The organism is Nonomuraea sp. NPDC048882, assembly GCF_040649755.1.
GTDB lineage: Bacteria > Actinomycetota > Actinomycetes > Streptosporangiales > Streptosporangiaceae > Nonomuraea > Nonomuraea maheshkhaliensis.
On record NZ_JBEZGB010000007.1, the window covers coordinates 295,832 to 523,582 of the forward strand.

Annotated in this window: 203 protein-coding genes, 3 tRNA genes and 1 riboswitch (2 of these 207 only partly in view); of the genes, 81 read left to right on the forward strand and 125 right to left on the reverse strand. The window is 71.0% G+C overall.

Features of this window, described 5'->3' with window-relative positions:
* On the forward strand, window positions 1-570 hold the 3' portion of the coding sequence (locus tag AB0C27_RS26205; protein ID WP_357848396.1) for an iron chelate uptake ABC transporter family permease subunit. 474 nt of this gene lie to the left of the window's left edge; 570 of the gene's 1,044 nt are visible here — the last part of the coding sequence; the start codon falls outside the window, past its left edge; it ends in the stop codon at window positions 568-570.
* Window positions 567-1,361, forward strand: a complete 795-nt coding sequence (locus tag AB0C27_RS26210) for an ABC transporter ATP-binding protein (RefSeq protein ID WP_357848399.1) — start codon at window positions 567-569, stop codon at window positions 1,359-1,361. Before AB0C27_RS26205 ends, AB0C27_RS26210 begins: the two co-directional genes overlap by 4 nt.
* Before the next feature lie 69 nt (window positions 1,362-1,430).
* Here the strand turns inward: AB0C27_RS26210 and AB0C27_RS26215 are convergent, their stop codons facing one another.
* Together AB0C27_RS26215 and ftsY are read right to left on the reverse strand one after the other, a co-directional pair.
* Window positions 1,431-3,107 (reverse strand): tetratricopeptide repeat protein, encoded by a 1,677-nt coding sequence (locus tag AB0C27_RS26215; RefSeq protein ID WP_357848401.1) that lies wholly within the window; start codon window positions 3,105-3,107, stop codon window positions 1,431-1,433.
* 268 nt (window positions 3,108-3,375) lie between these two features.
* Window positions 3,376-4,545, reverse strand: a complete 1,170-nt coding sequence (ftsY, locus tag AB0C27_RS26220) for a signal recognition particle-docking protein FtsY (RefSeq protein ID WP_357848403.1) — start codon at window positions 4,543-4,545, stop codon at window positions 3,376-3,378.
* A 3-nt stretch (window positions 4,546-4,548) separates the two neighbouring features.
* Between ftsY and AB0C27_RS26225 the strand changes: the two genes are divergently transcribed.
* Entirely contained in the window at window positions 4,549-4,692 is a 144-nt protein-coding gene (locus tag AB0C27_RS26225; RefSeq protein WP_357848405.1) for a hypothetical protein, read from the forward strand.
* On the opposite strand, the gene smc is transcribed toward AB0C27_RS26225, so the two are convergent.
* From smc to AB0C27_RS26245, 4 genes are all read right to left on the reverse strand, one after another.
* The gene (gene smc / locus AB0C27_RS26230) at window positions 4,670-8,359 is read right to left on the reverse strand and encodes a chromosome segregation protein SMC (protein ID WP_357848407.1); all 3,690 of its coding nucleotides are present in this window, start codon (window positions 8,357-8,359) and stop codon (window positions 4,670-4,672) included. The genes AB0C27_RS26225 and smc overlap by 23 nt on opposite strands.
* Window positions 8,360-8,523: 164 nt before the next feature.
* Window positions 8,524-8,718, reverse strand: coding sequence for a hypothetical protein (locus AB0C27_RS26235; RefSeq protein WP_106249247.1), 195 nt, complete (start codon window positions 8,716-8,718; stop codon window positions 8,524-8,526).
* A 190-nt stretch (window positions 8,719-8,908) separates the two neighbouring features.
* Window positions 8,909-9,196 (reverse strand): acylphosphatase, encoded by a 288-nt coding sequence (locus AB0C27_RS26240; protein WP_357848409.1) that lies wholly within the window; start codon window positions 9,194-9,196, stop codon window positions 8,909-8,911.
* 11 nt (window positions 9,197-9,207) lie between these two features.
* Window positions 9,208-10,134: a LysR family transcriptional regulator gene (locus tag AB0C27_RS26245; protein WP_357848411.1), complete on the reverse strand. Its 927-nt coding sequence runs from the start codon at window positions 10,132-10,134 to the stop codon at window positions 9,208-9,210.
* 94 nt (window positions 10,135-10,228) lie between these two features.
* Between AB0C27_RS26245 and AB0C27_RS26250 the strand changes: the two genes are divergently transcribed.
* The gene (locus AB0C27_RS26250; RefSeq protein ID WP_357848413.1) at window positions 10,229-11,404 is read left to right on the forward strand and encodes an MFS transporter; all 1,176 of its coding nucleotides are present in this window, start codon (window positions 10,229-10,231) and stop codon (window positions 11,402-11,404) included.
* Here the strand turns inward: AB0C27_RS26250 and mutM are convergent.
* The 8 genes from mutM to AB0C27_RS26290 form a co-directional block, all read right to left on the reverse strand.
* Window positions 11,352-12,197, reverse strand: coding sequence for a bifunctional DNA-formamidopyrimidine glycosylase/DNA-(apurinic or apyrimidinic site) lyase (mutM, locus tag AB0C27_RS26255; protein ID WP_357848415.1), 846 nt, complete (start codon window positions 12,195-12,197; stop codon window positions 11,352-11,354). The two genes, AB0C27_RS26250 and mutM, sit on opposite strands and share 53 nt — an antisense overlap.
* 118 nt (window positions 12,198-12,315) lie before the next feature.
* Window positions 12,316-13,035 carry a ribonuclease III gene (gene rnc / locus AB0C27_RS26260; protein ID WP_357848896.1) on the reverse strand — a complete coding sequence of 240 codons (720 nt, stop codon included), beginning with the start codon at window positions 13,033-13,035 and terminating at the stop codon, window positions 12,316-12,318.
* Window positions 13,036-13,325: 290 nt separating this feature from the next.
* A complete protein-coding gene (gene rpmF / locus AB0C27_RS26265; RefSeq protein ID WP_033409409.1) occupies window positions 13,326-13,505 on the reverse strand; it encodes a 50S ribosomal protein L32 in 180 nt (59 codons plus the stop codon).
* Window position 13,506: 1 nt separating this feature from the next.
* The gene (locus tag AB0C27_RS26270; RefSeq protein ID WP_357848417.1) at window positions 13,507-14,058 is read right to left on the reverse strand and encodes a YceD family protein; all 552 of its coding nucleotides are present in this window, start codon (window positions 14,056-14,058) and stop codon (window positions 13,507-13,509) included.
* A gap of 72 nt (window positions 14,059-14,130) precedes the next feature.
* Complete coding sequence (gene coaD / locus AB0C27_RS26275; RefSeq protein ID WP_346111340.1) at window positions 14,131-14,607, reverse strand: pantetheine-phosphate adenylyltransferase; 477 nt, start codon at window positions 14,605-14,607, stop codon at window positions 14,131-14,133.
* A gap of 14 nt (window positions 14,608-14,621) precedes the next feature.
* Window positions 14,622-15,188, reverse strand: a complete 567-nt coding sequence (rsmD, locus tag AB0C27_RS26280; protein WP_357848419.1) for a 16S rRNA (guanine(966)-N(2))-methyltransferase RsmD — start codon at window positions 15,186-15,188, stop codon at window positions 14,622-14,624.
* Window positions 15,189-15,815: 627 nt separating this feature from the next.
* Window positions 15,816-17,996: an ATP-dependent DNA helicase RecG gene (gene recG / locus AB0C27_RS26285; protein WP_357848421.1), complete on the reverse strand. Its 2,181-nt coding sequence runs from the start codon at window positions 17,994-17,996 to the stop codon at window positions 15,816-15,818.
* Between the two features lie 79 nt (window positions 17,997-18,075).
* On the reverse strand, window positions 18,076-19,620 hold the full coding sequence (locus AB0C27_RS26290; protein WP_357848423.1) for a DAK2 domain-containing protein: 1,545 nt from the start codon (window positions 19,618-19,620) through the stop codon (window positions 18,076-18,078).
* A gap of 198 nt (window positions 19,621-19,818) precedes the next feature.
* On the opposite strand from AB0C27_RS26290, the gene rpmB reads away from it, so the two are divergent.
* On the forward strand, window positions 19,819-20,004 hold the full coding sequence (gene rpmB, locus AB0C27_RS26295) for a 50S ribosomal protein L28 (RefSeq protein WP_049556934.1): 186 nt from the start codon (window positions 19,819-19,821) through the stop codon (window positions 20,002-20,004).
* Between the two features lie 200 nt (window positions 20,005-20,204).
* Here rpmB and thiD read toward each other — a convergent pair whose 3' ends face one another.
* From thiD to AB0C27_RS26310, 3 genes are all read right to left on the reverse strand, one after another.
* Window positions 20,205-21,011 carry a bifunctional hydroxymethylpyrimidine kinase/phosphomethylpyrimidine kinase gene (thiD, locus tag AB0C27_RS26300; protein ID WP_357848425.1) on the reverse strand — a complete coding sequence of 269 codons (807 nt, stop codon included), beginning with the start codon at window positions 21,009-21,011 and terminating at the stop codon, window positions 20,205-20,207.
* Between the two features lie 8 nt (window positions 21,012-21,019).
* A complete protein-coding gene (locus AB0C27_RS26305; RefSeq protein ID WP_357848427.1) occupies window positions 21,020-22,873 on the reverse strand; it encodes a hypothetical protein in 1,854 nt (617 codons plus the stop codon).
* Window positions 22,874-23,142: 269 nt separating this feature from the next.
* Complete coding sequence (locus AB0C27_RS26310) at window positions 23,143-24,111, reverse strand: thiamine-phosphate kinase (RefSeq protein ID WP_357848429.1); 969 nt, start codon at window positions 24,109-24,111, stop codon at window positions 23,143-23,145.
* 47 nt (window positions 24,112-24,158) lie between these two features.
* Between AB0C27_RS26310 and AB0C27_RS26315 the strand changes: the two genes are divergently transcribed.
* Together AB0C27_RS26315 and AB0C27_RS26320 are read left to right on the forward strand one after the other, a co-directional pair.
* Window positions 24,159-24,392: an Lrp/AsnC ligand binding domain-containing protein gene (locus AB0C27_RS26315; RefSeq protein ID WP_106249262.1), complete on the forward strand. Its 234-nt coding sequence runs from the start codon at window positions 24,159-24,161 to the stop codon at window positions 24,390-24,392.
* A 13-nt stretch (window positions 24,393-24,405) separates the two neighbouring features.
* Window positions 24,406-24,834, forward strand: coding sequence for a DUF3515 family protein (locus AB0C27_RS26320; protein WP_357848431.1), 429 nt, complete (start codon window positions 24,406-24,408; stop codon window positions 24,832-24,834).
* Between the two features lie 91 nt (window positions 24,835-24,925).
* On the opposite strand, the gene AB0C27_RS26325 is transcribed toward AB0C27_RS26320, so the two are convergent.
* The 3 genes from AB0C27_RS26325 to AB0C27_RS26335 form a co-directional block, all read right to left on the reverse strand.
* Complete coding sequence (locus AB0C27_RS26325; RefSeq protein ID WP_346111348.1) at window positions 24,926-26,020, reverse strand: D-alanine--D-alanine ligase family protein; 1,095 nt, start codon at window positions 26,018-26,020, stop codon at window positions 24,926-24,928.
* Between the two features lie 65 nt (window positions 26,021-26,085).
* Window positions 26,086-27,096, reverse strand: a complete 1,011-nt coding sequence (locus tag AB0C27_RS26330) for an NAD(P)H-dependent glycerol-3-phosphate dehydrogenase (RefSeq protein ID WP_357848433.1) — start codon at window positions 27,094-27,096, stop codon at window positions 26,086-26,088.
* 4 nt (window positions 27,097-27,100) lie between these two features.
* Entirely contained in the window at window positions 27,101-27,811 is a 711-nt protein-coding gene (locus AB0C27_RS26335) for a lysophospholipid acyltransferase family protein (RefSeq protein ID WP_357848435.1), read from the reverse strand.
* Between the two features lie 79 nt (window positions 27,812-27,890).
* Between AB0C27_RS26335 and cofC the strand changes: the two genes are divergently transcribed.
* Window positions 27,891-28,562, forward strand: a complete 672-nt coding sequence (gene cofC / locus AB0C27_RS26340; protein WP_357848437.1) for a 2-phospho-L-lactate guanylyltransferase — start codon at window positions 27,891-27,893, stop codon at window positions 28,560-28,562.
* A 41-nt stretch (window positions 28,563-28,603) separates the two neighbouring features.
* Window positions 28,604-28,810 carry a hypothetical protein gene (locus AB0C27_RS26345; protein ID WP_357848439.1) on the forward strand — a complete coding sequence of 69 codons (207 nt, stop codon included), beginning with the start codon at window positions 28,604-28,606 and terminating at the stop codon, window positions 28,808-28,810.
* A 51-nt stretch (window positions 28,811-28,861) separates the two neighbouring features.
* On the opposite strand, the gene AB0C27_RS26350 is transcribed toward AB0C27_RS26345, so the two are convergent.
* The 4 genes from AB0C27_RS26350 to leuC all read right to left on the reverse strand — a co-directional run bounded on the left by AB0C27_RS26350 (window position 28,862) and on the right by leuC (window position 31,476).
* On the reverse strand, window positions 28,862-29,161 hold the full coding sequence (locus AB0C27_RS26350; RefSeq protein WP_346111352.1) for an HU family DNA-binding protein: 300 nt from the start codon (window positions 29,159-29,161) through the stop codon (window positions 28,862-28,864).
* 99 nt (window positions 29,162-29,260) lie between these two features.
* Window positions 29,261-29,512: a hypothetical protein gene (locus tag AB0C27_RS26355; RefSeq protein ID WP_357848441.1), complete on the reverse strand. Its 252-nt coding sequence runs from the start codon at window positions 29,510-29,512 to the stop codon at window positions 29,261-29,263.
* On the reverse strand, window positions 29,491-30,078 hold the full coding sequence (gene leuD / locus AB0C27_RS26360) for a 3-isopropylmalate dehydratase small subunit (RefSeq protein WP_357848443.1): 588 nt from the start codon (window positions 30,076-30,078) through the stop codon (window positions 29,491-29,493). Before leuD ends, AB0C27_RS26355 begins: the two co-directional genes overlap by 22 nt.
* Before the next feature lie 12 nt (window positions 30,079-30,090).
* A complete protein-coding gene (gene leuC, locus AB0C27_RS26365; RefSeq protein ID WP_357848445.1) occupies window positions 30,091-31,476 on the reverse strand; it encodes a 3-isopropylmalate dehydratase large subunit in 1,386 nt (461 codons plus the stop codon).
* 62 nt (window positions 31,477-31,538) lie between these two features.
* Between leuC and AB0C27_RS26370 the strand changes: the two genes are divergently transcribed.
* Window positions 31,539-32,255 (forward strand): IclR family transcriptional regulator, encoded by a 717-nt coding sequence (locus tag AB0C27_RS26370; protein WP_043618626.1) that lies wholly within the window; start codon window positions 31,539-31,541, stop codon window positions 32,253-32,255.
* A gap of 58 nt (window positions 32,256-32,313) precedes the next feature.
* Complete coding sequence (locus AB0C27_RS26375; RefSeq protein WP_357848447.1) at window positions 32,314-34,032, forward strand: hypothetical protein; 1,719 nt, start codon at window positions 32,314-32,316, stop codon at window positions 34,030-34,032.
* Window positions 34,033-34,160: 128 nt separating this feature from the next.
* Here AB0C27_RS26375 and AB0C27_RS26380 read toward each other — a convergent pair.
* The 5 genes from AB0C27_RS26380 to AB0C27_RS26400 all read right to left on the reverse strand — a co-directional run bounded on the left by AB0C27_RS26380 (window position 34,161) and on the right by AB0C27_RS26400 (window position 37,044).
* Window positions 34,161-34,233, reverse strand: a tRNA-Glu gene (locus AB0C27_RS26380).
* A gap of 18 nt (window positions 34,234-34,251) precedes the next feature.
* A tRNA-Glu gene (locus AB0C27_RS26385) sits at window positions 34,252-34,327 on the reverse strand.
* Between the two features lie 78 nt (window positions 34,328-34,405).
* Window positions 34,406-34,987 (reverse strand): hypothetical protein, encoded by a 582-nt coding sequence (locus AB0C27_RS26390; RefSeq protein ID WP_357848449.1) that lies wholly within the window; start codon window positions 34,985-34,987, stop codon window positions 34,406-34,408.
* 37 nt (window positions 34,988-35,024) lie between these two features.
* Window positions 35,025-35,639: a response regulator transcription factor gene (locus AB0C27_RS26395; protein WP_346111359.1), complete on the reverse strand. Its 615-nt coding sequence runs from the start codon at window positions 35,637-35,639 to the stop codon at window positions 35,025-35,027.
* A 100-nt stretch (window positions 35,640-35,739) separates the two neighbouring features.
* Window positions 35,740-37,044: a sensor histidine kinase gene (locus tag AB0C27_RS26400; protein WP_357848451.1), complete on the reverse strand. Its 1,305-nt coding sequence runs from the start codon at window positions 37,042-37,044 to the stop codon at window positions 35,740-35,742.
* Window positions 37,045-37,154: 110 nt separating this feature from the next.
* On the opposite strand from AB0C27_RS26400, the gene AB0C27_RS26405 reads away from it, so the two are divergent.
* Window positions 37,155-38,105, forward strand: a complete 951-nt coding sequence (locus AB0C27_RS26405) for an alpha/beta hydrolase (RefSeq protein WP_357848453.1) — start codon at window positions 37,155-37,157, stop codon at window positions 38,103-38,105.
* 41 nt (window positions 38,106-38,146) lie between these two features.
* Here AB0C27_RS26405 and AB0C27_RS26410 read toward each other — a convergent pair.
* A tRNA-Gln gene (locus AB0C27_RS26410) sits at window positions 38,147-38,218 on the reverse strand.
* Between the two features lie 166 nt (window positions 38,219-38,384).
* Between AB0C27_RS26410 and AB0C27_RS26415 the strand changes: the two genes are divergently transcribed.
* On the forward strand, window positions 38,385-40,355 hold the full coding sequence (locus AB0C27_RS26415; protein WP_357848455.1) for a M3 family metallopeptidase: 1,971 nt from the start codon (window positions 38,385-38,387) through the stop codon (window positions 40,353-40,355).
* 140 nt (window positions 40,356-40,495) lie between these two features.
* On the opposite strand, the gene AB0C27_RS26420 is transcribed toward AB0C27_RS26415, so the two are convergent.
* A complete protein-coding gene (locus tag AB0C27_RS26420) occupies window positions 40,496-41,044 on the reverse strand; it encodes a PadR family transcriptional regulator (RefSeq protein WP_357848457.1) in 549 nt (182 codons plus the stop codon).
* Window positions 41,045-41,098: 54 nt separating this feature from the next.
* On the opposite strand from AB0C27_RS26420, the gene AB0C27_RS26425 reads away from it, so the two are divergent.
* On the forward strand, window positions 41,099-42,352 hold the full coding sequence (locus AB0C27_RS26425; RefSeq protein WP_357848459.1) for an MATE family efflux transporter: 1,254 nt from the start codon (window positions 41,099-41,101) through the stop codon (window positions 42,350-42,352).
* On the opposite strand, the gene gltX is transcribed toward AB0C27_RS26425, so the two are convergent.
* Window positions 42,246-43,619 (reverse strand): glutamate--tRNA ligase, encoded by a 1,374-nt coding sequence (gene gltX, locus AB0C27_RS26430; RefSeq protein ID WP_357848461.1) that lies wholly within the window; start codon window positions 43,617-43,619, stop codon window positions 42,246-42,248. The genes AB0C27_RS26425 and gltX overlap by 107 nt on opposite strands.
* Window positions 43,612-44,388, reverse strand: coding sequence for a fumarylacetoacetate hydrolase family protein (locus AB0C27_RS26435; RefSeq protein ID WP_346111366.1), 777 nt, complete (start codon window positions 44,386-44,388; stop codon window positions 43,612-43,614). Before AB0C27_RS26435 ends, gltX begins: the two co-directional genes overlap by 8 nt.
* Window positions 44,389-44,548: 160 nt before the next feature.
* Between AB0C27_RS26435 and AB0C27_RS26440 the strand changes: the two genes are divergently transcribed.
* The 7 genes from AB0C27_RS26440 (at window position 44,549) to AB0C27_RS26470 (ending at window position 48,362) form a co-directional block, all read left to right on the forward strand.
* Window positions 44,549-45,100: an Asp23/Gls24 family envelope stress response protein gene (locus AB0C27_RS26440; RefSeq protein WP_357848463.1), complete on the forward strand. Its 552-nt coding sequence runs from the start codon at window positions 44,549-44,551 to the stop codon at window positions 45,098-45,100.
* Between the two features lie 269 nt (window positions 45,101-45,369).
* The gene (locus AB0C27_RS26445) at window positions 45,370-45,630 is read left to right on the forward strand and encodes an Asp23/Gls24 family envelope stress response protein (RefSeq protein ID WP_106249293.1); all 261 of its coding nucleotides are present in this window, start codon (window positions 45,370-45,372) and stop codon (window positions 45,628-45,630) included.
* Window positions 45,627-45,815 carry a hypothetical protein gene (locus AB0C27_RS26450; protein WP_357848466.1) on the forward strand — a complete coding sequence of 63 codons (189 nt, stop codon included), beginning with the start codon at window positions 45,627-45,629 and terminating at the stop codon, window positions 45,813-45,815. The genes AB0C27_RS26445 and AB0C27_RS26450 overlap by 4 nt, the downstream gene beginning before the upstream one ends.
* A gap of 170 nt (window positions 45,816-45,985) precedes the next feature.
* Window positions 45,986-46,330 carry an Asp23/Gls24 family envelope stress response protein gene (locus AB0C27_RS26455; protein WP_357848468.1) on the forward strand — a complete coding sequence of 115 codons (345 nt, stop codon included), beginning with the start codon at window positions 45,986-45,988 and terminating at the stop codon, window positions 46,328-46,330.
* Window positions 46,327-47,262, forward strand: coding sequence for a DUF6286 domain-containing protein (locus AB0C27_RS26460; protein WP_357848470.1), 936 nt, complete (start codon window positions 46,327-46,329; stop codon window positions 47,260-47,262). The genes AB0C27_RS26455 and AB0C27_RS26460 overlap by 4 nt, the downstream gene beginning before the upstream one ends.
* Before the next feature lie 109 nt (window positions 47,263-47,371).
* A complete protein-coding gene (locus AB0C27_RS26465) occupies window positions 47,372-47,959 on the forward strand; it encodes a hypothetical protein (RefSeq protein WP_357848472.1) in 588 nt (195 codons plus the stop codon).
* A 16-nt stretch (window positions 47,960-47,975) separates the two neighbouring features.
* The gene (locus tag AB0C27_RS26470) at window positions 47,976-48,362 is read left to right on the forward strand and encodes an antibiotic biosynthesis monooxygenase (RefSeq protein ID WP_357848474.1); all 387 of its coding nucleotides are present in this window, start codon (window positions 47,976-47,978) and stop codon (window positions 48,360-48,362) included.
* Window positions 48,363-48,434: 72 nt separating this feature from the next.
* Here AB0C27_RS26470 and AB0C27_RS26475 read toward each other — a convergent pair whose 3' ends face one another.
* Window positions 48,435-49,031 (reverse strand): HD domain-containing protein, encoded by a 597-nt coding sequence (locus AB0C27_RS26475; RefSeq protein WP_357848476.1) that lies wholly within the window; start codon window positions 49,029-49,031, stop codon window positions 48,435-48,437.
* Window positions 49,032-49,141: 110 nt separating this feature from the next.
* On the opposite strand from AB0C27_RS26475, the gene AB0C27_RS26480 reads away from it, so the two are divergent.
* Window positions 49,142-50,776: a heparinase II/III family protein gene (locus AB0C27_RS26480; RefSeq protein ID WP_357848478.1), complete on the forward strand. Its 1,635-nt coding sequence runs from the start codon at window positions 49,142-49,144 to the stop codon at window positions 50,774-50,776.
* 36 nt (window positions 50,777-50,812) lie between these two features.
* Here AB0C27_RS26480 and cimA read toward each other — a convergent pair whose 3' ends face one another.
* Both cimA and AB0C27_RS26490 read right to left on the reverse strand, forming a co-directional pair.
* Entirely contained in the window at window positions 50,813-52,390 is a 1,578-nt protein-coding gene (cimA, locus tag AB0C27_RS26485; RefSeq protein ID WP_357848480.1) for a citramalate synthase, read from the reverse strand.
* Between the two features lie 256 nt (window positions 52,391-52,646).
* Window positions 52,647-53,291 carry a thioredoxin domain-containing protein gene (locus tag AB0C27_RS26490; protein WP_357848482.1) on the reverse strand — a complete coding sequence of 215 codons (645 nt, stop codon included), beginning with the start codon at window positions 53,289-53,291 and terminating at the stop codon, window positions 52,647-52,649.
* 207 nt (window positions 53,292-53,498) lie between these two features.
* Between AB0C27_RS26490 and AB0C27_RS26495 the strand changes: the two genes are divergently transcribed.
* The gene (locus AB0C27_RS26495; protein ID WP_357848484.1) at window positions 53,499-54,038 is read left to right on the forward strand and encodes a Uma2 family endonuclease; all 540 of its coding nucleotides are present in this window, start codon (window positions 53,499-53,501) and stop codon (window positions 54,036-54,038) included.
* A 64-nt stretch (window positions 54,039-54,102) separates the two neighbouring features.
* Here AB0C27_RS26495 and AB0C27_RS26500 read toward each other — a convergent pair whose 3' ends face one another.
* Both AB0C27_RS26500 and AB0C27_RS26505 read right to left on the reverse strand, forming a co-directional pair.
* On the reverse strand, window positions 54,103-55,200 hold the full coding sequence (locus AB0C27_RS26500) for a branched-chain amino acid aminotransferase (protein ID WP_357848486.1): 1,098 nt from the start codon (window positions 55,198-55,200) through the stop codon (window positions 54,103-54,105).
* 290 nt (window positions 55,201-55,490) lie between these two features.
* The gene (locus tag AB0C27_RS26505) at window positions 55,491-56,537 is read right to left on the reverse strand and encodes a 3-isopropylmalate dehydrogenase (RefSeq protein WP_357848488.1); all 1,047 of its coding nucleotides are present in this window, start codon (window positions 56,535-56,537) and stop codon (window positions 55,491-55,493) included.
* Window positions 56,538-56,635: 98 nt separating this feature from the next.
* Window positions 56,636-56,782: riboswitch (cyclic di-AMP (ydaO/yuaA leader) on the forward strand.
* A gap of 53 nt (window positions 56,783-56,835) precedes the next feature.
* On the opposite strand from AB0C27_RS26505, the gene AB0C27_RS26510 reads away from it, so the two are divergent.
* Both AB0C27_RS26510 and AB0C27_RS26515 read left to right on the forward strand, forming a co-directional pair.
* Entirely contained in the window at window positions 56,836-57,372 is a 537-nt protein-coding gene (locus AB0C27_RS26510; protein ID WP_357848491.1) for a C40 family peptidase, read from the forward strand.
* 144 nt (window positions 57,373-57,516) lie between these two features.
* Window positions 57,517-58,332: a class I SAM-dependent methyltransferase gene (locus tag AB0C27_RS26515; protein WP_357848493.1), complete on the forward strand. Its 816-nt coding sequence runs from the start codon at window positions 57,517-57,519 to the stop codon at window positions 58,330-58,332.
* A gap of 532 nt (window positions 58,333-58,864) precedes the next feature.
* Here the strand turns inward: AB0C27_RS26515 and serA are convergent.
* Window positions 58,865-60,454 carry a phosphoglycerate dehydrogenase gene (gene serA, locus AB0C27_RS26520; protein WP_357848495.1) on the reverse strand — a complete coding sequence of 530 codons (1,590 nt, stop codon included), beginning with the start codon at window positions 60,452-60,454 and terminating at the stop codon, window positions 58,865-58,867.
* A 335-nt stretch (window positions 60,455-60,789) separates the two neighbouring features.
* Here serA and AB0C27_RS26525 point away from each other — a divergent pair, with 335 nt between their 5' ends.
* Together AB0C27_RS26525 and AB0C27_RS26530 are read left to right on the forward strand one after the other, a co-directional pair.
* Window positions 60,790-61,551, forward strand: coding sequence for a hypothetical protein (locus tag AB0C27_RS26525; protein ID WP_346114031.1), 762 nt, complete (start codon window positions 60,790-60,792; stop codon window positions 61,549-61,551).
* Window positions 61,552-61,627: 76 nt separating this feature from the next.
* On the forward strand, window positions 61,628-62,989 hold the full coding sequence (locus AB0C27_RS26530; RefSeq protein ID WP_357848497.1) for an MFS transporter: 1,362 nt from the start codon (window positions 61,628-61,630) through the stop codon (window positions 62,987-62,989).
* Here AB0C27_RS26530 and AB0C27_RS26535 read toward each other — a convergent pair.
* From AB0C27_RS26535 to AB0C27_RS26545, 3 genes are read right to left on the reverse strand one after another with little or no spacing between them, the layout of a single operon-like run.
* Window positions 62,949-65,480 (reverse strand): FtsX-like permease family protein, encoded by a 2,532-nt coding sequence (locus AB0C27_RS26535; RefSeq protein ID WP_357848499.1) that lies wholly within the window; start codon window positions 65,478-65,480, stop codon window positions 62,949-62,951. The genes AB0C27_RS26530 and AB0C27_RS26535 overlap by 41 nt on opposite strands.
* Window positions 65,477-66,157, reverse strand: a complete 681-nt coding sequence (locus AB0C27_RS26540; protein ID WP_357848501.1) for an ABC transporter ATP-binding protein — start codon at window positions 66,155-66,157, stop codon at window positions 65,477-65,479. The genes AB0C27_RS26535 and AB0C27_RS26540 overlap by 4 nt, the downstream gene beginning before the upstream one ends.
* Window positions 66,154-66,660 (reverse strand): helix-turn-helix transcriptional regulator, encoded by a 507-nt coding sequence (locus AB0C27_RS26545; RefSeq protein ID WP_357848503.1) that lies wholly within the window; start codon window positions 66,658-66,660, stop codon window positions 66,154-66,156. The genes AB0C27_RS26540 and AB0C27_RS26545 overlap by 4 nt, the downstream gene beginning before the upstream one ends.
* Before the next feature lie 88 nt (window positions 66,661-66,748).
* On the opposite strand from AB0C27_RS26545, the gene AB0C27_RS26550 reads away from it, so the two are divergent.
* Complete coding sequence (locus AB0C27_RS26550; RefSeq protein ID WP_346114026.1) at window positions 66,749-67,297, forward strand: DUF1707 and FHA domain-containing protein; 549 nt, start codon at window positions 66,749-66,751, stop codon at window positions 67,295-67,297.
* 181 nt (window positions 67,298-67,478) lie between these two features.
* The gene (gene dacB / locus AB0C27_RS26555; protein ID WP_357848506.1) at window positions 67,479-69,023 is read left to right on the forward strand and encodes a D-alanyl-D-alanine carboxypeptidase/D-alanyl-D-alanine-endopeptidase; all 1,545 of its coding nucleotides are present in this window, start codon (window positions 67,479-67,481) and stop codon (window positions 69,021-69,023) included.
* An 82-nt stretch (window positions 69,024-69,105) separates the two neighbouring features.
* On the opposite strand, the gene AB0C27_RS26560 is transcribed toward dacB, so the two are convergent.
* Window positions 69,106-69,873 carry a class I SAM-dependent methyltransferase gene (locus tag AB0C27_RS26560; protein ID WP_357848508.1) on the reverse strand — a complete coding sequence of 256 codons (768 nt, stop codon included), beginning with the start codon at window positions 69,871-69,873 and terminating at the stop codon, window positions 69,106-69,108.
* A 220-nt stretch (window positions 69,874-70,093) separates the two neighbouring features.
* Between AB0C27_RS26560 and AB0C27_RS26565 the strand changes: the two genes are divergently transcribed.
* On the forward strand, window positions 70,094-70,963 hold the full coding sequence (locus AB0C27_RS26565) for a CAP domain-containing protein (RefSeq protein ID WP_357848510.1): 870 nt from the start codon (window positions 70,094-70,096) through the stop codon (window positions 70,961-70,963).
* 239 nt (window positions 70,964-71,202) lie between these two features.
* Here AB0C27_RS26565 and AB0C27_RS26570 read toward each other — a convergent pair whose 3' ends face one another.
* From AB0C27_RS26570 to AB0C27_RS26585, 4 genes are read right to left on the reverse strand one after another with little or no spacing between them, the layout of a single operon-like run.
* Window positions 71,203-71,982 (reverse strand): ABC transporter permease subunit, encoded by a 780-nt coding sequence (locus AB0C27_RS26570; RefSeq protein ID WP_357848512.1) that lies wholly within the window; start codon window positions 71,980-71,982, stop codon window positions 71,203-71,205.
* Complete coding sequence (locus AB0C27_RS26575; RefSeq protein ID WP_357848514.1) at window positions 71,979-72,728, reverse strand: ABC transporter permease subunit; 750 nt, start codon at window positions 72,726-72,728, stop codon at window positions 71,979-71,981. The genes AB0C27_RS26570 and AB0C27_RS26575 overlap by 4 nt, the downstream gene beginning before the upstream one ends.
* A complete protein-coding gene (locus tag AB0C27_RS26580) occupies window positions 72,725-73,477 on the reverse strand; it encodes an ABC transporter ATP-binding protein (protein WP_357848516.1) in 753 nt (250 codons plus the stop codon). The genes AB0C27_RS26575 and AB0C27_RS26580 overlap by 4 nt, the downstream gene beginning before the upstream one ends.
* Window positions 73,474-74,541, reverse strand: a complete 1,068-nt coding sequence (locus AB0C27_RS26585) for an ABC transporter substrate-binding protein (protein WP_357848518.1) — start codon at window positions 74,539-74,541, stop codon at window positions 73,474-73,476. Before AB0C27_RS26585 ends, AB0C27_RS26580 begins: the two co-directional genes overlap by 4 nt.
* Window positions 74,542-74,758: 217 nt before the next feature.
* Between AB0C27_RS26585 and AB0C27_RS26590 the strand changes: the two genes are divergently transcribed.
* Window positions 74,759-75,940: an amidohydrolase family protein gene (locus AB0C27_RS26590; RefSeq protein ID WP_357848520.1), complete on the forward strand. Its 1,182-nt coding sequence runs from the start codon at window positions 74,759-74,761 to the stop codon at window positions 75,938-75,940.
* Here the strand turns inward: AB0C27_RS26590 and AB0C27_RS26595 are convergent.
* Window positions 75,905-77,047 (reverse strand): helix-turn-helix domain-containing protein, encoded by a 1,143-nt coding sequence (locus AB0C27_RS26595; protein ID WP_357848522.1) that lies wholly within the window; start codon window positions 77,045-77,047, stop codon window positions 75,905-75,907. The two genes, AB0C27_RS26590 and AB0C27_RS26595, sit on opposite strands and share 36 nt — an antisense overlap.
* An 88-nt stretch (window positions 77,048-77,135) precedes the next feature.
* Between AB0C27_RS26595 and AB0C27_RS26600 the strand changes: the two genes are divergently transcribed.
* Window positions 77,136-78,062, forward strand: a complete 927-nt coding sequence (locus AB0C27_RS26600; RefSeq protein ID WP_357848524.1) for an adenosine deaminase — start codon at window positions 77,136-77,138, stop codon at window positions 78,060-78,062.
* An 82-nt stretch (window positions 78,063-78,144) separates the two neighbouring features.
* Here AB0C27_RS26600 and AB0C27_RS26605 read toward each other — a convergent pair whose 3' ends face one another.
* From AB0C27_RS26605 to AB0C27_RS26625, 5 genes are all read right to left on the reverse strand, one after another.
* Window positions 78,145-78,405, reverse strand: a complete 261-nt coding sequence (locus AB0C27_RS26605; RefSeq protein ID WP_346114012.1) for a hypothetical protein — start codon at window positions 78,403-78,405, stop codon at window positions 78,145-78,147.
* A 326-nt stretch (window positions 78,406-78,731) separates the two neighbouring features.
* Window positions 78,732-79,499, reverse strand: a complete 768-nt coding sequence (gene map / locus AB0C27_RS26610; RefSeq protein ID WP_357848526.1) for a type I methionyl aminopeptidase — start codon at window positions 79,497-79,499, stop codon at window positions 78,732-78,734.
* Between the two features lie 63 nt (window positions 79,500-79,562).
* A complete protein-coding gene (locus AB0C27_RS26615) occupies window positions 79,563-80,285 on the reverse strand; it encodes a siderophore-interacting protein (RefSeq protein ID WP_357848528.1) in 723 nt (240 codons plus the stop codon).
* Complete coding sequence (locus tag AB0C27_RS26620; protein WP_357848530.1) at window positions 80,282-80,812, reverse strand: PadR family transcriptional regulator; 531 nt, start codon at window positions 80,810-80,812, stop codon at window positions 80,282-80,284. The genes AB0C27_RS26615 and AB0C27_RS26620 overlap by 4 nt, the downstream gene beginning before the upstream one ends.
* A 61-nt stretch (window positions 80,813-80,873) precedes the next feature.
* Window positions 80,874-81,233, reverse strand: coding sequence for a nuclear transport factor 2 family protein (locus AB0C27_RS26625; protein WP_346114007.1), 360 nt, complete (start codon window positions 81,231-81,233; stop codon window positions 80,874-80,876).
* A 140-nt stretch (window positions 81,234-81,373) separates the two neighbouring features.
* Here AB0C27_RS26625 and AB0C27_RS26630 point away from each other — a divergent pair, with 140 nt between their 5' ends.
* A complete protein-coding gene (locus AB0C27_RS26630) occupies window positions 81,374-81,976 on the forward strand; it encodes a TetR family transcriptional regulator (RefSeq protein WP_357848533.1) in 603 nt (200 codons plus the stop codon).
* Between the two features lie 65 nt (window positions 81,977-82,041).
* Here AB0C27_RS26630 and AB0C27_RS26635 read toward each other — a convergent pair whose 3' ends face one another.
* The 6 genes from AB0C27_RS26635 to AB0C27_RS26660 all read right to left on the reverse strand — a co-directional run bounded on the left by AB0C27_RS26635 (window position 82,042) and on the right by AB0C27_RS26660 (window position 90,493).
* Window positions 82,042-83,013 carry an NAD(P)-dependent alcohol dehydrogenase gene (locus AB0C27_RS26635; RefSeq protein WP_357848535.1) on the reverse strand — a complete coding sequence of 324 codons (972 nt, stop codon included), beginning with the start codon at window positions 83,011-83,013 and terminating at the stop codon, window positions 82,042-82,044.
* A 246-nt stretch (window positions 83,014-83,259) separates the two neighbouring features.
* A complete protein-coding gene (gene ilvC, locus AB0C27_RS26640; protein ID WP_357848899.1) occupies window positions 83,260-84,243 on the reverse strand; it encodes a ketol-acid reductoisomerase in 984 nt (327 codons plus the stop codon).
* 22 nt (window positions 84,244-84,265) lie between these two features.
* Window positions 84,266-84,790: an acetolactate synthase small subunit gene (gene ilvN, locus AB0C27_RS26645; RefSeq protein WP_346112063.1), complete on the reverse strand. Its 525-nt coding sequence runs from the start codon at window positions 84,788-84,790 to the stop codon at window positions 84,266-84,268.
* Window positions 84,783-86,522, reverse strand: coding sequence for an acetolactate synthase large subunit (locus AB0C27_RS26650; RefSeq protein ID WP_357848537.1), 1,740 nt, complete (start codon window positions 86,520-86,522; stop codon window positions 84,783-84,785). The genes ilvN and AB0C27_RS26650 overlap by 8 nt, the downstream gene beginning before the upstream one ends.
* 204 nt (window positions 86,523-86,726) lie before the next feature.
* Complete coding sequence (locus AB0C27_RS26655) at window positions 86,727-89,288, reverse strand: sensor domain-containing phosphodiesterase (protein ID WP_357848539.1); 2,562 nt, start codon at window positions 89,286-89,288, stop codon at window positions 86,727-86,729.
* Between the two features lie 296 nt (window positions 89,289-89,584).
* The gene (locus AB0C27_RS26660) at window positions 89,585-90,493 is read right to left on the reverse strand and encodes a 2-hydroxyacid dehydrogenase (RefSeq protein WP_357848541.1); all 909 of its coding nucleotides are present in this window, start codon (window positions 90,491-90,493) and stop codon (window positions 89,585-89,587) included.
* Window positions 90,494-90,531: 38 nt separating this feature from the next.
* Here AB0C27_RS26660 and AB0C27_RS26665 point away from each other — a divergent pair, with 38 nt between their 5' ends.
* The gene (locus tag AB0C27_RS26665; RefSeq protein WP_357848543.1) at window positions 90,532-91,590 is read left to right on the forward strand and encodes a PQQ-dependent sugar dehydrogenase; all 1,059 of its coding nucleotides are present in this window, start codon (window positions 90,532-90,534) and stop codon (window positions 91,588-91,590) included.
* A gap of 68 nt (window positions 91,591-91,658) precedes the next feature.
* Here the strand turns inward: AB0C27_RS26665 and AB0C27_RS26670 are convergent, their stop codons facing one another.
* From AB0C27_RS26670 to AB0C27_RS26680, 3 genes are all read right to left on the reverse strand, one after another.
* The gene (locus AB0C27_RS26670; RefSeq protein WP_357848545.1) at window positions 91,659-93,650 is read right to left on the reverse strand and encodes a VanW family protein; all 1,992 of its coding nucleotides are present in this window, start codon (window positions 93,648-93,650) and stop codon (window positions 91,659-91,661) included.
* A gap of 92 nt (window positions 93,651-93,742) precedes the next feature.
* Window positions 93,743-94,411 (reverse strand): response regulator, encoded by a 669-nt coding sequence (locus AB0C27_RS26675; RefSeq protein ID WP_357848547.1) that lies wholly within the window; start codon window positions 94,409-94,411, stop codon window positions 93,743-93,745.
* Window positions 94,408-96,063, reverse strand: coding sequence for a sensor histidine kinase (locus AB0C27_RS26680; RefSeq protein WP_357848549.1), 1,656 nt, complete (start codon window positions 96,061-96,063; stop codon window positions 94,408-94,410). Before AB0C27_RS26680 ends, AB0C27_RS26675 begins: the two co-directional genes overlap by 4 nt.
* 220 nt (window positions 96,064-96,283) lie before the next feature.
* Here AB0C27_RS26680 and AB0C27_RS26685 point away from each other — a divergent pair, with 220 nt between their 5' ends.
* The 3 genes from AB0C27_RS26685 to AB0C27_RS26695 are packed head-to-tail and all read left to right on the forward strand — an operon-like array spanning window position 96,284 to window position 99,256.
* Window positions 96,284-97,255, forward strand: a complete 972-nt coding sequence (locus AB0C27_RS26685) for a tripartite tricarboxylate transporter substrate binding protein (RefSeq protein ID WP_357848551.1) — start codon at window positions 96,284-96,286, stop codon at window positions 97,253-97,255.
* Window positions 97,255-97,740, forward strand: a complete 486-nt coding sequence (locus tag AB0C27_RS26690; protein ID WP_357848553.1) for a tripartite tricarboxylate transporter TctB family protein — start codon at window positions 97,255-97,257, stop codon at window positions 97,738-97,740. Before AB0C27_RS26685 ends, AB0C27_RS26690 begins: the two co-directional genes overlap by 1 nt.
* A 1-nt stretch (window position 97,741) precedes the next feature.
* Window positions 97,742-99,256 (forward strand): tripartite tricarboxylate transporter permease, encoded by a 1,515-nt coding sequence (locus AB0C27_RS26695; RefSeq protein ID WP_357848555.1) that lies wholly within the window; start codon window positions 97,742-97,744, stop codon window positions 99,254-99,256.
* A 133-nt stretch (window positions 99,257-99,389) separates the two neighbouring features.
* On the opposite strand, the gene gatB is transcribed toward AB0C27_RS26695, so the two are convergent.
* From gatB to AB0C27_RS26730, 7 genes are all read right to left on the reverse strand, one after another.
* A complete protein-coding gene (gene gatB, locus AB0C27_RS26700; protein WP_357848557.1) occupies window positions 99,390-100,895 on the reverse strand; it encodes an Asp-tRNA(Asn)/Glu-tRNA(Gln) amidotransferase subunit GatB in 1,506 nt (501 codons plus the stop codon).
* 30 nt (window positions 100,896-100,925) lie between these two features.
* Window positions 100,926-102,032, reverse strand: a complete 1,107-nt coding sequence (locus AB0C27_RS26705) for an AAA family ATPase (protein WP_357848559.1) — start codon at window positions 102,030-102,032, stop codon at window positions 100,926-100,928.
* A 20-nt stretch (window positions 102,033-102,052) separates the two neighbouring features.
* On the reverse strand, window positions 102,053-103,543 hold the full coding sequence (gene gatA / locus AB0C27_RS26710; RefSeq protein WP_357848561.1) for an Asp-tRNA(Asn)/Glu-tRNA(Gln) amidotransferase subunit GatA: 1,491 nt from the start codon (window positions 103,541-103,543) through the stop codon (window positions 102,053-102,055).
* Window positions 103,540-103,839, reverse strand: a complete 300-nt coding sequence (gene gatC, locus AB0C27_RS26715) for an Asp-tRNA(Asn)/Glu-tRNA(Gln) amidotransferase subunit GatC (protein ID WP_106249377.1) — start codon at window positions 103,837-103,839, stop codon at window positions 103,540-103,542. The genes gatA and gatC overlap by 4 nt, the downstream gene beginning before the upstream one ends.
* Window positions 103,840-104,056: 217 nt before the next feature.
* On the reverse strand, window positions 104,057-106,123 hold the full coding sequence (locus AB0C27_RS26720) for an EAL domain-containing protein (protein WP_357848564.1): 2,067 nt from the start codon (window positions 106,121-106,123) through the stop codon (window positions 104,057-104,059).
* 239 nt (window positions 106,124-106,362) lie between these two features.
* Window positions 106,363-108,552 (reverse strand): NAD-dependent DNA ligase LigA, encoded by a 2,190-nt coding sequence (ligA, locus tag AB0C27_RS26725; protein WP_357848566.1) that lies wholly within the window; start codon window positions 108,550-108,552, stop codon window positions 106,363-106,365.
* Between the two features lie 95 nt (window positions 108,553-108,647).
* Entirely contained in the window at window positions 108,648-109,640 is a 993-nt protein-coding gene (locus AB0C27_RS26730) for a methionine synthase (RefSeq protein WP_357848568.1), read from the reverse strand.
* Window positions 109,641-109,664: 24 nt separating this feature from the next.
* Here AB0C27_RS26730 and AB0C27_RS26735 point away from each other — a divergent pair, with 24 nt between their 5' ends.
* Complete coding sequence (locus AB0C27_RS26735) at window positions 109,665-110,297, forward strand: MBL fold metallo-hydrolase (RefSeq protein ID WP_357848570.1); 633 nt, start codon at window positions 109,665-109,667, stop codon at window positions 110,295-110,297.
* Window positions 110,298-110,381: 84 nt separating this feature from the next.
* On the opposite strand, the gene mnmA is transcribed toward AB0C27_RS26735, so the two are convergent.
* Complete coding sequence (gene mnmA / locus AB0C27_RS26740) at window positions 110,382-111,446, reverse strand: tRNA 2-thiouridine(34) synthase MnmA (protein WP_357848572.1); 1,065 nt, start codon at window positions 111,444-111,446, stop codon at window positions 110,382-110,384.
* A gap of 66 nt (window positions 111,447-111,512) precedes the next feature.
* Here mnmA and AB0C27_RS26745 point away from each other — a divergent pair, with 66 nt between their 5' ends.
* Window positions 111,513-112,565: a DUF695 domain-containing protein gene (locus tag AB0C27_RS26745; protein WP_357848574.1), complete on the forward strand. Its 1,053-nt coding sequence runs from the start codon at window positions 111,513-111,515 to the stop codon at window positions 112,563-112,565.
* Window positions 112,566-112,725: 160 nt separating this feature from the next.
* Here the strand turns inward: AB0C27_RS26745 and AB0C27_RS26750 are convergent, their stop codons facing one another.
* Window positions 112,726-113,889, reverse strand: coding sequence for a cysteine desulfurase family protein (locus AB0C27_RS26750; RefSeq protein ID WP_357848576.1), 1,164 nt, complete (start codon window positions 113,887-113,889; stop codon window positions 112,726-112,728).
* A gap of 53 nt (window positions 113,890-113,942) precedes the next feature.
* On the opposite strand from AB0C27_RS26750, the gene AB0C27_RS26755 reads away from it, so the two are divergent.
* From AB0C27_RS26755 to AB0C27_RS26780, 6 genes are all read left to right on the forward strand, one after another.
* Entirely contained in the window at window positions 113,943-114,452 is a 510-nt protein-coding gene (locus AB0C27_RS26755) for a TetR/AcrR family transcriptional regulator (RefSeq protein WP_357848578.1), read from the forward strand.
* 290 nt (window positions 114,453-114,742) lie between these two features.
* Window positions 114,743-115,945, forward strand: a complete 1,203-nt coding sequence (locus tag AB0C27_RS26760; protein ID WP_357848580.1) for an MFS transporter — start codon at window positions 114,743-114,745, stop codon at window positions 115,943-115,945.
* A gap of 132 nt (window positions 115,946-116,077) precedes the next feature.
* Window positions 116,078-116,977: an ATP-binding cassette domain-containing protein gene (locus tag AB0C27_RS26765; RefSeq protein ID WP_357848582.1), complete on the forward strand. Its 900-nt coding sequence runs from the start codon at window positions 116,078-116,080 to the stop codon at window positions 116,975-116,977.
* Window positions 116,974-117,738, forward strand: a complete 765-nt coding sequence (locus AB0C27_RS26770; protein WP_357848584.1) for a hypothetical protein — start codon at window positions 116,974-116,976, stop codon at window positions 117,736-117,738. The genes AB0C27_RS26765 and AB0C27_RS26770 overlap by 4 nt, the downstream gene beginning before the upstream one ends.
* A 28-nt stretch (window positions 117,739-117,766) precedes the next feature.
* Entirely contained in the window at window positions 117,767-118,468 is a 702-nt protein-coding gene (locus AB0C27_RS26775; protein WP_357848586.1) for a response regulator transcription factor, read from the forward strand.
* A complete protein-coding gene (locus AB0C27_RS26780; RefSeq protein ID WP_357848588.1) occupies window positions 118,465-119,949 on the forward strand; it encodes a HAMP domain-containing sensor histidine kinase in 1,485 nt (494 codons plus the stop codon). The genes AB0C27_RS26775 and AB0C27_RS26780 overlap by 4 nt, the downstream gene beginning before the upstream one ends.
* A gap of 31 nt (window positions 119,950-119,980) precedes the next feature.
* Here the strand turns inward: AB0C27_RS26780 and AB0C27_RS26785 are convergent, their stop codons facing one another.
* Complete coding sequence (locus AB0C27_RS26785; RefSeq protein ID WP_357848590.1) at window positions 119,981-120,136, reverse strand: hypothetical protein; 156 nt, start codon at window positions 120,134-120,136, stop codon at window positions 119,981-119,983.
* A gap of 105 nt (window positions 120,137-120,241) precedes the next feature.
* On the opposite strand from AB0C27_RS26785, the gene AB0C27_RS26790 reads away from it, so the two are divergent.
* A complete protein-coding gene (locus AB0C27_RS26790; protein ID WP_357848592.1) occupies window positions 120,242-121,099 on the forward strand; it encodes a TrmH family RNA methyltransferase in 858 nt (285 codons plus the stop codon).
* 4 nt (window positions 121,100-121,103) lie between these two features.
* Window positions 121,104-121,844 (forward strand): rRNA methyltransferase, encoded by a 741-nt coding sequence (locus tag AB0C27_RS26795; protein ID WP_357848594.1) that lies wholly within the window; start codon window positions 121,104-121,106, stop codon window positions 121,842-121,844.
* Between the two features lie 122 nt (window positions 121,845-121,966).
* Here AB0C27_RS26795 and AB0C27_RS26800 read toward each other — a convergent pair whose 3' ends face one another.
* The 12 genes from AB0C27_RS26800 to AB0C27_RS26855 form a co-directional block, all read right to left on the reverse strand.
* A complete protein-coding gene (locus AB0C27_RS26800) occupies window positions 121,967-122,920 on the reverse strand; it encodes an electron transfer flavoprotein subunit alpha/FixB family protein (RefSeq protein ID WP_357848596.1) in 954 nt (317 codons plus the stop codon).
* 19 nt (window positions 122,921-122,939) lie between these two features.
* Window positions 122,940-123,719, reverse strand: a complete 780-nt coding sequence (locus AB0C27_RS26805) for an electron transfer flavoprotein subunit beta/FixA family protein (protein WP_346112094.1) — start codon at window positions 123,717-123,719, stop codon at window positions 122,940-122,942.
* Between the two features lie 219 nt (window positions 123,720-123,938).
* A complete protein-coding gene (locus AB0C27_RS26810; protein WP_357848598.1) occupies window positions 123,939-125,186 on the reverse strand; it encodes a serine/threonine-protein kinase in 1,248 nt (415 codons plus the stop codon).
* Between the two features lie 84 nt (window positions 125,187-125,270).
* Window positions 125,271-127,088, reverse strand: coding sequence for a serine/threonine-protein kinase (locus AB0C27_RS26815; protein ID WP_357848600.1), 1,818 nt, complete (start codon window positions 127,086-127,088; stop codon window positions 125,271-125,273).
* 16 nt (window positions 127,089-127,104) lie between these two features.
* Window positions 127,105-129,363 carry a protein kinase gene (locus tag AB0C27_RS26820; RefSeq protein ID WP_357848602.1) on the reverse strand — a complete coding sequence of 753 codons (2,259 nt, stop codon included), beginning with the start codon at window positions 129,361-129,363 and terminating at the stop codon, window positions 127,105-127,107.
* Between the two features lie 117 nt (window positions 129,364-129,480).
* Window positions 129,481-129,996, reverse strand: coding sequence for a YbaK/EbsC family protein (locus AB0C27_RS26825; protein ID WP_357848604.1), 516 nt, complete (start codon window positions 129,994-129,996; stop codon window positions 129,481-129,483).
* A 61-nt stretch (window positions 129,997-130,057) separates the two neighbouring features.
* Complete coding sequence (locus tag AB0C27_RS26830; RefSeq protein WP_357848606.1) at window positions 130,058-131,620, reverse strand: FAD-dependent oxidoreductase; 1,563 nt, start codon at window positions 131,618-131,620, stop codon at window positions 130,058-130,060.
* A complete protein-coding gene (locus AB0C27_RS26835) occupies window positions 131,613-132,455 on the reverse strand; it encodes a M55 family metallopeptidase (RefSeq protein WP_346110518.1) in 843 nt (280 codons plus the stop codon). The genes AB0C27_RS26830 and AB0C27_RS26835 overlap by 8 nt, the downstream gene beginning before the upstream one ends.
* 31 nt (window positions 132,456-132,486) lie before the next feature.
* Window positions 132,487-133,695, reverse strand: coding sequence for a DUF6395 domain-containing protein (locus AB0C27_RS26840; protein ID WP_357848609.1), 1,209 nt, complete (start codon window positions 133,693-133,695; stop codon window positions 132,487-132,489).
* On the reverse strand, window positions 133,686-134,144 hold the full coding sequence (locus tag AB0C27_RS26845; RefSeq protein ID WP_357848611.1) for a hypothetical protein: 459 nt from the start codon (window positions 134,142-134,144) through the stop codon (window positions 133,686-133,688). The genes AB0C27_RS26840 and AB0C27_RS26845 overlap by 10 nt, the downstream gene beginning before the upstream one ends.
* 204 nt (window positions 134,145-134,348) lie before the next feature.
* Window positions 134,349-135,122, reverse strand: a complete 774-nt coding sequence (locus AB0C27_RS26850; protein ID WP_357848613.1) for an enoyl-CoA hydratase-related protein — start codon at window positions 135,120-135,122, stop codon at window positions 134,349-134,351.
* Window positions 135,123-135,203: 81 nt separating this feature from the next.
* Window positions 135,204-136,046, reverse strand: a complete 843-nt coding sequence (locus AB0C27_RS26855) for an alpha/beta hydrolase (RefSeq protein WP_357848615.1) — start codon at window positions 136,044-136,046, stop codon at window positions 135,204-135,206.
* Window positions 136,047-136,225: 179 nt separating this feature from the next.
* Between AB0C27_RS26855 and AB0C27_RS26860 the strand changes: the two genes are divergently transcribed.
* On the forward strand, window positions 136,226-136,552 hold the full coding sequence (locus AB0C27_RS26860; RefSeq protein WP_357848617.1) for a Fe-S cluster assembly protein HesB: 327 nt from the start codon (window positions 136,226-136,228) through the stop codon (window positions 136,550-136,552).
* A 174-nt stretch (window positions 136,553-136,726) separates the two neighbouring features.
* A complete protein-coding gene (locus tag AB0C27_RS26865; protein ID WP_357848618.1) occupies window positions 136,727-137,293 on the forward strand; it encodes a hypothetical protein in 567 nt (188 codons plus the stop codon).
* Between the two features lie 122 nt (window positions 137,294-137,415).
* Here the strand turns inward: AB0C27_RS26865 and AB0C27_RS26870 are convergent, their stop codons facing one another.
* From AB0C27_RS26870 to AB0C27_RS26920, 11 genes are all read right to left on the reverse strand, one after another.
* The gene (locus tag AB0C27_RS26870; protein ID WP_357848620.1) at window positions 137,416-137,712 is read right to left on the reverse strand and encodes a hypothetical protein; all 297 of its coding nucleotides are present in this window, start codon (window positions 137,710-137,712) and stop codon (window positions 137,416-137,418) included.
* Complete coding sequence (locus tag AB0C27_RS26875) at window positions 137,713-138,372, reverse strand: HNH endonuclease family protein (RefSeq protein ID WP_357848622.1); 660 nt, start codon at window positions 138,370-138,372, stop codon at window positions 137,713-137,715. It lies immediately after the preceding gene.
* 100 nt (window positions 138,373-138,472) lie between these two features.
* A complete protein-coding gene (locus AB0C27_RS26880; RefSeq protein WP_357848624.1) occupies window positions 138,473-139,351 on the reverse strand; it encodes a 2-hydroxy-3-oxopropionate reductase in 879 nt (292 codons plus the stop codon).
* A 55-nt stretch (window positions 139,352-139,406) separates the two neighbouring features.
* On the reverse strand, window positions 139,407-140,210 hold the full coding sequence (locus AB0C27_RS26885; RefSeq protein WP_357848626.1) for a TIM barrel protein: 804 nt from the start codon (window positions 140,208-140,210) through the stop codon (window positions 139,407-139,409).
* Entirely contained in the window at window positions 140,207-140,929 is a 723-nt protein-coding gene (locus tag AB0C27_RS26890; RefSeq protein ID WP_357848628.1) for a GntR family transcriptional regulator, read from the reverse strand. The genes AB0C27_RS26885 and AB0C27_RS26890 overlap by 4 nt, the downstream gene beginning before the upstream one ends.
* A gap of 50 nt (window positions 140,930-140,979) precedes the next feature.
* On the reverse strand, window positions 140,980-141,906 hold the full coding sequence (locus tag AB0C27_RS26895; protein WP_357848630.1) for a D-2-hydroxyacid dehydrogenase: 927 nt from the start codon (window positions 141,904-141,906) through the stop codon (window positions 140,980-140,982).
* Window positions 141,903-142,790, reverse strand: coding sequence for a carbohydrate ABC transporter permease (locus tag AB0C27_RS26900; protein ID WP_346110531.1), 888 nt, complete (start codon window positions 142,788-142,790; stop codon window positions 141,903-141,905). Before AB0C27_RS26900 ends, AB0C27_RS26895 begins: the two co-directional genes overlap by 4 nt.
* A complete protein-coding gene (locus tag AB0C27_RS26905) occupies window positions 142,790-143,674 on the reverse strand; it encodes a sugar ABC transporter permease (protein WP_357848632.1) in 885 nt (294 codons plus the stop codon). The genes AB0C27_RS26900 and AB0C27_RS26905 overlap by 1 nt, the downstream gene beginning before the upstream one ends.
* An 8-nt stretch (window positions 143,675-143,682) precedes the next feature.
* A complete protein-coding gene (locus AB0C27_RS26910; RefSeq protein ID WP_357848634.1) occupies window positions 143,683-144,972 on the reverse strand; it encodes an ABC transporter substrate-binding protein in 1,290 nt (429 codons plus the stop codon).
* A gap of 86 nt (window positions 144,973-145,058) precedes the next feature.
* A complete protein-coding gene (locus AB0C27_RS26915; protein ID WP_357848636.1) occupies window positions 145,059-146,942 on the reverse strand; it encodes an alpha-amylase family protein in 1,884 nt (627 codons plus the stop codon).
* Window positions 146,939-149,017 (reverse strand): alpha-amylase family protein, encoded by a 2,079-nt coding sequence (locus tag AB0C27_RS26920; protein WP_357848638.1) that lies wholly within the window; start codon window positions 149,015-149,017, stop codon window positions 146,939-146,941. The genes AB0C27_RS26915 and AB0C27_RS26920 overlap by 4 nt, the downstream gene beginning before the upstream one ends.
* A gap of 152 nt (window positions 149,018-149,169) precedes the next feature.
* Here AB0C27_RS26920 and AB0C27_RS26925 point away from each other — a divergent pair, with 152 nt between their 5' ends.
* On the forward strand, window positions 149,170-149,928 hold the full coding sequence (locus tag AB0C27_RS26925; RefSeq protein ID WP_357848640.1) for a hypothetical protein: 759 nt from the start codon (window positions 149,170-149,172) through the stop codon (window positions 149,926-149,928).
* Window positions 149,921-151,063 carry an XRE family transcriptional regulator gene (locus AB0C27_RS26930; protein ID WP_357848642.1) on the forward strand — a complete coding sequence of 381 codons (1,143 nt, stop codon included), beginning with the start codon at window positions 149,921-149,923 and terminating at the stop codon, window positions 151,061-151,063. Before AB0C27_RS26925 ends, AB0C27_RS26930 begins: the two co-directional genes overlap by 8 nt.
* Window positions 151,064-151,069: 6 nt before the next feature.
* Here the strand turns inward: AB0C27_RS26930 and AB0C27_RS26935 are convergent, their stop codons facing one another.
* The gene (locus tag AB0C27_RS26935) at window positions 151,070-152,149 is read right to left on the reverse strand and encodes a serine hydrolase domain-containing protein (protein ID WP_357848644.1); all 1,080 of its coding nucleotides are present in this window, start codon (window positions 152,147-152,149) and stop codon (window positions 151,070-151,072) included.
* A 218-nt stretch (window positions 152,150-152,367) separates the two neighbouring features.
* Between AB0C27_RS26935 and AB0C27_RS26940 the strand changes: the two genes are divergently transcribed.
* From AB0C27_RS26940 to AB0C27_RS26960, 5 genes are all read left to right on the forward strand, one after another.
* The gene (locus tag AB0C27_RS26940) at window positions 152,368-153,105 is read left to right on the forward strand and encodes a MarR family transcriptional regulator (protein WP_357848646.1); all 738 of its coding nucleotides are present in this window, start codon (window positions 152,368-152,370) and stop codon (window positions 153,103-153,105) included.
* Window positions 153,106-153,192: 87 nt separating this feature from the next.
* Window positions 153,193-154,179, forward strand: a complete 987-nt coding sequence (locus AB0C27_RS26945; RefSeq protein WP_357848648.1) for a zinc-binding dehydrogenase — start codon at window positions 153,193-153,195, stop codon at window positions 154,177-154,179.
* A gap of 43 nt (window positions 154,180-154,222) precedes the next feature.
* Window positions 154,223-156,490, forward strand: coding sequence for an ABC transporter transmembrane domain-containing protein (locus AB0C27_RS26950; RefSeq protein ID WP_357848650.1), 2,268 nt, complete (start codon window positions 154,223-154,225; stop codon window positions 156,488-156,490).
* A gap of 188 nt (window positions 156,491-156,678) precedes the next feature.
* A complete protein-coding gene (locus AB0C27_RS26955) occupies window positions 156,679-158,490 on the forward strand; it encodes an ABC transporter ATP-binding protein (protein ID WP_357848652.1) in 1,812 nt (603 codons plus the stop codon).
* A gap of 141 nt (window positions 158,491-158,631) precedes the next feature.
* On the forward strand, window positions 158,632-160,551 hold the full coding sequence (locus tag AB0C27_RS26960; protein WP_357848654.1) for an N-acetylmuramoyl-L-alanine amidase: 1,920 nt from the start codon (window positions 158,632-158,634) through the stop codon (window positions 160,549-160,551).
* On the opposite strand, the gene AB0C27_RS26965 is transcribed toward AB0C27_RS26960, so the two are convergent.
* On the reverse strand, window positions 160,514-161,410 hold the full coding sequence (locus tag AB0C27_RS26965; protein ID WP_106249441.1) for a MurR/RpiR family transcriptional regulator: 897 nt from the start codon (window positions 161,408-161,410) through the stop codon (window positions 160,514-160,516). The two genes, AB0C27_RS26960 and AB0C27_RS26965, sit on opposite strands and share 38 nt — an antisense overlap.
* Before the next feature lie 19 nt (window positions 161,411-161,429).
* Window positions 161,430-164,012, reverse strand: a complete 2,583-nt coding sequence (gene glgP / locus AB0C27_RS26970; protein WP_357848657.1) for an alpha-glucan family phosphorylase — start codon at window positions 164,010-164,012, stop codon at window positions 161,430-161,432.
* 244 nt (window positions 164,013-164,256) lie between these two features.
* Here glgP and AB0C27_RS26975 point away from each other — a divergent pair, with 244 nt between their 5' ends.
* The 3 genes from AB0C27_RS26975 to AB0C27_RS26985 all read left to right on the forward strand — a co-directional run bounded on the left by AB0C27_RS26975 (window position 164,257) and on the right by AB0C27_RS26985 (window position 169,455).
* The gene (locus AB0C27_RS26975) at window positions 164,257-166,347 is read left to right on the forward strand and encodes an alpha-1,4-glucan--maltose-1-phosphate maltosyltransferase (protein WP_357848659.1); all 2,091 of its coding nucleotides are present in this window, start codon (window positions 164,257-164,259) and stop codon (window positions 166,345-166,347) included.
* A gap of 72 nt (window positions 166,348-166,419) precedes the next feature.
* A complete protein-coding gene (gene treS / locus AB0C27_RS26980) occupies window positions 166,420-168,120 on the forward strand; it encodes a maltose alpha-D-glucosyltransferase (RefSeq protein ID WP_106249444.1) in 1,701 nt (566 codons plus the stop codon).
* 3 nt (window positions 168,121-168,123) lie between these two features.
* A complete protein-coding gene (locus AB0C27_RS26985; protein WP_357848661.1) occupies window positions 168,124-169,455 on the forward strand; it encodes a phosphotransferase in 1,332 nt (443 codons plus the stop codon).
* A 99-nt stretch (window positions 169,456-169,554) separates the two neighbouring features.
* On the opposite strand, the gene AB0C27_RS26990 is transcribed toward AB0C27_RS26985, so the two are convergent.
* The gene (locus AB0C27_RS26990; RefSeq protein ID WP_357848664.1) at window positions 169,555-170,406 is read right to left on the reverse strand and encodes an NAD(P)-binding domain-containing protein; all 852 of its coding nucleotides are present in this window, start codon (window positions 170,404-170,406) and stop codon (window positions 169,555-169,557) included.
* Between the two features lie 125 nt (window positions 170,407-170,531).
* Between AB0C27_RS26990 and AB0C27_RS26995 the strand changes: the two genes are divergently transcribed.
* From AB0C27_RS26995 to AB0C27_RS27025, 7 genes are all read left to right on the forward strand, one after another.
* Window positions 170,532-173,846, forward strand: coding sequence for a BTAD domain-containing putative transcriptional regulator (locus tag AB0C27_RS26995; protein ID WP_357848667.1), 3,315 nt, complete (start codon window positions 170,532-170,534; stop codon window positions 173,844-173,846).
* Between the two features lie 119 nt (window positions 173,847-173,965).
* A complete protein-coding gene (gene glgB, locus AB0C27_RS27000; protein ID WP_357848670.1) occupies window positions 173,966-176,119 on the forward strand; it encodes a 1,4-alpha-glucan branching protein GlgB in 2,154 nt (717 codons plus the stop codon).
* Between the two features lie 172 nt (window positions 176,120-176,291).
* Entirely contained in the window at window positions 176,292-178,271 is a 1,980-nt protein-coding gene (locus AB0C27_RS27005) for a S8 family serine peptidase (RefSeq protein ID WP_357848673.1), read from the forward strand.
* A 195-nt stretch (window positions 178,272-178,466) separates the two neighbouring features.
* Entirely contained in the window at window positions 178,467-179,858 is a 1,392-nt protein-coding gene (locus AB0C27_RS27010; protein WP_357848676.1) for a S8 family serine peptidase, read from the forward strand.
* A 133-nt stretch (window positions 179,859-179,991) separates the two neighbouring features.
* Window positions 179,992-181,347, forward strand: coding sequence for a S8 family serine peptidase (locus AB0C27_RS27015; RefSeq protein WP_357848679.1), 1,356 nt, complete (start codon window positions 179,992-179,994; stop codon window positions 181,345-181,347).
* Window positions 181,348-181,413: 66 nt separating this feature from the next.
* A complete protein-coding gene (locus tag AB0C27_RS27020; RefSeq protein ID WP_357848682.1) occupies window positions 181,414-182,610 on the forward strand; it encodes a histidine kinase in 1,197 nt (398 codons plus the stop codon).
* A gap of 2 nt (window positions 182,611-182,612) precedes the next feature.
* Window positions 182,613-183,296, forward strand: coding sequence for a response regulator transcription factor (locus AB0C27_RS27025; protein ID WP_357848685.1), 684 nt, complete (start codon window positions 182,613-182,615; stop codon window positions 183,294-183,296).
* Here the strand turns inward: AB0C27_RS27025 and AB0C27_RS27030 are convergent.
* Window positions 183,286-183,942 (reverse strand): DUF2306 domain-containing protein, encoded by a 657-nt coding sequence (locus AB0C27_RS27030; RefSeq protein ID WP_357848688.1) that lies wholly within the window; start codon window positions 183,940-183,942, stop codon window positions 183,286-183,288. The two genes, AB0C27_RS27025 and AB0C27_RS27030, sit on opposite strands and share 11 nt — an antisense overlap.
* A gap of 155 nt (window positions 183,943-184,097) precedes the next feature.
* Here AB0C27_RS27030 and AB0C27_RS27035 point away from each other — a divergent pair, with 155 nt between their 5' ends.
* Window positions 184,098-185,081, forward strand: a complete 984-nt coding sequence (locus tag AB0C27_RS27035; RefSeq protein WP_357848691.1) for an NAD(P)-dependent alcohol dehydrogenase — start codon at window positions 184,098-184,100, stop codon at window positions 185,079-185,081.
* Window positions 185,082-185,170: 89 nt separating this feature from the next.
* Window positions 185,171-186,871, forward strand: a complete 1,701-nt coding sequence (sppA, locus tag AB0C27_RS27040) for a signal peptide peptidase SppA (protein ID WP_357848694.1) — start codon at window positions 185,171-185,173, stop codon at window positions 186,869-186,871.
* 22 nt (window positions 186,872-186,893) lie between these two features.
* On the opposite strand, the gene AB0C27_RS27045 is transcribed toward sppA, so the two are convergent.
* From AB0C27_RS27045 to AB0C27_RS27065, 5 genes are all read right to left on the reverse strand, one after another.
* Window positions 186,894-187,394 carry a flavin reductase family protein gene (locus AB0C27_RS27045; protein WP_357848697.1) on the reverse strand — a complete coding sequence of 167 codons (501 nt, stop codon included), beginning with the start codon at window positions 187,392-187,394 and terminating at the stop codon, window positions 186,894-186,896.
* A gap of 61 nt (window positions 187,395-187,455) precedes the next feature.
* Complete coding sequence (locus tag AB0C27_RS27050) at window positions 187,456-188,388, reverse strand: ABC transporter substrate-binding protein (RefSeq protein WP_357848699.1); 933 nt, start codon at window positions 188,386-188,388, stop codon at window positions 187,456-187,458.
* A 38-nt stretch (window positions 188,389-188,426) separates the two neighbouring features.
* Window positions 188,427-189,119, reverse strand: coding sequence for an ABC transporter permease (locus AB0C27_RS27055; RefSeq protein ID WP_357848702.1), 693 nt, complete (start codon window positions 189,117-189,119; stop codon window positions 188,427-188,429).
* Window positions 189,116-189,796 carry an ABC transporter permease subunit gene (locus AB0C27_RS27060; protein WP_357848705.1) on the reverse strand — a complete coding sequence of 227 codons (681 nt, stop codon included), beginning with the start codon at window positions 189,794-189,796 and terminating at the stop codon, window positions 189,116-189,118. The genes AB0C27_RS27055 and AB0C27_RS27060 overlap by 4 nt, the downstream gene beginning before the upstream one ends.
* On the reverse strand, window positions 189,789-190,847 hold the full coding sequence (locus AB0C27_RS27065) for an ATP-binding cassette domain-containing protein (protein ID WP_357848708.1): 1,059 nt from the start codon (window positions 190,845-190,847) through the stop codon (window positions 189,789-189,791). The genes AB0C27_RS27060 and AB0C27_RS27065 overlap by 8 nt, the downstream gene beginning before the upstream one ends.
* A 300-nt stretch (window positions 190,848-191,147) precedes the next feature.
* On the opposite strand from AB0C27_RS27065, the gene AB0C27_RS27070 reads away from it, so the two are divergent.
* Entirely contained in the window at window positions 191,148-192,881 is a 1,734-nt protein-coding gene (locus AB0C27_RS27070) for a hypothetical protein (protein ID WP_357848711.1), read from the forward strand.
* A gap of 46 nt (window positions 192,882-192,927) precedes the next feature.
* On the opposite strand, the gene AB0C27_RS27075 is transcribed toward AB0C27_RS27070, so the two are convergent.
* The 7 genes from AB0C27_RS27075 to AB0C27_RS27105 all read right to left on the reverse strand — a co-directional run bounded on the left by AB0C27_RS27075 (window position 192,928) and on the right by AB0C27_RS27105 (window position 200,468).
* The gene (locus AB0C27_RS27075) at window positions 192,928-193,812 is read right to left on the reverse strand and encodes a sigma-70 family RNA polymerase sigma factor (RefSeq protein WP_357848714.1); all 885 of its coding nucleotides are present in this window, start codon (window positions 193,810-193,812) and stop codon (window positions 192,928-192,930) included.
* 94 nt (window positions 193,813-193,906) lie between these two features.
* Window positions 193,907-195,070, reverse strand: a complete 1,164-nt coding sequence (locus AB0C27_RS27080) for a lipid-transfer protein (RefSeq protein ID WP_357848717.1) — start codon at window positions 195,068-195,070, stop codon at window positions 193,907-193,909.
* Window positions 195,070-195,453 (reverse strand): MaoC family dehydratase, encoded by a 384-nt coding sequence (locus AB0C27_RS27085; RefSeq protein WP_357848720.1) that lies wholly within the window; start codon window positions 195,451-195,453, stop codon window positions 195,070-195,072. The genes AB0C27_RS27080 and AB0C27_RS27085 overlap by 1 nt, the downstream gene beginning before the upstream one ends.
* Window positions 195,450-196,478: a bifunctional MaoC family dehydratase N-terminal/OB-fold nucleic acid binding domain-containing protein gene (locus AB0C27_RS27090; RefSeq protein ID WP_357848723.1), complete on the reverse strand. Its 1,029-nt coding sequence runs from the start codon at window positions 196,476-196,478 to the stop codon at window positions 195,450-195,452. The genes AB0C27_RS27085 and AB0C27_RS27090 overlap by 4 nt, the downstream gene beginning before the upstream one ends.
* Window positions 196,475-197,629, reverse strand: a complete 1,155-nt coding sequence (locus AB0C27_RS27095) for an acyl-CoA dehydrogenase family protein (protein WP_357848727.1) — start codon at window positions 197,627-197,629, stop codon at window positions 196,475-196,477. The genes AB0C27_RS27090 and AB0C27_RS27095 overlap by 4 nt, the downstream gene beginning before the upstream one ends.
* Window positions 197,629-198,744: an acyl-CoA dehydrogenase family protein gene (locus AB0C27_RS27100; RefSeq protein ID WP_357848730.1), complete on the reverse strand. Its 1,116-nt coding sequence runs from the start codon at window positions 198,742-198,744 to the stop codon at window positions 197,629-197,631. Before AB0C27_RS27100 ends, AB0C27_RS27095 begins: the two co-directional genes overlap by 1 nt.
* Window positions 198,744-200,468, reverse strand: a complete 1,725-nt coding sequence (locus AB0C27_RS27105) for an AMP-binding protein (protein WP_357848733.1) — start codon at window positions 200,466-200,468, stop codon at window positions 198,744-198,746. Before AB0C27_RS27105 ends, AB0C27_RS27100 begins: the two co-directional genes overlap by 1 nt.
* Before the next feature lie 241 nt (window positions 200,469-200,709).
* Between AB0C27_RS27105 and AB0C27_RS27110 the strand changes: the two genes are divergently transcribed.
* From AB0C27_RS27110 to AB0C27_RS27135, 6 genes are all read left to right on the forward strand, one after another.
* Window positions 200,710-201,306: a TetR family transcriptional regulator gene (locus tag AB0C27_RS27110; RefSeq protein ID WP_346111739.1), complete on the forward strand. Its 597-nt coding sequence runs from the start codon at window positions 200,710-200,712 to the stop codon at window positions 201,304-201,306.
* A gap of 196 nt (window positions 201,307-201,502) precedes the next feature.
* Window positions 201,503-202,492, forward strand: coding sequence for a sigma-70 family RNA polymerase sigma factor (locus tag AB0C27_RS27115; protein WP_357848736.1), 990 nt, complete (start codon window positions 201,503-201,505; stop codon window positions 202,490-202,492).
* Between the two features lie 41 nt (window positions 202,493-202,533).
* The gene (locus tag AB0C27_RS27120; protein WP_357848739.1) at window positions 202,534-203,649 is read left to right on the forward strand and encodes a steroid 3-ketoacyl-CoA thiolase; all 1,116 of its coding nucleotides are present in this window, start codon (window positions 202,534-202,536) and stop codon (window positions 203,647-203,649) included.
* Between the two features lie 763 nt (window positions 203,650-204,412).
* Window positions 204,413-205,435, forward strand: a complete 1,023-nt coding sequence (locus tag AB0C27_RS27125; protein ID WP_357848902.1) for an MBL fold metallo-hydrolase — start codon at window positions 204,413-204,415, stop codon at window positions 205,433-205,435.
* A gap of 7 nt (window positions 205,436-205,442) precedes the next feature.
* The gene (locus AB0C27_RS27130; protein ID WP_357848742.1) at window positions 205,443-206,141 is read left to right on the forward strand and encodes a FadR/GntR family transcriptional regulator; all 699 of its coding nucleotides are present in this window, start codon (window positions 205,443-205,445) and stop codon (window positions 206,139-206,141) included.
* 700 nt (window positions 206,142-206,841) lie between these two features.
* Window positions 206,842-207,789 carry a DNA polymerase ligase N-terminal domain-containing protein gene (locus AB0C27_RS27135; protein WP_357848745.1) on the forward strand — a complete coding sequence of 316 codons (948 nt, stop codon included), beginning with the start codon at window positions 206,842-206,844 and terminating at the stop codon, window positions 207,787-207,789.
* A 244-nt stretch (window positions 207,790-208,033) separates the two neighbouring features.
* On the opposite strand, the gene AB0C27_RS27140 is transcribed toward AB0C27_RS27135, so the two are convergent.
* The 7 genes from AB0C27_RS27140 to AB0C27_RS27170 are packed head-to-tail and all read right to left on the reverse strand — an operon-like array spanning window position 208,034 to window position 215,407.
* The gene (locus tag AB0C27_RS27140; RefSeq protein ID WP_357848748.1) at window positions 208,034-208,984 is read right to left on the reverse strand and encodes an aldo/keto reductase; all 951 of its coding nucleotides are present in this window, start codon (window positions 208,982-208,984) and stop codon (window positions 208,034-208,036) included.
* On the reverse strand, window positions 208,984-209,964 hold the full coding sequence (locus AB0C27_RS27145; protein ID WP_346111707.1) for an ABC transporter permease: 981 nt from the start codon (window positions 209,962-209,964) through the stop codon (window positions 208,984-208,986). Before AB0C27_RS27145 ends, AB0C27_RS27140 begins: the two co-directional genes overlap by 1 nt.
* Window positions 209,965-209,969: 5 nt before the next feature.
* Window positions 209,970-211,448, reverse strand: coding sequence for a sugar ABC transporter ATP-binding protein (locus AB0C27_RS27150; RefSeq protein ID WP_357848751.1), 1,479 nt, complete (start codon window positions 211,446-211,448; stop codon window positions 209,970-209,972).
* A complete protein-coding gene (locus AB0C27_RS27155) occupies window positions 211,448-212,470 on the reverse strand; it encodes a sugar ABC transporter substrate-binding protein (RefSeq protein ID WP_346111709.1) in 1,023 nt (340 codons plus the stop codon). Before AB0C27_RS27155 ends, AB0C27_RS27150 begins: the two co-directional genes overlap by 1 nt.
* Window positions 212,471-212,505: 35 nt before the next feature.
* Entirely contained in the window at window positions 212,506-213,258 is a 753-nt protein-coding gene (locus tag AB0C27_RS27160) for an SDR family oxidoreductase (RefSeq protein WP_357848754.1), read from the reverse strand.
* The gene (locus AB0C27_RS27165; protein WP_357848757.1) at window positions 213,255-214,565 is read right to left on the reverse strand and encodes an L-fuconate dehydratase; all 1,311 of its coding nucleotides are present in this window, start codon (window positions 214,563-214,565) and stop codon (window positions 213,255-213,257) included. The genes AB0C27_RS27160 and AB0C27_RS27165 overlap by 4 nt, the downstream gene beginning before the upstream one ends.
* Window positions 214,562-215,407 carry a fumarylacetoacetate hydrolase family protein gene (locus tag AB0C27_RS27170; protein WP_357848760.1) on the reverse strand — a complete coding sequence of 282 codons (846 nt, stop codon included), beginning with the start codon at window positions 215,405-215,407 and terminating at the stop codon, window positions 214,562-214,564. Before AB0C27_RS27170 ends, AB0C27_RS27165 begins: the two co-directional genes overlap by 4 nt.
* A gap of 621 nt (window positions 215,408-216,028) precedes the next feature.
* On the opposite strand from AB0C27_RS27170, the gene AB0C27_RS27175 reads away from it, so the two are divergent.
* Window positions 216,029-217,213 carry a cytochrome P450 gene (locus AB0C27_RS27175; protein WP_357848763.1) on the forward strand — a complete coding sequence of 395 codons (1,185 nt, stop codon included), beginning with the start codon at window positions 216,029-216,031 and terminating at the stop codon, window positions 217,211-217,213.
* Here the strand turns inward: AB0C27_RS27175 and AB0C27_RS27180 are convergent.
* From AB0C27_RS27180 to AB0C27_RS27195, 4 genes are all read right to left on the reverse strand, one after another.
* Window positions 217,206-218,633: a DUF559 domain-containing protein gene (locus AB0C27_RS27180; RefSeq protein WP_357848766.1), complete on the reverse strand. Its 1,428-nt coding sequence runs from the start codon at window positions 218,631-218,633 to the stop codon at window positions 217,206-217,208. The two genes, AB0C27_RS27175 and AB0C27_RS27180, sit on opposite strands and share 8 nt — an antisense overlap.
* 186 nt (window positions 218,634-218,819) lie before the next feature.
* Window positions 218,820-219,230, reverse strand: coding sequence for a DUF2000 domain-containing protein (locus AB0C27_RS27185; RefSeq protein WP_357848768.1), 411 nt, complete (start codon window positions 219,228-219,230; stop codon window positions 218,820-218,822).
* A gap of 51 nt (window positions 219,231-219,281) precedes the next feature.
* Window positions 219,282-220,124 (reverse strand): SRPBCC domain-containing protein, encoded by an 843-nt coding sequence (locus AB0C27_RS27190; RefSeq protein WP_357848771.1) that lies wholly within the window; start codon window positions 220,122-220,124, stop codon window positions 219,282-219,284.
* A complete protein-coding gene (locus AB0C27_RS27195; protein ID WP_357848774.1) occupies window positions 220,117-220,692 on the reverse strand; it encodes a helix-turn-helix domain-containing protein in 576 nt (191 codons plus the stop codon). Before AB0C27_RS27195 ends, AB0C27_RS27190 begins: the two co-directional genes overlap by 8 nt.
* A 53-nt stretch (window positions 220,693-220,745) precedes the next feature.
* Between AB0C27_RS27195 and AB0C27_RS27200 the strand changes: the two genes are divergently transcribed.
* Entirely contained in the window at window positions 220,746-221,588 is an 843-nt protein-coding gene (locus tag AB0C27_RS27200; protein ID WP_357848777.1) for an AraC family transcriptional regulator, read from the forward strand.
* A gap of 102 nt (window positions 221,589-221,690) precedes the next feature.
* On the opposite strand, the gene AB0C27_RS27205 is transcribed toward AB0C27_RS27200, so the two are convergent.
* Window positions 221,691-222,713, reverse strand: coding sequence for a GDP-mannose 4,6-dehydratase (locus AB0C27_RS27205; protein ID WP_357848780.1), 1,023 nt, complete (start codon window positions 222,711-222,713; stop codon window positions 221,691-221,693).
* A 251-nt stretch (window positions 222,714-222,964) separates the two neighbouring features.
* Here AB0C27_RS27205 and AB0C27_RS27210 point away from each other — a divergent pair, with 251 nt between their 5' ends.
* From AB0C27_RS27210 to AB0C27_RS27225, 4 genes are all read left to right on the forward strand, one after another.
* A complete protein-coding gene (locus tag AB0C27_RS27210; RefSeq protein WP_357848783.1) occupies window positions 222,965-224,212 on the forward strand; it encodes a glycosyltransferase family 4 protein in 1,248 nt (415 codons plus the stop codon).
* A gap of 3 nt (window positions 224,213-224,215) precedes the next feature.
* Window positions 224,216-224,926, forward strand: coding sequence for a methyltransferase domain-containing protein (locus AB0C27_RS27215; RefSeq protein WP_357848786.1), 711 nt, complete (start codon window positions 224,216-224,218; stop codon window positions 224,924-224,926).
* Entirely contained in the window at window positions 224,923-225,984 is a 1,062-nt protein-coding gene (locus AB0C27_RS27220) for a prenyltransferase (protein WP_357848789.1), read from the forward strand. Before AB0C27_RS27215 ends, AB0C27_RS27220 begins: the two co-directional genes overlap by 4 nt.
* 145 nt (window positions 225,985-226,129) lie before the next feature.
* A complete protein-coding gene (locus tag AB0C27_RS27225) occupies window positions 226,130-227,110 on the forward strand; it encodes a DUF1702 family protein (RefSeq protein WP_357848792.1) in 981 nt (326 codons plus the stop codon).
* A gap of 15 nt (window positions 227,111-227,125) precedes the next feature.
* On the opposite strand, the gene AB0C27_RS27230 is transcribed toward AB0C27_RS27225, so the two are convergent.
* Window positions 227,126-227,751, reverse strand: partial view of a class I SAM-dependent methyltransferase gene (locus tag AB0C27_RS27230; protein WP_357848905.1) — the 3' portion only. It continues 4 nt past the right edge of the window; the window shows 626 of its 630 coding nt (coding positions 5-630); the start codon falls outside the window, past its right edge; its stop codon occupies window positions 227,126-227,128.

Here is a 227,751-nt window from a genome sequence, read left to right on the forward strand (position 1 = left end):
CGCGGCCTGGACGGCTACCGCCTGGTGCTGGTCGGCATCGGCGTCGCCGCCGTCTTCACCAACGTCAAGTTCTGGCTGCTGACCGTCGGCGACGTCAACGACACCAGCCGCGCCATGGTCTGGATCAGCGGCTCGCTGAACGGCAGGGGCTGGGAGCACGTGACGCCGACGGCGCTGGCCCTGGTCGTCCTGGTGCCGCTGACCCTGCTCGGCACCCGTTCGCTCGACGCGCTGCGCTTCGGCGACGACACGGTCACCGCGCTCGGCGTCCGGATGAACCCGGCCCGCGCCCTGATGATCCTGGCCGCCGTGCTGCTGGCGGCCGTGGCCACGGCGTCGGCGGGGCCGATCGCGTTCGTGGCCCTGGCCTCGCCGCAGATCGCGCTGCGGCTCACCCGCTCGGGCCGGCCGCCGCTGCTCTGCTCGGCGGTGGTCGGCGGCGTGCTCACCACCGCCGCCGACCTGATCGCCAGGACCGTCTTCTCCCCCATCGAGCTGCCCGTCGGCATCGTCACGGCCGTACTGGGCGCGCCGTACCTGATCCACCTGATCTGGAGGTCGCGAAAGTGAGACTGCAGGCCGCCGGGGTCAAGCTCGGGTACGGCGACCGCCTCATCGTGGACGGCCTCGACCTCGGCATCGAGGCGGGCACGGTGACCACCATCATCGGCCCGAACGGCTGCGGCAAGTCCACGCTGCTGCGCGCCCTCGGCCGGCTGCTCAAGCCGCAGGGCGGCGAGGTGCTGCTGGACGGCAAGCGCATCGACAGGATCCCCACCCGCGAAGTGGCCAAGATCCTCGGCGTGCTGCCCCAGGCCCCCACCGCGCCGGAAGGGCTCACGGTCGCCGACCTGGTGGCCAGGGGCCGGCATCCGCACCAGACGTGGTACCGGCAGTGGTCCTCCGACGACGAGGGCGCGGTCGCGGCGGCCCTGGACATGACGGGCCTGGCCGACCTGGCCGAACGGCCGCTGGAGGAGCTGTCGGGCGGGCAGCGGCAGCGGGCGTGGATCTCCATGGCCCTGGCGCAGGGCACGGACCTGCTGCTGCTCGACGAGCCCACCACATTCCTCGACCTGGCGCACCAGGTGGAGGTGCTGGAGCTGGTCCGGCACCTGCACGAGGAGGCGGGCCGCACCGTCGTCATGGTGCTGCACGATCTCAACCTGGCCGCCCGCTACGCCGACCGCCTGGTGGCCATGCGGGCCGGCCGGGTGATCGCCTCGGGCACGCCGCACGAGGTGCTGACCGAGGACCTGCTGCGGGAGGTGTTCGAGCTGGACGCCAAGATCATCGCTGATCCGGTGGCGGGCACGCCCCTGGTGGTCCCCATCCGCCCGCTCTCCCACCCCGCTCCCTGACGTCCGCTCTCCCGCCCTGCCCCCTGACGCCCCCTGCCGCCCTCCTGACGCCAGCCCTGACGCCGGGGCTCACGTCTCGTGCAGCGCCCGGGTGACGTCCGCGTCGTCGGGGGCCAGTTCGGCGGCCCTGAGCAGGTCCTGCCTGGCCTGACCGGCCTGCCCGGCCGCCCGGTGCACCAGCGACCTGTTGAACAGCAGCTCCGCCGTCTCCTCCAGCTTCAGCGCCCGCGTCAGGTCGGCCAGCGCCGCCTCGTGGTCGCCGCGCTCGAAGGCCAGCTCCGCCCGGCCCGCCCAGGCCGGCAGCAGCTCGGGATCGGCCTCAAGGGCCAGATCGAAGGCCATGCGTGACTCCGGGTAGTGGTTTTCGGCCAGCTCCACCTGCCCGAGCACACACAGCAAGTGCGGATCGCCCGGCGTGAGCGCCAGGCCGCGTTCCACGTCCCCGCGCGCCCGCGCGTAGTCGCCGGCGGCCACGTGCAGCCCGCAGCGGTTGACGTAGGCGGGGGCGAACTCCGGATCCAGCTCCAGCGTGTGGTCCAGGTCGGCGCGGGCGCCCGCCAGGTCGCCGCGGGCGTAGCGCACCTCGGAGCGGTTGTAGTAAGCCTCGGGGAAGGGCGGGCTCAGCCGTGTCACCGCCTCGTAGTCGGCCAGCGCCTCCTCCTCCCGGGCCAGCTCGTGCAGCAGGTTGCCGCGGTCGAGGTAGTAGTCGGGATAGCCGGGGTCGAGCGCGATGGCGCGGTCGTAGTCGGCCAGCGCCGCCTCCGGCCGCCCGGCCATGGCCAGCAGCTGGGCCCTGTTGCCGTACAGCACGAGCCGGTGGATCGGGTGCTCGTCCGGCAGGTCGGTCTCGGCCAGCTCGATGGCCTGGCGCACCAGCTCCATGGCGGCGCCTGGGCGGCCCCTGCGCACCTCGACCAGGGCCTTGCCGTTGAGGTCGAACCCGAGGTGGAAGGCCCGTTCGCGGGCGTCGGGCAGCAGGGAGGTGATGGTGACGGCCTCGTTGATCCAGGCCAGGGCCTGCTCGGGGTCGCGGCGGGCGTGGTCGTGGTGGCGGACGAGGATCATGGCGGTGCCGTACGCGATCGTGGCGCGGTGCCTGGGGTCGGTGCTCACCCGCCTGGCCCGGTCGTAGAGCTCGCGGGCCTCCTCCTCGCGCTCGATCGCCTCCAGGGACGCGGCCACCCGCTGCAGGAGGTGCTGCCAGCGTTCGGGATCGTCCTCGTACGCCAGCCCGCGCAGCACCGCCAGCCCCGCCTCCGCCATGGCGTGGTGGAAGCCCTCGTCGCGGTAGCGGTCGAAGTCGGCCCGCAGCGGCCCGGCACCGGGCGCCGACGGCCCCTCCTCGATGGTCAGCAGGCCGGGCTCGACCCGCCGCCGCAGCACGGTCACCAGCTCACGGTCGGTGTGGTCGGCCTCGCCGAGGTTGACGGCCGTCACGGTCAGGGGCCCGGCGCCGGCCAGGTGGTCGCGGACGAACTCGGCCAGCCCGTTGGCGATCCGCAGGCTGCGCCGGGCGCCGGGCACGAGCACCCGCTGCCCTCGTGGCAGGTCGCCGGCCAGCGAGCGCCTGCGGGCCGGTACGAGCTCGCGCAGCGCGGGCGCGGCGGCCCTGATCTCGATGTCGTGCGCGGCGACCAGATCGGGACGTCGTTCGAGGGCGGGCGGGACCAGGTGGGCCAGGAGCGCCGCGCCGAGCGTGTAGGGGCCGCCGATCCGGCGGTCCGCGTCGAGGAAGATCGTGTCCACGCCGTCCCTCTTCCGTCGTCCGGCGTGGCCGACGCCCCTGTCGGGGACGCCGGCCGGGTGGGTCAGGAGCTGTGCCGCGGCGCGGCCGAGGCGGCCGGCTTCACGGTTCCTGGCCGATGAACGACGATCTTCTTCATGGTGGGCCTTTCACCAACAATGGGACCGAACGATCTTTTGATGACCGATACATGTCAACACATCAAAAAGTGGTCGATCAACACTTATCTGGTAAGGCCGGATCCGTGACCGATTACGGGAGGGCCGTTAGTCACTCACCGAGAATGGCGTCCACGAACACCCCGGGATCGAACGGCGCCAGGTCGTCGGGCCCCTCGCCCAGACCCGCGAGCTTGACCGGCACGCCCAGCTCCCGCTGCACCGAGATCACGATGCCGCCCTTGGCGGTGCCGTCGAGCTTGGTCAGCGCGATGCCGGTGATGTTGACCACCTCGGCGAACACCTGGGCCTGGCGCATGCCGTTCTGGCCCGTGGTGGCGTCGAGGACCAGCAGCACCTCGTCGACCGTGGCCTTCTTCTCGATGACCCGCTTGACCTTGCCCAGCTCGTCCATCAGGCCGGTCTTGGTGTGCAGGCGGCCCGCGGTGTCGACGATGACCACGTCGACCTTCTCCTCCATGCCCTTGGCCACCGCGTCGAACGCCACGGAGGCGGGGTCGCCGCCCTCGGGGCCGCGCACGGTGTCGGCGCCGACCCGCTCGCCCCAGGTCTGAAGCTGGTCGGCGGCGGCGGCGCGGAAGGTGTCGGCCGCGCCGAGCACGACCTTCTTGCCGTCGCCGACCAGTGAGCGGGCCAGCTTGCCCGTGGTCGTGGTCTTGCCGGTGCCGTTGACCCCCACGACGAGGACGACCGCGGGCCGCTCGCCGTGCTTCTGGATGTGCAGGGTGCGGTCGAGGTCGGGGTCGATCTGGGCGAGCAGCTGCTCACGCAGCAGGCCGCGGACCTCCTCGGGGGTGCGGCTGCCCAGCACCTTGACCTTGGTGCGCAGCTCCTCCACGATGGCGCGGGTCGGCGCGACGCCCACGTCGGCCGTGATCAGCCGCTCCTCGATCTCGTCCCACACGTCGTCGTCGAGACGGTCGCGGGACAGCAGCTCCAGCAGCCCGCGCCCGAGCGCGCTCTGCGAGCGGGCGAGCCGCTCGCGCAGCCGCACCATCCGGCCGGCGGACGGCGGCGGAACCTCGACCTCCGGCTCGACGACGACCGGCTCGGCGGGCTTGACCGGCGGCGGAAGCGTGGTGGTCGCGCCCTCGGCCTCGTCCGCCGCCGCGGGCCGCTTCTCCTCGGGAAGCGTCGGAGCCTCGGGCGGAACGACCGGCGGAGGCGTCTTACGCCCTGGCCTGAAGAGCAGGAGGAGACCGCCGACCGCCAGCAGGGCGACGACGGCCACGATCACGATGACGCCCAGGTAACCATCCACAAGATGTCAGTTTTCCAGATCGACCGCCCGGAATGGACCAGCAGGGTCACGACCCGCCTCATGTCGGCCGACCTGTCCGGTCAGGCGGACTCGCGTTCCCTGAGCCGCCGGCTGCCCACCGGCGTCACGCCGACTCGCGTTCCCTGAGCCGCTGGCTGACCACCTGGGTCACGCCGTCGCCGCGCATCGACACGCCGTAGAGCGCGTCGGCGATCTCCATCGTGCGCTTGTTGTGGGTGATCACGATGAGCTGCGAGCTCTGCCGCAACTCCTCGAACAACATCAGCAGGCGCTGCGTGTTGGTGTCGTCGAGGGCCGCCTCGACCTCGTCCATCACGTAGAACGGCGACGGCCGCGCCTTGAAGATCGAGATCAGGAACGCCACCGCCGTCAGCGACCGCTCGCCGCCCGACAGCAGCGACAGCCGCTTGACCTTCTTGCCCGGCGGCCTGGCCTCGACCTCGATGCCCGTGGTCAGCATGTCGCCGGGCTCGGTGAGCACCAGCCTGCCGTCACCGCCGGGGAAGACCCGGCCGAAGATCTGCTCGAACTCGCGCGCCACGTCCTCGTACGCCGAGGAGAACATCTGCTCCACCCGGTCGTCGACCTCCTTGACCACGGTCATCAGGTCGCGCCGGGTCTTCTTGAGGTCTTCGAGCTGGGAGTTGAGGAACGCGTGCCGCTCCTCCAGGGCCGCGAACTCCTCCAGGGCGAGCGGATTGACCTTGCCGAGCTGGTTCATCTGCCGCTCGGCCGCCCTGGCCCGCTTCTCCTGCTCCTCGCGCACGAAGGGGACGGGCGGCTCGCCCGGCACCATGGCCTCGGGGCCGTACTCGGAGATCAGGGCCTCGCCCTCGACCCCGAACTCCTCCAGCGCCCGCTGCTCCATCTGCTCCAGCCGCAGCCGTTGCTCGGTGCGGGCCATCTCGTTGCCGTGGACCCGGTTGACCAGTTTGTCGAGCTCCTGACCCAGCTCGCGCACCCGCAGGCGCACCTGCTTGAGCTCGGCGTCCACGGCCACCCTGGCCAGGTCGGCCTCGTCGCGTTCTCTGGAGGCGAGCTGGACGGACGTCGCGAGGGCCGTGAGCACCCTCTTGGCGCCCTTGCTGACGGCCTCGGCCACCGCGGCCTGGCGCCTGCGCCTGGCGCGCTGAGCAGCCGCCTGGGCGCGTTCCTCGCGCTCGCGCCTGGCCGCCCTGAGCAGGCCGTCCGCGCGGCCCTCGATGCCCTTGACCCGCTCTTCCGCGGTGCGCACCTGGAGGCGGGTGTCCATCTCGCGCTGCCTGGCGGCCTCGCAGGCGCTCGACAGGTCGTCGCGCAGGTCGGTGGTCGGCTCGGACTCCAGCTCCTGGGCGTATTCGGCCTCGGCCAGCCGGATCTCCAGCTCGGCCAGCTCTTCCAGGCCCTCCGCGCGGGCCTCCTCCGCCTTCGTCACGCTCACGGCCAGGCGCTCGGCCTCGTCGCGGGCCGCGTTGGCCGCCGCCTCAAGCTGGGCCAGCCGCCTGGCCGCCGCCGCGTTGCGCTGGTCGGCCTCCCGCTGGCGGCCCCTGACCTGGTCGAGCAGGCCCTGGGCGGCGCTCACGCCGGCCTGGGCGGTGGTGAGCGCGGTCTGGGCCTCGCTGACGTGGGCCTGGGCGGCCTCCAGGGCGGCCTGCGCGGCCTGCTCGCCGGCGACCGCCTCGTCCAGCGCGAGCGCGCCCTGCTCGGCCCTGGTCTCGGCCTCCTCCAGGTCCCTGACGGCCTCGTCGAGCGCCGCCCGCACCTGGAGGACGGAGGTGCCGCCCTCTGAGCCGCCGGCGACCACGTGAGCGCCGACGAGATCGCCGCCCGTCGTGACAGCACGCAGCCGCGGATGACGGTCGACGACCGCGCGCGCGGTCTCCAGGTCGTCCACCACCACGACGTCGGCCAGCACGTGCTCCAGGGCCGAGCGCAGATGATCGGGCACCGTCACCAGGTCGGCCGCCCACCGGCCGCCTCCTGGAGCCGCCGCCCGCGCGGGCGCGCTCCGATCGTGCCTGTCCGCGCCCAGCGCGACGAGGAGGGTGGCCTGTCCGGCGCTCCGCGAACGCAGCAGCTCCAGGGCCTCCACGGCGGTGTCGAGCGACTTGACCGTGATCGCCTCGGCGACGGAGCCCAGGACGGCCGCCACGGCCGGCTCGGCGCCGGGTGTCACCTGCATCGAGGCGGCGAGCGGCCCGAGCACCCCGCCGAGGTCGGCCTCCAGCAGCGCCGCCCCGCCGTCGCCCTTGGCCAGCCCCATCTCCAGCGCATCGCGCCGGGCGGTCAGCGCGGCCACGGCGCGCTGCGCCTGCTGGTCGGTGGCGCGGGCGGTGCTCACGGCCGACTTGGCGGCCTGGAGCGCGGCACGCGGCGCGTCGAGTGCCGACTTCGCCTCCTCCGCCGCCGCCCTGGCCGCGTCGGCCACCGCCTTGGCCTCCTCGACGGCGGCCTGCGCGGCGGCCAGCTCTTCGGCCAGCGCGGGATCGGTGGCCGGCTCGTCGATCCGCTGGGCCTCCAGGTCTTCTCTGGCCTGCTGCTCGCGCCGGGTCGCGTCGGCCACGGCCTGCCGCAGGCGCCCGATCTCCTCCTCGGCGGCGCGGCCTCTGCTGCGTACGGAATCGACCTGGCCGCGCAGCTTGGCCAGGCCCTCGCGGCGGTCGGCGGCGGCCCTGGCGGCCAGTGCGAGCCGCCGCTCCTCCTCGCCCAGCTCCGCCTCGGCCTCGGCCCGCCGTTGCACGGCGTCGTCCAGCAGCTCCTGGGCCTGCTCCAGCTCGGCCCGCAGGATCAGCTCCCGCTCGCGCATCTCGGCGGCCTCGCGCTCCAGGTCTTCAGGGTCGCGGCCGCGGCGCTCGATGGCGGCGGCGTCGAGCGCGTGGCGGTGGCGTTCTGAGGCGAGTTGTTCCAGGCCGGTGATGCGCTCGCGCAGGGAGGCGAGCCTGAAGTAGGTCTCCTGAGCGGCGGCCAGCCGGGGCTGGGTCTCGGCCTCGGCGGCCTCAAGGGCGGCCTCGCGCTGCTGCCCCTCGGTCAGCTCGGCCTCGACCTGCTGCCGCCTGGTCGTGATCGCGGCCTCGTCGGCGGCCTCGCGCTCCAGCGTGGCGCGCAGGATGCACACGTCGTCGGCCAGCAGCCGCAGCCGGGCGTCACGCAGGTCGGCCTGGATGACGGCGGCCTTGCGGGCGATCTCCGCCTGGCGGCCCAGCGGCTTGAGCTGGCGGCGCAGCTCGGTGGCGAGGTCTTGAACGCGGGTCAGGTTGGCCTGCATCGCATCCAGCTTCCGCAGCGCCTTCTCCTTGCGCTTGCGGTGCTTGAGCACGCCGGCGGCCTCTTCGATGAATGCGCGCCGGTCTTCAGGGCCCGCGTGCAGCACGGCGTCGAGCTGGCCTTGCCCCACGATCACGTGCATCTCGCGGCCGATGCCGGAGTCGGACAGCAGCTCCTGGATGTCGAGCAGGCGGCAGGTGTCGCCGTTGATCGCGTATTCGCTCTGCCCCGACCTGAACATCAGCCGGCTGATCGTGACCTCGGTGTAGTCGATCGGCAGCGCGCCGTCGGTGTTGTCGATGGTCAGCGTCACCTCGGCGCGGCCGAGCGGCGGCCGGGACGAGGTGCCGGCGAAGATCACGTCTTCCATCTTGCCGCCGCGCAGCGACTTGGCGCTGTGTTCGCCCATGACCCAGGCCAGGGCGTCGACCACGTTGGACTTGCCCGAGCCGTTGGGGCCCACGACGCACGTGATGCCGGGCTCGAAGCGCAGGGCGGTCGCGGAGGCGAAGGACTTGAAGCCGCGCAGGGTGAGGGTCTTGAGATACAAGCGCGACCCCCTTCCCCGGAAACGGACTGCGGAAAAGCCTACTGGTCCGCGCCGCCCGGCGGCGGCAACTGCTTATGTACCGCGTTTGACCAGGGCTTTGGCATTCGGGGAAAATAACAAGGGACGCCTCTGTGAGACGTCCCTGGGTTGCGCTCCGATCACTCTCAGGTGAGTGCCGGCTCGCGCTCCTGCATACGGCTTATCGCCTCGTCGCGGGTTTGCGCCGCAAGAGCGTCATTGGTGGCCTGAAGTCGGATGAGTTCTGCCTCCAGATCCCGGATACGCTGCTGCAGGCGGCGCATTTCCGAGACCATCCGAGGGTCAGGACCGCCGACGTGGCCGAGTAGAGCCTTCGCCATGGTAAAGGGTCCTCCACGCTGAGTGACCAGACTGGTTCGCGCACTTCTATTCCGCGGGAGGGGTGCGCGTGGTACCTAACAAGAGTCGCACCGGCAGTGTGGGCGGTCAAGTCGAACCAACCGCTGAGCCCTACTGATGGGCACTCCCGACATACAACTATACCCTATTTGGGGCGTTTGACAAAAGCGGCTACCGCTCGACAAAACCGCCCAAACTACCTCGGGGTTCGCTCCATCGTTCCACTACTCCATCCACTCTTCCCGGCGTGTCGCAACTTCTCAGCAGCTCCAGCAGCTTGACGCACGCCTCGCGTGATCCCTCCGCGACCACCTCCACGCGGCCGTCGTCGGTGTTGCGGGCCCACCCCACGAGATCGAGCTCCAGCGCCCGCGCCCGCGTCCACCAGCGGAAGCCCACGCCCTGGACGCGGCCACGCACCCAGGCGGTCAGCCGGACGTCTCCCTCGTCCTGCGTCATCTCGTCCCCCTTCACGCCACCAGGACGCGGTCACCGGTCCCCTGCCCCGGGGCCCGCTCCGCAGCCAACTGCGCCGCCGCCTCGCCGAAGGCCCTGACGGCCGCGCTTTCCGCGTTCTTCACCCAGGCCAGACCGAAGATCGACGCGGGCAGCCCCGTGACGGGCACGAAACTGACGTCGGGGCGCTGGTGCTGCATGGCCGTGGGCGCGCAGAACAGCATGCCGCCCCGGCCGAGCGCCACCTGTGTCAGGCCCTCCTGGGTGGTGGTCACCCTACCGGCGCGGGGAATCGGACGTCCGGAAGGGGTCACGGAGGGTGCCACCCGCTCGTGCCACGAGCGCGGGGCCGGGCCGTCCAGCCCGATCAGCGGCACGGACGCCAGTTCCTCCGCCGCGATGCCGGCCCGCCCGGCGAGCGGATGGCGGGTGGACAGGCCGAGCGTGTAACCGACCCGGTTCAGCTCGCCGCCGCCGGCCAGGTCGGGCTCGTCCAGGGGCAGCAGCGTGAACGTGACGTCCACCTGCCCGGCCCGCAGCCGGCCGAAGGGGTCGGACAGCGGGACCTCGACCAGCTCGACCGCGCAGCCCGGGTTGCGCCGCTCGAAGGCACGCACGCTGCCCGTCACCACGTCGGTCGGCGTGGCCAGGAACCCGACCCTGAGCACGCCCGTCACCTCCCTGGCGGCCGTCCTGGCCCGGCTCACGGCGCCGGCCAGGCCGTCGTAGGCGGGGCGCAGGTCGGCCAGGAAACGTTCGCCGAGCGGGGTCAGCCGCACTCTCCTGCTCGTCCGGTCGAACAGCCTTCCGCCGATCCTGCTCTCCAGGGAGCGCATGAGCTGGCTCACCCTTCCCGGCGACAGGTAGAGGCGCTCGGCCGTACGCGCGAAGTGCAGCTCCTCGCTGAGCACGAGAAAGCACTCCAGCTCCCTGAACTCCATCCCCACACCTCCGGCGGATCGTTGAGCCTGGTTAAAGGAAGCCTTCGGCATTCGTCATTGTTCCCGCCGGCGGCCCGGCCGGAGGCTGGGCGGCATGACGACGACTGACGTTTCCGGCGCCGTACGCGCGCGCTGGCTCGCCGTGACCTCCGTCGCGATGGGCACCTTCACCATCGTGAGCAGCGAGATGCTGCCCGTCGGCCTGCTCACCTCGATCGCCTCCGACCTCGGGGTGTCCACGGGCACGGCCGGGCTGACGATGTCGCTCACCGGCCTCGTCGCCGCGGTCGCCGCTCCCGTGCTGGCGCTGGCCGCGCGCGCGATCGACCGCAGGACGATCCTGCTCGGGCTGATGGCGGTGCTGGCGGTGGCCGACCTGGCCGGCGCGCTGGCCCAGAACCACCTGGTCATGCTGGCCGCCAGGGTGCTGACCGGAGTGAGCATCGGCGGGTTCTGGGCCTTCGCGGCCGGGCTCGGGACGCGGCTGGTCCCCGAGCGGTCCGTCGGGCGCGCGACGTCGATCATCCTGTCCGGCGTGTCGGTGGCCTCGGTGCTCGGGGTGCCCGCGGCGACGTTCGTCTCGTCGTTCGCGGGGTGGCGCACCGCGTTCGCCGCCGCCGGGGTGCTGGCGCTCGGCCTTCTCGTGCTGCTGGCGGTGACGCTGCCGCCCTTGCGGCCCCCGGCCGGGTCCTCGGACGCGGCGGCGCGGGAGAAGCGCCTCTCGTGGCTCTCAGGGCCGCTGAACGTCGTGCTGCTGCTGACCGCGCTGACCGTCTCCGGCCACTTCGCCGCCTACACCTACGTCCGCCCGTTCCTCGAACAGGTCTCGCTCGCCGGCGCCGCCTTCATCGGCGCCGCGCTCCTCCTGTACGGCGCCGCCGGCGTGGCGGGCAACTTCGCCGCCGGGGCCCGCGCGGCCAGGAACCCCAGGGCCACGCTGATCGTGCTGACCGGCCTGATGACGCTGTCGATGGCGGCGCTGGCGCTGACCGCCCTGCCGCCCCTGGTGGCACTCGTGGCGTGGGGCCTCGGCTACGGCGGCGTCGGCGTCACCTTGCAACTGTGGATCATGCGGGAGGGCGGGGGCGAGCTCGGCACGGCGCTCTTCGTCGGCTCCTTCAACGTCTCCATCGCGCTCGGCTCGTTCGCCGGCGGCAGGATCGCGGACGGGCTGCCGATCTCCGCCGTCATGTGGGCCGGAGCCGGGCTCACGCTGGTCAGTGCGATCGTCGCTGGCATCTGGGGCAGGAGTAGGACGAGCGGTTCATGAACGCCTCGCGCCTGATGGCGCTGCCGCAGCGGGAGCAGGGCTGGTCGCGGCGGCCGTACACCTCCAGCGAGCGCTCGAAGTATCCGCTCTCGCCGTTGACGTTGACGTACAGGCTGTCGAACGACGTGCCGCCCTGCAGCAGCGCCGCGCCCATGACCGTGCGCACGGCGGTGAGCAGCTCGGCCACCTTGGGGCGGGTGAGCGTGTTCGCCGGGCGGGCCCAGTGAAGTTTCGCGATCCAGAGAGCCTCGTCGGCGTAGATGTTGCCGACGCCGCTGATCAGCGACTGGTCGAGCAGGGCCCGCTTGATCTCGGTCTTCTTCGTCCTGAGCCTGCGGGTGAACTCGGCCTCGTCGAACACGGCCTCGAACGGGTCGGGCGCGATGTGGGAGATCGGCTCGGGCACGTCGCCGGCCATCGGGGTGAGCATGACGTGGCCGAACGTGCGCTGGTCGACGAAGCGCAGGTCGGGGCCGCCGTCCTCGAAGCGCAGGCGTACCCGCAGATGCTTCTCCTGGGCCGTGTCGCCGTCCACCACGAGCAGCTGGCCGCTCATCCCCAGGTGGGCCATGAGCGCCTCGTCCGCGCCCGACAGCGGGAGCCACAGGTATTTGCCGCGGCGCTCGGCGGACAGGAGCACGCGGCCCTTGAGGCGGGCGGCGAACTCGTCGGCGCCGGGCACGTGACGGCGGATCGCGCGGGGGTGGAGCACCTCGGCGCCGGCGATCTCACGCCCGGTCACCCATTGCGCGAGGCCGCGCCTGACGACCTCGACCTCCGGCAGCTCAGGCACTTCCGACCTCGCCCTCTGGACGCTGGGGCAACCTAGCTCTCACCTTCTGGACAACATCCGGGAGCTCCAGAACCATCCTCCAGAGCTCCCTCCGCCCGTTGGCGGCCGTCGGTCGGGGTCAGCCGGCGGGCTGGCTTTCGCGCTGCTCGCGGCGGGCCCTGATGCGGGTCCAGGCCGCCTCGGCCGCCTGCTGCTCGGCCTCCTTCTTGCTGCGCCCGTTGCCCGAGCCGTAGGACTCGCCACCGACCCGCACCATCGCCGTGAACGACTTGGCGTGGTCGGGGCCGCTCTCCTCGACGTGGTATTCGGGCACGCCGAGTGCCTCGGAGGCGGTCAGCTCCTGCAGCGAGGTCTTCCAGTCGAGCCCGGCGCCGAGCGAGGCCGAGCGCACGATCAGCGGGTCGAACAGCACGTGGACCACCCGGAACGCCTCGTCGAGCCCCTTGTCGACGTAGATCGCGCCGATCAGGGCCTCAAGGGTGTCGGCCAGGATGGACGACTTGTCGCGCCCGCCCGTGCCCTCCTCGCCCCTGCCGAGCCGCAGGAACCGCCCCAGGCCGAGCCCTCTGGCCACGTCGGCCAGCGCGCGCATGTTGACCACCGCGGCGCGTAGTTTGGCCAGCTGCCCCTCGGGCAGGTCGGGGTGGTTGCGGTAGAGGGTGTCGGTGACCACCAGGCCCAGCACCGAGTCGCCCAGGAACTCCAGGCGCTCGTTGGTGGGCAGGCCACCGTTCTCGTACGCGTAGGAGCGGTGCGTCAGCGCCCGCTCCAGAATGTCGTGGCCGAGACCGACGGAAAGGACCCGCTCCAGCTCTTCTCTGGCGACCTCGACGGCCACCGGCTTAGGACCTGCGCCCACGTGTTTCCTCCTCGGACATCTTCACACGGCGCGTCGGCTGCGCATGATGCCCGAAAACGTGGTGGGCGTCGGGGTACCGGGCGTAGCCCCGGCGTCCACCACGGCCGCGGGCGAACCGCCGCCGCACACATCTAAGAGACGGTAACGCCGACCGAGGCACTTTGGCACCCGGTCGGCATCACGTCAACTGCTGGAGCGGAACCTCCGGCGCCGGCCACCGTCACGCCCTGTGCGGAACGGCGGCCCGGCGATCGGGCCGCGCCAGCGGATCAGGCGGACGGCTCGATGACCTGACGACGGTTGTAGGTGCCGCAGGTGGGGCACGCGATGTGCGGCTGCTTGGGCGAACGGCACTGCGGGCAGCTCACCAGGGCGACAGCAGTCGTCTTCCACTGGGAGCGACGGGCGCGGGTGTTGCTCCGCGACATCTTTCGCTTCGGGACGGCCACGTCACTTCTCCTGATCGTTATCTTTGTCGGAAATCAGACCTTGCAACGACGCCCAGCGGGCGTCGATCTTCTCGTGCCGGTGATCGTCGCCGGCCTCGGCCAGCTTGATCCCACACTCCGGGCAGAGCCCCTGGCAGTCGTCACCGCAGACGGGGCTCAGCGGCAGTGCGAGCACCACCGCGTCGCGGAACGTCGGCTCGAGGTCGAACAGCTCACCGTCGAGCAGTGAGTCATCCTCCGAGGCGTCCTCGTCGGAGTAGAAGAACAGCTCCTGCAAGCCGACCTCGATCTCCGAGGAGACGGGGTCGAGGCACCGCGCGCACTCCCCGGCGAGCGGGGAATGCGCCGTGCCCGAGACGAGCACGCCTTCCATCACTGCTTCGAGCCGGAGATCCAGCTCGACATCGGCGTCTTTGGGGACACCGATCATGTCGACGCCGAGATTCGCCGGTGCCGGGAGAGTCAGAGTCATCTGCCTCATCGTGCCCGGCCGCTTTCCCAGGTCATGAGTGGATATCACCCACGGGGAGCGGGGGTCGAGGTGCTGAGTCATCCTGCTCTCGCTAGGCATGGCGACAAGGATCGCCGTCGTACAAGGCCGAAATGAAAGGATAGCAGCTCGCGCTCAGCCCCTGAGCCGCTCGATGAGCAGGGTGTGCACCAGGTCCGGCACGAGACCGGAGACGTCGCCGCCGTATCGGGCGATCTCCTTCACCCGCGAGGACGACAGGAACGAGTATTCGGGGTTGGTGGGCATGAACAGCGTCTCCACTCCCGACAGGCGGTAGTTGAGCTGCGCCATCTGCAGCTCGTAGTCGAAGTCGCTGACCACTCTGATGCCCTTGACGATGGCGGGGATGTCGTTCTGTCTGCAGAAATCGACCAGCAGGCCATGGAATTTCCGCACTTTGACGTTGGGGTACTCCTTGGTCACGGTCTGCAGGATCTCGATGCGTTCGTCAACCGTGAACAGGCTGCTCTTCTCGACGTTGATGAGGACTGCCACGGTCACCTCGTCGTACAGCCGCGCCGAGCGGCCGATGATGTCGAGATGACCATTGGTGATGGGGTCGAACGACCCCGGGCAGACTACGCGGCGCAAGACGCCTCCCAGGTCTACGGGTTCCCGGCGGCGCGACCGTACCAAACGGATGCTTCGCCATAACGACGGACCCTCTCCTCAACGTACCCTTCAGGCCACATGAGGGGCTTTCCCCTGGTTTCCCTCTCGAACGCCACCAAAGCCTCATCTGCCAACCAATCGTTGTCGCGCAGCAGCTCCAGCACCTTCTGGACGTCGTCACCGGAGACCGCGTACGGCGGATCGGCGAAGACGATGTCGTACGGCCCGTCGGCCGGCTTCGCCAGCAGCCGCTCCACCTTGTCCGCCACCACCCGGGCGCCCGCGAGCCCCAGCGTCCCGACATTGGCCCTGATCGTCCGGACCGCCTTCGGATCCGACTCCACCAGCACCGCCTCCGCCGCGCCCCGCGACAGCGTCTCCAGCCCGACCGCGCCAGAACCGGCGTACAGGTCGAGCACACGGGCGCCACGCAGCCCGTACAGGGAATCGAGCGTCAAGAGGATCCCTTCTCGCGCCCTGTCACTGGTAGGCCTCGTGCCGCGCCCCGGCGGCACGGCCAGACGCCGCCCACCCGCCGTGCCTGCGATGATCCGCGTCATGTGACCCATTGTTCCGCATGTTCGCGCAGGTCAAGAGTGGACAAGTGTCTGCCTCGGATACGCAAGGATGATTCACATCGGCCGGACGGGCACGCATGATGAGTTCTGCGGCCTTCAAGGTGACCCACATGAAGGCCGACCGGCGTGATCGTGAGCCCTTCCGCACGCCGGTTCCCTCGGCACCTGACCCGAGGGTGGGCCCAGCCGGGGACGGCATTCGGGGGGAGGCCGTCCCCGCGGCTGGGCATCCAATCATCATCATTTTCGGCCTCGTCGGGCCTCTTTCCCTCCGTCTTCTTCTGCGGCAGTGCCGCAGTGACAGCCTCATCTTTTACGGCGGTGCCGTGGCTTTCCACCCGCCGCACTTCGGCTGAGGGCCCTCCAGGAAACGGCCTCTGAACCCTTCACCGGCTGACCGCCGTAACGCGAGCCCAACTTGACCGGCCAGGTGGCCAAAAAGCGCGACCGGCGACGTCGTCGAAAGCGTGATCGGCCGCGCGGTCAAGAAGGCGGCCCGGCACATCGTCGTCGTGCGACCCGGCACATCGGCGAAAGTGCGACCGGTCGCGTGATCGAAAGTTCGACCGATTGCCCGATTGCCCGATCGGCCCGGCGTGCGCCAGACCGTCAGGTTTTTTCCAGGTATTCCGCTCGTTCGTCTGCCAGGAGTCGGTCGATCTCCGCGCGCAGGCCCGTGTGTCGTTCGAGTTGCGGGTCGTCCACGAGCAGGGCGGCGGCCTCGTCTCTGGCGGTGGCGATCACGTCCTCGTCCCTGAGCAGTTGGAGCAGTTTCAGCGACGAGCGCTTGCCCGACTGCGCCGCGCCCAGCACGTCGCCCTCGCGTCGCTGCTCCAGGTCGACCCGCGACAGCTCGAACCCGTCGAGTGTGGCCGCCACCGCGTCCAGCCGGGCCCTGGCGGGGGTGCCCTCGGGGAAGTCGGAGACCAGGAGGCAGAGGCCAGGTAGGCCGCCCCGGCCGACTCGGCCTCTGAGCTGGTGGAGCTGGGAGACGCCGAAGCGGTCGGCGTCCATGATGATCATGACGGAGGAGTTGGGGACGTCGACCCCGACCTCGATGACCGTCGTCGCCACCAGGACATCGAGCTCGCCCCGCGTGAACGAGCGCATGACGGCGTCCTTCTCCTCCGGCGGCAGCTTGCCGTGCAGGGTGCCGACCCGCAGGTCGTGGAAGGGACCCTCGGTCAGCAGCTCGGCCACGTCGAGGACCGCGAGCGGCGGCCGGCGGTCGTCGCCGCCGTTCGACGCCGCGGCCAGGTCACCCTCGTCGCCCTCCAGGTCGCCGATGCGCGGGCAGACGATGTAGGCCTGCCTGCCGAGCCCCACCTCCTCCCTGACCCGCTGCCAAGTCCGTTCCAGGTAGTGGGGCTTCTCGGCGGCGGGAACCACGTGGGTGGTGATGGGGGCGCGGCCCGACGGCAGCTGCGACAGCGTCGAGACCTCCAGGTCGCCGAAGACCGTCATGGCGACCGTGCGCGGGATCGGCGTGGCGGTCATCACCAGGACGTGCGGCCGGCCGCCGCCCGCCTTCTCACGCAGCGCGTCGCGCTGCTCGACCCCGAACCGGTGCTGCTCGTCCACCACGACCAGCCCCAGATCAGCGAACTGCACGTGCTCCTGCAGCAGCGCGTGGGTGCCCACGACGATGCCGGCCGTGCCCGAGGCCGCGTCGAGCAGCGCCGAGCGGCGGGCGGCGGCGCCCATCGAGCCGGTCAGCAGCGTGACCGCCGTGCCCCCGAACATGCCTCCCTGCGCGAGGTCGCCGAGCATGGCGGTGATCGACCGGTGGTGCTGCTGGGCCAGCACCTCGGTGGGCGCGAGCAGCGCGGCCTGGCCGCCGGCGTCGACCACCTGGAGCATCGCCCGCAGCGCGACCACCGTCTTGCCCGCGCCGACCTCGCCCTGCAGCAGCCGGTGCATGGGGTGTTCGAGGGCCAGGTCGGCGGCGATCTCCGCGCCGACCCGTTCCTGCCCCTCGGTCAGCGCGAACGGCAGCCGCGCGTCGAAGTCGGCGAGCAGCCCGTCGGTACGCCCTGGACGCGGCTTCGCGGGCCAAGCGGTGGCGGCCTGGCGCCGCTGGAGCAGCACGGCCTGCAGCACGAACGCCTCGTCGAACTTCAGCCGCTTGCGCGCCCGCCCCACGTCGGCCATGGTCTTCGGCCGGTGCACGGCCACCAGCGCCTCCGCGAGGTCCTGGAGCCCGTGGCGGGCCCGCAGCGCGGCGGGCAGCGGATCGTCGAGGGGGCCGAGCGTGTCGAGCACGATGCCGATCGCGCGCCTGATCGCCCACGGCGTCAGGTCCTTGCCCGCCGGATAGATCGGCACCGGCGCCGACGCGAACTCCTCGGCGCTCGCCTCGCTCTCCTCGAACAGCTCGAACTCCGGGTGGGCGAGCTGCCAGCGCGGGCTCGTCCGCGACCCGAACAGCCCCACCTTGCCGGCGAACATCCCGCGCCGCCCCGGCTTGAGCCGCGACTCGGCCACGTGGGAGCCCTTGCCGAAGAACGACAGGTAGATCTTGTTGCGGTTGCCGTCGACGACCTCGACCTCCAGCCAGGTGCCGCCGCGGTTGCGCATGGGCTTGCGCATCAGCCGGCTCACCTCGCCGACCACGGTGACGTGCTCGTCCACCTCCAGCGCGTCGAGCGAGGTCAGCTCGCCGCGCTCGGCATAGCGCCGGGGGTAGTGGCGCAGCAGGTCGCCGACCGTCTCAAGGTCGAGCACGCTGTGCAGCAGCTTGGCGGTCTTCGGGTCGAGCGCCTTCGTCAGAGGCTCGTCGAAACGGCTCACGGCAATAAGTTCTACCGCCTGCGGCCGACAGGAACCCCGGCGACGCTCACTCCACCCCGATACAGGAGCGGGCAGACCCTCACTCCACGCCGATCAGCACGGGGTAGCCGCCCTGCTCTCCGTCGTACACGACCAGATCCACACCGGGCCGCGTACGTCCGAGATGCTCCTCCACCAGGCCCGCCAGGCCCTGCGGCGCCCGCTCTCCCGTGACGAGCGTGACCAGTTCGCCCCCGCCCGCGACCATCCGGTCCACCACCGTCACGGCCACGTCCGCGACCGAGTCGCCGATCACCGCCACGTCCCCGTCGATCATGCCGAGCACGTCGCCTGGACGGCACACCCCGGCGCTGGTGAACGCCTCCCTGTCCGCCACCGTCACATGTCCGTACCTCGTGTGCCCGGCCGCGTCCGTCATCGCCACCACGTCGTCGTCGAAGCGGCGCAGCGGGTCGTGCACGGCCAGCGCCGCCAGGCCCTGCACGGTCGCCTTCGTGGGCAGCACGCTGACCATCACGCCGTCCTCGCGGGCGATCTCCGCCGCCGCGGCGGCGACCGCGCGTACACCCTCGTCGTTCGGCAGCACCGCGACCTCGGCGCCCGCCTGCCTGATCGCGGCCAGCAGGGCGGGCAGCGTGGGACGGGTGCCGGGCGTGCGGCGCACCACGATCGCGCCGCACTCCTCGAACAGCGCCGCGATCCCGTCGCCCGCGGCGACCGCCACGACACCCCTGCCCGCGCCGGCGGTGTGCGTGCTCTCGGCCAGGTACGTGATCCTGATCCGGTGCGGCCGGCCCGCGCGGATGCCCGCCTCGACCGCGGGCCCGGCCTCGGCCACGTGGACGTGCACGTTCCACAGCCCTTCGCCGCCGACCACGACCAGCGAGTCGCCCATGGCGTCGAGCTCCGCCCGCAGCCCGGCCACCGCGCGGTCGTCGGCGTCCAGCAGGTACATCACCTCGTAGCCCGCCCCGACCTCGGTCATCGGCGACACGCGCAGGGTGGGGGCGGGCACCTCGTAGTGGTCGGCGTGGGAGCCGGTGATCACGGCGGCCAGCGTCTCCAGGACGATCGCCGCCCCCGCGCCGCCCGCGTCCACGACGCCGCTGCGGGCCAGCACGTCGAGCTGTCCAGGGGTACGGCGCAGCGCGGCCCGCGCCTCCCCCGCCGCCTGCCGCGCCACCTCCGGCAGGTCGCCGTCCACCCCCTGCACGGCCAGCGCCGCCGACTCCAGCACGCTCAGCACCGTGCCCTCGACCGGCCTGGCGACCGCCTCCCTGGCCAGCACGGCGGCCCTGAGCAGCCCGGCGCGCAGATCCTCGCCGTCCTTCAGCACCTCGGCGAGGCCGCGTAACGCCTGGCTGACGATCACGCCTGAGTTGCCGCGCGCCCCCACCAGGGCGCCGTACGAGAGCGTCTGCCACACGACGGCCGCGTCCACGTCCTCGGGCAGCGACTCGACGGCCTCGGCCGCGGACAGCAGGGTCAGGTGCAGATTGGTGCCGGTGTCGCCGTCTGCGACCGGGAACACGTTGAGCGCGTCGATCTCCGACCTGGCGTGGCCGAGCGCGTCGGCGGCCAGGCGGGCCCAGCGGCGCACCGCGGGCGGGTCGAGGATCTTCATGTGCGTCCTGCGACCTCCGCCCATGCGCTACCGTTGTGCGAGGAGGATATCGCCGCCCTGACCCGATCCAGATGCTCTGGTTCGCGCTCATAGTGCGCATCAGATATTCTCAACTGGCTGGCCGGTTGTCCCGGCATGCCCTCCGCCCGGAAAGCATCAGCGGACAGGGCTATATCGACTGTTTTAAGGAGCGATACCGTGGCTTCCGTCTGCGATGTCTGCCGCAAGGGGCCGACCTTCGGCAACAACGTGTCCCACTCTCACCGCCGCACCCGCCGTCGTTGGAACCCCAACATCCAGACAGTCCGCGCGGTCATCGGCGGCACGCCGAAGAAGCTGAACGTGTGCACCTCGTGCATCAAGGCGGGCAAGGTCACCCGCTAGTTCTCACTTCCACGAAGGCCCGCCTCCCCTGGGGAGCAGCGGGCCTTCGTCATACCCACCCCTCGCCGCATGATCGCACGGGCGGCCCTGTCCCATGGACCGCCACGCCCTGTGGCGGCCCCACAGCGTGCGCAGCCGTGCCGCACGGATGACCGTGCCCCCGTGGGCCGCCGTGCCCCGCAGACGGCCCTACGGCGCGGTCAGGGGCGCCACTGCCAGGCGTGGTCCACTGGGCCGATGCCCTCCCCCAGCGGGAAGCCGCGGGCGATCGCGCCCGTCACGTACTCCTTGGCCCGGCCCACCGCGGCCGGTACGTCGTCGCCCAGGGCGAGGCGGGAGGCGATGGCGGAGGCCAAAGTGCAGCCGGTGCCGTGGGTGTGGCGGTTGTCGAGGCGGTCGGCGGTGAAGCGGTACTCGGAGGTGCCGTCCGTGAGCAGGTCCACCGGGGGCCCGGGCAGGTGGCCGCCCTTGATCAGCGCCCACGTGGGCCCCAGTTCCAGCACGGCGTCCGCGGCCCGCCGAAGCCCGTCCTCGTCCTCCACCTTCACGGAGGTGAGCTGCTCCACCTCCCACAGGTTGGGCGTCACCACGGTGGCGACGGGCAGCAGCCGGGTGCGCAGCGTCTCGACGGCCTCGGGCACGAGCAGCGTGTCGCCGTGCTTGGACACCCCGACGGGATCGACGATCACGGGCGCGGAGTAGGAGGCGAGCACGCCGGCGACCGTCTCGACGAGCGCGGGCGAGGCCAGCATGCCGGTCTTCACCGCCTGGGCGCCGATGTCACCCAGCACGGAGTCGAGCTGCGCGCGTACGGCCTCGGGCGGCAGCTCCCAGTAGCCCTGGACGCCCAGGGAGTTCTGGGCCGTGACCGCGGCGATGACGCTCATGCCGTGGACGCCCATGGCCAGCATGGTCTTCAGGTCGGCCTGGATGCCCGCGCCGCCGCCGGAGTCGGAGCCGGCGACGGTCAGCACACGAGGAGGGATCGAAACCGTCATGTCCCCCATCCAACCATTCAGCTGACGGCGCACTCCCCTTCGACCATGCCGCAGTTCTGCGCCTTGGCGCCCCTGCCGGTGGCCGTGAACGACACCTCGACCGAGTCACCGGCGGCCAGCGAGCCCGACACGTCCAGGATCAGCAGGTCGCCGTCCTGGGACCACTCGGCGCCGTCCACGTCCACGACCCGGCCGTCCACGGGCACGGAGACCGTGGGGTTCTGCAGCGTACGCGCGGAGTCGTTGGACACCGTCATCCTGGCCTTGTAGGTGGTCAGGCGCTGCTGGATGGTCTGCTTGACGTTGACGGAGCCGGCGTTCGACGACTGCTCGAACGTCCCGGGGTCGCCCGTGCCGGGCGATTCCGGCGTGCCGACGCCGGTCCCGGCGTCGGTGTCCTCCACGGGCGTGGGGTCCTCGGTGGGCGCCTCCGACACGGTCTCCTCGACCGGCGGCTCGTCGTCCAGCGGCTCCTCCGTGGGCTCCGCCGTCTTCTTCACCTTGGACTTGGTGGGCGTCGGCGTGGGGGTCGCGGTCCTGCGCGGCGCCCTGGCGCTGTAGGTGGCCGTCGGCTTGGGGGTGTCGGCGGGCTCGGTCTCCTCGCCCTCCTCCGTCGGCTCCTCCTCCGGCGCCGGCTCGGCGTCCTCCTCATCGGCGGGCTCGGAGACGGCGGGCCCAGGCTGTCCTGTCGTCTGTACGGCGGCGCAGGTCACACCCTCGCACTTGGCCGGATCACCCGAGCTCATGAACTTCACGCCCGCCACGGTGCCACCGAGCACCACGGCCACGGCGGCGACGGAGAGCAGCGCCACGCGGCCCTTGCCGGCGCCTCCCGGCGCGGCGGCCAGCATGTCGTCATCACCGCCACCACCGCCACGGCCCGACCTGCGCCGGCCACGGCGGCCTCTGGGCTCCTCGTCCGGCGTGTCGGAGTCGTTCGACCAGCCGGAGCCCAGGAAGCCGGTCTCGGCGTCGGCCCAGGCGGGGGCGTTGTGCACGGCGGTCGGCTCACCGGCCACCTTGATGTCGCCCGGCTCGGGCGGAGCGGCGAAGCCGGCGCCGGGCGGGCCGTCGAACCTGGCGGTGCGGTTCGCGTCGTCCCCGTCATAGGAGTCGAAGGGGTCACGGGAGTCGCGGGGGTCGCGGTCGCCGGGGCCGCCGAACGGCCCTCCGCGCTCGTCACGCCCGTCGAACGGGCCCTGCTGGTCGAACGGCCCCTGCTGATCGAAGGGACCGGGCTGGCCGGGAGCGCCGGGCCGGTCGAACGGTCCCGGCTGGCCGAAGACGTCCGGCTGGTCGAAGGGACCGGGCTGCCCGGAAGGACCCTGCTGACCGGGCTGACCGGAGGGGCCGGGCCGGCTGAAGACGTCCGGCTGGTCGAAAGGTCCGGGTCCGCCCTGGGGCCCGCCCTGCTGGGGGCCGCCGAAGAAGGCCGTCTGCCCGGGGTCCTGCGCGTCGCGGCCGGGCATCCCGCCCTGGCCGCCGCCGAAGACCGAGGTCTGGTCAGGACCGTTGAACGGCCCCTGCCGGTCGAACCCGCCTGGTCCGCCGGGGTCGCCCCGCCGGCCGAAGGGCCCGTCACCGGGCTCGTCGAAGGGGCCTCTGCCCGGCCCCGCCTGATCGGCGGCGCCGTCGAAGAAGCCGCCTGGACGATCCACGGGCGGGCTCCAGTCGGACGGACGGGTGAACGCGCCCGTCGTCTCGAACGGCCCTGAGTCGTCCCTGGAGGACGGCGGTGGGAAGGCGCCCGCGGGGTCGTTGGCCGGTGGAAGGCCGCTGGCGGAGTCGGTGGGCACCGCGAAGGCTCCGGTGGTCTCGAACGGCTCCGACTGCGGAGCGCGCGGAGCCGGCCCGTCGGTGCGCTGGGGCATGGGTGCCCACTGGCCCGTCACCTCGGGCTGGTCCGGCAGGGACGGCCAGCCCGGCGCGTCACCTTGCTCGTCAGGACCCCAGAATGCGCTGCCGTTCCCCCGTTCTTCCCCGTCGTCGGATCCACCTGTGCCGTGGCGGCCCATGGCTGCCCTTTCTGCCGGTTACAGTGGCCGCCAATCTTCATAACACCTTTGATACGCCGTTGTCACAGCAATCCCGCTAGTCGTACCCCAAAACAGGAAAACTTCACGTAAATCGGGACAAGTCATCACCGAAAGTGATCCCACCCGCGACGGCCGATTTCCCGCCCATACACCATGACGCCCTCACCTTCGACCACCCGCCCCACCACCTGAAACTCGGGCGGCAGCTGTACGTCAGCGGGAAAGACCGCAGCCAGAGCGTGATCTTCGCCACCCGTGAGCACCCATTCGAGCGGATCGGCCCTCAGCTCCTTGGCCGCCGCCAGCACCGGCTCCGCCACCGTGAACTCACGCGGATCGAGCTCGATCCGCACCCCGCCCGCCTCGGCCACGTGCCCGAGGTCCTGCAGCAGCCCGTCGCTCACGTCCAGCATCGCGCTCGCGCCCAGCTCGGCCGCCATGGGCCCCATCGCGTACGGAGGAAGCGGCCGCCGATGCCCCGCCACGACCTCCGCGAGCAGCGGCGTCTCCGCCGGCACGCCCGCCTCCAGCAGCGCCCAGCCCGCGGCGGCGTAGCCGAGCCGGCCCGCCACCGCCACCACGTGCCCCGGCCTCGCCCCTGAACGCAGCACGGGGGCCCGCCCGGCCAGGTCGCCCAGCGCGGTCACCCCGATGACGACCAGGTCGCACCGGGTCACGTCACCGCCGGCCACGCTCGCCCCGACCGTCGCGCACTCGTCGCCGAACCCGTCGGTCAGCTCGTCCAGCCAGCTCAGCGGCAGGTCGGCGGGCACGCCCAGGCCGACCACGATGGCCGTCGGCGTGGCGCCCATGGCGGCCACGTCGGCCAGGTTCTGGGCGGCGGCCTTGCGGCCCACGTCGTAACCGCTGGACCAGTCGCGGCGGAAGTGCCTGCCCTCCAGCAGCAGGTCCGTGGAGACCACGACCCGCCCGTCGGGCGCGCCGACGAGAGCGGCGTCGTCACCCGGCCCGAGCATTACCGCCGCGCTTTGGGGCAGACGTCCGGTAATACGATTTACCACACCGAATTCGCCGAGATCTCCGACTGTGATGACGCACCTCCTGACGCACACAGGGTACGGTGGCCCTTCGGCGTGATCGAATCGCCCGGGAGGACGTGATGGTGCAGGCCTACATCCTTATCCAGACCGAGGTCGGCAAAGCCGCCGCCGTGGCCCGCGAGATCTCCGGCATTCCGGGGGTCACCCAAGCGGAGGACGTCACGGGGCCTTATGACGTGATCGTGCGCGCGGAGGCCAACAATGTCGACGAACTGGGCAAGCTCGTCGTCGCCCAGATTCAGGCGGTGGAGGGCATCACGCGTACTCTTACGTGCCCGATCGTCCATATCTGAAGGTAGTCCTCGCATGCGTGCCGCCGCCGTCCTGTTCGTTCTCCTGGCCCTCGCCGGTTGCGGCGGCACCGTACGGGTCGAGCCGCCCGCCCCGCAGGGCGAGGCGGCGGCGGCCTGCGCCAAGCTGGCCCCCCTGCTGCCCGCGACACTCGACGGCGAGCAGCGTGGATCCTCCACGCCCGAGTCTCCGTACGTGGCCGTCTGGGGTGCCGGCGTCATCGCGCTGCGCTGCGGCGTGCCCAGGCCCGCCAGGATGGCGCCCACCGACCGGCTCCAGGAGGTCGGCGGCGTGGGCTGGTTCGCCGATCCCGACAAGCCCGCGCTGTTCACGGCGGTGACCGACCTCGCCTACGTGGAGGTCACGGTCGGCGGCGAGCACGTCGCCGCCGAGGTGCTGGCCGACCTGTCGAAGCCGATCGCCCAGATCGCGTCAGAGGCCTGACGAACGCGCGGGCCGAGGCCCGACCGGCCCGCCTCAGACCGAGACCGGCCCACCGCACGCCGAGACCACCTCTCGGCAAGCCGAGACCGGCTCATCTCAGGCCGGGCGAGCGCGAGAGCGCCAGCTGGATCAGCCGGTCGACCAGGGCCGGGTACGACAGCCCCGAGGCCGCCCAGAGCTGCGGCGCCACCGACAGCGACGTGAACCCGGGCATCGTGTTGATCTCGTTGAAGATCACCTGGCCCTCGGGCGTGTAGAAGAAGTCGACCCGCGCCAGTCCCTCGCAGTCGAGCGCCTCGAACGCGCGCACCGCCATCGCCCGCAGCTCCTCGGCCGTCTCCTGCGGGATGTCGGCGGGCACCGTGAGCGACATCTGGTCGGGGTAGTACTTCGCCTCGAAGTCGAAGAAGTCCTGGCCGCCCTCGACCCGCACCTCGCCGGGCATCGACGCGGTGGCCGGCTCGTCGCCCAGCGACTGCAGCACCGCGCACTCGATCTCGCGGCCGACGATCGCGGCCTCGATGATCACCTTGGGGTCGTGCCGCCTGGCCTCCTCCACGGCCGCCTCCAGCTCGGCCCGGTCGGAGGCCTTGGAGATGCCCTGGGACGAGCCCGCCCTGGCCGGCTTGACGAAGACCGGGTAACCCAGCTCCTCGGCCTCCTTGAGCACGCACTCACGCCCGAGCCGCCAGTCGCGGTCGCGTACGACGACGTAACGGCCGGTCGGCAGGCCCGCCGCGGCCATCACGGTCTTCATGTGGGCCTTGTCCATGCCCACCGCGCTGGCCAGCACGCCGGAGCCGACGTAACGGACGCCGGCCATCTCCAGCAGCCCCTGGATCGTGCCGTCCTCGGCGAACGGGCCGTGCATCACGGGGAACACCACGTCGACCGTGCCGAGCTCCACCGGGATGCTGCCGGGGTCGTAGGCCACCAGCGAGTTGTCGCCCGAGGGCAGCGCCAGCGCCGCGCCCGAGGTGTCGACGACCGGCAGCTCGCCCGACTCGATGGCGAACCGCTGGTCGGAGGCTGCCAGCACCCACCTGCCGTCCTGGGCGATCCCGATGGGGATCACTTCGTACTTGGTCCTGTCGATCGCATCCAGCACGCTGCCCGCTCCCATCAGGGAAACAGCGTGCTCGGAATTGCGGCCTCCGAAAACGACGGCGACGCGTGGCTTGCTCATGGTGTCCGAATCTACCGGGGGTGTCCCTGTCACAGCGAGTCGAGCACGCCGTAATCAGGTGTTTCTCACAAGCCGTACCGCTCGGGCTTGGGGGAACGGGACATCAGCAGCGTGCCCGCCTCGGCGGGCGACATGCCGTCGTGGACGACCCCGACGACGACCTCGGTGATCGGCATCTCGACATCGTGCTTCCTGGCCAGTTCGAGCACCGACTCGCAGGACTTCACGCCCTCGGCGGTCTGCTTGGTCGAGGCGACGACCTCGGCCAGCGTCATGCCCCGGCCCAGGTTCTCCCCGAACGTACGGTTGCGCGACAGCGGGGACGTGCACGTGGCCACCAGGTCGCCCATGCCCGCGAGCCCCGCGAAGGTGTGGGCGTCGGCCCCGAGCGCCGCGCCCAGGCGGGAGATCTCGGCCAGCCCCCGGGTGATGAGCATGGCGCTGACGTTGTCGCCCATGCCCATGCCGGCGGAGACGCCCACGGCCAGCGCGATGACGTTCTTCACCGCGCCGCCGAGCTCGACCCCGACCACGTCGGGGTTGGTGTAGGGGCGGAACCACGGCGGCAGGTGGCAGATTGCCTGGAGCCGCGCGGCGACCTGCTCGTCGGTGCAGGCCACCACGGTGGCGGCGGGCTGGCGCTGGGCGATCTCCCTGGCCAGGTTGGGCCCCGAGACGACCGCGACGCGTTCCTGCGGCCATTCGGCGACCTCGTGGATCACCTCGCTCATGCGCTTGGTCGTGCCGAGCTCGATGCCCTTCATCAGGCTCACCAGCACCGCGCCGGACGGGATGTGGGCGCGCCAGGCGGCCAGGTTGGGCCGCAGGCTCTGAGCCGGCACGGTGAGCACCACGAAGTCGGCCCCCGCCAGCGCCCGCTCGGGGTCGGTCGTGGCCCGCAGCGCGGCGGGGAGCGGGATGCCGGGCAGGTAGTCGGGGTTGACGTGGTCGCGGTCGATGGCCTCGGTCACCTCGGCCCTGCGCCCCCACATCGTGACCTCGTTGCCGGCCTCCGTGAGGATCATCGCGAACGTGGTGCCCCACGAGCCCGTCCCGAAAACGGCCACCTTCGTCATGCCATCACCGTCCGGCGGGATCGTAGGGAGTCTCCGGCGCCTTCTCGCCGCGCAGCTCGGCGAGCTGCGCGGTGACCGCCGCCATGATGTCGGCCGTCGCCTCGCGCAGCACGTCGGCGTGCGGCGGTCGGCCGGCGTACTTCGACAGGTCCACCGGCGGCCCCACCGACACGCCGAACGTCTTGCGCGGGAACAGCCTGGGCCTCTTCTCCCCGTACGGCAGCAGCTCCTGCGCCCCCCAGTGGGCCACGGGGATGACCGCGGCGCCGCTCTCCAGCGCCAGCCGGGCGGCGCCCGTCTTGCCCACCATGGGCCACAGGTCGGGATCGCGAGTGCACGTGCCCTCCGGGTAGAACAGGATCGCGCACCCGTCGGCCAGCCGCTCGGCCGAGATGCGCAGCGACTCGGCCGCCTCGCTGCTGCCCCTGGCCACCGGGATGGCGAGCAGGCTGCGCACCGCCCACCCCAGGAAGAAGATCTTGAACAGGCCCGACTTGGCCAGGATCACCGGCCAGCGGCCGTTGTTGTAGAGGAAGTGCGACAGCAGAACGGGGTCGGCCCAGGACAGGTGATTGGTCGCGATGATCACGCCGCCGGTCTTCGGGATACGCTCGCCTCCGCGCCAGTCACGCTTGACCAGGAGCGTGGACAGCGGTTTCACCACGACTACTGCGAAGGTCTCCCAGAAACGCGATGGTCGCGTGGGGCGGCTCATGGTCTCCTCCAACACCTGCGGGATGCGCCCCAAGTCTCCCGGTTGGCCGGGCGGGATGTCGAGGCGCGATGCTTAGCCTATGAGCATCCGCTGGTCCCTGGTCATTCCGGTGAAGACGCTGGTCGCGGCGAAGACCCGGCTGGCCGCCGCGACGGGCCCGCACAGGACGCGGCTGGCGGTGGCCGTCGCGAGCGACACCGTCTCCGCGGCGCTCGCCTGCCCGCTGGTCGCACGCGTGATCGTGGTCACGGCCGATCCGGCCGCCGCGGGGCCGCTGGACGCGCTCGGCGCCGACGTGGTGTCCGACCCCGACCGGGGGCTGAACACGGCGCTGCGCACGGGGGCCGCCCATGCCGTACGCCTGGCGCCGGGCGACGCCGTGGGGGCGTTGCAGGCCGACCTGCCCGCGCTGCGCCCTGCCGAGCTGGCGCTGGCGCTGGAGGCGGCGGCCGAGTTCGACCAGTCGTTCGTGCCCGACGCGCTCGACGTCGGGACGACGTTCTACGGGGTACGGCCGGGCCGGCCGTTCACGCCCAGGTTCGGCGGGGAGTCGCGGGCCAAGCACCTGGCCGGCGGGGCCAAGGAGCTGTGCGTGCCGGGGATCGACTCGGTCAGGCGTGACGTGGACACCCCCGACGACCTGCGCGCGGCCGTGCGGCTGGGGCTGGGGCGGCACACGGCGGCGGTCGTGGCCGACCTGTGGCCGGACCCGGGCCTCATCCCGTCCTCGGACCCGGCCCCACCCGCCTGAGCGTGCTCGTCGGACGGACGGGAAGCGATTAATCTGAACGGATGCAAGGGACCGTACGCACCTTCGACGAGACCACCCGCTCCGGCACGGTCTTCCTCGACGACGGCACCGTCCTTCCGTTCGGCGCCCCCGCCTTCGACGCTGGCCCGCTGCGCCTGCTCCGCTCCGGCCAGCGGGTCAATCTCGCGATGTCCGGCGGCGAGATCGGCTACATCACGCTGTCGACTTTCCCGGTGGCGGACGCCTAGAAAAAGCGGACGCCCGGGCCGGCCGGCCCGGGCGTGCTGGTCCGCTCGCGTTTACTTCCTCTTGCCGATTTTCTTGCCGCCCGTGTTCACCAGCTCTTTGAAATCCGAGCCGGGACGGAACTTGGGCGCCCAGCTCTCGGCGACGTTGATTTCCGCGCCGGTCGACGGGTTACGCGCCGTGCGGGCGGGCTTGTTCACCATCTCGAACGCGCCGAAGCCCGTGATCGAGACCTTGTCGCCACTGGCCACAGCCTTCTGGATGGCGTCGATGACCGCGTTGACGGCCTCGGTGGCCGTCTTCCTGTCGCCCACCCGATCCGCGATGGCCTCGACGAGTTCTCGCTTGTTCATGAAAGTCCTGCTCCCCCAGTTACGGCTCGGGGTTCCAGCTCACGAGTTCGACGTAGAAACCCCTTACGGGCTCGAAAGTAGGCGGGATCGCGAGGGAACTCAATCACCCGGCGTGTTTTCTTCGTCTCGTGGCGTGTCGTACGCGTCGTCAAGGGAGGCCAGAAACGCTTCGAGGCGTACCGCGGCCCTTTCCGGATCTCGCTTCGCGACGTCGCATATCGCGAGATAACGGCGCGCGATCCGGTCCTTTTCCGCGGCGGGCAGCATGCGGACGCGGCGGTGCGCCTCGCGCAACCGCCGCGCCAGTTCGTCGTCTTCCAGGTCGTCTTCTAGACGGTCGTCGGCAGCCATGGCTGCCGACCATTCTCGTACGCCGCCACGTCCTCGGCGTGACGCAGGGTCAGCCCGATGTCGTCGAGCCCCTCCGTCAGCCGCCAGCGGGTGTAGTCGTCGATCTCGAACGCGACGACCTCGCCGGCCCAGCGCACCTGACGTTCGCCCAGGTCGACGGTCACTTCCAGCTTCGGGTCCGCCTCGACGGCCGCCTGCAGCGCCTCGACCCGCTCGGCCGGCAGGATGACCGGCAGCAGGCCCATCTTGGTGGAGTTGTTGCGGAAGATGTCGCCGAAGCGGGCGGCGATCACGACGCGGAACCCGTACTGCTGCAGCGCCCACACCGCGTGCTCGCGGGAGGAGCCGGTACCGAAGTCGGGGCCGGAGACCAGGATCGAGGCACCCTCGTAGGAGGGGTCGTTGAGGACGAACGTCGGGTCCTCGCGCCAGGCGGCGAACAGGCCCTTCTCGAAACCGGTGCGGCTGACCTGCTTGAGCCAGACGGCCGGGATGATCTGGTCGGTGTCGACGTTGCTGCGACGCAGCGGCACCGCCGTACCGGTGTGGGTGGTGAAGGCTTCCATCTGTCTGTCTCCTTACAGGTCGGCGGGGGCGGTGAGGCGGCCGGTGACGGCGGTCGCGGCGGCGACCTGCGGCGACACCAGGTGGGTGCGGCCTCCCTTGCCCTGCCGGCCCTCGAAGTTGCGGTTGGAGGTGGAGGCGCTGCGCTCGCCCGGCTTGAGCGTGTCGGGGTTCATGCCCAGGCACATCGAGCAGCCGGCCTCGCGCCACTCGGCGCCCGCGGCCTTGAAGACCTCGTCCAGGCCCTCCTCCTCGGCCTGCCGCTTGACCATCATCGAGCCGGGCACGATGAGCGTGCGGGTGGTGACCTGGCGACCGCGAAGGATCTCGGCGGCCGAGCGCAGGTCCTCGATGCGGCCGTTGGTGCAGGAGCCGACGAACACCGTGTCGACCTCGATCTCGCGCAGCGGCGTGCCGGCGCGCAGGCCCATGTATTCCAGCGCCCGCTCGGCGGCCGAGCGCGCGACCGGGTCGGCGAACGACTCGGGGTCGGGAACGGACTCGCCCAGCGGCAGGCCCTGGCCCGGGTTGGTGCCCCACGTGACGTAGGGGGTCAGCGTCGAGGCGTCGATCTCGACGACCTTGTCGAACACGGCGTCGTCGTCGGTGCGCAGCGACGTCCAGTATTCGACGGCCTGGTCCCACGCCTCGCCCTCCGGCGCGTGCGGGCGGCCTTTCAGGTACGCGAACGTGGTCTCGTCGGGGGCGATCATGCCCGCCCGCGCGCCCGCCTCGATCGACATGTTGCAGACGGTCATGCGGCCCTCCATGGAGAGCTTGCGCACGGCCTCGCCGCGGTATTCGACGATGTAGCCCTGGCCGCCGCCGGTGCCGATCTTGGCGATGATGGCCAGGATCAGGTCTTTCGCCGTGACGCCGGCGGGCAGCTCGCCCGAGACCTCGATGGCCATCGTCTTGGGCCGGTAGGCGGGCAACGTCTGCGTGGCCAGCACGTGCTCGACCTCGGAGGTGCCGATGCCGAACGCGATGCCGCCGAACGCGCCGTGGGTGGAGGTGTGGGAGTCGCCGCACACGATCGTCATGCCCGGCTGGGTCAGGCCGAACTGCGGCCCGATGATGTGCACCACACCCTGACCGGCGTCGCCCATCGGATGGAGCCGGATGCCGAACTCGGCGGCGTTCTTGCGCAGGGTCTCGACCTGGGTCTTGGACACGGGGTCGGAGATCGGGCCGAGCAGGGTCGGGACGTTGTGGTCCTCGGTGGCGATGGTGAGATCGGGCCGTCGCACCTTCCGGCCGGCGAGACGGAGTCCGTCGAACGCCTGCGGGCTGGTCACCTCATGGATGAGGTGCAGGTCGATATAGAGCAGGTCCGGTTCGCCCTCCGCGCGACGGACTACGTGCTGCTCCCAGACCTTCTCGGCCAGTGTGCGGCCCATGATCTCCTCCTTGAGAATCATCCGACTTGCCTTCTCATATGTCGAGACGGCAGTATCGGTGTATGGACAACTCTAGCGGAGTCGGAGTACTCGACAAGGCGGTTCTTGTACTCAATGCCCTCGAAGCGGGACCCGCTTCGCTGGCTCAGCTGGTCCAGGCGACCGGCCTGGCCCGCCCCACCGCCCACCGGCTGGCGGTCGCACTTGAGCACCACAGGATTGTGAGTCGCGACACACAGGGAAGATTCGTGCTCGGCCCCCGGCTGTCTGAGTTGTCCACGGCGGCCGGCGAGGACCGGCTGCTCGCGGTGGCCGCGCCCGTGTTGATGCAGTTGCGCGACCTCACGGGGGAGAGCGCGCAGCTCTACCGCCGCCAGGGTGACGAACGCGTGTGCGTGGCCGCGGCAGAGCGCGCCAGCGGCCTGCGTGACACGGTTCCCGTCGGCTCCGCGCTGCCCATGACGGCCGGCTCGGCGGCGCAGATCCTGCTGGCCTGGGAGGAGCCCGACCGGCTGCACCGCGGGTTGCGCGGCGCCAAGTTCACCGCCGCCACGCTGGCCTCCGTACGGCGCAGGGGCTGGGCGCACAGCGTGGGAGAGCGCGAGCAGGGGGTGGCCAGCGTCTCGGCCCCGATAAGGGGCAGCGGCGGGAAGGTGATCGCGGCCGTGTCGGTCTCCGGGCCCATCGAAAGGCTGACCAGAGCGCCCGGACGGCTGCACGCGGTGCCCGTCATGGCGGCGGCCGAACGGATCACCGAGGCGATGCGCCGCACGTCATGATCAGCAAAAGGATGTATTTCGGGAGCCGACTGCCTCGCGGGCGCACTAGCCTGAGTGCGTGACAGATCGCATCGAGGTAGCCGCCACTGAGCTGCGACCCCTGCTCGAAGAGTTCATCATGTGGGCGCGTGCGAACGCGCCCGGGAGCGACCCCGAGCTTGTGGGACCCGCCGCCCTGTGGCACCGTCTCGCCTTCTCGCAGGATCTCGGCACGTGGAAGCGTGCCGACCTGCGTAACCTGCTGCTCGACCGCATGCCCAAGGTCGTGGAGGATCCCGACGCCGCCGCCGACGGCATGCTTCCGGCCGTGGACGCCTACCTGACGTTCCTGTCCCAGACCGGCCGGCTGGCCAAGGGCTCCGACAGCCTCGCCGATCTGCAGGCCGAGCTCGACGACGTCGAGGACGAGTTCGTCGACCTCATGGAGGAGATGCTGGACGACTCCGAGGGCGACGACGAGGCCGGGGCCGCCGAGACAGGCGACCTCGGCGACTTCGAGCCGTTCGCCGACGAGCTGGCCGAGCTCGACACGATCAGGCTGCGGCCCGACTCCGAGCTCGCCGCCGCGGCCCGCGAGGTGCCGCTGGTCGCCAAGGCCCGCGATCTGGCCGTGTGGGTCGGCTCGGGCCGGCGTGTCGGCGAGGACACCCTGCTCACCGACGCCGAGGTGGAGGAGGCGTTGCAGGTCACCGGCCTGCCCAGGCCCGAGACCGACGGCTCCGTCGCCGAGGCCGTGCCCCAGCTGTGGAACATCTGGAACCTCGCGGTCGACCTGGAGTTCCTTGAGCCGGGCGAGGCCGGCACGGTCGCGGTGCAGGACGACACCGCCGAGTGGCCGTTCGACGACGACGAGGACGTCCTCGACGCCTGGATGCTCGGGCTCCACTCGGTCGACTACGGCGACCCCGAGCTGGAGGACGACGACCTCACGATGGCCCTGGCGGGCCTGACCAGGGGGGTGCTGGTCCGGCTGCTGCTGGCGGGCGGCTCGCGCGATCTCGGCGAGCTGTCGCGGGATCTGGCCGAGGCCGCCGCCGAGCTCGACGAGCTGGGCGCCGACGCATGGGAGGCGGCCGGCGACCCGGTGGCCTCCGCCGTCGACTGGCTGACCGGCTACGGCATGGTCGAGCTCGACGACGACGGCACGCTGCGCCTCACGCCGCTCGGCACCGAGGGCGTCATCCACCTGGTGGACGACGCCGACATCGAGGTCGACGCGCGGCCGGCGATCGAGTCCATGAGCGCCCACGAGCTGCTCGCGCTGAGCGCCGAGCTGCCGGAGGAGGAGGCCGACGCCGAGTTCGCCGCCTGGATGCGGCTGCGCGAGCCCGCCAAGGCGGCGGAGGAGCTGCTGGACGCGGCGGCCGAGGACGAGAGCGACGCGCTGATCAGGGTGCAGGCCGCGAGCGTGGTCGGCACGCTGGGCGAGGCCGCCGTGCCCGCCTGGCAGGCCGCGCTCAAGCAGTCGTCGCTGCGTCCCTACGCGGCCACGCAGCTGAGCCAGCTCGGGGTCGAGGGCGCGCCCGAGCCGACGCAGGACGACACCCACTGGCTCATCCTCGACATGTGGACGATCTCGGCGGGTCTCGGGCGCTCGGAGTTCGTGAGCAGCCTGCGCGACATCGGGCCCGACATGGTCAACAGCCTGCTGGAGGTGATCTGGAAGATCCCGCACGCGCACGTGGAGGAGCTGCTGGATCTGATCTCGCAGGTGCATCCGGACAAGCAGGTGGCCAAGGCCGCCAGGCGGGCGCTGTTCAAGGCCCGCTCCGCCTGATCCGGCCCCTGATCCGGTTCTGCCGACGATTCCCCCCGCCGCCGTTCGCGGCGGGGGGATCTCGCGTTCTGTGGCCGGGCAACAAAAAACGCTCCGGGCTGAGTGCACCGGAGCGGTTGTTGCAGACGTAGTCCCGACCGGATTCGAACCGGCGCTACCGCCTTGAGAGGGCGGCGTCCTGGGCCACTAGACGACGGGACCTTCGTGAGCTTGTGACAGTGGTAGTCCCGACCGGATTCGAACCGGCGCTACCGCCTTGAGAGGGCGGCGTCCTGGGCCACTAGACGACGGGACCCTGTCCACAAGCTGGTGTGCCGGGTCTCCCCGGCGACGCAGGTAACTCTACCGCACCCGGAAGACCACACCAAACCGCTTATCCGCCTACCAGATCGGCTCTGTGGCGCCGGACCCAGTCGCCCATCGGGCCTCGTTCCCACTGCGGATCGAACTCTCCCAGCGGGATCGCCACCTCCGGCCTGCCGGTTGCGGGGTCCACCGGGACGGCGGCCAGGCGGGCGCGCATCCAGCGGGGCACGCGGGGCGGGACCGTGCGCTCGCCCCATCCGATCAGGCCGGTCGAACGCAGCGGCCGTACCCGCGCCCTGGCGGCGCCTGGACGCCCGATCGCGCGGGGGTCGGCGAGCTGCGTGTCCACGACGCCGACCCTGGTGATGTCGGGCCAGCGCAGGCGGACGCGGAAGCCCTGGGAGTCGGCCAGCTCGACGCCGTCGGCGGAGAAGCGGACGACGGTGCCCGCGGCGAGGCGGCGGTGCTTGCCGGCCAGGACGGCGACCAGCACACCGGTGGCGAGCGCGCCGATGCCGGCGCCGAGCGGGGTGCTGTTGGTGAGGATGGCGCCGAGGAGGAGACAGACGGCGAAGAAGAGGACGAGCGGGGCGATGAACGGAGCGAGGAAGCGCGGGAAGCCGCCCGCGCGAAGACGAAATTCAGCCATGAGTGGGGCGCGACTCTACCCGATACGTCCTCGGGGATCAGCGGGTGAGCAGGCCGCGGCGGTAGGCCTCGCCGACGGCGGCGGCGCGGTCGCGGACGTCGAGTTTGGCGTAGATGTGCAGCAGGTGCGTCTTCACGCTGGCCTCGCTGATGAGCAGGCCGGCCGCCGCCTCCTTGTTCGTCGCTCCCCCGGCCACCAGGCTCAGCACCTCCAGCTCCCGCTTGCTCAGCTGCCCCCTGGCGGGCCTGCGCAGGTGGTCGGCCAGCCGGCCGGCCACGGCGGGGGCGAGCACGGTCTCGCCCCGGTGGGTGGCGTGCACGGCCCGGACCAGCTCCTCCTTCGGGGCGTCCTTGAGCAGGTAGCCGCCGGCGCCCGCTTCGAGCGCGGGCAGGACGTCGCCGTCGAACGTGGTGAGGACCAGGATGCGCGGCCCGGTGCCGCTGAGCCGGCGGATGGCGCTCAGCCCGTCGAGGCCGGGCATGCGCAGGTCCATGAGCACGACGTCGGGGGCGAGCTCGGCGGCCAGCCGGACGGCCTCGTCGCCGTCGGCCGCCTCGCCGACCACCTCAAGGCCGGGCTCGCCGTCGAAGGCGGCGCGCAGTCCGTCGCGCACGATCGGATGGTCGTCGGCTATCAGCAGCCGCAGGGCCATCGGTCCTCCCTGTCCGGGTGTCGGCTCGGCAGGCATCGGTCCACACCAGGATCTCACCGCTCGCCACGATCCCGCCGCTCGCCGGGGCCCCCTTGAGGTCTCAGCGCTCGTCGCGATCCTGCCGCTCGCCGTGCTCGGGAAGCGCGGGGACGGCCGCCGCGACGGTCGTGCCCTGGCCCGGCTCCGACTCGATCTCCAGGGTGCCGCCCACGCCGCGGACGCGCTGGCGCATGCCGTCCAGCCCGAAGCCGTCAGTGCGCTCCTGCGGGGCGAAACCGGTTCCGTCGTCGCGGATGTCCAGCAGGACGATTTCGTCCGCGTACGAGAGGGTCAGGGCCGTCCTGGTGGCTCCGGCGTGCTTCGCCACGTTGGACAGGGCCTCCTGGGTGATGCGGAAGAGTGCCTGCTCCACGTCGGCGGAGAGCGGCACGGGCTGCCCGGTGACCTCGTACCGGAGCTCCACCCCGGCGGTGTCGGCCCACGACCTGGCCAGATGGCCGATCGCGTCCGGCAGCCTGGCCTCCTCCAGCGGCTCGGGCCGCAGGGCGCTCACGGATCTGCGGGTCTCCGTCAGGCCGCGGCGGGCCAGCTCGGAGGCGCGGTCGAGGTGGCGGCGGCGGACCTCGTCCTGCCCGGTACGGGAGGCCGCGTCTAGCTGGCCGATCAGGGCCACGAGGTCCTGGGCCAGCGTGTCGTGGATCTCGCCGGCGACCCGGTGCCGCTCGTCGAGCACGCCGGCCCGCCGGGCCTGGTCGAGCAGCCTGGCGTTGAGGTCGGCGTTCTCGTCCATGGCGGCGCGCAGGCGGGTGACCAGGCGGCGGCGTTTGTCGTGCTCGGCGGAGACGTACCAGCCGGCCACGACCAGCGGCAGCGCCACGCCGGCGATCACCGTGAGCAGCGTCGCCCGCGAGCCGGGCGCCGCCTGGGTGGTGACGTTGACCAGGGCGGTCAGCGTGACGCCCGCCATGATCAGCCGGGCCGGGAGCATGGCGATGGCCAGCGGGTAGCCGATCGAGGCGAAGACGACGAAGGCCGTACTGCGGAAGGACAGCGCGGCGGCGAGCGCGAGCAGCACGAGGTAGTGCCCCACGACGAGCACCCGATGCCGGTCGCGGCGCGGGTAGAGCCAGGGAACGGCGGCCAGCCAGGCGGCGGCGAGCAGGACGAGCACGGGCCAGGGCACGAGCTGCCAGGGCGCGAGCGACCACTCCAGCGGCTCCGGTGACGGCTGCACAGGCCCTGGGGACGGCCACTCCGACGGCCCCAGTGACGGAACCTGTGACGGCACCGGCGAGGGTGGCAGGGCGGGGACGCCGGTGAGGGCGGCCGCGGTCGCGGAGATCGCGAGCAGTGCGTAGGCGAGCGCCGGATAGACCCAGCGTTCGCGGCCGTCGAGCCAGCTCATGGGGTCAAGCCTGGCACGGGGGTCCACCGATCGGTTGATGGCCGCCGTCCGCCGCTCGTCCGTCCCGGTGGGCGATGTGCGCCTCCGGCCGTACGGGCGAGCATCGAGGCATGAACGAACCGACCCGCAGAACAGCGTTCCGGCTCGCCGCCGCCACCGGCGCGGGCGCAGCCGTCACCGCGGCCACCACCGGCGCCACCGCGTCCGTCCAGGAGAAGAGGAGAGAAGTGACCACGTACGTCTTCGTGACCGGCTCCAACGGCATGGCCTCAGGCGACTCCGAGCTCGTGCTGCGCGGCCATCGCACCGTGGGTGTGAGTCTGCCTGGGCATGGCGCCGAGGAGCAGTTCCACGTCGCCTACCAGGCGCCACAGGACCTGAAGGCGCTGGCCGCGATCCCCTCCCCCATGGCCGGGGTGACGCTGGACGACTACGTGGAGGCCACCGTGAACGTGGTGCGCCGGGTCTCCCGGTACGGCCCGGTCATCCTGGTGGGCGGCAGCCTGGGCGGCTCGACGATCACGAAGACGGCCGACGAGGTGCCCGGCCTGATCGACCGGCTGGTCTACGTCGGGGCGTACTGCTGCACGAAGCTGCGTTCGCCGGCCGAGTATCTGGAGACGCCGGAGAGCAGCACGAGCCTCGGAGCGGCCATCCTGCCGGCCGTCGTCGGCGATCCGGCCGCGCTCAAGGCGATCAGGCTCAACTGGCGCACGAACGACAGGAAGTTCCTGGCCGCGGCGAAGGCGGCGTTCATGGCGGAGGGGACGGAAGGGGAGTTTCTCGCCATGCTGAACTCGTCGCTGCCGGACGAGAGCCTCCAGGTGTCCAGCGCCGACGCCAGGGGCCGCAAGGACGCGTGGGGGCGGGTGCGGCGGGTCTACGTCAGGCAGACGCTGGACCGGGTGATCCCGCCGGCGCTGCAGGACCGCATGATCAGGGAGGCCGACGAGGCGACGCCGGGCAACCGGTTCGAGGTCTTCTCGGTGAAGGGGCCGCACGCGCCGACGCGGAAGTCTTATCGGCGGATCACCGAAATTCTGGCCGGGCTCGCCCGGTAAAACAAAAACGGACATCTCGCTGGGAGACGTCCGTGTAAATGCTGGGGTACCAGGACTCGAACCTAGACTAACTGAACCAGAATCAGTCGTGCTGCCAATTACACCATACCCCACCGCTGCGATCTCCTCGCGGAGCGCGCTTGGCGACGTCCGAAAGAATAGCCCAGCTCTGGGGCTAAGACCAAAACGATTCCGCGACCCGCCGTCCGCCGCTCCCGTCACGTGCCCGGCCGTGCCAAGCTGAAGGGGACAAAACACGCACGTGGAGGAGCCCAAGCGTTGGCTGAGAATCCGTTGTTCGCCCCCAGCGACCTGCCGTACGAGCTGCCGCCCTTCGCCGACATCCGCGAGGAGCACTACCTGCCGGCCTTCGAGCGCGGCATGGCCGAGCAGCTGGCCGAGGTCGACGCGATAGCGAGCGGCACCGAGCCGCCGACGTTCGCGAACACGATCGCCGCGCTCGAGCGGTCGGGGCGGATCCTCGACCGCACGGCCACGGCCTTCTACACCGTCTCCGCGTCCAACACGACCGACGGCATCATGGAGATCGAGAAGCGGATCTCGCCGGAGCTGACCCGCCACAGCGACGCGATCCGGCTCAACCGGGCCCTGTGGGCCAGGATCAAGCAGGTCACCACGGAGGACGCCGAGGAGTCCTGGCTGCTGGAGAAGTACCGCGACGACTTCATCAGGGCCGGGGCCGACCTGTCGGAGCAGGAGCAGGACCGGCTGCGCGCGATCAACGAGGAGCTGTCGAAGCTCTCGACGACGTTCGCGCAGAGCCTGCTCAAGGCGTCCACCGAGTCGGCGCTGCGGGTGACGGACCCGAAGGAGCTCGACGGGTTCGACGAGGCCGAGATCGAGGCGCTGCGCCAGGACGACGGCACGTACGTGCTGCCGCTGCTCAACTACACCCTCCAGCCGGGCCTGGCCCGGCTGACCGACCGCGATGTGCGCCGCCGCCTCTACGAGCTGAGCGTCAACCGGGCGCCCGGCAACTTCGAGCTGGCCGTCACCATGGCGACGCTGCGGGCGGAGCGGGCGGCGCTGCTCGGCTTCCCCAGCCACGCCGCCTACTCGGTCGCCGACCAGACGGCCAAGACCGTCGAGGCGGTCGAGGACATGCTCGGCCAGCTCGTCGGCCCCGCCGTGCGCAACGCCAAGAAGGAGGCGGAGGCGCTGGCGGAGCAGGCCGGGTTCGCGATCGAGCCGTGGGACTGGTCCTTCTACTCCGAGAAGGTGCGCCAGGCCCGCTACGACTTCGACGGCGCGGCGATGCGGCCGTACTTCGAGCTCGACCGCGTCTACCGCGACGGCGTGTTCTTCGCGGCCACGAAGCTGTACGGGATCACCTTCGCCGAGCGGCCCGACCTGGGCGGCTACCACCCCGACGTGAGCGTGTTCGAGGTGGCGGACGAGGACGGGAGCCCGCTGGGGCTGTTCGTGCTCGACCCGTACGCCAGGGCGAGCAAGCGTGGCGGCGCGTGGATGAACAACCTGGTCGACCAGTCGTTCCTGTTCGGGCAGCGGCCGGTGGTGATCAACAACCTCAACGTGACCAAGCCGGCTTCCGGGCCGACGCTGCTGACCTACGACGAGGTGAACACGGCCTTCCACGAGTTCGGCCACGCGCTGCACGGATTGTTCTCGAAGGTGCGCTACCCGCGCGTGTCGGGCACCAGCGTGCCGCGCGACTTCGTCGAATACCCGTCGCAGGTCAACGAGATGTGGGTGACCTGGCCCGAGATCCTGGCCAACTACGCCAAGCACCACGAGACGGGCGAGCCGATGCCGGCCGAGCTGGTGGAGAAGCTGAAGGCGGCCGAGACGTTCAACCAGGGCTTCCAGACCGTCGAATACCTGGCCGCCACGCTGCTCGACTGGGCCTGGCACAAGCTGACCCACGGCGAGGTCGTGGCCGACCCCGAGGCGTTCGAGGCGACCGCCCTGGAGGCGGCCGGGATCGCCTTCCCGCTGGTACGGCCGCGCTACCGGACCAACTACTTCGCCCACATCTTCACGGGCGGCTACAGCGCCGGCTACTACTCCTACATCTGGAGCGAGGTGCTGGACGCGGAGAGCGTGGAGTGGTTCAAGGAGAACGGCGGGCTGACCAGGGCGAACGGTGACCACTTCCGCCGCGAGCTGCTGTCCAGGGGCGGGAGCATCGACCCGCTGACGGCCTTCCGCAACTTCCGCGGGCGCGACGCCACGATCCAGCCACTGCTGGCCCGCCGCGGCCTCACCTGAGCCGCCGCCCGTACGGGCACCGCGCGACAAGACGGCCCGCCGCGCACCGAGCGCGGCGGGCCGCTCGCGTCTCGGCGGCAAGACGTCCGCCGCAGGGCGGGCGTTTCCGATGAGCGTGGCGTCGCTGAGCGTGGCGTCGCTCAGCCTTGCGTCGCGTCCAGTTCCTCGATGCGTTCGCGGAGCCATTCGCGCTCGGCCAGGCTGACGGCCCGGGCGATCTTGAGCATGCCGCGCCGGTACGGGTCCGGCTCGTCCTTCGCCTTCACCGGCCTGCCGTTGTCGTAGAAGAAGCTCGCAGGAGCCTCCAGGAAGGCCAGCCTGCGGCGCAGCACCGCGGCCTGGTCGGCGGGGTCGGGCAGCGCCGACAGGAACGTCAGCAGGGCGAAGAACCGGCTCTGGTCGCTGATGTCGAGGTCGGCGGGCTCACGCAGCCGCCGCAGCAGTTCCTCGCGACCGGCCGGCGTGATCGTCAGCACCTGCCGGCGCGCGGCCGCCGCGCCCGCCTCCTCGTGCCGCTCGACCAGCCCCTTCGCCTCCAGTCGTGAGATGGCGGGATAGAGGGCGCCGTCGCTGACCGGCCGCAGGTGGCCGGTCAGCGCCGTGAGCCGCGACTTGAGCTCGTAGCCGTGCATCGGCCGCTCGTGCAGAAACCCCAGGATGGTGAGGCTCAGGTCACCGCCGCTTGCCATGGGGTGCATCGTAACGCTATACCTCTAAACGATGTATATCGAAACGAGGTACAGATGATGATCCGGCTCGCCCTGCCCGTCTACGTGGAGTTGCTCACCGCCGTGGTCGCCGTCGGCCTGATCGACCTGCTCTGGGTGTCCGGGCTGGGCGAGGGGGCCATCGCGGCGGTCACCGTGGGCACCACGGCCGAATACCTGGCCTACGGGCTGTTCCTGGCCGTTCCGACGGGGGTCACCGTGCTGGTGGGCCGCCGCGACGGGCACGCTCCCCTGGGGCCGGTGATCAGGACGGGATGGCTGCTGTGGGCCGTCTTCTCCGTGGCCGTCGCCGTGCCGGGCGTGCTGCTGCGCGAGCCACTGGCCGCGCTGTTCACCGACGATCCGGCGCTGACGGCGGACTTCTTCCTGATCTCGCTGGGCGGGCTGCCGGTGTACTACGCCCAGACGGTGGTGGACGGCGTGCTCAAGGGCCTGGGCGACACCCGGCGGCCCATGCGGCACGCGATCATCTGCAACGTGCTGGTGGTCGCGCTCGACCCGCTGTTCATCTTCGGGCTCGGCATGGGGGTCCAGGGCGCGGCCCTGGCCACAGTGATCGCGCGGGCCGTCACGCTGGCGGTCGCGCTCATTTATCTCGTACGCCTGCGCGTCTCCGCCGGACGCGGCCTGACGACCGGCGAGGTGCTCCGCACCGGCTTCCCCATGTCCGGAGATTTCCTGGCTCGCGCCGTAGTGGGCATGGCGCTGGTGGAGATCGTGGCCGGGTTCGGCACGGCGGAGGTGGCCGGCTACGGCATCGGGCAGAAGATCATGCTGGCCGGCGTCATGGTCTTCTACGCGCTGCGGCAGGCGGCGATGATCCGTACCGCGCGGTCGGAGGCCGTCGGGTCACCGCTCCTGCTCGGCCTCGGGTCGGGCGCTGCGGTCGCGCTCGTGCTGAACCTGCTGGCCGCGCCGGTCGCCGGGATGTTCACCGGCGATCCGGCCGCGGCCGTCGCGTTCCTGCGCTGGATGACGCTCTACCTGGTGCCCTTCGGCGGGCTGATCGCCGTGGGCGGGGTGCTGCAGGCGAGCGGCAGGGGCGGCCGCCTGCTCGCCGCCACGCTGGCGGGCTTCGCGGTGCAGCTGCCGCTCGCGTACGCGCTGAGCTCGTGGCTCGGCGTCACCGGCGTGTGGCTGTCGATGGCCGCCGGGGCGTCGATCAGCCTCGCAGCCGCGCCAGCGCGGCGCGCAGGCGCTCGCGAGTCCGCTCGCGGCCGAGCACCTCGATCGACTCGAACAGCGGCAGACCCACCGTCCGGCCGGTGACGGCCACCCGCACCGGCGCCTGGGCCTTGCCCAGCTTGAGCCCGTGGGCCGCGCCGACCTGCTCCAGCGCCTCCTTGAGCGACTCGGCGTCCCAGCTCACGCTCTCTAGGCGCTCCAGGTAGCCGGTGAGGATCTCCTCCGGGGAGTTCTTCATCGCCTTGTCCCAGGACGCCTGGTCGAAGACGGGCTCGTCGAGGAAGAGGAAGTCGACGTTCTGCCGGATCTCCGACAACACCGCGATGCGAGTCTGGGCCAGCGCCGCGACCTTGCTGAACAGCTCGCGGTCCCAGCCTTCTTCGAGGTAGGGGGCGCAGCGCTCCTCGAACGTCTCCAGCGGCAGCGCCCTGATGTATTCGCCGTTGAACGCGCGCAGCTTCTTCTCGTCGAAGAAGGCGTTGGAGGGGTTGACGTCCTCCAGCCGGAACAGCGGCACCATCTCCGACCACGGCATGATCTCGCGGTCCTCGCCGGGCCCCCAGCCGAGCAGCATGAGGTAGTTGACCATGGCCTCGGGCAGGTAACCCTCGGCGCGATAGTCCTCAAGCGCCACCTTGTCACGGCGCTTGGACAGCTTTTTGCGCTGCTCGTTGACGATCACCGGCAGGTGGGCCCAGACCGGCGGGGTCGCGCCCAGCGCCGGCCAGAGCAGCTCCTGGCGGGCGGCGTTGGGCAGGTGCTCCTCGCCCCTGGCCACGTGGGTGATGCCCTGGGTGATGTCGTCGACGGCGTTGGCCAGCACGTAGAGGGGCGAGCCGTCGGTGCGCGCGATGACGAAGTCCTCCTGCGCGTTGTTGGGGAACTCCACCCGGCCGCGCACCAGGTCGTCGACCACCGTGACGCCCTCGTCGGGGGTGCGGAAGCGCACCGCGCCCTCGCTCAGCCCGCGCTCGCGGCAGAAGCCGTCGTAGCCCTTGTCCTTCGAGCCCGTGCGCTCCTGCACCTGCTCGCGGGTGCAGTCGCAGTAGTACGCCTTGCCGTCGGCCAGCAGCTTGGCCACGGCCTCGCGGTGCTGCGGCTCGTAGGCCGACTGGAAGTAGGGGCCTTCGAAGACCGGATTGCTGCCGTTGATGCCGATCCAGTCGAGCGCCGAGATGATGCCCTCGGTCCACTCGGGCCGGTTGCGGGTGGCATCGGTGTCCTCGATGCGCAGGATGAACCGCCCCTTGGACTGCTCGGCCACGGCCCAGTTGAACAGCGCCGCGCGGGCGCTGCCCACGTGGAACATGCCGGTTGGTGACGGGGCGAACCGCACCCGTACGTCAGTCACGGGAGACCACCTTGTTCGTGAGTGTGCCGATGCCTTCGATGCCGACGCTGACTTCGTCGCCGATCTCCAGAGGACCGACGCCCGCGGGGGTGCCGGTCAGGATGATGTCGCCGGGGATCAGCGTCATGACGGCGCTGACGTAGGCCACCAACGCCGGAATGTCGTGGATGAGCTGGTTGGTGCGGCCGCTCTGCCGGATCTCGCCGTTGACCGTGGTCGTCAGCGCCAGGTCGCTCGCGTCGAGATCGGTCTGGATCCACGGCCCGAGCGGGCAGAACGTGTCGAACCCCTTGGCCCGGGTGAACTGCACGTCCTTCTTCTGCAGATCGCGCGCGGTGACGTCGTTGGCGCAGGTGTAGCCGAAGATGACGTCCTTGACCCGCTCGACCGGCACCTCGCGGCAGAGCCTGCCGATCACCACGGCCAGCTCTCCTTCGAAGTCGACGCGGTCGGACAGCGTCGTGGGGTAGGCGATGTTCTCGCCGTGGCCGATCACCGTGGTGGACGGCTTCATGAAGATGAGCGGCTCGTCGGGCACCTCGTTGCCGAACTCGGCCGCGTGCTCGGCGTAGTTTCTGCCGATGGCGACCACCTTGCTCGGCAGCATCGGGGCCAGCAGCTTCACCTGGGACAGCGGGAATCGCTCGCCCGTGAACTGCACCTGGCTGAACGGATGACCGGAGATCGCGGAGACGAACTCCTCGCCCGGACCGCCCTCGACCACGCCGAACGAGACGCCTTCGCCTGTGGAGAACCTCGCTATACGCACCCGACAAGGCTATCGCCGACGCCGGAGGGGTCCGCCCACCTTTTACCCGCCCCGCCTGCGGGCGAGTCAGGCGCTGTCCATTATTCGCCCTCAAGTCCGTTTTGATGAGCTTCGGTCGCGTAGCAGGGGTTATGTGGACTTATAAGGAGACATCTAGGGGGTGACGATCGTGTCGGACACGATGTCGAACCGGCCCGGCGGAACCGGTGCGACCGGAACCGTGCCACGGGCCAGGACTGAGGAGAGCACCGGCTCGCCACGCTCGCTTGTCACGGACAAGGGCACGACGACCATCGAGGACGGCGTCGTCGCCAAGATCTCCGGCCTGGCCGCCCGGGAGGTGTCCGGCGTGTACGCCATGGGCGGAGGCGCCGCACGGGCCCTCGGCAGCATGCGCAACATCGTCGGCGGCGACCCCAGCCTGACCCAGGGCGTGTCGGTCGAGGTGGGCGAACGGCAGGCGGCCGTGGACCTGGATCTGGTGGCCGAGTACGGGACGGCGATCCCGGAGCTGGCGGCGGCCGTGCGCAGGAACGTGATCGGGGCGGTGGAACGGATGTGCGGGCTGGAGGTGACCGAGGTCAACATCCGGGTGGACGACGTCCACCTCCCCGACCAGGACCGTGATCGCGACCGTGGCCGGGACCGGGATGGCGAACGGATGCAGGACGGACAGCGGACAGACGCGGAGCAGGAGCCCCGGGTCCGATGACCGACGCCCCGACCGGCCCCGGCACTCCGCCCGCTCCCAGCGACCCACCTACTCCGGCCGCCCCGCCCGTCCAAGGCGGGCCGGTCGCCTCAGGCGGGCCGGCAAGCCCGGTCGGCCCGGGACGCCCGGTCGACCCCGGTGGACCGGTCGACCCCGGTGGACCGGTCGACCCCGGTGGACCGGTCGACCCCGGTGGACCGGTCGACGTCGGTGGACCGGTTGACGTCGGTGGGGCGGTTGACGTCGGTGGGGCGTCGTCCGAGGTGCGGATGATCGCGGAGCGGGTGCGGAAGTGTGCCGGGGTGGCGGGGTTGTCCGGGGGGCCGTTCGGGACGGTGGCCACGTACCTGCCGAACGAGCGGTTCGTCGGCGTGTCGGTGGACGGGCGGGCGGTGGAGATCGCGATCGTCGCCACTTTGGCCAGGCCCCTGCCCGAGACCGCCGACGAGGTGCGGCGAGCCGTGGCCGACCTGGCCGGGGACCGTCCGGTGAACGTGCGCGTCGAGGACATCATCGTGGAGGGACCATGAACAACATCCAGTGGATGCCGGTGATCGGCATGGCCGTGGGCATCATTCTCGGCCTGGTCGGGGCGTTCGGAGGACTGGGCGCGTTCCTGCTCGTCCTCGTGCTCGGAGCGGTCGGCTTCGTGGTCGGCCGGATCGCCGAGACCGGCGAGGTGAACCTGTCCGGCCTGTCCTTGAGACGGAAATGACCGGCATCGCCCCAGACCCCACCCCGGGCGCGACACCAAGCATGGGTCCGGGCACCGCCTCAGACACGGCATCGGACATGGGTCCGGGTGCCGCTTCAAGCACGGCATCGGACATGAGTCCGGGTGCCGCTTCAGGGGCAGGTCAGGGTGCTGTACCGGATGTTGTGGCGGTGCCGGCGCAGCGTGCCGCTCCCCTGCCATCTCCCGAGCGACGCGGCCGTACGGAGATCTCGGACCGGGCGATCACCAAGATCGCGTGCGGCGCGGCCATGGAGGTGCCCGAGGTACGGGACGCGCGCCCGCGCGGGCTCCCGTGGACGCGGACGTCGGGCGGTGCGGTGCACGGAAACCAGGCGGCGCTGCGGCTGAACGTGAGCGTGGGCTACCCGTCACCGCTGCACGCGGTGGCGAGGCGGCTCAGGGAGCACGTGACCCGGCGCGTCGCGGCCCACACCGGGCTTGACGTCACCCGCCTGGACATCACCATGACCGACCTGGACGGCGACCAGCCATGACCCCACGAATCCCAGACCACGACCCACGCCGGGACCCGCCCACCGAGCCGTACCCCGAACAGCGCCCTGAGCAGCGCCCCGAACAACAGGGGGACCCGGGCGCGGCCGAGCATGACCTGTGGACGGACGGGCAGGGCGCGGGGGCGGACGAGCCGGGTGACGGCGGCGCGCCCGAGATGTGCCTCATCCCGGATTCGGCCGGCGACAAACCCAGGGGTGCATACCGTGCGCCCGACGACCCGTCCGGCGCGCACGAAACGCGGGACGAGCCGCCGAGTGCGTACGGCGCGCAGGGCGAGTCTTCGGGTGCGTTCGGGGCGCGGGGCGAGCCTTCCGGTGCCTATCGTGCGCCGGTAGGTGCAAAGCAGTCCAAGGCGGCCGACCGAGCGGCGGTGCGGGCGTTTCGGCCGCAGCGCCGGGTTCCCGCCGTCGTGGTCGCACTCCTGCTCACCCTGCTGGGCCTGCTCGTCGCCGTCGAGACGTTGTCGGGGCTGTTCGGCCGGCCGTTGCGGTGGATCCCGTACGAGGGCATGCGGGCCTGGGCGGCCTCGACCCTGTGGTCGAACCCGCTGGTCCTGCTCGCCTCGGCGGTCGTGACGCTGCTCGGGCTGGCGTTGCTGATCACGGCGGTGGTGCCGGGGCGGCCGAGCATGGTGCCCGTACGCAGCGGCGATCCTGACGTGATCATCGGCCTGCGTCCCAAGAGCGTCACCCGCGCCCTGGCGCACGCGGCCGAGCAGGTGCCCGGCGTGCACTCCGCCCGGGCCGTCCGGCACGGGCACACCTTCGAGGTGCGGCCGACCACGTACGGGCGGGACACCGGCGAGTTCGGCCAAGAGGTGCGCGGCGCCGTGCTGACCAGGCTGGCCGCGCTGGACCTCGTGGAGCCGTACGGCGTGACGGTGCACGTGAAGGAGCGCCGGCGCAGGTGATTCGGGAGGAACGACAGGACGCGGAGTGAGCGGCAGGAACGGCGAGGGCAGGTGAGCGGCGGGAAGCAGGGCGAGCGCGGGTGATCCGGAACGGACGACAGGGGGCGTGGTGAACAGGAAGACGGGGCGGGGGAATCGGCTGGGGCTGGCTCTGGTCGGGTTGGTGCTGGTCGTGCTGGGAGGATCGGCGCTGGCCAGGGGGCTGGGCGCGTTCTCGCGGGACTGGGCGGCGGCCGACACGCCGGTCGTGGACGGCAACGTGGTGGGCTTCTTCGCCCGCAACAGCCCGTGGATCTGGTGGCTGGTGGCCCTGGCGGCACTGGTCGTGGCGGTGCTCGGGCTGCGCTGGCTGCTCGTGCAGGGGCGCAGGGACGCGCGCGGGAGGCTGCGCGTCGAGAGCGGCCCGTCCGGGGTAACGGAGGTGTCGGCGGGCGGCATGGAGCGGGCGGTGGCGGCGGACGTGGCGACGAGCCCCGCCGTCCTGAGCGCCGACGCGAACGTACGGTGCCCGCGCGGCCATCCCGAGGTACGCCTGCGCCTGGTCGCCGACGAGTCGGTGCCCATGGGCGAGCTGACGGAGCATCTGACCACGGTGGCGCTGCCGCACATGCGGGAGGCGCTGGACCGGGATCAGGTGCCGGCGCTGGCCCGCGTTAGCCTGGAGCCCGCACCTTCGCCGCACCGGATCGTGCGCTGACGAGAGGGGTTCTCTGTTGTCCGTAGTGAAGATCAACGTGCTGACCGTGCCCGCCGAGATGCGCGCGGAGCTGGAGAAGCGCTTCGCCAGCCGCGCGGGGATGGTGGAGTCGGCGGACGGGTTCGAGTGGTTCGAGCTGCTGCGGCCGGTCGAGGGCACCGAGCGCTACCTCGTCTACACGCGCTGGCGCAGCGAGGAGGACTTCCAGAAGTGGCAGCAGGGCGAGGCGTTCCGGCGCGGTCACGCCCAGGCGGCCCAGGCGGCCGAGGCGTCAGGAAACCAGGGGCCCGGAAACCAGGGACAGGGTCATGGCCACGGGCATGGTCACGGTCAGGGGCCGGCGGCGTCGGGCTCGGAGCTGTGGAGCTTCGAGGTCGCCGAGAGCACCGGCCCCAAGGCGTAGCCGCTCAGTCGTCGAGCGGGCCCGCGCCGGAGGATCCGTTCATCGGCCGGGCAGGCCGCGCGGAACCCACGTTCAGCCGTCGAGCGGGTTGCGCAGGATGCGGTCCACGATGCCGTCGCGCACGAACCCGGCCGCGAAGCTGGCCGGCTTGCGCGCGCCCTGATCGGCCACGCACACGCTGAACTCCTTGGCGATCTCCAGCCGCGGGTAGCGTTCGAGCACCTCCCGCCGCACCTCGGCGGGGATCTCGTCGGTGCGGCGGCCCGAGATGTCCATGCCGGTGGACAGTTCGAGCAGGTGCCCCTCGGGGTCCTCCGCAACGGGCACCTCGGCCCACATGTGCTTGACGATCACCTCGTACGCGCGTGACCTGCGCTCGGGCGACCAGCCGGCCCCGGCGCAGAAGGCCCAGGCCACGTGCCCGCCGGCCTCCTCGTACGGCACGGCGTTGCTGTCGAACTCCGGCACCAGCCCGATGTCGTGCAGCATGGACGAGACGTAGAGCAGCTCGGCGTCGAACGCGATGCCCTGATCCTGCGCGTACGCCGCCGCCCACAGGTAGGCCCGGATCGAATGGTTGAGCAGCGATGGCGTGTGGTAGCCGGTGGCCACTTCGAGCGCGCCACGGCAGGCGGGCGTGTCGGGGATCACCAGGTCGTCGAATCTCACAGGTACCAGCATGCATCGGGCGGCTAACGAATCGGGCACTCGACTTGACCTCTTGATCAAAATTCCGAAAGCATGTCCCGCCCTCATCGTTTTGTCCGGAAGGAACTGGCGTGCGCCGGCTCGCGATCCCCCTCGCCCTCATGCTCTCGGTCGGAGCTCTGGGCACCCCGGCTCAGGCCACCGACAAGGTGACCCGCACCGCCGAGTGCCAGGGCGACTGGCTGCCCGGCACGCCGACGGCGAACGATGTCATGAAGGGCGAGATCTCGCTGGTGGGGCTGCCCGCGTACAAGCTGGGCAAGGACATCAAGTGGGCCGCGAGCCCGTTCAGGAACCGGTCGTGGGAGTTCGTGTTCCAGTCGCTGCGCTGGATGGGCACGCTCGTCGTCGAGTACGAGAACACCGGCGAGCGCCAATACCTCGACCGCGCCACCGACATCGCCAAGGACTGGGTGGCGAGCAACAAGTACGGCGCCAAGGGCACCCCGTCGTACGTCTGGAAGGACCACCCGGTCTCGCTGCGCACGCAGCCGCTGCTCTGCCTGAGCAGGCACGTGAACGCGGGCTGGCTGAAGGAGAGCCTGGCCACGCACGCGAAGCTCCTGTCGAACCCGAGGCTCTACAAGAAGGGCCACAACCACGGCATCGACCAGGACATCGCGCTCATGGGCATCGGCTGCAGGTACGGCAGGAAGGACTGGGCGAACCTGGCCTCGCGCCGCCTCACGGGCACGGTCAAGCTGGACGTGGACGCGCAGGGCGCGCTGATGGAGCAGGCGCCCCGCTACGCCGTCTACGTCTACGGCCGGCTCCAGGTCGCCATGACGAACATGAAGGCGTGCGGCCGCAAGGTGCCCGGTGAGATCGCCAGGCGGGCGGAGGCGCTGAAGGACTTCATCGCCCACTCGACCATGCCGAACGGCTACATGGTGCCCATCGGCGACGGCAGCGCCGAGACCGAGCCGAAGATGGAGACGGGCACGCCGAAGCAGAAGGTCAGGACCTACCGGGCCGGATACGTGTTCGGCCGGACCAAGTGGGGCGAGCCGGACTCGGCGTACTACTCGATCAGGTACGGCCCCGGGATGAAGTTCCACGGCCACGAGGACCACCTGGGCGTGACGTACTACGCGCAGGGGCGCGACATCCTGATGGACGGCGGGTTCCACTCCTACGAGAAGAGCTCCTACCGCTACTGGACGCTCTCGCCCGAGGCGCACAACGTGCCGACCGTCGTGGGGGCGAAGTTCCGGCCGCGCACGGCCAGCAAGCTGATCAAGTCGTCGTACGGGGACGACCGGCAGGCGTTCAAGCTCACCGACCGGGCGTACGGGGTGAGCCGCACCCGTTCGGTGCTGGTCAACCATGGCGAGGACCTGATGGCGGTGCTGGACACCGCCTCCGGCGGCAAGAAGGTCAGCAGCATCTGGCGCTTCGCCCCGTCGTTCAAGGTCGTCTCGAACGGCGGCGGCAAGGTCGTCCTGGCCGACGGGAAGTTCAAGGTCACGCTGCTGCAGTACTCGGCGTCGTGCGGCAGGACCGGCGGGCAGAAGGTGCAGCGGGGCGGCAAGCTGGGCTGGGTGTCGCCGACGTATCTGTCCAAGCAGCCGGCCAGCGTGGTGAAGTCCCCGGCGGCGAAGTCGCTGCTGACGATCATCGTGCCGGGGACGGACTCGCCCAAGGTGTCCTGCTCGGGCGGCAAGGTCAAGGTGGACGGCGTCTCCTTCTCCACCAAGCTGCTCTGACGAGCGGTGACCGGCCGCCGCCTACGTGAAGGTCGCCTACGTGAGGTCGCGGCCGGCGCGCAGCAGGCCGTAGGTGACGGCCTGCTCCAGGGCCTGCCAGGAGGCGTCGATGATGTTCTCGGCGACGCCGACCGTGGCCCATTCGCTCTTGTCGTCGCTGGAGGTGATGAGCACCCGGGTGACGGCGTCCGTGCCGTGGGTGCCCTCCAGTATGCGGACCTTGTAGTCGACCAGCTCCAGCTTGGCCAGCTCGGGGTAGAGCTGCTCAAGCGCCTGGCGTACGGCCTTGTCGAGGGCGTTGACGGGGCCGTTGCCCTCGCCGGTGGCGACGATGCGCTCGCCCTTGGCATGCAGCTTGACCGTGGCCTCGCTGACCAGCTCGCCGCCCTTGGTGCGCTCGACGATGACCCGCCAGGACTCGACGTCGAAGTGGCGCTTGCGCTCGCCCTGGACGGTGTCGCGCAGCAGCAGCTCGAACGAGGCGTCGGCGGCCTCGAACGTGAAGCCCTTGGCCTCCAGGTCCTTGACCCGCTCGACCAGTGACTTGGTGTGCTCGGGGGTCAGCTCGTAGCCCAGCTCGCGGCCCTTGAGCTCGACCGAGGCCCGCCCGGCCATGTCGGAGACGAGCATGCGCATGTCGTTGCCCACCTGCGCCGGATCGATGTGCTGGTAGAGGTTGGGGTCGACCTTGATGGCGCTGGCGTGCAGCCCGGCCTTGTGGGCGAAGGCGGAGGTGCCGACGTAGGGGGCGTGGGAGTTGGGGGTGACGTTGGTCAGCTCGGTGATCGCGTGGGCGATGCGGGTCATGTCGGCGAGCGACTCTTCGGGTACGAGGTCGTACCCCCGCTTGAGCTGCAGGTTGGCCACGACCGTGAAGAGGTTGGCGTTGCCCGAGCGCTCGCCGTAGCCGTTGGCGCACCCCTGCACGTGGGTGGCTCCGGCCCTGACGGCGGCCAGGGTGTTGGCCACGGCGCAGCCGGTGTCGTCGTGGCAGTGGATGCCGACGCGGGCGCCGGCGCGGACGGCGTCCTGGACGATCTCGGCCAGCTCGTCGGGGAGCATGCCGCCGTTGGTGTCGCACAGGGCTATGACGTCGGCCCCCGCCTCGGCGGCGGTGCGCAGGACCTCCAGCGCGTAGGCTGGATTGGACTTGTAGCCGTCGAAGAAGTGCTCGGCGTCGAGGAAGACTCGCTGTCCCTCCGCACGAAGGTGAGAGACCGTGTCGCGGATCATCGCGAGGTTCTCCTGGAGAGTCGTGCGGAGGGCCAGCTCCACGTGCCGGTCGTGACTCTTGGCGACAAGGGTCACGACCGGCGCGCCGGATTCGCGCAACGCGGCAACCAGAGGGTCGTCGGCTGCCTTCATACCTGCCCGGCGGGTCGCGCCGAACGCGGCGAGTTGCGCGTGCTTCAGGTCGAGCTCTGTTTGAGCGCGCCTGAAGAACTCTGTGTCCTTGGGGTTGGCGCCCGGCCAGCCCCCTTCGATGAAGCCGACGCCCAGGCCGTCCAGATGCCGCGCCACGGCGAGCTTGTCGGCGACCGTGAGGGTGAGCCCCTCCTGCTGTGCGCCGTCTCGCAGTGTCGTGTCGTATACGTGGAAGCGGTCGTCGGCCATGAGGTGTCTCTTCTCTGCGGAAGCTTCGGAGTCTTCGGGAAAACAAAAAGACCCCTCACGGACGTGAGAGGTCTGCGCGCCGGCGGTGTCCTTCGTCAGCCGGCGCGCCTGCCGATAATGAGCAGACCGTAGAACATGGTGCCGTCCAGTCTGCCACATGGATTCACCATCTGGCACACCGGTCTCACCCCATGGACACTGCCGGTGCGCACGGGCGTGTTATTCCAGGTCACCTCAGGTCCGGGCACAAGCCTGGTCACACCTGGACGCCGATGCCTCCGGTGATGAGCTTCTCCAGAGCGGCCGGGTCGAACGCCTCGTTGCCCAGCAACTGGCCGTCGAGGACCACGGTCGGCGTGCCCTCCAGCGGGATCTTGGCCGTCTCCGCCACGTGCACCTCGGCGTACGACTGCGACGTCACGCACGAGTCCACCGACGCGCCCGCCTTCCGCGCGGCCGCGGCCAGGTCGGCTACGGCGAACCCGGACGCCTGGCCGTGCGGCGCGGGCTGCATGGCGTAGAGCGCGTCCCTGAAGGCCAGCCAGTTCGGCTCGGGCACGCAGCGGGCGGCCGCGGCGGCGCGGATGGAGTTGGAGCGCATGGGCTCGTCACGGAAGATCGTCACGGTGTGGAAGACGACCTTCACCTTCCCCTCCCTGGCCAGCCGCTGAATCGTCGTGTCTACTTTGGCGTGCATGTCCTTGCAGACGGGACAGTCGAAGTCCTCGTACACGTCGAGCACGGGGGCCTTGCTCCCCAGGTCGGCCAGGACCATCGAGCCGTCCGCCTGCCTGGTCAGGGTCACGCCGTCGGACGACTCGCCCGGCTCGGAGAACGCCAGCACCCCGAGCACGGCGATCGCCAGTCCCGCCACCGCGACCGCCAACAACCGCTTCATCATCAGCCCACTCTCACCTCGTCGATCGCGCGAACCCTACCGGAAGCGGAAACAACGCCCGCATAAGGCATGCCCGCCCGGCGGGATCGTGCGGGACCTTTGCCGGGCCCATACCTGTCCGACATCGGCGGGCGACGATCACACCCTGTTGTCACACACCCGTCCGGCCGTACGCTCGATCACCCCCGACGCAGGTGAAGGACGGAAGGCATGGCCGGGCCACTCGAAGAGCGATTTCGCAGCGTGCGCGATCTGCTTCCTGAATATCGGGTGGAGACGGCGCGCGGCCGGATCGTGGTGAACGAATCCGGGACATGGCAGCACAATACGCTCGTCTTCCAGATGGTGTGCCGGCTGATCGGCCCGGCGGTCGAGCGGGGCTGGGAGATCTGGCCGAACATCACCGTCTATCTGGGCAGGAACGCCGACCGCTACGTGCCCGACCTGGCCGTGGTGCCCCGCCGCCCGCGCATGCGAATGGAACACGCGGTGTACGGGGACGCGACCGTGCTGCTCGTCGACATCGTCACCGCCGGCAGCGTCTACGAGGATTATCACGTCAAGCCGGGCGAATACGCGCAGGGCGGGGTGCCGCTTTATCTGCTGGTCGATCCGCTGCAGTGCACGGTGAAACTCTTCGGCCGGCCTGAGGGCGGGAAATACGGGACGGAAATTCTGGTGGCGGGCGCCGAACCGCTCATTCTTCCGGCGCCCTGGGAATTCGCCGTGGAAACCGGGGAACTCTGGTGACCGGATTCCCCGGGGCGCGTCGGCCCCGGGGGCCCGGGGCCGCGTGGTCCCGGGGAGTTCCAGATCAGACGATCTTGTGGATCCAGTTGTGGGCGTCGGGGCGGGCGCCGTACTGGATGCCCACCAGCTCCTCGCGCACCCGCATGGTCACCGGGCCGGGCGTGCCGTCGGCGATGGTCCAGGAGCGGTCGGCGCCCTTGACCGTGCCCACCGGCGTGACCACAGCGGCCGTGCCGCACGCGAACACCTCCGTGAGCTCGCCCGACGCGCACGCGGCCTGCCACTCGTCCACGGTGATGAGCCGCTCCTCGGTCTCCAGCCCGAGGTCCCCGGCCAGCTCCAGGATCGAGTCCCTGGTGATGCCGGGCAGCAGGGTGCCGGTGAGCGCGGGGGTGACGAGCTTGCCACCGAAGACGAAGAACAGGTTCATCCCGCCCATCTCCTCCACGTAGCGGTGCTCGTGGGCGTCCAGCCAGACCACCTGGTCACAGCCGTTCTCCACCGCCTGCCGCTGTGCGACGAAGGCCGCGGCGTAGTTGCCGCCGCACTTGGCGAAGCCGGTGCCGCCGGGGGCGGCCCTGGTGTACTCGGTGGACAGCCAGACGGAGACGGGCTTGAGGCCGCCGGTGAAGTACGAAGCCGCCGGCGAGGCGATGACCATGTACTTGTAGGTCTTCGACGGGTAGTTGACGCCCAGCCCCGCCTGCGTGGCGATCATGAAGGGGCGCAGGTAGAGGCTGTGGCCCTCGGTGGTGGGCACCCACTCCTTGTCGGTCTGGACGAGGAGCTCCAGCGAGTCGACGAAGGTCTCCTCGGGCAGTTCCGGCATGGCCATGCGCGCGGCCGAGCGGTTGAAGCGGGCGGCGTTCGCGTAGGGGCGGAAGGTCACGATCGACCCGCTGAGCTGGCGATACGCCTTGAGGCCCTCGAACAGCTCCTGCGCGTAGTGGAAGACCGAGGTGGCGGGGTCGAGCTGCAGCGGCCCGTACGGCAGCAGCCGGGCGTCGTGCCAGCCCTGGCCCTCGGTGTAGTCGATCGAGATCATGTGATCCGTGAAGGTCTGCCCGAAACCGGGGTCCGCCAGTACCTGCTCCCGCTCGGCCGCGGTGCGAGCGTGGTCGGATAGCTGCACGTCGAAGCTGAGCTTCTGAGCGATGGTCATGACGGCGGTCCTTCTCTCTGCGGTCTACCGAAAATCTACCGAAATCTACCGAAAGTTACCGGATCTGCGGGATCTGCCCGCCGGCTGCGGGCCCGCTGCGATGAGCGGCCATGCCCGTAAGGGCAGTCCGTACTTCCTATTGTCTCGCCATATGGGATAGCAAGGGGCCAAAGGGGTGGTTAGTCCTTTTGGCCGCTGGATTCGCCTGCGCGGTCGCCGGAACCCGCACACGAAAAAGCGCCCGGCAGCCCTCCTCGGACCGCCAGGCGCTTGATCGGGGCTAGGCGGTCCTAGCCGGATACTCGCGCGGTGATGTCGTCGCCGATCTCGTGGGTGGTGCGACCGGCCCAGCCGGCCAGGCGCTCGACGATGTCGTCGGCGACCGCCTGCTCGACCTTGGCCGCCTCGGCGCGCAGGCCGAGATGGTCGAGGAGCATGGCGACGGACAGGATGGTCGCGGTGGGGTCGGCCTTGCCCTGGCCGGCGATGTCGGGCGCGCTGCCGTGGACCGGCTCGAACATGCTGGGCGCGGTCCGCTCGGGGTTGATGTTGCCGCTGGCCGCCAGGCCGATGCCGCCGGCGATGGCCGCGCCGAGGTCGGTGATGATGTCGCCGAACAGGTTGTCGGTGACGATCACGTCGAAGCGCTCGGGCTGGGTGACGAAGAACATCGAGGCCGCGTCGATGTGGCTGTAGTCGGTGGTGACCTCGGGGTATTCCTCGGCCACGCGGTTGACCGTGCGCTGCCACAGGTCTCCGGCGTAGGACAGCACATTCGTCTTGTGGACGAGCGTGAGCTTCTTGCGCGGCCGCGACTTGGCCTGCTCGAACGCGTAACGCACCACGCGCTCGACGCCGTGGGCGGTGTTGAGCGACTCCTGGGTGGCGATCTCGTGGGGCGTGCCCCGCCGCATGGCCCCGCCGGTGCCGGCATAGAGGCCCTCGGTGCCCTCGCGGACGACGATCATGTCGATGTCCTCGGTGGGCGTGTCGGCCAGCGGCGTCTCCACGCCGGGGAACAGCTTGACCGGTCGCAGGTTGACGTAGTGGTCGAAGGTGAACCGCAGGCGCAGCAGCAGGTCGCGCTCCAGGATGCCGGGCGGCACGCTGGGGTCGCCGATGGCGCCGAGCAGGATCGCGTCGAAGCCGCGCAGCTCCTCCAGCACCGAGTCGGGCAGCGTCTCGCCCGTGCGGTGGTAGCGTGCGGCCCCCAGCTCGTAGTGGGTGGGCTCGATCTTCGTACCCACGGCCTCCAGGACCTTGAGTCCTTCGGCGACGACCTCGGTGCCGATGCCATCCCCGGGGATGACGGCCAAGCGGATGTTACGCGACTCCATGGGCTGTACCTTACCGGCTCGTCTCGTCTGACGAACACACCATCTCAAGGTCCGGACGTCCGATTTGGGGGGTTTACGACCTCTTGACCCATTCGCTAAAGTCCATCGGGCCTAATCCACACAACCGCTGTGTGGAGCCGGGGACCCATTTCTCCCCCAGGGGCGAATCGGCGCCCAGCGCGCCGTAGGGCTGTCTTCCAGGCCCGAGCCCGTCAGCTAACCCGGCCGGCCCCATGGAAGGACAAGTGCTCTGTCTCGCATCGCCATCGTCCTGGCGGCCGCGGCCGCCGGACTCACCTTGGCCACCCCAGCAGCCCAGGCAGCCACCCCCGACGACGACACCACCACCCTGACCGGCGCCGAGATCAGGCGCATCCAGGAGAAGCAACTCCCCGTTCCCGCCTGGAAGATCGCCATCAGATACGCCATGGACAAACGCGGCACCCCGTACGTCTGGGGCGGAGCGAGCAGGCAGGGCTACGACTGCTCGGGGCTGATGCTCCGGGCCTACGAGGCGGCCGGGATCGAACTCCCGCGCACCGCCGCGCAACAGTTCGGCGCGTTCTCCAGGAAGATCTCCTGGGACCACCTCAAGCCCGGTGACCTGGTCTTCTTCAGCGGGCTCGGTCACGTGGGCATGATCTCCAAACCCGGCTACATGGTCCACTCGCCGCACACGGGCGACGTGGTGAAGGAGGAGAAGTTCTCCGACTGGCGCAGGCAGGCGTTCGTCGGAGCGGTCCGGCCGGATCGCGCGGGCGTACGCGAGTGGAAGCAGGTGCTCGAACACCGCGAGGAGACCGGCCCCACCCCGCTCACCGCCTCCGTGGAGTGAGCCGCACGAGATAGACGGCGAGTGGGCGGCGGCCGCGCGGGGCCGCCGCCCACCCGCACCCGCCCGGCGCGCGGCCGCAGAGAGCGCGGAGCCGCCGTCCGCCCCACCCGCCGTGCGCCGCGCGCGCGGACGTAGCGTGAAGGCATGTCACCCGAGAAGGTGCACCTGACGGAGGAGAAGGCCACCCTCCTCGCCACGCTCTACGGCAGGGCGCTCGACGCCCGATCCCCCCGCCCGATCCTCGGCGACCGCATGGCCGCGGAGACGCTCGACCGGATCGAGCACGGTTTCGGCAGAATGGGCATGACCCCGGGCAGTGCCGCCGCGGTCGCGCTCAGGGCACGTTTCCTGGACAGGTGGGCCGCCGGGTTCCTCGACGCCCACCCCAAGGCCACGGTGCTGCACCTGGGCTGCGGGCTCGACACGCGTGTACACCGGCTCGATCCGCCGGACTCCGTCCGCTGGTACGACGTGGACTATCCCGAGGTGGTGGAGCTGCGCCGGCGGCTGTTCCCCGAACGCCGGGCCTACGCCACGGTCGGCACGTCGGTGACCGACCTGGCCTGGCTGGAGCGGGTCCCCGCCGACGCCCCCGCGCTGGTCGTGGCCGAGGGCCTGCTCTACTACCTGGACCCGGACGGCGGCCGGGCGCTGCTGCGGGCCATCGTGGAGCGGTTCCCCAGTGGCCTGTTCGTCTTCGACGCGCTGAGCTCGTTCGGGCTGCGGCTGCAACGGCTGAACAGGCCGGTGCGGAAGGCCGGGGCCACGATGCACTGGGGCATCGACGGCCCCGCCGAGCTGACGGCGATCCATCCGGGCCTGCGCTGCCTGTCGGCGGTGAGCGCGTTCGACATCGACGGGTTCGACCTGCTGTCGGTCACCCACCGCGTCGTGGCCCGGATCGCCTCACTGGTGCCGGGGATGCGGCGGACCGCGGTGTTCTACCGGCTGGAGTTCTGAAAGGCGCCGCCATCTAGCTGCGCTCCAGCCGCGCTCTAGCCGGGTTCTAGCCCTGTTCTACTGCCCGGAGCTCTGCGGAGCGCCGCCGTTGTCGCGCCGGTCCAGTGCCATCTGCACGGCCTCGACCGCCTCGTCCTCGTGGTCGTCGGCACGGTTCCAGGCATACATCTCGTACATGTCACTCATCTCATTTCGCGGACGTCGTTCGACTGGGAAGCCGGACTCCGGTCGGGAATCCGACCGGGCCTGATCGCGTGGTCCGGGTCACGGACCGGACGGAGGGACTTGACGGCCGACGCACACGCCGCACACCGCGACGGGTCGTCGACCTGCCCTAACAGGCCCCGCCGCGGCAGGTAATAAGTACGAGAACCTGGCGCATCACCGACAACAGTACCTGAGCATTCTGCTCGGATGTCCTACTATCTCGCATGGTGAGACGCGAAGGGCCGCCCCGTGGAACGGAACGGCCCTTTTCCGCTGATATCAGAAGAGACGCAGGTGTGTCAGTCCGCTGTGTCAGTCCGCTGTGTCAGTCCTCCAGGTCCACCGAACGGCCGCTCTCGGCCCCGATCTCGGCGCCGATCTGCTCGACGACCTCGGCCGGGATGGCGGAGTCGACGGTCAGCGCGATGAGCGCCTTGCCGCCCTTGACGTCACGGGCCACCTGCATCGAGGCGATGTTGATGCCGTGCTCGCCGAGGAGGCGGCCCACCACGCCGACGATGCCGGGGCGGTCGGCGTAGGTGAGGAAGCAGAGGTGGGCCGTCGGCTCGATCTCCATCTCGTAGCCGTTGACCTCGACGATCTTGGTGATCTGCCGGGGGCCGGACAGCGTGCCGGAGACCGAGACCGTGCGGCCGTCGGCCAGCACACCGCGCACGGTCACCACGTTGCGCCAGTCGGGGCTCTCGGCGCTGGTCACCAGCTCGACGGCGATGCCGCGGTCCTTGGCCAGCAGCGGCGCGTTGACGTAGGTGACCTGCTCCTCGACCACGTCGGCGAAGACGCCCTTGAGCGCGGCCAGCTCGATCACCCGCACGTCCTGGGCGGCGATCTCGCCGCGCACCTCGATGTCGAGCTTGGTGGCCACCTCGCCCGCGAGCGCGGTGAAGACCCGGCCGAGCTTCTCGGCCAGCGGCAGGCCCGGCTTGACGTCCTCGGCCACGGCGCCGCCCTGGACGTTGACGGCGTCGGGCACGAACTCGCCCGCGAGCGCCAGCTTCACGCTGCGCGCGACCTGGGTGCCGGCCTTCTCCTGGGCCTCGTGGGTGGAGGCGCCCAGGTGCGGCGTGACGACGACCTGGTCCAGCTCGAACAGCGGGCTGTCGGTGCACGGCTCCTTGGAGAACACGTCCAGGCCGGCTCCCGCGACCCGGCCCTCCTTGATCGCCGAGTAGAGCGCGGCCTCGTCCACGATGCCGCCGCGGGCGACGTTGATGATGCGCACATTCGGCTTGACCTTGTGCAGCGCCTCGTCGCCGATGATTCCCAGGGTCTCCTTGGTCTTCGGCAGGTGCACCGTGATGAAGTCGGCCTGCTTGAACACCTCGTCGAGGCTCACCAGCTTGACGCCGAGCTGCGCGGCGCGGGCCGGCGGCAGGTAGGGGTCGTAGGCGATGATCTCGACGCCGAACGGCTGCAGCCGCTGCGCCACCAGCTGGCCGATCTTGCCGAAGCCGAGGATGCCGACGACCTTCTCGTCCAGCTCGACACCGGTGTACTTGGACCGCTTCCACTCCCCGTTCTTCAGCGCGGCGTGCGCCTGGGCCGTGTTGCGGGCGCTGGCCAGGACGAGGGCGACGGTCTGCTCGGCGGCGCTGGTGATGTTGGAGGTCGGCGCGTTGACGACCATGACACCGGCCTTGGTCGCCGCCTCGACGTCGACGTTGTCGAGACCGACGCCGGCGCGGGCGACCACCCGCAGCTTGGGCGCCGCGGCGATGGCCTCGGCGTCGACCTGCGTGGCGGAGCGGACGATCAGCGCGTCCACGTCGGCGAGGGCGGGCAGGAACTGGGACCGGTCGGCGCCGTCGGTGTGGCGGACCTCGAAATCCGCACCGAGTACGGCGAGGCCAGCCTCGGACAGCTCCTCTGCGACCAGAACGACGGGCTTGTTCACAGGTGTGGATCCTTTTGGTCACGGCGGCTTGGGAGGGTTCACGTCCATGGATCCCCCCGGCGGTCCCACAGAGTCTAACCGTCGCTTGTGAACGCGTTCACGAGGGACCCACCATGTGAGACGGGGACCGGCGTACCCACCGCGCGGCAAACTCATCCACTCTGGATGCATCTTTGTCTTGATCGGGAGATTTATTGGCCATTAGCCTGATAAGCCGTGGCCGACTACCTATGGTTCGTCATATGAGCATCGGGAATCCTGCGCTTGCCGACGTGCTCGCCCAGCATGGCGCTCCGCATCGCCTGCTGGGCGCTCTTGCCGACGGTGGAGTCCTGGTGGCAGTGCGACCAGATCGTTCCGTCGTCCTGGGGACGACGCAGGCGGGCGACCGAGTGCTGCTCGGATACACCAGCCCCGCTACCTATGCCAGGCACCGCGGCAGCCATTCCCTCTCGGCGTGCGATGCCGACACCATCCTGGACATCCAGCGCGTCACCGGCGTGCGCGAGATCGTCATCGACGCGGCCGGTCCAGCCGCCGCGGCCGTGCCCATCGACGATCTCCAGCGCTTCATCACCACGACGCGCACGGGACCGACGCCCGTCCTGTCGGGGGCCGTGCCGGCCGCCTACGCGACGGGCGCCATGGCCACCGTGTCGCGCGGTGCCGCGCTGGCCCAGGTGGCCCCGCCGACGCCGCACGCCCCCACGCTGCCCTGGGTGCCCGCGCCCAGGCCGCACCTGTCGGGGCCGATGCAGCAGGTGGACCCGGGATACCGGCGGTGCACGCATCCGATCCTGCCCGCGCTGCGGAAGGCGATCGGGTACCTGCTCATGGACTTCCCGCTGGTGCACCACGTCTGGATCTCCGAGGCCCGCACGGCGTCCGGGGCGCCGGGGATCATGCTGCATGTGAAGGTGCACATGTCGGCGGCCGAGGACGTCGTACGCGACCTGCACCGCCTGGTACGCGCCCGGCTGCCGCAGTTCGCCGCCTCCGGCGCGCCGATCCTCATGGCCAGGGTGGCCGACTCGCGCAGCGAGCAGCGGATGATCGAGATCGGCGCGCACGTGGTCTGCGCCAACGTCTCGGACTGAACCTGCCGTCCTGAACGGGCGGGCCCGCGAAAAGTGGGCCCTCCCGAACAAGGCCTCGCTCGGCTTCAATGAGGGAATGATCACACCGGCGACCGGCACGGCCACCGTTCCGAAGGGCGTGCGCCTCGGTTACGGGGTGGGCTCGTTCTGCACCGCCACGGTCAACGCCGTGCCGGGCCTGCTGCTGCTGTTCTACATGACCAACTTCCTGGCCGTGCCCGCATGGCTGGCCGGCGTGGTCGTCACCGCGCCCAAAATCTGGGACCTGATCATCAACCCGCTGGTCGGACGCTGGTCCGACCGGACCACCTCGCGCTGGGGGCCGCGCCGGCCGTGGCTGCTGGCCGGGGCGTGCACGCTGCCGGTCGCGTTCTTCCTGGTCTTCGCCGGGCCGCCGCTGACCGGGGTGCCGGCCGCGCTGTACGTCGGGCTCTGCTTCCTGGCCACGGCGACCGCGTACGCGCTGTTCGAGGTGCCGTACAAGGCGATGCCCGGCGAGATGACGCACGACTACCACGAGCGCACGTCGCTGCTGCAGTGGCGGATGGTGTTCATCGGCGCGGCCACCGCCATCAGCGGCGTGCTGGCCCCGGCCATCGCCCACAGCGAGGGCACGGACGGCACGCTGAACAGCTACCGGCTGATGGCGCTGACGATCGCGATCGTGCTGTTCGCGGCCATGCTCGGCTCCTTCTTCGGCACCGCCCGCGCCCCCATGACCGGCGCCCCGGAAGGGGATCGGGGCACGTGGCGGGAGCAGTTCGCCGCGATCAAGGGCAATTCGGCGTTCTTGTGGCTGACCGTGCTGGCCTGCGTCCAGATGCTGGCGGTCAGCATGATGCTGGCGGCGGCGCCGTACTTCGCCACGTACACGCTGGGCTCGTCGGCGGCCACGCAGACACTCTTCGCCGTGCTGGTGGGGCCGATCCTGCTGACGATGCCGCTCTGGGTGCGGGTGGCCAAGCGCCTGGACAAGCGCGGCGCGATGGTGGTGGCGGCGCTGCTGTTCGGGGCCGGCACGACGGCCGCCATGGCGACGCCGCTGTTCGGCCCGATCTGGGCGCACGTCACGATCCTGGTGGTGGGCATCGGGTACGCGGGCGTGCAGCTCATGCAGTTCTCCATGCTCGCCGACGTGATCGCGGTGGACGCGGCCAAGACGGGCAAGCGGCGGGCCGGCGTGCTGACCGGGCTGTGGACGGCCATCGAGAGCGGGTTCAGCTCGTTCGGCGCGCTGATCTTCGGGGTGATCCTGTCGATCAGCGGCTTTGTCGAGTCCCAGCCGAGCAAGCCGGTCGAGCAGCCGGACAGCGCGGTGACCGCGGTCCTCATCGGGCAGACCACGGTCCCCGCGCTGATCATCTTCGCGTCGGTGCTGATAACGCTGAAGTACCGCCTCACGCCACCCGTCGCGCCGGAGCCGGCCGCGTCCGAGTGAACGCCCCGGCGATCAGCGCCGCCAGCAGGGGCAGCCCCAGCACGAGCGCGGCCAGGAACGGCCACGGCAGGGCGAGGTCGCCGGACCCGCGCACCATCCGCATGCCCCGCGTCACGGCCGTGGCGGTCACCAGGCCCGCCACCAGGCCCGTGACCGCGCCCAGCCCCGCGATGTAACCGGCCTGGGCCGCCACCACCAGCCTGCGGGTCAGGGGACGGCCGCCGACGGCCGACAGGGTGTCGAGATCGCGGCGCATGTCCGCCGCGGCCAGCCCCGTGGCCGCGAACGTGCCGCCGAGCACCAGGATCACGGCCGCGGCCAGCAGCGCCCCGAGCATGAGGGCGTACTCTTCGTCGCTGCCGTCCTCGACGACGACGACATACGCGCCGATCGTCAGCTCCTGCAGCTCCGGCCCCAGACGATCCGGCACGGGCCGGAGCAGCGTGGCGTACAGCCTCCGCTCGACGGTCTCGAACCCGGCCTGCTTCAGCGCCGACGCGGGGATCACGGCGCCGCCCTGGCCGGCCTGGGCGCCCTCGGCGGGCACCGCCGGGACGCGGATCCGGACCTCGTCGGCGTCCTCTCCTCCCACGACGCCCACGTCTATGGCGCCGTCGCTGATCAGCCGGGAGTCGAACACCACCGCCCGGCCGGCCGCCAGCGCGGCCTCGGCCGACGGGTCCCGCCGCCCCTGGAGGAGGGCGAGCAGCCGGGCGTCGCCGGTGATCGGGAAGTCGAGCGGAGATCCGTAGGAGGTGGGGGAGGTCGCATCCGCCGGTGAGCGCACGGAGATCGCCAGCTCCCGTCCCTGGTCGTCCACCGCCGCGAGCGCGGGGACGAAGGTCGCCGCCGGCAACCGCGCGCGCATGGCGGCGCGCACCTCCGACCAGCCGTGATCGTCGACGTTCTCACCGTGGACGATCAGGGTGCCTTCGGGCGCCGTGAGCCTGAACTGCTCGCGGCGCTCGACGTACGCCGAGTTGTACGCGATGCCGACCGTGACCGCCCCCATCGTGGCCGCCATGACGGCCGCCACCGCCGAGGCCGTACGGCCGCGATGGCGGGCGCCGTCACGGATCGACAGCCGGGCCGGCAGCGGCAGCCGGGCGGCGAGCCGTCCGGTGCGGCCCACGAGCCACGGCGTCAGCGCGATCAGCCCGAAGAGCGTCACCGTGGCCGAGGCCACCACGCCGAGGTCGTCCCTCGACGCGACGGTGAACATCAGGGCCACGCCCAGCAGCACCAGCACGAGCCCGAGCACCGGAACGCCCGCACGCTCACGCGCCTTCGCCGCGCGCCCGGCGAGCACCTGGGCCGGGCTCTGCCGCGCCGCGCCGACGGCCGGGGCCACGGCCGCCACCAGGGCGCTGACCAGGCCGAGCGCGGCCACACCGAGCACCTGCCACCACGGAATGTCCGATGACCCGCTGGTCCAGTCGAGCTGCCTGGCCACGACCGACACCACGGCCAGGCCCGTGCCGGCGCCCAGGCCGGCGCCGATCAGGGCCGCGGCGCCGCCCAGGAGCAGGCCGTCGGCCAGCACGATCGTGCGCAGGTGACGCGGCGAGCCGCCCTGCGCGGCGACGGTGGCCAGCTCCCTGGCGCGCCGGCGCAGCCCGACGGCGAACGCGGGCCCGGCCAGCAGCACCGTCTGCGTGACGACGAGCAGGACGGCGATGGCCAGCCACAACCGCTGGTCAGGGCAGATGGGAGCCGCGTCGAAGGCGTCCGCGCGCGGGCTCTCGACGACGGCGCGGGAGGCCACGCGCACTCCCGCCCGGTTCAGCCGTTTCACCTCCTCCCAGGTGACCGGGGCCGGGGTGTCCGCCAGCCAGCCGGGGCCGCGCCAGGTGCCGTCGGGCGGACGTACGGAGTCGTACAGGGCGACGACCTCGCTGATGCCCGGGCGGTTCGGGTGCTCGACGACGCCCACCACGCGCTTCGGCTCGCCGCTCCTGGCCACCTGGAGCGTGCCTCCGACGGTGACGCCCGCGTCGAGCAGCGCGGGCGTGACGGCGATCTCCTGTGGCGTCGCGGGATGGCGGCCCCGCACGAGCGGCCTGAGGCCGCTGCCGAGCGGGTCGCGCAGGTCGATCTCCAGCAGCTCCACCCGGCCGAAGCCCCCCGGCAGGCGGGCCCCGGTCGTGTACTGGTGGAAGGGCAGCAGCCGGCCGCCGGTCAGCGCGGTGATCTCGGCGGTGGTCCAGCCGGGCGGTCGCGCCCCCGTCTGCTGCTGGTCGCCGTACCTGCCGGCCGGGTCCTGGGTGACGAGGGTCCTGCGCAGGTGCGCGTAGACGGCGGCGTCGGCGACCGGGCCCAGCAGGGAGGGCAGCTCGTCGCGCGCGGACAGCTTCGTCGTCTGCGACAGCGTGAGCAGCCCCGTGATGAGCAGCACGGGCAGGCCGATCATTACCATGATCAGCGCGCTGCGGCCCTTGGCGCGGGCGGCGTCCCTGCGGGAGATGCGCAGCGCGGCGCGGAACGCGCTCACCTGGCGCTCTCCAGCCGCACGGCGTTCGCCTCGGCGATGCGGCCGTCACGCAGGTAGATCACCCGGTCCGCCCAGGCGGCGTAGCGGGGCTCGTGGGTGACGAGCAGCACCGCCGCGCCCTCATCGGCGCGCGTGCGCAGGAGCTGCAGGATCTCGTCGCCCATGGCCGTGTCGAGCGCGCCGGTCGGCTCGTCGGCCAGCAGCAGCCGGCGCTCGCCCGTCAGCGCCCTGGCGATGGCCACGCGCTGGCGCTGCCCGCCGGACAGCTCCTCGGGGAAGCGGCCCGCGACCTCCTCCGCGCCCACCTCGGCCAGCGCCTCCAGCGCCTCCGCGCGGGCCCGGCCCGTCCTGACGCCGTCGAGCTCTCTCGGCAACATCACGTTCTCGGCCGCCGTCAGCGACGGGATCAGGTTGAGGTCCTGGAAGACGTAGCCCACGCTGGTACGTCTCACAGCGGCCAGGTCCTTCACCCCCGCGAGGTCCCTGCCCTCGATCGTCACGCTGCCCGAGGTCGGCCGGTCGAGGCCGCCCGCCAGGTTGAGCAGCGTGGACTTGCCCGAGCCCGAGGGCCCCATGACCGCGACCAGCTCACCGGCCGTGACCTCCAGGCTCACCCCGCGCAGGGCGTGCACCGGGCCGTGCTCGCGGGTCACCTCCCGCAACTCCACCACAGTCATCGGTTCTTCTCCTTGGATACGGCCTCGCAGTGGTCCAGCCAGCGCTGCTCCGCCTCGGCCTTGAAGATCAACGAGTCGAGCACGAGCCGCTGGGCGAGCCCTTCGGCCGTTCGCTTGGCCTTCGTGAGCCGCTGCAGCGCGCGCATGGTGGCCACCCGCTGGGTCTGGACGACCTCGGCGACGTTCACACCGGAGGCCACGGCCATCGCGATCTTGATGGCCAGCTCGTCCCTGGGCCGGTCGGTCTGGGCGACGGGGGTGCCGAACCAGCGCTCCAGCTCCTCCCGGCCGGCCTCGGTGATCGTGTAGACCGCGCGGCCCTGGTCGTCCTCGCCGCCGGGCGCGACCAGCCCATCGCGCTCCAGGCGGGCGAGCGTCGTGTAGACCTGGCCGATGTTGAGGGGCCAGGCCGCCCCTGTGGACGCCTCGAACTCCACCCGTAGCTGGTAGCCGTAGCGTGCCCCGCCGTTCAGCAGCGCCAGCAGTCCGTGTCTGATCGACATGGATACCGAGTATGCATACGGAGTATGTCCATCGCAAGTGATCCGCGTATTCTGGACACGAAGCGAGGTTCAGGCCGATACTCGCTACATGAGCTCCACGCATCCGCCCTTTCGCGCCTCAGACGGAGAGCGTGACCGTGCGATCGACGAGCTCAGAGACCGCGCCGTGGAGGGCCGGATCTCCCACGACACCTTCGTGGGCCGGGTCGACCAGGCGCTGCGCGCGCAAAACCGGCGCGAGCTCGACGAACTCGTGGCCGACCTGCCACGGCGGCCCACGTTCCGGCAGCGGCTGACCGACGCCGTCGCCTCGGTGTCGGAGTTCACCACCCGGGTGCAGTCCGCGTGGCGGCGTCCGCGCCTGCCGCGCCTGGCTCTGCCCGACGACGACCGGCTGCGTTACGTGGTGGGCCGGGGGTCGGCCTGCGATCTCGTCCTGTCGGACCTGACCGTCTCCCGGGTCCACGCCGAACTGCGCCGGGAGGGCGACGGCGCGTGGCTGCTGGTCGATCTCGGCTCGCTCAACGGCACCCGGCTCAACGGGTGGCGGCTGATGGGGCCGGCGCGGGTGAAGTCGGGCGATGAGGTCTCGTTCGGCGACTGCGGCTTCATGGTCACCTCACACCAGCCGTCCTGACCGCCGCGCGAGCGGGCCTGGCCACCACACGAGCGGGCCTCGGCCGCCGGGAGGCGGCCTGGGCGCCGGATCGGTGCGCTGATCTCGGCGCTTGGTGCCGATAAATACGGATATTTGCGGATTACAGGGTGACTGTGGTGATCCATGCTTCCAGGCGATCCCCCAGTCACTTGGAGACCCCATGCGGCGCACCTCAGCATCCCTCGTCGCGGGCGCGCTCGTCGCGGCCCTCGCGTGGGCGTCAGGACCCTCCTCCCCCGCCGTGGCGCTCGACCCCTCCGTGGGCGCGGCGGACCTGACCCAGGACATCAACCAGATCCTCAGCGACTCCCGGCTCACCATCGCCAGAGCCGGCGTCGTCGTCAAGAGCGCTCAGACCGGCGAGGAGCTGTACGCCACCGACGCCGGCAAGCAGCTCATCCCGGCCTCCAACACCAAGCTGTTCACCTCGGCGGCGGCGGTGGAGACCCTCGGTCTCGACTACCGCTTCCCCACCACCGTGCTGAACACCGGCCGCAAGGCGGGCTCGGTGCTGGCCGGCGACCTGGTGCTGCGGGGCACCGGCGACCCGACCATGCTGGCCGAGGACTACGACGCGCTGGCCGCCGACGTCGCCAAGGCCGGCATCAAGGTCGTCACCGGCAAGCTGGTGGCCGACGACACCTGGTTCGACGACCGGCGCCTCGGCAACGACTGGGCCTGGGACGACGAGACCGCGTACTACGCGGCGCCGATCTCGGCGCTGACCGCCTCGCCCGACCGCGACTACGACGCCGGCTCGGTGATCGTGGCGGTGTCGGCCGAGAACGGCAAGGTCAAGGTGTCCACCACGCCCGCGACCGACTACCTGAAGATCGTGAACAAGGCCACGGCGGGCGCCGAGACCGACGTGCTCATCGAGCGGCAGCACGGCACGCGCACGGTGGTCGTCACCGGCACGGTCGCCGACCCCTACCAGGAGTGGGTGGCCGTGGACGACCCCACGGCGTACGCGACCTCGCTGTTCCGCAAGGCGCTGGGCAAGCACGGCGTCAAGGTGCTCGGCACGACCGAGTCCGGCGCGGCTCCGGCGAACGCGAAGAAGCTGGCCGAGCACCAGTCGATGACGCTGGGCGAGCTGCTGGTGCCGTTCATGAAGCTGAGCAACAACATCCACGCCGAGATCCTCACCAAGGCCATGGGCCGCAAGGTGTCCGGCCAGGGCACGTGGTCGGCCGGGCTCAAGGTCAGCACCGACTTCGCCAAGGCGAACGGCGTACAGGTGATCAACATGCGGGACGGCTCGGGGCTGTCGCGCCGCGACGGCTTCTCGCCGGGCTCGATCGTGCAGCTCCTGTCGGCCGTACGCGCCAAGCCGTGGTTCTCCACCTGGTACGAGTCCCTGCCCATCGCCGGCAACGCCGACCGGTTCACCGGCGGCACCCTGCGGAGCCGGATGCGCGGCACGCCGGCGGCGGACAACGTGCACGCCAAGACTGGTTCGCTGACCGGCGTCACCTCGCTGTCCGGCTACGTCACCAGCGCCGACGGCGAGCCGCTGATCTTCTCGATCATGCTCAACCAGTACCTGTCCGGCTCCCCGAAGGACATCGAGGACAAGATCGCCGTCCGGCTCGCCCAGTTCTCCAGGACGGCCGCCGCGGGCGAGACCGCGCAGCTGCGCGCCACGGACGCGGGCCAGGCGGGCGACCTGGAGTGCTCGTGGCTCAAGCCGGTCCAGTGCTGACGACAGTGCTGACGACCACGTGAGATCGTGCTTCAGCCGGTGGGAGCCGCCGGCTGAAGCACTCAGCCAGTACGGCCGGCCATCAGCCGGCTTCGAGCACGAAGAACAGGAAGCTCAGGAACCTGGTGCCGGTGCGCTCGCGGAACTCCTCGGGGAACAGCTCGCGGGCTTCCGGCGCGTACGGCGGCTCGCTGATGGCGCTGATGCGGAAGCCGGCCCCGGTGAAGGCCTCGGTCATCGCGTGCAGCGGCCGGTCCCAGAAGCTCATCGTCGCGCTCTGCCCGCCCATGGTCCACTCTTCGACCCGGTTGCGGACCTCGAAGTACTTCGGCCTCTTCTCCCCTGCCATGGCACTGAAGAGGGTCACCACGAAGGGATGGTCGACCGAGGCGAGCAGCCGGCCGCCCGGCCGCAGCACCCGGCGCAGCTCGGCCAGCGTCGGCCCCCAGTCCCGCAGATAGTGCAGCACCAGGGACGCGACGACGTCGTCGAACGCGTCGTCGGGGAAGGGCAGCGGGGCGGCCAGGTCGGCGACCCGCAGATCGGCGTCGGCGCCCAGCCGCTTTCTGGCCAGCTCCAGCATCCCGGCGCTCGCGTCGACGCCGGTCACGACGGCGCCTCGGTCGCGCAACTCGGCGAACAGCGGGCCCGCGCCGCAGCCGGCGTCGAGGATCCGCCGTCCGGCCACGTCGCCGGCCAGCTCCAGCATCGCGGGGCGCTCGTAGTACGCGTTGACGAGGCTGCGCTCGTTCTCGGTCGAGTAGCCCTCGGCAATCCCGTCGTAGTCGTTGAGCGGGGCGGGGTTCGCGGTCTCGATCTGATCTTCGGGCGTGGTAGGCATGCGGGCCATTCTGAACCAAGAACCCGATCATGAGCGCTGCCGGCGAGCCACGTGAGTTCACGGCCCCGACGCGCGGAGGGTCGCTCTGGTTTACCGGCCGCAACCAGGGGCGTATTACGATTCAGCTACCTGGAACTCCAGGTATGGCGCGGAATTTCCGTACAAAGCCGACTTGGGGGTACCAGAATGCGGTTCGACGCGGTGTCGAGCCCCCGACCGGAGGACTGAAATGCGCAGACAGCTCCAGGCGATGGCCTGCCTCGGAAGTCTGGCGGCATTGAGCATCCCCGCCCCGGCCGCGGCCTCCAGCGACCGAAACGCCCAGCGGACCGCCCAGCAGACCACGCAGCAGACCACGCAGCAGACCGCCCAGCAGAGCACCCAAGTGAGTGCACAGCAGAGCGCGCAGGCGTGCCGGGTGGTCGCGCTCAAGCCGTTCGTCTCCAAGAGCAGGGTGCGCGGCACCGTCGCCAGGACGGGCTGTGCCGACCAGGCCCGGCTGCGCGTGCGCATCAAGGTCTCCGCGGCGGGTCCCGACCGGGTCGTGAAGAGCGGCTCCAAGGTCGTCGGCAACGGCCGGATCACCGCCAACGTGAAGTGCGGCAGCACGCCGCGCCGCTACTACGTGGTCGCGCTCGACTCGCAGGGCCGGACGAACACCTCCCGGGCGCTGAAGCTGGCCTGCGGGCGCCCGGCCTCCAACTCCGGCTCCAGCGGCTTCGCCTCCGCCGCCGAGACGGCCGTGGTCACGCTCACCAACCAGGCCAGGGCCAGGAACGGCTGCCGTCCCCTCGTCCACGACGCCAAGCTGCACCGCGCCGCCGAGCGGCACTCGGCCGACATGGCGCGCAACAACTACTTCGATCACGAGTCGCAAGACGGCCGCACGTTCGACCAGCGGATCAAGGCCGAAGGCTTCGACTTCCGCCTGGCCGGCGAGAACATCGCCAAGGGCCAGCCCAGCGCCGCCGCCGTGGTCAGGGCCTGGCTCGACAGCCCGGGGCACCGGGCCAACATCATGAACTGCTCCTTCACCCACATCGGCGTCGGGCACGCCGGTCAGGGCCCCACCTGGACGCAGGACTTCGCCGCCCGTTAGGGCACCTCTCCCTGGACCAAGGGAGCGTCGGGCTTACACCGGCCACACCCCGAGCCGGTTCCCCACCGCACGCCCACGCGCTCCCCTTCCGGGCGGACCCGGCCGCGCCTCCCCCCGCACAAAGGACCGCGGCCGGGTCCGCACACCTCCCACCGCACGCCCGTCCACACGAGCCGCCGCACGCCACTCGGGCCGCCACGCGTCCGCCCCGGCAGGCCGCCGTACGCCGCCCGCGCCGCCTATTGGGCCGGCCGGTCCGAGAAGCGGGCCAGGACGAGCGCCTCGACGACGCCGACCACCGCGTACGCCAGGATGGACACCCCCGTGACCACCACGATGTCCGCCCACACCTCGTCGTAACGGAACCCGCCGATCGCCCGCAGGATCTCGGCCCCGATGCCCTGCCCGGTGGCCAGCCACTCCGCGATGAGCGCGCCGATGATCGAGGCGGGCACGGAGATCCGGGCCGAGGCGAAGATCGAGGGCATCGCCGTCGGCACCGCCACCTTGCGCAGCACGGTCAGCCGGGTGCCGCCGTACGCCATGATCAGGTCGGTGGCCTGCGGCGAGGCCGATCTCAGCCCGAAGGCGATGTTCACGAGCGCGGGGAAGAACACCACGACGCCGCCGATGACGGCGACGCCGACGAGATCGCGGCCGAAGATGAGCGTGATCAGCGGCGTCATGACGACGAGCGGCACCGAGCGCAGCAGCATCGCGACCGGCATGAACGTCTGCTCGACGGTCCTGAACAGCACGAACGTGACGGCGACGACGGTCGCGGCGATCATCCCCGAGGCGAAGCCGACGGCGGCGTCCCTGACCGTGATGCCCAGCGCGCCGAACACGGCCTCGCGGTGGGCCGCGGACGACGTCAGGTACTCCCAGACCTGCGGCGGGCGCTTGCCCACCAGCGGGCTGATCCCGAACGCCTCCAGCGCCAGCCACCAGGCCGCCACGACGATGACGACGGAGGGCGCGAGCGGCCCCACGATCCGCAGCACGATCCGGCCGATCATCGCGACGCCCCTCTCGACCAGGGGGTGACCACGCGGGCGGCGAGCGCCACGAGCGCGTAGCCGAGCCCCGCGATCAGGCCGGCCACGAGCGCCAGCCCCCAGGTGCGCGGCACCTGGAACTGCTGCTGGGAGATCATCAGCGACACGCCGAGCCCCTGGTCGTTGCTGCCCAGATACTCGCCGATGATGGCGCCGAGCAGCGCGGACGGCGCGGAGATCTTCAGGCCGGCGAACGTGCTGGGAAGAGCGGAGATCACCTGTACGTAGCGCAGCCGCGCCAGGCGTCCGCCGCCGTACACGGTGACGAGGTCGAGGCTGGCCCGGTCGGCCGAGCGCAGCCCGAGCAGGGCGCCGATGAGGGTGGTGAAGAAGACGGAGATGGCCGCGAGGAAGACCACGGTCGCCTCGCCGCCGAAGACCACCAGCACGATCGGCCCGATGGCCAGCAGCGGAACGCAGTAGCTGATCACGGCGAGCTGGGTGGCGACGGCCTCAAGCCGGGGCACGAGCAGCACCAGCAGCGCCACGCCGATGGCCAGGCCGTTGCCCCACAGGAAGCCCTGGACGGCCGCGGTCAGGGTGGCGGAGGCGTTCGGGCCGTAGAAGGCCCAGCCGTCGCGGCCCACGGACGCGAGCACCGCGGCGGGGGTGGGCACCGCGCCGCCCTCGGCGAACACCGTCGCCGCCAGCAGCCACCAGAGCGCGACGAGGGCGACGACCCCGATCAGCCCCTGGACTCGTCTCATGCGCCGTGCCCGAACAGCAGGTCGCTGAGGTGGTCATGGATGGCGTGGAACTCGGGCGTACGCATCATCTCCGGCGTACGCGGACGCGGCAGGTCGATCTCCACCATCTCGATCACCCGCCCAGGCCGCGGGCTCATGACCGCCACCACGTCCGACAGGAAGATCGCCTCGCCGATGCCGTGGGTGACCATGAGCGTGGTGGCCGGCTTCTCGGTCCAGATGCGCAGCAGCTCCAGGTTGAGCCGCTGGCGGGTCATGTCGTCCAGGGCGCCGAACGGCTCGTCCAGCAGCAGCACGCTGGGCTTGACCACGAGGGCGCGGGCGATCGAGACCCGCTGGCGCATGCCGCCGGACAGCTCGGCGGGGCGGGCCTTCTCGAAGCCGTCGAGACCGACCAGCTTGATCAGGTCCTCGATCACCCCTGGCTCGGGCCTGATCCCGGCCACCTCCAGCGGCAGCCGGATGTTGGCCGCGACGCTGCGCCAGGCGAGCAGCGCCGAGTCCTGGAAGGCGATGCCGAGGTGGTGGCTCCTGCGCAGCTCCTGGGGCGTCTCGCCGTTCACCGAGACCTCGCCCTCGGTGGGCTCCTCCAGGCCGGCCAGGATGCGCAGCACCGTGGACTTGCCGCAGCCGGACGGGCCGAGCAGCGACAGGAACGCGCCCTTCGGCGTGCTCAGGTCCACGCCCTCGACGGCGGTCAGGCCCTTGCCGAACGTCTTGCTCAGCCCGGTGACGCTGATGCCGCTCATGCCAGTTTGAGGCTCGGGTCGGCCTGGTAGATCTCATTCAGGATCGACAGGTCGAACAGCTGCTCGGCCTTGATGTCCAGGCCCGCCTTGGCCAGCGACTCGATGTTCTGCGCGATCAGCTCGGGCGTCATCGTGAACAGGCCGTTGGCCTTGGCGTCGGGGGTGACGACGAGCTCGTTCTGCATCTTCGCCTCCTCCGTCTGCTCCTTGACGTCGAGGTTCTGGTCCTTGCCGTAGACGGTGGCGGCCAGCTCGGCGGACTTGGCCGGGTCGGCGACGGCGTCCTTCCAGCCCTTGATCTCGGCGGTGAGGAACGCCTTGAGCTTGTCGCGCTCGTTGTCGATGGTCTCCTGCGTGACCGTGAACGTCTCGGCGACCAGCGGCAGCCCGGCGTCGGCGAGCAGCAGGTACGCCGGGTCGTGACCCTGCATGCGCAGGTTGACCGGCCCGCTGGTGACGAAGCCCACGTACCCGTCGAGCTGCCCGGAGGTGAGCATCGACGGGTCGGACTGGAACGGCACCCGGGTCACGCTGGACGCGTCGAGGCCGTTGGCCTTGAGCAGCGCGTTCCAGACCAGCTCGTTGGAGTCCTGCACACCGATCTTCTTGCCGGCCAGGTCCTTGGCCTCCTTGATCGGGTTCTTGTTCAGGGAGACGATGGCGAACGGGTTCTTCTGGAACGTCGCGCCGACGATCTTCAGCGCGGCGCCCTGGAGCACGGCGGGGGCGGTGATGGTGGGCGCCGACAGGCCCGCCCAGCAGCGGCCGGTGGCCAGGCCCGACTCGACCGAGGTGCCGGAGCCGCCGCCGGACAGCAGCTCGACCTGGCTGAACCCGGCGTTCTTGAAGTGGCCGTTGGTGTCGGCGAAGTACTCGCCGGCGAACTCGACGTTCTTCTTCCAGGAGAGCTGCAGCTTGATCGCCCCGAAGCCGCCGCCCGCGGCGCCCGTCGCGCCGCCCGTCGCGCCTTCAGTGGCGCCGTCGTCGCCGCAGGCGGCCAGACCGAGCGCCAGACCGGCCAGACCGGTTGTCCGCAGGAACGCGCGACGGTCGAGGGTAGCCATAATTCTCCTTGAACGGCCTAGACGTGCAGGTCAGGAAGCTATCTCCCGATTATTACCATCGTGTGACGGTCATTTCGGACTGCGGGCCGATCCGGCCGTGGAAGGCGGACAAGCCGGGAAAAGCGCTGGCGGGCCCTGTAGGTCCCTACGAGAGGGCGGCATCAGGACCGTAGATCCCTCCAGCGGCCCAGGGGCTCGGGTAGCGTCGGGCCTTGAGATGAGACTCGACGGAATCCCCCTTTGGGACGGTACCGAATATCGCGGCCCGGTCGATCTGGCCTGGGAGCCCGACCGGATCACGGACCTCAGCCCGGCGGCGCAGCGCCACGGCGACCTGTGCGTGCTGCCCGGCCTGGTCGACACGCACGTTCACCTGGTCGGCTACGCCGGCGACGGCGCGCCGCCCGACTTCGCGACCTGGCCGCTCACCACGACCCGCGACGAGCAGGTGCTGCACGGCGCCGCCCACGCCCAGCAGGCCATGCGGCACGGCGTGACGACGCTGCGCGACCTGGCGGGCGACGAGGCCCAGGTCGCGCTGCGCCGGGTCTTCGACGCCGGGGTGCTGGCGGGGCCGCGCATCCAGGTGCACGGCGTGGTGGGGATGACCGCCGGGCACAACGACCTGTTCGTGCCGCCCGCCGTGCCGCTGCGCAAGCCGACCGCCGACGGGCCCGACGAGTGCCGCAAGCTCGTCCGTACCTGGGCCAGGGCCGGCATGGACGGCATCAAGCTCACCACCAGCGGCGGCGTGCTGTCGATCGGCGACAGGAACGTCTGGCGCAACTACACCCGCGACGAGATCAGGGCCGTCGTGGACGAGGCCCACGCCCTCGGCATGCCGGTCGCCTCCCACGCCCACTCCGAGGACGGCATCAGGGTGGCCGTCGAGGAGGGCGTCGACTCCATCGAGCACGGCACGCTCATGAGCCGCGACCTGGCCGAGACGCTGGCCGCGCGGCGCACTCCCGTGGCCCCCACGCTGCTCATCAACGAGGCCATCGCCGAGGGCCGGGTGCCGGTCACCCGCGAGGCGATGGACAAGGCCGCCGAGCTGGTCGCCACCCGCAACGTGCTGCTGGCCCAGGCCGCGGCGCTGGGCGTGCGGTTCGTGCTCGGCACCGACGCCAACGGCCACCACGTGCGGTTCGGCGACCAGCTCGCCGAGGTCGTGCACATGACGCGCATCCTGGGCATGGACGCGGAGTCGGCGCTGCGGGCGGCCACCTCCGACGCCGCCGACGCGATCGGCATGCCCGTCGGCCGCCTCGCGCCCGGCCTGGGCGCCGACCTTATCGTGCTGCGCGGCCGCCCGTGGGAGCGCATCGAGGACCTGGCCACGGAGAACATCGTGGCCGTGGTCTCACGTGGCCGGCTCGTCGCGGGCCGGCTGCCCTGAGCGCAGCGCCAGATACAGGTCCGTACGGTCGCGCATCGACGTCATCCGCCGCCCGGTCAGCTCCTCGATCCGCTGCATCCGGTAGCGCAGGGTGTTGACGTGCACGTACAGCTCGTCGGCGGTGCGCTGCCAGGATCCGCACGTCTCCAGGAAGATGTCCAGCGTGCGCAGCAGCTCGGAGCCGTGCCGGGCGTCGTACTCCTCCACCGGCCCGAGCAGGTGGTCGCGGAAGGAGCGGCGGGTGGCGGCGGGCAGCGAGGCCAGCAGCAGGTCGAAGCTGTCGATGTCGGCCAGCGACATGATCGACACGGGGCCCGGCCCGGTCCTGGCCGACTCCATGCCGCGCCTGGCCGTCTCCAGCGCCTCGCCGAGCTGTGACACGCTGGCCGCCATCTCGCTGATCCCGGCCGCGATGCTCGTGCCCCGCCGCCCGGCGACCAGGTCGCGCAGCTCGTCGGCCAGGCTCTTGCGCGAGGCGCGGCCGTTGACCAGCACGATCGCCTCGTGCGGGGTGCCGCCGACGATCAGGTGCCGGCCCTTCCTGGCCAGGCCCTCGTGCAGCAGCTCGGGCAGGTCGAGGTCGGGGCCGCCGGTCAGGGTGACCGCCATGGCGGCGGTGGGCAGCCCCGGGTCTGCTCCGAGCAGCCTCAGGTGTGCCGACACCTCGCCCGGCGGAATGCGGCCGAGCACGTCGAGCAGCGTCTGCGCCCTGACCCGTTCGGCCCTGCGCTGCTCGGCGGCGAACCCTTCGGCGGTCACCACCTCGGTGATCGCGCCGAACGCCTGGTCGGGGGCGGCCAGCAGGAGCGGCAGCCGGCGGCGTTCGCACGCCTTGACCAGCTCGCCCGGCAGCTCGCCGAGCACGATCAGGCCGACGACCAGGCCGGCCGCGTCGCTGGCCCACAGCGCGTCGGCGAAGCGCTCGCAGTCGGACGGCTCGGCGTACCAGACGCCGCTGGTGAGCACGAGATCGCCGGAGCGCAGGTAGCGGCGGGGGTCGGGCAGGTCCGTCGGGTACGCGCGGCGGATCTCGCGGTCGAGGGCGCCGGCCCCGGTCACCAGCGTGAGCCGCAGGTCCTCGCGTGCCAGCAGATCCTCCAGCGTCATGAAATCTGATGTTATGCCAGCTCACGGGGTGAGAGTTCAGAGGTTCGCACGATACCTCGCACTACGTGGGTCCGGTTTACTCGTTGCCATGCGTCCCAAAGCAGAACTCCACCTGCATATCGAGGGCACCCTTGAGCCCGAGCTCGTCGTCGAGCTGGCCCGGCGTAACCGGATCGACCTGCCGACCTACGACGTGGAGGCCATCCGCTCCCGCTACTCCTTCACGGATCTGCGCTCGTTCCTGGACGTGTACTACGAGAACCTCGCGGTCCTGCGCACCGAGCAGGACTTCTACGACCTGGCCAGTGCCTACCTGCGGCGGGCCGCCGGGCAGGGGGTGCGGCACGCGGAGATCTTCTTCGATCCGCAGGCGCATCTGAGCAGGGGCGTGGCTCTGGAGACGGTGTTCGGCGGGTTGTCGGCGGCGATCAAGGACTCGGGGGCGTCGGCCGCGCTCATCCTGTGCTTCCTGCGAGACAGGGGCGCGGAGGAGGCCGAGCAGGTGCTGCGCGCGGCGCTGCCGTTCCGTGACCGCTTCATCGGGGTGGGGCTGGACTCGGCGGAGGTGGGATATCCGCCGTCGTTGTTCCGGCGGGTCTTCGACATCGCCGCGGCGGAGGGGCTGCGCCGGGTGGCGCACGCGGGCGAGGAGGGCGGGCCCGACTACGTGTGGGAGGCGCTGGACGTCCTGGGCGTGGAGCGGGTGGACCACGGGATCAGGGCGATGGAGGATCCGCAGCTCGTGGCCCGCCTGCGGGAGGAGCGCATCCCGCTGACCGTCTGCCCGCTGTCGAACGTACGGCTGCGGGCGGTGCCGTCCCTGCGTGACCACATCCTGCCCGCGATGCTGGACGAGGGCCTGGTCGTGACCGTCAACTCCGACGACCCGGCCTACTTCGGCGGCTACGTGGAGGACAACTACGCGGCGCTGCGGCGCGAGCTGGGGATGACCGACGAGCAGCTCGACCGGATCGCCCGCAACTCCTTCGACGCCGCGTTCGCCTATGAGGGCTGAACAACGAGGGGCGAACATGGTGTAGGGGCCCACCCGGCGGATGGGCCCCTGGATAACGCTGCTCAGCTGCAGAGGAATGACGTTAGCTGATGGAGCACTTCGTGTCTTCGCTCTTGATGCCGAGGATCTGGCTCAGGATGTCACCGGTCTGAACGACGAGGACACCGCTCGTGCTGTTGTCGACCTCGCCCTGGGCGAAGATGTTCTCGTCGCCGCAGAAGAAGAAGGTGCGCTGCGCGTCTTCGTTGGCCCGGGGCCACTCGGCCGTGGCAGCTACCGCGGAGCCGCCGAACATGACCATCCCGCCGACGAGACCGGCCAGGACGAGTCCTGATTTGTACATGTGATTCTCCCTGATACCTCTCGACTACTCTCCGTAGCTATCGGGAGAAGATCTGCCCTGCCCCCAAGTTCGACAAACGCCGATAATTTCCGGCTTGACCAGGGAAAACCCGCCACATTACCGAACAGGTGAAGAAGAACTCCCGGCTTGGCGCAGGTCTGCGGGTGACTGAAGGGCTGCCCGCCCCGCTCATGAGGCTTCCATGACCGTGCCAGGCGCCCTCTCAGGGCTTTGAAAGGGGAGCAGTGTGGGCAGACTAGTCGTGACTCCGCGTAGCGGATCATCATCGCCCGGATAACCACAGAACGGCACCCATCCGACCGCCGCTACGGCAGGGTCAGGATGACGGGGCCGTCCTCGGTGATGGCCACGGTGTGCTCGACGTGCACGCTTCTGCTTCCGTCGGCAGAGCACACCGACCAGCCGTCGTCCGCCATGTAGTAGTCGTCGCCGCCACCGGCCATCAGGCTGGGCTCGATCGCGATCACCAGCCCGGGCCGCAGCCGCAGCCCTCTGCCGGGCCTGGCCTCGTTGGGCACCCACGGCGACTCGTGCATGGACCGGCCGATGCCGTGGCCGCCGAAGTCGTTCTGAATGCCGTAGCCGGCGCCGCGCCCGACCGTCGACATGGCGTGCCCGATGTCGCCCATCCGGCCGCCGGGCACGGCCGCCTCGATGCCCGCGGAGAGCGTCTCCTCGGCCACCCTGATCAGCTTGAGGTCCTCGGCGCGGGGGTGGCCGACCGTGAAGCTGACGGTGCCGTCGGCGTGCCAGCCCTCGACGATCGCCCCGCAGTCCACGCTGAGCAGGTCTCCGTCCCGCAGCCGGTACGACGTCGGCAGCCCGTGCAGCATGGTGCCGTTCACGCTGGTGCAGATGACGCCCGGATAGGGCGTGGCGCCGAACGACGGGTGGTATCCGAGGAACGACGCCCCGGCCTTGGCCTCCTCAAGCACGGTCCTGGCCACCTCGTCCAGCTGCCTGAGCGTCACCCCGATGTCCGCCCGCTCGCGCACCGCGCTGTGTATGGCGGCGACCACCCTGCCCGCCTCCCGCATGGCGGCGATCTCACCGGCCGACTTCAGTTCGATCATGACTCCTCCTGAGCGATAACTATACCGGTATTTTTATCACGCCCAGTGGAGTGCTCGCGCGGGTCAGTCCAGGCCCTTCCTCCCGGGAGTCCAGAACGGCTTCGTCCGCACGTCCCTGCGGTGCCACCCGCGCTCGCCGACCAGGTGGGCGCGCACGGCCTGGATCGTGCGGGCCTCTCCCGCCAGATAGGCCACGCCGGGAGTGTCGGGCAGGTCCAGCTCCCTGACCGCGTTCACCAGCGCCTCCGACCGCGCCGCGGACGCGCCGCCCCGGCACACCTCGACCAGGTCGCCGGGGAGGCCGAGGTGGTCGCCCGGCCCCTCCGCCTCCACCGCCCCGTACGCCCGCGCCCCGGCGGGCAGGGCCCGCAGCATCGCCCCGAACGCCACGGACGCCGTCTCCTCCCCCGCGAACAGGTGGTACGGCGCCTCCTCTCGCACCACGAAGCTCCCTTCCGGGCGGGTGAAGGACACCCGCTGCCCTGGCGCGGCGTTCCTGATCCAGGAGACGCCCGGCGAGTCGCCGCCGTGGTCGTAGCCGACGAGGTCGAGGGCCTCCCAGGAGGGGTCGTGCCACCAGATCGAGTACGTCCGCAGCACGCCGCCCAGCGGGCCGCCGCCCTCGATCAGCAGCCGGATGTGCTGGCCGGGAGTCCACCGCAGGTACGCCAGAGCCGGCCCGCCGATCCTGACCCGCCGCATGCGGGCGGTCAGCTGCTCGGCCTCGATCACCTCCCCCTTGAGGAAGAACCGGTCGAGCCACCTGCGGGCGACACTGGGGCTCATGACCGGCTCCTCTCGGCATCGAGGTCCTCGATCCGGCGGCGGGCGTCCACGAAGATCTCCTGGATCCGCTCGACCACCCGCGGTTCGCCGTGGGCGTGGGCGAGCGTCTTCACCGCGGCCTTGACCAGGCGCAGCGCGGGGCCGACGATCTCCGCCGCCTCGGGCTCGCGGAACATCCCCCACTCACCCCGGCCCGCGGCCCGGCCCCACAGGCGCTCGATCTCCTCGGCCTTCTCGGCGGCCACCCGTCCGCCCTCGTCGGTGACGTGGTAGACCTTGCGGCCGTCCGTGGACTCGGCGCGGACGAGGCCCTCGTCCTCCAGCAGTTGCAGGGTCGGGTAGATGGAGCCGGCGCTCGGCTCGTAGGTGCCGTTGAAGCGGTCGGCGAGCCGGCCCATGAGCTGGTAGCCGTGGCCGGGCGCCTCGGCGACCAGGGCGAGGATGGCCAGCCGCAGCTCACCCGGCCCGAAGAAGCGCCCCGTGGGGCCCATGCCGCCGACGCCTTGGTTGCGACGTGCGTTCGTCATAGATCGGATGCTATATCGAACGATATATCGGAGTAAAGACGTACTATCTCGACTTTATCGCTCAGCGGCGCGGATCCGGGCCCTCGGTGACGCCCCAGGTCTCCGCGAGCCGGCCGTCGTCGATGCGGAAAATCTCGATGAGCACGGGACGGGCATCGCCTTGGGCGCCCATTCCCTCGACGGACGAGCGGACGGCCACCTTGTCACCGTCGATCAGAATGTCGTCGGCGACCACCCGCATCTCCGGAAACCGGGCGACGACCTGGACCCAGGCCGCCCGGCCCGCCTCGAACCCGGTGGCGCCGAGCGGATGGTTGCGGAAATCGGGCGTGAACAGCTCGGCGGCCTGGTCGAACCGCCGGGTGTTGAAACAGTCCTGCATCCGCCGCACCAGGGCGCCGGCTTCCTCGCGGGTGGTCATCGAAGGCCCCTCCTCGTCCTCGGCCGGCTCACCTGACGGCCAGACGGCCAGCTAACCGGGGCGTCGCCCCGCTTATCCGATGAGCATACGGGGCGGCGCCCCGGTTAAGCTAGGGCGGTGAGACGTCCAGCCACGGACCCGTGCCAGCCGAGCCGCCGGCGGATCCCGTGACCGACCGGGAGCCGCGGGCCGACGCGCGCCGCAACCGTGAGCAGGTGCTGGCGACCGCACAACGGCTGTTCGCCGCTCAGGGCCTCGGCATCTCGCTCGACGAGATCGCCCGCCGCGCGGGGGTCGGCCCTGGCACCGTCCACCGGCACTTCCCCACCAAGCAGGCGCTCTACCTGGCCGTCGCGATCGACCAGATCAGGCGGCTGGTCGCCGAAGGAGAGGCGCTCGCCGCCACAGACGATCCGGCCGCGCTGTTCACGCTGCTGTCCCGGATGATGGCCTCGGGGGCGGAGAACGCGGCGGTGAAGAGCGCGCTCACGGCCGCCGAGTTCGACCTGCGCGACGCCGCTCCCGACGCCGCCGCCGGCCTCACGCACCAGGTCGCGCGCCTGCTCGATCGTGCTCGTCAGGCCGGCGTCGTACGCGAAGACGTGACCGTCGACGAGGTGATGGCGATCGTCGCCGGCGCCTTCGCCGCGATCCGGCACGCCGGCGCGGACACCAGCCCCAAACGCTCCACCCACCTCGCCCGGATCATCCTCGACGGGCTCCGGCCCCCTCCCCGGCGGTAAGGCTCCGCCCGCCGCCTGGCGGCGCTCGTCAGCGCGTGATGACGACCTTGCCTCTGGCGTGGTCGTCAGAGCGTGATGACGACCTTGCCCCTCGCGTGGCCCCCTTCGAAGTGGGTGATGGCTTCCGGGACCTCGCTCAGCGGGTGGGTCCGGTCGATGACGGGGGTGAGCTTGCCCGTCTCGACCAGCTCGCGCAGGGTGTCGAGGTCCGCGGCGTTCTCCTTGGTGACGAAGGTGACGAACGTGTGGCGGACGAACGGGGACATCGCCTTGAGGCGGATGAGGCGGCCCATCACCCCGAACCAGGGCCCGCCGCCGGTGCCGCTGTTGGGGATGAGAATCCCGTCGGGGGTGAGAGCGCGCCGCAGGTCGGCCACCGAACGGTTGCCCACGTTGTCGAGAATGAGGTGGTATCGGCGGCCGGTGCGGGTGAAGTCCTCTTTGCCGTAGTCGATGACGTGGTCGGCGCCGAGCGAGCGGACCAGGTCGGCGTTCCCGCGGCTGCACACGCCCGTCACCTCGGCCCCGTACGCCTTGGCGAGCTGCACCGCGCACGTGCCGATGCCGCCCGAGGCCCCGTTGACCAGCACCCGCCGCCCCGCCCGCCCTTCCCCGCGCAGGGCCCGCAGCGCGGTCAGCCCCGAGGTGGGCAGGGCGGCGGCCTGCTCGAACGTCAACGCGGCGGGCTTGCGCGCCAGCGGCCCGTCCGCGCGCACGGTGACGTATTCGGCGAAGGTGCCCTGGGCGCAGCCGAAGACCTCGTCGCCGGGCTCGTACGCCATGACGCCCCCGCCCACCGCCTCCACCACGCCGGCCAGGTCCTTGCCGAGCCCGGGCAGCTTCGGCCGGGCCGGGCCCGCCATCGCGCGCAGGATGTACGGGCTGCCTCTGAGCAGGTGGTGGTCGCCCGGGTTGACCGCGGCCGCGCGGACCCGGACCAGCACCTCGCCGTCACCCGGCACGGGCTTGGCCACGTCACGCAGCTCGATGACGTCAGGCGGGCCGTAAGCGTGGTAGCGGATGGCCTTCATCGTCATGGTGTCTCCTCTGACACGTGAAAGAAATTTCTGACATATGAAAACCATACCTCCCCTATGGGTGCTTGTGCGGGGGTCGCGGGCGACAAAAAACCGCGGCGGCCGGAGGAGATCCTCCAGCCGCCGCGGCTCGCGTTCGTTCAGGCATCCGGCCGTTCAGGCGCTCGGCCGTCCAGGCCGTTTCACCCGTTCAGGCACCCAGCCGTAGAGCAGTTCAGCCGTTGAGCGGTTCAGGCGTTCAGGCGGTCAGGCCTTGAGCCAGCTCATCATCGGGCGAAGCTTGGCGCCGGTCTTCTCGATCGCGTCCTCGGACAGCTCACCGCGGTAGCGCTGGAACTCCTTCTGGCCGCCGTCGAACTCCTCGACCAGCTGCCGGGCGAAGGTGCCGTCCTGGACCTCGGACAGAATGCGGCGCATCTCCTGACGGGTCTCGTCGGTGATGACGCGCGGGCCGCGGGTGTAGCCGCCGTACTCGGCCGTGTCGGAGACCGACCAGTACATCTTGGAGATGCCGCCCTCGTACATGAGGTCGACGATGAGCTTCATCTCGTGCAGGCACTCGAAGTAGGCCACCTCGGGCTGGTAGCCGGCCTCGATGAGGGTGTCGAAGCCCGCCTTGATCAGCTCGGAGACGCCGCCGCAGAGCACGGCCTGCTCACCGAACAGGTCGGTCTCGGTCTCCTCCTTGAACGTGGTGCGCAGCGCGCCGGCGCGGGTGCCGCCGATGCCCTTGGCGTAGGAGAGCGCGAGGTCGAGCGCCTTGCCCGAGGCGTCCTTCTCGACGGCGACGAGCACCGGGACGCCGCGCCCCGCCTCGAACTGGCGGCGGACGAGGTGACCGGGGCCCTTGGGGGCCACCATGCACACGTCGACGCCCTCGGGGGCCTCGATCAGCCCGTAGCGGATGTTGAGACCGTGGCCGAAGAACAGCGCGTCGCCCTCGACCAGGTTGGGGGCGACGTGCTCGGCGTAGAGGTGGCGCTGGATGTGGTCCGGCGCGAGGATCATCGTGAGGTTGGCCTCTTCGACCGCCTCGGAGGGCGTGAGCACGCGCAGGCCGTCGTTCTCGGCCTTCTCGCGGCTCTTGGAGCCCTCGGGCAGCCCGACGCGCACGTCGACGCCGGAGTCACGCAGGGAGAGCGCGTGGGCGTGGCCCTGGCTGCCGTACCCCAGCACGGCCACGTGGCGCCCCTGGATGATCGACAGGTCGGCCTGGTCGTCGTAGTAGATCTCGGTCACTTGCTAAAACCTTTCAGGCGGTACGGTCCAGTGCCCTGAGGGACCGGTCGGTGATGGAACGGGCGCCGCGGCCGATGGCCACCATGCCCGACTGGACGAGTTCTTTGATCCCGAACGGCTCCAGCACCTTGACGAAGGCCTCGAGCTTGTCGGGAGTGCCGGTGACCTCGATGGTCACCGCGTCGGCCGCCACGTCCACGCAGCGGGCCCGGAAGAGCTGGACGAGCTCCAGCACGTGGGAGCGGCTCTCGGAGTCGGCCTTGACCTTGATCAGCATCAGCTCGCGCTGCACCGACTGCGAAGGGTCCAGCTCGACGATCTTGAGCACGTTCACCAGCTTGTTGAGCTGCTTCGTGACCTGCTCAAGCGGCAACTCCTCCACACTGACCACGATCGTGATGCGGGAGATGTCGTCGTGCTCGGTCGGCCCGACGGCCAGGGAGTCGATGTTGAAGCCGCGCCGGCTGAACAGCGCCGACACGCGTGCCAGGACGCCGGGGCGGTTCTCGACCAGCACCGACAGCGTGTGTCTACTCATCCTCGTTCTCCCACTTCGGCGCCATGTCACGGGCGATCTTGATGTCGTCGTTGCTGGTGCCCGCCGCGACCATGGGCCAGACCATCGCGTCCTGGTGGACGACGAAGTCGACCACGACGGGCACGTCGTTGATCTCCATGGCCTTCTTGATGACGGCGTCCACGTCCTCGGGACGTTCGCATCGCAGGCCCACACAACCATAGGCCTCGGCCAGCTTGACGAAGTCCGGGATGCGGCGTGCCGTCTGCAGGTCGGTGTTGGAGTAACGCTGGTCGTAGAAGAGCGTCTGCCACTGGCGGACCATGCCGAGGTTACCGTTGTTGATGACGGCGATCTTGACCGGCACGCCCTCCAGGGCGCAGGTGGCCAGCTCCTGGTTGGTCATCTGGAAGCAGCCGTCGCCGTCGATGGCCCACACGGTGGCGTCGGGGCGGCCCATCTTCGCGCCCATCGCGGCCGGGACGGCGAAGCCCATGGTGCCGAGGCCGCCGGAGTTGATGAACGTGCCCGGGTTCTCGTAGCCGATGAACTGCGAGGCCCACATCTGGTGCTGCCCGACCCCGGCCACGTAGTACGTGTCGGGACCGGCGATGGCGCTCAGCCGCTCCATGACGTACTGAGGGGCCAGCGAGCCGTCCTCGAACTCGTCGTAGCCCAGCGGGTAGGTCTGCTTGTAGCCGTTGAGCATCGTCCACCAGTCGGCGTAGTCGCCCTTCTGGCCGGACGCCTCGATGGCGGCGATGAGGTCGGTGATGACCTCTTTGCAGTCGCCCACGATCGGCACGTCGGCGTGGCGGTTCTTGGAGATCTCCGCCGGGTCGATGTCGGCGTGCACGATCTTCGCGTAGGGGGCGAAGGACGCCAGGTTTCCGGTGACCCGGTCGTCGAAGCGCACGCCCAGGCCGATGATCAGATCGGACTTCTGCAGCGCGCCGACGGCCGAGACGCTGCCGTGCATGCCCGGCATGCCCATGTGCTGGGGGTGGCTGTCGGGGAAGGTGCCCCTGGCCATCAGGGTCGTGATGACGGGGATGTTGGTCAGCTCGGCCAGGTGCAGCAGCTCGGCCGCGGCGCGGGCCTTGTGGACGCCGCCGCCGACGTACAGGACGGGCCGGCTCGCCTCCGTGATCAGCTTGGCGGCCTCGCGGATCTGCTTGGAGTGGGGCCTGGTGACCGGGCGGTAGCCCGGGAGCTGCATGGTGGGCGGCCAGCTGAAGGAGGTCTCGGACTGCAGCGCGTCCTTGGAGATGTCCACGAGGACCGGGCCGGGACGGCCGGTGGAGGCGATGTGGAAGGCCTCCATGATCGTACGGGCGATGTCCGCAGGATCGGTCACCAGGAAGTTGTGCTTCGTGATCGGCATGGTGATGCCGGAGATGTCGGCTTCCTGGAAGGCGTCCGTGCCGATGGCGGCGCTGGCCACCTGCCCGGTGATGGCCACGATCGGCACCGAGTCCATATAGGCGTCGGCGATCGGGGTCACCAGGTTGGTGGCGCCGGGGCCGCTGGTCGCCATGCACACCCCGACCTTGCCGGTGGCCTGCGCGTAGCCCTCGGCCGCGTGCCCAGCCCCCTGCTCGTGGCGTACGAGCACGTGACGGACCTTGGTCGAGTCGTAGAGAGGATCGTAGGCCGGCAGAATGGCACCGCCCGGGATCCCGAACACTGTGTCGACTCCCACGTGCTCCAGCGCCCTGACCAGGGCCTGTGCACCTGTCATCCGTTCGGTCATCGGCTCGTTCCTTGCGTGGCTACTCGCTTAAGGACATAAAAAATGCCCCGTCCCGCCAGGTGGCGGGTCTGGGGCGGCGCGCAGGTCGTCGTGCTTCGCTATCGGCCTGCGCGCCGGCGAAGTACTACGAGAATCTCACTGCGAAGCATGGCTTACACCATAGCCGCTCCGAACGCCCCAGTGTCAACTTGGTGGACACATGTCTCAAACGGTGAGACTCGTCCGCCGCAGCGAGTCGACTCCCCGCGCCGCCATCGGCCGCGCCACCAGGAACCCCTGCCCGCGCGTGCAGCCCATCTGCTTGAGCAGTTCGAGCTGCTCGGGGCGCTCGATGCCCTCGGCCACCACGATGAGCCCGAGGTCGTGGCCGAGCCGCACGATCGTGCGGGTGAGCAGGGTCAGCGTGTCGTCGCGGCCCAGCCCGGACACGAACGACGGGTCGATCTTGATCATGTCGACGGGAAGCTGCCGCAGGAAGGCCAGCGAGGCGTAGCCGGTGCCGAAGTCGTCGATGGCCAGGCGCACCCCGAGCGCGCGCAGCTCCGACAGCCGCTTGATCGTCTCCTCGGCGTCCTCGACCAGCATCTCCTCGATCACCTCAAGGGTGAGCGCGGCGGCGGGCAGCCCGCTCTCGGCCAGCGCCTCCTCCACGGTCTCGACGAACCTGGGCGCCATGATCTGGCGCGCCGACAGGTTGAGCGACAGCCCGATGTCCCAGGAGGAGGCCCGCCAGGCGGCCACCTCGCGGCACGACTCGCGCAGGATCCACTCGCTCAGCGGCACGATCAGCCCGGTGTCCTCGGCCGGGCCGAGGAACTGCTCGGGCGGCACGAACACCGACCCGCGCCACCACCGCACCAGCGCCTCGACGGCCGTCACCCGCGAGGTGGCCAGGTCGACCACCGGCTGGTACTCGATCGCGAACTGCTGCTCGATCAGCGCCCGCTGCAGGTCGGCGGCCAGTTCGAGGCGGCGTACGACGTCGGCGTGCATCTGCGCGGCGAACACCTCGACCCGCCGCCCGCCCAGTTCCTTGGAGCGCGCCATCGCCACATCCGCGTTACGCATAAGGTCGCCCGCGGGCTGGTCGTCCTCCGCGAAGGCCACGCCCACGCTCGCGGTGATCGCCACGTCGCGGTCGGCGACCCGGAACGGCTCCTGCGAGACGGCGCCGACCAGCCGCTCGGCCAGATCGACCGCCACCTGCGCCTCGCCGCCGGTCTCCACGAGCACGGCGAACTCGTCGCCGCCCCACCTGGCCAGCGTGTCGTCGGGGCGCACGGCCCCGCGCAGCCTGCGGGCCGCCTGCCCGAGCAGGTAGTCGCCGCTGGCGTGGCCGACCGAGTCGTTGACCGAGGTGAACCCGTCGAGGTCGAGGAAGATGACCGCCACGTTGGCCGTGCCCGAGGTGCGCCCGGCCAGCACCTCGCGGGTGCGCTCCTCGAAGTAGGCGCGGTTGGGCAGGCCGGTGACGCCGTCGTGGAAGGTGAGGTGGGCGACCTGGTTGCGCAGCGCCTCCTGGTCGCTGACGTCTCTGGTCGTCACCAGCATCCGCTCGTCGCCGCCGACCCTGCGGGTGGCCACGGACTCGGTGGGACGCCAGGTGCCGTCGGCCGCGCGCACCCGGCAGGCGATGAGGCAGGTGCCGGGCGCGGCGTTCTCCTCGTCGAGGTGCATGGCGCGCATGGCGGCCTGGATGCCCGGCACGTCCTCAGGGTGGATGTAGTCGAAGATCGAGCCGCCGATCAGCTCGTCGGGGCAGTAGCCGTAGGTGACCTCGACCCCCGGGCCGATCTCGCGCACCACGCCCTGGTAGTCGCAGGCGAAGACCACGTCGCCGGTGCTCTCGGCCAGCTCCCTGAGCTGGCGGTCGCCCAGCTTGACCAGGCCGCGCAGGCGTACGTTGACCGCGGAGAGCACGAACAGGCGCACCAGCAGGAGCAGCACTATGGAGACGGCGACCAGCACGACGCCGGTCACCGCCGGCCCCGCCTGCCCGCCGGCCTGGTGCGCCAGCAGCGTGACGGCGGCCACGGCGACCAGCGCCAGCGGCGCCACCCCGACCGCGTGGCCGACGCCAGGGCGGGCGGACTCACCGGCCTTCGGGCCCCACGGGACGGCCGCCAGCAGCAGCAGCGCGACGGGCGCGAGCAGGACGCTCCACAGCTGCGGATCACCGTCCATCAGCCGGGCCACCGCCTGCCCCACGCCGGCCACGGTCATCGTGGCCAGCACGCCCACCCCGGCCAGGCCGAGCAGCCAGGACGATGACCTGCTGCTCACCACCGAAGGGATCACGGCGCAGGTCACCAGCAGCGCGATCATCGGCGGCAGCATCACCAGCGTGAAAGCGGGCGGATCGGCCGTCTCGGCGTAGACGTGGCGCAGCGCGACCACCCAGCCGACGAGAAACAGTGAAGCGGCGCTCAGATAGGCGTCCGTGAGCTGCCGTAAAGCGACTCTGGCCGGAAATCTGCGGTCGGCGGCGATCAGCGCGCCGCCCGCCGTGACCACCGTGCCGAGCAGCACGAACATGTCGGCGAAACTGGCCACGAAGCCTTCGGCGACCGTCTGCAGCGCCACCCCGGCGGCCCAGATGACCGACCCACCGCCCATCCAGCGCGCGCCCATCGCCGTCGGCCGGTGATCGGCCTGCTTCACCGAGGCGAACAGCAGGGAGCCCGCGGCGATCAGCGCCGCCAGCCCTCCGGCGACCGCGCCGGTGACCAAGGCCGGGGCCTGCGCCAGGACGGCAGCGGCGAACACCACCGCTCCTGCCGCCGCCGCAGCGGCCGGCGGCACCCGTGGATCACGCCAGCGGATCACAGTCGTTGCCCATCCCGTCTCGAACCCTGCACCTGCGACCGCCGAAGCCCGGTCGATCACTTCGCCAGTGTGTGCGGTCTCGGGTGCGCGGGTGGTGACAACGCCGATGTCGTCACCGATCTGATAACCACACAGACCATTTGCCGCCAAGAGTCCCTTGACAGTCAGTCAGGAACTCCCTGCAAACGCAACCGTACGCACCGAAGGTCACGGACCAGCCACGTTCCGGGATCCTCTCAATATGCGTCGGTGATGACGTTGACCAGCGATTCGCCGGCGAGATAGCGCTGCAACTGGGCCCTCATGAGGCGCAGCATCCGCCGCTCCGACGCGGGCGTGCTGCCCGCGACGTGCGGCGTGATCAGCAGGCCCGGCGCGCCCCAGAGGGGGTGTCCCTCGGGCAGCGGCTCGGGCGCGGTCACGTCGAGCGCGGCGCGCAGCCTGCCGTTCTTGAGCTCCGCGAGCAGCGCGTCGGTGTCGACGATCCCGCCGCGGGCGGCATTGACGAGCACGGCGCCGTCCTTCATCCGCGCCAGGAACGCCGCGTCCACCATGCCGGCGGTGGCCGGAGTGGCGGGCACCAGCAGCACGACGACGTCCGCCTCCGGCAGCAGCGCGGGCAGTTCGTGCATGGCGTGCACGCCGTCGCGGGCGCCGCGCGCCACTCGGACGACCTCCACCTCGAACCCGTCGAGCCGGCGCTCCAGCGCGGCGCCGATGGAGCCGTAGCCCACGATGAGCACGCGCGAGTCGGCCAGCACACCGGTGTGGTGGTAGGTCCACTCCCCCCTGCGCTGCGCGTCCACGAACCCGGGGAACTCCCTGACGACCGCCAGCATGGCGCCCACCGCCCATTCGGCGGTGCCCGCGTCGTGCACCCCGCGCGCGTTGCACAGCACCGCGCCCGGGGGCATGTGGGGCCGGTACGCCTCCACGCCGGCGGTCACGGTCTGCAGCAGCTTGAGCGAGCCCATCCTGGCCAGCGTCCCCGGCACGTCGGGCACGGGGATGAGCGGCGGGATCCACACCTCCACGTCGCCCACCCCGTCCGGCATCGCGGACGTGCCGTCATAGACCGCACATTCGACGCCGGGGAGGTCGGACAGTACATCGGCCACCGAAACATACGGAACCCAGGTCTTCATGCCGAGAACCTTACGACTCCGGGGTCAGTATGGAACACATGAGGAAGCTCTGGACGATCGCGCTGCTGGCGGCGCTCACCGGCTGTTCCGGCTCCTACGGCGGCGGCGCTGAGGCGCTCCCCACGGCGGCCGTGTCCGCCGGGGCCGCCCCCGGCGACCCCAAGGACGTTGTGACCGGGCTGGCCGTCCCGTGGGCAATCGCGTTCCTGCCCGGCGGCGACGCCCTCGTGACCGAGCGCGACTCGGCCCGGCTGCTACGGGTGAGCCCGGCGGGCGCGGTGACGGAACTGGGCACGATCGAGGACGTACGGCCGGACGGCGAGGGCGGCCTGATGGGCATTGCCGTCAGAGAGGGACAAATCTTCCTTTACCACACGGCAGATCAGGACAACCGGATCGTCCGCTACCGCCTCGACGGTGACCGCCTCACCGACCGGCGCGTCATCGTCGAGGGCATCCCGAAGGGCGGCATCCACAACGGCGGCCGGCTCGCGTTCGGCCCCGACGGCTTCCTGTACGCCACCACCGGCGAGACCGGCGACCGCGACATGGCCCAGCGGCGGGACTCGCTCGGCGGCAAGATCCTGCGCATGACCGCGGACGGCGCGCCCGCGCCCGGCAACCCGTTCGGCACGCTGGTCTACAGCTACGGCCACCGCAACGTCCAGGGCCTGGCCTGGGACGACTCCGGCCGCCTGTACGCCTCGGAGTTCGGGGCCAGCACCTACGACGAGGTGAACCTGATCAAGCCGGGGGCCAACTACGGCTGGCCGCAGGTCGAGGGGCGCGGCGACGACGACCGCTACACGAACCCGATCCTCACCTGGCCCACCTCCGACGCCTCGCCGTCGGGGCTGGCGTACGCGAAGGGCTCGCTGTGGATGGGGGCGCTGCGGGGCGAGCGGCTGTGGCAGATCCCGCTGAGCGGCGACGGCTCGGCCGGCACGCCCGCCGCCCACTTCACCGACCGATACGGCCGGCTGCGCGCGGTCACCACATCTCCCGACGGCACGCTCTGGGTCGGGACCAGCAACAAGGACGGGCGCGGCTCGGTCAGGGACGGCGACGACCGGATCATGTCCGTCACCCCGTCATGACCCCGTCCTGACCACGGGCGTACGTCCGCGCGGGCCCTCGGCGATCTGAGCGCCGAGGACCCGATCTCTCAGCGCGGGACGCCGGTGCAGGCGATCTGGGGTTGCGGGCGGTACTTGGTGGTCAGCTTCTTGTCCTTCTTGGCCACTTTGCCGTCCTTGTGGAACACGCGGGTCACGTCGATCGTGAACCCCTGCTGTCCCGTGGTGGGCAGGCAGCCGGGCGCGGAGCTGGTCTCGCGCCGGAACGGCGTGAAGTCCCTGCGCTCCGACTCCACGGCCTCGACCTTGTCGAAGCGCTTGGTGCTCCACAGCGTCACGGTGACGGACGTCTCGGTGAAGGCGGTCTTGATCAGCACGCCCTGGTCGGAGTCGTTGCGCCACTTCAGGTCCACGTCCGGGTAGAGCAGCGCCACGCTGCGCCCCGCCGGATAGCGCTCGGCGAAGTAGTCCATCGCCTGATGCTCGACGTCCTCGAACCCGCCGAAGAACGCCGCGTTGTAGAGGGCCGTCGCGAACTGCGACTGGCCGCCGCCGACCACGTTCACCGTCCGGCCGCCGACGACCTGCCCGGCCTCGACGTATCCGTCCTCGATCGTCCGCTCACCGAGGAAGTCGTTGAGCGAGAACGTGTCACCGCTCTTGACGATGTGCCCGTCGAGCTCCTGCGCCATCCGCTGGATGTTCTTCACCCGGGGCTGGCAGCAGTCGAACGTCGAAGTGAACTGGCCCACGACCTCCCTGATGCCGAGCCCCTGGATCTCCGAGGTCTGCACGGCGGGCGCGACGGTGCCGAGCCGGACCGGGATCGTCCGGACGCCGCCCTGGTCGAACACCTTCTCCGCGTCCCTGGCCAGCAGCTTGTCGTTGATCCCGCGTCCGACGCGCGCGGGGACCAGGACCGGCTTGCCGTCCACGATCCGGTACGTGGCGTCGCGCGGCTGCTGGGCCGCGTCCACAAGGCTGCTCTGCGCTGCGGCCAGTACGGCCTTGGCGTTGAACTCGGGCACGAGCGCGCCGTCACCGCCGGCCACGTAGGTCAGGTTGGCGGCGATCGTGGCCGGGGGGATCTGCGTCTGCTTGTCGTCGAGCGTCAGGGTCAGGGGGGCGGCGACCGCCGCCTTCGCCTTCTCGACCGCCGTCTCGACGGACTCGGGGGTGGTGACGGGCTTGGCCGGCCTGAGCGTGAGGACCACCGTGCCGCCGCCGTTGAGGAAGGCGTCGCTGATCCGCTTGACGGCGTCGTCCCGGTCGAGCAGCACGCCGTCCTGGGGCAGGTGCGCCTTGGGCACCAGGCCGGTGAACGTCACCCGGCCCTCGCGCGCGCGCTTGTCCGCGGCCTCGGCCATGCCGTCGACGGTCCTGGTGAGCTGGGAGGCGTCGACGGAGATCTTCGGCTGGAGCTCGGTCGTGCCGGTGAGCCCGCGCCACACCTCCTGCGGGCTGGGGAACCCGCTGGGCGCCTGCCCGATGGTGCCGACCACGTCCAGTTCTAGCCCGGCCTCGTCGGCCTGAATGGTCTCCCTGTTGTCGCCGATCTCGGCCACCACGGGCTTGCTGAGCTTGGTGGCCAGTTCGCTGCGGAGCTTGTCGGCCGCCTGCGTCACGGTGAGGCCGCCGATGTCCACCCCGGCCACGTGCGTGCCGCGTAACACAGAACCGGACATGAGCACGGCGGGCACCACGTAGGCCAGCGCCGCCAGCATCAGCACGACCGTGATCACCCCGGGCAGCACCCGGCTGCGCTTCGGCGGCTCGGGCTCGTACGCGGGCGGCCGCTCCGGCGAACCCCCGAACGCCGGGGGCGGCGACTCCTTGCCGACCATGGGCCAGGGTTGGGCGGGCGGCGCCACCGGCGGTAGCGCGTTCTTGCCCGAAGGTCCGCCCGGGGCGCTCGGGCCCTGGGCCGGCCGCGCCTCCTGTCTGCCCGGCGGGCCGAAGATGTCCCGGGAGACTCCCGGAGGCAGCCCTTCGATCCGCGGCTTCTTGGAGACGCCCGACGTGGGGAGTGGCACCGAGGCGAACGGGTCGGTTGGTGATTCGATCGGTCCGGCGTTACGCACGCCTCAATCTCCTCCCGGTCCGCAGCCAAGTCTCAGGCAACAGTAAGGCACGCGGATCCGCATATGTCACGGGAATCGGCTACGGAAGTGTGTCAACCTAGCCACCGGTAGCGATGTTCCGGTCGTCCGGCCGTGCCGTAACGCGGCCGGAACTCCGCCTGCCCCACCGCGCAGAGGTGTTCGAGATAGCGGCGGGCGCTCACCCGCGACAGGCCGGTGAGCTCGGCGGCCTCCGCCGCCGACAGGTCGCGGCCGGCCTCACGCAGGGTGTCGGCGACCAGCGCGCACGTGGCCGCGGACAGCCCTTTGGGCATGGCGGCCGAGCTCTTGGCCGTGCCGAAAAGCCGGTCCACGTCGTCCTGGCGCGCCTCGGCGCCGATCGCGGTCAGGCGCCGGCGGGTGTCGGCGTACTGCTGGAGGCGCTCGGTCAGGGCGGCGGCGGTGAACGGCTTGATGAGGTAGTTGACCGCGCCGCCGCGCATCGCCTCCCTGACCGTGGGCATGTCGCGGGCGGCGCTGATCATGAGGACGTCCACGTCGTGCAGGGCCTTGAGCACCTCCAAGCCCGACATGTCGGGCAGGTAGATGTCGAGCAGCACGAGATCGGGCCGCAGCTCGGCAACCGCGGCGAGCGCGTCGGCCCCGGTGTGCGCCGTCGAGACGACGGTGAAGCCCGGCACGCGGGCCACGTAGCCGCTGTGGATGCGGGCCACCATGAAGTCGTCGTCCACGACCACCACGCGGATCGGCGTGCGTGTCACCGTCTCGCCCCGTCCACAGCCTCGTCCTTCGCCCCATGCGCAGCCTCGTTCGCAGCCTCGTTCGCGGCGCCGGTCGCAGCTCCGTTCTTGGCGCCGTTCTTCGCCCCGTTCGCCGGGAGCAGGGCGGTGAAGACGGCGCCACCCGAGTTCTGTACCCGGACCCAGCCGCCTCTGCGCAGGCACGCCTGCCTGGTCAGCGCCAGCCCGAGCCCGCGCGGCCCCGAATGGGCGGCCTTGGTGGTGAAGCCCTCCCTGAAGACCTCCTCCACCAGGTCGGGCGCGATGCCGGGGCCGGAGTCGCCGACCCGGACGCGCAGCCCGCCGGCGTCGGCCTGCAGCGACACCTCGATCGTGCCCTCGGCGCCGTCGAGGGCGTCGATGGCGTTGGCGACCAGGTTGCCGACCACCAGCACCGCGTCCCTCGGGTCGCCGATCAGGCCCTCGGGCACCGAGGAGTCGTCGGAGAGCACGAGCCGGGCCCCGCGCTCGGACGCCTCGGCCGACTTGGCCATGAGCAGCGCCGCGAGAGTCGGGTCCTGGATGCGTTCGCGCAGGTCGGTGGCGTACGTGCTGCCGGTCGTGCGGGTGATGAAGCCGATCGCCGCATCGTGCTCGCCCAGTTCGAGCAACCCCACCACGGTGTGCAGCCGGTTGGCGAACTCGTGCGCCTGCGCCCGCAGCGCGTCCGTGGCGCTGCTGGTGTCGTCGAGCTCGCGGGCCAGGCGGACCAGCTCGGTGCGGTCGCGCAGGGTGACCACCCAGCCGCGGTGGCGGCCGCGTACCCAGACGGGGGTGCGGTTGAGCACCAGCACCCGCTCACCGTGCAGCACGACGCGGTCCTCGCCCGGGTCGGCGCCGCCGAGCACGTCGCGCATGCGCTCGGAGACCGGCATCTGCGTCAGGTCCGCGCCGACGTCGCCGAGCAGCTCGCGGGCGGCGTCGTTGACCAGCGTGACCCTTCCGTTCAGATCGAGCGCGAGCACGCCCTCCTTGACGCCGTGCAGCACGCCCTCGCGCTGCTCCAGCAGCGCGGCGATCTCGCGCGGCTCCAGCCCGAACGTCTGCTTGCGCACCCGCGCGGTGATCAGCGCGGCCAGTGCGAGCCCGGCCAGCAGCACGGCCAGCGCGGTCCAGATGAGCGGCGGCAGGGCGTGGGTGAGCTGGCTGTCGACCGTGGTCTCCAGCACGCCGACGGAGACGAGGCCGATGACGGTGCCGTATTCGTCGCGGATGGGTGTCTTGCCCCTGACCGTGGTGCCGATCGTCCCGGTCTCCGTGCCCACCCAGCTCCGGCCCGAACGCAGGACGAGGGTGCCGTCGGTGGACAACGTCTTGCCGATCAGCGCGGCGTTGGGGTGGGCGTAGCGCTTCTGATCGGCGTTGGCGATCACCACGTAGTCGGCGCCGGTCTCCTGCTGGACGCTCATCGCCAGCGGTTGCAGCACGGTCTCCGGGCTCGCCAGCTTGAACGCCTCGCGTACCTGCGGCAGCGCGGCCACCGACTGCGCGATGGCCAGCGCCCGCTGCTGGTAGAGCGAGTCGAGCTGATTTCTCGTGTGCTCGGCCCACACTCCCGCCGTGCCCCCGGCGGCGAGCAGCACGATCACCATCTGGAGCACGAAGAGCTGCGTCCCGAGGGACGCGTCACGCACTCGTCTCACCCTGCTCATGGAAACAAACGGAGGTCACGGCCTGGTCGCGGCCGATACCCACGTTCTGTCCGCGGCTCTTTCGCCTCTTTTGCCTCTTTCGCCGCTATCCGACGCGACCAATACGACCACTACGACGGCAACCGCGCAAAGGCTCGACGCCTCGCGCGCCGGAAATCACCATGCCAGTCCAACCTATGTGAGCACACCCCCTGGAGTGATCATGCGCTTGCGCGTATTCGCCGCACTCGCGGCACTCTCCCTCGGCGCGATGACCGGCTGCGGCGCCTCCGGCGGCACCTCCGCCGGCGCCTCCGCCTTGCGGATCATGGCTCCGGCCGCCCCCGGCGGCGGCTGGGACCAGACCTCTCGCGTGGCGGAGCAGGCGTTCAAGAGCGCCGATCCGCAGCGCAAGGTCGAGGTGTTCAACGTGCCCGGCGCCGGCGGCACCATCGGGCTGGCCCAGCTGGCCGGCGAGAAGGGCAACGGCAACCTGCTGATGACCATGGGCCTGGTCATGGTGGGCGCCATCGAGCAGAACAAGTCCAAGGTCACGCTCTCCGAGACCACGCCCATCGCCAAGCTGACCGAGGAGTACGAGCTGGTCGTGGTGCCGGCCGCGTCCCCGTTCAAGTCGCTGGCCGATCTGGTGGCGGCCTGGAAGGCCGACCCGGCGAAGGTGTCCATCTCGGGCGGCTCGGCCGGCGGCACCGACCACATCGTGGCCGGCCTGATGGCCAAGGCCGCGGGCGTGGACCCCAAGCAGGTCAACTACATCGCCCACTCCGGCGGCGGCGAGGCCCTGAACGAGCTGCTCGGCAACAAGGTCAGCGCGGGCATCTCGGGCGTGGCCGAGTTCGCCGAGCACGTGAAGTCCGGCAAGCTGCGCGCCCTGGGCGTCACCTCGGGCGAGCGGCTGCCCGACCTGGACGCGCCCACGCTGAAGGAGGGCGGCCTGGACGTGGAGCTGGCCAACTGGCGCGGCTTCGTCGCCCCCGCCGGGCTGTCCGAGGCCGACAAGAAGGCCCTGACCGACCTGGTCACCAAGATGCACGAGGCGCAGCCGTGGAAGGACGCGGTGGCCAAGAACGGCTGGATCGACTCCTTCCAGACCGGGCAGCAGTTCACCGACTACCTGGCGTCCGAGCAGACCCGGGTGAAGGCGATCATCGCCGAGATGGGGCTCGTTTCCTGATGACCCGCTGGTGGCGGCCCGAGCTCGGGCTGGCGATCGTCGTACTGGTGCTGGGCGTGCTCGTCGTGGTGGGCACGCTCGACGTCTCCGCGGCGGCCTCCCAGCTCGGCATCGGGCCGAGGTTCTTCCCCATGCTGGTGGGCGGCGCCATGGTGCTCATCGGCCTGTTCTACGTCGCCGACGTCCTGCGCGGCGGGCACGGCGACCCCGAGGAGAGCGAGGACGTGGACGTCGAGGCGCCCACGGACTGGCGCGGCGTCGGGCTGGTCAGCGGCATCTTCCTGGCCTTCGCCGCACTGCTGAACGTGCTCGGCTGGATCATCGGCGCGAGCCTGCTGTTCTTCGCCCTGTCGGTGGCGCTGGGCGCCGAGCACAAGTCCCGCGCGGCCGTGGTCGCGGTGGTCATGGGGGTGACGACGTACCTGCTGTTCGTCAAGGGGCTCGGCGTCACGCTGCCCGGCGGGCCGCTGGAGGGGGTGATCTGAGGTGACCTCGTTCCAGCTGCTGCTCGACGGCTTCGCCGCCGCGCTCACCCCCGTCAACCTCATGTACGCGCTCATCGGCGTCACCCTCGGCACCCTCGTCGGCGTGCTGCCCGGCATCGGGCCCGCGATGACGGTGGCGCTGCTGCTGCCGATCACCTTCACGGTGCCGCCGGCCAGCGCGTTCATCATGTTCGCCGGCATCTACTACGGCGGCATGTACGGCGGCTCGACCACCTCCATCCTGCTCAACACCCCCGGCGAGTCCGCGTCCATGATCACGGCGCTGGAGGGCAACAAGATGGCTCGGCGGGGCCGGGCCGCCCAGGCGCTGGCCACGGCCGCGATCGGCTCGTTCGTGGCCGGCACCATCGCCACGGCGCTGCTGGTCGTGGCGGCGCCCGCCGTGGTCGACTTCGCCATCTCCTTCGGTCCGGAGGACTACTTCGCCCTGGCCATCCTGGCCTTCACCGCCGTCTCGTCGGTGCTGTCGCGCTCGATCGTGCGCGGCCTGGCCTCGCTCGGCCTCGGCCTGGTGATCGGTCTGATCGGCATCGACCAGCAGACCGGGCAGGCCAGGCTCACGCTCGGCATCCCGCAACTGCTGGACGGCATCGACGTGGTGATCGTCGCCGTGGGCCTCTTCGCGCTCGGCGAGGCCCTCTACGTGGCCTCCCGGCTGCGGCACGCGCCTCCGGAGGTGGTGCCGGTCGGGCGGGCGTGGATGGGCCGTACCGACTGGCGCCGCTCCTGGTTCCCGTGGCTGCGCGGCACCGCCCTGGGCTTCCCGTTCGGCGCCCTGCCGGGCGGCGGGGCGGAGATCCCCACGTTCCTGTCGTACGCGGCCGAGAAGCGCCTGGCGCGCGGCACGGCCCGCGAGGAGTTCGGCAACGGGGCCATCGAGGGGGTGGCGGGTCCCGAGGCGGCCAACAACGCCTCGGCGGCCGGCACCCTCGTCCCGCTGCTCACTCTGGGCCTGCCCACGTCCGCGACGGCCGCGATCCTGCTGGCCGCCTTCCAGCAGTACGGCCTGCAGCCCGGCCCTCAGCTCTTCGACCACAACCCGGCGCTGGTCTGGGGCATGATCGCGTCGCTGTTCATCGGCAACACGATGCTGCTGGTGCTGAACCTGCCGCTGGCTCCGCTGTGGGCCAAGGTGCTGCGCGTGCCCCGGCCGTACCTGTACTCCGGGATCGTGCTCTTCGCCGCCCTCGGCGTCTACGCGCTGAACGGCACCGTGGTGGACCTGTTCGTGCTGTACCTGCTCGGCCTGCTCGGCTATGCCATGCGCCGCTTCGGCCTGCCCGTCGCCCCCGCGGTGATCGGCATGATCCTGGGGCCGATGGCGGAGATCCAGCTACGCCGGGCGCTGGCGATCGGGGCAGGGGACGTGAGCGTGCTCGTCGGCAGCCCGGTGGCGGTCGTGCTGCTGGTGCTGGCCGCCCTCGCCCTGCTCACCCCGCTGTTCAGAAAGCTAGCCGGCCGCCGCCAGACCGCAGCCACGTCGGCCGGGGAGTAACGGACGCCTCCCCCGGCCGACCACCCGGCCCCGTCGATCCACCAGGACCGACGGGGCCGCCTGCTGCCGTACCGAAACGCCCGGAAATCCACCCCAGAACACCCGTGCGAGGACGGGTACCCCAACCCGGGCTCTACTCCTGGACGCCGAGCTTCTCCAGGATCAGCTGCCGGGCGCGGGCCGCGTCGGCCTTGCCCTTGCTCGCCCGCATCACGCCACCCACCAGCGCACCGGCGGCGGCGATCTTCCCGGACCGCACCTTCTCGGCCGCGTCGGCGTTGTCGGCCAGCACCTGGTCGATGATCGCCGACAGCTCGCCCTCGTCGTTGACGATCTTCAGCCCGCGGCTCTCGACCACCTCGTCCGGCGTGCCCTCGCCGGCCATCACGCCTTCGAGGACCTCGCGCGCCAGCTTGTCGTTGAGCGCGCCTGAGGCCACCAGCTCGGTCACCCTGGCGATCTGCTCGGGGGTGATGGGCAGGTCGGACAGCGGCGTGCTGGTCTCGTTGGCCCGCCGCGCCAGCTCACCCATCCACCACTTGCGCGCGTCGGCCGCGGGCGCGCCGGCCGCGACCGTGGCCTCGACCAGCTCGATGGCGTCGGCGTTGTGCATCGCCTGCATGTCGAGGTCGGAAAGGCCCCACTCGGCCTGCAGCCGCTTGCGCTTGACCGACGGCAGCTCGGGCAGCGCCGCCTTCAGCTCCGCCACCCAGGCGCGGTCGGGCGCGATCGGCACCAGGTCGGGCTCGGGGAAGTAGCGGTAGTCCTGCGCCTCCTCCTTGGACCGGCCGGACGTGGTGCCGCCGGTGTCCTCGTGGAAGTGGCGGGTCTCCTGAACGATCTTCCCGCCCCCGGCGAGCACGGCGGCCTGCCGCTCGATCTCGCTCCTGACGGCCCGCTCGACGCTGCGCAGCGAGTTGACGTTCTTGGTCTCCGTACGGGTGCCCCACTCGGACGAGCCGCGCGGCATCAGCGAGACGTTGACGTCACACCGCAGCGACCCCTCCTCCATGCGCACGTCGGAGACGCCCAGCGAGCGCATGACCTCCCGCAGCTCGGTCACGTAGGCCTTGGCCACCTCGGGCGCCAGCCGGTCGGTGCCGGGGATGGGCTTGGTCACGATCTCGACCAGCGGGATGCCGGCCCGGTTGTAGTCGACGATCGAGTAGTCGGCCCCGTGGATACGACCCGTCGCGCCGCCCACGTGCGTGGACTTGCCGGTGTCCTCCTCCAGGTGCACCCGCTCGATCTCGATCCGCACGGTCTTGCCCTCGATCTCGACGTCGAGGTAGCCGTCGAAGCAGAGCGGCTCGTCGTACTGCGAGATCTGGTAGTTCTTCGGCATGTCCGGATAGAAGTAGTTCTTCCGGGCGAAGCGGCACCACTCGGCGATGGAGCAGTTGAGCGCCAGGCCGATGCGGATCGTCGACTCGATCGCGGCGGCGTTGGCCACCGGCAGCGCCCCGGGGAACGCCAGGCAGGTCGGGCAGACCTGCGTGTTGGGCGGGGCGCCGAAGGTCGTCTTGCAGCCGCAGAACATCTTCGACTTGGTGCCCAGCTCGACATGCGTCTCCAGGCCGAGCACCGGCTCGAACCGGTCGAGCGCTTCGTCGTACGGCATGAGCGTACCGGCAGTCATGGTGAGGTCCTTAGTTCAGATCGTTGCGTTTCAAGCTATCGCTTCGGCGCTCAGAGAAAGCCATGGTTCCTCAGCGCCTTGGAGGTGGCGTCCACCCATGCGGCATACGCCACGAACCTGCCGCGGGGAGACGAAGGTGCCCGGCTCGCCTTCCTGGCGTACCGGCTTGGCCACGGTGACGCGGGAACGGGGGTTGCCGCCGCCCGTCCGCCAGACCGAGTCGAGGAAGACCAGCGCGTCGGGTGCGGTCCGGTAAAGGCTCGACACCGCGACGGGCGAGTGGGTCGTCAGGATGACCTGCCGCCACAACCTCCCTGATCGTCCGACCCGCTGCGAGATCCTTTCGAGCAGCTGCCCGAGCCTGCTGGGGTGCAGGCCGTTCTCGATCTCCTCCACCATGAGCAGGCCGGCGGAGGACTCGTCGTAAAGCGCCGCCAGCAGGGCGAGCACCCGGAGCGTGCCGTCGGAGGCCAGCCGGCCCGGCATGGGCTCGTGATCGACGAGGATGTCGAACGACCACTCCTGCTCACGCTCGTCCAGCATCGGGCGCACACCTGTGGCGTCCGGCACCAGAGCGGACAGATCCACCATCAGATCGTCCAGCTCACCTGTGACTTCCATCCGGCCCAGCACGGCCGCCAGGTTGCCGGCGTCCTCGGTGAGCGGCCGCTGGTTGAACGCCGTGACCGGCCGCCGCATGGCCTGCGGATCCGGGACGTGGAAGTGCCAGGACGCCACCTCGTACGGCCACACCTTCTGGCGTGCCCCCTCGGGCGTCACTTCGAGGGACCAGTCGCCCGATTCGCGACGGGCTTCCATGACGGCGCGTACGTCCTCGCTCCGGCTCTCGACGCTCACCTCAGCCTCCACCCGGACGGCGAACCGCGACACCGGAGGGCGCCCCGCCGGCTGGTGGAAGTGCTCCTGCGGCTTGCCCCGCCGCGCGTCGAGCAGCGGGTCCTCACCGCCGCGCGTGTGCGGCAGTCCTGCGCCGATCGCCGCGCGAGCGAAGGCCAGGGCGTCCAGCAGGTTGGACTTTCCGCTCGAATCGGGCCCGACCAGGGCGAGGAACGGCGGCACGTCGAGGGTGAAGTCCAGGAAGGACTTGAAGCCGTCGATCTCGATGCGCGTGAGCATGCCGCCGTCCCCCTCTCGTCCTACAGTTCCGGCGCCCTGGACAGCAGGCCGCCGCCCCAGTGGCTTTCCAGGGCCTGCTCCACGGCGGCGCCGACGCGGTAGCAGCGGTCGTCGCCCAGGACCGGGGCCATGATCTGCAGGCCCACCGGCAGGCCGTCCTCGTCGGCCAGGCCGCACGGGACCGACATGGCCGCGTTGCCCGACAGGTTGGACGGGATGGTGCACAGGTCGGCGAGGTACATCGCCATCGGGTCGTCGGTGCGCTCGCCGATCGGGAAGGCCGTGGTGGGCGTGGTCGGCGAGACCAGGACGTCGACCTGCTGGTAGGCGGCCTCGAACTCGCGCGAGATGACCGTGCGCACCTTCTGGGCCTGGCCGTAGTAGGCGTCGTAGTAGCCGCTGGACAGCGCGTACGTGCCGAGCATGATGCGCCGCTTGACCTCGGGGCCGAAGCCGGCGGCCCTGGTCAGCGCCATGACCTCCTCGGCGCTGCGGGTGCCGTCGTCGCCCACGCGCAGGCCGTAACGCATGGCGTCGAAGCGGGCCAGGTTGGACGAGCACTCCGAGGGCGCGATCAGGTAGTACGCCGGCAGCGCGGTCGTGAACGACGGGCAGGAGACCTCGACGACCTTGGCCCCGAGCGACTCCAGGAGGTGCACGGCCTCGTTGTAGCGGGCCAGGACGCCGGGCTGGAAGCCCTCGCCGGCGAACTCCTTGACGACGCCGATCCGCATGCCGGAGACGTCGGGGTTTCTGGCGGCCTCGACCACCGAGGGCACCGGGGCGTCGACCGAGGTGGAGTCCATCGGGTCGTAGCCGGAGAACGCCTCGTGCAGCAGCGCCGCGTCGAGCACGTTGCGGGCGAACGGGCCCGGCGTGTCGAGCGAGCTGGCGAAGGCGATCAGGCCGTAGCGGGAGGAGCCGCCGTAGGTCGGCTTCATGCCCACGATGCCGGTCACCGAGGCGGGCTGCCTGATGGAGCCGCCGGTGTCGGTGCCGGTGGACAGCGGCGCCTCGTAGGCGGCCACGGCGGCGCTCGACCCGCCGGACGAGCCGCCGGGCACCTTGCTCAGGTCCCACGGGTTGTGGGTCACCTGGTAGGCGGAGTTTTCCGTGGAGGAGCCCATGGCGAACTCGTCGAGGTTGGTCTTGCCCAGGATGACCAGGCCGGCCTCGCGCAGGCGCGCGGTGACGGTCGCGTCATAAGGGGGCCGCCAGCCTTCGAGGATCTTGGAAGCGGCCGTCGTCGGCATGTCGCGCGTGGTGAAGATGTCCTTGTGCGCGATCGGCACCCCGGCCAGCGGGCCGAGCTTCTCGCCGGCCCTGAGCCTGGTGTCGACGGCGCGCGCCTGCTCGATCGTCGTCTCACGATCGACGTGCAGGAACGCCTTGACCTTCGGCTCGACCTCGGCCATCCGGTCGAGGTGGGCCTCGGCCACCTCGACGGCCGACACCTCGCCCGCGGCGATCAGCGAGCCCAGCTCGGCGGCGGTCTTACGGATCAGACTCATGCCTCCTCCCCGAGGATGCGCGGCACACGGAAGCGGTCGTCCTCGACGGCAGGGGCGCCGGAGAGCGCCTGGTCGGGCGTCAGGGACTGTCGCACCTCGTCGGCACGGAAGACATTGGTCAGCGGAAGCGCGTGCGACGAAGGCGGCACGTCGTCGGCGGCGACCTCGGACACCTTGGCGACCGACTCGATGATCTGGTCGAGTTGGGTGGCGTAGTGGTCGAGCTCGTCGTCGGTGAGCGCCAGCCTGGACAACCGGGCCAGGTGTGCGACCTCGTCGCGGGTTATGGCGGACATGAGTCGTTGAACCCGTTTCGTGGATGGAGTCTGTGGACACTGCCATCCTAGGGGGCTTGACGTATTGGGCCCGAACGGTTAACTCGACGGCAACACGCGGCGTCGCACGAGGCAACGCGTCCGGCGGTCGCGCCGGAGTGGCGCGTCAAGCGGATCAGGCGCGTCCAGCACGTCCGGCACGTCCGGCACGTCCGGCGTGTCAGGCTTGTCAGGCTTGTCAGGCGGAGCTGCTTACCTCGGGCTGGTAGCCGTACTCCACCGACGGGTCCGCCTGCTCGCGCAGCCAGGCGGTGGCCTCGGCGGCCGGCAGGGGGCGGCAGAACAGCCAGCCCTGGCCGACGTCGCAGCCCATCTCCGCCAGCCGGATCGCCACCTCGTCCGACTCCACGCCCTCCGCGACGGACCTCAGCCCGAGCGAGCGGACCAGGTCGACGATGGAGCGGACGATCCGGTAGTCGTCCTCCGACTCGGCGATCCTGCGGACGAAGGAGGAGTCGATCTTGACCTCCGACACGGCCAGCCGCTGCAGGCGGATGAGCGAGGAGTAGCCGGTGCCGAAGTCGTCGATGGCCAGCGGGACGCCGAGGGTGGCCAGCGCCTTGATGGTCTCCTGGGTGTAGGCCTGGTCGCCGGTCAGGATGCGCTCGGTGACCTCCAGCTGGACGGCCGCGGGCGGCAGCCCGTAACGGGCCAGCCCGACCTCCAGCTGATCGGGCAGGGCCGAGGCGAGCAGGTCGCGGGCGGAGATGTTGACCGAGATCTGCACCCGCAGCCCGCTGTGCCACCAGGCCGCGGCCTGCTTGAGGGCCTCCTCGATCACGTACGCGGTGAGCTGCCGCATCAGGTACGACTGCTCGGCCAGCGGCACGAACTCCGACGGCCCGATCGGCCCGTGCACCGGATGCCGCCAGCGCACCAGCGCCTCCACGCCCTGGACGTCCCCGGAACGCAGCCCGACCTTGGGCTGATAGTGCAGGCGCAGCTCGCCGTTGTCGATGGCGCGGCGCAGGTCGCCGAGGAGCGTGAGGCGTTCGGGGGAATTGCGGTCTTTGTCGGCCTGGTAGAGCTCGACGCCGGTGCGTCCCTCCTTGGCCAGGTACATGGCCACGTCGGCACGCTGGAGCAGCAGCTCGAAGTCGGGCGCGTGGTCGGGGTAGAGGGCGATCCCGACGGAGCCGTCGAGGTCGAAGGTCATGCCCTCCAGGCGCACCGGCTCGGTCAGCGCCGCCCGCAGCCGGGCCGCCACCTCCCTGGCGGCGTGGGCGTCCCTGATCGAGGGCAGCAGCACGGCGAACTCGTCGCCGCCCAGCCGGGCCACGACATCACCGGGACGCACGGAGTGGGTCAGCCGATGGGCGACCATCTGCAGCAGCCGGTCGCCCACGGGATGGCCCATCGTGTCGTTGACCTCCTTGAACCGGTCGAGGTCGAGCAGGAACAGGCCGACCCGCTCGTCCTGGCGCACCTCGGCCAGCGCCTCCTCGGTGCTGACGATGAGCATCTTGCGGTTGGGCAGGCCTGTCAGCTCGTCGTGCAGGGCCTGGTGGTCACGGCGCATGGACAGCGTGGCGGTGAAGTAGACGGCGGCCAAGGGGGCGACGAACAGGGGCACAAGGCCGGGCGAGTGGTTCATCACCACGACGACGAGGGGCGCGAGGCCCAGCAGCCCGGCGTACACGAGGCTCTGGGGGCCGGCGGTGGCCCGCAGCACGCGCGTGATCGAGCGCCGCTCGTGCAGCGCGACCGCGCCGGAGACGAGGGCGGCCCTGGTGACGAAGTACGCCACCCCGGCCAGCCCGATCGGCAGCAGGTCACCGCCGCCCGGCACCCACGGCCTGGCCGGGCTCGGCATGATCCCGAACGTGCCCAGCACCACGGCGGCGGCGGTCAGTGCGAGCGTGGATTGAGCGATGTTGAACATGACCCGATGCCACGACCTGCGGGTCACGACGCCGTTGATGGTCACCGCGACGGCCTGCATCAGCACCGCCACCGGCAGCCCGAAGTGCAGCAGCACGGCGAAGGTGAACATGGTGGACGGGTACGTGCCGCCCACGGTGGTCGCGGACGACACCATCACGGGCCGCAGCTCGCCCAATATCACCAGCACCGCGAGCACCCAGAACAGCGGTCCGCGTGCCAGCTCGGCCAGGCCGGCGGGGTCGAGCCTGAGCATGGCCACCAGCAGGGCGGTGAAGCCGATCACGGTGATGCCCGCGAGGAACCCCCACAGCGGCGTGCCGACGCGTGGTCCGGTGTCGCGGGTGTCGGTTGGGTCAGTCATCGGTAACAGAACCCCCATTAGGTCACTATGGGAGGGTACGACCTTCACCCCACTTCGCGAAACCAAGCGGGTACGTTCCGTAGTGTCTCTTATCCGACATATACCCAAAAAGCACCCTCAGTAGCAAGCCGTGCACGCTACGACCCGGTAACCCCCGGAAACACCGATGGGGCCCGCCCACGTACGGACGAGCCCCTCCGGCCGAAAGGGAGCGCTGGAGCTCCTACGCGCTGGAATTCCTAGGGCTCCGGTGTGACCGCCACCTCCGCCGCAGCCTCCGGCCCCTCGTTGAGCAGGACCTCGAAGCCGGCCCCGTCGAGGATCGGCACCCCCAGACTGACCGCCTTGTCGTACTTCGACCCCGCGTTCTCACCCGCCACCAGGAACGACGTCTTCTTCGACACCGACCCCGACACCTTGCCACCCCTGCTGGTGATCGCGTCGGCCGCCGTGTCGCGCGTGTAGCCCTCCAGGGTGCCGGTCACCACGAACGTCATCCCCTCAAGGGTCTGCGGCCCCTTCTCGGGAGCGGGCTCGTCCTCCATCCGGACCCCCGCGGCCCGCCACCGCTCGATGATCTCGCGGTGCCAGTCGACCTCGAACCACTCCTTGATCGTGGCCGCCACCCTGGGCCCGATGCCCTCGACCGCGGACAGCTCCTCCTCGGAGGCGTTCATGATGGCGTCGATCGAGCGCATGGCGTCGGCCAGGGCGCGGGCCGTGGGCGGGCCGACGTGGCGGATCGACAGCGCCACGAGGACCTGCGCGAGCGGAACCTGCTTGGCCCGCTCCAACTCCTCCATCAGCCGCAGGGCGTTCTGGCTGGCCTCGCCGTTGACGTTGGAGAAGAAGGTGACGACCTTCTCCTCGCCGGTCTTCGGGTCGATCTTGGGCAGGCCGGTCTCCTGGTCGCGGACCACCGACTTGATCGGGATGAGCTGCTCCAGCGTCAGATCGAACAGGTCGGCCTCGGTGCACACCACCGGCTGCTGCGGCGGCAGCGGCTGGGTGAGCGCCGTGGCCGCGACGTAGCCGAGCCCGTCGATGTCGAGCGCCCGCCGCCCGGCCGCGAAGAAGACGCGCTCACGGATCTGTGCCGGGCAACCGCGCGCGTTGGGGCAGCGCAGATCGGCGTCGCCCTCCTTCTCGTACGCCAGTTCCGTGCCGCACTCGGGACAGTGGGTGGGCATGACGAACTCCCGCTCGGACCCGTCGCGCAGCGCGGTGACCGGCCCGACGATCTCGGGGATGACGTCGCCCGCCTTGCGCAGCACCACCGTGTCGCCGATGAGCACGCCCTTCTTCACCACGATGGCCGCGTTGTGCAGCGTGGCCCGCTCGACGGTCGAGCCCGCCACCACGACCGGCTCCATCACCCCGAACGGCGTGACCCGCCCCGTGCGCCCCACGCCCACCTGGATGTCGAGCAGCTTGGTGTTGACCTCTTCCGGCGGATACTTGTACGCGATGGCCCAGCGCGGCGCCCGCGAGGTCGAGCCCAGCTCCCGCTGCGTGCGGAAGTCGTCGACCTTCACCACGACCCCGTCGATCTCGTAAGGGGGGTCGTGCCGGTGCACCCGGTAGTGCTCGATGAACGCGTTGACCTCGTCGAGCCCCGCCACCACCTTGGTCAGGTCGCTGACCGGCAGCCCGAACTCGCGCAGCCGCTCGTAGACCTCCGACTGCGCCTTCGGCTCGGCCGCGCCCTCCCAGACGCCGATGCCGTGCACCAGCATGCGCAGCGGCCGCTGCGCCGTGACGCGCGGGTCCTTCTGCCGCAGCGTGCCCGCCGCCGAGTTGCGCGGATTCGCGAACGGGGGTTTGCCCTGCTCGACCAGTTGCTCGTTGAGCCGGGCGAAGCCCTCGACCGGGATGTAGACCTCGCCGCGCACCTCGACCAGGCTCGGGACGTCGTCGCCCTTGAGCCGGTGCGGGATGCCCTTGATCGTGCGTACGTTGGCGGTCACGTCGTCGCCGGTGCGCCCGTCGCCGCGGGTCGCGCCGCGCTCCAACCTGCCGTCGCGGTAGACCAGCGCGATGGCCAGCCCGTCGATCTTCAGCTCGCACAGGTACGGCCCAGGATCGCCCTCGGCCAGCCGATCGGCCCGCGCCATCCAGGCCGCCATGTCCTCGGCGTTGAAGGCGTTGTCGAGGCTCTCCATCCGGTTGAGGTGCTGAACCTTGGCGAAATCGCCCGAGACCGGCGCGCCCACCTTCTGCGTGGGCGAGTCGGGCGTCTGCAGCGCCGGATGCGCCTCCTCCAGCGCCAGCAGTTCCCTGAACCAGGCGTCGAACTGGGCGTCGCTGACCGTGGGCTGGTCGAGCACGTAGTAGCGCCAGCGCGCGTCCTCGACCAGCTCGCTCAGCTCGGCGTGCCGCTTGAGCGCGGTCACCGGCACGCCTCCGACCTCCGCACTAGACTCGCTCACGCAGCTCTCCTCCCGTACGTCAACCTGTGCAAACGCTACCGCCGGGCACCGGCGGGAGCACGCCTCAGCCGGTCCCCAGTCCGGCCCTGTGCGTCTCAGCCCGTCTCCATTCCGTTCGCGGGGTCGTCCCTGAGCACCTGAGCCGCCTTCCTGCACGCCGCCAGCGCCGCCCGCGCGTACGCAGGCGACGCCCCCGCCAGCCCGCACGCCGGCGTCAGCACGACCTGCTCGGCCAGCCGGTCGGGCGCGAACCCGAGCCGCCGCCACAACCCCACTGCGGGCCTGGCCACCACCCCGGCGTCGGCCAGCCGCGTGTCCCTGCCCGGCACGACCCCCATCAGCAGCGTCATCCCGGCCTCGAACAGCTCCCCCAGCGCCTCATCGTCCCTGCGCCGCAGCAGCGCGCCGTCCACGGACACCCCGCGTACGCCCGCCCTGCGCAGCAGGTCGAAGGGCACCCCGGGTGCGCAGCAGTGCACCACCGGCTCGGGGAACAGCCGCAGCGACTCCTCCACCCGCCACTCCTCGACCGCCGCCAGCCGCCCGAACCCGGACGCGGTCGGCACGGTGCCGGCCAGCACCCCCGGCAGCCCCGGCTCGTCGAGCTGCAGCACGATCTCCGTCACGCCGGGCACCCTCCGCCGCACCTCGGCGCAGTGGGCGGCCACCCCCTGCGCCAGCGAGGCGGTCAGATCCCGCACGGCACCCGCGTCGGAGAGCATCTTGTCGCCGAACTTCAGCTCGATCGACCCCGCCAGCGTCCACGGCCCGCACACCTGCAGCTTGAGCGGCCCCGCGTAGTCGTGCGCGACCTCCTCCAGCCCGTCGAGGTCGCGCCGCAGATGATCGACGGCCCGCCGATGGTCGCGGCCCGGCCGGTCGCTCAGCCGCCACCCCGACGGCTGCACCTCGACGGGCAGCTCGACCAGCAGCCCCGCCGTGCGCCCCACCATGTCGGCCCCGACACCTCTGGCCGGCAGCTCGGGCAGATACGGCAGACCGGGCACCTCTCCGAAAACGATCCTGGCCGCTTCGAGATGATCCTCACCCGGATGCGAGCCCAACCCGGTGGCTTCCCACGTAGACATGGGCACAAGCGTAGGCTCTGCGGAATGGAGCTCACGAAATTCGATCACGCATGCGTACGCTTGGAGAAGAACGGCAAGGTCCTGGTCATCGACCCGGGCGCGTTCGCGCAGAGCGATGTGCTCGACGGCGCCGACGCGGTGCTCATCACGCACGAGCACTTCGACCACATGGACGCCGACAAGCTGAAGGCCGCCTCGTCCGAGCTTGAGATCTACACGTGCGAGGCCGTCGCGGCCCAGCTGGGCGAGGTGCCGGGCAAGGTTGAGGTGGTACGGCACGGTGACGGCTTCGAGACGGCCGGGTTCCGGGTGAAGGCGTTCGGCGAGCGGCACGCCGAGAACCACCCTGACATGGCGGTGGTGCAGAACGTCGGCTTCCTGGTGGACGACGAGGTGTTCTACCCGGGTGACGCGCTGACCGTGCCGGACGCGGAGGTGCCGACGCTGCTGGTGCCGACCGGCGCCCCCTGGCTCAAGCTCATGGAGATGGTGGCCTACCTGCGCACGATCCGGCCGGCGCGGGCGTACTCGACCCACGACGCCCTCTACAGCGAGATCGGCCTGGGACTCGTGGACAACTGGCTGCGGATCGAGTCGGAGAAGCAGGGCGCCGACATCCGCCGCCTCGCCGTCGGCGAGTCGACGACCCTCGGCTAGGCCGACCGGCGCCGGCCTTCTCGCGCCGGTCTTCTCGACCAGGTCGGCGGACGGCCTTCGGCCGGCCGGCCGACCGGCCGGTGCTCAGGCGGCGGAGACGATGGTGGCCGAGCCGATCACGGTGGCCCCGGAGTAGAGGACGGCCGCCTGGCCTGCGGCGACACCCGTGGCCGGGCGGTCGATCTCGATCGTGAGCCCGCCCTCGCTCTCCTCGAACCGGCACGGATAGACCTCCCCGTGCGCACGCAGCTGCACCGTGAGGTCGTCTCGGGAGCCCTCATCGGGGCCGTTCCAGATCGGGCGGGCGCAGGTGATCGAGGTGACCTCAAGGGCCGAGCGCGGGCCGACCGTGACCGTGTTGGACACCGGCTCGATCGACAGCACGTAACGCGGCCTGCCGTCGGAGGCCGGCCGGTCGATGTGCAGGCCCTTACGCTGGCCCACTGTGAACCCGTGGGCGCCCTGGTGACTGCCCACGACCTCACCGCTCTGATCGACGATGGGCCCCTCGGCCGCGCCGAGCCGCTTGGTCAGGAAGCCGCGCGTGTCACCGTCGGCGATGAAGCAGATGTCGTGACTGTCGGGCTTGTCGGCGACGGTCAGGCCGCGCCTGGCGGCCTCTTCGCGTACCTCGGCCTTGGTCGAGTCGCCCAGCGGGAAGATCGCGTGGCCGAGCTGCTCGCGGGTGAGCACGCCGAGCACGTAGGACTGGTCCTTGCCCTGGTCGACGCTCCTGGACAGCACGCCGTCGACCAGCTTGGCGTGGTGGCCGGTGGCGACCGCGTCGAAGCCCAGGGCCAGCGCCCGGTCCAGCACCGCGGCGAACTTGATCCTCTCGTTGCAGCGCAGGCACGGGTTGGGCGTGCGGCCGGCGGCGTATTCGGCGACGAAGTCCTCGATCACGTCGCGCTGGAAACGTTCGGCCATGTCCCAGATGTAGAACGGGATGCCGATCACGTCGGCGGCGCGCCGGGCGTCGCGCGAGTCTTCGACCGTGCAGCAGCCCCTGGCTCCCGTGCGGTGGGATTGGGGGTTGGCGGACAGGGCAAGGTGGACACCAGTGACGTCGTGACCGGCCTCGGCGATCCGAGCGGCGGCCACGGCTGAGTCGACGCCGCCCGACATGGCGGCAAGCACACGCAGTCCCATGGTCGTTCCAGCGTACTGTCCGTTGAGGAGTGCGCGACCAGGCCCCCGGTCTGGAAGTATTCGACCATGCGACTGTTCGGGCGCAAGGACGCTGACGAAGAGGCGGGCGGGCCCGACGAGGCCATCGCCGGATTCTGGACGTGGTGGCAGGAGACCCGGCCGAATCTCGACTCGCTGGTGGCCGCCGGCGAGGCCGAGGGGCTGGAGGAGTGGCTGGCCCCGGCGGTCGCCGCGATCCATCCGGGCCTGGTCTGGGAGGTGGCGCCGGGCCGGGCGGCCGCGCACGCCCTGGTGGTGACCGCGGCGGGCGACGCCGAGCTGCGTTCGCTCGCGCACCGCTGGGCCAAGGCGGCGCCGCCGGCCGACCTGCTGTGGGAGTTCCATCCGTCGCGGCAGGCCAATCCGCAGGCGATGGAGCTGACCCTCGACGTGGGCGGCTTCGAGTTCGCGCTCGACAAACTCATGCTGGGCCTGCGCGTGCCGCGCGACCAGGCCAGGGTCGACGTCTCCGCTTACCATCCGATCTTCGGCGAGCTCGACGAGGACACCCGGCTGGAGGCCGTGCTGCTGGCCCTCGACTGGCTGCTCGGTGAGGACGACGTGGCCCGGTGGGTGGGCGAGATCACGGCGGCCACGTTCCAGCCGATCGACGCCGTGGCGGCCGTGCACCTGCCGGCCGTGGTCGCCGACGTGGCCTCGGGGCACTCCGAAGAGGAGTGGCTGCTGATGGAGGGCCAGACCGGGGGCGGCGCGCCGCTGGTCGCCACCGTCCGCCATCCGTTGCGGCCGGTGGACCATCCGCTGTTCGACCAGCACATCATGATCACGCTCCCGTACGCGCACCGCGACGAGAACGGCCTGCCCGTCGGCGACTCGCTGGCCGCGCTGCGCGACTTCGAGGAACGCCTGGCCGCCCGCCTGCTCAAGCTGCGCGACGACGCGGTGCTCGCGGCGCACCTGAGCGCGGAGGGGCACCGGATCATCCACGTCTACGCCGACCCGACCGGTGAGGCGGCGATCCACGCCAAGGAGCTGATCGTGGGCTGGGAGGAGGGCGAGCCGAGGGTGGACGTGTCGGCCGACCCCGCCTGGACCGCGGTCGTCCCCTTCCTGACCTGATCGCGCCTGGACCGCGGTCGGCCCTTTCCTGACCTGACCCGCCTGGACCCGCGGTCGTCCCCTCCTGACCTGGCCGCCGGCTGTCGGCGGACCGGCGCGTCGGCACGGCCCTCCGGCCGGCGGCACGGCCGGCGAGGCCGGTGCGTTCGCCGGTCTCTGATCAGCTGAGGCCGGCCCGGCGGGCGCGTTCGACGGCCGCGGGGAGCACCTCGATCAGCCGGTCGACGTCGTCGGGCGTCGAGGTGTGCCCCAGCGTGAAGCGCAGCGAGCCGCGCGCCGCGGCGGCGTCGGCGCCCATGGCCAGCAGCACGTGGGACGGCTGCGCCACGCCCGCCGAGCAGGCCGAGCCGGTCGAGCACTCCACGCCCTTGGCGTCGAGCAGCATGAGCAGCGCGTCACCCTCGCAGCCGGGGAAGGAGAAGTGGGCGTTGCCGGGCAGCCGGTCGCCGGGGTCGCCGTTGAGCACCACGTCGGGCACGGCCTCGCGGACGCGCTGGATGAGCTCGTCGCGCAGCGCCGACAGCCGCGCGTGCAGGGCCTCCTGCTCGCGTACGGCGGTGCTGACGGCGGCGGCCAGGCCCGCGATGGCGGGCGCGTCGAGCGTGCCGGAGCGCACGTCGCGTTCCTGCCCCCCACCGTGCTGCACGGACACCGGCGTCAGCCCTCTGGCCAGCAGCAGCGCACCGGCTCCCATGGGGCCGCCGACCTTGTGGCCGGTCAGCGTGAGCGCGTCGGCCCCCGAGCCGGAGAAGGACACGGGCAACTGCCCGAGCGCCTGCACCGCGTCGGTGTGGAACGGGATGCCGTGGTCGTGGGCGATGGCGGCCAGCACGTGGATCGGCTGGACGGTGCCGACCTCGTTGTTGGCCCACATGATGCTGATCATGGCCACGTCGTCCGGGTCGCGCTCGATGGCGGCGCGCAGCGTCTCGGGGTGGACCCGGCCGAGCTCGTCCACCTCCAGCAGCTCCACCTCGGCGCCCTGGCTGTCGGCCAGCCACTGGGCCGGGTCGAGCGCCGCGTGGTGCTCGACGGAGCTGATCAGCACGCGCCTGCGCGGCCTGCGCGCCCAGTAGAGGCCCTTGATCGCCAGGTTGTCGGCCTCGGTGCCGCCCGAGGTGAACACGACCTCGCTGGGCCGGGCGCCGAGCGAGTCGGCGATCGTCTCGCGCGCCTCCTCGACCACCCTGCGCACCTGGCGGCCGGCGGCGTGCAGCGAGGAAGCATTTCCGACGCGTTTGAGTTGCTCCGTCATGGCCTCGATCGCTTCGGGCAGCATGGGGGTGGTCGCCGCATGATCAAGGTAGGCCGACGGTCTGGTCACGTGCTCAGGGTATCTCGTTTGCGACTGTACCGTCCGGACGGTACAGTTGAGGCATGCGAAGGGACGAGCTTTTGGACGCCGCGGAGGAGCTCCTCTGCGACCAGGGCTCGACCGCGCTCACCCTGGCCGCCGTGGCGGACCGGGCGGGCGTGAGCAAGGGCGGCCTGCTCTACCACTACGCCTCGAAAGAGGCGCTGATCAAAGGCATGGTCGAGCGGCTGATCGCCGATTTCGACGAGCTGCTGGCCGCCCAGCCGGGCGAGACCTACACCGAGCGCTACCTGGGCGCGACGCTGGCCGCCGTCAGATCCGGCCGCCTGCGACGCTGGGCGGTGGTGACCAGCGCCTCGGGCAACCTGTTCCTGCTCGCGCCGCTGCGCGAGGCGATGACCCGCTGGCATCGCGAGGGATTGAGCGAGGAGCCCGATCCGCTGGCCGCGCAGATCGTCCGGCTGGCGTGTGAGGGGCTCTGGGACGTGGCCAGTCACGATCCCGAGCTCAACACCGAAGCGGATCTCCAGGCCCTGGAGCGCCGGCTGAGAGCGCTCATCACGCCCGCCTGAAGCCCTGCCGAAGCCCGCGCCTCAAGCCCGTGCCTGAAGTCCCCGTCCCAGCCTGATCTGCCCGCCCGCGCCGACGGGGCTCGTTCTCACGAAACTCCGGCCTGACCATGGCCGCAGCGCCGCACCCCTTGGTGCGGCGCCTTTCGTGCGGCGAAGCCCTCGCGGTCCGGCACGCCCCTCCCCCCGGCTCTCCCGAGTCCCCCGGCTCTCTTGAGCACCACGCGGCACGCCCGTGCCCGTGACCCGCACAACATCACCGATCACATACGAACAGAAGAGGTGTGGCCCTTATGACCCGCGAGCTGAGGAGCGCCCGTTACGGGGCGGTTCTCACCTTTGTCCTTGCCGGCCTGATGGTGGGCACGATGACCGTGCGCATCCCGGCCCTGACCGACAAACTCGGCCTGTCCGAGGCCACGGTCGGAACGATCCTGCTGGCATGGGGCCTGGGCGCTCTGGTGACGATGCAGTCCATGCGCCGCGTCATGGCGCGCGTGGGCAGCCGGGCGGTGCTGCGGGCAGGCGGTCCACTGACGGCGCTCGGCCTGCTCGGCGTGGCCCTCGCCCCCGACCTGCCCCTGCTGCTGGTCGCGGCGGCGCTCTTCGGCATGGCCTTCGGCACCGTGGACGTCGCCATGAACGCCCAGGGCTCAGCGGTCGAGCAGGCGTACGGGCGACCGCTGATGAACGGCATGCACGCCGGCTGGTGCGTCGGCGCGATCGGGGCCGGCGGGCTGGGCAGTCTGGCCATCGCCGCCGGGCTTCCGTTCACCGTGCACGTGACGCTGATCGCGCTGGTCTCGCTGCCTGTGCTGGTGCTGCTCGGCCGTACGTACCTGCCCGAGCCCCCGGCGGCGGCCGGCACGGCCGGCACGGTGGCCGGTGAGAGGCGGCGCCTGCCGGCGATCGTCTATCTGCTCGGCGCGATCATGTTCTTCGCCTTCATGGTCGAGGGCACGATCGCGGACTGGAACGGCCTCTACATGCGCGACGAGCTCGGCGCCCCCGAGGCCTTGGCGGCGCTCGGCTATCCGGTGTTCGAGCTGGGCATGCTGATCGCCCGGCTCACGGGTGACCGGCTGCGGGTCAGGTTCGGGGTCCGCGGGATGCTGACCGTGTCCGGCGTGGCGACCGCCGGGTTCTTCGCGGTCGTGCTGCTGGCGCCGGCGGCGACGGTGGCGGTGTCCGCGATGTTCTTCGTGGGGCTCGGCGTGGCGACGATCTCGCCGCTGACGCTGTCGCTGGCCGGCACCGCGACCGCCACGCCCGGCCCGGCCATCGCGCAGGCCGGCGCCATGGGGTACGCGGGGCTGCTGCTCGGGCCCGTGGTGATCGGCTTCCTGTCGGACGCCACCTCGCTGCGTACGGCGCTCGGCATCGGCGTGGTCCTCGGCTTGCTCATCGCCCTGTCCGCCCGCCTGCTCCCCCGCCACGAGCCCGCCACCGTCAGCCCCCTCCCGGTCGTCAGGGAGCCGGTCGAAGCCGCCGCCTGAGGGGCGGCCTGAGAGTTCTCTGTGGATCCGGCGCGGGCGGCGTCATACGTCCCACGTGGCGACGCCCGCGCTCACAGAGAACTCACAGAACCGCTCAGAACGCCTCCAACCGGCCGCCCCAGGCTGGATCTCATGATTCAGCTGACAGCACTGACCAAACGCTACGGCGACAAGACCGCCGTGGACGATCTCACCCTCGTCGTACGCCCAGGCGTCGTCACCGGCTTCCTGGGCCCGAACGGCGCCGGCAAGAGCACCACGATGCGCATGATCCTCGGCCTCGACCTGCCCACCTCGGGCACGGCCACGATCAACGGCCGCGCCCACCACGAGCTGCCGCACCCGTTGCGCACGATCGGCTCGATGCTGGACCCGCGCGCCGTGCACCCGAGGCGCACCGCGTACAAGCACCTGCTCTACCTGGCCCAGACGAACGCCGTCCCGGCCACCCGCGTGCACGAGGTGCTCGACCTGGTCGGGCTGACGGAGGTGGCGGGTAAGCAGGCGGGCTCGTTCTCGATGGGGATGACCCAGCGGCTCGGCATCGCGGCCGCCCTGCTGGGTGATCCGCCGGTGCTGGTGCTGGACGAGCCGGTCAACGGGCTGGACCCCGAGGGCGTCCGGTGGATCCGCTCACTCATGCGCGGCCTGGCCGTCGAGGGGCGTACGGTGCTGATCTCCAGCCACCTGATGAGCGAGATGGCGATGACCGCGGACCGGCTGGTGGTCATCGGCAAGGGGCGGCTGATCGCCGAGGGCGAGATCGGCGACTTCACCGCCGGGGGGTCGGCCGTGGCCGTCCGCACGCCAGAGGCCGGCACGTTCGCCCTGCTGCTGGAGCGGGCGGGCGCCCACGTACGTCCGGGTCCCGATGGCGAGCTGCTGGTCACCGGCATGGAGGCGGCCGACGTCGGGCGGCTGGCCGCGGCCGAGGGTGTGACCCTGTTCGAGCTGGCCCCGCGGCACGCGTCGCTGGAGGAGGCGTTCATGGAGCTGACCCAGGACGCCGCCGAGTACGGAGCGGCCCGATGATCGCGACGGGGGTGCTCAAGGCGGAGTGGACCAAGTTCAGCAGCATCAGGGCGACCATGGTGCTGTCGCTGGCCGTCGTGGCGGCCTCGGGGTTCTTCGGGTGGACGTTCGCGAACATGGCGGCCCACGAGTACGCCACGGCCTCGGCGCAAGAGCGGCTGGACTTCCTGCCCCTTGACCAGGTGATGCGCGGGATGCTCCTCGTCCAGCTGCTGATCTCGGCGCTGGGCGTGCTGGTGGCGACCTCCGAGTACGGCTCCGGCACGCTGGGACCCAGCCTGGCCGCTGTGGGCAGGCGGAGCCGGCTGGTGATCGCCAAGGCGGGGATGACGGCGCTGATCGCGCTGCCGGTGAGCGTGGCGGGGATCGGGCTGATGTTCGTGACGAGCCAGGTCACGCTGGCCGCCCAGGGGGCACCGTACCTGATGCCAGGTGACCCGGCCGCGCTGCCGGCACTGCTGCTCGGGCCGGTGGTGTTCACCCTGCTGGCACTGTTCGGGCTGGCGCTGGGCCTGCTGCTGCGCGGCACGGCGGCGGCCGTGAACGTCAGCACCACGTTCCTCCTGCTGCCCGTCCTGGCTCCCATCTTTCCCGACTTCCTGAGCAGGATCCTGACCACCTACTGGCCGAACGGCGCCGGCTTCAGGGCCGTCACCAGCAGGTCCGACCTGCCGCCCGCGCTTTCCTTCGGGCTGCTCGTCGGGTTCGTCGTCGTCATGCACCTCGCGGCCTTCACCCGCTTCACCCGGCGGGACGCCTGACTACCCTGGACGGCGGGAGGTGCCTGACATGGGCGAGCGGCTGCTGGTGGTGGACGACGAGCCCACGGTCAAGGAGCTGCTGTCGGCGACGTTACGCTTCGCGGGCTTCACCGTGAGCTCGGCCGACAACGGCGCCCAGGCCCTGGAGGAGGCGGGGCGCGAGCCGCCCGACCTGGTGCTGCTCGACGTGATGCTGCCCGATCTGGATGGGTTCGAGGTGCTGCGCCGCCTGCGTGCCCTGCCCAGGCCGGGCGGCCGGCCCGGGCCCGTGCCGGTGCTGTTCCTGACCGCCCGCGACGCGACGGCCGACAAGATCAACGGGCTCAGACTGGGCGGCGACGACTACGTGACCAAGCCGTTCGACCTGGAGGAGCTGCTGGCCAGGATCCGGGCGATCCTGCGCCGCACCGGCGCGGTCCCCGACGATCAGACGCTGGTGGTCGGCGACCTCGAAGTCGATCCCGACGGCCACCAGGTGAGCCGGGCCGGCCGTCCCGTACGGCTGTCGCCCACGGAGTTCCGCCTCCTGCTCCACCTGGTGCTGAACGCCGGCCGGGTGCTGCCCAAGTCGCAGATCCTGGAGCACGTGTGGCGTTACGACTTCGCCGGCGACACCAGCATCGTGGACACCTACGTCAGCTACCTGCGCCGCAAGCTCGACGTCGGCGGGCCGCGGCTGATCCACACGGTCCACGGCGTCGGCTACGTGCTGCGCAGGCCCAAGGGATGATCACCCGGCCGTCGCCGCGCCCCCGTCTGTCGTGGCGCCCCCGACTGGGCTCCCGGTTGTCGCTGCGTTCGCGGCTGCTGGCGATCACGGTCACGCTGCTCGTCGCCGGTCTCGTGCTGATCAGCTCGGTCGTCGTACGCCAGCTCGAAACCCAGCTCATGAACCGCGTCGACCAGCAGCTCACCCCCATGGGCACGGCCCTGTCGGCGGTGCCGCCCGACCTCCTGACCGGCAAGCTGAGGCCGCCGGCCGGAGTGAGGCTGTCCACGGACGAGCTCGACCTGTTCGGCACGGCGTACGCGGCCTACCTGTCCGCCGACGGCACCGTGCTGCGCGAGCTGGCCGGCCCGGGCCCCGCCCTGCCCCGCCTCGACCTCGCCGAGGTCACGGCCCGCGCCGGGCGGCCGTTCACGGTCGAAGGGGCCGGCGGGGAGGCGTGGCGGGTGGTCGTGCAGCCCGCGCGGAGCAGGAGCGCGACGATCGGGCACGCGGGGGTCGTCGCGGCGGTGTCGCTGAAGGGCCTGTACACGACGATCGACCGGATGCGCCTGGTCTGCCTCGTGGCCGGATCGCTGCTGCTGGCGTTGCTGGCGCTGGTGGGCGGGCTGGCGATCAGGGCCGGGCTGGCGCCGCTGCGCCGCGTGGAGGAGACGGCGGCGGCCATCGCGGACGGCGACCTCACCCGGCGCGTCCCCTCACCCGCCGGGCCCGGCACGGAGGTCGGGCGGCTGGCCCTGTCGATCAACAAGATGCTGGCCCAGATCGAGCAGGGGGTCGCGGCGCGGGTGTCGTCGGAGGCGCGCATGCGCAGGTTCGTCGCCGACGTGAGCCATGAGCTGCGTACGCCGCTGTTCGGGATCAAGGGCTTCTCCGAGCTGTACCGCATGGGCGGCACCGAGGCGGCGCCCGCGCTGGCCCGCATCGAGAGCGAGTCGGGGCGGCTGGCCGCGCTGGTGGACGACCTGCTACTGCTCGCCGGTCTCGACGAGAGCGACGGGCCGGGGCTGGAGCTGACGCCTATGGACCTGCGTACGCTCGCCGCCGACGCCCGCCACGACTTCACCGCGCTCGACCCGTCCCGCCCGATCGCCTTCACCGGCCCTTCCGGCGGCCCCGCGGCCAGCGCCCCCGTCCTGGGCGACGAGGCCCGGCTGCGGCAGGTGGTCAGCAACCTGGTCGGGAACGCGATCACGCACACCCCGGCCGGCACCCCGGTCAGGATCGGCGTCGGCACGGACGGCGCGGAGGCGGTGCTGGTGATCGAGGACGAGGGTCCTGGGCTGACGGCGGAGGAGGCGGAGCGGGTCTTCGACCGCTTCTACCGCGCCGACGGGTCCCGCGCCCGCGCGACGGGCGGCGCCGGCCTGGGCCTGGCCATCGTCCGCTCCATCGTCGCCGCCCACGGCGGCCGCGTGGACCTACGCTCGGCACCGGGCGAGGGCGCGTCCTTCCAGATCAGACTCCCGGCCGCACCCCCGTGACACCGGCCTCGAAGCTTGATCACGCCTGCCCCTATAGCGGCAGATCGTCCGTCGTCTCGGTGAGGATCTCCCGCGGTTCGCCCGCGAGATCCGTGTCATCCGCGCCCAGCCGGATCAGTCCGGCGCCGATCTCCACCGCGGAGATCCACCGAGGGCGGCGAGTGAGCTTCACGGTCGGGGCGGACATAGGGCGATCGTAGCGCTACGCGGCGTAGCAACCATGGCTCTCATGTGCAACCGGCGGGGAGTGGCGGTGCCGGGGTGTGGGAGGCTTGGGGCTGGACTGGCCGAGGTGGAGAACGGAGAGGTCGTCGTGGGGGGCGTGCTGCGGATCTCGCGGCCCAACGCGCGGTTCCAGCAGTGGCAGGCGCTGCTGCGGAACCAGAACAAGCGGCAGCGGGCGGGCGAGTTCCTGGTTCAGGGAGTGCGGCCGATCACGCTGGCGCTGGAGTACGGCTGGCCGGTGCGCGCGCTGATCTACGACGCCGAGCGGTCGCTGTCGCGCTGGGCGGCGGGGGTGCTGGAGCAAGCCGGCGGCGAGCAGGTGGCCATGGCGCCCGAGCTGCTGCGGGAGTTGAGCGGCAAGGACGAAGAGGTGCCGGAGCTGGTGGCGGTGGTCGCCCTGCCCGGCGACGACCTGGCGCGGATCCCGGTGGGGCCCTCGTTCCTGGGCATGGTGTTCGACCGGCCGTCGGGGCCGGGCAACATCGGCTCGATGGTGCGCTCGCTCGACGCCTTCGGCGGGGCCGGGCTGATCGTCAGCGGGCACGCCGCCGACCCCTACGACCCCAAGTCGGTCCGCGCCTCGACCGGCTCCCTCCTGGCGCTGCCGGTGGTGCGTACACGCTCCCATCAGGAGGTGCTGGCCTGGGCGGATGACGTACGCGCCGAAGGGCTGCCGCTGACCGTGGTGGGCACGGACGAGCACGGCACCGACGACATCTCCGGTCTCGACCTGACCGGCCCGACGCTGCTGGTGATCGGCAACGAGACCACCGGGCTGAGCGCGGGCTGGCGGCAGGGCTGCGACGTGATGGCGCGCATCCCGATCACGGGCGCGGCCAGCTCGCTCAACGCGGCCAACGCCGCCACCGTCGTCCTGTACGAGGCCGCCCGCCAGCGCGCCGCCGCTGCCGCCGCCGCGAAGTAGACCCATGCCTTACCGTCACGCCGTCGTACGCGCGAACTACGAGGACCTGGCCAGCGGCGGGGTGCTCCACTCGGCCCCCGGTTTTCCCGCCTTCCCCGTCCGGCTGGCCAGCGAGATGTTCCAGAGCGCCCTGGCCCTGCGCGGCGGCGGGCCGGCGCTGGTGTGGGATCCGTGCTGCGGGGGCGGCTACCTGCTGACCGTGGTCGCACTGCTGCACCGCCGGCTGGTGACCGGGGTGGTGGCCTCCGACTTCGACGCCGAGGCGGTGCGCCTGGCCGAGCGGAACCTGGGTCTGCTGACCGCGACCGGGCTGGCCGCCAGGGCGGTTGAGCTGGACGAACGCGCCGAGCGCTATGACAAACCGGCCTACGCGGCGGCGGCACTGGCGGCGGGGCGGCTGGCTCGCGGGCTGGCGAACGAGGGCGGCGACGTGCGGGGGGTCGCCCGTCAGGCCGACGTGTTCGACCCGGACGCGCTCCGCGACGCGCTCGGCGGCCTGCGCCCTGGCGTGGTGCTCACCGACGTCCCGTACGGCGAGCAGACCTCCTGGCTGGGGCCCGGCGCGGAGGGCGGGCTCGGGAGCCTCGGGAGCATGGTGCGCGCCCTCGGGCGGGTGCTCGACGACGACGCGGTGATCGCGGTGGCGGTACGCGGCCGGAAGGTGCCCACGGACGGCGGCCCGCGTCCGCACGCCACCTACAAGATCGGCACCAGGACCATCGCCCTGTTCCGCCCCGCCCGCTGACCTCGCGGCCAAGAACGACCTCGCGGCCCGGAACCCAATGAGCGGCGTCGTCGGCAGGCCCCGAAGAACCCGGCGCCGCCCCTCCCCCGGCACGACCGGCCGGCGGAGGGGAGGCGCGGCGGCTACTTGCGCTTGTTGACTTCCTCGGTGAGCTGGGGCACGACCTGGTGCAGGTCGCCCACCACGCCGTAGTCGGCCAGCTCGAAGATCGGCGCCTCGGGGTCCTTGTTGATGGCGACGATCGTCTTCGCGGTCTGCATGCCGGCCCGGTGCTGGATGGCGCCGGAGATGCCGGCCGCGATGTAGAGCTGCGGCGAGACGGTCTTGCCCGTCTGCCCCACCTGGAACTGGTGCGGGTACCAGCCCGCGTCCGTGGCGGCGCGCGAGGCGCCCACGGCCGCGCCCAGGGCGTCGGCGAGGCCCTCGATGACCGAGAAGTTCTCCGCCGAGCCCACGCCGCGCCCGCCGGAGACCACGATCGCGGCCTCGGTCAGCTCGGGGCGGGCGCCCTTCTCCTGCTTGACCCGCTCCACGACTCGGGTGGCCTTGGCGGCGTCGGTCAGGGTGACCGAAACCTCCTCCTCCACGCCGGCGCCCGCGGCCGCCACGGGGGCGGTGGAGTTGGGGCGGACGGCCACGATCGGCGTGCCCTTGCGCACCCTGGAGTGCACGTTGACGCCGCCGCCGAAGATCGACTGGTCGGCCACGAAGCCCTCGGCGAGGCCCACGGCGTCGGTGATGACGCCGGAGTCGGTCTTGATGGCCAGCCGGCCGGCGATCTCCTTGCCCTCGGCCGTGGCGGCCACCAGCACGGCGGCGGCCGAGGCCGAGGTCACGAGCTGGGCGAGCAGCTCGGCCTTCGGGGCCACCACGTGGTCCACGAGGTCGCTGGAGCCGGCGACGTAGATCTTGTCAGCGCCGTACTCGGCGAGCCTGGCCTTGGCCTCCGCCGTGATGCCGGGGCCGGCCCAGACTGCGGCGGGCGTGCCGAGGGTGCGGGCCAGGGTCAGCAGTTCGAGCGTGACCTTCTTGACCTCGCCTTCGACCTGCTCGACGAGAACGAGAATTTCCGACATTTCCGTAAGACCCCCGTTCTCAGATGAACTTCTTGGACGCCAGGAACTCGGCGGCGTTCACGCCACCGTCGCCCTCGTCCTTGACGATCGTGCCGGCCGCCCGCGGCGGGGCGGGCGCGAAGTCGACGACCTCGGACCAGGCGGCGGCCAGGCCCACCTGGGCGGCGTCGATGGAGGCGTCGCCGATGGCGAGCGTCTCGACCGGCTTCTTCTTGGCCGCCATGATGCCCTTGAACGAGGGGTAGCGCGGCTCGTTGATCTTCTCGACCACCGACACGACGGCGGGCAGCGTGGCCTCGATCCGGTCGTAGCCGTAGTCGGCCAGGCGCTGGACCCTGATCGTGTCGCCCTCGACCTCGACCTTGTTGGCCAGCGTGAGCTGCGGCGTGCCGAGCCGCTCGGCCAGCATGGCGGGCAACATCCCGGTGCGCGCGTCGGTGGACTCGGAGCCGAGGACGACCAGGTCGAACCCGATCTTCTTGAGCACCTGGGCCATCGCGTAGGAGGTGGACAGCGCGTCGGAGCCGCGCAGAGCGTCGTCGCTGAGGTGGACGGCCTTGTCGGCGCCCATGGCCAGCGCCTTGCGGATGGTCTCGGTGGCCTTGCCGGGCCCCATGGTGAGGACGGTCACCTCACCGCCGTGAGCCTCCTTGAGCTTCAGTGCCTCCTCGACCGCGTACTCGTCAAGCTCGTTGACCACGCCGTCGGCGGCGTCACGGTCGAGCGTGTTGTCTTCGGACCGCAGCTTGCGCTCGGTCGCCGTGTCGGGGACCTGCTTCACGCAGACGACGATGTTCATGGCCGGTGGCCGACCTCCCGTAGTTCGCGTGCGCCCCCGCCTCGCTGCGGTGGCGCCGAATGCATCTGTCCAGACTGCCAGGTGCCCGGCGGGCTCCCGACAGAGGGTCTGCCGTGTTTCGCGGTTATGTTACCCATGGGTAGCTTACGCGCAAACCAGCCATACGCGCACCGAGCACGAAGCCCTCCCCCACCATACCGAACTTTATTCGGTAGCTGCTCAGGCGGACACCAGGAACACGATCCCCACCACCAGGGCCGTGCCCGCGAACAGCGCCAGCGTGACCGGGCTGAACATCGCCGCCAGCCCGAAGCAGATCCCGGCCACCCCCGCCACGCTGAGCGCGTCGGCCACCAGCCGGCTGCGCCGGTAGAGGCCCCGGGAGAACAGCGCCACCCCGGCGTCGGCCACCACGCCCACCGCGTAGGCCGCCAGCAGGAACAGCGACACCTCCGGCAGCGGCTCACGCGCGGCCGCCGCCAGCAGCGCCACGAACAGCCCCGAGCCGATCAGCCAGCGCCTGCGCACCTTCTCCCGGTGCCTGGCCCTGGACTCCTCCACCGAACGGCGATGCCGTTCCCTGCCCGGCCGCCACTCCCTGGTGCCCAGGTCGTCGTTCGCGGAGCGGGAACGTACTGCGTGAGCCGCCTGTGGAGCCACCTGTGGAGCCACCTGGGGGGAGACGAGCGGCACGTGGGCGACGGGCTCGACGCCGAGCCTGGCGCAGATCTGCGCGGCCGTCGGCCGCGCGGCCGGATCGGTGGACAGGCACTCGCGTAACAGCGGCGCCAGCCACTCCGGCGCGTCGTCGAGGTCGGGCGGATGGTGCACCACCCGGTAGGCCACCGCGGAGGCGGGACCCTGCCCGTACGGCTGCCGCCCGGTGGCCGCGTACGCCAGCGTGGCCCCGAACGAGAACACGTCGGCCTCCATGCCGGCCGCCCGCCCCTCCAGCACCTCAGGGGCGAGGTAGCCGGGCGTGCCCACCACGGCGCCCGAGGCCGTGACGGACAGCGAGTCGAGCGCGCTGGCGATGCCGAAGTCGATCACGACCGGCTCGCCCTCGGTCATCATCACGTTGGCCGGCTTGAGATCACGATGGACCACGCCCGCCGCGTGCATGGCGAGCAGCGCGTCGGCCAGGCCGGCCGCCAGCCGCCTGAGATCGGGCACGGGAACGGGCACGGCGCTGAGCGGCCGGCCCTGCACGTAGCGGGTCACGAGGTAGGGCCGCTCGCCGGTCAGCGAGGCGTCGAGCACCTCCGCGACGTGCGGCCCGCCGACCATGCGCATGGTCTCCACCTCGCGCGCCAGCCGGGCCAGCGCGCCGCCGTCGGCCGCCACGTGGGGGTGCAGCACCTTGACCGCGACCGTGCGTCCCTCGGGGTCGAGCGCCAGGTGCACCGCGCCGAACCCGCCGGCCCCGAGACGGGAGGCAAGCTCGTACGGCCCCAGGCGCTCGCTCATACCTTCATCTCTCCCCCAGGGAGACGGCGCGGACACTCAGGACCGCGGACTCTCAGGACCGCGGACTCTCAGGACCGCGGACTCTCAGGACCAGGGATTCAGGAACCCCAGCCCGAGATCGTCGAGCAGGCTGCCGATCAGCCCCGTGATCAGGCCGATCGTGCTCTGCCTGGCCTCACTCGCCAGTTGGTCGATCACCTTCTCGGGCTCCTGCCAGGGGTACCAGTCCGTCGGCTGCCCCAGCGCGAACATGACCGCGAACAGCGCCGCGGTGCCCACCAGCACGACCGCGACCAGCGCCGCGCCCGGGCTGCGCAGCACGCCGGTGAGCGTGCGGGTGACCGCCTTGCGCGGCGCGCCGCCGCCCGGCAGCACGAACAGCCCGGCGGCGAAGGCGCCCGCGGCGTACGCGGCGGCCTCGTTGACGTCGAGCCGGGCGCCCCAGTGGAGCACCCCCCACACGCACACGCCGAACAGCAGCGCCAGCGGCGCGTGCACCAGCGTCACGAGCGCGGACTTGATCAGCGCCCACGGAGTGCCGACCAGGACGAGCAGCGGATCGGCCGCGCTGCTGCCGCGCACCTGGCGCCGCTTGACCATGTCGCCGAACAGGTATTCGCCGATGCGCAGCACGACCGCGAGCGCGAGGGCCACCGCGCCGACCGTGACCGGCATCAGCACGGTCAGCGCCACGAGCGTGACCAGCAGGAGCAGCCCGACGACCTGGCTGCCGAACAGGTATCTCCTGCGCTCGGCCGGCGGAGTGTACTGGGGCGGCGGGGCGTATTGCGGCGGCGGGGCGTAGGGCCGCGCCTGCGCGGGCGCCGGCGCGCCAGGATAGCCGGCCACCCGCTGGTCGCCGTACTGGGCGGACGGCCTGGCCGGCATCGGCGCGGGCACGTAGGGCGGCGGCCGCTCGTCGCGGCGCGGCTGCTCGCGGCGCGCCGGCCGCTGCTCCTGGCGGGTTGGCGTCGGCGGCGGGGCGGGCTTGGTGTACTCGACCGGCGGGAGCAGGTCGGAGAAGTTGTCCATGGTGCGCGTGCGGTCGCCCAGGCGCTTGGTCCCCGTCGGCCCGTCGAAGGACGCCTCGTTGAACGTGGTCACCGACGGATCGAGCGCCTTGGCCATCCGCAGCAGTTCCTGGGCGCCCGGCCGGGCCGCCGGATCGACCTGGAGTGCCCGGCTGAGCCAGCCGCGCAGCCACACGGGCGCCTTGTCGACCTGCGCCCGGCCTTCCATGATGTTGAAGCAGACCGCCTCGAACGTGCCCGTGCCGAACGGCGGCGCCCCTGTCGCGGCGAAGAACACCGTCGAGGCCAGCGCGTGCACGTCGGCGGCCTGGGTGATCTCGGAGTCACGGATGATCTCGGGCGCGAGATAGCCCGGCGTGCCGACGAACATGCCCGTCTGCGTCAGCCGGGTCGCGTTGACCAGGTGGGCGATGCCGAAGTCGATGACCAGCGGCTCGCCGTCGACCAGCATGACGTTGGACGGCTTGAAGTCGCGGTGGATCACGTCGGCCGCGTGGATGGCCACCAGCGCCTGGCAGAGCCCCTGGGCGAGCCTGATCACGTCGCGCGCCTCCAGGGCGCCCTCGCTCAGGACGGTGTCCTCCAGCGTGCGTCCCGGCGCGAACCGGGTCACCACGTACGGCTGCCCGCCGACGAGCTCGGCGTCGATCACCTCCGCGACGTACGGGCTGCGTACCCTGCGCATGGTCTCGACCTCGCGGGTGAGCCGGTCGCGCGCCTTGAGGTCGGCGGCCACGTGGGGATGCAGGACCTTGATGGCGACCTCGCGGCCCTCGCCGTCGAGACCCAGGTGGACGACCCCCATGCCACCTTCGCCGATCTTCCTGACCAGTCGGTACGGGCCGAGGCGTTCTGGTGCTTGGGTGCTCATCGCCACCTTCCCCCCGTCATCCTCCGGATTCCCCCCCTAGCTGATCCAGCTGTCTGCTCACTGGATCGACGTTCAGCGGAGTCCATACGGCCTCCCTCTTGTCCCCGAACGTTCCGATGGCGAGGGTCAGCGAGAGCGCGGCCACCGCGGCCAGCACTCCCGCCATCACCATCGCCGCTGTTCTCGAGGGTACGAGCGACGCGAGCGTTCTGCGCATCTGTTTGCCCGGCCCCTCGACTCCGGGGCCCGCGCAGACCGTCCACAGCGCTATGGCGGCGCCCCACGCGAGGGCGTTGTCGGGATTCATACCCGCCACGACCGTGAGTAGCAGCGTGACCGGCAGTCCGAGTATGAGCGCGTAGAGGCCCAGGGCCAGCGTGATGCCGGCCGACTTGGCCAGCGCGGCAGGATAGGCGAGCACCCTGATCACGTCGAGCGCCGCCGCGCCCGCCGCCCTGCGGGCCGTGAGCTGCGGCTGGGCCAGGTCGGCCGCGCGCAGCAGGACCGCGATCGGGATCGCCACGACGGACACGAGCACGGGCGCGCGCACCGCCGCCACGATCATCAGGATCAGCAGCATCGAACCGGCCAGACCGTAGGCCCTGGAACGCTGCAGCACCTTGCCCGGCGCGACGCTCGGGAGGAAAGGCTCCCGCTTGGTCGGGTCGAGGTGCGGATATTGCGGCTGGGCCGGGATGTAGGGCGGCGGCTGCACCGGGATCGGGTTGGGCCGGCCGTAGTCGTTGAGGTCGCCCCGGCCCTGACCTGCGCCGCGCTGCGGACCGGAACCCGGGCCGTGCTGCTGCGGCCCCGAGCCCGGGCCGTGCTGCTGGGGGCCGGAACCCCGGCCGTGCTGGGGCCCCGAGCCGGGACCGTGCTGCGGGCCGGAGCCGGGGCCGTGCCGGTATCCGGAGGGCGAGCCCTGGTGCGGGCCGTGCTGCGGACCGGAACCCGGCGCCTCGGGACGGCCGACGGCCGGAGCCTGGTGCTGAGCTTGCTGACCCTGCTGCGGAGGCTGGGTGAGCCTGCGGTAGTCGGCCGAGTCGGGGCGCACCCGCGTGGTGGGCACGTCGGTCTCGCCCTGCGGCGGCGCCACGGGACCGTTGCCGCCCGCCGGCTGCGCGGCCGACTGCGCAGGTGACGGGGCAGGTGACTGGGCAGGTGATGGGGCCGACGACGGCGACCCGTGCAGGCCGGCCTCGCGCTGGATCTGCCGCAGCTCCTCCGGCGACACCCGGCGCGTCGGGTAGGGGTCGGGCTGGTCGGGCAGCAGCGACACGTACTGCTGCTCCTGCGGCGGCAGCGCGGGCTGCTCCTGGCTCTCGATCAGCCGCCTGGGCGTCACCGGCGGCGTGGAGATGTCGTAGGACGGCTTGTCCGTGACCAGCGGGGGCGGCGTCAGCGGGACCGACGGCACCGCGTCGGGGCGCGGCACGGTCGAGATCTCGTCGGGCGAGGAGCCCTGCGGTGACTTCGGCAACATCCGGGCGGTCTGCTCGGCCAGCTCGGCCGCCTTGGGCCGCTTGCTCGGGTTGCGCTGGAAGGCGGCCTTCAGCAGCGGCCGCAGCTCCGCCGGGGCGCCGCTGATGTCGGCCTTGCCCGCGGTGATGTTGTAGAAGATCATCTCCAGCGTGCCCTTGCCGAACGGCGGCTGCCCGGTCCCGGCGTACAGCAGGGTGCCCGCCCAGGCGTGCACGTCGACCTCGGGACCCGCCTCCTGGCCCTCGATGATCTCGGGGGCGAGGTAGCCGGGCGTGCCGATGAACATGCCGGTCTGCGTCAGCCGGGTCGCGTCGACCGCCTGCGCGATGCCGAAGTCGATGAGGACGGGCTCGCCGTCGAGGATGAGCACGTTGCCCGGCTTGAGGTCGCGATGGATCACGCCCACCGAGTGCACGGCGGACAGCGCGGCGGCCACCCCGTGCGCGACCCGGACCAGCGCGGGCAGGTCGAGCGGGCCGTCGTCCTTGACGATCTCGTCGAGCGGACGGCCCGGCACGTAACGCGTGACGATGTAAGGACGATGACCGGTCACATCGGCGTCGAGCACCTCGGCGATGAACTTGCTGCGCACCCTGCGCATGGTCTCGACCTCACGCGAAAGCCGCCGCCTGGCGACCTCGTCGCCCGCGACCTCTCCGCGCAGGACCTTGACCGCCACCTGCCGCCCCTGGGGGTCGACAGCGAGGTGGACAACACCCATTCCGCCTTCACCGAGCCGCCTGAGCAGCCGGTAAGGGCCTAGTCGGTCATCGTTCATGGCATGAAGCACCATACCGGCTTAATCCCCGCCCACGAGATGAACCATGAGGCCACATTCCCACTCGTACAACGTCCAGAGCGGGCCCTTCGGTTTCCCATCCAACGGTCTCGAATCGGCTTCAGTTTTCCCTCAGCCGGCCAAGGAGAGCACCTCTGCTCCCTTGAGAGCGGCCAGCGCGGCACCTGATACAGCGAGTTTCGACCTGCGCACGCCGCTGCCGATGACCACCCTGGGGTACCGCGCGACGTGCGCGTCGACCAGGATCGGCCACTCCTCGGGCAGGCCGAGGGGCGTGATGCCGCCGTATTCCATGCCGGTGAGCCGGACGGCGTCGTCCATCGGCGCGAAGCTCGCCTTGCGGGCGTCGAGGTGTTTGCGCACGACGCCGTTGACGTCCACCCGCATGGTGGCGAGCACCATGCAGGCGGCGTAACGGGTCTCGCCGCCGCGTTTGGCCGCCACCACGACGCAGTTGGCGGACTCGTCGAGAGTCACGCCGTAGCGCTCGCAGAACGCCGCCGTGTCGGCCAGGCCGGGATCGATCTCGGCGACCTCGACCCCCTCCTCGATGTCAGACAGGGCCGCGGCCACCGGATCGGCCAGCAGGTCGATCCGTTCGGTCGCGGGCACCCAGTGCAACGTCATCCCAGCTCCTCGATCGCCTCTCCCACGAGCCTATTGTGGCCCTGGGGATCAGCGGGCGACGTCACGGAGACTGCAGCACTCGCTGGTGCAGTTGAGTGACGGCGCCACGGGCGGATTCCATGGCCCCCGCCTGCCAAGCGATCAGATGGGTGAGCCAGTCGCCCGCGAAGTAGACCCTTCCGGCGGGGCGTTGCAGAAGAGTGAACGACGAATCAAAGGACGGCCAGCGCACCCAGGCTCCCTGGATGTGCTCCTGGCGCTCCCAGGCGATGGAGGCGCTGGACAGGACGTCCTGGCGGTACTTCTCACCGTGGATCTTCTTGCCCTGGGTGAGCGCCCTGCGCCTGCGGTCCTCGGGGGTGAGCGCCGCGTACAGTTCGGCGTTCTTGTCGGTGTTGTAGTAGCCGACGAGCAGGCCGCGCTCGGAGTGGTAGCCGTGTGAGGGGTACCAGATGTGGGTGACGTCGAGGTCGGTCTCGGTGACGCCGCCGTAGATGCGGTCCTCCCGCTCCCACCAGCGCCGGCCGTACTCCAGGCCGATCTTGCCCGCCGCAGCAGGGACCGGGGTGGCCAGCGCGGCGGTGACCTGGGCCCCCAGGTTGTGCGGGATCTTGGCGAGGAGGTGGGGCGGGAGGGTGGCGATGCAGTAGTCGGCCTTGATCGAGCCGCCGGTGTGCACGACCTCCACGCCGTCCGCCAGGGTGGTGATCTTGGTGACCTTGGCGCCGGTCTTGATCCGGTCCTGGCCGACGGCCTCGACGAGCCTGGTCACGATCGCGTCCATGCCGCCGACGGGCTGGAACATGGGGGTGGCCTGCTCGAAGCCGAAGTCGCCGGTGATGGCGCGGCCGGTGCCGGCGGCGAGGATCTGGTGCAGGCTGCCGGGAGCGGGGACGGGTGTGCCGGCGTCCAGCGCGGGGAACTTCGTGAAGCCGCGGCGGTCGGAGCCCTCGTACTCCAGCTTCGGGCCGAGGTCGCCGAAGCGCCGCAGGAAGTCCAGCAGGGTCTCCTGGTCGTTCTTGGAGACGACCCGGTCGAGGGCGCCGAGATCGGTGGCCTTGGCGAGGAGTTCGGCGACATATCCGTACATGTCAGCGCGTGCCTCGCGGGCCCGCACGGTCCTGCCGTTGGTGTGCACGTACGCGGCGGCGTTGTTGTTGATGAAGGTCTCGATGGGGATGCCCAGCTCGCGGCAGTAGTCGAGGGTGACCATCCAGGGGGCGATGCGGCCGGGGCCGGCGTTGAAGTAGACGCCCTCGCCGAACGTCACGTCCTGGGCGGGGCCGTTCAGCTCGGTCAGGCGGTCGCCGCCGCGCAGTGTCAGGTTCCTGCCGCCCGCCTTCGGCCTGGCCTCGAGCAGCGTGCAGTCGTAGCCGGCCTTGCCCAGCTCGTACGCGGCCGTCAGCCCCGCCACCCCCGCGCCGAGGATCACCACCTTGGCCGAGCCCTTGCCGCGCAGGGTGAAGTCGCCCGTCCTCGGGGCGGTGAAGTCCTTGTCCTGCTCGGCGGGGGCCAGCCCGAGCGCGCCCATGGCCGCGTACATGGCCCCGGCGCCACCTACCGCCCCGATGCCGACCAGCAGCCCGCGCCTGGTCAGCGCCCCGCCGCCGCCGCTCTCAGCCATAGGGGCCGCTGCCGCAGGCGATCTGACCACCGATCGTGGCGAAGATCCCGAACAGGGCCATGATCTGGGTGAAGTCGTCGGTGGTGAACTCGGTGTGCCGCGAACCGGCCGTCTTCACGCCAGGGATCAGCGCCACCGCGGCGGCGATGGCGGTGGAGTTCCACTCCACCCCCAGCGTGTACGGCGCCGCCGGCTGGTACGGCGTGAAGTCGCTCAACCGACCGAGCGCACGCGAGGCCGCCTCACGAATGCGCGCCTGGGCCACGACCGGCGGCAGCAGCTCGGCCGAGAACTTGTCGATGCCCCGCTTGACCGCCACCGTCTCGACGTCGCCGAGCAGCTCGCGGGCCTCCTCTCCCACCGCCTCGTCCCCGGTCACCAGCACCACCGGAACCCCGTGGAACCCGGCGCAGGCCGCGACCAGCCGGGTCTCGCCGCACAGCTCGCCGTTGAGGTAGACGTTCTGGATCTCCTTGCCCATCCAGGTGTGGTTGAGCACGCCGTCGGGCACGCCCGCGCGGGCGTGGTAGCCCACGAAGCAGGCCGCCCCGAACGTCCCGTCGAGCCCCTGGGCCATCCGCTGCGCCTTGCCCGGCCCCCTGATCAGGGTCGCCCGGGGGTCGAGGAGGTCGATCCTGAGGTTCTTGGTGGAGCCGTGGGCGTCGTTGACCAGCACCTCGCCGGCTCCCGCCGCGAACGCGCCCTCGATCGCCGCGTTGGCGTCGGCGGTCATCAGCTCGCAGCCGCGCTCGTACCCGCGCTTGCCGGCGTGCATCTCCTCCGGGTCGGTCAGACCCGTCACGCCCTCCATGTCCACCGACAGATAAACCTTCACGACGCCGTTCCACTCCTCGTCCAGCCGCTGATCACGCGCCCCACGACTCCACCCTGCGCACCTCGGGCTCGGTCATCAGCCCGACGTTCGCCTCGACGAACGCCTCCGCCTGGGCCCGCCACGGCTCGGGGATCTCGGCGAGCGCGGGCGGGTAGCAGTGCTCCAGCCAGCTCGTCGCCTCCTCCGAGACGTCGAAGTAGTCGAGGGCGGGGGCGAACAGGGTGTTCTCGATGCCGGGGACGCGGGAGAGCCCGTACTGGATCATCTCCTGGCCGCCGTAGGGCGGCTTCTTGAGATACTTCCGGGCAGCGGGGTGATCGGCCTTGATCGGCGTGTCCAGCGGGCGGCGCTCGACGGCGGCCTGGATGAGCTCCTTGTACAGGCACTTGCCGCAGACGCGGCACGGGCCGTCGGTGCCGCGCAGGCACCAGCGGACCTGGGGCCGCAGCCCGGAGCCGAGCGCCAGGCGCATGGTGACCGCCTCGCTCACGCCGCCGACGGGCAGCACGATGTGCACGCCCGCGGCCGCGAACAAGCGGCCCCACCTGCCGTGGGGCGACCACATGGGATTGTCGGGGGTGTAGCGCCACAGGTAGCGTCCGCCGCCCAGCCAGCGCGAGCCCATCTCGTAGCCGAAGCCCAGGCCGCCGAGGTCGAGCCGGTCGGCCAGCAGCAGGGCGCCGGCGGCCACGGCGTGGTGCTCGGGGTAGCCGGGGCGGGGCTCGGCCAGCGTGTACTCCAGGTCAGAGGTGACCGTGCTGAGCTCTCTGCCGGTCCCGGCGGCCAGCTCGGCCAGCACGTCGGAGCGGTAGTGGGGCCAGCGGTTCGGCACGCGGGGGTGGTCGACCCGGCGGAAGTGGATGAACGGCGCGTCCGGGTACATCGTGGCCGCCGCCACGGAGTCGGCGCCGCCGCTGTACGAGATCGCCAGCCGGGCCCCCGGGCGACGCGCCTCGGCCCCTATCGGGCCCGCCTCGATGCCCCAGCCCTCGTGCAGGGCCTGGGCCAGCTCCGCGGAGACGGCGCGGTCGAACGTGATCCGATGGCGCGTCCACGGGGCCACGATCGTCCAGGCGGCCACGGCGAACAGGTCGGGATGGGCGTCGTCGGGCACCCCGCCGAGGGAGCACGCGTTGATGGCCAGCTTGATCGGGTAGTCGTCGGAGGCGGTGCCGGTGATCTCGTCGTCAGGATCGAGGCGGAAGCTCAGCGCGCCCCCGCCGCTCCACGTCACGCGCACGACTGCTCCTCGGCGCGACCCTGCTCTCCCGGATCCATGGGGGTCTGGACCACGGTGCTCTGGTCCACGGCGGCCTGCACCGCCGCGGTCTGCTTCGCCTGGGCCTCGGCCGCGGCGGCGCGCAGCTCGTCGATGGCCTGCCAGACCAGGATCTCGTTCTGCAGCACGCCGTCCAGGGCCTTCGCCGTCTCCTGGGCGAGCCTGCGGGTGTCGTCGATCTTCGCCTTGTCGGCGGGCGACTGCCGCGGCGGCGGTGGCGGCGATGCCGGGCGGGTCTGGCGCAGCCGCTCCACCTCGCCCTGGAGGGTGACCATCTCCCGCCTCAGGGTCTGGACCTCCCAGAGCGCGTCCCTGATGTCCTGGCGATGATCAGAGATCGAGATGTAGCGGGAATCGAACCACGTGCGCACGGCCTTTCTGAGCCGGGCAGGGACGAGGACGCGCATCATGAAACGCCACCATAGTGGCAAACCAACATCGGAAAGGACGACCCTTACCGAATGTGTTGACTTCGCGTCGCACCGACCTGCCCGGCCCGGCTCCGTGACCTCCGCAGACCCTTGAACCCGGCCCTGGACGGGATTTCCGCCGACCGGTGAATCGGCTCTGGGGCCGACCTCCGCCGAGCGGTGAACCCGGCCTTGGAGCCGCCTCTAGCGACCGGTGAACTTGGCCTTGGACTTCTCCATGAATGCCTTCATGCCGAGCTTGGCGTCCTCGGTGGCGAACAGCCCGGAGAACTGCAGCCGCTCGATCTCGAGACCCGTGTCGAGGTCGGTCTCGAGCCCCTGGTCCACGGCCTGCTTGGCGGCGCGCAGGGCGACCGACGGGCCGCCCACGAAGGTCGCGGCCCACTCCAGGGCCGCCGTGTAGACCTGCTCGTCCGGCACCACCCGGTCGACCAGGCCCATCGCCAGCGCCTCGGCGGCGGGGACGTGCCGGCCGGTGAAGATCAGGTCCTTGGCCTTGGCCGGCCCGATCAGGCGCGGCAGGCGCTGGGAGCCGCCCGCGCCGGGGATGAGGCCGAGCAGGATCTCCGGCTGCCCCAGCTTGGCCGACTCGCCCGCGACCCGGAAGTCGGCGCACAGGGCCAGCTCGCAGCCGCCGCCCAGGGCGTAGCCGGTGACGGCGGCGATGACCGGCTTGCCGATGCGGGCGACCGCGGTGAAGCAGCCCTGGAGGCCGGTGGAGTGGGCGGACATGTCGGCGTAGGACATGCCGGCCATCTCCTTGATGTCCACGCCGGCGGCGAACACCCGCTCCCCGCCGTACAGGATCACGGCCTGCACCAGCGGGTCGGCGTCGACGATGCCGGCCGCCTCCTCGATCTCCCTCTGGGCCTGGCCGCTGAGGGCGTTCATCTTCGGACGGTCAAGACGGATCGTGGCGATCTGGTCGGCCACCTCGACGCTCACAAACTCACCCATGAGCCAGAACCTAACAGCCGCACTCCCGCACGGGCCGGTGAGCCGCGTCCGTCCGGGCATGTCGGCCCGGAGTCAGGTCCTCTACCCGAGCGTGAGCATCGCCTCGGTGACCTCGCCGATCGCCGCAGGGGGGATCGCGGAGGCGGCCTCCTTGAGGACGAGCAGCCGTGCCCGCGGGATCTCGCGCGCGATCGCCTCGCCGTTGCCGACGGGGAAGAACCGGTCGCGGCGGCCGTGGACGACGAGCGTGGGAACCTCGATCTCGGGCAGGCGCTCGCGCCAGCGGGGCGCGCAGTCGAGCCTGGAGAACACCATGCCCAGCTGATTGGCCAGCTGGACCGGGGGCGCGGTGCCGGGCGTGCGGTCCCAGACGCGCGCGGCTATCGCGCGCGCGGCGACGGGGTCGTCGCCGAGGATCTCCGCGCCGGCGGCGGCGAACTCCGCGACCGCCTCGCGGTCGGCCCAATCGGGCATCGGACGCGCGAACAACCGGCTCATCGTCGCCTGGTCATGGTCGGGGAGATCGTCGTCGGGCGGGCCAGGGGCGACCGCGCGGGTGCCGACCAGGGTGAGCGCCGAGAACGCGCCCGGATGGTCGAGCACGGCCACCTGGGCGACCATCCCGCCGACGCCGATCCCCGCGAGGTGCGCGGGCCCCCCGCCGAGCGCGTCAGCGAGGGCCGCCGCGTCGGCGGCGAGGTCGCGCAGGGTGTAGGCGGGCGCCTCCGGATCCGTCGTCGTCGATTCCCCGCTGTCGCGCAGGTCGTAGCGCACCACACGGCGCCCGCCGGCGGCGAGGCGCCGGCAGAGCGCGTCGGGCCAGGAGAGCATCGTCGTCCCGCCCGCGAGCAGGACGAGTGGCGCGTCGTCGGCACCGAACGACTCGATGCCCAAGGCGATCTCCTTGGCGTTGACAGTGGTCATCGGATCACCGGGAGAGGTGACGGCCGAGGATGACAGCGTGATTCGAGTCATGCCAGGGCAGACCTGATCCGCCGCCCGAACTCATCGCTCACGCCGCATGAAGCGTGTGCAGGAGCCTCGGAGTTTGGGGTGGGACCCGTGGGTTAGGCGGAGGGTTCACGAGGACAAAGGAGCAGGTCGTGCTGGTACTGACTGACAACGCCGTCGTCGCCATCCGGGATCTCATGGATGGGGAGGACGTGCCCGCCGACGCCGGGCTGCGCATCTCCGCCAAGGCCGACGAGGCCGGGACGCTGGAGGTGGCCCTGGCGACCACGCCGCAGGCCGGGGACCAGGTGGTGGAGAAGGAGGACGTGCGGGTGTTCGTCGCGCAGGACGCGGCGCCCATCCTCGACGACAAGTCGCTGGACGCGGACCCGGGTATGCCGGGTCAGCCGATGTTCCGCCTCGACCGGCAACCCGGCGGCCACAACGGCCGCAGCGCCCAGAACGGCCAGAGCGTTTAGCCGCCGCTGCTGGTGGTGCGTGTCTCCTCCGGGCCGGGTTCCGCCGGCTCGGAGGATCATGTTCAGGACGACCCTCGCAGCGAAGGGCTGAGCAGCGCGTACAGGAGAGGGATCCTCCGGTTCGTGAGGTTAGGCTGCTGGGGAAGCGACACCTGACGAGAGGCGGCTGACCGCATGAGCGCGCCGGGCCAACCGAGAGCGGACGCCGGGAACCGGGACCTCATCGCCGACGGCCTCGACCGCATGATCGCGCTGGCCGAGCAGGCGGGCCACGAGGAGACCTGGGCGTGGGACGCGCTCAGCCGCTTCGTCGAGGGCTGCGTCGAGCTGGGACTCGACCCGCTGCTACCGATGGTGGGAACGCCGGCGCCCGAGTCGGGCGCGACCCACGAGGCGACCGTGGCCCACGAGGTGAGCGAGACCCGCGAGGTGATTGTGACGCCCGACACGACCGTGACGCCCGAGATCGTCTCAGGCCGCGCCCGGCTGCTGGAGGAGCTCGGCGGGATCGTCGGCGCCGCCCACGCCGAGGGTGCGCTGCGGCTCGACGTGGGCCCAGGTGACGTGATCGGCGTGGTGGGGCTGCTCATGCGAGGGGTGCCGACCCTGCCGGCCGAGCTGGGCGAGGACCTTCGGGACCGCGCGGTCCGGCTCGCGCTGGCCGGCATGCGCAACCACCCCGCCCCCGCCCCACCCGGCCGGCCCATGAGCGGCGACGAACTGCTCCAGCGCCTCTCCTGACCCCGACGACACGCCGGACCGACACGCAGCCCACCCGCCGCACGGATCCGCCGCGTGACCGGGCTCCGGTAACGGACTGTCACCGGGGCGGAGCGGTGGCGGGCCGTCGTCGGGGCCGGGGCTCAGGTGAGCGGGCGGAGGGCCGAGAGGCCATCTGGGAGGCCGTCCGGGAGGCCGTGGCGGACCGCCTGGACGATCTCCTGGTGCAGGTCCTGCCCGAGGCCGGGAGCCGGGCTCAGGGGGCTGCCGTCGATCTCGTACCACTCGTCGGCGTCCAGGTACTGCACGCGTACCGTCACCCGGTCGCCGGACACCTCCGTGCGCACGGTCAGCTCGCCGGTGATGACGCCCACCTCGTCGGTCATCACCCCACCAGGGCCGGCGACGACGTTGCTCTCGAAGCTCCCTACGGCGTCCATTCAGGCCTCACCGTCCATGCGGCAGGTGCCCACCATCTCGGTCAGCGCCTCCCGCTCGGCCTCGGTGATCGTGAGGTCGTAGCGGGACTTCACGTCGATCCAGGCCCGGCTGTAGACGCACCAGTACGACTGGTGCGGCGGCCGCCACTGGTCGGGTGACTGGTCGCCTTTCGACCGGTTCGAGGACGCCGAGACCGCGATGAGCTGCGGCCCTTCGAGGTCGTTGGCGAACTCCCTGCGCCGGGCGTCGGTCCAGGTGTTCGCCCCGGAGCGCCACGCCTGGGCGAGCGGGACCATGTGGTCGATGTCGAGGTCGGAGGCGTCGGTGAAGTCCCTGCTGTCGTACTCGCTGTGCCAGGTGCCCGAGATGGCGCGGCAGTTCTCGTCCTGCTTGACGTCGGCGCCGTCGCGGGCGAGCACGACCTCGCGGGTGTCGCAGGAGTTGCCCTGCTGAATCCAGTGCGGGAAGCGGGCGCGGCTGTAGCCGGACATCGAGCCAGGTTCCGCGACGTCGAGCCGGGCGAGCTGCGCGTACGCGGCCTCGGCGGACAGGGGCGGTGGCAGCTCGGCCGGTCCTGCGGCGTTCGCGCCGGCCGCAGGGAGCAGGGTGAGGAAGGTGACGGCAGCCGCGTACGCGGGCCATGATCGCAAAGAGAACATGGCCCACGACTACGGGCACAATCCCCCTAAGTGGTCAGAAGGCGCGCCTCCTTGTCACTTACGGTGACGTCCATAGAGCTACCCATACCGGGCGCTTCCCCTACGCGGTGCCGGAGAGGCGCTCCACGCCGCGCAGCAGCGCCGAGTGGTCGAGCCCGCCGTCGCCGGTCGCGTTGGCGGAGGCCACGAGCTGGGCCACGAGCGCGCCGAGCGGCAGCACGACGCCGGCCTCGCGGGCCGCCGAGGTGACGATGCCCATGTCCTTGTGGTGCAGCGCGATGCGGAAGCCTGGCTCGAAGGAGTGCCCGGTCATGTTGCCGCGCTTCTGCGTCAGTACGGCGGAGCCGGCCAGGCCGCCGCCGAGCACGTCCATCGCGGCCTCCAGGTCCACCCCGTACGCCCGCAGGAACACCACGGCCTCGGCCAGCGCCTCGATGTTGGCCGCCACGATGAGCTGGTTGGCGGCCTTGACCGTCTGGCCTGAGCCGCTCGGCCCGACGTGGACGACGGTCTTGCCGACCGCCTCGAAGATCGGCCGGGCGGCCTCGAAGTCGCCGGCCGCGCCGCCGACCATGATCGACAGAGCCGCGTTCCTGGCGCCGGCCTCGCCGCCGGAGACGGGGGCGTCGAGGTAGCGCAGGCCCCCGCGGCCCGCCTCCTCGGCCAGCTCGCGGGTGACGTCGGGGCAGATGGAGGAGAAGTCGATGATCAGCGTGCCGGGGGCGGCGTGCGCGAAGACGCCGTCGTCGCCGGTCAGCACATCCTGGACGTCGGGCGAGTCGGGCACCATGAGCGCGACGACCTCGGCGCCCGTCACGGCGTCGGCGACCGACCCGGCCACCCGCCCGCCGGCCTCCGCCAGCGGCTTCGCCTTGTCCGGCGACCGGTTGTACCCGGCCACGGCGTGCCCGGCCCTGACCAGGTGGACGGCCATGGGCGAGCCCATGATGCCGAGGCCGATGAAGGCGATGGCGCTCACGTGGATGATCCTTCCGTGTCGGCCGCGGCGTCGAAGGCCGCGTTCGGAGTCGCGTTCATGATCGCGGGTCGGGGGCGGCGGCCCGCTGCTCGCGGGGGAGCCAGGCGAAGGCGTCGGGCCCTTCCGCGCGGTATTCCAGGCCGATATATCCGTCATATCCGGCGGCGTACACGTCGTCGATCCACCGCGGCAGCGGCAGCTCGCCCGAGCCGGGCGCGCCCCGGCCAGGGGCGTCGGCGATCTGCACGTGGGCGATGCGCGCGGCGTGCCGGTCGATGACGGCGGCCATGTCGTCGCCGTTGACGGCCAGGTGGTAGAAGTCGGCGAGCAGGCCGAGGTTGGGCACGTCGCCCAGCCGGTCGAGCACGGCCACGGCGTCGGCGGCGGTCAGCAGCGGATAGCGCGGCGCGCCGCTGACCGGCTCAAGCAGCACCGTGCCCGAGATGCCCTTGGCGCAGGCGGTCAGCAGCTCGGCGCCCAGTTCGTCCTGCTCGGCGGGGTCGGCGCCGTCGATCCGGTTGCCGTAGAGGGCATTGAAAGCACGGCAGCCGAGCCGCTCGCCGATCGCGGCCACCACGGGGATGTTGTCGAGCAGCTCACGCGTACGGCCCGGCCAGGACACGACGCCCCGGTCGCCGCCCGGCATGTCGCCGGCGAAGAAGTTGAGCCCGGTCAGCCGCACGCCCGCGTTCTCGACGGCGGCGACGAACGCGTCCACCTCACGGTCGCCTGGCACCGCCACCGGCCACGGCCACCAGAACTCGACGGCGGTGAACCCGTCGGCCGCCGCCGCGGCGGGCCGCTCCAGCAGCGGCAGGTCCGTGTAGAGGAGGGAACAGTTGACGCTCCACCTGGTCACGCGTGGGCCTCTTCCGATCGTTCGCGGCGCAGCTGGCCGAGCAGCCGCCCCTGGGCCTGGTCGAGATGGTGGGCCAGGCACTGCTGCGCCCGCTCGGGGTCGCCGTCGCCGATGGCCTTGAGGATGTCGTCGTGCTCGTGCGCCACGTTCATCGGGTCCGTGGTGCGGTGGGCCTGGAACTGGCCCATGGTGAGGTGCACCTCGCCGAGGATGACCTCGTGCATCCGCGCCAGGCGGCGGCTGCCGACGGCGGCCACCAGCGCGGAGTGGAAGGCGATGTCGGCCTCGACCTGAGTGGCGAACGCCCCCGCGTGAGAGCTCTGGTCGGAGCCGTGCTGGGCCGTTTCGCCGGCCGCCACCCTCATCGCCGCCTGGGCGCGCACCGCCTCGGGCGGCACCTTGCCGGCGCGGGCCAGCGCCACGACCGCCGCCCGTTCGACGGTCTCGCGGCTGAAGTAGAGGTCGCGGATCTCCGCCTCGTCCAGCTTGGGGACGACAGCGGTCTTGTGCGTGGTACGGCGCAGCAGCCCGAGCGCGGTCAGCCGTTCGAGGCAGGCCTTGGCGGTGGGGCGTGCGACGCTGTACTCGTTCGCGATCCGGATCTCGGTGAGCTTCTCCCCCGGGGCGATGTCGCCGTTGACGATGCGCTTGCGTACGGACTCGTAGAGCGCTTCCGTCAGTGATGATGGTCCGAGAGGAAAGCTGGGCTTACCGTCCATGGAACTCCTCCCAGAAAAGGCAAAATCGTCAGACAAGTATACTGCGCCTCTCAGTACCCGGCGGCCTTGTCGACGACGTTGCGCAGCGGCTCGCCCCTGGCGAAGCGGCCCAGGTTGTCCAGCAGGATGTCCAGGCCGCGGCCCGCGGTCTCGCGGGTGGTGGCGCCGTTGTGCGGGGTGACGATGACGTTCGGCAGCGACCAGAACGGGCTGGCCGGCGGCAGCGGCTCCACGCCGTGGGCGTCCAGGCCCGCGCCGGCGATCTCGCCCCGGCGCAGCGCGCCGAGCAGGGCGTCGTCGTCGGCGATGCCGCCGCGCGAGACGCAGACGAAGCAGGCCGTGGGCTTCATCACGGCGAACTCCGCCTTGCCGAAGCGCCCCGCGGTGGCGTGGGTGAGCGGCGCGGTGACCACCACGTAGTCCGACTCGGCGAGGAAGCGCGGGAACTCCTCCGGGCCGAGCAGTTCGTCCACGCCGGGCGCGGGAGCGTCCTTCCTGCGCATGCCCAGCACCCGCATGTGGAACGCCTTCGCCTTGGCGGCCAGGTCGAGGCCCGCGTGCCCCAGCCCGTACAGGCCGACGGTCTTGCCGGCCAGCTCGCCGTGCGTGTAGCGCTCCCAGCGGCGCTCGGACTGGGCACGCAGCCAGCGCGGCACGTCCCTGTCGAGCATGAGGAGCAGCAGCATCGCGTGCTCGGCCAGCGGGATCGCGCCGTTGCCTGTGGCGGAGGTGAGCGTCACGTCGCTGGCCAGCAGCGTGTCGGACAGGACGCCGTCCACGCCCGCCGCCGGGCTGTGCACCCAACGCAGCCGGCCCGCCCTGGCCAGCAGCGGCTCGGGCACCTTGCCGACGACGGCGTCGGCCAGCTCGATGCCGTCGCCCGGGTCGGCGGCGAACTCGACGTGAGCGTCTCCCGCCGCCCTGCGGATGCGGCGGCGGGCGAGCTCGTCGTGGTCGCCGGTGATGATGATTCTCATTTGAGCCCCGTGGTGGCGATGCCGCGGATGAGCTGTTTCTGGGCGATGGCGAAGAAGATGAGCACCGGCAGCAGCGACACGAGCGACATCGCGAACAACATGCCCACGCCGCCCTGCGACTCGGAGTCGACCATGGAGTTCAGCGCCACCGGCACCGTGAACATCTTCGGCGAGGTGAGGTAGATCAGCGGGATGAAGAAGTCGTTCCAGGTCCAGATGAAGGTGAAGATCGTGGTGGTGACCAGGGCGGGCCGCATCAGCGGGAGGACCACGTACCAGAAGGTACGGAACGGGCCCGAGCCGTCGATCCAGGCCGCGCGGTCCAGATCGCGCGGGATCGTCCTGATGAACTGGACCATCAGGTAGATGAAGAACGCGTCCGTGGCCAGGAACTTCGGGATGAGCAGCGGATAGTACGTGTTCACCAGGTCGAGCTGCGAGAAGAAGATGTACTGCGGGATCACCAGCACGTGCATCGGCAGCATCACCGACAGCAGCGTGATGGCGAGATAGACCCCGCGCATCCGGAACTCCAGCCGGGCCAGCGCGTACGCCGTCAGCGAGCACGAGAACAGGTTGCCGATGATCGAGCCGACGGTGACCAGCAGCGAGTTGAGGAAGAAGACCGTGAACGGGCGGTTGAGCGCGTTCCAGCCCTCGACGAAGTTGTCGAAGGTGATCTCGCTGGGGATGAGCCCCGTCTCGGTGAGGATGAGGTGGTCGGGCTTGAGCGAGCTGACGATCATCCAGATCAGCGGATAGAGCATCAGCAGCACGAAGACGCCGAGCCCGAGGTGCTTGAGCAGGTCCCGGCGCCCGCGCCGGCGCAGGAACGCCGTGGAGCGGGCGCGGGCGGAGTCGAGCGAGGTGGTCGCGGTCGTCATCAGTCGTCTCCGTAGAAGACCCAGTACCTCGACAGGACGAAGTGCACGGCCGTCACCAGGCCGATGGCCGCCATCAGCACCCAGGCCAGCGCGGAGGCGTAGCCCATGTCGAAGTTCGTGAATCCCTGCTGGTAGATGTAGAGCGTGTAGAACAGCGTCGAGTTGGCCGGGCCCCCGGTGCCGCCGCTGACGACGTGGGCCTGGGTGAAGGTCTGGAACGCGCCGATCGTCTGCAGGATGAGGTTGAAGAAGATGATCGGCGTGAGCAGGGGGATCGTGACCCTGGTGAACTGGCGCACGATTCCGGCGCCGTCCACCTTGGCGGCCTCGTACAGCTCCTCGGGGATCTGGCGGAGGCCGGCCAGGAAGATCACCATGGGTGAGCCGAACGTCCAGACGTTCAGGACGATCAGCGTCGAGAGCGACAGGCTGGGGTTCTGCAGCCAGCTCCCGAGCTCCAGCCCGAACAGCGACAGCGCCCGGTCGATCAGGCCGTCGTCGCCGAAGATCTGCCGCCACAGGATCGCCACGGCGACGCTGGTGCCCAGCAGCGAGGGCAGGTAGAAGGCGCTGCGGTAGAAGGCCAGGCCGCGCAGACCGCGGTCGAGGATCAGGGCGAGCAGCAGCGCGAAGCCGAGCTGCAGCGGGATCGAGACGACCACGTAGACCGCGGTCACGCGGACGGCGGCCCAGAAGTAGTCGTCCTGGAACATGCGCTCGAAGTTCTCAAGGCCGTTGAACTTCGGCGAGCTGAGGATGTTGTAGTCGGTGAAGGCCAGGTAGAAGGAGGCGATCAGCGGCACGGCCGTGACCAGCACGAGGCCCAGCCACCAGGGGATCAGGAAGACGTGCGCGGCGCCGCCCTGACGATGGAGCTTCGACATGGGAGTTCCTACTGGGCGCGGGCGATGCCGGCATTGATCTCGTCGAGCAGCCGTTTCGCGCCGTCGGCGGTGCTCAGCCGGCCGAGCGAGATCTCCTCGGCGACCCTGGCCATGGCCGTGCGCCAGGTGCTGGTGCCCGGCGGCGCCTCGAAGCGGGGGCGGCGCTCGGCCTTACGGCTGACCTGTACGGCGTCGAGCATCTCCTTGTCGTCGCCCTGCGCACTGGCCAGCGTCTGCTCGAAGACCTTGGGGTTGACCGGCGCGCCCATGGTGAGGCCGACGGTCTTGATCATCGCGGGGTCGTTGGTGTTGTAGCTGACGAGCTTGCCCGCGGCCTCCAGCTTGTCGTCGTCGATGCCCTGGTAGATGGCCATCCGGGGGTAGTAGAGGAAGGGGTGCCCGGCCTGCGCGTCCTTGTTCACGGGCACGCTGCGCAGCTTGAAGGAGTAATCGGGGAACATCTTGGCGTCGTCGATGATGTGGTTGGAGTTGCCGACCTTGGCCAGCACCTTCTTGCCGACCACGGCCCAGTCGGGGCCCATCCCCTCCTGCTCGCTCAGCGTCATCACGGCGCCGGCCTTCTGCATCTTGTCCCACCAGTCGAACCAGGCCCGCACGCTGTCGGCGGTGAAGCCGGGCTTGCCGTCCTGGGTCCAGAGCAGCTCGCCGCGCTGGCGCAGCCAGGCCTCGAACACCATGTCGGCGTCGGCCTCGTACGGCATGCCCTTGCGCTGCTTCGGGTTGTCCTTGGAGTAGTCGATGAGGAACTCCGACCAGGCGTCCCAGTCGGCGTCGGCCGGCGGGAGCTTGACGCCGTCCTCCTCGGCGAACGTCTCGTTGTAGCGGAAGACGGGGACGAAGATGCCGAACGGCATGGTGTTGAGCTGCCCGCCCAGCTTGAACGACTCCAGCTCCTCCTTGGAGTAGTCGGCCAGGTTGACGCTGGGCACCTCGTCGAGGCGGCGGTAGATGTTGCTCTTGTGGTACGTCATGACCTGCGCCGATGCGACCCAGAAGATGTCGGCCACGTCGCGGGCCGCCATCTGGGTGGTCATGCGCTCCTGGAAGGCCGAATACTCGGCGAACTCCGGCTCGACCTGGATGCCCGGGTTCTTGGCCACGAACTCCTTGAGCGCCTTCGTGTAGTTCTGCTGCCGGACGTTGTTGCCCCACCACGCGTACCGCAGCGTGGTGCCGCCTCCGCCGCCCGAGTCGCCGGCGCCGCACGCCGTGAGGCCGGCCCCCAGTGCCCCGGCCGCCACCAGCTTCAGGAACCCCCGCCGATCTAGTCCGCTCATCACTGTGTTCTCCCGTCGTTCTCACAGGGGACCGGCTACCCCGGTGATGGTCCAGTGTTCATTTGTCTAACGAGACCGTCAATAGGTCATGAATACTTGTTTGACAATTTCACGACTTCGAAGAGGCCGATCTCGGGCAGCCGCACCCGGCCGCCGTCCACCTCCAGGGGGCGGTCCGCACGCAGCGCGTGCGCCCGCCACTCGCCCTCCCAGGGCAGGTCCAGCCACGATTCGGCGATCGGCAGCGGGCGGCGGAAACGCTGATCGGCGTCGCCCGAGCGGTTGAGCAGATGGATCACCCGCGTGTCCTCTGCGCGGGCGGGCACGATCTCCGCCTGCTCGGGCAGCCCGGTCTCGACGGCGAGGCCGGCGGGCAGGCGGTCGGCGAACAGGTCGCGGTGAGCGCTCAGCCCGGTCTCCCGATAGCCGCGCCCGACGGTCCAGGGCATCAGCACGCCTCTGCCCCGGCCGTACGGGGCGCTCAGCCAGCCGGGGTGGCCGGTCTCCAGGTGGCCGTGACACTTCTCCGGCGGGCCGTACCTGGCCCTGGAGAGCACGGGCAGGCCCGTCTCGGCGCCCGGCGCGGGCTCGACCACGTGGAAGGCGCCGATCACCGGCACCATGCCGCGGTCGCCGCGCAGGTGCAGCGAGCGGACGGACTCCTCCGTCGTGTACGCGGCCAGCCGGCGGGCGACGGGCAGGCAGGCGAGCCCCGTGTCGCTCGCACCGGTCGCCAGCACGGTGCCGCCCGCCTCCGCGTACGCGTCCAGCACCTCGGGACGGCTCAGCGCGCCGATGTCGGGCAGCACGACCAGCCGGTAGCGCGACAGGTCGCTCACCGCCAGCTTCTCCTCGGGCAGCACGTCGAAGGGCACGTGCCGCTCCAGCAGCGCCAGGTAGAGCCCCTGGAACTCGGCCCGCTCCCCTTCGGGGCGGACCAGCAGCGTGCGCGCCTCGGAGACCAGGTCCCGGTAGACCTCGGCGTGGTCGCGGTGGAACCGGGTCAGCTCGCCGGCGATCTCCAGGCACTCGTACGGGCTGTCGTCCGGCGTCCCCATGATGTACGTGGACGGGATCGCCCCCCGCGAGATCGCCTGCAGCAGATACTGGGCGAAATGGTGAGGCTCCTCCCCCGCCATCCGGTACGGCATGTCCACGAACCCCACCGAGTTGACCAGCACCGGCACCTCAGGCCGGTACGACTTGGCCGCGCTCACGTGCTCGCTGGTCCTGTGGTGCCAGAGGGGCCGGCCGACGGCGTTGTTCGCCTCGTGGAAGACGATGTCGGCGTGCTCGCCCAGGATGAGCGCCGCCTCCGGTCTTCGCGCGGCGATCTCGGCCCTGATCCTGGCGTGCAGGTCGTCCAGCGTCGCCCGTGTGAACGCGCGCCACCGGGCGTCCGCCCGCTCGGGCAGTTCACCGTCGTAGCGGCGGGCGCAGGCCAGGCAGTGGCACACGCCCCAGTACGTGCGGCTGTAGTCCACTTCGTTGAACGACATCCAGTTGAGGAAGAAGCCGTCGACCTCGTACCGGTCGAGCACCTCCCCGATCACCTCGAACAGCTTGACCTGGTAGTAGTCGCCGCTCGGGCACACGCTCGTGAGGCCGGTGTAGACCTGCCGCTCACCGGCGGGCGAGACGAAGCACCACTCGGGATGCCGCTCCGCCCGCCGGTGGTCGATCTTGGAGAAGTCCATCCTGGCCAGCACGCGCACGCCCCTGCGCCGGGCCGCCGCCACCGCGTCGCCGATCAGGTCGCCGGACGGCCGCTCGGCCAGGTGCGGGTTGCGCGTCTGGAAGTCCAGGCCGGTCGGATAGTTCGACAGGATGCCGCCGACGCTGATCAGCCAGGCGTTCGCGCCGAACTCCTCCAGGTAGTCCAGCACCCGCTCGACGTCGAGCCCGGCGTCCACCTCGCGGAGGTTGGTCTGGAACATCCGGAACGGCTCACGCCACCAGACGCGGCTCACCCCTTCTCCCAGGTCACGTGCACGACCTCGATGAGGCCCACGCCGGTCAGCTCCACCTCGGCCCGGCCCTCGCGGACGGCGACGGGGACCTCGCTCCCGTCCACCAGCAGCCGGGCCGTGGCACCCGCCGTGTCCCGCGGCAGCGCGACGGAGACCGTCTGCGGCGGCAGCGGGATGGTCTCCCTGATCGCGCCGCGCATGGCCATGGGGTTGGTCAGGTTGACCACGGTGACCGCGAGGCCGTGCTCGTCGCGGCGCACCGCCAGGTCGACCAGCCCTGGGCCGCGTACGGTGGCCTCGGGCTCGCCGCCGAGCGCCCAGCGCACCGCGTTGGCGATCAGCAGGCCGTGATCGGCCTGGAGCGTCTCCCAGAAGATCGCCCCGAGGTCGAACGGGATGTAGACCACCCGCCCAGGGCCCTCCCTGGTGATCACGGCAGGGGCGTCGGGGGCCTTCCTGGCGTACAGCTCCTCCATCGGCAGATCCGGAAAGTCCGGGATGAAGCGGAACGGCACCTGCGTGCCCGGCCTGGCCACGACGCCCAGCAGCCGGGTGCCGCCGATGATCCGCCCGGCCGGGCCGAAGCCGTCGCTGACCGGGTGCTCGCCGGTCAGGGCGATGTAATTGTTCTTCACCGGGCCTCTGAGCCGGGTCACCAGGTCGGCGCCGAAGACGTCGGCCAGGCCGAAGTTGGCGCGCGGCGCGCCGTGCTCGTCGTACAGGGAGGACTGGTGCGCGGCGACCAGGCCGCCGCCGGCGGCCACGTAGTCGCGGACCGCCGCGCACTGCTCGTCGCTGAGCTGCTCGGCGTTGGCCAGCACCAGCACCTTGTACGGCCGCAGCCGCTCGGCCGACAGCACCTGGTCGGCCAGCAGGTCGAACGGGATCCGCGCCTCGACCAGCGCCTGGTAGAAGCCGTCCTCGTCGGGGAAGGAGTGTGCCGCCCCGCTCCTGATCCGCCCGGCCCTGCTCGGGTCGACCAGCGCCACCTCGGCCGTGACCGGCATCGGCGCCAGCACCGGCTCCAGCTTCGCGTGCAGCCCGAACGCGTCCACCACGGCCGGCACCCAGCGCGGGTCGGAGACGGTGGCGTTGAACTTGGTGAACCACGGGAACGCGCCCTGCGCGAACCCGTCCACGATCCACGTCCGCACCTCCTCCGGCGGGGCCACCGAGTCCTTCCACCGGTGCTGGTGGTACTCGGGCCCGACCGAGGTGATGAGCCCGACCGGCCGGTCGGGGAACAGGCCCCTGCTGCGCTTGGCCACCCGCCCGGCCGCCCACGGCGCCTCGATGCCCGAACGGCCCTGCTTGTCCACCACGAACAGCGGGTAGACCCGCTCGACCAGCTCGGGCTCCAGGTCGCGGGCGGCGAAGGCGCCCAGGTTGGGGATGAAACGAGCGTGCGGCCGCAGGTCCTTGACCGCCGCGTCCCAGATCGCGACCAGCTCGCTGAGCCGGCGCCGCCGCCAGGCCACATAGGCGGGCCAGGCAGGGTCGGTCGTGTCGTGCTCGCGCTTGGGCAGCTCGAACCCCGTGTCGTCGCGGAACGAGCGCCGCGCGGCCTCGCTGTAGGAGATGCCGTAGTAGCCCTCCCACCGGTTGGCGAAGATCGCGTCCACGTCGTACTCGCGCACGATCTCCCTGGCCACCTCGGTGATGAACTCCCGGTGGTAGCCGGTGAAGGCGCAGGTCAGCCAGATGCCGGGATGGGACCAGTGCTCGATCGGCGCGCCGTCCTGGTCGCACGCCAGCCACTCGGGATGCGCGGTGGCCGCGTCGGCGTGCACGGCGTGGGGGTCCACCCTGGCCATGACGTGCATGCCGAGCCCCCTGGCCGCCTCGACGAGCGCGCCGAACGGGTCGGTGTCGCCCATGAAGGTGCTGCGGTGGTGGTACGGGATCAGGGTCGGGTAGTAGGCGATGTAGCCGCCCGCGCTGATGCAGACCGCGTTCGACCTGCTGTCCCGCATCACCGAGGTCCAGAAGTCGACGTCGAGGTGTGCCGGGTCGTCCTCGGCCAGCGTCAGTTGCGTCCAGCGGGTCGCCGTCAGGGGCCAGTCGGGTGTTCGCATGCGGAAGCGCACCTCTCGTCAAGCTCACTTGTTAGACGCGGAATATTGTCATACAAGAATGCAAGCCGTACAAGGGGAAGGTGTGTCGTGCGGGCAACATGAAGTCGTGGCGGGCCTATGATGTTGGAAAGTAAAGCGGCAGGAGGTCGGGCATGCGGATGTCCCAGTGGGCCCACGACACGTTCGGGCAGCGCGCTCCCCTGATCAGACAGGGCGTGGCCGAGGCTCTGTCGGTCGCGCTGGAAAACGCCAGGGACGCGCAGAAGGTGGCGCAGACCGATCATCTGCACCCGTTCGGGTTCACGCTCATGTCGCGCAAGTTCGAGGCGCTGGCCGAGGCGTTCGAGGACATGGGCGACGTGCGCGTCGTCAAGCCCGGCGGCTCCCAGCACGAGCTGGTCGTGCTCGACGGCAAGCTGCTGTTCCCCTTCCGCTACGCCAAGGACCGCTCGCTCACCGTGATGAGCGCCAGGATCGGCGACGGCCGCCCGTCAGCGCTGGTACAGGCGCTGTTCAACCGGTTCGGCCCCGAGCCGCGGATGCGGCAGCTCGCGCTGCACGACCTCCCGCCGCACGCGGTGCCGGTCGCCGAGGCGCTGGGCGACCTGCCCGACGACACCCGGCTGGTGCTGATCGCCTACGCGGCCAACGCCCACGCCGGGCTGCTCGATGCCTGGTGGGGCGAGGCCGAGCTGCTCGACCGCTTCGGCAGCCTGCGCTGGCACCAGTGCGAGCCGATCCCGCTGGCCCACGAGGCCGGCGCGCCCGCCTCCGGTGACAGCGCGGCCGCCTTCGACCAGGGCGTCCTGCCGATGCCCGAGGTCAACGCGCGCACCGGGTCCGCCCGGTCCGGTGAGCGGCCGGTCGCCGAGGCCACCCCGATCCGGCCGGAGGCCGCCGGCGGTGCGTGACTCCCGGGCGGGCGGGCCGAGCCCGCAGGCCGTCGCCGACGCCTTCGACGCCACCCGCCTCACCCAGGCCCGTCACCTGGCCGCGCTCACCAAGAAGGAGGTCGCCGAGCATCTCGGCGTCTCTCCGGCGGCGGTCGGTCAATACGAGGCGGGCGTCACCCGGCCGCGGCCCGACCTGATCGCGCCGCTGGCCGAGGTGCTGTCGGTGCCGATGGCGTTCTTCCTGCCCGGCCGCCCGCACGGCAAGCTCGACGGATCCATGGCCCACTTCCGCAGCCTGCGCTCCACCCGGGCCTACCAGCGGGCCAAGGCCGTGGCCTTCGTCGAGCAGGTGTGGGAGCTGGCGTACGCGCTGGAGAAACGGGTGCAGCTGCCCGCCGTCGACCTGCCCGGGTTCGCCGGCGGCGAGATGCACTCCGCGCTGCCGCGCGACCCGGCCGGGGCCGCCCGCGCGCTACGCTCCCACTGGGGGCTGGGCGCCGGGCCGATCAGCCACCTGGTGCGCCGGATGGAGGCGCACGGCATCGTGGTGGCCTTTCCCCGCCACGACCCCGACGCGGTGACCGTCGACGCCTTCTCCACCTCCAGCCTGCCCCGGCCGATCGTGGTGCTGACGCCCAACCGGTTCGACGACATCTACCGCCACCGCTTCACCGCCGCCCACGAGCTGGGCCACCTCGTCCTCCACGGCGACACCGCCGCGGGCGACTCCCACCAGGAGCGCGAGGCCGACGCCTTCGCCGCCGAGTTCCTCACCCCCCGCGACAGCATCCTGCCCCAGCTCCCGCTCCGCGCCGACCTGCGCAGACTGGCCGAGCTGCGGCAGACGTGGGGGGTGTCGGTCGACTCGCTGCTCTACCGGTGCCGGGAGACCGGCCTGCTGTCCGACTCCGCCGCCGGGCGCGCCTACCAGCGCCTGGCCGCGCTGCGCGAGCAGCCCGGGTTCACCAACGAGCCGGTCTCCGGCTATCCGGGCGAGCAGCCGGTGCTGCTGGCGCACGCCTTCGAGCTGGCCTGCAAGGAGAGCGGGCTGAACGCGGCGACGCTGGCCAGGGAGCTGGCCTGGCCGATCGCACGGGTACGCGAGCTGATCGGCCTGCCCGACCAGCGGCCGTCGCTGACGCTCGTGCCCTGAGCGGGGTCACCTCCCGTCGTCCGCGCCGAACTCCTCCGCGCCGAACTCGGACTGGAGGAGTTCGGTGAAGGTGGTGATGAGGTCGCCCCAGTCGCCGTTGACGTTGCTGACGAGCAGGTGCTCGCCGTCGCGGCTGCCCATGGCGTAGGTCCAGGAGCCGTTGATCGCGCCGCCGCCGCCCCAGACCGTCTGCCCGCCGGGGAGCTCCTGCCAGAAGACACCCAGGCCGTACGCGGTGTTCGGGATCCAGCCTCCGCCCTCCGTCGAGACGCCGGTGAACATCTCCTCCATCTGCTTCTGCGGCAGCAACCGGCCGCCCAGGAGCGCCCGGAGGAAGAGGTGGAGATCCTCGGCCGTCGAGACCATGCCGCCGGCCGCCCAGGCGCCGGAGGCGTTCAGCTCGGTGACGTCGTGGATCTCGGCGTCGGGGTCCGGGAGCATGAGCTTGGAGTAGTGGCGGGCGTGGGGGCCACGCAGCTCGGTGTCGTCGCCGGGCACGTACGTCCCCTCCAGCCCGAGCGGGTCGGCGATGCGCCGCCGGACCTCCTCGGCGTACGGCCTGCCGGCGACTCGCTCGATGATCATCCCGGCGAGCACGAAGTTGGTGTTGGAGTAGCCCCAGCCCTCGCCCGGCGCGAAGGCGGGCTCATGGCGCATGGCGATCCGTACGAGCTCCTCGGGGCTGTAGCGGTCGAAGCGGCGCTCCAGGACGCTCGGCCCGGCGTACTGCCCCTGCATCTTCTCGTCCATGGTGTAGTTGAAGATGCCGCTGGTCTGGTTGAGCAGCCGCCGGACAGTGATCTTGTCGCCGTCGCGGATCGCGCCGGGCAGCCAGGTCTCCACGGTGTCGTCGAGGCTCAGCCGGCCCTCGGCGTCGAGCAGCAGCACCACGGTCGAGGTGAACGCCTTGGTGAAGCTGCCGATCCTGAACCGGTCCTGCGGCCCGCGCGCCCGACCGCTCTCCAGGTCGGCCACGCCCGCCGTGCCGAACCAGGTCTGGGTCCCGTCGCGCACGTCGGCGAGGATCCCCGGCACTCCGCCGTCGTCCACGACCCGGTCGAGCATCCGCTGAAGCTTGCCGTTCATTCGTGGCACTCCCCTGTTCGCGATAGTACGTGTTCGGTGAATGCCAAAAGCTACGTTGCGTTTCAGTTTCTAGTCAATGCCTTTCAACGGCTACAAACTGCATTTCAGCAGTTCACTGGCGGTATAAATTGCAATGAACCTGACCTCGAACGCAATGGGGAAGTTGCAATGAGATGCGTTCGAACGCAATACTGCGGTGACACGGATGAGGAGGCGGGATGCCCGGAGGCCGGCTGACCCACGAGGACCGGCGGCGGATAGCGGCGGGGCTGTCGGAAGGGCTGGGCTACGCCGAGATCGCCCGTCGCCTGGACCGGCCGACCTCCACGGTCAGCCGGGAGGTCCAGCGCAACGGCGGCCCCAAGGGCTACCGGGCCGACCGCGCCCAGCAGCTGGCCGGGCAGCGCGCCCGCCGCCGCAAGCCGGCCCCGCCACCTGCCCACAAACCCGCCAGACGGACCCCCGAGCCGGGCCACGGGCGCGATCTCAGGGCGGTGCGCGCGTTCGCGGATCGGATGGCCGAGGTCCTCGTCCAGATCGGCATGCCCAGGATGACGGCCAGGATCCTCACGTGCCTGGCCACCACCGGCACCGGCGCGCTCACGGCCCGGGAGCTGACCGAGCGGCTGCGGGTCAGCCCGGCCTCGGTGTCCACCGCGGTCGCGTACCTGGAGGAGCAGCGGCTGATCAGGCGCGAGCGCGACCCCCGGAGCCGCCGCGACCGCTATGTGGTGGACGACGACATCTGGTATCGGTCCTACCTGACCAGCGTGCAGCGCAACGCCATGCTCGCGGAGGTGACCGCCGAGGGCGCCAAGCTCTTCGGCACGGCAACCCCGGTCGGTGGACGCCTGGAGAACGTGACCAAGTTCCTGCACCACACCAACGAGGACATGATCCGGGCCGCCGAGCACTGGCGGCACCTGTTCGCGCCCGGGGACTCGCCGCCGGCGTGAGGTCACCCTGGACTTTCGCTTGACATCAACTTTAGTTGAGGTTGCAGCCTGGGAACGCGAACCTACCCCGACCTCACGGAGCACCTCATGCACGCCGTCGTCCTGCACTCCTTCGGCCCGGCCGAGAACCTCGGTTACGAGGTCGTCCCCGATCCCGAGCCTGGCCCCGGCCAGGTGCGCATCGCCGTCAAGGCGGCCGGCGTGCACCTGGTCGAGACGATGTTGCGCAAGGGCGGGATCAGCGACCCGGAGACACCGCTGCCGCCGCTGCCCGAGCTGCCGACGATCTTCGGCGGCGAGGTGGCGGGCACCGTGGACGCCGTGGGACCGGACGTGGACCCCGCCTGGATCGGGCGTGACGTCGTGACCTCGGGCGGGCAGCCTGGCGGGTACGCCGAGCTGGCGGTCGCCGACCTGGCCGCCGTGCACCGCATCCCCGACGGCGTCGATCACGCGTCGGCCGTCGCCATGATCGTCACGGGGGTCACCGCGCTGCACTTCCTCGACGTGGCCGAGCTGACCTCCGCCGACGTGGTTCTCGTGACCTCGGCGGCCGGCGGCGTCGGCCGGCTCCTCGTCCAGTACGCCCGCCGCCTGGGCGCCCAGGTGATCGGTGCGGCGGGCGGGCCCGCCAAGGTGGCCGCCGTGCGCGAACTGGGCGCGGACCTCGCCGTCGACTACGACGAGCCCGGCTGGGAGCAGCGGGTCGCCGACCTGCTCGGCGGCAGGAAGGTCACCGCGCTGCTCGACGGGGTGGGCGGGGACCGGGCGCGGGCGGCGTTCGAGCTGCTCGCCGACGGCGGCCGGTGCCTCACCATCGGCACCGCCTCCCAGCGGCCCATCGAGCCGGATCCGGGGCTGGTCGCCTCGCGCGGGCTGAGCGTGACCAACGCCCTGCTGCTCCTGCTCGGTCAGCAGGACGAGCGTTCGGCGTATGAGGCCAGGGCGCTGGCGGCCGTGGCCGAGGGCACGCTGGTGCCGGCCGTGCAGACGTTCCCGCTCGCCGAGGCCGCGGCGGCGCACGCGGCGCTGGAGTCGAGGCGGACCACGGGCAAGGTCGTACTGGTGCCCTGACCTGGCCACGAGACCGTCGGTCCTCCCGGCTACTGTGCGATGCATGGCGGAAGACCCCATCAATCCGGGAACCCCCGACGTCCGCGGCCCAGGGCGCTATCTGTGGTGGCTGGTCACGAGCCAGCGGGCGCGGATCCTGGCCGGGGCGTCGCTGGGGACCGCCTGGATGGTCGGCCTGACGCTGCCTCCCTACCTGCTGTCGCGGGCCATCGACGACGGGCTGTCCACAGGGCGCTATCCCGTACTGGCCTGGTGGGTGGCCGCCGTCTTCGGCGCGGGGCTGCTGAACGCCTGGCTGGCGATCATGCGCCACCGGACGATGACGAGGGTGCGGCTGGACGCCTCCTACCGGACCGTGGAGGCGGTGACCCTGCACGCGACCCGGCTCGGCGCGTCACTCCCCGGCCGGGTGACGGCCGGGGAGGTCGTCACGATCGGCGCCGCCGACGCCGCCGTGATGGCCCAGACACTCACCATCACCGGGCCTGGGGTCGGGGCGGTGCTGGCCTACATCGTGGTGGCCGGGCTGCTGCTGTCGGTCTCGCCGCTGCTCGCCGCCGTGGTGCTGCTGGGGGTGCCGCTGCTGGTCGGCGTGCTCGGGCCGCTGCTGGGACGGCTGCGCGGCGCCGAGACCGCCTACCGGGGTCGGCAGGGCGAACTCGCCGCCCGCTTCGCCGACCTCGCCGGCGGGCTGCGGGTGCTCAACGGCATCGGCGGCAAGGACGTCTACGCCGACCGCTACCGGCGCGGCTCGCGGGAACTGCGGGAGCAGGGGTACCGGGTGGGGGCGGTGACGAGCTGGATCCACGCGCTGGGGGTGGGGCTGCCGACGCTCTTCCTCGGGGGCGTGACGTGGCTGGCCGCCCGGATGGCCGCGCAGGGGGAGATCACGGTCGGGGAACTGGTGGCACTGTACGGGTACGCGGCCGTGCTGGTGGTGCCGGTCTCGTTCTTCGTGGAGGGCGGCTACGACCTCAGCCGCGGCCTGGTCGCGGCCCGCCGCGTCATCCACTTCCTCAGCCTCCGCCCCGAGGGCGACACGCCACCCGGGCTTCGGCACGAGCCCGACAGGCCTACCGGAGACGCATCGCCCGAGCTTCGGCACAAGCCCGACGGGCCCGCCGGCGACGCGCCGCCCGAGACCTCGCGCGAGGCCTCGCGCGAGACCGCTGCGCCCACCGGCGGCAGGGGTGCGTCGCCGGGTGGAGGGGAGCCCGCGCCGACCGGTGACGGCAAGCGCACGCCGCCGAGCGGCCGGAAACCCGCGCTGCCCGGTGGCGAGAGGCCCAGGTCGCCGGGCGGTGCCGACCTGCCGCCGCCCGACGCACCGGCTGCCCTGCGCGATCCGGCGTCCGGGGTGGAGATCGCTCCCGGGCTGGTCACGGCGCTGGTCAGTGCGCGAGCGGCGGACTCGGCGGCGGTGCTCGACCGCCTGGGCGGGTTCGACCTCTCGGGCAGGCTCGACGCCGAGACCACCCCAGGCGCGACCACGACCACGGGCTCCGGCGCAACCACGGACTCGGGCACGACCACCGCCCCGGGCGCGACCACCGGCTCGGGTGTGACCTGGGGTGGGGTTCGTCTTCGCGACATCGATCGCGAGGCGCTGCGGGAGCGGATCCTGGTGGCGGACAACGAGGCCCACCTGTTCGCCGGCACGTTACGCGAGGTCATCGCGGGCAGCCGGGAGCCCGACGACGCGGCCGTCGAGCGAGCCGTGCACGCGGCCATGGCCGAGGACATCGTGCAGGCGCTTCCGCACGGCCTGGACTCCCCCATCTCCACCCAGGGCCGCAACCTGTCCGGGGGCCAGCGGCAGCGGGTGCGGCTGGCCCGCGCGCTCCTGGCCGACCCGGAGATCCTGCTCGCCGCCGAGCCCACCTCGGCCCTGGACGCCCACACCGAGGCCACGGTCGCCGCCCGCCTGCGTACAGTACGAGCCGGCCGCACCACGGTCGTCACCAGCACCTCCCCACTCGTCCTGGACCGGGCCGACCGGGTGTACTACCTGGTCGACGGAACGGCCGTGGCCGCGGGAACCCATCACGACCTGCTGCGCGAGGAGTCCGGCTACCGGGCGCTGGTCTCACGCGGCACAGAAGACGACAACCCGGACGACACGACCACCAACGGCCGAACCAACGGCCCACCCACCTCCGGCCACCCTTCCGACCACCCTTCCGGAGCACCCAGCGGGCCCCGCACGGGAGGTCCGACCGGCATACCCAGCACAGGAGGCCCGGCCGGAGTGCCCGCCAGACCTGGCGCGGACGGCCGAGCCGGCATCACACCTCAGGAGGCCGGCCGGTGAACGACGCTGGAGACCAGTCGGGAAGCAGTGCAGAAGACGTCCCGGGAAGTAGGGCAGGAGGCCGCCCGGGAAGCCGTGCAGAAGGCCGGCCGGCAAGCAGCGCACCAAGCCGGTCGGGAAGCGGTGGGGCGCAGGGCGTGCGCGGTGGGTTGCCTGTTGCCGGGTCCGCGCAGACGCGTAAGGCGGCGGTGCGGCTCGTTCGCTTGGACGGGCGGGCGTTCGTCGCCATGCTCGTGCTCAACGGGCTGGCCGCCGTCGCGGGGTTGGGCGCGCCGTGGCTGCTCGGCCGCATCGTGGACGAGGTCAAGGCCGGCGCCGCAGTCAGCACGGTGGACCGGCTGGCGCTGGCCATTCTCGGCTGCGCCGTGGTGCAGTTGCTGCTGGCGCGTTACGCGAGCTACGTCGGCCATCGGTTCGGTGAACGTACGCTGGCCAGGATCCGCGAGCAGTTCACCGAGCGCGCGCTGGCCATGCCCGCCTCGGTGGTCGAGCGGGCGGGCACCGGCGACCTGACCACCCGGGGCACCACCGACGTGGCGGCGGTCGGGACCACGCTGCGTGACGCCGGCCCTGACGTCGCCATCGCCTCCGTCCAGGCACTGTTCATCCTGGCCGCCGTCTTCGTGCTGGACCCGCTGCTCGGCGCGTGCGGGGTGATCGGGCTGTCGGGCATCTGGTTCGCCTCCCGCTGGTACCTGCGCCGGGCGCTCGGCGCGTACCTGGAGGAGGGCGCCGCCAGCTCGGCGCTGGCCGAGGAGCTGGCCGCCACCACGACCGGCGCCCGCACCGTGCAGGCGCTCAGGCTCGAACACCGCCGCCTCATGGCCTGCCGGCGGACGGTCGAGGAGTCCCGGCGGGCCAGGACCAGGACGTTGTTCCTGCGCAGTGTGCTCTTCCCGGTGGTGGACGTCTCGTACGCGATCCCGGTGGCGGCCGTGCTGCTGGTCGGGGGCGCGCTCACGATGCGGGACCCGTCCGCGATGACGCTGGGCACGGTGGTCGCCTCCGCCCTCTACCTGCGCCAGCTCTCCGAGCCGCTGAACACCGTCCTGCAACGGCTGGAGGAGCTGCAGAGCAGCGGCGCCGCCTTCGCCCGCGTCGAGGGCCTGGCCGCCCCTCCAGGGACCACACCCGCGGGCCCGGCGTCCAAGGGCCCGACATCCGAGAATTCGGCGTCCAAGGATCCGGTGTCCGAGGGGCAGGCGTCCGAGGGGCAGGGCCGGATTTCGGGGGACGCGGCGGCCGGTGGGTCCTCGGTGCCCGTGGATGATCGGCTGGAGGTCTCCCGTGCGTCCTACGCCTACGACGGCGGGCCCGACGTGCTGCACGAAGTGGAGCTGAGCGTGCGACCCGGCGAGCGGCTGGCCATCGTCGGCCCGTCGGGGGCGGGCAAGACGACGCTGGGCCGACTTCTGGCCGGCATGGACGCCCCTCGTACGGGCTCCGTCACGGTCGGCGGCGTCCCCGTGGCCGACCTGGCCCCTGGGCTGCTCCGTGAGCGGGTCATCCTGGTCACCCAGGAGCACCACGTGTTCCTGGGCACCGTACGGGACAACCTCCAGATCGCCGCCCCCGAGGCCACCGACGCCGACCTGCGCGCGGCGCTGGCCGCCGTGGGCGCCGACTGGTTCGACGAGCTGCCCGACGGGCTGGACACCGACCTGCGCCACGGGCCGCACCGCCCGGACGGGGCGCGGGCCCAGCAGCTGGCCCTGGCTCGCGTGGTGCTGGCTGACCCGCACACGCTGATCCTCGACGAGGCGACCGCGCTGCTGGATCCGCGTACGGCCCGCCACACGGAGCGGGCCCTGGCCGCGGTGCTGGAGGGCCGTACGGTCATCGCCATCGCCCACCGCCTCCAGACGGCTCACGACGCGGACCGAGTGGCGGTCATGCGTGACGGGCGGCTGACCGAGCTGGGCACGCACGAGGAGCTGGTCGCGGCGGGCGGCGCGTACGCGTCCCTGTGGCGCTCCTGGCACGGTGATCACGCCAATTGAGCGACCCCCGGTTCAACCACCCGGCCCGGCGGTCACGCCTGTTAAGGGATGAAAAATATCTTCGCAAAGATCTCGCCTGCGAAGGAAAATGTTGAGACGCTGAACTGCACGACGCGCCCCCCAGCTCCCGAGGAGTGGTTCATGCGCAGAATACTGATGGCGGCCTCACTCGTCGCCCTGCTGCCCTTAGTCAACATGAGCACGGCTCACGCCCAGCAGCCCCCGGACCGGCAGCAGGCCTTCGCGGCCGCCGCCAAGGAGTTCCAGGTGCCCGAGAGCGTGCTGCTGGGCGTCTCCTACCTTGAGTCCCGGTGGGACGCCCACGCCGGCCGGCCCTCCAGCGACGCCGGGTTCGGGCCCATGCACCTGACCGACGCCGCCGCCTTCACCTCGTCCAACCATCATGACGAGGGCGAGGAGGACGCCCGCGGCGACGACACCCGCCCCCTCGCACCCCCGGCCGAGCGACCGGCGCCGGCCGAGATCCCGGCCTCGCTGCGGACCATGGAACGCGCCGCCGCCCTGACCGGCGAGAGCCACGAGCGGCTGCGTACCGACGACGCCGCCAACATCCGCGGCGGCGCCGCGCTGCTTGCCGACTACCAGAAGGCGCTCGGCGCGCCGCTGAGCGCCGACCCCGGCCAGTGGTACGGCGCCGTGGCGAAGTACTCCGGCGCCGAGGAGTCGGGGGCGGCCAAGTTCTTCGCCGACGAGGTCTTCGCCACGATCAAGGAAGGGGCCGCGCGGACGACCGACGACGGCCAGCAGGTCGCCCTTCCGGCCGTGCCGGGCCTGAAGAAGATCGAGAAGTGGCTGGAGAAGCTCGGCCTGCGCCCGCCGGTGCGCCCCGACGGCATCGAGTGCCCGGCCTCGATCTCCTGTGAGTGGATCCCGTCCGCGTACCAGGAGCTGCCGAACGACGACTACGGGCACTACGACCTGGCGAACCGGCCGTCCAGCCAGAAGGTCGAATACATCATCATCCACGACATGGAGGGATATTTCCTGCCCTCCATCCGCCTCAACCAGGACCCCAACTACGGCGCCAGCTGGCACTACTCCGTCCGCTCGTCCGACGGCCACATCGCCCAGCACATCAAGACCAAGGACGTCGCCTGGCAGGCCGGCAACTGGTACGTCAACGCCAAGTCCATCGGCATCGAGCACGAGGGCTTCCTGGCCGAGGGCAGCACCTGGTTCACCGAGGCGATGTACCGCTCGTCCGCCCGTCTGGTCCGCTACCTGGCGCTGCGGCACGGCGTGCCGCTGGACCGCGCCCACATCCTGGGCCACGACAACGTCCCCGGCACCCTGCCGACGACCGTGCGCGGCATGCACGAGGACCCGGGCCCGTTCTGGGACTGGGCGCACTACTTCCAGCTCATGGGCGCGCCGCTGCACGCGTTCGGCGGCCCCAGGGCCGGCTCGGTCATGATCAAGCCGGACTTCGCCACGAACAAGCCGCACTTCTACGGCTGTGACCGCCAGAACCCGGAGGCGGACTGTCCGCCGACCAGCGCCCACACCGTCTGGCTGCGTACCGAGCCGCGCGAGGACGCGCCGCTGATCAAGGACATCGGCAAGCACCCGACCGGCGACTCCCTTTACAGCGTCTACGACCACAGTGCCCGCGCCAGCACCGGCCAGCGCTTCGCCGTGGCCGAGCGCCAGGGCGACTGGACAGCCATCTGGTACCTCGGGCAGAAGGCGTGGTTCCACAACCCGAGGAGCGCTCCGACCGCCGTCCCGTCGATGGGGCTGGTGGTCACGCCGAAGCCGGGCAAGGCGACGGTGCCGGTGTTCGGCCGGGCCTACCCGGAGGAGTCGGCCTATCCGGAGGGCATCCCGTACCAGGCGGTGACGCCGCTGCAGTACACGTTCTCGGCGGGCGAGAAGTACACGCTCGCCGGCCAGGCGGCCACCGAGTACTACCGCGCGGTCACCTTCAACCTGGAGGACCACAAGGTGGTGCGGGGCAAGACGAAGTACCTGCAGATCCAGTTCGGCCACCGCGTGATGTTCGTCAAGGCTGACGACGTGCGGGTGACGTTCTCCGGGTGAACTCCTTGACGGCGCGCCTGGTGCTCGCGAGCGCCTCCTGAGAGGAGTCGAACGTACGCTGGGCGACGCCGACGAACACGCAGTCGACGACGAGGAGCTGGCTGATCCTGCTGGCCAGGGCGCCGGGACGGAACTCCGTCTCGCGCCCAGCCGAGATCAGCACGTGTTCGGCCAGCTCCGCGATGGACGAGCGGGGGTTGTTGGTGATCGCGACCGTGGTGGCCCCGGCCTCCTTGGCCCGGCTCAGCGGCTCGATCACGTCGGGGGTCTCGCCTGAGGTGCTGATGCCGATGGCCACGTCGCCGTCCTTGAGCAGCACGGCGCTGGTCAGCGCCAGGTGCGCGTCCTGGAAGGCGTGGCTGGACAGGCCGATGCGCAGCAGCTTCTGGGCGACGTCCTCGGCCACCAGCCCGGAGGCGCCGACCCCGTAGGCGTCGATCCGCCGGGCGCCGACGATGGCGTCGACGACCAGGCCGAGCCGTTCGGAGGTGAGCTGGGCGACGGTGTCGTTGATCGCCTCGGACTCGGCCCTGGCCACCTTCTGGATGACCTCCGACAGCGGGTCGTCGGGCGCGAGGTCGCCGGGCACCAGCCGGTCCGGCTGCGCGGCGGCTGCGGCTAAGGCCAGCCTGAGCTGCGGATATCCGGCGAAGCCGAGCAACCGGGCGGTGCGCACGATCGTCGCCTCACTCGTGCCGGAGGCGGCGGAGAGCTCGGTGATGGTGCTCCTCGCCACCGTCGCGGGGTCTTCCAGAATGAGGCGGGCCACGGTCTGGGCGGCTGGCGTCAGCGACGGCAGCACACCGCGAACCGTGGCCACCAGAGTGTCGGCCCGCAGGCCGTTCCCGCTGTCGTCCACCCTGTGATTATGCCGCTTGTCAGCGCAATGTTCCGTTCGTCATGCCCGCCGGTTCCTCGGGCACGGTGATCAGGCCCAGCTCGGCCGGTGTGGCCAGCAGCGGGTGGTGCGGGACGACTCGCACGGTGTAACCGAACGCGCCCGTACGGTCGAGCGGCACCGCGCCGGTGTAGTGGGCCCGCCCGTCGTCCTCGACCGACGAGACCGACAGCGTGGAGTAGACCGGGTGCACCAGCTCGTCGTGCGGCCCGACCTTGCCGTAAGCGGCCTGGACCAGCACGTCACTGGGCTCCAGGTCGCCGAGCGCGATGGTGGCGTGCAGCTCGATCGAGGCTCCGACCTCCGGGGTGTCGCCCACGCCGGCCGCCTCGACGTGCTCGACCCGCACGCCCGGCCAGGCCCGGTTCACCCGGACCCGCCAGGCGGCGAACGCCTTGGCCGGCGCGTAGGAGTCGGCGCTGAGCGCGCGGGCGGAGGCGGCGGCCGGGTTGTAGAGCGTCACCACGTAGTCGCGCAGCATCCGCCCGGCCAGCACCTTGGGCCCGAGCGAGGCCAGCGTGTGCTTGACCATCTCCATCCACCGGCGCGGCAGGCCGTCGGGGCCGCGGTCGTAGAAGCGGTCGGACACCTCGTGCTCGATCAGGTCGTAGAGGGCGGAGGCCTCCAGCTCGTCACGCCGGTCGGGGTTGGCCACCCCGTCGGCGGTGGGGATGGCCCAGCCGTTGGTGCCGTCGTACCACTCGTCCCACCAGCCGTCGCGGATCGACAGGTTGAGCCCGCCGTTCAGCGCGGACTTCATCCCCGACGTGCCGGAGGCCTCCAGCGGGCGCAGCGGGTTGTTCAGCCAGACGTCGCAGCCCTGCACCATGAGCTGGCCGAGGGTCATGTCGTAGTCGGGCAGGAAGACGATGCGGTGGCGGACGTCCTGCCGGTCGGCGAACTTGATGATCTGCTGGATCAGCTTCTTGCCGCCCTCGTCGGCCGGGTGAGCCTTGCCGGCGATCACGATCTGCACGGGTTTGTCGGGATCGAGCAGCAGCTCGGTGAGCCGTGCGGGATCGCGCAGCATGAGCGTGAGCCGCTTGTACGAGGGCACCCGCCGGGCGAACCCGATCGTCAGCACGTCGGGGTCGAGCGTGTCGTCGATCCAGCCGAGCTCGGCGTCGGAGGCCCCGCGCTCGCGCCACGACCTGCGCAGGCGTACCCGGGCGCCCTCGACCAGCCGCTTGCGCAGCGTGCCGCGGATCTGCCAGATGTCGGCGTCGGAGATCTTCTGGATGTGCTCCCAGCCGCGCGCCCGCTCCAGCAGGGAGGGCAGCTCGCGCCCGGCCAGCTCCATGAACTCCCTGCCGACCCAGGTCGGCGCGTGCACGCCGTTGGTGATCGAGCCGATCGGCACCTCGTCCAGGTCGAATCCCGGCCAAAGATCTTTGAACATGTCACGGCTGACCTCGCCGTGCAGCACGGAGACGCCGTTGACGCGCTGGGCCAGCCGCATGCCCATGACCGCCATGTTGAACCGGCTGGGGTCGGGCTCCTTGCCCAGCGCCAGGATCCGCTCGACCGGCACGGTCGGCCAGGCGCCCGCCCCGCCGAAGTGCCGCTCGATCATGTCGATCGGGAAGCGGTCGATGCCCGCGGGGACCGGGGTGTGGGTGGTGAACACCGTGCCGGCGCGCACCGCCTCAAGCGCCTCGTCGAACGACATCCGCGCCTCGGTGAGCTCGCGGATGCGCTCCAGGCCGAGGAAGCCGGCGTGGCCCTCGTTGGTGTGGAAGACCTCGGGCTCGGCGTGGCCGGTGATCTTGCAGTAGGCCCTGATCGCGCGTACGCCGCCGACCCCGAGCAGCAGCTCCTGCATGAGCCGGTGGTCGGTGCCGCCGCCGTAGAGGCGGTCGGTGATGTCTCTGGCCGCCGCGTCGTTCTCGGCCACGTCGGAGTCGAGCAGCAGCAGCGGCACCCGGCCGACCTGGGCCACCCACACCTGGGCGTGCAGATCGCGCTCGTCGGGCAGGCCGAGGCGGATCTTGACCGGCGTGCCCTCGGCGTCCTTCAGCAGGGTCAGCGGCAGGCCGCCCGCGTCGAGCGACGGGTAGTGCTCCAGCTGCCAGCCCTCGGGCGACAGGGACTGGGTGAAGTAGCCGTGGCGGTAGAGCAGGCCCACCGCGAGGATCGGCACGCCGAGGTCGCTGGCGGCCTTGAGGTGGTCTCCGGCCAGGATGCCGAGGCCCCCGGAGTACTGCGGCAGCGCGGCGGCGATGCCGTACTCGGGAGAGAAGTAGGCGATGGCCCGCGCGCTGTCGGGCAGCGTCTGGTACCAGCGCGGAGAGGTCATGTATTCGCGCAGATCGTCCGCGGCGTCGGCGAGGCGGCGCAGGAAGCGCCGATCGGCCGCGAGCTCGCTCAGCCTGGCCGGGCTGACGGCGCCGAGCAGGGCCACGGGATCGTGGCCGACCTGTTCCCACAGGTCGGCGTCGACCTCCGCGAAGAGGTCCATCGTCTCGGGGTGCCATGACCACCGCAGATTCTGGACAAGCTCGCCGAGGGCGGCCAGCTCCGCGGGCAGGACGGTGCGGACGGTAAACCGGCGGATAGCTCTCACGTTTCTGCACCCTACGGGCTAGGAGGGACCTCTGAGTCCTTCACCCCCATCAAGCCCCTTCAAACCCCTTCCGGGAACAAGCATGAAGAGGGACTATTGGGGCAACTTTCCAGGTTGTTGGACCTTCCCGCAGACACACAAGGGAGGTCTATCCGCTGCTGTCCACAATTTATCTGCAAGGATCGTTCCTGCCAGGGAAAGCCTCCGGCGGTACCGGGAGTGCCGCCGCAAACCCTTGAATGCGATGATCGGACGAATTCCCATCACGGACATCTCCCCCGTCGTCGACTGCGGGCAATGGCCCGCGAAGGCGGTCGCCGGCGAGACCTTCCAGGTCTCGGCGACCGTGTTCAGAGAGGGCCACGACGCCGTGGCGTCGGGCGTGGTGCTGACCTCGCCCGACGGGCAGCGCGGGCGCCTGAGACCCATGCGCGAGCTCGCGCCGGGCACCGATCGCTGGGGTGTCGACGTGTGCCTGCCGGCCGAGGGCGACTGGCTGTTCCGCGTGGAGGCTTGGAGTGATCCGATCGGCACGTGGCTGCATGACGCCGAGATCAAGATCCCGCGCGGCATGGACGTCGATCTCATGTGCGAGGAGGGCGCCCGGCTGTTCGAGCGGGCGGCCAAGGCCGTGCGGCCCGCCGACTGCGCGGGCGGGCAGGTCGCCCCGGCCGGCAAGGCCGCGCGTGACGGCCGGAGCAGGCAGAACGGCAACGGCGCCACCAACTGCGGCCACCGTGCGGCGCTGCTGTCGATCTCCGCGACGCTGCGTGACGAGGACCTGGACCCCCGGGCAAGGCTGTCGATCGTCCAGCTGCCCGAGACCGCGGCGTTGCTGGAGGCGCATCCGTTCCGCGAGCTGGTGACCAGGTCGAAGTCCCACAAGATCAGGGTGGACCGGCGCAGGGCGCTCTTCGGCTCCTGGTACGAGTTCTTCCCTAGGTCAGAAGGGGCGGTGGTGAACGAGCACGGTATCTCCAAGTCCGGAAATTTCCAGACAGCTGCCAAGCGGCTGCCCGCCATCGCCAAGATGGGCTTCGACGTCGTCTACCTGCCGCCCATCCACCCGATCGGCACGACGTACCGCAAGGGGCGCAACAACACGCTCAGCCCCGAGCCCGACGAGCCCGGCTCTCCCTGGGCGATCGGCTCCGAGGACGGCGGGCACGACGCCGTGCATCCCGATCTGGGCACGCTCGACGACTTCGACGTGTTCGTCGCCCGCACCCGTGAGCTGGGCATGGAGATCGCGCTCGACTTCGCCCTGCAGTGCTCTCCCGACCACCCGTGGGTCAAGGAGCACCCCGAGTGGTTCACGGTCAGGGCGGACGGCTCGATCGCGTACGCCGAGAACCCGCCGAAGAAATATCAGGACATCTACCCGATCAACTTCGACAAGGACCCCGAGGGGATCTACAACGAGGTCAAGCGGGTGCTGCGGCACTGGATGGACCACGGGGTGCGCATCTTCCGGGTGGACAACCCGCACACCAAGCCCGTGGCCTTCTGGGAGCGGCTGCTGGCGGACGTCCACCGCACCGACCCCGACGTGATCTTCCTGTCGGAGGCGTTCACCCGGCCGGCGATGATGCGCATGCTCGCCAAGACCGGCTATCACCAGTCATATACATATTTTACCTGGAAAAACACCAAGCACGACGTGGAGAGCTACCTCACGGAGCTCGCCCAGGAGACGTCGAGTTACCTGCGGCCCAACCTGTTCGTCAACACTCCGGACATTCTCCACGAATACCTGCAACACGGCGGCGTCCCGGCGTTCAAGATCAGAGCGGTGCTAGCCGCGCTCGCCTCGCCCGCCTGGGGCGTCTATTCCGGGTACGAGCTCGGGGAGCACGTACCGGTGCGCCCGGGAAGCGAGGAATATCTGGATAGCGAGAAGTATCAATACAAACCCCGCGATTGGGTGACAGCTGAGCGCGAAGGATGGAGCCTCGCCCCCTTCATCACCCATCTGAATTTGTTCCGAAGAGCGCATCCGGCGCTGCAAGAATTGCGTAACCTACGGTTCCACAGGGTCGACCAACCGGACATCGTCTGCTTCTCGAAACGACTTCCCGGCGCCTATGATCCGGCCACACGAAGGCACGGCCTGGGCGACGTCGTTCTGGCGGTCATCAATCTGGATCCGCACCACACCCACGAGGCGACGGTGGATCTGGACCTGCCCGCCATAGGTCTCGACTGGAACGTGGAGTTCGTCGTCGACGACGAACTCTCCGGAGAGTCCTACCGCTGGAGGCAGCGTAACTATGTACGCCTCGACCCCCATATCCAGCCTGCCCACATTCTCACCGTACGAGCCGCGCCACGGTAAGAACTGAATTCAGCGGGGAGTCTTCAACGTGTGTGATAGCGCCTCCGTCATGAGCCACCTGCGGGGCGGCTCATGAGCTCCACACCCATTCCCAACACCTTTGACGAGGAAAAGCCGCGCGACCCCTACTGGTACAAGCGGGCGGTTTTCTACGAGGTCCTGATCAGGGGTTTCGCCGACTCCAACGGCGACGGGACCGGCGACATCAGAGGTCTCATCAGCAAGCTCGACTATCTGCAGTGGCTGGGCGTGGACTGCCTCTGGCTGCTGCCGCTCTACGAGTCGCCGCTGCGCGACGGCGGATACGACATCGCCGACTTCATGAAGATCCTGCCCGAGTTCGGCGACCTCGGGGACTTCGTGAAACTGGTCGACGAGGCCCACAAGCGCGGCATGCGCGTCATCGCCGACCTCGTCATGAACCACACCAGCGACGCCCATCCCTGGTTCCAGGCGTCCCGGCACGACCCCGAAGGCCCGTACGGCGACTTCTACGTCTGGTCGTCCACGGATGAGAAGTACCAGGACGCCCGGATCATCTTCATCGACACCGAGACGTCCAACTGGACCTACGACCCCGTCCGCGGCCAGTACTACTGGCACCGCTTCTTCCACCACCAGCCGGACCTCAACTACGAGAACCCGGACGTACAGGAGGCCATGCTGGAGGTGCTGCGCTTCTGGCTGGACCTGGGCATCGACGGGTTCCGGCTGGACGCGGTCCCCTACCTCTTCGAGGAGGAGGGCACCAACTGCGAGAACCTGCCGCGCACGCACGAATACCTCAAGTCGATCCGGTCGGAGGTCGACCGGCTGTTCCCCGACCGCGTGCTGCTGGCCGAGGCGAACCAGTGGCCGTCGGACGTGGTGGAGTATTTCGGCGATCCGGTCGGCGGCGGGGACGAATGCCACATGGCCTTCCATTTCCCGCTTATGCCTCGCATCTTCATGGCCGTCCGCCGGGAATCGCGCTACCCCATTTCCGAAATTTTGGCACAAACGCCGAAAATTCCGGAAAACTGCCAGTGGGGGATCTTCCTCCGTAACCATGATGAGCTGACGCTCGAAATGGTCACGGACGAAGAACGCGACTACATGTACACCGAATACGCCAAAGACCCCCGCATGCGGGCCAATGTCGGCATCCGCCGCCGCCTCGCGCCCCTGCTGGAGAACGACCGCAACCAGATCGAGCTCTTCACCGCCCTGCTCCTGTCGCTGCCCGGATCCCCCGTGCTCTACTACGGCGACGAGATCGGCATGGGCGACAACATCTGGCTCGGCGACCGCGACGGCGTGCGTACGCCCATGCAGTGGGACCCCGACCGCAACGCGGGCTTCTCCGACTGCGACCCCGGCCGGCTCTATCTGCCGGTCATCATGGACCCGATCTACGGCTACCAGGGCATCAACGTCGAGGCCCAGCAGAAGAACGCGGGCTCGCTGCTGCACTGGACCCGGCGCATGATCGAGATCCGCAAGCGCCACCCCGTCTTCGGGCTGGGCGGTTACGCGGAGCTCAACTCCTCCAACCCGAGCGTGCTCGCCTTCGTCAGGGAGCTGGGCGACGACCGGATGCTCTGCGTGAACAACCTGTCACGATTCCCGCAACCCGTCGAACTCGACCTGCGGAGGTTTGTGGGCGTATCCCCTGTGGAAACCATGGGGGGCGTACCATTTCCGGCAATTGGCGAACTTCCGTATCTTTTGACGCTTCCCGGGCATGGGTTCTATTGGTTCACACTCCCGCCGGCCATCACCCAGGAGGAGTAGGACGTGCTTGAGGAGCTCCTTGCCGCATGGATCGGCCGCCAGCGTTGGTTCGGCGGCAAGGGGCGCCCGATCGACCAGTTGTCGATCGACTCCGACGTCGAGCTGTCGCCCGGGCTGCGACATCTGATCATCGCCGTGTGGCAGGAGGGCTCGCGCGACCGCTATCAGGTGCTGCTGGGCGAGCGGAACGAGATGCCCGACCGCCTCAACCACGCCCTCATCGGCACCATCGGCGAGTCCTACCTCTACGACGCCGTTCACGACTCCGACCGCATGGGCCTGCTCCTCGACGGCATGGCCCACGACGAGACGCGCGGCGGCCTGCGCATGCGCCCCGTGCCCGGCGTCACCATCGACATCTCCCCGCGCAGCGTGGTGCTGGGGGCCGAGCAGTCCAACACGTCGCTCGTGTACGGGGACGCCTACATCTGCAAGCTCTTCCGCCGGCTCATCCCCGGGGTCAACCCGGAGCTGGAGATCATCACCGCCCTGGCCGCCAGGAACGCCCCGCACATCGCGCGCCCGTACGGCTGGATCGAGACCGACCTCGACGGCACGGGCACCACGCTGGCGATCATGCAGGAGTTCCTCTCCCCCGCCAACGACGGCTGGGACCTGGCCCTGACCAGCGTCCGCGACCTGTACGCCAGCCTGCCCCAGGTGCCGGCCAGCGAGGCGGGCGGGAACTTCGCCGCGGAGTCGCGCCGGCTCGGCACGGCCACCGCGCGCGTGCACCACGAGCTGGCCGAGGCCTTCCCCACGGACGTGATCGAGGTGCACGAGGTCAAGCGGATGGCCGAGTCGTTCCGGCGGCGGCTCGGACTGTCCGTGGCCGAGGTGCCCCAGTTGCGCGAGCACGTGAGCTTCATCGAGCAGGTCTACCACCAGGTGGAGCTGCTCACCAGCGCGGTGCCCGTGCAGCGGGTTCACGGCGACTACCACCTCGGCCAGGTCATGCGCACGCCCACCGACTGGGTGATCCTGGACTTCGAGGGCGAACCGGGCCAGCCGCTGAACGAGCGCCGGGCGCTGTACTCGCCGCTGCGTGACGTGGCGGGGATGCTGCGCTCGTTCGACTACGCGGCCAGGCACCTGCTGGCCGGGCACTCCCAGGCCGCGGAGCTGGAGCCCCGGGCCCAGGAGTGGGCCGACCGCAACCGGGCCGCCTTCCTGGACGGGTACGTCGAGGGTGGCGGTGTGATCAACCATGCGGACGCCGCGTTGTTGCGGGCGTTCGAGCTGTCCAAGGCGGTGTACGAGGTCGTGTACGAGGCCCGCAACCGCCCCTCGTGGCTGCCGATCCCGCTCGCCGCCTTCCGCCCCCGCACGTTCTGAGGCCCCGGGCCTTGACGATTTGACGCCCAGGTCAGGCCCGGCACCTGGAGTGGTGCGCCGCGTGCGCGATCAGAGCTCTTCTCTTCAGAGCTCTTCTCTTCAGAGCTCTTCGATCAGGCCGGACAGGCCCTCGTTCCCCAGCCCCCGGGCGGTGCGCTGGTCGATGACGGTCTTCAGCGGCAGCAGCAGGTCCGGCTTGACGCCCTGCTCGCGGAAGGCGCGGACCAGGTTCTCCAGGCCCGCCCGGTTGATCTCCAGGTTGGACACCTCCGTGCTGTGGTCGCCCGACTCGAAGCTGTCGACCCAGGTGGCCTGCTGGGCGACCATCGCGTTCAGCCACGGGGTCAGCAGCGTGGTGACGAAGTCGCGCAGCGGCAGCCCGGCGGACCTCACCAGGGCGGCGGCCTCCAGGAAACCGGCGATCTGGCCGTACATGCCGGTCAGCATGGCCATGTCGAGCAGCAGCGCCGACTCGGGGTCCGTACCCGTGAACCGAGGCTCGGCCACGACCGACAGCACCGGCTCGTACCGGTCGTAGATCGTACGGGAGCCGCTGTAGAGGATGAGCGCGCCCGGCTTGGCGATCATCGGGGGGACGGCCATGATGGCGCCGCCCAGATAGTCGCCGCCGCGCTCGGCCACCCACTCCGCGGTCTGCCTGGCCTCGACGGGGCGGCCGGTGGTGAGGTTCACCACGGCCCGGCCCGCCAGCGGCGTGCCGTCCAGGGTCTGCGTGACCGACGCGTGGTCGAGCAGGCAGACGATCACCAGAGTGCTCGCCCCCACGGCCTTGTCCGGGATGTCCGCGTAGACGGCGCCCTCGGCGACCAGGGGCTCGGCCTTGGAGGGGGTGCGGTTCCAGACGGTGACGTGGTGGCCGGCGGCCAGGAGGCTGCTGGCGAGGGCGGTACCCATGAGTCCGAGACCGAGAAAGGAGATATTTTCCGACATTTCAGCGTTCCTTATGGAAGGGGAGAGACGGATCCCCCTGCGGATTGGGAGATGCGTCCCACTCTGGTGGTGGGCGGTTATGGTCGGGTTCTGGCTTGGTTATGTCGGTTGTGGAGAGGCGGCGGATGCGGTTCGGGGTGCTGGGGCCGCTCGTGGTGCGGACCCCGGACGGGCGGCCGGTCCACGTGCCGGAGGTCAAGGTCCGGGCGCTGCTGGCCGTGCTCCTCATCCACGCCGGCCGGCCCGTCTCCGCCGACCGGCTGATCGAGGACCTCTGGAACGGCCGCCCGCCCGCCGGGGCCGCCGCCGCGCTGCGGGTCAAGGTCTCGCAACTGCGCCGGGCTCTGGGCGAACGGGAGCTGGTGGCGTACCGGGCGCCTGGTTACGTGCTGCGTGCCGAGCCCGAGTCCGTGGACGCCGGTCGCTTCGAGTCGCTGCTCGGGCGCGCCCAGCGCACGAACGACCTGGAGGTACGCGCCTCGCTGCTGCGCAAGGCCCTCGGGCTGTGGCGCGGCGGGGCGTACGCGGAGTTCGCCGACGAGCCGTTCGCCCGCGCGGCCGTCGCCCGGCTGGACGAACAACGACTGGTGGCCGAGGAAGAGCTGGCCGAGACCCGGCTGGCGCTCGGCGAACACGGCCTGCTCGCCGCCGACCTGGCCGCCCTCGTCGCCGCTCATCCACTGCGGGAACGGCTCCGCGCCGCCCACGTACGGGCGCTCTACCTGGCCGGACGGCAGAGCGAGGCCCTGGCGAGCCACCGGGAGTTGCGGCGGCTGCTGGCGGATGAGCTGGGGCTCGACCCAGGGCCTGAGCTGACCGCGCTGCACCAGTCGATCCTGTCGCGAGACCCGGCCCTCGCAGCGCCCTCCGCCCGGCCCCGCACGAACCTCCCCGCGCCACTGACCCGCCTGGTGGGACGCGACGAGGCGGTGACCGAGGTACGAGCACTGCTACGGACCAACCGCCTCGTCACCCTCACCGGCCCAGGAGGCGTCGGCAAAACCCGCCTCGCCCTGGCCGCCGCCGATCCCGGCATCGATCCCGGCATCGATCCCGGCATCGATCCCCGCGTCGGGCCCGGTACCGGGCCCAGCGCCGGCTCCCGCTTCACCATGGCGGCCAAGCGCTTGGACGGCGGCGACTCCGACGGCGAGGGCTCCGATGGCACGGTCTTCAACAGCGGGGGCTTCGACGGTGGGGTGTGGCTGGTGGAGCTGGCCTCGCTCGGGGCCGGGGCGGGGGTCGTCGAGGTGGCCGAGGCGATCGCCGACGTGCTGGGCGTGCGTGACGACGCCCCCGGCGGCATCCTCGACCGCCTCCCCGGCACCCTGCGGTCCGGAAGGACGCTGCTGGTGCTGGACAACTGCGAGCACGTGGTCGAACAGGTGGCGGCGCTGGCCGACCGCCTCCTGCGGGCCGCCCCCGGACTGCGCATCCTCGCCACCAGCCAGGAGTCACTGCGGATCGAGGGCGAGGCCCTGTGGAGCGTGCCGCCACTCGACCGCGCGGCCGCCATCGAACTCTTCACCACCCGAGCCGGCCTCAAGACCCCCACCACAACCCCCACAAGGACCGTTGCGGGGGTCGATGCTTATGTGGCGGAGATTTGTGCGCGGTTGGATGGTATTCCGCTGGCTCTGGAGCTGGCCGCCACCAGGATGCGGGCGCTGACCCCACAGCAGCTCGCCGAGCGGCTCGACGACCGCTTCCGCCTGCTCGCCTCCGGACTGCGCGGCGCTCCGGCCAGGCAGCAGACGTTGCGGGCGATGATCGACTGGAGCTGGGAGCTGCTGTCGGACGCCGAGCGGGTGGTGCTGCGGCGGCTGTCCGTGCACGCCGACGGCTGCACGCTGGAGGCGGCCGAGGAGGTCTGCGCCGAGCCGGGCCTGGACGTGCTCGGTCTGCTGGCCCGCCTGGTCGATCGCTCGCTGGTGACCCGCGTCCCCGCCCAGCAGCCGGGTCACGGGCCGGCGGGTGAGGGGGCGGAGCCTCGCTACCGGCTGCTGGAGTCGGTGGCCGCCTACTGCCAGGAGCGGCTGGAAAAGGCCGGTGAGCTGACCGCCGTACGACTCAGGCACCTCCGCTACTACACCGCCCTGGCCGTCCGGCTGGAGCCGCGCCTGCGCGGACCCGAGCAGTGCGGCGCACTCGTACGGCTGGACGCCGAGGCCGCGAATCTCAGGACGGCACTGGAGACGGCGGTACGCGAGGGCATCCCCGGCGAAGCGCTCCGGCTGGTGAACTCCATGGCCTGGTACTGGGTGCTGCGCGGCAGACTGGGTGAAGGTCGTAGGGCCTTGGAGTCGGCCCTGTCCGTGGCGCGTCCCGGTGATCAGGGAGCGGGAGCGGCTGAGGCCGAGGTGTGGCTTACTGGGTTTCAGCTGTTGGCGGGGCGGCTCGTGTCCCTGGATCGGGAGTGGTTCGCGGCGATCGACGACCCGCGCAGGCGGGCCGCCGCGCGGTGGTTCGCGGGGTTCGCGCTGCTCGGTTACGAGGACGCGGCGGCCAGCGAGGCGCTGCTGGCGGCGGCGCTGGCGGAGTTTCGCGAGCTGGACGACACCTGGGGCACGGCCGCCGCGCTGACCGTGCTGGCCCGTCACTCCGCGTTGCGCGGCGATCTGACCGGGCTGCGCGAGCACGCAGAGCAGGGGCTGGCGCTGTTCAGGCGGGCCGGTGACCGGTGGGGCGAGCTGCGGGCGGCGGAGAACCTGGCGATGCTGGCCGAGATCACCGGCGACTACGACCGGGCCATGGCGCTGCGCCGGGAGATCCTGGGCATGGCAGAAGAGCTGGAGCTGTGGAGCTCGGTGTCGGACGCGCTGTCCCGGCTGGGCCGCATCGCGATGCTGACCGGCGACCACGCGCGGGCCGACGACTACCACGAACGGGCGCGGCTGCTGGCCGTGGCGCAGTCGAACCGGCCGGCCGAGGAGTTCGCCGAGCTGGGCCTGGCGCTGGGGGCGCGCAGGCAGGGACGGCTGGACGAGGCGGAGCGGCGGCTGCGTGCCTGGCTGGGCTGGGTCGAGGACGTGAACGGCGATCCCGGCGCTGCGCTGATCCTGGCCGAGCTGGGGTTCGTCGCCGAACAGCGCGGCGACGCGGCGGGCGCACTGGACCTGCAACGCCAGGGTCTGGCGGTGGCCCGCAGGGTGGGCGATCCGCGGGCCATCGCCCTGGCTCTGGAGGGCATGGCGGGCGCACTGGTGCTCGGCGGGCAACACGAGGAGGCCGGGCGGTTGCTGGGCGAGGCGGCTGCCATGAGGGAGTCGGTCGGAGCGCCGCTGCCGCCCGGTGAGCGGGGCGACGTGGAGCGCATCACGGCGGCGGTGGAGCAGGCTTCCCGGAGCGAACGCCTTCACCAACGCGCGATGGGCGCAGACATAGAGCCTCACACTCTGCTCGGCGATGGGCCGGGCAAAGAGCGGGGAAAGGATCTATAGACCGCTTCGGCATCGTCCTGTAATAAACCCGCGATTTCGCACTTCCGGTGATTGTCGCGGTGAAAGCGGGCAGTGCCTGGGATGGACGGTCATCTTAGGGCAGGGTTGGGAGCATGCCGATGAGGACAGAGCTCGACCGCCTGGCGGGCGGGGCGCACCACGATCCGCACTCCGTGCTCGGAGCGCACCCCGTGTCCGGCGGGGTGGTCTTCCGTACGCTGCGGCCACTGGCGGAACGCGTACGGGTGGTGCTGGACGACGGCTCTGCCCATGACATGAAGCACCAGGCCCACGGCGTGTTCGAGGTGACGGTCCCGGGGCTGGACAAGGTGCCCGACTACCGGTTCAGCGTCCAGTACGCCGGCGGGCAGCCGTACGAGGTGCTCGATCCCTATCGGCACTGGCCCACGCTGGGCGAGGTCGACCTGCACCTCATCGGTGAGGGGCGGCACGAGCGGCTGTGGGAGGCGCTCGGCGCGCGGGTGATGGAGCACCAGGACGTCGACGGCACCGCGTTCGCCGTCTGGGCGCCGAACGCGCGCGGCATCAGGATCGTCGGCGACTTCAACCACTGGGACGGCACCGCCTACCCCATGCGCTCGCTGGGCCGGTCGGGGGTGTGGGAGCTGTTCGTGCCGGGGCTGGGCGCGGGTCAGCGGTACAAGTACCAGGTCCTGGGCGCCGACGGCGTATGGCGGGACAAGGCCGACCCGATGGCCAGGCGGACCGAGGTGCCGCCGCTGACGGCCTCGGTGATCGACAAGTCGGACTACAGCTGGCAGGACGACGCCTGGATGGTCGAGCGGCGTAAGGCGCAGCCGCAGACGGGGCCGATGAGCGTCTACGAGGTGCACCTGGGCTCGTGGCGGCCCGGGCTGTCGTACGTGGAGCTGGCCGACCAGTTGTCCGAGTACGTCGCCGACCTGGGCTTCACCCACGTGGAGCTGCTGCCGGTGGCCGAGCACCCGTTCGGCGGGTCGTGGGGCTACCAGGTGACGTCCTATTACGCGCCGACGGCCAGGTTCGGCACGCCTGACGAGTTCCGCCACTTCGTGGACCGCCTGCACCAGCGCGGCATCGGCGTGCTGCTGGACTGGGTGCCGGCCCACTTCCCGATGGACGAATGGGCGCTGGCCCGTTTCGACGGCACCCCGCTCTACGAGCACGCCGACCCGGCCAGGGGCGAGCACCCCGACTGGGGCACCTACGTGTTCGACTTCGGCCGCAGGGAGGTACGCAACTTCCTGGTCGCCAACGCCCTGTTCTGGCTGAAGGAGTTCCACGTCGACGGGCTGCGGGTGGACGCGGTGGCCTCGATGCTCTACCTGGACTACTCGCGGCGCGAGGGCGAGTGGACGCCCAACGTGTACGGCGGCAGGGAGAACCTCGACGCGGTCGAGTTCCTCAAGGAGATGAACTCGGTCTGCTACCGGGAGGCTCCGGGCATCTCGACCGTGGCCGAGGAGTCGACGGCCTGGCCGGGAGTCTCGCGGCCGGTGCACCTGGGCGGGCTCGGGTTCGGCTTCAAGTGGAACATGGGCTGGATGCACGACACGCTCGAATACCTGCGCCACGAGCCGGTCTTCCGCCAGTACCACCACCATCAGCTGACGTTCTCGCTGCTGTACGCCTACTCCGAGAACTACGTGCTGCCGCTGTCGCACGACGAGGTCGTCCACGGCAAGGGCTCGCTGCTGGGCAAGATGCCGGGCGACGAATGGCAGCGGTTCGCGCAGTTGCGGGCGCTGCTGGCGTTCATGTGGGCGCATCCGGGCAAGCAGCTGCTGTTCATGGGCGGCGAGTTCGGCCAGGGCTCGGAGTGGTCGGAGGAGCGCGGGCTGGACTGGTGGGTGCTGGAGTTCGACGGGCACCAGGGGGTGCAGCGGCTGGTCCGCGACCTCAACCGGCTCTACCGCGAGACGCCCGCCCTGTGGGAGCAGGACTCCAGGCCTGAGGGGTTCCGGTGGATCGACGCCGACGACGCCTCGGGCAACACGTTCTCATTCGTCCGTTATGCGAACGACGGCTCGGCGGTGGCGTGCGTGGTGAACTTCAGCGGCGGGCCGCACGAGAACTACAAGCTCGGGCTCCCGTACGGCGGGCGGTGGTCGGAGGCGGTCAATACCGACGCCTACGACTACTGGGGCAGCGGCGTCGGCAACATGGGGACGGTCGAGGCCACGGAGGAGCCGTGGCACGGCCTGCCCTGCTCCGCCACGCTGCGGGTGCCTCCGCTGGGCGCGGTGTGGCTCACCCACGAGGGGCCGGGCTGAGCGTCTGCGGGCTGAACGTCTGCGGGCTGGGCGGTTTCGGGCTGAACGTTTGAGGTGCGGCGGCTGAAAGTTCCGTGAGAAACCGGCCTAGGGGCCTGTGCGTGTCGGGCAAATCGCCCTAAACTCCGAGATCATCCCCCTCGGAGGACGCGTGCGATTCCGCCCCTTGATCGTGAGTTCGATCGTCCTGGCCCTGCTGCCGCTGTCGGCTCCGGCCTACGCGGAGGACCCGACGCTCATCCCCACGCCGGGCACGTCCCAGACGCCGACGCCACCGGCCGAGGAGCCCCCTCCGGCCGAGACGACGCCAGCGGAGACCCCACCGGCCGAGGCGCCGCCGGCCGAGACGACGCCGACCGAGGAGCCGTCCGGTCCCGAGAGCAAGGTGGAGGCGGGCTTAGGCGTGGACGGCGGCACCGAACGGGCCATCGTCGAGCTCACCGACCCCGCCGAGAACGCCCCCGTCGCCACCCAGGCCGCGGCCGAGAACGTGGACGTGGTGCTGCAGCCGCTGAGCCAGTCGTTCATGGTCGTCGAGGGCACGGCGGAGGAGCTGGCCAAGCTGGCCGAGGACCCCCGGGTCTCCTCCATCCACCGCGACCGTACGTACCTGCCGGCCGACGTCACTCCCAACCTGTCGCTGATCGGCGCCGACCAGGCGCACGCGAAGAGCTTCACCGGCGCCGGCCAGGCGGTGGCCGTGCTGGACACCGGCATCGACCCGGACCACCCGTGGTTCGCCGGCCGGATCGTGGCACAGGCGTGTTTCTCCGCCACCGAGGAGGCCGGTGTCGAGTCGCTCTGTCCGAACGGGCAGAACAAGCAGACCGACGGCGCGGCGGCCGACGCCACCACGCCGAAGTGCCTGGCCGGAACGGTGAACATGTGCGACCACGGCTCCCACGTGGCGGGCATCGCGGCCGGCACCGGCGGCGTGGCGCCCGGCGCGAACATCGTGGCGGTGCAGGTGTTCAGCCGGATCAACGACGAGGAGCTCTGCGGCGAGCCGTCGTGCCTGATGGCGTACGAGTCGTCGCTGCGCGAGGCGCTGGACTACGTCGGGACGCTGAACCAGCCGATCGCCGCGGTCAACCTCAGCCTGGGCGGCATGCTGTACGAGTCGAACTGCGACGGGACCGAGGAGGGCGCGGTCTTCAAGGAGAAGATCGACGCGCTGCTGGCCAAGAACATCGCGACCGTGGTGGCCGCGGGCAACGAGTTCTTCGACGGCGTCTCCCACCCGGCCTGCGTCTCCTCGGCGGTGGCCGTCGGCGCCAACGACAACTCCGACGCCGTCGCCGACTTCTCCAACCGGGGCCCGCTGCTCGACCTGTTCGCGCCCGGCGTGGACATCGAGTCGTCGGTGCCGGACAACGCCACGACCGTCTACAGCGGCACCTCGATGGCGACCCCGCACGTGGCCGGCGCGCTGGCGCTGATGAAGGCGGCCACGCCGGACGTCCCGATGGCCGAGCTGATCGAGAAGCTGAAGAGCACGGGCCGCCCGTACGTGTACGACTCCAACGGCGCCCAGGTCACCACGCCGCGCCTGGACCTGGCGGCGGCCCTGGCCGGGACGGCGCAGCAGCCGCCCATCACGCAGTCCCCGACGCAACCGGGCCCCGGCGACACCAGCGGCCCCAGCCCCGAGCCGGATGACTCGTCGAACCCCGACCCGGGCACCGAGCCTGAGCCCGAGCCCACGTCGTCGGTCAGCCCGGTCCCGCTGCCGACGGTCACGGTCACGGTGACCGTCACCCACACGGCGTCACCGGTGTCCGCGGTGTGCACGCGCGGCACGGCGGCCAAGAAGCTGACGGCCAAGAAATGGGCGATCGAGCTGCACCGCAGCACCGGCTCCATCCCCGACGCCACGCTCACCTGCTACCTGAAGCTGATCGCCAAGTCCAGCAAGGTCTTCCCCGAGCTGACGAAGGCGTCGTCGCTGGGCAAGGCGTACCGCGTACTGAAGAGCGGCAAGACCGGCAAGGCCAAGCTCGACGGCGCGCTGCTGACAGCCTGGCTGAACTGGGCACACGGCACGAACGGCACCACGTCGCTGACGGCCGGCGAGAAGGTGCGGCTCAGCGCCAAGCCGTCCGCGGCGGCGCTGAAGAAGGCGACGAAGAACGTCCTCAAATCAGTGAAATAAGCGATAACTCCGGAGAGGGCCGGTCGAATCTGACCGGCCCTCTCTCGTCTCGCTCTTTAAGGCAAAAAAGCCTCCAACGTTTCTCTGGGCTACATACGTCACTGACATCACACTTGTCACACGGGGGGATGTAAACGGCTGTACGCAGCCGGAAGCCGGAAAAATGCTTCACGGCTCCAGCCCCGGGAGGAAAAAGTGAGGCTAAGGTCTCTGCTCACTGGCGTCCTGACGCTGTCCGTGACATCAGCCGTGCTCTGGACCGCTCCGGCCCTGCAAGCCGACTCCGCCGACACCGGCGACCCGATCATCAGCCCTGCGCTCGTCTCGGAGATCCAGAAGAAGAACAAGGTCCGCTCCATCATCCAGCTCAAACCAGGCCAAAGCGTCCAGGCCGTGGCCAATGACCTGGAGATGGCCTCGGAGGGCGGCCGGGTGCTGGAGGCGGCGCAGTCGCCGCACTTCTTCGTGGCCGAGGTGGACGACAGGACGCTGGCCAAGCTGAAGAAGGACAACCGGGTCAAGGCCGTCTACAAGGACGAGCTGAGCGCGCCCAACCTCGACGTGAGCACCACCGTGATCCGCTCGGACCGGGCCAACCAGGCCGGCTGGAACGGCACCGGCACCACGGTCGCGGTGCTCGACACCGGGATCGACCGCGACCACCCGTTCTTCGCCGGCCGGATCGCGGACGAGGCGTGCTTCTCCTCCTCCGATGCGAGTGACGGCACGGTCTCGCTCTGCCCGAACAACCAGCCCAGCCAGACCGGGCCGGGCGCGGCCGACGTCGAGACGCCGCAGTGCACCGTGGACGGCGCGAACGTCTGCTCGCACGGGACGCACGTGGCGGGCATCGCGGCCGGCCGGCTGACCACGGGAGCGCCGGCCAACGGCGTCGCCCCCGAGGCCCGCCTGCTGCCCATCCAGGTCTTCAGCCGCGTGGACGACCCGCTGACCTGCGGCGTCGGCGGCGGCCCCACGCCGTGCTTCCTCAGCTACACCTCGGACCAGAAGCTGGCGCTCGAATACGTGGCCAGGGTGGCGCGGACGCACAACGTCGCGGCGGTGAACATGAGCCTCGGGGGCGGGCGGGCGTACGCGGAGGCGTGCGACACCGATCCGAGCGCGGGGGCGGTCAAGCCGGAGTTCGACGCGCTGGTGGGCCTGGGCGTGGCCCCGGTGGTGGCGGCGGGCAACAGCGGCTGGGAGAACGGCGTCTCCGCGCCCGCCTGCGTCTCGACCGCGATCACGGTCGGCGCCACGGACGACTCCGACGCGCTCGCCTCGTTCACCAACCGGGGGCCGCTGCTCGACCTGTTCGCGCCCGGGGTGGCCATCCGCTCCTCGGTGCCCGACGACGCGTACGGCGACAAGAACGGCACCTCGATGGCCGCGCCGCACGTGGCGGGGGCGTTCGCGCTGATGCGGCAGGCGTTCCCGAACAACACGGTCGAGCAGAGCCTGCAGCGGCTGCGCGACACCGGCGCCCAGATCCGGTTCAACGCCGCGGGCACCCAGGTGACCACGGCGCGCATCGACGTGGAGCGGGCCACCGCCGGCGCCACCCCCGCCACCAACCCGCAGGCCTGATCACGCGCCTTCCTGGGCCGGGCGGGACGACCGTCCGGCCTTTCGCGTGAAAACCCACCTTTCCCTCTGACCCCACAAGTCGAATTACTACACTTCTCCCGACAACTCCCCCCGAACCCCTCCGGAGGAACGGTTGAGACTCTCGTCTCTGCTGGCCGGCGCCATCGCGCTGGCCGCCACCTCGGCGACGCTCATCGCGACGCCCGCCCTGGCCGACCCCGAGTCCAAGATCGACCCCGCGATCACCGCGAGCGGCGAGCACCGCGCCATCGTGCACGTGACCCGGGCCGCCCAGGTGCAGGCGGTGCAGTCCAGCGCCGAGGCGGTCAAGCGGGACAGGAAGAACGTGGAGGCCCAGCCACCCTCCGAGATCGCCGCCAAGCTCGACTTCTTCGTCTACCGCGGCACCCGCGCCGAGCTGGAGCAGATCGCCGGGCAGTCGGACGTCGTCTCGATCCGCAGGGACAAGCTCAACGAGCCCACGCTGGTGCAGAGCATCCCGCTGATCGGCGCGGACCGGGCGCGGCGCTCCGGTTTCACCGGCAAGGGCACCGCCGTGGCCATCCTGGACTCCGGCATCGACAACGACCACCCCGCCTTCGGCGACCGCATCGTGGCCCAGGCGTGCTTCTCGGCCGCCGACCCCGTCGACGGCTCCACCCCGCTGTGCCCGAACGGCAGCCAGTTCCAGATCGGCGACGGCGCGGCCGACGCGGAGAGCACCGCGTGCACGACGGGCGCCCCGCAGCCGCAGTACGGCCTGTGCTACCACGGCACCCACGTGGCCGGCATCGCGGCCGGTCAGCGGACGGCCGAGTTCGCCGCCGACGGCGTCGCCCCCAAGGCCAGGATCGTGCCGGTCCAGGTGTTCAGCCGCTTCGACAACTCCCCCTACTGCGCCGGACGCCCCGTCTGCATCCTGGCCTACGACTCCTCCATCCTGACCGGCATGGCCTACGCCGACCTGCTGGCCGACCAGTACAAGATCGCCGCGGTCAACCTGAGCCTGGGCGGCGGCAAGTACGACGTGGCCTGCGACGAGGGCGACGGGGCCGACTTCAAGGCCGAGGTGGACAAGCTCATGGCCAAGGGCGCCGCGACGGTCGTGGCCTCGGGCAACGACGGCTTCGACGACTCGGTGTCGTGGCCCGCGTGCGTCTCGAACACGGTCGCGGTGGGCGCCACGGACAAGCAGGACGCGGTGGCGGCCTTCTCCAACAGGGGCGCGCTGCTGGACGTGTTCGCGCCGGGCGTCGCGATCACCGCGGCCATCGCCGGGGACACGTACGCGTCGCTGAACGGCACCTCGATGGCCACCCCGCACGTCACGGGCGCGCTGGCGGTGCTGCGCCAGAAGCGGCGCACCGCCTCGGTGGACCAGCTCGTGTCCGCGCTGCGGCGCACGGGCAAGCCGATCGCCTACACCAGCGCCGGCACGGAGGTCACCACGCCGCGGATCGACGTCTGGGCGGCACTGCGCGACAGGTAGTCACCGCCGGCCCGGCGCGGGCGCTCCCCCGCGCCGGGCCGGGGCCCGCTCTCGTACGATGAGGGCGTGCACGGCCTCCTCCGCTCCGTGTGGGACGAGCCCCGTCCGCCCGGCGCCCCGCGCAGGGTGTGGCGCGACTGGGCGCTCGTCGGGCTGTTCGCGCTGGCCATCGTGCTCGAAGGCATCCTGCGGACGGACCTGCTGTGGCGGCCGCTCTCGATCGTCTATCCGCTGGTCATGCTGCCGACCCTGTTATGGCGGCGCACCCACCCGCTGGCCTGCCTGGCGGTCCCCGTCGTCGTCACGGGCCTGATCCAGAACGTCACCGGCGCCGACCCGGCCGAGATGGGCTCGGTGGCGTACATGGTGATCCTGCTCTACGCGCTGGCCCGGTGGGGGTCCGGCCGGGAGATGACGCTCGGGCTGGGGCTGATCACCGCCGCGGTGACCACGTCCACGCTCACCGGGCAGGTCGCCACGGTCCCCGGGCAGCTCGCCGCCTCCGACATCATCGGCGCCTTCACCGTCGTGTTCGCCGCGTTCGCCCTGGGCGGCGCCTTCCGTTATCGCGCCAGGGCCAGGGCGCGCGAGCTCGATCAGGTCAAACTGCTCGAACGCGAGCAACTGGCCCGCGACCTGCACGACACCGTCGCCCATCACGTCTCGGCCATGGCCATCCGCGCCCAGGCCGGCATCGCGACCGCCGCCACCCATCCGGACGCCGCCATTGACGCGCTGCGCGTGATCGAGGCCGAGGCGTCGCGCACGCTCGCCGAGATGCGGGCCATGGTGCGCGTCCTGCGCCACGACCGGGCGCCGGGAGGCGGGGACATGCCCGAGCTGGCCCCCAACCCCCACCTCGCCGACCTCCAGCAGCTGGCCGGGCGGCCCAAGGTCGGTCCCGCCGTGGAGGTGCTGATCGACGGCGACCTCGACGGCGTGCCCCCTTCGGTGGGCGCCGCCGTCTACCGCATCGCCCAGGAGTCGGTCACCAACGCCCGCCGCCATGCCCGGCACGCCACGAGGATCGAGGTCAGGGTCGCCGCCGACGACGCCTCCGTTCGGCTGCGGGTGAGCGACGACGGCGACAGCACCGCCACCAGGCCCCCGCCCTCGCCCGGGTACGGGCTGCTCGGCATGATCGAACGCGCCGACCTGCTCGGCGGCACCTGCGAGGCCGGTCCCAACCCGGGGCGCGGCTGGACCGTCACCGCCGTCCTGCCCAGGACCCCCAAGCACGACGTCTCCCCGAGGAGCACATGAGCATGAGCGCGACCGGCGACCCCGCGGACGCCCCCATCCGGGTGATCGTCGCCGACGACCAGGAGATCGCCCGCACCGGGCTCAGGATGATCCTGGACGCCCAGCCGGACATCGAGGTCGTCGCCGAGGCGGGCGACGGCCGCCGGGCCGTCGAGCTGGCCAGGCGGCTACGTCCTGACGTGTGCCTGTTCGACATCCGCATGCCCCGCTGCGACGGCATCGAGGCCACCCGCCTCCTGGCCGGGCCCGACGTGGCCGACCCGATGGCCGTCGTCGTCATCACCACGTTCGACCTGGACGAGTACGTCTACGCGGCGCTCCAGGCGGGCGCCCGCGGGTTCCTGCTCAAGGACGCCGGCCCCGACCTGCTCGGCCAGGCGATCCGCGCCGCCGCCAGGGGTGACGCGCTCATCGCCCCGAGCATCACCGCCCGGCTGCTGTCGGCCTTCGCCGGCGCCGCTCCCTCCGGGCCGCGCGTGCAGCCGATCGAGCCGCTCACCGACCGGGAGGAGCAGATCCTGGTGACGGTGGCGCGCGGGCGGACCAACAGCGAGATCGCCGAAGAGCTGCACATCTCGCTGAGCACGGTCAAGAGCCACGTCGCGAGCCTGATGACCAAGCTCGGGGTGCGCAACCGGGTCGAGATCGCCATGTGGGCGTACGAGACCGACCGCGTCAAGGGCTGACCGGCGACGGGAGCCGCCTGGATCCACGGCGGCGGCGGATGATCCACTCGGCCACCGCGAGGTTGATCACCCAGCTCGCCCCGAGGAGCAGCGCCCTGGTGACGTCGTCCGGCGGGCCGGCGAAGGCCAGCCACAGGCCCTGGGTCAGCGCCTGCGTGCCGGCGCCGAGGCCGATCGCGTACGCGCGGGTCATCCAGGCGCGGTGGCGGCGCACGTCGCGCCGCCGGATGGCGCGGAAGCCGAGCACGAGGGCGGCGAGCATGCCCGAGCCGAACACCAGCCGGAACCAGGCGAGCAGCCCTTCGTCCGCCGGCGGCACCTCGGAGAACAGCGTCATCCACAGCCCCGACAGCGCCGCCAGCAGCCCGGCCACCACCAGGAGCCGCCCCGCCGCGCGGTGCCGGCGGGGCCTGCGCGCCCGCAGGCCGGGGACGAACTGGAAGGCGCCGAGCACGGTATAGAGGGTGACGGCCACGATGTGCACGGTCACGGGGGCGGGAAAGGTGAGAAAGCGGGCGTTGGCCGGGGTGATCGGGGCGCCGCTCACGATCTCGTTCATGCGGACGGCGCCGGCCAGCACGGGGACGGCGCTGAGTGCGATCAACCCCGTGGGCGCGAGCCATCCGGCTCTCCGTTTCCTGTGCATGCCTCGATGGTGACCGCCGGACCCGCCCCCGCTCATCGGCCCTGAGACCCCTTCCCCATGGGCCGATCAGCCGGTCGAGAGCTCGTACTTTCGGCCGTTCCGCCGGCCCGCGACCGGCGCACACACTGAGGGCCCGCCAACGAAGGGAAGGCATCATGAAGGCGTTCGTTCTCCGCTCGTACGGCTCCCCCGACGTCCTCCGGCTCACCGACGTCGACACCCCCGTCCCCGGCCCGCACGAGGTCCTGATCCGGATCCGCGCCACCTCGGTGCAGCCCTGGGACTGGCACGGCATGCGCGGCGAGCCGTACGTCGCCCGCGTCATGCCCGGCGGCCTCGGGCTGCGGCCGAAGAAGCCCATCCTGGGTGCGGACGTGGCCGGGGTGGTGGAGGCGGTCGGCGAGCGGGTGACCGAGTACGTCCCCGGCGACGAGGTGTTCGCCCTGCCCGAGGGCGGCGGGTTCGCCGAGTACGTCAGCGTCCCTGAGCGCCAGGTGGCGCCCAAGCCGCGGAACCTGTCGTTCGAGCAGGCCGCGGCGGTGCCCCTGGCCGCCTGCACGGCCCTGCTCGCCGTGCGCGACGACGCCAAGGTCGGGCCGGGCCACCGCGTCCTGGTCAACGGGGCCTCGGGCGGCGTCGGCACGTTCGCGGTGCAGCTCGCCAAGGCGTACGGGGCGCACGTCACCGGCGTGTGCAGCACCCGCCACGTGGACCTGGTCAGGTCGATCGGGGCGGACGAGGTGATCGACTACACCAAGGAGGACTTCACCCGGATGGGGCCGCCCTACGACGCGATCCTCTACGTGGCGGGCAACCGCTCGTTCGCCGAGTGCCGGCGGGTGCTCAAGCGCAAGGGCGTCTGCGTCATGCTGGGCGCGGCGGCGGGCCGGTGGGTGCAGCCGGCCGGGCGCATGTTCACGATGGTCGCGGCGTCGATGTTCGCCTCGCAGAAGGCGATGGTGACCCAGGTGATCGGCAACGCCGAGAACCGGCGGAACCTGCGCGAGCTGACCGAGCTCATCGAGAGCGGGCAGGTCACGCCGGTCGTCGATCGCGCGTACGCGTTCGCGGACACCGTGGAGGCGGTCAGGTACCAGGAGGAGGGACATGCCTCCGGGAAGGTCGTCATCACGATATGACAGGTGCGGGCGGGGGACTTCCCGCCCGCCGGACGACCTCGGTTCGTCGGGCGGACCGTTTTCGAAATGTGTCGCTTAGGGTGGCTTTTATGGACGCAGGCAAGGCGATCTTCGAAACCGTCGGCAAGCTTCGCCAGCGGCGCACGGCCCCGCTGGTGCTGGAACTCGACCTCACAGAGGGCCTCACGGAAGGCCCGCCGGCGGACCCGGTCGCCGCGTTGCTGTCCATGCGCAAGCCCCGCCTGGCCGACGTCCTGTCGGGCCTGCGCCGGGCCAGGCAGGACCCACGCGTCAAGGCGCTCGTGGTGAAGATCGGCGGCAACCCGCTGGGCCTGGCCATGGTGCAGGAGCTGCGCCAGGCCGTGATCCACTTCCGCGCCTCGGGCAAGCTGACCGTCGCCTTCGGCGAGACGTTCGGCGAGTTCGGCGGCGGCACCGTCCCCTACTACCTGGCCAGCGCCTTCGAGCGCCTCTACCTGCAGCCCAGCGGCGACGTCGGGCTGACCGGCGTGGCCGTGGAGCAGCGCTTCGTCAAGGGCGCGCTGGGCAAGCTGGGCATCGGCTACGAGGTCGGCCAGCGGCACGAGTACAAGACCGCCGCCAACACCTTCACCCAGGACCGCATGACCGAGCCGCACCGCGAGTCCATGGGCCGCATCGTGGAGTCGATCACCGAGAGCCTCGTCGCGGGCATCGCCGACAGCCGCAGGCTCGACCCTGGCAAGGTGCGCGAGCTGATCGACCGGGGCCCGTTCACGGCCACCGAGGCGCACGAGGCCGGGCTGGTCGACGGGCTGGCCTACCGGGACGAGGTCTACGACGAGGTCAAGCGGGCCGCGGGCGACGAGGCCCATTTGCTGTACGTCGCCCGCTACGCCCGTGGCGCGGCCGTACGCAAGCTGCCCAACCCGACGGCCGACGGGGTCGCGCTCGTGCACGCCACCGGCATGATCAGGACCGGTCGCAGCGGGCGCAGCCCGCTCGGCGGGGGCGGGGCCATGGGTTCCGACACGATCAGCGCCGCGCTGCGCGCCGCCAGGCGCGACGAGCACGTCAAGGCCGTGGTGTTCCGGGTCGACAGCCCCGGCGGCTCCTACGTGGCCAGCGACACGGTCTGGCGCGAGGTCACGCTGCTGCGCGAGGTCAAACCGGTCATCGTGTCGATGGGCGACCTGGCGGCCTCCGGCGGCTACTTCATCTCGATGGCCGCCGACGTGATCATCGCCCAGCCGGGCACGCTGACCGGCTCGATCGGCGTCTACGGCGGCAAGCCCGTCCTGTCGGAGCTGCTGGAGAAGCTGGGCGTCACCTCGGAGATGGTGGCAGAGGGCGCCAACGCCGGCATGTTCTCCACCACGCGCGGCTTCTCCACCGAGCAGTGGGAACGGATCAACGCCTGGCTCGACCGCATCTACGACGACTTCACCGGCAAGGTGGCCACGAGCCGCAACCTGAGCCGCGAGCGCACCCACGAGCTGGCCAGGGGCCGGGTGTGGACAGGCGCGGACGCGCGGGCCAACGGCCTGGTGGACGAGCTGGGCGGGCTGGAGGACGCGCTGGCCCTGGCGCGCAAGCGGGCCGGGCTGGCCGACGACGCCCCCGTGCGCTCCTACCCCAGGCTCAACGTGATCGAGCGGCTGCGCGGGCCCGACTCCAGCGAGGACAAGTCGGCCGCGCTGGCCAGGATCCGGCTGGACGCCTGGGGGCCGCTGGCCCGCCTGTCGGCCGAGCTGGGCCTGCCCGCCGCCGGCGGCCCGCTGCTCCTGCCGTCCTGGTACGTCATCCGCTGACATCCGCTGAGCCCGGTGGGCGTCAGGTGGTCGAGCGGTAGCGGCCGCGTACGCGTACCAGCGGCTGAAGTGACGGATCGACGTAGGCGACGTCCAGGACGGCGGCGACGAAGACCGTGTGATCCCCGGCCGGGACCACCCTGGTGGTCTCGGCCTCGATCGCGGCCACTCCGCCCTCGATCACCAGCGCCTCCGTGTGCTCCCCCCGATGGTGCGGCGTGCCGGCCACCAGCAGCCGGGCGCTGGGCCGTCCGGCGGTGGCGAAACGGCTGGCCACGGCCGCCTGCCCCGACGACAGCAGGGAGGCGGCCCAGCGGTCCTGCCTGAGCAGGACCTCGGTGAGGTAGCCCGCGGAGGCCAGGCTGACCAGCACCAGGGGAGGCTCCAGCGAGACCGACATCAGCGCGGTCACGGTGGTGCCGATGTCGTCGCGCCCGTCGCGCGCGGTCACGACCGCCACCCCGGCGGCGAGCTGCGCCATCGCCTCGGTGAAGCTCCCGGTGAAGTTCTCGGCGGAACTCATCGGGCGGCTCCCGGCGACGGGGCGTGAGGGCCCGTGCGGGCCCTCACGCGCGCGGCGGGGGTCAGCCCAGGCCGTTGGAGGTCAGCCATTCCTTGGCCACGGTCGCGGGCTCGTCCTTGTTGACGGAGATCTTCTGCATCATCTCCAGCAGGGACTCGGTCGTCAGCTTGGCCGAGATACCGTTCAGGGTCGTCCTGATCGTGTCGTCGGCGGAGGCCTTGTGCAGCAGCGGGGTCACGTTCTGGGCGGCGAAGATGTTCTTGGTGTCCTGTAGGGGGACCAGGTTGTTCGCCGTCATCTTGGGGTCGGTGGTGAAGATGTTGCCGACCTGGATGGAGCCGTCCTTGAGGGCGTCGGCCGTGGTCGGCCCGGTGGGCTTCCACTCCTTGAACTCCAGGCCGTAGACGTCCTTGAAGCGGGCCTCCCAGCGCTTCTTGAACTCGGGCGGAGCGCCGACGATCATGTCCTTCGAGACCTTGGCCAGGTCCTCGATGGTGTTCAGCGACTGCTTGGTCTGGGTGTCCTTGGTGATCGTGAGGCTGTCCTTGTCCTCGGCGGGCGAGGAGTCGAGCACCTCCAGCTCGGCCGGCAGCTTCGACTTCAGCGCCGCGTTCACCTCGTCGGTGGTCACGGCGGTGTCCTTCTGGTCCACGAAGGCGAGCAGGTTGCCGTTGTACTCCGGCACCACGGTCAAGCCGCCGCCCTTGACCTGGTCGTAGACGACCTCGCGGCTGCCGATGCGCGGCTTCTCCTCCACCTGCACGCCCTTGGCCTCCAGCGCCTGGGCGTAGATCGAGGCCAGCAGCACGCTCTCGTCGAAGTCGAAGGAGCCGATGACGGCCTTACCTCCAGCGCCCGAAGCCGAGCCGGTGGGGGCCGCGCTCGTCGTGTCGAGCGGATTGCCCCCGGTGCTGCCGCCGCTGCCGCCACCACAGGCGGACAGCGCGAGCATCGCCGAGAGGAGCACCCCCGCGATGCCGTACTTGCGTCTCATGTTGCATTTCCCTTCTAAGCGGGAGGTAATACGGGAGATTATCGGACCTTCAGCCGCTGGCTCACCCCCGGTGAGACCGCCACCCTCTGCGCGAGCGCGAACAAGAGCTGCACCACCAGTGCGAACAGCACAATCAGTACTGAACCCCCGACGACGCTCGCGTAATCCTTGGTCGCGAAACCGTCGATGACATACCGGCCGAGACCGCCCAGACCCGTGTAGGAGGCGACGGTGGTGGTGGCCACGACCTGGATCGCCGACAGGCGGCAGCCGAGCAGGATCAGCGGCAGCGCCACCGGCACCAGCACCCGGCCGAGGACCTGGCCGCCGCGCAGCCCCATCCCGTACGCGGCGTCACGCAGCTCGGGATCGACCCCCTTGACGCCCTCATAGGTGTTGACCAGGATCGGCGGCACCGACAGCAGCACCAGCGGAATGATCACCGGCCAGATCGAGGCCGTGCCCAGCAGCAGCACGAACATCACCAGCAGCCCCAGCGTGGGCAGCGCCCTGGCCAGGTTCGCCGAGACGACCACGAGCACCTCGCCCCGGCCCGTGTGCCCGATCACCAGGCCCAGCGGCACGGCGATCAGCACGGCCAGCAGCAGCGCCAGGGCCGAGAACTCCAGGTGCTCAAGCAGCCGCGCGGGGATGCCGCCCGGGCCCGCCCAGTTGTCCCCGTTGCCGAAGAACTCGACGAGCCAGGCGAAGAAGGAGGTCAGCCAGTTCATGACGCCGTTCCCTTCCTGGCCCGCACCCAGGGCGTGAGCAGCCGCTGGGCCAGGACCAGCAGCCCGTCCGCGACCAGCGCCAGCGCCACGATGAGCACGATGCCGACGATCACCGGCGGCATGAACGGATTCTGGTAGGCCCGGGTGAACAGCCCGCCGAGCCCGCCCTGCCCGATCAGCGCCCCCACGCTGACCAGGCTGATGCTGGAGACCGCGACCACCCGCATCCCGGCCAGCACCACCGGCACCGCGATCGGCAACTCGACCTGGAGCAGCCGGCGCAGCGGCGTGAAGCCCATGGCCACGGCCGACTGGCGGACGTGGTCGGGCACCGAGTTGAGCCCGTCCACCACGGCGGGGATCAGCACCGCCATGCCGTAGAAGGTCAGCGGGATGATCACCGTGGTCTGCGAGAGCCCGGTCACCGAGATCAGCAGCATGAAGACGGGCAGCGACGGGAGCGCGTACACGATGTTCATGAAGCCCGAGGTGGGCTGGTAGAGCCAGCGCCAGCGCACGCAGGCCAGGCCCAGCGGCAGCGCCAGGACGAGCGCGAGCACGATCGGCACGAGTGACATCGTGAGGTGGTCGGTCAGCAGGTTGCTGATGCTGTCGACCCGCCCGGTGTCCCAGTTGCGCCCGATCCACTCCCAGATGGAAGGAGGGCCGTCACCCATCTGCGGCCTCCGCCAGCGCCGCGTCCAGCGCCTCCCTGGTGGCCACGCCGACGACCTTGCCGTCGCCGTTCACGGCGACGGCGCAGCCGGACGGCGACAGCAGCGCGGCGTCGAGAGCCGCGCGCATGCTGTCGCGGCCGTGCACATAGGTCCCGTACGGCTCCAGCTCGGACGGCCGCGCGCCGGACCGCCAGCCCACCGGCCGCCCGTCGCCGGTCACGACCAGCAGCCAGGGCTCGCCGGCGCCATCGTTTGAACCCTCCGTCACGGTCAGGTCGGTACGGATCCGCAGCCCCTCGGTGGAGACGAACTGCAGCCGCCTGATCCCCCGGTCGTGCCCCAGGAACTCGCGGACGAAGTCGTCGGCCGGCTCGGACAGCAGCGTCTTGGGATCGGCCAGCTGCGCCAGCTTGCCGCCCACCCGCAGCACCGCCACCCGGTCGCCGAGCTTGATCGCCTCGTCGATGTCGTGGGTGACGAAGACGATCGTCTTGTTCAGCTCGCTCTGCAGCCGCAGCAGCTCGTCCTGGAGGCTCGTGCGCACGATGGGGTCGACCGCGCTGAACGGCTCGTCCATGAGCAGCACGGGCGGGTCGGCGGCCAGGGCCCTGGCCACGCCCACGCGCTGCTGCTGGCCGCCCGAGAGCTGGAACGGGTAACGGCCGGCGAAGGCCGGGTCGAGCCCGACGCGCTCCAGCAGCTCCATGGCCCTTGCGCGAGCCTTCTTGCGGTCCCAGCCGAGCAGGTAGGGGACGGTGGCGACGTTGTCGACGATCTTCCGGTGGGGGAAGAGGCCGGCCTGCTGGATGACGTAGCCGATGCCACGCCGCAGCGTCGGCGGGTCGATGCTCTGGACCGGCTCGCCGTCGAGGAGGATCCGGCCCTCGGTGGCGTCGATCATGCGGTTGATCATCCGCAGGGACGTGGTCTTGCCGCACCCGGACGGGCCGACGAACACGGTGATCTCGCCGGTGGGCGCCTCAAGGCTGAGGTGGTCCACGGCGACCGTTCCGTCCGGATAACGTTTGGTGACAGAGTCGAATGTGATCACGCGCGAACTCTCGCTTCGGGCTTCGGTGGCAGGGCCGCAGCCCCCTGCCACGACCGCCGCATGATCTCTTGACCCCACACCCTACGGCGATATGCAGGCCTCTGTCCCCCCGGGTATTCCTTAAACGCTTCACTTGGGGCTGCCAATGACCTGGGATATTCACACTAAATCCGGATCTGGTAGTGCGCCGGACCACGAGGGTTGGCATGATTACCCTGACCATTCCTGACGCATCAGTCCACAAGACGCTGACGCGCCCCCTCACCCCCAGAGTCCGCACACTGCAAGAGGACCGGCCCCGTGTCTCAGCCGCTCACCGATCAGCGCCAGCGCGCAGAGTTGATCGCAGAGCTCTACGACCGCTACGCCGCCGGGCTGTTCGCGTACTGCGCGGACCAGCTCGGCGACCTCGGCTCTGCGTCCGACGTCCTGGTCACCGTGCTCACCAGCGTTCCGGCCACCGTGCCTCCCCGCGCCGCCATCTACGCCTTCGCCCGCCGCGAGATCCACCGGCGCAACATCACCTACTCCCCGCCCGCCGTCGATCCGCTCATCGACCCGGCCACCGCGCTCGTCGAGCGATCCCTGCGCGAGCTGCGCCCCCACCACCGCGAGGTGCTCGTCCTGTGCGCCGTGTGCGGGCTGAGCAAGTCCGAGCTGGCCTGGGTGCTGGACGTGGCCCCCGACACCGCCGAGGAACTGGCCGTGGGCGCGGGGCACCGGTTCAGGCGGGCGCTGGGAGCGGCGCTCGCCTCGGCCGGGGCACGCCTGCCCAAGCCGGTGGCCGACGTCTTCGGCGCGCTGAAGGTCGCGCCGCTCAACGACGTGCTCGGCCGGCTCCCCTGGCCGCAGCCGCCCGGCGCCGTACGCATCCACTTCGCCGGCTCGCGTACGGCGGCGCCAGGACCCATGTTCGTCAAGCCGCGCTGGCCCAGCCCGCCCGTCTGGCCGCAGCCGCTGGCCGAGGCGGACCCGGCGACCAGCACGGTGATCTTCCCCCAGGAGCTGCTGACGCCTCCCGCCTCGTCGCGGGTCTCGCCGCTCGAAGAGACCACGACCCCGATGCCCAAGCTCTACGGGCGGCGCACGCCTGGCGGCGACCTGACGCTGCGCGACCCGCTGGGCTCCACCCGGCCCTTCCGGGACGTGCTGGACTCGCCCGGCATCTTCGGGGACGCCCTGTCGGAGAACCGGCCGCCGGGAAATCGGGCGTCGGGGAACCGGCCGTCGGCACCGGGTGCCGGGACTCCTGTGCCGGAGCGGCCGTTCTTCATGGCGCCGCCGGAGGCGTCGGCGGCCGATCCGTTCGCGACCGGGGACGTGATCCTGCCCAAGGACGCGCCCGATCCGTACATGACCGGCGACGTCCTCGTGCACAGCGAGCGGCTCGCGCCTCAGCCGGCGGAGTTCCGGCAGCCGCCGGCGCCGGTGCTCCAGCGGACGTCACCGCCCGATGAGGCGGCGCCGCTGTTCCAGCCACGGCCGAAGCCGGCCACCGGGCCCGCCATCCGGCCTGCTTCCGGACCCGCCGAGTGGCCCGGCGACGTGCTCTCCGACGAGCCCCCTCTGGGGTTCGCCCGGGGGCCTGCCGCCAAGCCTGTCGCCAAGCCCGCCGATAAGCCCGCCTCCAGGTCTGCCGACGGGCCCGCCGCACGTTCTGCCGCCGGACCCGGCCTCAGGCCCGTCGCCAAGCCTGACGCCCGCCCCGCTGCCAAGCCCGCCACCAGATCTGGTGCCACGTCCGGCGGCAAACCCGGTACCAGGCCCGCGGACGAGCCCGTCTACCGGCTGCCCGGCCGGCGGGACGAGCCCAGGCGCGAGACCCCCAAGCGGCCGGATTCGCTGCTGGCCCCGCGCCCGGTGCGGGCCCGTCCCGTCCCCAAGCGGCGACCCGACAACGGCCGCCCGCCGAAGATGGTCCGCCGCAAGAAGGATCACCACCACGACTGGATCTGGGAGGCCGTCGGCTTCCTGCTCTGCGTCGCCATCGCGATGATCGTCTTCTTCTCCATGCCGATCTTCACCAGCCCCTGACCCCCTCGCGGGGGCCAGGGGCCCGGCACTGCTCACGTCAGCACGGTCATGTCAGGGCGGCCACGTCGAGCCGGCCCACCCGGGCCGGGTCGGCCAGGATGTCGATGGACCTGATCCGGCCGTCCACGACCGTGAGCACCCCGACGGTGAACGCCGTGCCGTTCCTGGCGAGCAGCACGCCCGCGGCCCCGTTCACCAGCACGGGGAACGCGTAGTCGGACATATTGCTGAACATGACGGCCTGCTCGGCCACGGTGATCGCACCGCGCAGCTCGCTCCACGGCATCGCCGCCGCCGGGCCGGAGTCGGCGCGCAGCTCCACGTCGGGATGCAGCACCGCGACGAGCGCCTCGAAGTCGCCGTCCCGCGCCGCCGCCAGGAACGCGTCCACCGCCGCCCGCTGCCGCGCCAGGTCCGGGTCGGGCCGCTCGGCGGCGGCCCCGCGCACGCGGCGGCGGGCCCGGCTGGCCAGTTGCCGGGTGGCGGCGGAGCTGCGGCCGATGACGGCGGCGATCTCGTCGAACGGCACCGCGAACATGTCGTGCAGCACGAACGCCAGCCGCTCGGTCGGCTCCAGCCGCTGCAGCACGACGAGCAGCGCGAGCCCCACCGAGTCGGCCAGCAGCGCCTCCTGCTCCGGGTCCATGCCGTCGGCCCGGCTCACCACCGGATCCGGCAGGCGCTCCGCCAGCGGCTCCTCGCGGCGGGTCTCGCGGGAGCGCAGCAGGTTGAGGCAGATGCGGGCCACGACCGTGGTGAGCCAGCCGCCCATGTTCTGGACGTCGGCGGTGTCGGCCCGGTTGAGCCTGATCCACGCCTCCTGCACGGCGTCGTCGGCCTCGCTCACCGAGCCGAGCATCCGGTACGCGACGGCCCGCAGCTGACCGCGGTGCGCCTCGAAGACGCCGGTCAGGGATTCGTTGTCGTGCATCTGTCACATTCCTCGGTCGGCCCGGTCTCATCGCTTCGACCCATGAAACCGGACCGATGTGACATCGGCTCACCCGGGGGGCGGGCTCCCGAGCTCAGTCGGAGGACAGGATCAGGCCGCTCGTCGGGACGCCGGTACCGGCCGTCACGAGGACGTTCGTGACGTTCTGCAGCTGGTTGGCGGCGGTGCCCCTGATCTGGCGGACGGCCTCGGCGATGCCGTTCATGCCGTGGATGTACGCCTCCCCGAGCTGCCCTCCGTGCGGGTTGACCGGCAGGGGACCGTCCAGCTCGATGCCGCCGTCCCTGACGAAGCCCGCCGCCTCGCCGCGCCCGCAGAAGCCGAGCTCCTCCAGCTGGGTCAGGACGAACGGGGTGAAGTGGTCGTACAGGATGGCAGTGCGGATGTCGGCGGGCGACAGCCCCGACGTCTCCCACAGGCGCCGGCCGACCACGGACATCTCCGGCAACCCGCTCATGTCATCGCGGTAGTAGCTGGTCATCATCATCTGCCCCGCGCCCGCCCCCTGCGCCGCGGCCGTGATCACGGCCGGGGACCTGCGCAGGTCGCGGGCGCGTTCGGTCGAGGTCACGACCAGGGCCACCGCCCCGTCGCTCTCCTGGCAGCAGTCGAGCAGGTGCAGCGGCTCGGCGATCCACCGCGACTCCTGGTGCTCCACCAGCGTGATGGGCCGCCCGTGGAACCAGGCCGCGGGATTGGTGGCGGCGTGCCTGCGCATGGCCACGGCGACCCGGCCGAAGTCCTCGGAGGTGGCGTCGTAGGTATGCATGTATCGGCGTGCGAACATGGCCACCCAGGCCGCGGGGGTCATCAGCCCGTACGGCACGTGCCAGCTCATCTCCAGCCCCTGCGAGGTCGGCTGGCCGGTCAGCCCGGCGTTCGGCTGGCCGAAGCGGCGGCCCGAGCGCTCGTTGAAGGCCCGGTAGCAGACCACCGTCTCCGCCATGCCGGTGGCCACGGCCATGGCCGCGTGCGCGACGGTGCCGCAGGCCGCGCCGCCGCCGTACTCGACCCGGGAGAAGAAGGTCAGGTCGCCGATGCCCGTCTCCCTGGCCACGGCGATCTCCTGGTTGGCGTCCTGGCTGTAGGTGACCAGGCCGTCCACGTCGCCGGGCGACAGGCCCGCGTCGTCCAGCGCGGCGAGCACGGCCTCCGCAGCGAGGCGCAGCTCCGTACGTCCTGACTCCTTGCTGAACTCGGTGGCGCCGATGCCCGCGATGGCGGTGCTTGCCCGCACTAGACCTCCTCGGACGTCAAGGTGACAGTTGCGGTGGCGTGGTCGCCGAGGCTCACCCGGCCGCGCACCTCGACCGTGAGCCGGTCGTCCGCGCCCGCCACGACCGTCCCGGTGAAAGTGAGCCGGTCGCCCGCGTACGCCGGGACGCCGAGCTTGACGTCGATGCTCCTGATCACGGCCCGGGGGCCGGCCCAGTCGGTGACGTAACGCTCGACCAGCCCCATGGTGGTCAGGATGTTGAGGAAGATGTCCTTCGAGCCCTGGGCGCGGGCGATCGCCGTGTCGTGGTGCACCGGCGTGAAGTCCCTGGTGGCCAGGGCGGTGGAGATGACCACGGTGGGCGTGAGCTCGATCGACAGCTCGGGCAGCGCGGCGCCGATCATGACTCCTCCGGCGCCCACACGGGCAGGACGAGCCGGTCGTCCATGGCACGGTACGTCACCTTCAGCCGCATCCCGATCTCCACTTCCCCGATGGGGCAGTCCACGACGTTGCCCACGATCCGTACGCCCTCCGGCAGCTCCACCACGCCCACCACGAACGGCGTCTCGCGTCCCGGCACGGGCGGATGGTGGTGCACGACGTAGCTGTAGAGGGTTCCCGTGCCGCTCGCGAGCGTGTGCGAGCGGTTGGCCGAGCGGCAGCGCGGGCACATCGGGCCCGGCGGGTGGCGCAGCTCGCCGCAGTCGGCGCAGCGCTGGATGCGCAGCTCCCCCTGCTTGGCGCCCTCCCAGAAGAACGCCGTGTCCTGGTTGACGGCGGGCTGGAGCGGATACGGCCGCAGCCGCTCGGGCTCAGGTTGTGTCTCCGCCTGCTTCGGCTCTCGTTCGCGGGGGCGGAACTTCAGGACGCGGAACATCATCTCGGCAACCGGCTCGTCGCCGTCGCCGTACCAGGTGACGTTCCAGGTGGCGAAGAAGCCGACGCCGAGCGCGGTGCGCTTCGGGCCGGCCAGGCCGCTGAGGCGGGTGGCCGGGGTCAGCCGCTCGCCGACGCGGGCGTAGCGGTGGTAGGTCTGCTCGCAGTTCGTCGCCACCACGCCCGTGTAACCGTTGGCGTCGAGCGCGGCCAGCAGGTCGTCCACCGGCGAACGGCCATGCCCGGCGGCCTGCATGGTCCACACCTGGGCCATCGCGGGCGGGGCGAGGCCCTGGTCGAAGTAGGCCGGGTTGGTGTCGCCCATGGCGGTCAGCCAGTGCCTGATCATGGGGATGTTCACCGGGTCGGGGGCGGGGGCACCGCGCATCTCGCCCAGCGCCACCTGCTTGCCCGCCAGCTCGTGCAGCTCCTCGTCCGTCATCGGGCCGATCACCGGGCCGGCCTTCTGGCCGCTCTTCGCGCCGGTCTGCGAGCCGGTCTGCGAGCCGGTCTGCGAGCCGGTCTGCGAGCCGGTCTGCGGGCCCGTCATCTGGGCGGCCTCGGGAGGTTCAGGCCGAGCATGGCGATCAGCTCCCGCTGCACCTCGTTCACGCCGCCGCCGAACGTCAGCACCACCGCGCCCTTCGCGCCGTGGTCCACCCGGTCGAGCAGCTCGGCGGTCTCGGGGTCGGACGGGTCGGCGTACCTGGCCAGGATGTCCCCGACGATCCGGCCGGCCTCCTGCATGCGCTCCGAGCCGTAGATCTTGGTGGCCGACGCGTCAGGCGCGCCCAGCCAGCCGAGGTCCATGTTGGCCGCCACCTGCCAGTTGAGCAGCTCGTTCGTCCGGAAGGCGCTCCACACCCTGGCCAGCGCCCTGCGTACGTCCGGCTCGGCGTCCAGCCCCGTACGGCGGGCCCAGGCGCGGAAGCGGTCGTAGGTCTGGGCCAGGTTGCCGGCCGGGCCGAGCGTCACGCGTTCGTGGTTGAGCTGGTTGACGATCAGGTCCCAGCCCCTGTTGACCTCCCCGACCACCATGTCCACCGGGACGCGGACGTCGGAGTAGTAGGTCGCGTTGGTGTGGTGGCGGCCGTCCATGGTCACGATCGGGGTCCACGAGTAGCCGGGGTCGTCCGTGGAGGCGATCATCATGGTGATGCCCTTGTGCTTCTTGGCGGCCGGATCGGTGCGGGCGGCGAGCCAGATGTACTGGGCGTAGTGGGCGCCGCTGGTGAAGATCTTCTGGCCGTTGACGACGTAGTGGTCGCCGTCCAGCACCGCCGTCGTCCGCAGCGAGGCCAGGTCGGTGCCGGCCTCCGGCTCGCTGTAGCCGATCGCGAAGTGGCACTCGCCGGCCAGGATGCGCGGCAGGAAGAACTCCTTCTGCGCCGGCGTCCCGTACTGCATGATCGTGGGGCCGACGGTCTGCACCGTGATGATCGGGTACGGCACCCCGGCGCGGGCGATCTCGTTGGCGAAGATCTGCTGCTCCAGGGGGCCGTGGCCGCCTCCGCCGTACTCCTTGGGCCAGCCCAGGCCCAGCTTGCCGTCCCGGCCGAGGCGGCGGCAGTGCTCCATGTACGCCTCGCCGAACGGGTCAGTGGCGATCTTCGCGCGGTCGTCGGCGGTGAGGCAGTTCTGGAAGTACTCGCGCAGCTCGTCGCGGAGCGCTCGCTGCTCGGGGGTCAGGTCGATGAGCATCAGACGAGCGCTCCGATCAGGTCGAGCTGGGCGTCGGCGCCGCCGAGCAGGTGGGACAGGTGCTTGGCCTGGGCGAAGTAGCGGTGCAGCGGGTAGGTCATGTCGAGCCCGAGCCCGCCGTGCAGGTGCTGGCAGGTGTGCAGGGCCGTGACGGCCTCGCTCACGTGGTACGCGGCCAGCGCCAGGTCCTGCTCGGCCGGCAGCCCCTCCCCCAGCCGCCACAGCCCCGACCACATGGCCACGTCCAGGGCCCGGCCGGCGATGTAGACGTCGGCGATCTGCATCGTGACGGCCTGGAACTCGGCCAGCGCCCGCCCGAACTGCTTGCGGGTCCTGATGTAGGACGTGGTCAGCTCCAGCGCCCCGGCCAGCACGCCGCTGGCCTGGGCCGCCACCGCGCCGGTGAGGATCAGCCGGGCATCGCGCACCGCCTCGGGCCCCGCCACCCGCTCGGCCGGGGCGCCGTCCAGCACGATCGTGCCTGCGGGCTCGCCCGTGGAGGTGAACTCGGGGGTCGTGGGCGGGGAGTCCAGCAGGAAGAGTCCCTGGTCGGCGGAGACCAGGACCGCCGATCCTGGGTACGGCACCGACACCTTCCGCCCGGTCAGCCGCCACCCGTCGCCGTCGGGAGTCGCGGTGGTCCGGGGCGAGCCAGCCAGGGGCGGGCCTTGCGAGGACGGGCCCTGCGCGGACGGGCTCTGCGCGGACGGGCCCTGCGCGGACGGGCCCTGCGGGGGTGAGCCTGGCGGAGGCGGGTCGGACAGGGCGCGGCCGGGTTCGCGCAGGGCCAGCGTGATCTGGTCGGCGCAGCGCCGCTGCTGGTCAATGCTGCCATGACGGGCCAGGGTCAACGTGCCGGCCAGCGTCGCCAGCGCGGGCACGGCGACCGCCCGCGCCCCCACCTCACGCAGCACCACACCCATCTCCACCGGCCCGAGCCCCGCGCCGCCCGCCTCCTCCGGCACGCACACGCCCATCAGCCCGGCCTGGCGGAGCCGTTCCTCGCGCCCTTCGCCGTCCCCTTCCTTGGCTCCTCCCTTGGCCCCCTCCTTAGCAAGGACCTCGATGGCCAGTTTCTTCAGATCCTGCTGGGTTTCGTCCAGGTTGAAATCCACTACGTCTCCAAGAGGTGTTGCCTGCCGTGCCGTACGAACTCCTCCTCGATCGCCTTCACGTCCGCGCCGCCCAGCGGCTGGAAGCCTCCGGGGCCGCGCCACCAGACGGGGTCGTCCGTGCGCCACGCCTCGCGGGCGAGCCGGCGCTTGACGACCTTGTGCGAGGCCGTCTGCGGCAACTCCCCGCAGACGCGGACGTACCGGGGCATCGACTTGGCGCCCAGGTCGCGGCGGGCGGCCAGGAACGCGGCGAAGGCGCCGGGGTCGAAACCCTCCTCCAGCACGAGCGCCGCCATGACCTGATCGCCGGCCGCCGCGTCGGGCACCGGGTACACCGCCGCCTCCACCACCCCGGCGAACTCCCGCAGCGCGGCCTCGATGGGGGCCACGGCCAGGTTCTCGCCGTCCACGCGCAGCCGCTCGGTGCCCCGGCCCGCGAAGAACACGTAGCCGTCGGCGTCCTGGTAGGCCAGGTCGCCGGACCAGAACGCGCCGTCCCTGATCCGCTCCGCGTCCGCCGCAGGATCGTTGTAGTAGCCGTCGAACAGCCCGAGCCCCGCCGTGTTGACCAGCTCGCCGACGGCCTCCTCCGGGTTGAGCAGGCGGCCGTCCTCGATCCGTCCCGGCGGGCAGGGACGGCCGGTGAAGGGGTCGAGGATCCGTACGCCGTCGGGCAGGCGGCCGAGGCAGCCCGGCGGCCCCGACGGGTCGGGGGTGAGCGAGATGGCGGTCTCCGTGGAGCCGAAGGCGTCGATGACCAGGCAGCCGAACCGCTGCCCGAACCTCCTGATCGCCACCGCGCTGCCCTCGTTCCCGAAGGCGATCTTGAGCGGGTTGTCCGCGTCGTCGGGGCGCTCGGGGGTCGCCAGCACGTACGAGAGCGCCTTGCCGACGTAGTGGAGGTACGTGCCGCCGTACCGCCGCAGGTCGGGCAGCAGCCCTGAGGCCGAGAAGCGCCGCCGCAGCACCAGCGAGGCCCCCGAGGCGACCGCCGGGGCGTAGGCGGCCATGAGGGCTCCCGAGTGGAACAGCGGCATCGAGCAGTAGACGACGTCCGCCGGCGTGAGCATCGCCGCCAGGCTGACCCCGGGGACGGCGAGCTTGCGCTGGGTGATGCGGACGGCGCGGGGCCGGCCCGAGGTCCCCGAGGTGAAGATCAGCATCACCAGCTCCCCCGCCTCCGGCACCCCACTGCCCGGACCCGCGGGCTCGGCGTCCTGGCCTGCGGTGCCTGAGGTCCGGGCGGCCGGCCGGGCGTCCAATGCGGTCGTTCCCGGGCCCTGGCCGACCGGCTCGGCGTCCGGGTCGGCGTCGGCGTCGGCGTCGGCGTCGGCGTCGGCGAGCGTGGTGAGGGGCAACTCGGGAACGCCCAGCTCGTGCGACAGCCGCCGCGCCACGTCGCGGTAGGGGTCGTCGGCGAGCAGCAGGGTCACGTCCGTCGCGCGGGCGTCGCGGGCCAGCTCGGCGTCCGACCGCGTGGGGTTGAGCGCGACCACCACGTGCCCGGCCAGCGCCGCGCCCCCGATGAGGACCACCATGCCGGGAACGTTCTCGCTGAGCACCCCCACGTGCGTGCCGGGCCCGTGCCCGGACAGCCGGGCGCCGGCCGCCCGGCAGGCGGCGACGTGCTCGCGCCACGACCACACCCGCTCTTCGAACACGAGCCCGGGCCTGTCGTCCCCGGCCCGCGCGAGCAGCAGGGAGGCGAGCGTGTCCGCGGTCATCGCTCCTCCAGCAAGCGCTTGGTAAGCCACCCCGCAAACTAGAACAGATTCTAAAAGCTGTCCAGCACGAGTACGTGTCGATAGGTGGGGATATATCCGTGTAACGCCGTAGACATGGGGCAATAGGGCTCGTTTGTGACCCGCGAGTAACAAGCCGCGTTATCGAGAAATCAGATAACGTGTTCTCATGCGTACCACGCACGTGCCCGTGCCGCCGCCCGCCAGCGACACCGAGGGGACCATGGAGAGCCACCCAGCACCGGGCGGGCACAGCGTCCGTACGCGCAGCCAGCACCAACGCCGCAAGCGCATCGTGCAGGCCGCCGCGGCGCTGGCGTCGAGGGGCGGCGTCGAGGCCATGCAGATGCGCACGGTCGCCGAGCGCGCGGGCGTGGCGCTTGGCACGCTCTATCGATACTTTCCCTCCAAGATGGACCTCGTCGTCGCCGTGGTGGGCGAGGAGCTCGACCTGCTGGAGAGCAGCATCGAGCGCCGCCCGCCGGGAGCGGCCACGCCGTCGAGCCGGGCGGTCGACGTGCTCATGCGGGCCACGCGGGGGCTGATGCGCGAGCCCGAGCTGGCCGACGCGCTCATCCGGTCGCTGATCATGGCCGAGGTGCAGACCCCGTTCGGCGACCGCATGACCGGGCTGCTGCTGCGTGTCTCGGCCGACGGGCTGTCGCTGGAGGAGGCCAGCGAGGAGCAGACCGACCTCGCCGGGTCGCTGGCCAGCGTGTGGGTGCAGGAGCTGCTGGAGATGTTGCGGGGGCGGCGCACGTACGACCAGATCCAGCGCCGCATCGAGACCGCCGCCGGCCGCCTGCTCGCGGACATCTGACACCCTGCGCACGGGAGCACCCACCGGCATCGGACAACCCCGCGAACGGGAGCACCCACCGACACCGGACAGCCCCGCGAACGGGAGCACCCGCCGGCATCGGCAGCCGGCCGGACCGGAAAGTCCACGCGCCGGTTTTCGCGGGCGAGGACGAAATGAAGCCTTTCTGTCGGTGCCACCGTCTATACAGGGTTGCATGACCGACAAGCCGACGAACGAGGACTTCCTCCGGCTGGCCGACCCGATGCGGCGCGAGCTGCTGGCCCACTGTTACCGCATGATGGGCTCGGTGCACGACGCGGAAGACCAGGTGCAGGAGACCTATCTGCGCGCGTGGCGGGCGTACGAGGGCTTCGAGGGGCGTTCCTCGCTGCGCACGTGGCTCTACCGCATCGCCACCACCACGTGTCTGACCGCGCTCGACAACCGCTCCCGGCGCCCGCTGCCGACGGGCCTGGGCGCGCCGAGCGCCGACGCCGTCGCTCCGCTGGCGCAGGACGGCGAGGTGCCGTGGCTGGAGCCCGCGCCCGACGCCATGACGGGCGTCGGCGCCGACGATCCGGCCGCCGTCGTGACCTCGCGCGAGAGCGTCAGGCTTGCCCTGGTCGCGGCGCTGCAGCACCTGCCGCCGCGACAGCGGGCGGTGCTGGTCCTGCGTGACGTGCTCAGGTGGAAGGCCGCCGAGGTGGCCGAGGCGGTCGGCATCTCGACCGCGGCCGTCAACAGCATCCTCCAGCGGGCCCGCGCCCAGCTCAGCGAAGCCTCGCCCAGCCTCGACGATCCGGTGGGGCCGCTCACGGCGGAGCAGCGGGCCCATCTGGAGCGCTATGTCGCCGCGTTCGAAAACTACGACGTCGACGGGCTCGTCCACCTGTTCACCGAAGACGCGATCTGGGAGATGCCGCCGTTCGTCGGGTGGTATCAGGGGCCGGAGGCGATCGCCGAGCTCACCAGGATCCACTGCCCCGCGCAGGGTCCCGGCGATCTCAAGCTGGTGCCGATCGAGGCCAACGGGCAGCCGGCCTTCGCCGTCTACCATCGCGCCGACGGCGTCTACGGCCAGTTCGCGATCATGGTGATCACGTTCAGGGGCGACCGGGTCGGGCATGTCGGCATGTTCTTCGAGGAGTCGCTGTTCGAGACGTTCGGGATGCCGGCCAAGTGGGAGGGTTCCGAAACAAAGTAGAACGCGTTACAGTCGCGCCAGGTATCGTTCTGGAGGCGGCTATGAGCACCCCTGTGATCGTCGAGGCCGTACGTTCCCCGATCGGCAAGCGGGCCGGCTGGCTCTCCGAGCTCAAACCGCAACAGGTTCTGGCCGGGACGCTCAACGGGCTCGTCCAGCGCTCGGGCATCGACCCCGCGATCGTGGACCAGGTGTTCGCCGGCTGCGTCACCCAGGCCGGCGAGCAGGGCGGTCATGTCGGCCGGCACGCGTGGCTCTACGCGGGGCTGCCGTACCAGACCGGTGTCACCACCGTCGACGCCCAGTGCGGCTCGTCGCAGCAGGCCGTGCACCTGGTGGCGGCGCTGATCCGCGCGGGCGTGATCGAGGCGGGCATCGGGTGCGGCATCGAGGTCATGAGCCGGGCGCCGCTGGGCAGCAACGTCCGGCCCGCGCGCCCCCGGCCCGACGACTGGGCCATCGACCTGCCCGACCAGTTCACCGCCGCCGAACGCATCGCCAAGCGGCGGGGGCTCACCCGGGAACGGCTCGACTGGTTCGGCGCGCGTTCCCAGCGCCTGGCCGCCAAGGCGTGGGCCGACGGGCGGTTCGAGCGCGAGATCGTCCCGATCGGCGACGTTCGCAGGGACCAGGGCCTGCGTGAGACCACCGTCGAGAGCCTCGCCGGGCTGAAGCCGGTGATCGAGGACGGCCTGCACACGGCCGGCACCTCCTCCCAGATCTCCGACGGCGCGTCGGCCGTGCTGGTCATGAGCGAGCAGGCAGCCCGCCGCCACGGCCTGCGCCCTCGCGCCCGCATCCTGGCGCAGGCCCTGGTCGGGGCCGAGCCGTACTACCACCTCGACGGCCCCGTCGACGCCACGGCCAAGGTGCTTTCCTCGGCCGGCATGACGATGGGCGACCTCGACCTGTTCGAGGTGAACGAGGCGTTCGCCGCGGTCGTACTGTCCTGGGCCGGCGTGCACGAACCCGACCTCGACCGCGTCAACGTCAACGGCGGCGCCATCGCCCTCGGCCACCCGGTGGGCGCCACGGGGGCGCGCCTGATCACGACGGCGTTGCACGAGCTGGAACGATCGGACTCGGCGACGGCGCTGGTCACGATGTGCGCGGGCGGAGCCCTGGCCACGGCCACCATCCTGGAACGAGTCGGCTGACCACGTGCCCACCCCGCCCCACCGCCCAACCCTTTCCGCGACGTCCCGCGCCCGACCGGTCCTCTTCACGACGGCCCACACCCGACCAACGGCGTACCTGACCCCTTGCCTGCCCGATCACGCCCGGCCGGCCCCATTCACGATCGTGCATGCCCGGCCGACCGCACGCCGGATCGACCGCTCAGCGCCTGCCACGTTCCATCGCCCCCAAGCCGACCACATGCGCGGCCCCTCCCACGGTCGACCATGCCCCGCCGACCGCACGCCCGACCGCTCGCCCCTTCCACGTTTCATCACGCCCGGCCTGCCATGTGCCCGGCCCCTCCTACAACCGCTCACGGCCAGGCAACCACGGGTCAGGCCGATTCACGATCACGGCCGGGCGACCACGTGCGCGCCCCCTTCCACCACCGACCACCGCCGAATGACCGCGCACCGACCCATGCCACGATCAACACCACCCAACCCCCCCACATGCCCAGCCCATTCACCTTCGACCACAGACCGACGGACTACCCACCCAGCCCATTCACCGCAGACCGGCTGACCACACGCCCGCCCCACTCACAACCGACCGCGGACCGGCTAACCACCCGCTCAGCCCATCACGACCCACTCACGGCCCAGTGACGACCGACCGCGGACCGACAGACCACCCACCCGACCCACTCACGACCGCGAACCATCCGACTTACCACCCATTTCACAATCGGGGCCGGTGGCGCGCATACTCGCCGGAGCACGTACCGACATCGGGGGATTTATGAAGACCAGGCGCAGGCCGTACGCCGAGCAGCGGCCGCAGGATCTCGGTGGCGGGGTGTGGAGCGTGCCGGTGCCGATTCCCGGCAATCCGCTCGGCTACACCCTCGTCTACGCCGTCGAGTCGCCCAAGGGCCCCATACTGATCGACGCGGGCTGGAACCACCCCGACGCCTGGGAGGCGCTCAGCGGCGGGCTCGCGGCGCTGGGGCTGGACGTGAGCGCGGTCAGCGGAGTAGTCGTCACCCATTTCCACCCCGACCACGCGGGCCTGGCCGGACAGGTCAGGCAGGTGTCCGGCGCGTGGATCGCCATGCACGAGGCCGACGCCGCACTCGTCCGGCTCATCAACGAGTACGAGGCCGGCGCGCAGGCCGAGATGCAGGCCGACATGCTCAGGCGGGCCGGCGCCGACCCCGCCGAGGCCGCGCAGGCCGTGGGCGAGCGTCCCGCGCCGCCGGCCCAGCCCGACCGCGTCCTGTGTGACGGCGACCTGGTCGACCTGCCGGGCCGCAAGCTGCGCGCCCTGCACACCCCCGGCCACACACCGGGCCACATCTGCCTGCACCTTGAGGACGCCGACCGCCTGTTCACCGGCGACCACGTCCTACCCGACATCACACCCCACGTCGGGATTTATCCGTACGATCGTGATGACATCGACCCACTGGGCGACTTCCTGGACTCGCTCGACCGCGTGGGCGATCTCGGCCCACTCGACGCCCTCCCCGCCCATGAGTGGATATTTCCCGATGTGGCCGCACGAGCCGTCCAGATCCGACACCATCACGAGGAGAAGCTCGAACGGCTGCACGCCCTCCTGGCTCAGCGGCCGCAACCGCTGACCATCTGGGAGGTCGCCTCGATGATGACGTGGAACAGGCCGTGGGAGGATCTGGCCCCTGTGCTGAAAGGCATGGCGGCCGGCGAGGCAGCCGCCCACTTGCGCACATTGGAGGCCCGGGGCCTGATTTCGCGCGTCACCGGTGTCGAACCTGTCCGCTTCCACGCTCTAGACTCCTAGACATCCGATGTCTAGGGAGAAGAGCGTGGCGGTCACCGACGCGGCCATCGACAAGATCAAGCAGATGATCCTCTCAGGGGAGCTGGCCCCCGGCGACCGGCTGCCGAAGGAGGCCGACCTCGCCGAGCGGCTCGGCCTGTCACGCAACTCGCTGCGCGAGGCGGTCCGCGCGCTGTCGCTCATCAACGTCCTGGACGTACGCCAGGGCGACGGCACGTACGTCACCAGCCTGGAGCCCCGCCTGCTGCTGGACACGATGTCGTTCGTGCTCGACCTGCACCGGGACGACACGGTGCTGCAGTTCTTCGAGGTCCGGCGCATCCTCGAACCGGCCGCCACGGCGATGGCGACGGAGCAGATGACCGAGACCGACATCGAGGAGCTGCGCGTGATCCTCGAATCCCTGCCCGCCCGGCCCACGATCGAGGAACTGGTCGCCAACGACCTGCAGTTCCACCTGCGGATCGCGCAGGGTTCGGGCAACAGCGTGCTCTGCTCGTTCATCGAGAGCCTGTCGGGCCCGACTACCCGGGCGCGCATCTGGCGGGGTCTCACGCAGGAGGGCGCGATGGAGAAGACGCGCGAGCAGCACACCGCCATCTACGACGCCATCGCCGCCCGCCAAGCCGACGTGGCCCGCTCGTGGGCGACCGTCCACGTGGCCGGCGTGGAGTCATGGCTACGCCGAGCCCTCGAACTCGACTGACTCCTGCGACAGTACGCCGTACGAGGTCGCTCAACTGGCTCCTGCGGCAGAACGCCGTAGGGGCCCATCCGATGACCGGCGGGAGGCGGTACGGGCTCACCCCACGATCGTGGCAAGAAGCGATGCGAGCTCGCTCCATGATCGTCGGAAACGCCATCGCCAGGCATCCGGTCACCAGAGCAGGACCCGTCCGTTTCGTCGAGGAAGGTCCCTGCGGGCGCGTCCGGCAAGGTGACCATCGGCTCACTGACCGCCCTCGTCGGCACTCAGCCCGCTTAGGCGGCTGATCAGATCGACAGGTACCACCCGTCCGGCCGCGCACTCGACACGGTCGCCCACTCCCGCACGGCACCCCTCCGCCGCTTCTCACCCCAATCCCCCGCAAGCGCGCCCAACGTCCCCAGCACCCTGGCATAGGTCATCGGGACGCGAGATCCACAGCCACAGCACTCACCCAAGGTCCTGAGCGCGTGCCGGACACCGAAGCCTTGACCACGACCGACAAGCCCGCAGGCTGGAGCGCGCCTCGCAGACCTCAGCCTTGAGTCACACATCGGAGGAATCTACCGCCGCGATCGGTGTGGACGCTGGGCGAGCGGGACGCCCTCGTGCCGGACCTGTGGCGGACCCGTGCATACCCCGTACTGGACCCGTGTTGGAACCCCGATCGGCGGCAATGACAACGGGTAGTACCGCTTCTGTGGCCGACAAACTGGAGCGATACCGAAGCAAACGCGACCCAGCCCGCACCCCCGAGCCCGTCCCCGAAGCCCCCTCTCCCACCCCTGGCGGGAACGCCTTCGTCATCCAGGAGCACCACGCCCGATCCCTGCACTGGGACCTGCGCCTGGAGCGTGACGGCGTGCTGGTCTCCTGGGCCGTCCCCAAGGGCCTGCCCGCCGACCCCGGCACCAACCACCTGGCGGTGCACACCGAGGACCATCCGATGGAGTACCTCACCTTCCACGGCGAGATCCCGCAGGGCGAGTACGGCGGCGGCACCATGACCGTCTGGGACACCGGCACGTACGACGTGGAGAAGTGGTCGGATCGCGAGGTCAAGTTCGTCCTGCACGGAAAGCGGGCGTCGGGCCGGTTCGTGCTGTTCCAGACGCGGGGCAAGAACTGGATGATCCACCGCATGGACGCCCCCGTCCGCGACCCGTTCCCGCCACTGGAGCCCATGCTGCCCACGCCCCGCACCAGACTTCCGAAGGACGCCGAGGCCTACGCCTTCGAGTTCGCCTGGGGCGGCCGGCGCCTCCTGGTGCCCATCGACGGGGGCCGCACGGACGCCGCCAAGGAGCATCCGTGGCTGCGCGGCCTGGCCGAGTCGTTCGGCAGCCGCACCGCGGTGCTGGACGGCGAGCTCGCCACGCTGGGCGGCGCGGAACTGCTCGTCTTCTACGACCTCCTGTACGACGACGGCCACTCCCTCACGGCACGCCCGTACACGGAACGACGGGCGGCCCTGGAGGCGCTGAACCTGACAGGCGCCCACTGGCAGACCGCACCGGCATGGCCAGGGGAGGCGGAGCCGGTACGGCAGGCGGCGCGGGAGCAGGGCCTGCCGGGGGTGGTCGCCAAGCGCCTCGACTCACCGTACGAGCCGGGCCCCTCAAAATCCTGGCTCCTCCTCCCACCCTGACCGCCCACCAGCACCCAGCGACCACCCACCACTCACCATGCACCCGGCGACCAATCACCCACGAACCCAGCGACCAATCGCCCACGCACGTAGCGACCAATCAACCACCAACCCGCGTCGACCTGGGGAAACGGTCAGCGCACGTCCGGCGGCTTCTCGTCGGCAAACCGAGCATGCGTTTGCTCGACACTGAGCTCGTTCCGATCGATGCGACCGCCGGTCGCCGAGCCTGGTCGTTCCTCCTTCAGCCGTCGACGGTCAGGAGACCTTCAGCTCGCAGGTCCTCCCACAGTTCCTCAGGCACCGGCCGTGACCACAACTCGGCGTTCCGTACGACCTCCTCCGGCGCCCGCGCCCCCACGACGATCGTCGCCACCGCCGGATGCCGCAGCGGGAAGGCCATGGCCGCCTGAGGCAGGGAGACCCCGTGGCGGTGGCAGATGTGGGCGATGCGCTTCGCCTTGTCCAGCAGTTCCGCCGGCGCGGGTACGTAGTCGTAGGTTCCCGACGGCTCGTCGGTAGCCAGGATGCCGCTGTTGAACACCCCGGCCGCGAGCACCTTGACGCCCCTCCGTACGCACTCCTCCAGCAGCGGCAGCCCCGACTGGTCGAGCAGGGTGTAGCGGCCGGCGAGCATGACGACGTCGACGTCGGTCTCCTGGACGAAGCGCAGCGGCGCCTGCCACTGGTTCATCCCGACGCCGATCGCCCGGATCCGCCCCTCCGCCCGCAGTTCGGCCAGCGCAGGGTACGCCTCGGCGAGGGCCTGGTCCACGTGGTCGTCGGGGTCGTGGATGAGGGCGATGTCCACGGCCGGGAGCTGGAGCCGGGCCAGGGACTCCGCCAGCGACGTACGCACCCCGTCCCGGCTGAAGTCCCACACCCGTTCCAGCTCGGCCGGCACGTCGAAGCCCTGTTCGTCCCGATCCGGGCCCCCCGCACGCCCGCCGGACGTCCGGAGGAGGCGGCCGACCTTCGTGGACAGGAGGTAGCCGGAGCGGCCGGCCAGTGCCGCGCCCACCCGCTGTTCCGACAGGCCCAGGCCGTAGTGGGGCGCGGTGTCGTACAGACGTACCCCGCTCTCCCACGCCGCGTCGATCGTGGCGCGGGCCGTCTCGCCGGCGACCGCGTCGTACAGGTTGCCGATCGGAGCGCCGCCGAAGCCGTGGCGGGGCAGGTCGATCCCGCGTTCCATCAATCTTGTGCCTTTCCTCCCGCGATCCGGCTGATCATCAGGGCGATCAGGATGATCGCACCGTAGATGACCGGCTGCCAGAAGCCCGAGACGCCGATGAGGGTGAGGATGTTCTGGACGAGGCCGATCACCAGGACGCCGGTGAGCGCGCCGAGGATCGTGCCCTTGCCTCCGTCCATGCTGACACCGCCGATGACGGCCGCGGCGAACACCATGAAGATCCAGCCGACGCCCTGGTTGTTACCGATCGCCCCGAGTCGTCCGGTCTCCAGGATGCCGGCCAGGGCGGCGAGTGTGCCGCCCAGGATGAAGACGCCGTACAGCACCCTGTCCACGCGGATGCCGGCCGCGCGGGCCGCGTCGACGTTGCCGCCGATCGCGTAGAGGGAACGGCCGAGCCGGAGGTAGCCGAGCCCGAAGATGCCCGCCGCGAACAGCGCGCCGGCGATCCAGATGGCCGCCGGCAGGCCGAGCCACAGCGCGCTGCCCAGGTAGAGGATCGAGTCGGGCAACTGGAAGAGGGTCTTGCCCTCGCTCGGCCCCTGGAGGAAGCCGTGCACGATGATCAGCATGGCCAGCGTGACGATGAACGCCGACAGCTGGAACCTGATGATCAGAAACCCGTTGAACGCCCCGATCGCCGCCCCGATGAGCAGCGCCAGCGGGATGACCAGCGCGCCTGGCAGGCCGATGCCGAATCCGCCCGCCGCCACGGGGACGACCAGCATCACCGCGATGGCCGGCGCGGTGCCCACCGTGGACTCCAGCGAGAGGTCGAACTTGCCGGCGATCAGGATCATCGCCTCGGCCAGCACGAGCAGCGAGATCGCCGCCTGCTGCTGCAGCACGTTCGTCAGATTGCCCGCCGTCAGGAACGTCGGGTCCAGGACCGCGCCCACGACCAGCAGGATCACGATCACCGGTACGAGAGTCAGGTCGCGGAACCTGGCCAGCCGCACCCGGGGGGCCGGTGCAGTCAAAGTGGTCACTCTTCCATGCCTTCCATCACGGCCACGAGCTCGTGGTCGGTCCAGCCACGTGGCACGTCCTTGACGACCCTGCCGTGGAACATCACCAGCACCCTGTCGCAGATCCGCAGGTCGTCGAGCTCGTCGGAGACCAGGACGGCCCCCGCTCCCCGCTCGACCGCGTCCTCGACGGCGCCGAGCAGGGCCTGCTTGGCCTTGACGTCGACGCCGGCGGTCGGGTTGATCACGACGAGGACGGTCGGGTCGTCCACGAGCGCGCGGGCGAACACGACCTTCTGCGCGTTTCCTCCGGACAGGTCGGCGACGGGCTGATCGGGGCCCTCGGTCTTGATGTCGAGGGCCCCGATCATCCGCTCCGCCGTGTCACGCCGCCTGGAGGGACTGATCAGTCCGTAACGCCCCAGCTTGCGGGCGATCGGGAAGGTGGCGTTCTCCCCGACCGACAGCAGCGGGACGAACCCCTCGTGGTGACGGTCCTCGGGGACGAACCCGAGCCCCGCCTTCATGGCTGCGGGCACGTCGCCCGGCCTGACCTTGGTGCCGTTGATCGTGACCGTGCCGGTGTCGGCCCTGCGCAGCCCTACCAGTGTCTCGGCCAGGCCGACCTTGCCGCTGCTCGCGGAGCCGGCCAGGCCGACGACCTCGCCGGACCGTACGGAGATGTCGATGCCGGAGTAGCGGCCGGCCAGACCGAGGTTCTCGCCCGAGAGCACCACGGTCTCGCCGGGGGTGCGGGAGCGGGCCTCGTACACCGCCGTGGCCTCCCCCGTCATCGCGGCGACCAGCTCGTCGTGCGGCAGGTCGGCGACCGGCCTGGTCGTGACGTGCCGGGCGTCGCGGAAGACGGTGACGCTCTGGCAGATCTCGTAGACCTCGTCGAGGTGGTGGGAGATGTACATCATCGTGACGCCCTGCTCGCGCAGCGACCTCATGCGGGTGAACAGCCGCTCGATGGCCGGGCCGTCGAGCCGGGCGGTCGGCTCGTCGAGGATGATGAACCTGGCCCCGAACGAGAGCGCGCGGGCGATCTCGACGAGCTGGCGCTGCTCGACGCTCAGGTCGCCGGCCAGCGCCTGCGCGTCCACGTCCACCTCGTACGTGTCGAGCACCTCGCGCGCCCTGGCCGCCAGCGCCCGCCAGTTGATCAGTCCCTTGTCGGACTGGCGGTTGAGGAACAGGTTCTCGGCGACCGTCAGCGCCGGGATGATCGTGGACTTCTGGTACACGCAGGCCACCCGCCGGCGCCAGGCGTCGCGGTCGGCGAGAGCGGGCGCCGGCTGTCCCGAGAACAGCACCTCGCCCTCGTCCGGCCGCTGAAGCCCGGTGAGGATCGACACGAGGGTGGACTTCCCCGCGCCGTTCCTGCCGACGAGCGCGTGCGTCTCGCCCTCCGCGATCGCGATCCGCGCGCCGGCCAGGGCCGTGGTCGGTCCGAAGCGTTTGACGACGTCCCGGGCTTCGACGTGGACGTTCATCACTTGACCTGGTTGCCCCAGAGGGCCTGGTCGTCCACGTTCTCCTTGGTCACCAGCGGCGCGGGAAGCTGGTCCTCCAGGCCGTTGGGGAGCTGGATGATCGTGCTGCCGTGGTCGGTCGGGCCGGGTTTGAACGTTTTGCCGTCCGCCGCCGCCTTGGCGTAGAAGAGGGCGTATTTGGCGTACAGGTCGGCCGGCTGCGACACCGTGGCGTCGATGTCACCCTTCCTGATCGACTCGAACTCCTGCGGGATCCCGTCGTTGGAGATCACGAAGACGTGCTTGGGGTCGCTCGGCGGGACCAGCAGGCCCTTCTGCTTGAGCACCTGCAGCGTGGGGGCCAGGTGAACGCCCCCGGCGTGCATGTAGATGCCCTTGATATCCGGGTTCTGCTCCAGGCGGGTCTGCAGCATGGAGGCCGCCTTGCTGCCCTCCCACTCGGTCGGCTCGCTGAACACCGTGATCCCGGGGAACTTGCTCTTCATGCACTCCAGGAACGCCTCCGACCTGTCACGGCCGTTGATCGAGCTGAGCGCGCCCTGGAGCTGCACGACCTTGCCCTTGCCGCCGAGCTTCTCGCCGAGGAACTCGCACGCCTTCGTGCCGTACGCGCGGTTGTCGGCGCGTACGACCATGAAGACGTTGCCCTTGTCCGGCCGGGTGTCGACGGTCACGACGGGGATCTTCTTGTTCTCCAGTTGCTGGAGCGTGTTGGCGATGGCGCCCGTGTCCTGCGGGGCCATGACGATGACCTTGGCGCCCTGACCGATCAGCGCCTGCACGTTGTTGACCAGCTTGGCCACGTCGTTCTGCGAGTTCGTGGCGGGCATCAGGTCCACCTTGAGCTCGCCGGCCATCTGGGGGACGTACTTGATGTAGGAGTTCCAGAAGTCGGAGTCGGCCCGGGGGTGGTCGATGCCGACCTTCCCGCCGCCGCCTCCTGCTTCCGTCGTCGTGCCTGCGCCACACGCGGTCACGACCGCCAAGAGGGCCGCTCCCGCGACCACCCGACCGAGCTTCATTTTGGGGGGTACCTTCCTTGTTGGTTGGCGTTGGCCTAGTTGGCCGGCCTCAGTCGCAACCCCTGCATGCCACCGTCGACCGCGAGCGTGGTGCCGGTGGTGGCGCCGGCCTCGGGGCCGGCCAGGTAGGCGATCGCCGAGGCGACCTCCTCGGCGGTGACCAGGCGGCCCATCGGCTGCCTGGCGTTGAGCGCGACCCGCTCCGCCTCCGGATCGCCGGCCGCGTCCAGCAGCCTGGCGACCCACGGCGTGTCAGCTGTGCCCGGGTTGACGCAGTTGACCCGGATGCCCTCTCTGATGTGGTCCGCGGCCATGGCCAGCGTCAGCGACAGCACCGCGCCCTTGGTGGCGCTGTAGAGCGCGCGCTGCGGCAGCCCGGCGGTGGCCGCGATCGAGCACGTGTTCACGATCGACGCGTGCTCCGACCTCCTCAGGTACGGCAACGCGGCCCGCGCCACGCGGACCATGCCGAGCACGTTGACGTCGAAAACCTTGTGCCACTCGCTGTCGGGGTTGTCCTCGATCGTGCCCTGTGCCCCGATGCCCGCGTTGTTGACGAGCACGTCGATCCCGCCGAGCCGTTCGGCGGCCTCTGCCACCGCGGCCCGCACGCCCGCGTCGTCGGTGACGTCGGCCTTGATCCCGATGAACGGCTCACCGGGCGGGTTGAGGTCGAGGCAGGCGACCTTCATCCCGCGCTCGGCCAGCGCGGTGGCCGCGGCCAGCCCGATCCCGGACCCGCCGCCGGTCACGACCGCTTTCAGGCCCTCACTCGTCGTACGGCTCACGCTTCGTCCCTCCAAACCTCGCCGCCGGGGAAGGTGTGGGCGGCGATCGACTCCTGACGCATCTCCGCGCTGAACCCCGGCCTGGACGGGGCCACGTAGCGACCGTCACGGATCACCACGGGGTCTACGAAGTGCTCGTGCAGGTGGTCGACGTATTCGATGACACGGCCGTCCATGGTGCCCGTGACCGCCACGTAGTCGAACATCGACAGGTGCTGCACCAGCTCGCACAGCCCGACCCCGCCCGCGTGCGGGCAGACCGGCACGCCGAACTTGGCCGCCAGCAGCAGGATCGCCAGGTTCTCGTTGACCCCGCCGACGCGGGCGGAGTCGATCTGCAGGAAGGAGATGGCCTCGGCCTGCAGCAGCTGCTTGAAGACGATGCGGTTCTGGACGTGCTCGCCGGTGGCCACCCTGATGGGCGCGATGCCCCTGGCGATGGCGGCGTGGCCGAGGACGTCGTCGGGGCTGGTCGGCTCCTCGACCCAGTGCGGGTCGAACTCGCCCAGCGCGTTGACCCACTCGATCGCCGAGCCGACGTCCCAGCGCTGGTTGGCGTCGATCGCGATCGGGAAGCCGTCGCCGCACACCTCGCGGGCCACCCTGAACCGCCGCCGGTCGTCCTCGAGGTCGGCGCCGACCTTGAGCTTGATCTGCCCGAACCCCTGCTCGATCGCCTCCTTGCAGAGCCGGCGCAACTTCTCGTCGCCGTAGCCGAGCCAGCCGGGGGAGGTCGTGTAGGCGGGATATCCGGTCTCGACGAGCCGCTGTATGCGCTCCGCCTTCCCCTTCTCCTGCTTTTTCAGGATTTCCAGCGCCTCGTCCCCGGTCAGCGCGTCGCTCAGGTAGCGGAAGTCGATGAGCTCGACAATCTCCTCGGGCGACATCTCGGACAACAACCGCCACAGCGGCTTGCCCTCCCGCTTCGCCTTGAGGTCCCACAGGGCGTTGACCACGGCGGAGATCGCCATGTGCATGACGCCCTTCTCCGGACCCAGCCAGCGCAGCTGCGAGTCGTTGATCATGTCCTTGTAGAGCGTGCCGAGGTCTTCGGCGTCCTTGCCCACCACGTACGGCTCCAGCGCGCCGATCGCCGTGGTCTGAATGTCGTTGCCGCGCCCGATCGTGAACGCGAACCCGTGCCCCTCGTAGCCGTCGTCGGTCTTCAGCACCACGTAGGCGGCCGAGTAGTCGGGGTCGGGATTCATCGCGTCGGAGCCGTCGAGCTCGCGGGACGTCGGAAACCGCACGTCGTGCGTCTCCATCGCCACGATCCGGTACGAACTCCCGCCCGCCGTCACCGTCATGCCTGCCCCACCGTCTGCCGCTGCCGGCCCAATCCCTCGATCTCCAGCTCCATCACGTCACCGGCCCGCAGGTACGGCTGCCCCGGCATCCCCATGGCGACACCCGCCGGCGTACCCGTGTTGATCACGTCGCCCGGCTCCAGCACCATGAACTGGCTCAGATACCGCACGACCTCCGCCACGTCGAAGATCATGTTCTTGGTGTCGCCGTCCTGCCGCAGCTCGCCGTTCACCCACAGGCGCATGCCCAGCCGCTGCGGGTCGCTCACCTCGTCGGCCGTCACCAGCCAGGGGCCGAGCGGGTTGAACGTCTCGCACGACTTGCCCTTGTCCCACTGGCCGCCGCGCTCCAGCTGGAACTCGCGCTCGGAGACGTCGTTGGAGATCGCGTAGCCGGCGATCACATCGAGCGCCTCCTCGCGGCTGCGCAGATATCGCGCCTCCCGCCCGATGACGACGGCCAGCTCCACCTCCCAGTCGGTCTTGACGCTGGCCCGGGGCACGAGCACCTCGTCGTACGGGCCCACCATGGTGTTGCTCGCCTTCATGAACACGACCGGCTCCTCCGGCACCGCCGCGCCCGACTCGGCCGCGTGGTCGCTGTAGTTGAGCCCGATGCAGACGATCTTCCCCGGCCGGGCGACCGGCGCACCGACCCTCACCCCTTCCTCCTCGACCACGGGCAGGTCACCACGCTCAAGGGCCGCACGAACCCGGGCCACTCCGCCTGAGGCGAAGAAAGCCCCGTCGATCTCGGGCTCCCCGATGTCGCGCAGTTTCCCGGCACCGTCCATGACCACCGGCCGCTCCTGGCCGACGGGTCCCACTCGCAGCAGCTTCACACCGCGTTCCTTCGCATATACATCGGATGTCTTGTTTCCTGATGCTGCTGCGATGGGGTGGAGCATGTCAAGGGCGTCAAGCTGGATACCTCCGATCCGTGACCTCGAAATACACCCCTTCGGGGGGTTGGTTCCCTGTGAACCCACTTAACCGCTCCGATCGCTGACTTCACAGACTCGAAACGTGACCCTCGAATACATCGGACGACAGCTAGAACAGCCACAGGCAACACCTGGACCGACAGCGGACGGGCCCCACCCAGGACCGAGCCCACCGATGACGACCAGCCGAAACCGGAAGCGGGGCGTGGGGAGCGGCGAGCGGCGGGCGGCGGGCGGCGGGCGGCGGGCGGCGGGCGGCGGGCGGCGGGCGGCGGAGAAATCCGGCATTGAGTTAGGCACGGGTTGAGGCGTAGGGACGTAGCGGCGGGGTGCGGTGTGGGGCGAGTGAAGGCGATGGCGCGGATGGGATGGCGCGGATGGGTGGATGGGTTGCCGAGAGTGCTCTGCACCAGCGGTGACCAGGAACGATCCATGGCACTCCTTGACGCACTTATAGTCCCGTAATAGAACACGTTTCAGTACCGCGAAACCAAGCGCTTGATCAAGAGGTGAACCCGCGTGCACATAGACCTCGTCGACAGGGACCTTTACGCGACTTCAGGACCGCCCCACGCCCAGCTGGCCTGGCTTCGCGCGAACTCCCCCGTCCACTGGCACGAGGGCGAGCCGGGGTTCTGGGCCGTGACCCGCTACGACGACGTCGTACACGTGTCGCGGCACTCCGAACTCTTCTCCTCCCACCGTAAGCTCGCCCTCTTCGACGACCTGGAAGAGGACCAGATCGCACTGCAGCGCCTCATGATGCTCAACCAGGACCCGCCCGAGCACACGAGGCGGCGCTCCCTGGTCAACCGGGGCTTCACGCCGCGTACGATCGGCGCGCTCGAACAGCACATCCGCGACATCTGTGACGACCTCCTCGACAAGCTGACCGGCGAGATCGACTTCGTCACCGAAGTCGCCGCGCCCCTGCCCCTCTACGTGATCTGCGAGCTCCTCGGCGCTCCCGTGGCGGACCGCGACAAGCTGTTCAACTGGTCGAACCGCATGATCGGCGCCCAGGACCCCGACTACGCCGCCAACCCCGAGGAGGGGTCGGGGGCCGCCATGGAGGTCTACGCGTACGCCAACCAGCTGGCCGCGCAGCGCAGAGCCAACCCGAAGAACGACATCGTCACCAAGCTCCTCCAGCCCAACGAGAACGGCGAGACCCTCGGCGAGGACGAGTTCGACCTTTTCATCCTCCTTCTGGTGGTCGCCGGCAACGAGACCACCCGCAACGCGGCCTCCGGCGGCATGCTCGCCCTCTTCGAGCACCCCGACCAGTGGGACCGCCTCCTCGCCGATCCCACGCTCGCGAAGACCGCCGCCGACGAGATCGTCCGCTGGGTCTCCCCCGTGAACCTCTTCCGCCGTACCTCCACGGCCGACCAGGTGCTGGGCGGGCAGGAGATCAAGGAGAACGACAAGGTCGTCGTCTTCTACGCCTCCGCCAACCGCGACGCCTCCGTCTTCCCCGACGGGGAGACCTTCGACATCGGCCGCGACCCCAACCCCCACATCGGCTTCGGTGGTGGCGGCGCCCACTTCTGCCTGGGCAACCACCTGGCCAAGCTGGAACTCCGCATCCTGTTCGAGCAACTGGCCCGCCGCCGCCCCCGCCTGCGGCAGACGGGCGAGGCACGGCGACTGCGCTCGAACTTCATCAACGGCATCAAGGAGCTCCCCGTGACCATCAGCTGATGGTCACGGCGACACGGCAACACGGCGACGCTGATCTCCTCACGCCACGATTGCTGCTCGGGCGCGGACTCCGCACCCGCCGACCGGACGCCGGCGTCGCATCCGTTGCGTTGGGGGCGGGCATTGCGCCCGTGATGCCGGACGTCCCCAGCGCACCGGCCCCCGCACCGGTGGCGGGCATTGTGCTCGTCATGCCGGACGTGGGATCGCACCGGTCGTGCTCGGCGCGGGCCGCGCACCGGTCGTAGCGGGCGCGGTTTCCACACCGCTGTACCGGACGCGGGCCGCGCACCGGGCATAAGGGATGCGGGAACCACACGGTCGTATCGGACGCCGACGCCGCGCTTGTCATGCTCGATGCAGGCCCCGCGCCGGTTTTGCCGGACACGAGCCAAGTGCCCGACGTACTGGATGCGGGGCTGCACACGGGGTCAGTGTCGTCCTGCTGCCCTCCCTGGCGGTGTTCGGTCGAGATGGGGGTCGGGGCGGTGGTCATGGGCGCTCGGTGGTGGGGTTGGGGGTTGGTGGGTTGGAAGGTGGCGTGCCCCGGGGTGGGATGGGTGGGTAAGCGGAAGCGGGAGCTGCGGCGGGCTGCGCGGATGCGGCTCAGGATGCGGTTGGTGCCGTGTGGGCCCGGGCGCCAGCCGCGTTCGATCAGGGCGTCGGCCACGTGGTGCAGCAGGTCGGCGATCTGGCCGGGGATGACGTCGCGCCGGACGGCGATCACCCGCCAGCCCCGCCGGCGCAGCTCCTCCCGGCGGTCCGTGTCGCGTTGCTGGTCGGCGGCCGAGGTGTGGTGTTGCCGACCGTCGTATTCCACGGCGACCTTGAACTCCTCCCAGCCCATGTCGAGGTAGGCGAACCGGTCTTCGGCCAGGGCTACCCGGATCTGTGTGGTGGGTCTGGGGAGGCCCCCGTCGACGAGGAGGACCCTGAGCCAGCTCTCCCTCGGCGAGGCGGCTCCCCGGTCGGCGAGACTGAGCGTGTCGCGCAGGCGCCAGCTGTTGAGCGGGCGATGCCACAGGGCTTCCAGATCGACACCCTTGCGGGCGAACTGGTCGACGATGGCGACGGCCTCCATGCGGGGCAGGCAGCGGGCGCAGTCTAGGGCGGTGCGTTCCATGGTGGTGATCCGCACGCCGTTGTGCTCGGTGATGTCTTCGTCGGGGAGGGACGCCAGGTAGGTGACGCAACCGGGGATCACGAGGTGGCGGGGGGCGGTGAGCTCGACTGGCCAGTCGGCCTCCGGGGCGGGAAGAACTTGCAAGCCCCAGATGTGCGCCGCCGTCTGGCGGCAGGCTACGACCTGGGGTACGGCTCGGGTGATGCGGCCGGCGCGTTGGGTCAGGGACGGTGGTCTGGGGCCGGTGCTCGAAGGTGGGGTCTCGTGCGGGTGCCCGGGGCTTGGCGGCTGGTTCATGGCGCAAGGATGCGTCGGCGGGGGTGGGTGTGGTGGAGCCGAACGGGATTCTGTGGATAACGAAGGCTTGTTCGAGATCAGGGGTCGAGGGTGGGGGTGTTCTGCGCTTTTCTGGGGGTTGGGTCAGTCTGGGGGTTTGGGGAGTTGGTTGCGGGGCTGGGCGGCCCATTGGTTGGGACGGGTCGGTCAGGGATGTAGGCGGAGGCCCTTCAGGGCCTTGTCCACCCCGTTCTTCCCCCCATGCACCGCCACCCCCACCAGATCCAGCTCCTCACCCCGCACCCCCGCCACAACCGCCCGATTGTCCGCATCATGACCGGTCTTGAACATCTCCTCGATGTACACGGCCACGTCCATCCCCCGCCCCACCGCCTTCTCCCTGACCCCGCGCAACGCCCCCAGGCCCCCCTCGTACACGAGCACAGGCTGCCGGAACAGCGCCAGGTACGCGTTCCCCGACGCGTCCTGGTAAGGCTCGCCGATGGCCCCGGGGACGCCGCCGGCCAGGCCGCCGGCGAGGAAGGCGGTGACGTTGAGGCGCTGCCAGGGAGCCAGGTCCTCGCGCACCACGATGGCGATCTTGGTATCGAAACGCATGGCCACCACCCTCCCCCACCTCCCCCGACCGGGTCTTGAACGCTCGTGCGCCTACGCCTGGAGGATCGGCCGCCAGTCGGCCACCTCGTGGTAGCGCCGCAGCTCGGCGAGGCCCGACAGGAACCCGCCCCACGCCGCGTACGGCGGATTCGACTGGTCGAACCCGCTCTGCACCAGCGTCAGCCGCGTCTTCCCCGCCGACCTCTCCAGCTCCCACGTGCCGACCCCGGTCTCGCCCCAGTCGACGGAGAGCTTGCGGCCGGGTTCGAGCTCCAGCACCTTCGCGGGGTCGGGGTTGTTCTCCAGGCCGCCCATGGCGTACCGCCCGCCCACGAACGGCTCGATCTCGATGGGATAGCCGAACCACTTCGTCACCACCTCCGACGAGGTGATCGACTCGAACACCGCCTCCGGCGAGGCGTCGATCGAGACCTCGACCCGCATCTCCGGCGAGGTGAAGTCCTGCATGGGCGTGGGCTCGCGGCCCTCCAGGTGCTCGCCGAGGATGGTCAGCACCTGGCACCAGTACGTCTGCAGCACGCCCCGGATGCTCTTGCCGGTGATGACGTCCTGGAAGTCGAAGTGCGTCTGCGACAGGGTCAGCACCGTGCGCCGTTCGTCCGTCTCGTCCGGCGCCAGCGTGATGTCCGAGGTGGTCTCCTCGCCGTCGAGCAGCCACGCGAAGCGCAGCGTGTTCTCGTCGGCGTGCAGCAGCCGCTGGTGCGGCGCGTCGCCCTCCGGCGTCGTACGCCCCCAGAACGCGAACCGCTCGGGCAGCTCCACCTCCACGTGCTCGGCCAGCCAGATCCGCAGGACGTCGGGGTCGGTCAGCGCCCGGCGCACCTCTTCGACAGGCGCCGGGATGTTGGCACGCACGATCAGGGGCTCAGTCATCGTCTCGCTCTCCTTGTGTGGGCTCGGCCTGGGGGTAGCAGGCGACGGCCAGTTTGAAGGCGTCGCCCTCGGCGCCGCCGTACCGGGTGAAAAGGTCCCGCAACGTGTTCTGCAGGTCGTTCAGGAAGTCCTGCCGCTGGTCCGGACGTACGCGGATCTCTCCGGACAGTCCGATGGACGGCAGCTCGGGCGCGGTCCTGTCCAGGGCCGCGATGTCGGCCTGGACCTCCTCCATGAGGTCGAGCAGGTAGCCGAGGCTCAGCTCGTCGCGAACCTTGCGCAGCCCGATCCGGCCGACCAGGCGCGGCGACAGCCAGTACGACCGCGCGCCCGCCTGGTAGATGCCCTCGTGGATGCCGCGCACCCTGCGCTCGGACACCTGGTCCACCAGCCCGGCCTCGACCAGCCGTTTGACGTGGTAGTAGACCCGCTGCGGCGTCTGGCCGAGCCGCTCGGCGACCTCGGAGCAGGTGCGCGGCTCGGCCAGCTGCCGCAGCACCTCCACGCGCTGCGGCTTGAGCAGCGCCTCGGCCTGCTCGATCTCTTCCAGATACAGGACATCTCTCATCGCAAAAACAATCTTTTACGTAAAAATTCTGCTTGTCAATAGAGAATGGAGGCATGACGCACGACTGGTCCCGCTACTGGCGGTCGCCCGACCGGCCGATCGAGGCCATGCACGCCCACTTCGAGCGGCACGTCTACCATCGGCACAGCCACGAGACCTACTCGTTCGGGCTGACCGAGACCGGCGCGCAGTCGTTCAGCTGCCGGGGCGCCGCGCACACGAGCGCGGCGGGCATGGTCATGGCCTTCAACCCGGACGATCCCCACGACGGCCACGCCGCCGACGCGCTCGGCTTCACCTACCGGATCGTCCACCTCGGTCCGGAGCTGGTGGCCGACGCGCTGGCGGACGCGACCGGCCGCCGTACGGGCCTGCCGCTCTTCGACTCCCCCGTGGTGGACGATCCGGCGCCGGCGTACGCACTACGCGCCCTGCACGCGGCCCTGCTCGACGGCGGCACGACGGCGACGGCACTGCGTCGCGAGGAGCTGCTAACGGCTGCGGTCGCGGGCATCGCCAGACGAGCGGCCAGCGGAAAAACCGGCAAGAACGCCGGAGACGCCGGGAAGCGGGCCGCGTCGAAGGTGGCCGGGCAGGCCAGGCAGGTCCTGCACGACCGTCCGATGGACGACCTGACGATCGACGACCTGGCGCGCGAGAGCGGCGCCAGCCGTTACGCCGTCTACCGCGCCTTCCACGCCGAGTACGGCCTGCCGCCCAGCGACTACCAGCGCCAGCTCCGCCTCAGGAGGGCCCGCGCGCTGATCGCCGCGGGCGAACCGATCGGCGAGGTGGCGGCGGCCACGGGCTTCGCCGACCAGAGCCACCTGACGCGCTGGTTCACCCGTTGCTTCGGCCTGACCCCTGGCGCCTACCGCCGCGCCGCCCAGGCGTAGCACCGCCCAGAAGCAGCACCGCCCAGGCGTAGCGCTGCCCAGGCGTAGCGCTGCCCAGGCGTAGCGCTGCCCAGGCGTAGCGCTGCCGACGCGACATGGCGATCAGGGCCAGGAGCCTTCGTCGTGCGGGTCGCCGCCGTCGGCGAGCAGCCGCAGATCGGACTCGACCATCGTCGCCACCAGCTCGTCGAACGGCACCTGCGGCTCCCACCCCAGCTGCGTCCGCGCCTTCTTGGGGTCGGCGCACAGCAGGTCCACCTCGGCCGGCCGGTGCAGCGCCTGGTCGGTCACCACGTACCGCTCCCAGTCCAGCCCGGCGGCGGTGAAGGCCGCCTCCACCAGCTCCCTGACCGACTTCATCCGCCCGGTGCCGATCACGTAGTCCTCGGGCTTGCCGGCCCGCAGCATGAGGTGCATGGCCTTGACGTAGTCGCCGGCGTACCCCCAGTCGCGCCGCGCCTCCAGGTTCCCCAGGCGCAGCTCGGTGGCCAGTCCCAGCTTGATGCGGGCCACCCCGAGCGAGACCTTCCTGGTGACGAACTCGGCCCCGCGCCGCGGCGACTCGTGGTTGAACAGGATCCCGGACACGGCGTACATCCCGTACGACTCGCGGTAGTTCTGCGTCAGGAAGTGCCCGTACGCCTTGGCCACCCCGTACGGCGAGCGCGGGTGAAAGGCGGTGGCCTCGGTCTGCGGGGTCTCGCTGACCTGGCCGAACATCTCAGAGGACGAAGCCTGATAAAAGCGGATCTGTTCGGATGTGCTCCCGCCCCGCGACACGCCCGAGCACACCCGGATGGCTTCGAGCATCCGCAGCACGCCCATCCCGGTCACCTCGGCCGTGAGCTCGGCCTGCTCCCACGACATGGGCACGAACGAGATAGCGCCGAGGTTGTAGACCTCGTCGGGCTGCACCCGCTCGACGGCCGAGATCAGCGACCCCTGGTCCAGCAGGTCACCACGCACCACCCGCACCTCGGTGAGCAGCTTGCGCATCCGCGACACGCGCGGGTTCGCCTGGCCTCTGACCAGGCCCCACACCTCATACCCCTGCTCCAGCAGGTGCTCCGCCAGATAGGAACCGTCCTGGCCGGTGATGCCGGTGATCAGAGCGCGCCTGGCCAAGGGGTCCTCCAACTTTCGCCTACCCCATCCCTTTGGGACGGGAATGTACAGCTAAGCGCCTAGATAGCACATCCACCGACATAGAACACGTTCCACCGAACCACGCTCGGTTACAGTAACGTCGCAGTTCGCACGGCCTGTGGCGGCCGTTGTGAACAATTCCACCCGATCTACCGAATGGTAGCCTTCTCGGACTAAGGTCATCTTTCACGGTACACGCCCGCCTCAGGGCCTTACCGGCGGCGAAAGGGGTGTCCGTGGAGCGAAGGCTGCGGATCGCGCTTCTGTCCTACCGCAGCAAGCCCACCTGCGGCGGCCAGGGCGTTTATCTCCGCCACCTCAGCAGGGAGCTGGTCGCGCTCGGCCACCACGTCGAGGTGTTCTCCGGCCAGCCCTACCCCGAGCTGGACGAGGGCGTCATCCTGCGGGAGGTCCCCAGTCTCGACCTCTACCGCGACGAAGACCCGTTCAGAACGCCCAAGCTGCACGAATACCGCGACTGGATCGACTGGCTGGAAGTCGGCACCATGTGGACGGCCGGCTTCCCCGAGCCACTGACCTTCACCCTGCGTGCCCACCGCGAGCTGAAGAAGCGGGTCGGCGACTTCGACGTCGTCCAGGACAACCAGACCCTCGGTTACGGCCTGCTCGGCATCCAGAAGCTCTTCCCCGTGGTCGGCACCATCCACCACCCCATCAGCGTGGACCGGCGGATCGAGCTCGAAGCCGCCAAGGGCGCGAAGAAGCTGACCATGCGCCGCTGGTACGGCTTCGTGAAGATGCAGTCCCGCGTCGCGCCCCGGCTGAGCCCCATCCTGACCGTCAGCGAGTCGTCGCTGGCCGACATCCACCGCGACTTCAACGTCCCCCAGGCCAACATGCGCCTGATCCCGCTGGGCGTGGACACCCGCTACTTCCACCCGCGCGCGGACAAGCCGAAGCGCAAGGGCTCGATCGTGGCCGTGGCCAGCGCGGACTCGCCCATGAAGGGCGTCGCGACGCTGCTGCGGGCCATGGCCAAGCTGGCCACCGAGCGCGAGGTGCACCTCACCGTCGTCAGCAGGCCCACCCCCGGCGGCCCGACCGAGCAGCTCGTGCAGGAGCTGTCGCTGCAGGAACGGGTCCGCTTCGTGCACGGCATCTCCGACGACGAGCTAGGCGAGCTGATCGCCACCTCCGAGATCTCGGTCGTGCCCTCGCTCTACGAGGGCTTCTCGCTGCCGGCCGTCGAGCACATGGCCTGCGGCACGCCCCTGGTCGCCAGCCGTACGGGCGCGCTGCCCGAGGTCGTCGGCGACGCGGCCGTCCAGGTGCCGCCCGGCGACCCCGAGGAGCTGGCCGCGGCCCTGCGCCGCCTCCTCGACTCGCCCGAGGAGCGCGAGCGGGTGGGCAAGGCCGGATACGACCGGGTCATGGAGCGCTACACCTGGCATGTCGTGGCCAAGAAGACCGTCGAGGCGTACCACGAGGCCATCGAGAACCACAAAAGGAGAGGCTGACCAGTGCTGACCGTGGACTTCGCCCGGCTGCCCGTGGGCCCCGGCGTTCGCGTGCTCGATCTCGGCTGCGGCGGCGGCCGGCACGCGTTCGAGGTGCTGCGCAGGGGCGCGGACGTGATCGCGTTCGACATGGACCAGTCAGAGCTGGACGGCGTGTCGGCCATGTTCGCGGCGATGGACAAGGCGGGCGAGGTGCCCGCGGGCGCCACCGGCGAAATCGTCCAGGGCACCGCCCTGGACATGCCGTTCGAGGACGGCTCCTTCGACCGGGTCATCGCGGCCGAGGTGCTGGAGCACATCCCCGACGACATGGCGGCCATGCGGGAGATCCTCCGCGTGCTCAAGCCGGGCGGCACGGCCGCGATCACCGTGCCGAGCTTCCTGCCCGAGCGGATCTGCTGGGCGCTGGACGAGGACTACCACACCGCCCCCGGCGGCCACGTACGCATCTACACGCTGGCCGAGCTGTCGGCCAAGCTGAAGTCCGTCGGGTTCACGATCGGCCCCCACCACCACGCCCACGGCCTGCACGCCCCCTACTGGTGGATCAAGTGCGCGGTGGGCGTCAACAACGACGACCACCCCCTCGCGAAGGCGTACCACGAGCTGCTGGTCTGGGACATCATGAAGCGCCCGGCCGCGACCAGGATCGCCGAGAGCCTGCTCAACCCGCTCATCGGCAAGAGCGTGGTCCTCTACGTCCGCAAGCCATGATCTCCCGCGAAGAGGTCGTCAGGACCGCGGCCAGCATCGCGGCGATCCAGCAGGAGGACGGCGGCGTGCCGTGGCCCGAGGGCCACGTCGACGCCTGGAACCACGTCGAGTGCCTGATGGCGATGACCGTGGCGGGGCTGGATGAGCCAGTACGCCGCGGCTACGCCTGGCTGGCCCGCCACCAGCGCGCCGACGGCTCGTGGCCGATGAAGCTGGTCGGCGGCGTGCCCACGGAGCTGGGCGGCGAGACCAACCACGCCGCCTACGTCGCCGCCGGAGTGTGGCACCATCACCTCGTCACCAGCGACCAGCGCCTCACCGAGGAGAGCTGGCCGATGGTCAAGGCCGCGCTCGACTACGTGGCAGGGCTGCAGACCGAGCGCGGCGAGATCGTCTGGGAACGTGACGCGCACGGCAGGCCCTCGACGTACGCGCTGCTCACCGGCTGCTCCTCCATCCACCAGGGGCTGCGCTGCGGCGTGCTGCTCGCCGACCACCTGGGCGACCCGCAGCCGCACTGGGAGCTGGCCGCCGACCGGCTGGCGCACGTGCTCGCCGCCCACCCCGAGGCGTTCGCCGACAAGAGCCGCTTCTCCATGGACTGGTACTACCCCGTCCTCGGCGGCGCGGTACGCGGGCGGCAGGCGGTGCAGCTGCTGGAGCGCGAGTGGGCCACGTTCGTGGTGCCGGGGCTCGGCATCCGGTGCGTCTCCGACCAGCCGTGGGTCACGGGGGCCGAGACGTGCGAGCTGGTGCTGGCGCTCGACGCGCTGGGCGACAGGGAACGGGCGCTGGCGCTGTTCCAGGACATGCAGCACCTGCGGCACGAGGACGGCTCGTACTGGACCGGCTGGCAGTTCGTCAACCGCAAGCACTTCCCGCACGAGCGCTCCGGCTACACCGCCGCCGCGACCGTCCTCGCGGCCGACGCGCTGGCCGGGTATTCGGCGGGGGCCGGGCTGTTCCGCGACATCGCGGGGACCTCCGTGTTCGATCCTGACGTGTGCGGGTGCGCCGGCGTACGCGTGCCTCCCCAGGCGGCCGAAGAAGGTCTCTGAGCCACGCACAAGGGCTTTTGCCGGTTCTTTGCCGGGGACAACCGGTGCGCCGCCGTCGAACGGCGCAATGGGGTTACTAGCTTCGTGTCTGGCCGTACGAGGCGTCTTCGGGGGAAGCGTGGGCGACACGGGCACAACATCGTTCTTGGACCAGGTCAGGACCCATCCGGCGGCTGAGCCGCAGGTGTCGCGGGCCAGAGGGTTGCGCAGATTCCTGGCCAAGGATCCGCTGGAGTCCGATCTGGGCCGGCGGAGATTCCGGTCCAGGGGCGGGCCTTCGCGGATGGTCTTCACGAAGGCCGAGAGTTCGTACGTCTTCGGCTACAACGCGGTGATGTCACGCGAGACAGAGAAGATCGAGGAGATCCCGCACGAGCAGCGGCCCTTCGGCTACGAGGGAGCGGCCGCCGCCTGCACCGTACTCGACCTGCTCACCCTGACCCGGGGCCGGCGCCTTCACGAGCTACTGGCCGGCCCCGCCCAGCATCACCGCCACGCCGCCTACCTGGGCGCCGGCCGCGGGTACGCACTCGTACGGCTGCGCCCGGTGTGGGGCGCGCGCCGGGCCCATCCGCTGCTGCGCTGGCTGGCGGTGGACGGGTTCGGCTTCCAGATGGGGCTGACCAGGACCGATCGCCTGGTGGGCGAGCGGACCATGCCCGACCTGCTCACCAGGGCGCACTGCGCGGTCTTCGACCAGGGGCTCGGGCGGCTGCTGTGGTACCACGACGGCGCCTCCCCCGACGACGCGGCCACGCGGATCGGCGGTTTTCCCGCGCCGCGGCGGGCCGACCTGTGGAGCGGGGTCGGGTTCGCGGCCACGTACACGGGCGGGGCCGAGGCCGACGAGCTGTGGTGGCTGACCGAGCACGCGGGGGCCGACGGGTTCCGCGCGTACCTGGCCCAGGGGTGCGCCTTCGCGGTCGCCGCGCGGCTGCGTTCGGGAGAGCTGCCCGCGCACGTCGCGCGGGCCGTGCCGATCCTGGCCGGGACCGACCCGGAGGAGGCGGCCTCGTGGACGGACCAGGCGCTCATCGCGCTCGGGCACGAGGCGCACACGCACGAGGACTTCCAGCGCTGGCAGTCGCAGATCCGCCGCTCCTGGAACCGCCGCCACCGCTGCTGACCGCCTTGTGAAGGCTCAGATTCCCGGGCCTACCCGCTCCAGCACCCGCAGCGACCCCGTCACCGACACCTCCTCGAACGCCCCAGACGCCAGCGCCCGCCGATAGACCTGGAACGGCGCCTGCCCGCCGTCGGCCGGATCGGGATAGATGTCGTGGAAGACCAGCGCCCCGCCCGTCATGACGTGCGGCGCCCAGCCCTCGTAGTCGCGGGTCACCGGCTCCTCGGAGTGGCCGCCGTCGATGAACAGCATGGCCAGCGGCGTGCTCCAGAGCGCGGCCACCCGCTCGGACCTGCCGACGACGGCGATCACCTCCTCCTCCAGGCCGGCGGCGGCGATCGTGGTCCTGAAGGTCGGCAGTGAGTCCATCTTGCCGAAGCGCGGGTCCACCAGCGTCGGGTCGTGGTGCGCCCAGCCCGGCTGGATCTCCTCGGAGCCGCGGTGGTGGTCGACGGTGACGACCACCGAGCCGGACTTCCTGGCCCCCGCACCGAGGTAGATCGCCGACTTGCCGCAGTAGGTGCCGATCTCGCAGATGGGGCCGAGCTTGCCGTACCGGCAGGCCGCCTCGAACAAGGCCAGGCCCTCGTCCTGCGGCATGAATCCCTTGGCGTGCTTGGCCGCGTACAGCAGCTCTGACG

Excerpts from the sequence above, each read along its gene's own strand:
- AB0C27_RS26225 (WP_357848405.1), top strand. The coding sequence starts at position 4,549 with ATGTCAGTTTTCCAGATCGACCGCCCGGAATGGACCAGCAGGGTCACG.
- AB0C27_RS26235 (WP_106249247.1), bottom strand. The coding sequence starts at position 8,718 with ATGGCGAAGGCTCTACTCGGCCACGTCGGCGGTCCTGACCCTCGGATG.
- AB0C27_RS26240 (WP_357848409.1), bottom strand. The coding sequence starts at position 9,196 with ATGACGCAGGACGAGGGAGACGTCCGGCTGACCGCCTGGGTGCGTGGC.
- AB0C27_RS26245 (WP_357848411.1), bottom strand. The coding sequence starts at position 10,134 with ATGGAGTTCAGGGAGCTGGAGTGCTTTCTCGTGCTCAGCGAGGAGCTG.
- AB0C27_RS26250 (WP_357848413.1), top strand. The coding sequence starts at position 10,229 with ATGACGACGACTGACGTTTCCGGCGCCGTACGCGCGCGCTGGCTCGCC.
- AB0C27_RS26270 (WP_357848417.1), bottom strand. The coding sequence starts at position 14,058 with ATGACTCAGCACCTCGACCCCCGCTCCCCGTGGGTGATATCCACTCAT.
- rsmD (WP_357848419.1), bottom strand. The coding sequence starts at position 15,188 with ATGACGCGGATCATCGCAGGCACGGCGGGTGGGCGGCGTCTGGCCGTG.
- AB0C27_RS26290 (WP_357848423.1), bottom strand. The coding sequence starts at position 19,620 with ATGAAGATCCTCGACCCGCCCGCGGTGCGCCGCTGGGCCCGCCTGGCC.
- thiD (WP_357848425.1), bottom strand. The coding sequence starts at position 21,011 with ATGGGGGACATGACGGTTTCGATCCCTCCTCGTGTGCTGACCGTCGCC.
- AB0C27_RS26305 (WP_357848427.1), bottom strand. The coding sequence starts at position 22,873 with ATGCCCCAGCGCACCGACGGGCCGGCTCCGCGCGCTCCGCAGTCGGAG.
- AB0C27_RS26315 (WP_106249262.1), top strand. The coding sequence starts at position 24,159 with ATGGTGCAGGCCTACATCCTTATCCAGACCGAGGTCGGCAAAGCCGCC.
- AB0C27_RS26320 (WP_357848431.1), top strand. The coding sequence starts at position 24,406 with ATGCGTGCCGCCGCCGTCCTGTTCGTTCTCCTGGCCCTCGCCGGTTGC.
- AB0C27_RS26325 (WP_346111348.1), bottom strand. The coding sequence starts at position 26,020 with ATGAGCAAGCCACGCGTCGCCGTCGTTTTCGGAGGCCGCAATTCCGAG.
- AB0C27_RS26330 (WP_357848433.1), bottom strand. The coding sequence starts at position 27,096 with ATGACGAAGGTGGCCGTTTTCGGGACGGGCTCGTGGGGCACCACGTTC.
- AB0C27_RS26335 (WP_357848435.1), bottom strand. The coding sequence starts at position 27,811 with ATGAGCCGCCCCACGCGACCATCGCGTTTCTGGGAGACCTTCGCAGTA.
- cofC (WP_357848437.1), top strand. The coding sequence starts at position 27,891 with ATGAGCATCCGCTGGTCCCTGGTCATTCCGGTGAAGACGCTGGTCGCG.
- AB0C27_RS26345 (WP_357848439.1), top strand. The coding sequence starts at position 28,604 with ATGCAAGGGACCGTACGCACCTTCGACGAGACCACCCGCTCCGGCACG.
- AB0C27_RS26350 (WP_346111352.1), bottom strand. The coding sequence starts at position 29,161 with ATGAACAAGCGAGAACTCGTCGAGGCCATCGCGGATCGGGTGGGCGAC.
- AB0C27_RS26355 (WP_357848441.1), bottom strand. The coding sequence starts at position 29,512 with ATGGCTGCCGACGACCGTCTAGAAGACGACCTGGAAGACGACGAACTG.
- leuD (WP_357848443.1), bottom strand. The coding sequence starts at position 30,078 with ATGGAAGCCTTCACCACCCACACCGGTACGGCGGTGCCGCTGCGTCGC.
- leuC (WP_357848445.1), bottom strand. The coding sequence starts at position 31,476 with ATGGGCCGCACACTGGCCGAGAAGGTCTGGGAGCAGCACGTAGTCCGT.
- AB0C27_RS26370 (WP_043618626.1), top strand. The coding sequence starts at position 31,539 with ATGGACAACTCTAGCGGAGTCGGAGTACTCGACAAGGCGGTTCTTGTA.
- AB0C27_RS26390 (WP_357848449.1), bottom strand. The coding sequence starts at position 34,987 with ATGGCTGAATTTCGTCTTCGCGCGGGCGGCTTCCCGCGCTTCCTCGCT.
- AB0C27_RS26395 (WP_346111359.1), bottom strand. The coding sequence starts at position 35,639 with ATGGCCCTGCGGCTGCTGATAGCCGACGACCATCCGATCGTGCGCGAC.
- AB0C27_RS26400 (WP_357848451.1), bottom strand. The coding sequence starts at position 37,044 with ATGAGCTGGCTCGACGGCCGCGAACGCTGGGTCTATCCGGCGCTCGCC.
- AB0C27_RS26405 (WP_357848453.1), top strand. The coding sequence starts at position 37,155 with ATGAACGAACCGACCCGCAGAACAGCGTTCCGGCTCGCCGCCGCCACC.
- AB0C27_RS26420 (WP_357848457.1), bottom strand. The coding sequence starts at position 41,044 with ATGGCAAGCGGCGGTGACCTGAGCCTCACCATCCTGGGGTTTCTGCAC.
- AB0C27_RS26425 (WP_357848459.1), top strand. The coding sequence starts at position 41,099 with ATGATGATCCGGCTCGCCCTGCCCGTCTACGTGGAGTTGCTCACCGCC.
- AB0C27_RS26445 (WP_106249293.1), top strand. The coding sequence starts at position 45,370 with ATGATCGCGGAGCGGGTGCGGAAGTGTGCCGGGGTGGCGGGGTTGTCC.
- AB0C27_RS26450 (WP_357848466.1), top strand. The coding sequence starts at position 45,627 with ATGAACAACATCCAGTGGATGCCGGTGATCGGCATGGCCGTGGGCATC.
- AB0C27_RS26460 (WP_357848470.1), top strand. The coding sequence starts at position 46,327 with ATGACCCCACGAATCCCAGACCACGACCCACGCCGGGACCCGCCCACC.
- cimA (WP_357848480.1), bottom strand. The coding sequence starts at position 52,390 with ATGGCCGACGACCGCTTCCACGTATACGACACGACACTGCGAGACGGC.
- AB0C27_RS26490 (WP_357848482.1), bottom strand. The coding sequence starts at position 53,291 with ATGATGAAGCGGTTGTTGGCGGTCGCGGTGGCGGGACTGGCGATCGCC.
- AB0C27_RS26495 (WP_357848484.1), top strand. The coding sequence starts at position 53,499 with ATGGCCGGGCCACTCGAAGAGCGATTTCGCAGCGTGCGCGATCTGCTT.
- AB0C27_RS26500 (WP_357848486.1), bottom strand. The coding sequence starts at position 55,200 with ATGACCATCGCTCAGAAGCTCAGCTTCGACGTGCAGCTATCCGACCAC.
- AB0C27_RS26505 (WP_357848488.1), bottom strand. The coding sequence starts at position 56,537 with ATGGAGTCGCGTAACATCCGCTTGGCCGTCATCCCCGGGGATGGCATC.
- AB0C27_RS26515 (WP_357848493.1), top strand. The coding sequence starts at position 57,517 with ATGTCACCCGAGAAGGTGCACCTGACGGAGGAGAAGGCCACCCTCCTC.
- AB0C27_RS26530 (WP_357848497.1), top strand. The coding sequence starts at position 61,628 with ATGATCACACCGGCGACCGGCACGGCCACCGTTCCGAAGGGCGTGCGC.
- AB0C27_RS26540 (WP_357848501.1), bottom strand. The coding sequence starts at position 66,157 with ATGACTGTGGTGGAGTTGCGGGAGGTGACCCGCGAGCACGGCCCGGTG.
- AB0C27_RS26545 (WP_357848503.1), bottom strand. The coding sequence starts at position 66,660 with ATGTCGATCAGACACGGACTGCTGGCGCTGCTGAACGGCGGGGCACGC.
- AB0C27_RS26550 (WP_346114026.1), top strand. The coding sequence starts at position 66,749 with ATGAGCTCCACGCATCCGCCCTTTCGCGCCTCAGACGGAGAGCGTGAC.
- dacB (WP_357848506.1), top strand. The coding sequence starts at position 67,479 with ATGCGGCGCACCTCAGCATCCCTCGTCGCGGGCGCGCTCGTCGCGGCC.
- AB0C27_RS26560 (WP_357848508.1), bottom strand. The coding sequence starts at position 69,873 with ATGGCCCGCATGCCTACCACGCCCGAAGATCAGATCGAGACCGCGAAC.
- AB0C27_RS26565 (WP_357848510.1), top strand. The coding sequence starts at position 70,094 with ATGCGCAGACAGCTCCAGGCGATGGCCTGCCTCGGAAGTCTGGCGGCA.
- AB0C27_RS26570 (WP_357848512.1), bottom strand. The coding sequence starts at position 71,982 with ATGATCGGCCGGATCGTGCTGCGGATCGTGGGGCCGCTCGCGCCCTCC.
- AB0C27_RS26575 (WP_357848514.1), bottom strand. The coding sequence starts at position 72,728 with ATGAGACGAGTCCAGGGGCTGATCGGGGTCGTCGCCCTCGTCGCGCTC.
- AB0C27_RS26580 (WP_357848516.1), bottom strand. The coding sequence starts at position 73,477 with ATGAGCGGCATCAGCGTCACCGGGCTGAGCAAGACGTTCGGCAAGGGC.
- AB0C27_RS26585 (WP_357848518.1), bottom strand. The coding sequence starts at position 74,541 with ATGGCTACCCTCGACCGTCGCGCGTTCCTGCGGACAACCGGTCTGGCC.
- AB0C27_RS26590 (WP_357848520.1), top strand. The coding sequence starts at position 74,759 with ATGAGACTCGACGGAATCCCCCTTTGGGACGGTACCGAATATCGCGGC.
- AB0C27_RS26595 (WP_357848522.1), bottom strand. The coding sequence starts at position 77,047 with ATGACGCTGGAGGATCTGCTGGCACGCGAGGACCTGCGGCTCACGCTG.
- AB0C27_RS26600 (WP_357848524.1), top strand. The coding sequence starts at position 77,136 with ATGCGTCCCAAAGCAGAACTCCACCTGCATATCGAGGGCACCCTTGAG.
- AB0C27_RS26605 (WP_346114012.1), bottom strand. The coding sequence starts at position 78,405 with ATGTACAAATCAGGACTCGTCCTGGCCGGTCTCGTCGGCGGGATGGTC.
- map (WP_357848526.1), bottom strand. The coding sequence starts at position 79,499 with ATGATCGAACTGAAGTCGGCCGGTGAGATCGCCGCCATGCGGGAGGCG.
- AB0C27_RS26615 (WP_357848528.1), bottom strand. The coding sequence starts at position 80,285 with ATGAGCCCCAGTGTCGCCCGCAGGTGGCTCGACCGGTTCTTCCTCAAG.
- AB0C27_RS26620 (WP_357848530.1), bottom strand. The coding sequence starts at position 80,812 with ATGACGAACGCACGTCGCAACCAAGGCGTCGGCGGCATGGGCCCCACG.
- AB0C27_RS26625 (WP_346114007.1), bottom strand. The coding sequence starts at position 81,233 with ATGACCACCCGCGAGGAAGCCGGCGCCCTGGTGCGGCGGATGCAGGAC.
- AB0C27_RS26635 (WP_357848535.1), bottom strand. The coding sequence starts at position 83,013 with ATGACGATGAAGGCCATCCGCTACCACGCTTACGGCCCGCCTGACGTC.
- ilvN (WP_346112063.1), bottom strand. The coding sequence starts at position 84,790 with ATGAGTAGACACACGCTGTCGGTGCTGGTCGAGAACCGCCCCGGCGTC.
- AB0C27_RS26650 (WP_357848537.1), bottom strand. The coding sequence starts at position 86,522 with ATGACCGAACGGATGACAGGTGCACAGGCCCTGGTCAGGGCGCTGGAG.
- AB0C27_RS26660 (WP_357848541.1), bottom strand. The coding sequence starts at position 90,493 with ATGAAGACCTGGGTTCCGTATGTTTCGGTGGCCGATGTACTGTCCGAC.
- AB0C27_RS26665 (WP_357848543.1), top strand. The coding sequence starts at position 90,532 with ATGAGGAAGCTCTGGACGATCGCGCTGCTGGCGGCGCTCACCGGCTGT.
- AB0C27_RS26685 (WP_357848551.1), top strand. The coding sequence starts at position 96,284 with ATGCGCTTGCGCGTATTCGCCGCACTCGCGGCACTCTCCCTCGGCGCG.
- AB0C27_RS26690 (WP_357848553.1), top strand. The coding sequence starts at position 97,255 with ATGACCCGCTGGTGGCGGCCCGAGCTCGGGCTGGCGATCGTCGTACTG.
- gatB (WP_357848557.1), bottom strand. The coding sequence starts at position 100,895 with ATGACTGCCGGTACGCTCATGCCGTACGACGAAGCGCTCGACCGGTTC.
- AB0C27_RS26705 (WP_357848559.1), bottom strand. The coding sequence starts at position 102,032 with ATGCTCACGCGCATCGAGATCGACGGCTTCAAGTCCTTCCTGGACTTC.
- gatA (WP_357848561.1), bottom strand. The coding sequence starts at position 103,543 with ATGAGTCTGATCCGTAAGACCGCCGCCGAGCTGGGCTCGCTGATCGCC.
- gatC (WP_106249377.1), bottom strand. The coding sequence starts at position 103,839 with ATGTCCGCCATAACCCGCGACGAGGTCGCACACCTGGCCCGGTTGTCC.
- AB0C27_RS26720 (WP_357848564.1), bottom strand. The coding sequence starts at position 106,123 with ATGACTGACCCAACCGACACCCGCGACACCGGACCACGCGTCGGCACG.
- AB0C27_RS26730 (WP_357848568.1), bottom strand. The coding sequence starts at position 109,640 with ATGTCTACGTGGGAAGCCACCGGGTTGGGCTCGCATCCGGGTGAGGAT.
- AB0C27_RS26735 (WP_357848570.1), top strand. The coding sequence starts at position 109,665 with ATGGAGCTCACGAAATTCGATCACGCATGCGTACGCTTGGAGAAGAAC.
- mnmA (WP_357848572.1), bottom strand. The coding sequence starts at position 111,446 with ATGGGACTGCGTGTGCTTGCCGCCATGTCGGGCGGCGTCGACTCAGCC.
- AB0C27_RS26745 (WP_357848574.1), top strand. The coding sequence starts at position 111,513 with ATGCGACTGTTCGGGCGCAAGGACGCTGACGAAGAGGCGGGCGGGCCC.
- AB0C27_RS26755 (WP_357848578.1), top strand. The coding sequence starts at position 113,943 with ATGCGAAGGGACGAGCTTTTGGACGCCGCGGAGGAGCTCCTCTGCGAC.
- AB0C27_RS26760 (WP_357848580.1), top strand. The coding sequence starts at position 114,743 with ATGACCCGCGAGCTGAGGAGCGCCCGTTACGGGGCGGTTCTCACCTTT.
- AB0C27_RS26765 (WP_357848582.1), top strand. The coding sequence starts at position 116,078 with ATGATTCAGCTGACAGCACTGACCAAACGCTACGGCGACAAGACCGCC.
- AB0C27_RS26770 (WP_357848584.1), top strand. The coding sequence starts at position 116,974 with ATGATCGCGACGGGGGTGCTCAAGGCGGAGTGGACCAAGTTCAGCAGC.
- AB0C27_RS26775 (WP_357848586.1), top strand. The coding sequence starts at position 117,767 with ATGGGCGAGCGGCTGCTGGTGGTGGACGACGAGCCCACGGTCAAGGAG.
- AB0C27_RS26780 (WP_357848588.1), top strand. The coding sequence starts at position 118,465 with ATGATCACCCGGCCGTCGCCGCGCCCCCGTCTGTCGTGGCGCCCCCGA.
- AB0C27_RS26785 (WP_357848590.1), bottom strand. The coding sequence starts at position 120,136 with ATGTCCGCCCCGACCGTGAAGCTCACTCGCCGCCCTCGGTGGATCTCC.
- AB0C27_RS26795 (WP_357848594.1), top strand. The coding sequence starts at position 121,104 with ATGCCTTACCGTCACGCCGTCGTACGCGCGAACTACGAGGACCTGGCC.
- AB0C27_RS26800 (WP_357848596.1), bottom strand. The coding sequence starts at position 122,920 with ATGTCGGAAATTCTCGTTCTCGTCGAGCAGGTCGAAGGCGAGGTCAAG.
- AB0C27_RS26805 (WP_346112094.1), bottom strand. The coding sequence starts at position 123,719 with ATGAACATCGTCGTCTGCGTGAAGCAGGTCCCCGACACGGCGACCGAG.
- AB0C27_RS26810 (WP_357848598.1), bottom strand. The coding sequence starts at position 125,186 with ATGAGCGAGCGCCTGGGGCCGTACGAGCTTGCCTCCCGTCTCGGGGCC.
- AB0C27_RS26815 (WP_357848600.1), bottom strand. The coding sequence starts at position 127,088 with ATGAGCACCCAAGCACCAGAACGCCTCGGCCCGTACCGACTGGTCAGG.
- AB0C27_RS26820 (WP_357848602.1), bottom strand. The coding sequence starts at position 129,363 with ATGGTGCTTCATGCCATGAACGATGACCGACTAGGCCCTTACCGGCTG.
- AB0C27_RS26825 (WP_357848604.1), bottom strand. The coding sequence starts at position 129,996 with ATGACGTTGCACTGGGTGCCCGCGACCGAACGGATCGACCTGCTGGCC.
- AB0C27_RS26830 (WP_357848606.1), bottom strand. The coding sequence starts at position 131,620 with ATGGCTGAGAGCGGCGGCGGCGGGGCGCTGACCAGGCGCGGGCTGCTG.
- AB0C27_RS26845 (WP_357848611.1), bottom strand. The coding sequence starts at position 134,144 with ATGATGCGCGTCCTCGTCCCTGCCCGGCTCAGAAAGGCCGTGCGCACG.
- AB0C27_RS26850 (WP_357848613.1), bottom strand. The coding sequence starts at position 135,122 with ATGGGTGAGTTTGTGAGCGTCGAGGTGGCCGACCAGATCGCCACGATC.
- AB0C27_RS26855 (WP_357848615.1), bottom strand. The coding sequence starts at position 136,046 with ATGACCACTGTCAACGCCAAGGAGATCGCCTTGGGCATCGAGTCGTTC.
- AB0C27_RS26865 (WP_357848618.1), top strand. The coding sequence starts at position 136,727 with ATGAGCGCGCCGGGCCAACCGAGAGCGGACGCCGGGAACCGGGACCTC.
- AB0C27_RS26870 (WP_357848620.1), bottom strand. The coding sequence starts at position 137,712 with ATGGACGCCGTAGGGAGCTTCGAGAGCAACGTCGTCGCCGGCCCTGGT.
- AB0C27_RS26875 (WP_357848622.1), bottom strand. The coding sequence starts at position 138,372 with ATGTTCTCTTTGCGATCATGGCCCGCGTACGCGGCTGCCGTCACCTTC.
- AB0C27_RS26890 (WP_357848628.1), bottom strand. The coding sequence starts at position 140,929 with ATGGACGGTAAGCCCAGCTTTCCTCTCGGACCATCATCACTGACGGAA.
- AB0C27_RS26895 (WP_357848630.1), bottom strand. The coding sequence starts at position 141,906 with ATGAGAATCATCATCACCGGCGACCACGACGAGCTCGCCCGCCGCCGC.
- AB0C27_RS26900 (WP_346110531.1), bottom strand. The coding sequence starts at position 142,790 with ATGACGACCGCGACCACCTCGCTCGACTCCGCCCGCGCCCGCTCCACG.
- AB0C27_RS26905 (WP_357848632.1), bottom strand. The coding sequence starts at position 143,674 with ATGTCGAAGCTCCATCGTCAGGGCGGCGCCGCGCACGTCTTCCTGATC.
- AB0C27_RS26910 (WP_357848634.1), bottom strand. The coding sequence starts at position 144,972 with ATGAGCGGACTAGATCGGCGGGGGTTCCTGAAGCTGGTGGCGGCCGGG.
- AB0C27_RS26920 (WP_357848638.1), bottom strand. The coding sequence starts at position 149,017 with ATGCGAACACCCGACTGGCCCCTGACGGCGACCCGCTGGACGCAACTG.
- AB0C27_RS26925 (WP_357848640.1), top strand. The coding sequence starts at position 149,170 with ATGCGGATGTCCCAGTGGGCCCACGACACGTTCGGGCAGCGCGCTCCC.
- AB0C27_RS26935 (WP_357848644.1), bottom strand. The coding sequence starts at position 152,149 with ATGAACGGCAAGCTTCAGCGGATGCTCGACCGGGTCGTGGACGACGGC.
- AB0C27_RS26940 (WP_357848646.1), top strand. The coding sequence starts at position 152,368 with ATGCCCGGAGGCCGGCTGACCCACGAGGACCGGCGGCGGATAGCGGCG.
- AB0C27_RS26945 (WP_357848648.1), top strand. The coding sequence starts at position 153,193 with ATGCACGCCGTCGTCCTGCACTCCTTCGGCCCGGCCGAGAACCTCGGT.
- AB0C27_RS26950 (WP_357848650.1), top strand. The coding sequence starts at position 154,223 with ATGGCGGAAGACCCCATCAATCCGGGAACCCCCGACGTCCGCGGCCCA.
- AB0C27_RS26960 (WP_357848654.1), top strand. The coding sequence starts at position 158,632 with ATGCGCAGAATACTGATGGCGGCCTCACTCGTCGCCCTGCTGCCCTTA.
- AB0C27_RS26975 (WP_357848659.1), top strand. The coding sequence starts at position 164,257 with ATGATCGGACGAATTCCCATCACGGACATCTCCCCCGTCGTCGACTGC.
- treS (WP_106249444.1), top strand. The coding sequence starts at position 166,420 with ATGAGCTCCACACCCATTCCCAACACCTTTGACGAGGAAAAGCCGCGC.
- AB0C27_RS26990 (WP_357848664.1), bottom strand. The coding sequence starts at position 170,406 with ATGTCGGAAAATATCTCCTTTCTCGGTCTCGGACTCATGGGTACCGCC.
- AB0C27_RS26995 (WP_357848667.1), top strand. The coding sequence starts at position 170,532 with ATGCGGTTCGGGGTGCTGGGGCCGCTCGTGGTGCGGACCCCGGACGGG.
- glgB (WP_357848670.1), top strand. The coding sequence starts at position 173,966 with ATGAGGACAGAGCTCGACCGCCTGGCGGGCGGGGCGCACCACGATCCG.
- AB0C27_RS27025 (WP_357848685.1), top strand. The coding sequence starts at position 182,613 with ATGAGCGCGACCGGCGACCCCGCGGACGCCCCCATCCGGGTGATCGTC.
- AB0C27_RS27030 (WP_357848688.1), bottom strand. The coding sequence starts at position 183,942 with ATGCACAGGAAACGGAGAGCCGGATGGCTCGCGCCCACGGGGTTGATC.
- AB0C27_RS27035 (WP_357848691.1), top strand. The coding sequence starts at position 184,098 with ATGAAGGCGTTCGTTCTCCGCTCGTACGGCTCCCCCGACGTCCTCCGG.
- sppA (WP_357848694.1), top strand. The coding sequence starts at position 185,171 with ATGGACGCAGGCAAGGCGATCTTCGAAACCGTCGGCAAGCTTCGCCAG.
- AB0C27_RS27045 (WP_357848697.1), bottom strand. The coding sequence starts at position 187,394 with ATGAGTTCCGCCGAGAACTTCACCGGGAGCTTCACCGAGGCGATGGCG.
- AB0C27_RS27050 (WP_357848699.1), bottom strand. The coding sequence starts at position 188,388 with ATGAGACGCAAGTACGGCATCGCGGGGGTGCTCCTCTCGGCGATGCTC.
- AB0C27_RS27055 (WP_357848702.1), bottom strand. The coding sequence starts at position 189,119 with ATGAACTGGCTGACCTCCTTCTTCGCCTGGCTCGTCGAGTTCTTCGGC.
- AB0C27_RS27060 (WP_357848705.1), bottom strand. The coding sequence starts at position 189,796 with ATGGGTGACGGCCCTCCTTCCATCTGGGAGTGGATCGGGCGCAACTGG.
- AB0C27_RS27075 (WP_357848714.1), bottom strand. The coding sequence starts at position 193,812 with ATGCACGACAACGAATCCCTGACCGGCGTCTTCGAGGCGCACCGCGGT.
- AB0C27_RS27085 (WP_357848720.1), bottom strand. The coding sequence starts at position 195,453 with ATGATCGGCGCCGCGCTGCCCGAGCTGTCGATCGAGCTCACGCCCACC.
- AB0C27_RS27090 (WP_357848723.1), bottom strand. The coding sequence starts at position 196,478 with ATGACGGGCCCGCAGACCGGCTCGCAGACCGGCTCGCAGACCGGCTCG.
- AB0C27_RS27095 (WP_357848727.1), bottom strand. The coding sequence starts at position 197,629 with ATGCTCATCGACCTGACCCCCGAGCAGCGAGCGCTCCGCGACGAGCTG.
- AB0C27_RS27105 (WP_357848733.1), bottom strand. The coding sequence starts at position 200,468 with ATGACCGCGGACACGCTCGCCTCCCTGCTGCTCGCGCGGGCCGGGGAC.
- AB0C27_RS27110 (WP_346111739.1), top strand. The coding sequence starts at position 200,710 with ATGGAGAGCCACCCAGCACCGGGCGGGCACAGCGTCCGTACGCGCAGC.
- AB0C27_RS27115 (WP_357848736.1), top strand. The coding sequence starts at position 201,503 with ATGACCGACAAGCCGACGAACGAGGACTTCCTCCGGCTGGCCGACCCG.
- AB0C27_RS27120 (WP_357848739.1), top strand. The coding sequence starts at position 202,534 with ATGAGCACCCCTGTGATCGTCGAGGCCGTACGTTCCCCGATCGGCAAG.
- AB0C27_RS27125 (WP_357848902.1), top strand. The coding sequence starts at position 204,413 with ATGAAGACCAGGCGCAGGCCGTACGCCGAGCAGCGGCCGCAGGATCTC.
- AB0C27_RS27130 (WP_357848742.1), top strand. The coding sequence starts at position 205,443 with ATGTCTAGGGAGAAGAGCGTGGCGGTCACCGACGCGGCCATCGACAAG.
- AB0C27_RS27140 (WP_357848748.1), bottom strand. The coding sequence starts at position 208,984 with ATGGAACGCGGGATCGACCTGCCCCGCCACGGCTTCGGCGGCGCTCCG.
- AB0C27_RS27150 (WP_357848751.1), bottom strand. The coding sequence starts at position 211,448 with ATGAACGTCCACGTCGAAGCCCGGGACGTCGTCAAACGCTTCGGACCG.
- AB0C27_RS27155 (WP_346111709.1), bottom strand. The coding sequence starts at position 212,470 with ATGAAGCTCGGTCGGGTGGTCGCGGGAGCGGCCCTCTTGGCGGTCGTG.
- AB0C27_RS27165 (WP_357848757.1), bottom strand. The coding sequence starts at position 214,565 with ATGACGGTGACGGCGGGCGGGAGTTCGTACCGGATCGTGGCGATGGAG.
- AB0C27_RS27180 (WP_357848766.1), bottom strand. The coding sequence starts at position 218,633 with ATGAACCAGCCGCCAAGCCCCGGGCACCCGCACGAGACCCCACCTTCG.
- AB0C27_RS27185 (WP_357848768.1), bottom strand. The coding sequence starts at position 219,230 with ATGCGTTTCGATACCAAGATCGCCATCGTGGTGCGCGAGGACCTGGCT.
- AB0C27_RS27190 (WP_357848771.1), bottom strand. The coding sequence starts at position 220,124 with ATGACTGAGCCCCTGATCGTGCGTGCCAACATCCCGGCGCCTGTCGAA.
- AB0C27_RS27195 (WP_357848774.1), bottom strand. The coding sequence starts at position 220,692 with ATGAGAGATGTCCTGTATCTGGAAGAGATCGAGCAGGCCGAGGCGCTG.
- AB0C27_RS27200 (WP_357848777.1), top strand. The coding sequence starts at position 220,746 with ATGACGCACGACTGGTCCCGCTACTGGCGGTCGCCCGACCGGCCGATC.
- AB0C27_RS27220 (WP_357848789.1), top strand. The coding sequence starts at position 224,923 with ATGATCTCCCGCGAAGAGGTCGTCAGGACCGCGGCCAGCATCGCGGCG.